Annotated in this window: 198 protein-coding genes, 2 tRNA genes, 1 pseudogene and 1 riboswitch (1 of these 202 only partly in view); of the genes and pseudogenes, 113 read left to right on the top strand and 88 right to left on the bottom strand. The window is 32.5% G+C overall.

Translation table 11 applies throughout. From position 1 onward, the window contains the following. Positions 1–774, top strand: partial view of a glycosyltransferase family 117 protein gene (locus H8K90_RS06920; RefSeq protein ID WP_186845183.1) — the end only. Its footprint begins 2,637 nt before the window's first position; only the last 774 of its 3,411 coding nucleotides appear in the window; its start codon lies off the left edge, out of view; the stop codon is at positions 772–774. Between the two features lie 8 nt (positions 775–782). Next, positions 783–1,451, top strand: coding sequence for a polysaccharide deacetylase family protein (locus H8K90_RS06915; RefSeq protein ID WP_186845182.1), 669 nt, complete (start codon positions 783–785; stop codon positions 1,449–1,451). Here the strand turns inward: H8K90_RS06915 and H8K90_RS06910 are convergent. From H8K90_RS06910 to H8K90_RS06890, 5 genes are all read right to left on the bottom strand, one after another. Next, positions 1,448–1,744: a thioredoxin family protein gene (locus H8K90_RS06910; protein WP_186845181.1), complete on the bottom strand. Its 297-nt coding sequence runs from the start codon at positions 1,742–1,744 to the stop codon at positions 1,448–1,450. The genes H8K90_RS06915 and H8K90_RS06910 overlap by 4 nt on opposite strands. Before the next feature lie 110 nt (positions 1,745–1,854). Further along, positions 1,855–3,081 carry a metallophosphoesterase gene (locus H8K90_RS06905; RefSeq protein ID WP_186845180.1) on the bottom strand — a complete coding sequence of 409 codons (1,227 nt, stop codon included), beginning with the start codon at positions 3,079–3,081 and terminating at the stop codon, positions 1,855–1,857. 42 nt (positions 3,082–3,123) lie between these two features. Then, the gene (locus H8K90_RS06900; RefSeq protein ID WP_186845179.1) at positions 3,124–5,604 is read right to left on the bottom strand and encodes a beta-mannosidase; all 2,481 of its coding nucleotides are present in this window, start codon (positions 5,602–5,604) and stop codon (positions 3,124–3,126) included. 44 nt (positions 5,605–5,648) lie between these two features. Beyond that, entirely contained in the window at positions 5,649–6,341 is a 693-nt protein-coding gene (locus H8K90_RS06895) for a copper homeostasis protein CutC (protein ID WP_186845178.1), read from the bottom strand. Between the two features lie 192 nt (positions 6,342–6,533). Beyond that, entirely contained in the window at positions 6,534–8,828 is a 2,295-nt protein-coding gene (locus H8K90_RS06890) for a beta-N-acetylhexosaminidase (protein WP_186845177.1), read from the bottom strand. 35 nt (positions 8,829–8,863) lie between these two features. On the opposite strand from H8K90_RS06890, the gene H8K90_RS06885 reads away from it, so the two are divergent. Genes H8K90_RS06885 through H8K90_RS06870 form a run of 4 tightly spaced genes read left to right on the top strand, consistent with a single transcriptional unit; the run spans position 8,864 to position 14,953 of the window. Then, complete coding sequence (locus H8K90_RS06885) at positions 8,864–11,803, top strand: GH92 family glycosyl hydrolase (protein ID WP_222611319.1); 2,940 nt, start codon at positions 8,864–8,866, stop codon at positions 11,801–11,803. Between the two features lie 47 nt (positions 11,804–11,850). Beyond that, positions 11,851–12,216 (top strand): VOC family protein, encoded by a 366-nt coding sequence (locus H8K90_RS06880; RefSeq protein ID WP_186845176.1) that lies wholly within the window; start codon positions 11,851–11,853, stop codon positions 12,214–12,216. 13 nt (positions 12,217–12,229) lie between these two features. Then, on the top strand, positions 12,230–13,900 hold the full coding sequence (locus H8K90_RS06875) for an MFS transporter (protein ID WP_186845175.1): 1,671 nt from the start codon (positions 12,230–12,232) through the stop codon (positions 13,898–13,900). 54 nt (positions 13,901–13,954) lie between these two features. Beyond that, positions 13,955–14,953, top strand: coding sequence for an isoaspartyl peptidase/L-asparaginase family protein (locus H8K90_RS06870; protein ID WP_186845174.1), 999 nt, complete (start codon positions 13,955–13,957; stop codon positions 14,951–14,953). Here H8K90_RS06870 and H8K90_RS06865 read toward each other — a convergent pair. Beyond that, positions 14,950–16,362, bottom strand: coding sequence for an aldehyde dehydrogenase family protein (locus H8K90_RS06865; RefSeq protein WP_186845173.1), 1,413 nt, complete (start codon positions 16,360–16,362; stop codon positions 14,950–14,952). The genes H8K90_RS06870 and H8K90_RS06865 overlap by 4 nt on opposite strands. A gap of 277 nt (positions 16,363–16,639) precedes the next feature. Between H8K90_RS06865 and H8K90_RS06860 the strand changes: the two genes are divergently transcribed. Beyond that, positions 16,640–16,900: a hypothetical protein gene (locus H8K90_RS06860; RefSeq protein WP_186845172.1), complete on the top strand. Its 261-nt coding sequence runs from the start codon at positions 16,640–16,642 to the stop codon at positions 16,898–16,900. A 61-nt stretch (positions 16,901–16,961) separates the two neighbouring features. Here H8K90_RS06860 and cphA read toward each other — a convergent pair whose 3' ends face one another. Further along, a complete protein-coding gene (gene cphA, locus H8K90_RS06855) occupies positions 16,962–19,604 on the bottom strand; it encodes a cyanophycin synthetase (RefSeq protein WP_186845171.1) in 2,643 nt (880 codons plus the stop codon). Positions 19,605–19,714: 110 nt separating this feature from the next. Between cphA and H8K90_RS06850 the strand changes: the two genes are divergently transcribed. Then, positions 19,715–20,575 (top strand): cyanophycinase, encoded by an 861-nt coding sequence (locus H8K90_RS06850; protein ID WP_186845170.1) that lies wholly within the window; start codon positions 19,715–19,717, stop codon positions 20,573–20,575. 6 nt (positions 20,576–20,581) lie between these two features. On the opposite strand, the gene H8K90_RS06845 is transcribed toward H8K90_RS06850, so the two are convergent. Then, positions 20,582–21,412 (bottom strand): GNAT family N-acetyltransferase, encoded by an 831-nt coding sequence (locus H8K90_RS06845; protein WP_186845169.1) that lies wholly within the window; start codon positions 21,410–21,412, stop codon positions 20,582–20,584. After that, on the bottom strand, positions 21,412–22,341 hold the full coding sequence (locus tag H8K90_RS06840) for an isoaspartyl peptidase/L-asparaginase family protein (protein WP_186845168.1): 930 nt from the start codon (positions 22,339–22,341) through the stop codon (positions 21,412–21,414). The genes H8K90_RS06845 and H8K90_RS06840 overlap by 1 nt, the downstream gene beginning before the upstream one ends. 90 nt (positions 22,342–22,431) lie before the next feature. On the opposite strand from H8K90_RS06840, the gene polA reads away from it, so the two are divergent. Next, positions 22,432–25,275, top strand: coding sequence for a DNA polymerase I (gene polA / locus H8K90_RS06835; RefSeq protein ID WP_186845167.1), 2,844 nt, complete (start codon positions 22,432–22,434; stop codon positions 25,273–25,275). A 12-nt stretch (positions 25,276–25,287) separates the two neighbouring features. Then, a complete protein-coding gene (locus H8K90_RS06830) occupies positions 25,288–26,103 on the top strand; it encodes an N-acetylmuramoyl-L-alanine amidase (RefSeq protein ID WP_186845166.1) in 816 nt (271 codons plus the stop codon). 19 nt (positions 26,104–26,122) lie between these two features. Here the strand turns inward: H8K90_RS06830 and H8K90_RS06825 are convergent, their stop codons facing one another. After that, on the bottom strand, positions 26,123–28,096 hold the full coding sequence (locus H8K90_RS06825; RefSeq protein ID WP_186845165.1) for a YgiQ family radical SAM protein: 1,974 nt from the start codon (positions 28,094–28,096) through the stop codon (positions 26,123–26,125). Positions 28,097–28,208: 112 nt separating this feature from the next. On the opposite strand from H8K90_RS06825, the gene H8K90_RS06820 reads away from it, so the two are divergent. From H8K90_RS06820 to rpoN, 11 genes are all read left to right on the top strand, one after another. After that, complete coding sequence (locus H8K90_RS06820) at positions 28,209–29,165, top strand: L-threonylcarbamoyladenylate synthase (RefSeq protein ID WP_186845164.1); 957 nt, start codon at positions 28,209–28,211, stop codon at positions 29,163–29,165. Positions 29,166–29,324: 159 nt separating this feature from the next. Further along, positions 29,325–29,780 (top strand): 50S ribosomal protein L13, encoded by a 456-nt coding sequence (gene rplM, locus H8K90_RS06815; protein WP_186845163.1) that lies wholly within the window; start codon positions 29,325–29,327, stop codon positions 29,778–29,780. After that, complete coding sequence (rpsI, locus tag H8K90_RS06810) at positions 29,780–30,166, top strand: 30S ribosomal protein S9 (protein ID WP_186845162.1); 387 nt, start codon at positions 29,780–29,782, stop codon at positions 30,164–30,166. Before rplM ends, rpsI begins: the two co-directional genes overlap by 1 nt. A gap of 210 nt (positions 30,167–30,376) precedes the next feature. Continuing rightward, positions 30,377–31,165: a 30S ribosomal protein S2 gene (gene rpsB / locus H8K90_RS06805; protein WP_186845161.1), complete on the top strand. Its 789-nt coding sequence runs from the start codon at positions 30,377–30,379 to the stop codon at positions 31,163–31,165. Positions 31,166–31,247: 82 nt separating this feature from the next. After that, complete coding sequence (tsf, locus tag H8K90_RS06800) at positions 31,248–32,222, top strand: translation elongation factor Ts (RefSeq protein ID WP_186845160.1); 975 nt, start codon at positions 31,248–31,250, stop codon at positions 32,220–32,222. A gap of 224 nt (positions 32,223–32,446) precedes the next feature. Continuing rightward, complete coding sequence (pyrH, locus tag H8K90_RS06795) at positions 32,447–33,154, top strand: UMP kinase (protein WP_186845159.1); 708 nt, start codon at positions 32,447–32,449, stop codon at positions 33,152–33,154. A gap of 43 nt (positions 33,155–33,197) precedes the next feature. Beyond that, complete coding sequence (gene frr, locus H8K90_RS06790; protein WP_186845158.1) at positions 33,198–33,752, top strand: ribosome recycling factor; 555 nt, start codon at positions 33,198–33,200, stop codon at positions 33,750–33,752. A 68-nt stretch (positions 33,753–33,820) separates the two neighbouring features. Further along, entirely contained in the window at positions 33,821–35,101 is a 1,281-nt protein-coding gene (locus tag H8K90_RS06785; RefSeq protein ID WP_186845157.1) for a DUF5686 family protein, read from the top strand. 74 nt (positions 35,102–35,175) lie between these two features. Beyond that, complete coding sequence (locus H8K90_RS06780) at positions 35,176–37,596, top strand: efflux RND transporter permease subunit (RefSeq protein ID WP_186845156.1); 2,421 nt, start codon at positions 35,176–35,178, stop codon at positions 37,594–37,596. A gap of 19 nt (positions 37,597–37,615) precedes the next feature. Beyond that, positions 37,616–39,049: an asparagine--tRNA ligase gene (gene asnS / locus H8K90_RS06775; protein ID WP_186845155.1), complete on the top strand. Its 1,434-nt coding sequence runs from the start codon at positions 37,616–37,618 to the stop codon at positions 39,047–39,049. A 30-nt stretch (positions 39,050–39,079) separates the two neighbouring features. Next, a complete protein-coding gene (gene rpoN, locus H8K90_RS06770) occupies positions 39,080–40,546 on the top strand; it encodes an RNA polymerase factor sigma-54 (protein WP_186845154.1) in 1,467 nt (488 codons plus the stop codon). Here the strand turns inward: rpoN and H8K90_RS06765 are convergent. Continuing rightward, positions 40,543–42,432 carry a hypothetical protein gene (locus H8K90_RS06765; protein ID WP_186845153.1) on the bottom strand — a complete coding sequence of 630 codons (1,890 nt, stop codon included), beginning with the start codon at positions 42,430–42,432 and terminating at the stop codon, positions 40,543–40,545. The genes rpoN and H8K90_RS06765 overlap by 4 nt on opposite strands. A 98-nt stretch (positions 42,433–42,530) precedes the next feature. On the opposite strand from H8K90_RS06765, the gene H8K90_RS06760 reads away from it, so the two are divergent. Continuing rightward, a complete protein-coding gene (locus H8K90_RS06760) occupies positions 42,531–43,139 on the top strand; it encodes a hypothetical protein (RefSeq protein WP_186845152.1) in 609 nt (202 codons plus the stop codon). Here the strand turns inward: H8K90_RS06760 and H8K90_RS06755 are convergent. The 8 genes from H8K90_RS06755 to H8K90_RS06720 form a co-directional block, all read right to left on the bottom strand. After that, positions 43,134–43,832: a porin family protein gene (locus H8K90_RS06755; RefSeq protein WP_186845151.1), complete on the bottom strand. Its 699-nt coding sequence runs from the start codon at positions 43,830–43,832 to the stop codon at positions 43,134–43,136. The genes H8K90_RS06760 and H8K90_RS06755 overlap by 6 nt on opposite strands. A gap of 103 nt (positions 43,833–43,935) precedes the next feature. Further along, complete coding sequence (locus H8K90_RS06750) at positions 43,936–44,400, bottom strand: ExbD/TolR family protein (RefSeq protein WP_186845150.1); 465 nt, start codon at positions 44,398–44,400, stop codon at positions 43,936–43,938. A gap of 12 nt (positions 44,401–44,412) precedes the next feature. After that, positions 44,413–45,048, bottom strand: coding sequence for an ExbD/TolR family protein (locus H8K90_RS06745; protein WP_186845149.1), 636 nt, complete (start codon positions 45,046–45,048; stop codon positions 44,413–44,415). Between the two features lie 7 nt (positions 45,049–45,055). Continuing rightward, positions 45,056–45,493 carry a hypothetical protein gene (locus H8K90_RS06740; RefSeq protein ID WP_186845148.1) on the bottom strand — a complete coding sequence of 146 codons (438 nt, stop codon included), beginning with the start codon at positions 45,491–45,493 and terminating at the stop codon, positions 45,056–45,058. Positions 45,494–45,502: 9 nt separating this feature from the next. After that, positions 45,503–46,267, bottom strand: a complete 765-nt coding sequence (locus tag H8K90_RS06735) for a MotA/TolQ/ExbB proton channel family protein (RefSeq protein ID WP_186845147.1) — start codon at positions 46,265–46,267, stop codon at positions 45,503–45,505. 75 nt (positions 46,268–46,342) lie between these two features. Continuing rightward, positions 46,343–46,430 (bottom strand) — tRNA-Ser (locus tag H8K90_RS06730). Positions 46,431–46,505: 75 nt separating this feature from the next. Then, entirely contained in the window at positions 46,506–47,531 is a 1,026-nt protein-coding gene (locus tag H8K90_RS06725) for an asparaginase (RefSeq protein ID WP_186845146.1), read from the bottom strand. Between the two features lie 3 nt (positions 47,532–47,534). Then, positions 47,535–48,302: a TatD family hydrolase gene (locus H8K90_RS06720; RefSeq protein WP_186845145.1), complete on the bottom strand. Its 768-nt coding sequence runs from the start codon at positions 48,300–48,302 to the stop codon at positions 47,535–47,537. A gap of 60 nt (positions 48,303–48,362) precedes the next feature. Here H8K90_RS06720 and H8K90_RS06715 point away from each other — a divergent pair, with 60 nt between their 5' ends. Together H8K90_RS06715 and H8K90_RS06710 are read left to right on the top strand one after the other, a co-directional pair. Then, complete coding sequence (locus H8K90_RS06715) at positions 48,363–48,803, top strand: retropepsin-like aspartic protease (RefSeq protein ID WP_186845144.1); 441 nt, start codon at positions 48,363–48,365, stop codon at positions 48,801–48,803. Between the two features lie 59 nt (positions 48,804–48,862). Beyond that, positions 48,863–49,492, top strand: a complete 630-nt coding sequence (locus H8K90_RS06710) for a response regulator (protein ID WP_186845143.1) — start codon at positions 48,863–48,865, stop codon at positions 49,490–49,492. 504 nt (positions 49,493–49,996) lie between these two features. Here H8K90_RS06710 and odhB read toward each other — a convergent pair. Beyond that, on the bottom strand, positions 49,997–51,211 hold the full coding sequence (odhB, locus tag H8K90_RS06705) for a 2-oxoglutarate dehydrogenase complex dihydrolipoyllysine-residue succinyltransferase (RefSeq protein WP_186845142.1): 1,215 nt from the start codon (positions 51,209–51,211) through the stop codon (positions 49,997–49,999). 42 nt (positions 51,212–51,253) lie between these two features. Then, positions 51,254–54,010: a 2-oxoglutarate dehydrogenase E1 component gene (locus H8K90_RS06700; protein WP_186845141.1), complete on the bottom strand. Its 2,757-nt coding sequence runs from the start codon at positions 54,008–54,010 to the stop codon at positions 51,254–51,256. Between the two features lie 114 nt (positions 54,011–54,124). Between H8K90_RS06700 and H8K90_RS06695 the strand changes: the two genes are divergently transcribed. Continuing rightward, entirely contained in the window at positions 54,125–54,670 is a 546-nt protein-coding gene (locus H8K90_RS06695) for an alpha-ketoglutarate decarboxylase (RefSeq protein ID WP_186845140.1), read from the top strand. A 27-nt stretch (positions 54,671–54,697) separates the two neighbouring features. Here H8K90_RS06695 and H8K90_RS06690 read toward each other — a convergent pair whose 3' ends face one another. Continuing rightward, positions 54,698–55,048, bottom strand: coding sequence for a hypothetical protein (locus H8K90_RS06690; RefSeq protein ID WP_186845139.1), 351 nt, complete (start codon positions 55,046–55,048; stop codon positions 54,698–54,700). After that, positions 55,048–56,022, bottom strand: a complete 975-nt coding sequence (locus H8K90_RS06685; RefSeq protein WP_186845138.1) for a polyprenyl synthetase family protein — start codon at positions 56,020–56,022, stop codon at positions 55,048–55,050. The genes H8K90_RS06690 and H8K90_RS06685 overlap by 1 nt, the downstream gene beginning before the upstream one ends. 154 nt (positions 56,023–56,176) lie before the next feature. Here H8K90_RS06685 and H8K90_RS06680 point away from each other — a divergent pair, with 154 nt between their 5' ends. The 8 genes from H8K90_RS06680 (at position 56,177) to H8K90_RS06645 (ending at position 67,292) form a co-directional block, all read left to right on the top strand. Then, a complete protein-coding gene (locus tag H8K90_RS06680; RefSeq protein ID WP_186845137.1) occupies positions 56,177–56,782 on the top strand; it encodes a TetR/AcrR family transcriptional regulator in 606 nt (201 codons plus the stop codon). A 10-nt stretch (positions 56,783–56,792) separates the two neighbouring features. Next, positions 56,793–58,139, top strand: a complete 1,347-nt coding sequence (locus H8K90_RS06675; RefSeq protein ID WP_186845136.1) for a TolC family protein — start codon at positions 56,793–56,795, stop codon at positions 58,137–58,139. Positions 58,140–58,158: 19 nt separating this feature from the next. Next, entirely contained in the window at positions 58,159–59,349 is a 1,191-nt protein-coding gene (locus H8K90_RS06670; protein ID WP_186845135.1) for an efflux RND transporter periplasmic adaptor subunit, read from the top strand. Beyond that, a complete protein-coding gene (locus H8K90_RS06665) occupies positions 59,342–62,878 on the top strand; it encodes an efflux RND transporter permease subunit (protein WP_186845134.1) in 3,537 nt (1,178 codons plus the stop codon). The genes H8K90_RS06670 and H8K90_RS06665 overlap by 8 nt, the downstream gene beginning before the upstream one ends. 157 nt (positions 62,879–63,035) lie before the next feature. Beyond that, complete coding sequence (aspS, locus tag H8K90_RS06660; protein WP_186845133.1) at positions 63,036–64,790, top strand: aspartate--tRNA ligase; 1,755 nt, start codon at positions 63,036–63,038, stop codon at positions 64,788–64,790. 46 nt (positions 64,791–64,836) lie between these two features. Further along, the gene (locus tag H8K90_RS06655) at positions 64,837–66,618 is read left to right on the top strand and encodes a chloride channel protein (protein ID WP_186845132.1); all 1,782 of its coding nucleotides are present in this window, start codon (positions 64,837–64,839) and stop codon (positions 66,616–66,618) included. 61 nt (positions 66,619–66,679) lie between these two features. Then, the gene (locus tag H8K90_RS06650; RefSeq protein ID WP_186845131.1) at positions 66,680–66,925 is read left to right on the top strand and encodes a hypothetical protein; all 246 of its coding nucleotides are present in this window, start codon (positions 66,680–66,682) and stop codon (positions 66,923–66,925) included. 175 nt (positions 66,926–67,100) lie between these two features. Beyond that, positions 67,101–67,292: a cold-shock protein gene (locus tag H8K90_RS06645; protein ID WP_008269621.1), complete on the top strand. Its 192-nt coding sequence runs from the start codon at positions 67,101–67,103 to the stop codon at positions 67,290–67,292. Positions 67,293–67,354: 62 nt separating this feature from the next. On the opposite strand, the gene H8K90_RS06640 is transcribed toward H8K90_RS06645, so the two are convergent. The 3 genes from H8K90_RS06640 to H8K90_RS06630 are packed head-to-tail and all read right to left on the bottom strand — an operon-like array spanning position 67,355 to position 70,927. Beyond that, positions 67,355–67,813, bottom strand: a complete 459-nt coding sequence (locus H8K90_RS06640) for a protease complex subunit PrcB family protein (RefSeq protein WP_186845130.1) — start codon at positions 67,811–67,813, stop codon at positions 67,355–67,357. A 12-nt stretch (positions 67,814–67,825) separates the two neighbouring features. Beyond that, a complete protein-coding gene (locus H8K90_RS06635) occupies positions 67,826–68,275 on the bottom strand; it encodes a nucleoside deaminase (protein WP_186845129.1) in 450 nt (149 codons plus the stop codon). Positions 68,276–68,299: 24 nt separating this feature from the next. Then, positions 68,300–70,927 (bottom strand): T9SS-dependent M36 family metallopeptidase, encoded by a 2,628-nt coding sequence (locus tag H8K90_RS06630; RefSeq protein WP_186845128.1) that lies wholly within the window; start codon positions 70,925–70,927, stop codon positions 68,300–68,302. Positions 70,928–71,094: 167 nt separating this feature from the next. On the opposite strand from H8K90_RS06630, the gene H8K90_RS06625 reads away from it, so the two are divergent. Further along, the gene (locus tag H8K90_RS06625; protein ID WP_186845127.1) at positions 71,095–72,090 is read left to right on the top strand and encodes an energy transducer TonB; all 996 of its coding nucleotides are present in this window, start codon (positions 71,095–71,097) and stop codon (positions 72,088–72,090) included. A 22-nt stretch (positions 72,091–72,112) separates the two neighbouring features. Beyond that, a complete protein-coding gene (locus H8K90_RS06620; RefSeq protein WP_186845276.1) occupies positions 72,113–73,897 on the top strand; it encodes a 1-deoxy-D-xylulose-5-phosphate synthase in 1,785 nt (594 codons plus the stop codon). On the opposite strand, the gene H8K90_RS06615 is transcribed toward H8K90_RS06620, so the two are convergent. Continuing rightward, entirely contained in the window at positions 73,871–74,041 is a 171-nt protein-coding gene (locus tag H8K90_RS06615; protein ID WP_186845126.1) for a hypothetical protein, read from the bottom strand. The genes H8K90_RS06620 and H8K90_RS06615 overlap by 27 nt on opposite strands. Before the next feature lie 85 nt (positions 74,042–74,126). Further along, positions 74,127–75,467, bottom strand: a complete 1,341-nt coding sequence (locus tag H8K90_RS06610; RefSeq protein WP_186845125.1) for a deoxyguanosinetriphosphate triphosphohydrolase — start codon at positions 75,465–75,467, stop codon at positions 74,127–74,129. A gap of 250 nt (positions 75,468–75,717) precedes the next feature. Between H8K90_RS06610 and H8K90_RS06605 the strand changes: the two genes are divergently transcribed. Together H8K90_RS06605 and H8K90_RS06600 are read left to right on the top strand one after the other, a co-directional pair. Beyond that, on the top strand, positions 75,718–76,986 hold the full coding sequence (locus tag H8K90_RS06605) for a hypothetical protein (protein WP_186845124.1): 1,269 nt from the start codon (positions 75,718–75,720) through the stop codon (positions 76,984–76,986). A gap of 63 nt (positions 76,987–77,049) precedes the next feature. Continuing rightward, positions 77,050–79,875, top strand: a complete 2,826-nt coding sequence (locus tag H8K90_RS06600; RefSeq protein ID WP_186845123.1) for a TonB-dependent receptor — start codon at positions 77,050–77,052, stop codon at positions 79,873–79,875. Between the two features lie 82 nt (positions 79,876–79,957). Here the strand turns inward: H8K90_RS06600 and H8K90_RS06595 are convergent, their stop codons facing one another. Next, entirely contained in the window at positions 79,958–80,314 is a 357-nt protein-coding gene (locus H8K90_RS06595) for a toxin-antitoxin system YwqK family antitoxin (RefSeq protein ID WP_186845122.1), read from the bottom strand. A 428-nt stretch (positions 80,315–80,742) separates the two neighbouring features. Between H8K90_RS06595 and H8K90_RS06590 the strand changes: the two genes are divergently transcribed. After that, the gene (locus H8K90_RS06590) at positions 80,743–81,948 is read left to right on the top strand and encodes a porin (RefSeq protein WP_186845121.1); all 1,206 of its coding nucleotides are present in this window, start codon (positions 80,743–80,745) and stop codon (positions 81,946–81,948) included. Positions 81,949–82,010: 62 nt separating this feature from the next. Then, positions 82,011–84,314 carry an inorganic phosphate transporter gene (locus tag H8K90_RS06585; RefSeq protein ID WP_186845120.1) on the top strand — a complete coding sequence of 768 codons (2,304 nt, stop codon included), beginning with the start codon at positions 82,011–82,013 and terminating at the stop codon, positions 84,312–84,314. A gap of 54 nt (positions 84,315–84,368) precedes the next feature. Here the strand turns inward: H8K90_RS06585 and chrA are convergent, their stop codons facing one another. Next, positions 84,369–85,496, bottom strand: coding sequence for a chromate efflux transporter (chrA, locus tag H8K90_RS06580; RefSeq protein ID WP_186845119.1), 1,128 nt, complete (start codon positions 85,494–85,496; stop codon positions 84,369–84,371). 86 nt (positions 85,497–85,582) lie between these two features. Here chrA and H8K90_RS06575 point away from each other — a divergent pair, with 86 nt between their 5' ends. After that, complete coding sequence (locus tag H8K90_RS06575; protein WP_186845118.1) at positions 85,583–86,434, top strand: OmpA/MotB family protein; 852 nt, start codon at positions 85,583–85,585, stop codon at positions 86,432–86,434. A 107-nt stretch (positions 86,435–86,541) separates the two neighbouring features. Beyond that, positions 86,542–87,261, top strand: a complete 720-nt coding sequence (locus tag H8K90_RS06570) for a DUF6503 family protein (protein ID WP_186845117.1) — start codon at positions 86,542–86,544, stop codon at positions 87,259–87,261. A gap of 183 nt (positions 87,262–87,444) precedes the next feature. On the opposite strand, the gene H8K90_RS06565 is transcribed toward H8K90_RS06570, so the two are convergent. Both H8K90_RS06565 and H8K90_RS06560 read right to left on the bottom strand, forming a co-directional pair. Next, positions 87,445–89,244 (bottom strand): ribonucleoside-diphosphate reductase subunit alpha, encoded by a 1,800-nt coding sequence (locus H8K90_RS06565; RefSeq protein ID WP_186845116.1) that lies wholly within the window; start codon positions 89,242–89,244, stop codon positions 87,445–87,447. Positions 89,245–89,247: 3 nt separating this feature from the next. Beyond that, positions 89,248–90,537: a ribonucleotide-diphosphate reductase subunit beta gene (locus H8K90_RS06560; RefSeq protein WP_186845115.1), complete on the bottom strand. Its 1,290-nt coding sequence runs from the start codon at positions 90,535–90,537 to the stop codon at positions 89,248–89,250. A gap of 840 nt (positions 90,538–91,377) precedes the next feature. On the opposite strand from H8K90_RS06560, the gene H8K90_RS06555 reads away from it, so the two are divergent. Continuing rightward, positions 91,378–92,112, top strand: a complete 735-nt coding sequence (locus H8K90_RS06555) for a LytR/AlgR family response regulator transcription factor (RefSeq protein WP_186845114.1) — start codon at positions 91,378–91,380, stop codon at positions 92,110–92,112. A gap of 3 nt (positions 92,113–92,115) precedes the next feature. Then, positions 92,116–94,089, top strand: coding sequence for a tetratricopeptide repeat-containing sensor histidine kinase (locus H8K90_RS06550; protein ID WP_186845113.1), 1,974 nt, complete (start codon positions 92,116–92,118; stop codon positions 94,087–94,089). Here the strand turns inward: H8K90_RS06550 and H8K90_RS06545 are convergent. The 3 genes from H8K90_RS06545 to H8K90_RS06535 all read right to left on the bottom strand — a co-directional run bounded on the left by H8K90_RS06545 (position 94,069) and on the right by H8K90_RS06535 (position 97,890). Beyond that, on the bottom strand, positions 94,069–94,779 hold the full coding sequence (locus tag H8K90_RS06545; protein WP_186845112.1) for a DUF4412 domain-containing protein: 711 nt from the start codon (positions 94,777–94,779) through the stop codon (positions 94,069–94,071). The genes H8K90_RS06550 and H8K90_RS06545 overlap by 21 nt on opposite strands. An 18-nt stretch (positions 94,780–94,797) precedes the next feature. Then, positions 94,798–97,200, bottom strand: coding sequence for a T9SS type A sorting domain-containing protein (locus H8K90_RS06540; RefSeq protein ID WP_186845111.1), 2,403 nt, complete (start codon positions 97,198–97,200; stop codon positions 94,798–94,800). 123 nt (positions 97,201–97,323) lie between these two features. Continuing rightward, on the bottom strand, positions 97,324–97,890 hold the full coding sequence (locus H8K90_RS06535; RefSeq protein WP_186845110.1) for a DUF3109 family protein: 567 nt from the start codon (positions 97,888–97,890) through the stop codon (positions 97,324–97,326). Positions 97,891–97,980: 90 nt separating this feature from the next. Here H8K90_RS06535 and H8K90_RS06530 point away from each other — a divergent pair, with 90 nt between their 5' ends. Genes H8K90_RS06530 through H8K90_RS06520 form a run of 3 tightly spaced genes read left to right on the top strand, consistent with a single transcriptional unit; the run spans position 97,981 to position 99,381 of the window. Further along, positions 97,981–98,562 (top strand): MarC family protein, encoded by a 582-nt coding sequence (locus H8K90_RS06530; RefSeq protein ID WP_186845109.1) that lies wholly within the window; start codon positions 97,981–97,983, stop codon positions 98,560–98,562. 10 nt (positions 98,563–98,572) lie between these two features. Next, positions 98,573–98,773: a hypothetical protein gene (locus H8K90_RS06525; RefSeq protein ID WP_186845108.1), complete on the top strand. Its 201-nt coding sequence runs from the start codon at positions 98,573–98,575 to the stop codon at positions 98,771–98,773. Then, positions 98,773–99,381 carry an FAD-dependent oxidoreductase gene (locus H8K90_RS06520; protein ID WP_186845107.1) on the top strand — a complete coding sequence of 203 codons (609 nt, stop codon included), beginning with the start codon at positions 98,773–98,775 and terminating at the stop codon, positions 99,379–99,381. Before H8K90_RS06525 ends, H8K90_RS06520 begins: the two co-directional genes overlap by 1 nt. Positions 99,382–99,385: 4 nt before the next feature. On the opposite strand, the gene H8K90_RS06515 is transcribed toward H8K90_RS06520, so the two are convergent. The 3 genes from H8K90_RS06515 to H8K90_RS06505 all read right to left on the bottom strand — a co-directional run bounded on the left by H8K90_RS06515 (position 99,386) and on the right by H8K90_RS06505 (position 102,142). Further along, positions 99,386–100,996: a S41 family peptidase gene (locus H8K90_RS06515; RefSeq protein ID WP_186845106.1), complete on the bottom strand. Its 1,611-nt coding sequence runs from the start codon at positions 100,994–100,996 to the stop codon at positions 99,386–99,388. Positions 100,997–101,021: 25 nt separating this feature from the next. Then, positions 101,022–101,450: a deoxycytidylate deaminase gene (locus H8K90_RS06510; protein WP_186845105.1), complete on the bottom strand. Its 429-nt coding sequence runs from the start codon at positions 101,448–101,450 to the stop codon at positions 101,022–101,024. 95 nt (positions 101,451–101,545) lie between these two features. After that, positions 101,546–102,142, bottom strand: coding sequence for a HupE/UreJ family protein (locus H8K90_RS06505; RefSeq protein ID WP_186845104.1), 597 nt, complete (start codon positions 102,140–102,142; stop codon positions 101,546–101,548). Between the two features lie 132 nt (positions 102,143–102,274). Then, a riboswitch (SAM riboswitch) is annotated at positions 102,275–102,400 on the top strand. 111 nt (positions 102,401–102,511) lie between these two features. Between H8K90_RS06505 and H8K90_RS06500 the strand changes: the two genes are divergently transcribed. From H8K90_RS06500 to metF, 5 genes are all read left to right on the top strand, one after another. Next, the gene (locus H8K90_RS06500; RefSeq protein ID WP_186845103.1) at positions 102,512–103,582 is read left to right on the top strand and encodes a homoserine dehydrogenase family protein; all 1,071 of its coding nucleotides are present in this window, start codon (positions 102,512–102,514) and stop codon (positions 103,580–103,582) included. Positions 103,583–103,585: 3 nt separating this feature from the next. Beyond that, positions 103,586–104,755, top strand: coding sequence for a trans-sulfuration enzyme family protein (locus tag H8K90_RS06495; protein WP_186845102.1), 1,170 nt, complete (start codon positions 103,586–103,588; stop codon positions 104,753–104,755). Positions 104,756–104,817: 62 nt separating this feature from the next. After that, positions 104,818–105,819 carry a homocysteine S-methyltransferase family protein gene (locus tag H8K90_RS06490; RefSeq protein ID WP_186845101.1) on the top strand — a complete coding sequence of 334 codons (1,002 nt, stop codon included), beginning with the start codon at positions 104,818–104,820 and terminating at the stop codon, positions 105,817–105,819. Further along, positions 105,819–108,515, top strand: coding sequence for a methionine synthase (gene metH / locus H8K90_RS06485; RefSeq protein ID WP_186845100.1), 2,697 nt, complete (start codon positions 105,819–105,821; stop codon positions 108,513–108,515). Before H8K90_RS06490 ends, metH begins: the two co-directional genes overlap by 1 nt. Before the next feature lie 47 nt (positions 108,516–108,562). Continuing rightward, positions 108,563–109,519, top strand: a complete 957-nt coding sequence (gene metF, locus H8K90_RS06480; protein ID WP_186845099.1) for a methylenetetrahydrofolate reductase [NAD(P)H] — start codon at positions 108,563–108,565, stop codon at positions 109,517–109,519. 25 nt (positions 109,520–109,544) lie between these two features. Here the strand turns inward: metF and H8K90_RS06475 are convergent, their stop codons facing one another. The 7 genes from H8K90_RS06475 to H8K90_RS06445 form a co-directional block, all read right to left on the bottom strand. Continuing rightward, a complete protein-coding gene (locus H8K90_RS06475; protein WP_186845098.1) occupies positions 109,545–111,116 on the bottom strand; it encodes a glycerophosphodiester phosphodiesterase family protein in 1,572 nt (523 codons plus the stop codon). A gap of 95 nt (positions 111,117–111,211) precedes the next feature. Continuing rightward, entirely contained in the window at positions 111,212–112,813 is a 1,602-nt protein-coding gene (locus H8K90_RS06470; RefSeq protein WP_186845097.1) for a RagB/SusD family nutrient uptake outer membrane protein, read from the bottom strand. A 10-nt stretch (positions 112,814–112,823) separates the two neighbouring features. Further along, entirely contained in the window at positions 112,824–115,889 is a 3,066-nt protein-coding gene (locus H8K90_RS06465; protein WP_186845096.1) for a SusC/RagA family TonB-linked outer membrane protein, read from the bottom strand. A 304-nt stretch (positions 115,890–116,193) separates the two neighbouring features. Further along, positions 116,194–118,965 (bottom strand): triple tyrosine motif-containing protein, encoded by a 2,772-nt coding sequence (locus H8K90_RS06460; protein ID WP_186845095.1) that lies wholly within the window; start codon positions 118,963–118,965, stop codon positions 116,194–116,196. 102 nt (positions 118,966–119,067) lie between these two features. Further along, a complete protein-coding gene (locus tag H8K90_RS06455; RefSeq protein ID WP_186845094.1) occupies positions 119,068–119,796 on the bottom strand; it encodes an MIP/aquaporin family protein in 729 nt (242 codons plus the stop codon). Positions 119,797–119,803: 7 nt separating this feature from the next. Next, complete coding sequence (glpK, locus tag H8K90_RS06450; protein ID WP_186845093.1) at positions 119,804–121,306, bottom strand: glycerol kinase GlpK; 1,503 nt, start codon at positions 121,304–121,306, stop codon at positions 119,804–119,806. A gap of 6 nt (positions 121,307–121,312) precedes the next feature. Then, positions 121,313–122,878 (bottom strand): glycerol-3-phosphate dehydrogenase/oxidase, encoded by a 1,566-nt coding sequence (locus H8K90_RS06445; RefSeq protein WP_186845092.1) that lies wholly within the window; start codon positions 122,876–122,878, stop codon positions 121,313–121,315. Between the two features lie 134 nt (positions 122,879–123,012). Here H8K90_RS06445 and H8K90_RS06440 point away from each other — a divergent pair, with 134 nt between their 5' ends. Beyond that, positions 123,013–123,780: a DeoR/GlpR family DNA-binding transcription regulator gene (locus tag H8K90_RS06440; protein ID WP_186845091.1), complete on the top strand. Its 768-nt coding sequence runs from the start codon at positions 123,013–123,015 to the stop codon at positions 123,778–123,780. Between the two features lie 7 nt (positions 123,781–123,787). After that, entirely contained in the window at positions 123,788–125,269 is a 1,482-nt protein-coding gene (locus H8K90_RS06435) for a sulfatase family protein (protein WP_186845090.1), read from the top strand. Between the two features lie 84 nt (positions 125,270–125,353). Here H8K90_RS06435 and H8K90_RS06430 read toward each other — a convergent pair. After that, a tRNA-Leu gene (locus H8K90_RS06430) sits at positions 125,354–125,435 on the bottom strand. 142 nt (positions 125,436–125,577) lie between these two features. Here H8K90_RS06430 and H8K90_RS06425 point away from each other — a divergent pair. The 20 genes from H8K90_RS06425 (at position 125,578) to H8K90_RS06330 (ending at position 142,628) form a co-directional block, all read left to right on the top strand. Then, on the top strand, positions 125,578–126,519 hold the full coding sequence (locus H8K90_RS06425) for a ribose-phosphate pyrophosphokinase (protein ID WP_186845089.1): 942 nt from the start codon (positions 125,578–125,580) through the stop codon (positions 126,517–126,519). A 206-nt stretch (positions 126,520–126,725) separates the two neighbouring features. Next, complete coding sequence (locus H8K90_RS06420; protein ID WP_186845088.1) at positions 126,726–127,376, top strand: 50S ribosomal protein L25/general stress protein Ctc; 651 nt, start codon at positions 126,726–126,728, stop codon at positions 127,374–127,376. Between the two features lie 139 nt (positions 127,377–127,515). Then, positions 127,516–128,082 (top strand): aminoacyl-tRNA hydrolase, encoded by a 567-nt coding sequence (gene pth / locus H8K90_RS06415; protein ID WP_246457539.1) that lies wholly within the window; start codon positions 127,516–127,518, stop codon positions 128,080–128,082. A gap of 56 nt (positions 128,083–128,138) precedes the next feature. Continuing rightward, positions 128,139–129,035 (top strand): bifunctional riboflavin kinase/FAD synthetase, encoded by an 897-nt coding sequence (locus H8K90_RS06410; protein ID WP_186845086.1) that lies wholly within the window; start codon positions 128,139–128,141, stop codon positions 129,033–129,035. Positions 129,036–129,039: 4 nt separating this feature from the next. Then, positions 129,040–130,347: an HTTM domain-containing protein gene (locus H8K90_RS06405; RefSeq protein ID WP_186845085.1), complete on the top strand. Its 1,308-nt coding sequence runs from the start codon at positions 129,040–129,042 to the stop codon at positions 130,345–130,347. Between the two features lie 90 nt (positions 130,348–130,437). Next, the gene (gene serS / locus H8K90_RS06400; RefSeq protein ID WP_186845084.1) at positions 130,438–131,709 is read left to right on the top strand and encodes a serine--tRNA ligase; all 1,272 of its coding nucleotides are present in this window, start codon (positions 130,438–130,440) and stop codon (positions 131,707–131,709) included. Between the two features lie 393 nt (positions 131,710–132,102). After that, positions 132,103–133,887 (top strand): tetratricopeptide repeat protein, encoded by a 1,785-nt coding sequence (locus H8K90_RS06395; protein WP_186845083.1) that lies wholly within the window; start codon positions 132,103–132,105, stop codon positions 133,885–133,887. A 57-nt stretch (positions 133,888–133,944) separates the two neighbouring features. After that, the gene (locus H8K90_RS06390) at positions 133,945–134,553 is read left to right on the top strand and encodes a hypothetical protein (protein WP_186845082.1); all 609 of its coding nucleotides are present in this window, start codon (positions 133,945–133,947) and stop codon (positions 134,551–134,553) included. Positions 134,554–134,624: 71 nt separating this feature from the next. Continuing rightward, a complete protein-coding gene (locus tag H8K90_RS06385) occupies positions 134,625–134,945 on the top strand; it encodes a DUF4286 family protein (protein ID WP_186845081.1) in 321 nt (106 codons plus the stop codon). Positions 134,946–135,021: 76 nt separating this feature from the next. After that, entirely contained in the window at positions 135,022–135,798 is a 777-nt protein-coding gene (rsmA, locus tag H8K90_RS06380) for a 16S rRNA (adenine(1518)-N(6)/adenine(1519)-N(6))-dimethyltransferase RsmA (protein WP_186845080.1), read from the top strand. Between the two features lie 78 nt (positions 135,799–135,876). Next, positions 135,877–137,247: a magnesium transporter gene (gene mgtE / locus H8K90_RS06375; protein WP_186845079.1), complete on the top strand. Its 1,371-nt coding sequence runs from the start codon at positions 135,877–135,879 to the stop codon at positions 137,245–137,247. A 71-nt stretch (positions 137,248–137,318) separates the two neighbouring features. Then, positions 137,319–137,717: a cupin domain-containing protein gene (locus tag H8K90_RS06370; RefSeq protein WP_186845078.1), complete on the top strand. Its 399-nt coding sequence runs from the start codon at positions 137,319–137,321 to the stop codon at positions 137,715–137,717. An 85-nt stretch (positions 137,718–137,802) separates the two neighbouring features. Continuing rightward, the gene (locus H8K90_RS06365) at positions 137,803–138,741 is read left to right on the top strand and encodes a 2-hydroxyacid dehydrogenase (RefSeq protein ID WP_186845077.1); all 939 of its coding nucleotides are present in this window, start codon (positions 137,803–137,805) and stop codon (positions 138,739–138,741) included. A gap of 9 nt (positions 138,742–138,750) precedes the next feature. Beyond that, positions 138,751–139,161: a response regulator transcription factor gene (locus H8K90_RS17045; RefSeq protein WP_186845076.1), complete on the top strand. Its 411-nt coding sequence runs from the start codon at positions 138,751–138,753 to the stop codon at positions 139,159–139,161. A gap of 106 nt (positions 139,162–139,267) precedes the next feature. Beyond that, positions 139,268–139,732 (top strand): DUF4199 domain-containing protein, encoded by a 465-nt coding sequence (locus H8K90_RS06355; protein WP_186845075.1) that lies wholly within the window; start codon positions 139,268–139,270, stop codon positions 139,730–139,732. Positions 139,733–139,743: 11 nt separating this feature from the next. Further along, positions 139,744–140,199, top strand: coding sequence for a DUF1801 domain-containing protein (locus tag H8K90_RS06350; RefSeq protein WP_186845074.1), 456 nt, complete (start codon positions 139,744–139,746; stop codon positions 140,197–140,199). A 100-nt stretch (positions 140,200–140,299) separates the two neighbouring features. Next, positions 140,300–140,686, top strand: coding sequence for a VOC family protein (locus H8K90_RS06345; RefSeq protein ID WP_186845073.1), 387 nt, complete (start codon positions 140,300–140,302; stop codon positions 140,684–140,686). A gap of 24 nt (positions 140,687–140,710) precedes the next feature. After that, complete coding sequence (locus H8K90_RS06340) at positions 140,711–141,475, top strand: sulfite exporter TauE/SafE family protein (RefSeq protein ID WP_186845072.1); 765 nt, start codon at positions 140,711–140,713, stop codon at positions 141,473–141,475. Positions 141,476–141,541: 66 nt separating this feature from the next. Further along, positions 141,542–142,084, top strand: coding sequence for a hypothetical protein (locus H8K90_RS06335; RefSeq protein WP_186845071.1), 543 nt, complete (start codon positions 141,542–141,544; stop codon positions 142,082–142,084). 52 nt (positions 142,085–142,136) lie between these two features. Further along, a complete protein-coding gene (locus H8K90_RS06330; RefSeq protein ID WP_186845070.1) occupies positions 142,137–142,628 on the top strand; it encodes a YtxH domain-containing protein in 492 nt (163 codons plus the stop codon). A gap of 50 nt (positions 142,629–142,678) precedes the next feature. On the opposite strand, the gene H8K90_RS06325 is transcribed toward H8K90_RS06330, so the two are convergent. From H8K90_RS06325 to H8K90_RS06310, 4 genes are read right to left on the bottom strand one after another with little or no spacing between them, the layout of a single operon-like run. After that, positions 142,679–143,695, bottom strand: coding sequence for a carboxypeptidase-like regulatory domain-containing protein (locus H8K90_RS06325; RefSeq protein WP_186845069.1), 1,017 nt, complete (start codon positions 143,693–143,695; stop codon positions 142,679–142,681). Next, complete coding sequence (locus tag H8K90_RS06320) at positions 143,682–145,514, bottom strand: GNAT family N-acyltransferase (protein WP_246457536.1); 1,833 nt, start codon at positions 145,512–145,514, stop codon at positions 143,682–143,684. Before H8K90_RS06320 ends, H8K90_RS06325 begins: the two co-directional genes overlap by 14 nt. 19 nt (positions 145,515–145,533) lie before the next feature. Beyond that, entirely contained in the window at positions 145,534–146,784 is a 1,251-nt protein-coding gene (locus H8K90_RS06315; RefSeq protein ID WP_186845068.1) for an aspartate kinase, read from the bottom strand. A 39-nt stretch (positions 146,785–146,823) separates the two neighbouring features. Then, on the bottom strand, positions 146,824–147,303 hold the full coding sequence (locus tag H8K90_RS06310; protein ID WP_186845067.1) for a GNAT family N-acetyltransferase: 480 nt from the start codon (positions 147,301–147,303) through the stop codon (positions 146,824–146,826). Positions 147,304–147,432: 129 nt separating this feature from the next. Between H8K90_RS06310 and fbp the strand changes: the two genes are divergently transcribed. Further along, positions 147,433–148,446, top strand: a complete 1,014-nt coding sequence (gene fbp / locus H8K90_RS06305) for a class 1 fructose-bisphosphatase (protein WP_186845066.1) — start codon at positions 147,433–147,435, stop codon at positions 148,444–148,446. Between the two features lie 73 nt (positions 148,447–148,519). Here fbp and H8K90_RS06300 read toward each other — a convergent pair whose 3' ends face one another. Further along, complete coding sequence (locus H8K90_RS06300) at positions 148,520–148,951, bottom strand: tellurite resistance TerB family protein (RefSeq protein ID WP_186845065.1); 432 nt, start codon at positions 148,949–148,951, stop codon at positions 148,520–148,522. A gap of 103 nt (positions 148,952–149,054) precedes the next feature. Between H8K90_RS06300 and mfd the strand changes: the two genes are divergently transcribed. Genes mfd through H8K90_RS06280 form a run of 4 tightly spaced genes read left to right on the top strand, consistent with a single transcriptional unit; the run spans position 149,055 to position 155,345 of the window. Beyond that, complete coding sequence (gene mfd, locus H8K90_RS06295; protein WP_186845064.1) at positions 149,055–152,390, top strand: transcription-repair coupling factor; 3,336 nt, start codon at positions 149,055–149,057, stop codon at positions 152,388–152,390. Further along, the gene (locus H8K90_RS06290; RefSeq protein ID WP_186845063.1) at positions 152,383–153,246 is read left to right on the top strand and encodes a DMT family transporter; all 864 of its coding nucleotides are present in this window, start codon (positions 152,383–152,385) and stop codon (positions 153,244–153,246) included. Before mfd ends, H8K90_RS06290 begins: the two co-directional genes overlap by 8 nt. A gap of 39 nt (positions 153,247–153,285) precedes the next feature. Continuing rightward, on the top strand, positions 153,286–154,017 hold the full coding sequence (locus H8K90_RS06285; protein ID WP_186845062.1) for a BatD family protein: 732 nt from the start codon (positions 153,286–153,288) through the stop codon (positions 154,015–154,017). 26 nt (positions 154,018–154,043) lie between these two features. Beyond that, positions 154,044–155,345, top strand: a complete 1,302-nt coding sequence (locus tag H8K90_RS06280) for a TlpA family protein disulfide reductase (protein WP_186845061.1) — start codon at positions 154,044–154,046, stop codon at positions 155,343–155,345. A 64-nt stretch (positions 155,346–155,409) separates the two neighbouring features. Here H8K90_RS06280 and lysM read toward each other — a convergent pair whose 3' ends face one another. Both lysM and H8K90_RS06270 read right to left on the bottom strand, forming a co-directional pair. Continuing rightward, positions 155,410–155,907: a peptidoglycan-binding protein LysM gene (lysM, locus tag H8K90_RS06275; RefSeq protein ID WP_186845060.1), complete on the bottom strand. Its 498-nt coding sequence runs from the start codon at positions 155,905–155,907 to the stop codon at positions 155,410–155,412. Positions 155,908–156,109: 202 nt separating this feature from the next. After that, positions 156,110–157,057, bottom strand: a complete 948-nt coding sequence (locus tag H8K90_RS06270) for a nicotinic acid mononucleotide adenyltransferase (protein ID WP_186845059.1) — start codon at positions 157,055–157,057, stop codon at positions 156,110–156,112. Between the two features lie 201 nt (positions 157,058–157,258). On the opposite strand from H8K90_RS06270, the gene H8K90_RS06265 reads away from it, so the two are divergent. Then, positions 157,259–158,260, top strand: a complete 1,002-nt coding sequence (locus H8K90_RS06265) for an NAD(P)H-dependent glycerol-3-phosphate dehydrogenase (RefSeq protein ID WP_186845058.1) — start codon at positions 157,259–157,261, stop codon at positions 158,258–158,260. Next, positions 158,260–158,889, top strand: coding sequence for an RDD family protein (locus H8K90_RS06260; RefSeq protein WP_186845057.1), 630 nt, complete (start codon positions 158,260–158,262; stop codon positions 158,887–158,889). Before H8K90_RS06265 ends, H8K90_RS06260 begins: the two co-directional genes overlap by 1 nt. Here H8K90_RS06260 and H8K90_RS06255 read toward each other — a convergent pair. Genes H8K90_RS06255 through H8K90_RS06245 form a run of 3 tightly spaced genes read right to left on the bottom strand, consistent with a single transcriptional unit; the run spans position 158,828 to position 160,641 of the window. After that, a complete protein-coding gene (locus H8K90_RS06255) occupies positions 158,828–159,223 on the bottom strand; it encodes a hypothetical protein (protein ID WP_186845056.1) in 396 nt (131 codons plus the stop codon). The two genes, H8K90_RS06260 and H8K90_RS06255, sit on opposite strands and share 62 nt — an antisense overlap. Positions 159,224–159,229: 6 nt before the next feature. Next, positions 159,230–160,249 carry a phenylalanine--tRNA ligase subunit alpha gene (locus H8K90_RS06250; protein WP_186845055.1) on the bottom strand — a complete coding sequence of 340 codons (1,020 nt, stop codon included), beginning with the start codon at positions 160,247–160,249 and terminating at the stop codon, positions 159,230–159,232. A 35-nt stretch (positions 160,250–160,284) separates the two neighbouring features. Further along, complete coding sequence (locus tag H8K90_RS06245) at positions 160,285–160,641, bottom strand: hypothetical protein (protein ID WP_186845054.1); 357 nt, start codon at positions 160,639–160,641, stop codon at positions 160,285–160,287. A gap of 70 nt (positions 160,642–160,711) precedes the next feature. Between H8K90_RS06245 and H8K90_RS06240 the strand changes: the two genes are divergently transcribed. Beyond that, positions 160,712–161,227, top strand: coding sequence for a CvpA family protein (locus tag H8K90_RS06240; RefSeq protein WP_186845053.1), 516 nt, complete (start codon positions 160,712–160,714; stop codon positions 161,225–161,227). A gap of 45 nt (positions 161,228–161,272) precedes the next feature. Here the strand turns inward: H8K90_RS06240 and H8K90_RS06235 are convergent, their stop codons facing one another. The 15 genes and pseudogenes from H8K90_RS06235 to H8K90_RS06165 form a co-directional block, all read right to left on the bottom strand. Then, on the bottom strand, positions 161,273–161,902 hold the full coding sequence (locus H8K90_RS06235; protein ID WP_186845052.1) for a carbonic anhydrase family protein: 630 nt from the start codon (positions 161,900–161,902) through the stop codon (positions 161,273–161,275). Between the two features lie 11 nt (positions 161,903–161,913). Next, the gene (locus H8K90_RS06230) at positions 161,914–163,791 is read right to left on the bottom strand and encodes a SulP family inorganic anion transporter (protein WP_186845051.1); all 1,878 of its coding nucleotides are present in this window, start codon (positions 163,789–163,791) and stop codon (positions 161,914–161,916) included. Positions 163,792–163,850: 59 nt separating this feature from the next. After that, the gene (locus H8K90_RS06225) at positions 163,851–164,525 is read right to left on the bottom strand and encodes a DUF2490 domain-containing protein (protein WP_186845050.1); all 675 of its coding nucleotides are present in this window, start codon (positions 164,523–164,525) and stop codon (positions 163,851–163,853) included. Between the two features lie 51 nt (positions 164,526–164,576). Next, a complete protein-coding gene (locus H8K90_RS06220; protein ID WP_186845049.1) occupies positions 164,577–165,383 on the bottom strand; it encodes a universal stress protein in 807 nt (268 codons plus the stop codon). A gap of 14 nt (positions 165,384–165,397) precedes the next feature. Next, positions 165,398–166,978 carry a SulP family inorganic anion transporter gene (locus H8K90_RS06215; RefSeq protein WP_186845048.1) on the bottom strand — a complete coding sequence of 527 codons (1,581 nt, stop codon included), beginning with the start codon at positions 166,976–166,978 and terminating at the stop codon, positions 165,398–165,400. An 86-nt stretch (positions 166,979–167,064) separates the two neighbouring features. Beyond that, complete coding sequence (locus H8K90_RS06210) at positions 167,065–167,307, bottom strand: hypothetical protein (RefSeq protein WP_246457534.1); 243 nt, start codon at positions 167,305–167,307, stop codon at positions 167,065–167,067. A 98-nt stretch (positions 167,308–167,405) separates the two neighbouring features. After that, on the bottom strand, positions 167,406–168,164 hold the full coding sequence (locus H8K90_RS06205; protein ID WP_186845047.1) for a tetratricopeptide repeat protein: 759 nt from the start codon (positions 168,162–168,164) through the stop codon (positions 167,406–167,408). Between the two features lies 1 nt (position 168,165). Further along, the gene (locus H8K90_RS06200) at positions 168,166–169,935 is read right to left on the bottom strand and encodes a BatD family protein (protein WP_186845046.1); all 1,770 of its coding nucleotides are present in this window, start codon (positions 169,933–169,935) and stop codon (positions 168,166–168,168) included. Between the two features lie 76 nt (positions 169,936–170,011). After that, positions 170,012–170,839, bottom strand: coding sequence for a tetratricopeptide repeat protein (locus H8K90_RS06195; protein ID WP_186845045.1), 828 nt, complete (start codon positions 170,837–170,839; stop codon positions 170,012–170,014). 98 nt (positions 170,840–170,937) lie between these two features. After that, the gene (locus H8K90_RS06190; protein ID WP_186845044.1) at positions 170,938–171,978 is read right to left on the bottom strand and encodes a vWA domain-containing protein; all 1,041 of its coding nucleotides are present in this window, start codon (positions 171,976–171,978) and stop codon (positions 170,938–170,940) included. Further along, entirely contained in the window at positions 171,971–172,975 is a 1,005-nt protein-coding gene (locus H8K90_RS06185; RefSeq protein ID WP_186845273.1) for a vWA domain-containing protein, read from the bottom strand. Before H8K90_RS06185 ends, H8K90_RS06190 begins: the two co-directional genes overlap by 8 nt. Positions 172,976–172,977: 2 nt before the next feature. Next, positions 172,978–174,678, bottom strand: coding sequence for a hypothetical protein (locus H8K90_RS06180; protein ID WP_186845043.1), 1,701 nt, complete (start codon positions 174,676–174,678; stop codon positions 172,978–172,980). A 26-nt stretch (positions 174,679–174,704) separates the two neighbouring features. Further along, positions 174,705–175,571, bottom strand: coding sequence for a DUF58 domain-containing protein (locus H8K90_RS06175; protein WP_186845042.1), 867 nt, complete (start codon positions 175,569–175,571; stop codon positions 174,705–174,707). Positions 175,572–175,667: 96 nt separating this feature from the next. Continuing rightward, positions 175,668–176,670 (bottom strand): annotated as a pseudogene (locus H8K90_RS06170) (AAA family ATPase). A gap of 154 nt (positions 176,671–176,824) precedes the next feature. Continuing rightward, entirely contained in the window at positions 176,825–177,394 is a 570-nt protein-coding gene (locus H8K90_RS06165; RefSeq protein ID WP_186845041.1) for a DUF4382 domain-containing protein, read from the bottom strand. Between the two features lie 103 nt (positions 177,395–177,497). Here H8K90_RS06165 and H8K90_RS06160 point away from each other — a divergent pair, with 103 nt between their 5' ends. The 3 genes from H8K90_RS06160 (at position 177,498) to H8K90_RS06150 (ending at position 180,366) form a co-directional block, all read left to right on the top strand. Next, positions 177,498–178,361 carry an aldo/keto reductase gene (locus H8K90_RS06160; protein ID WP_315970267.1) on the top strand — a complete coding sequence of 288 codons (864 nt, stop codon included), beginning with the start codon at positions 177,498–177,500 and terminating at the stop codon, positions 178,359–178,361. Positions 178,362–178,448: 87 nt separating this feature from the next. Then, complete coding sequence (locus H8K90_RS06155; RefSeq protein WP_186845040.1) at positions 178,449–179,201, top strand: SDR family NAD(P)-dependent oxidoreductase; 753 nt, start codon at positions 178,449–178,451, stop codon at positions 179,199–179,201. Positions 179,202–179,232: 31 nt separating this feature from the next. Next, positions 179,233–180,366: an ATP-binding protein gene (locus H8K90_RS06150; RefSeq protein ID WP_186845039.1), complete on the top strand. Its 1,134-nt coding sequence runs from the start codon at positions 179,233–179,235 to the stop codon at positions 180,364–180,366. A gap of 217 nt (positions 180,367–180,583) precedes the next feature. Here the strand turns inward: H8K90_RS06150 and H8K90_RS06145 are convergent, their stop codons facing one another. The 8 genes from H8K90_RS06145 to amaB all read right to left on the bottom strand — a co-directional run bounded on the left by H8K90_RS06145 (position 180,584) and on the right by amaB (position 188,447). Continuing rightward, a complete protein-coding gene (locus H8K90_RS06145) occupies positions 180,584–181,771 on the bottom strand; it encodes a DUF1501 domain-containing protein (RefSeq protein ID WP_186845038.1) in 1,188 nt (395 codons plus the stop codon). An 11-nt stretch (positions 181,772–181,782) separates the two neighbouring features. Further along, on the bottom strand, positions 181,783–183,156 hold the full coding sequence (locus H8K90_RS06140; protein WP_186845037.1) for a DUF1800 domain-containing protein: 1,374 nt from the start codon (positions 183,154–183,156) through the stop codon (positions 181,783–181,785). A 92-nt stretch (positions 183,157–183,248) separates the two neighbouring features. Beyond that, positions 183,249–183,815, bottom strand: a complete 567-nt coding sequence (locus H8K90_RS06135) for a hypothetical protein (RefSeq protein WP_186845036.1) — start codon at positions 183,813–183,815, stop codon at positions 183,249–183,251. Positions 183,816–183,838: 23 nt separating this feature from the next. After that, entirely contained in the window at positions 183,839–184,765 is a 927-nt protein-coding gene (locus H8K90_RS06130) for an OmpA family protein (RefSeq protein WP_186845035.1), read from the bottom strand. Between the two features lie 109 nt (positions 184,766–184,874). Then, positions 184,875–185,540: a hypothetical protein gene (locus H8K90_RS06125; protein WP_186845034.1), complete on the bottom strand. Its 666-nt coding sequence runs from the start codon at positions 185,538–185,540 to the stop codon at positions 184,875–184,877. A 1-nt stretch (position 185,541) separates the two neighbouring features. Further along, a complete protein-coding gene (locus tag H8K90_RS06120; RefSeq protein ID WP_186845033.1) occupies positions 185,542–186,252 on the bottom strand; it encodes a peptidase associated/transthyretin-like domain-containing protein in 711 nt (236 codons plus the stop codon). A 105-nt stretch (positions 186,253–186,357) separates the two neighbouring features. Then, positions 186,358–186,882 (bottom strand): hypothetical protein, encoded by a 525-nt coding sequence (locus H8K90_RS06115; protein ID WP_186845032.1) that lies wholly within the window; start codon positions 186,880–186,882, stop codon positions 186,358–186,360. 11 nt (positions 186,883–186,893) lie between these two features. Continuing rightward, positions 186,894–188,447 (bottom strand): L-piperidine-6-carboxylate dehydrogenase, encoded by a 1,554-nt coding sequence (gene amaB, locus H8K90_RS06110; protein WP_186845031.1) that lies wholly within the window; start codon positions 188,445–188,447, stop codon positions 186,894–186,896. A gap of 121 nt (positions 188,448–188,568) precedes the next feature. On the opposite strand from amaB, the gene H8K90_RS06105 reads away from it, so the two are divergent. The 22 genes from H8K90_RS06105 (at position 188,569) to H8K90_RS06000 (ending at position 211,114) form a co-directional block, all read left to right on the top strand. Further along, on the top strand, positions 188,569–189,648 hold the full coding sequence (locus tag H8K90_RS06105) for an isoaspartyl peptidase/L-asparaginase family protein (RefSeq protein ID WP_186845030.1): 1,080 nt from the start codon (positions 188,569–188,571) through the stop codon (positions 189,646–189,648). Positions 189,649–189,740: 92 nt separating this feature from the next. Next, positions 189,741–190,511: a DUF6090 family protein gene (locus tag H8K90_RS06100; RefSeq protein WP_186845029.1), complete on the top strand. Its 771-nt coding sequence runs from the start codon at positions 189,741–189,743 to the stop codon at positions 190,509–190,511. A 23-nt stretch (positions 190,512–190,534) separates the two neighbouring features. After that, entirely contained in the window at positions 190,535–190,870 is a 336-nt protein-coding gene (locus tag H8K90_RS06095) for a hypothetical protein (RefSeq protein ID WP_186845028.1), read from the top strand. A 4-nt stretch (positions 190,871–190,874) separates the two neighbouring features. Further along, positions 190,875–191,627, top strand: coding sequence for a hypothetical protein (locus H8K90_RS06090; RefSeq protein WP_186845027.1), 753 nt, complete (start codon positions 190,875–190,877; stop codon positions 191,625–191,627). Between the two features lies 1 nt (position 191,628). Further along, positions 191,629–192,396 (top strand): DUF6090 family protein, encoded by a 768-nt coding sequence (locus H8K90_RS06085; RefSeq protein WP_186845026.1) that lies wholly within the window; start codon positions 191,629–191,631, stop codon positions 192,394–192,396. Then, positions 192,393–193,139, top strand: a complete 747-nt coding sequence (locus H8K90_RS06080) for a hypothetical protein (RefSeq protein WP_186845284.1) — start codon at positions 192,393–192,395, stop codon at positions 193,137–193,139. Before H8K90_RS06085 ends, H8K90_RS06080 begins: the two co-directional genes overlap by 4 nt. Before the next feature lie 44 nt (positions 193,140–193,183). Beyond that, on the top strand, positions 193,184–193,852 hold the full coding sequence (locus H8K90_RS06075; RefSeq protein ID WP_186845025.1) for a DUF6090 family protein: 669 nt from the start codon (positions 193,184–193,186) through the stop codon (positions 193,850–193,852). 35 nt (positions 193,853–193,887) lie between these two features. Further along, positions 193,888–194,568 carry a DUF6090 family protein gene (locus H8K90_RS06070; protein WP_186845024.1) on the top strand — a complete coding sequence of 227 codons (681 nt, stop codon included), beginning with the start codon at positions 193,888–193,890 and terminating at the stop codon, positions 194,566–194,568. Further along, entirely contained in the window at positions 194,565–195,281 is a 717-nt protein-coding gene (locus H8K90_RS06065; protein WP_186845023.1) for a DUF6090 family protein, read from the top strand. The genes H8K90_RS06070 and H8K90_RS06065 overlap by 4 nt, the downstream gene beginning before the upstream one ends. 31 nt (positions 195,282–195,312) lie before the next feature. Continuing rightward, positions 195,313–196,023, top strand: coding sequence for a hypothetical protein (locus H8K90_RS06060; RefSeq protein WP_186845022.1), 711 nt, complete (start codon positions 195,313–195,315; stop codon positions 196,021–196,023). A gap of 46 nt (positions 196,024–196,069) precedes the next feature. Further along, on the top strand, positions 196,070–196,792 hold the full coding sequence (locus H8K90_RS06055; protein ID WP_186845283.1) for a DUF6090 family protein: 723 nt from the start codon (positions 196,070–196,072) through the stop codon (positions 196,790–196,792). A gap of 38 nt (positions 196,793–196,830) precedes the next feature. Then, positions 196,831–197,508, top strand: coding sequence for a DUF6090 family protein (locus H8K90_RS06050; protein ID WP_186845021.1), 678 nt, complete (start codon positions 196,831–196,833; stop codon positions 197,506–197,508). Continuing rightward, complete coding sequence (locus tag H8K90_RS16890; protein ID WP_222611313.1) at positions 197,505–198,260, top strand: DUF6090 family protein; 756 nt, start codon at positions 197,505–197,507, stop codon at positions 198,258–198,260. Before H8K90_RS06050 ends, H8K90_RS16890 begins: the two co-directional genes overlap by 4 nt. A gap of 2 nt (positions 198,261–198,262) precedes the next feature. Next, positions 198,263–199,009: a DUF6090 family protein gene (locus H8K90_RS06040; protein ID WP_186845020.1), complete on the top strand. Its 747-nt coding sequence runs from the start codon at positions 198,263–198,265 to the stop codon at positions 199,007–199,009. A gap of 70 nt (positions 199,010–199,079) precedes the next feature. Next, a complete protein-coding gene (locus H8K90_RS06035) occupies positions 199,080–199,826 on the top strand; it encodes a DUF6090 family protein (RefSeq protein WP_186845019.1) in 747 nt (248 codons plus the stop codon). Positions 199,827–199,866: 40 nt separating this feature from the next. Next, positions 199,867–200,628 (top strand): DUF6090 family protein, encoded by a 762-nt coding sequence (locus H8K90_RS06030; protein WP_186845018.1) that lies wholly within the window; start codon positions 199,867–199,869, stop codon positions 200,626–200,628. 103 nt (positions 200,629–200,731) lie between these two features. Continuing rightward, positions 200,732–201,037: a GIY-YIG nuclease family protein gene (locus H8K90_RS06025; protein WP_186845017.1), complete on the top strand. Its 306-nt coding sequence runs from the start codon at positions 200,732–200,734 to the stop codon at positions 201,035–201,037. Between the two features lie 225 nt (positions 201,038–201,262). Continuing rightward, the gene (locus tag H8K90_RS06020) at positions 201,263–206,839 is read left to right on the top strand and encodes an alpha-2-macroglobulin family protein (RefSeq protein ID WP_186845016.1); all 5,577 of its coding nucleotides are present in this window, start codon (positions 201,263–201,265) and stop codon (positions 206,837–206,839) included. 114 nt (positions 206,840–206,953) lie between these two features. Further along, positions 206,954–207,805 (top strand): SH3 domain-containing protein, encoded by an 852-nt coding sequence (locus H8K90_RS06015; protein ID WP_186845015.1) that lies wholly within the window; start codon positions 206,954–206,956, stop codon positions 207,803–207,805. A 78-nt stretch (positions 207,806–207,883) separates the two neighbouring features. Further along, complete coding sequence (locus H8K90_RS06010; RefSeq protein WP_186845014.1) at positions 207,884–208,198, top strand: antibiotic biosynthesis monooxygenase family protein; 315 nt, start codon at positions 207,884–207,886, stop codon at positions 208,196–208,198. A gap of 76 nt (positions 208,199–208,274) precedes the next feature. Further along, complete coding sequence (gene pbpC, locus H8K90_RS06005) at positions 208,275–210,623, top strand: penicillin-binding protein 1C (RefSeq protein ID WP_186845013.1); 2,349 nt, start codon at positions 208,275–208,277, stop codon at positions 210,621–210,623. Between the two features lie 53 nt (positions 210,624–210,676). Next, positions 210,677–211,114 (top strand): hypothetical protein, encoded by a 438-nt coding sequence (locus H8K90_RS06000; protein ID WP_186845012.1) that lies wholly within the window; start codon positions 210,677–210,679, stop codon positions 211,112–211,114. A gap of 62 nt (positions 211,115–211,176) precedes the next feature. On the opposite strand, the gene H8K90_RS05995 is transcribed toward H8K90_RS06000, so the two are convergent. Then, complete coding sequence (locus H8K90_RS05995; RefSeq protein WP_186845011.1) at positions 211,177–212,256, bottom strand: endonuclease/exonuclease/phosphatase family protein; 1,080 nt, start codon at positions 212,254–212,256, stop codon at positions 211,177–211,179. A gap of 138 nt (positions 212,257–212,394) precedes the next feature. Here H8K90_RS05995 and H8K90_RS05990 point away from each other — a divergent pair, with 138 nt between their 5' ends. From H8K90_RS05990 to H8K90_RS05980, 3 genes are all read left to right on the top strand, one after another. After that, the gene (locus H8K90_RS05990; RefSeq protein ID WP_186845010.1) at positions 212,395–215,166 is read left to right on the top strand and encodes a TonB-dependent receptor; all 2,772 of its coding nucleotides are present in this window, start codon (positions 212,395–212,397) and stop codon (positions 215,164–215,166) included. A gap of 83 nt (positions 215,167–215,249) precedes the next feature. Beyond that, the gene (locus H8K90_RS05985; protein ID WP_186845009.1) at positions 215,250–216,680 is read left to right on the top strand and encodes a DUF5689 domain-containing protein; all 1,431 of its coding nucleotides are present in this window, start codon (positions 215,250–215,252) and stop codon (positions 216,678–216,680) included. A gap of 75 nt (positions 216,681–216,755) precedes the next feature. Beyond that, entirely contained in the window at positions 216,756–217,118 is a 363-nt protein-coding gene (locus H8K90_RS05980) for a hypothetical protein (protein ID WP_186845008.1), read from the top strand. A gap of 68 nt (positions 217,119–217,186) precedes the next feature. On the opposite strand, the gene H8K90_RS05975 is transcribed toward H8K90_RS05980, so the two are convergent. Beyond that, positions 217,187–217,702 (bottom strand): cation transporter, encoded by a 516-nt coding sequence (locus tag H8K90_RS05975; protein WP_186845007.1) that lies wholly within the window; start codon positions 217,700–217,702, stop codon positions 217,187–217,189. Positions 217,703–217,798: 96 nt separating this feature from the next. Here H8K90_RS05975 and H8K90_RS05970 point away from each other — a divergent pair, with 96 nt between their 5' ends. Then, entirely contained in the window at positions 217,799–218,677 is an 879-nt protein-coding gene (locus tag H8K90_RS05970) for a DMT family transporter (RefSeq protein ID WP_186845006.1), read from the top strand. A 53-nt stretch (positions 218,678–218,730) separates the two neighbouring features. Here the strand turns inward: H8K90_RS05970 and H8K90_RS05965 are convergent, their stop codons facing one another. Further along, entirely contained in the window at positions 218,731–220,779 is a 2,049-nt protein-coding gene (locus H8K90_RS05965; protein ID WP_186845005.1) for a M16 family metallopeptidase, read from the bottom strand. A gap of 19 nt (positions 220,780–220,798) precedes the next feature. Continuing rightward, positions 220,799–222,118 carry a M16 family metallopeptidase gene (locus tag H8K90_RS05960; protein WP_186845004.1) on the bottom strand — a complete coding sequence of 440 codons (1,320 nt, stop codon included), beginning with the start codon at positions 222,116–222,118 and terminating at the stop codon, positions 220,799–220,801. A 300-nt stretch (positions 222,119–222,418) separates the two neighbouring features. Between H8K90_RS05960 and rplU the strand changes: the two genes are divergently transcribed. The 3 genes from rplU to H8K90_RS05945 all read left to right on the top strand — a co-directional run bounded on the left by rplU (position 222,419) and on the right by H8K90_RS05945 (position 224,372). After that, positions 222,419–223,102: a 50S ribosomal protein L21 gene (gene rplU, locus H8K90_RS05955; protein WP_186845003.1), complete on the top strand. Its 684-nt coding sequence runs from the start codon at positions 222,419–222,421 to the stop codon at positions 223,100–223,102. Positions 223,103–223,144: 42 nt separating this feature from the next. Further along, positions 223,145–223,405 (top strand): 50S ribosomal protein L27, encoded by a 261-nt coding sequence (rpmA, locus tag H8K90_RS05950; protein ID WP_013869859.1) that lies wholly within the window; start codon positions 223,145–223,147, stop codon positions 223,403–223,405. A gap of 244 nt (positions 223,406–223,649) precedes the next feature. Beyond that, the gene (locus H8K90_RS05945) at positions 223,650–224,372 is read left to right on the top strand and encodes a GldM family protein (RefSeq protein ID WP_186845002.1); all 723 of its coding nucleotides are present in this window, start codon (positions 223,650–223,652) and stop codon (positions 224,370–224,372) included. A 3-nt stretch (positions 224,373–224,375) separates the two neighbouring features. Here H8K90_RS05945 and H8K90_RS05940 read toward each other — a convergent pair whose 3' ends face one another. The 5 genes from H8K90_RS05940 to H8K90_RS05920 form a co-directional block, all read right to left on the bottom strand. Next, positions 224,376–226,148 carry a MutS-related protein gene (locus tag H8K90_RS05940; protein ID WP_186845001.1) on the bottom strand — a complete coding sequence of 591 codons (1,773 nt, stop codon included), beginning with the start codon at positions 226,146–226,148 and terminating at the stop codon, positions 224,376–224,378. Between the two features lie 8 nt (positions 226,149–226,156). Next, complete coding sequence (locus H8K90_RS05935; RefSeq protein ID WP_186845000.1) at positions 226,157–227,056, bottom strand: M20/M25/M40 family metallo-hydrolase; 900 nt, start codon at positions 227,054–227,056, stop codon at positions 226,157–226,159. Positions 227,057–227,140: 84 nt separating this feature from the next. Next, on the bottom strand, positions 227,141–227,887 hold the full coding sequence (locus H8K90_RS05930) for a succinate dehydrogenase/fumarate reductase iron-sulfur subunit (protein ID WP_186844999.1): 747 nt from the start codon (positions 227,885–227,887) through the stop codon (positions 227,141–227,143). Between the two features lie 14 nt (positions 227,888–227,901). After that, positions 227,902–229,914, bottom strand: a complete 2,013-nt coding sequence (locus H8K90_RS05925; protein WP_186844998.1) for a fumarate reductase/succinate dehydrogenase flavoprotein subunit — start codon at positions 229,912–229,914, stop codon at positions 227,902–227,904. A gap of 13 nt (positions 229,915–229,927) precedes the next feature. Then, the gene (locus tag H8K90_RS05920; RefSeq protein WP_186844997.1) at positions 229,928–230,602 is read right to left on the bottom strand and encodes a succinate dehydrogenase cytochrome b subunit; all 675 of its coding nucleotides are present in this window, start codon (positions 230,600–230,602) and stop codon (positions 229,928–229,930) included. Positions 230,603–230,686: the final 84 nt, after the last annotated feature.

The raw sequence follows: 230,686 nt of genomic DNA, 5'->3' as shown, positions 1-230,686 counted from the left end.
GATATTATTGCCAATAACAATTGGGAACGTCCTATCTATTTTACAGGAGGTGCGTTTAGTGACGAAGATTACATTTGGTTAAAAGACTATTTACAGTTAGATGGTATGTGTTACAAATTAGTACCTATTAAAACTCCAGTAGATAGAGCAAACCCTTACGATATGGGCAGAGTAGATCCAGATTTAATGTATAATATGGTTAAAGATTGGGAATGGGGAGGAAGTGAAAACGATATTTATCTCGATATAGAATCGAGACGAAATGGAATAACCTACAGAGGTAATTTGGCACGTCTAATTGAGCAACTTATCAATGAAGACAAATTAGATAAAGCGGAAGAGATTGCTGATATCGCCATGGAAAAAATGCCTGTAGATAAATTTGGGTTTTACTCATTATTAGAGCCTTATATTAGCGCATATTACGAAATAGGAAATGTAGAAAAAGGTAGAGCATTATTTAAAGATGTTGCCAAGAAATATCAAGAAAATTTAGTGTATTACAGTGGTCTTTCTATTGAAAATCAAGAAAGAAAAGTTGGAGAGGAAATCTATTTAGATATACAACGTTATAGAGCGTTAGTGGATATTTTAGTAATCTATAATGATAAAGATTTTGCCTTAGAAGAGACTAAAACATTTAATAGTTATTTTAGTTTATTTGATGAATTAATGAGTCGTTACAGTGAGGAAGAAGCTCCACAGATACCAGAGGATCTAGACTTAAATACAACTGTAAAAGACACAATTAAAAATTTATCACCTGAACAGTAAAAAATAGTATGAAGATTATTCCAGCAAAAACTCCTGGATTTGTAAAAACATTATTTCCAAATTTTATTTGGAACATTTATACCAATGAGAAAGAACTCTATCTTACTTTTGATGATGGGCCCACACCAGAAATAACAAACTGGGTATTAGATACATTAAATCAATATAACGCAAAAGCAACCTTCTTTTGTATTGGCAATAATATTGAACGTAATATTGAAATTTTTCAAAATATTTTGGCAGGTGGACACGCAATTGGTAACCACACATATAATCATTTAAAAGGCTGGAAAACAAAGACTAAAGACTATGTTGGTGATGTGGAATTGACGGACTCAGTGATACAATTTCAAATTCAAAATTCAAATTTTTCAAACCTATACCAACAAAGGTCTACCAATCTTTTTAGACCACCATATGGTAAGTTTAAAACTAAACAAAGTAAAAAACTTCAAAAACTAGATTATAAAATAGTACTTTGGGATGTATTGTCTTACGATTGGGATAAATCTGTAAATGAAGGTACTTGCTACAACAACGTTATTTCTGCTGCTAAAGAAGGCAGCATTATTGTGTTTCATGATAGTGTTAAAGCATCACGAAATTTAAAATATGTGTTACCAAAAGTTTTAGATTATTACACCGAAAAAGGATATGTATTTAAGGCTTTATCTTAAACGTATTCTTGAATAATACCAATTAGCGTATTAGCATCTTGCTCACCACTATGACGCCATTTCATTTCGCCATTTTTGTAAATAATTAAAGTAGGCAAACCTTTTACTCTAAGCGCTTCTGCTAACTCCTTGTTTTTATCTACATCTATTTTTATCACTTTGGCTTTATCACCAAGTGCCGCAGCTACATCTCTAAGTATTGGATGCATTGCAATGGACTGATCATTCCATTCTGTGTAGAAGTCTAATAGAACTGGAATTTCGACATCTATTAATTCCCCAAATTTTGACATATTATTTAGTTTTAGTCAAATAAATAAGTCCTTCAAACTTATACAATATTCTTGTACTAATTGATTGTAATTAAAGCACTCATAAGATAAAAATAAGCAATTCTAAACAATTATACTTCTTTTATCCCTTTTTTGAGCTCTATCACTGTTATTTCAGGCCATATTCCTACGCGACCAGGATAACCCAAGTAACCAAACCCTCTATTTACATTAATATATTGGTCTAACTCCTCATAGATTCCAGCCCAATGTTTATAACGCCATTTTACTGGACTCCATTTTATCCAACCTGGAATTTCAATACCAAATTGCATACCATGTGTATGTCCGCTTAAGGTTAAATGATATTTATAGGCATCGTTAATTACCTCAGCTTCCCAATGACTTGGATCGTGACTCATTAAAATTTTAAAATCTTCAGGCTGAATTTTTGAAGATGCCTTTTTTAAGTCACCTGCTTTTTTAAAACCACCTTTCCCCCAGTTTTCTACTCCAACAAGAGCTATACGCTGTCCATCTTTTTGAAGATAGCGATGTTCATTTAATAATAAATCAAAACCTATTTCTTTTTGAATCGTCATTAAATCTTCTAAATTTTGCGCTTTATCTTCTTTATTTGGCCAATCTACATAATCACCATAATCATGGTTTCCAAGTACTGAAAATTTACCATCTTTTGCTTTCAACCTTTTAAATGTGTCCTTCCAAGGAATCATTTCTGAAGCCTTATTATTTACCATATCTCCTGTAAATAGCAACACATCAGATTGCTGTTCATTAATTAAGTCAACTGCATATTCTATCTTTGCTTTATTATCAAAACTTCCAGAATGTATATCACTAATTTGGGTTATTTTATAACCATCAAAAGCATCTGGTAAATCCTCAAAATGAAGTGTATAATTAAGTACTCTAAAATTATATTTACCCTTATACATGCCATAAAGTAATGATGAAAATGGAATAGCCGCTAGACCAAGTGCTATCTGACTTACAAATTTTCTTCTTGATGGTAAATAAAAAGATTCTTTAGTTACTAATTTATCGTACAATCCTAAGGCACTTCTTATAATATCTTCTCCTAAAAGAATAGGGACTAAGACTAAATTTAATGACATAAACGACAATAGAAACCCAAAAGCATAACTCTTAGAAGGACTAAGAACCCGACCTTCACTAGAACTAGCAAATTGAAATATAAAATTACCAACTATAATAATAGCAATAGCTATAAAAATGTAATGCACCCAACTATACTTAGTAATTGTTTTTATGGCCTGAAAACCATAAACAGTCAATATTAAGTATATAATAATAAAAATTATCCAACGCGTCATAGACTAATTTTGAAATGCAAATTTAGTGAACGAAACTACAAACTATCTTATAAAATTGTTAATGCATTTAATGTTGAAGTTAACTGGTTTCTTGTTTTGGGTAACAAATTCGATAGTTTTTGACTCATTTGGCAGTAAGTCGAAGAAATTATCAGAAAAATGTCCTTTTGCTTTTGTGAATAAAAACACATCTTTTTGAAGGGTTTTACTTGATAATTCAATTTTAAAACCATCTTTTGTTTTTGAGATTGTTTGCTGAATTTCTGCTTGTTTCAATTTTAAATCCTTTGGTTTTACGAGGTAATGTAGGTTCCTTTTATTTTTAAAATATGAAACAACGACAACTTCCGATTCAGCAAGATTTAAATCTCTTAAATCTGTTTCACGTTTAATGTCGCTCGAATTTGAATTTACAGTAGCCTTTTCCAATGTTAACCATAATATATTGCCGTCAAAATCAATAATTTTTATTAGTAAATCGTCATTATATTCATTTAAATCATCATTAACAATCCAAGTTTCCAGAATACCATTTTCAACTTTTGAAGATATAAATAAGTTCTCGAAACTTCGTTTAGCATTATAATGTAAGGCTTTCCAATTTCCAAAATAATCGATACTGCTCCAAGATACTGCTGGCCAACAATCGTTAAGTTGCCAATACAAAGTTCCCATATTATAGGGTTTAGCTCGTCGTTGTGCTTCAATACCTTTAGTAATTCCATAGGCTTGTAAAACTTGGCTCATATACACATAGTCCTCTGGACTTTCTGGCACAGGAAAATCACGCTTCATATAATCTTCAATAAATTGAAACCCACTGGAATGTTTTTGATGATTTTTAAAGCCTTCGGAAGTTATTTCTAGACTATCATTCTGATTAATGAACCGAATTGTTTCATAACTCGGAAACGACTGAAAGCCAAACTCACTCATAAAACGTGGTACGTTTTCTTCTAAGTGTTCAAACGGATAACCATCGTGCCAAATCCACCAATCATGTGCATCACCTTCCGTTTTGTATTTGGGATTTCCTCTGCCATATTTTGGAGAGGATTCCCAATAATCTGTGTCTGTTAATTGCTCAACTGTATTCGGTAAAATAGAATCAAATACTTTTAAATAGTTGTTCCAAATCTCTTCTTTATCTTCTTCACTTCTACCATCTTGCCAACCCCAACGATGCCATCCTTCTGAGTTTTCATTGTTACCGCACCACAACGCAATTGAAGCGTGATTCCTAAGCCGTTTTACATTGTAACTAGCTTCTTGCTGTACATTTCCCAGAAAATCATCGTCACCAGGGTACATAGCACAAGCAAACATAAAATCTTGCCAAACTAAAATACCTTTTTCATCACATAAGTCATAGAAAATATCATTTTCATAAATGCCTCCTCCCCAAACTCTAAGCATATTCATATTGGCATCGACCACATCATTTAAGAGTTTTTCATAATGGGCATCTGTGACGTTATTCTGAAAGCTATTTTGCGGAATGTAATTCGCTCCTTTTGCATAAACTGGCACATCGTTGACTTTAAAATAAAAGGACTCGCCAATACTATCTTTTTCAGCGACTAGTTCTATGGTTCTTAATCCTTTTTTAATTGAAATACTGTCTAGAATTTTATTTTCTTCTTTTACAACCACCTTTATATCATACAAATAAGGTTCACCTAGATTGTGAGGCCACCAGCGTTTCGGATTTTTTAATTGTAAACGAGTAGCCCAAGTATAACCTTTTAGAACTTCATTGGGAGTCTTCATTAGCTTATCATTAATGTAGATTTTATAAGTTAAATTTTTATCTAGTTCTACATTCGAAAGTTTTTTAACATCAAGTAAAATATCCGCGATAGAATCATTTAATTTAATTTGTTTTATGTCTATTTCTCTTATTTTATAATCATTCCAAGCCACCAACTTAATCGGTCGCCAAATCCCACTAGTATTCAACTTCGGTCCCCAATCCCAACCGTATTGAAATTGTGCTTTTCTTGTGAAAATGCGTTCACCTTCTGGTAGTTCATATGATAATTTTTCTTTTTCTGCTTCTTCAAATTTTGACGTGGATTCAAACAAAATTCTAATTTCGTTTTCTGTTTTCAAAAGTGACTTAACATTTACATTCCATGTTCTAAACGCATTATTAGCACTCAGAATTAAACTATCATTTAAATAAACCGAAGCATAGGTGTCTAAACCTTCAAAATTGAGTTCAAAGTTTTTCTTTTGCAGTGTTTCTTCGTCTAAAGAAAATGTCGTTTTATATTCCCAATCGGTTTCAGAAACCCATTGTACGTTTTCCTCATTCTTGCCAATAAATGGATCTTCAATTAAACCAAGTACTAACAAATCGGAATGCACATTACCAGGAACTGTTGCCGATTGCCAAACCGAATCTGTTACTTTTTTGAATTGCCAGTTCGTATTCAATTCTATTTTAACTGGCACATCGTATTCTGGTTGACAGCTAAAACAAATTAAACATAAAGTGAAGAAAAAAAATAGGTGTTTCATACAAGGCCTTTTGAGACTTTTCTGGTTTTAAAAACCTGAAAGGTCTAATTTATTACATCTAAAATGGCTTTAATTTTTTGAGGATCCGAAGCTGTTAATGGCATCGAAAATAATGAATCATCCATTTCTAGTTGAGATGAGGCTGATGCGTGAATTTCTTTTAGTCCTGCTTCTTTAAATTTTGATGCATTTTCTGAATTTACACCACCTCCAGCTAAAATCGCAATTCTTCCGTTTGATAATTCATAAAGTTCTTTCAGTAAATCTATGCCTAATTCCGCCGATTGTTTTTGACCAGAAGTCAGAACACGTTCAACTCCCAAATCAATTAATTGTTCCAAAGCTTCTTTCGGATTTACGACCTCATCAAACGCACGATGGAATGTGAATTTCAAAGGCCTTGATAATTCTACTAGTTCTTTTGTTCGTTTTAAATCTATAGTTCTATCAGCGTTTAAAACGCCCGAAACAATACCTTGACAACCCAAATCTTTGCAGAGTTCAATATCACGTTTCATAATTTCAAATTCATCTTCTGAATACACAAAATTACCACCTCTTGGTCTGATTAATACAAATACAGGAATACTTAAATAGACAATAACTTGTTTCAGTAATCCATACGAAGGTGTGATGCCACCAACCGATAATTTTTGGCATAATTCTATGCGATGTGCTCCTGCGTCGCAGGCATTTTTTGCAGATTGATATGAGTTGGCGCAGATTTCTAGTTTCATATATTTCCTGCGAAGGCAGGAATCTTTTTAATTTATACTAAGTTACTTCAAAGTGGATTCCTGCCTGCGCAGGAATGACAAATCTTGTTGTCACTTCGAGTGATTCCGATTTTTATCGGAATTGTATCGAGAAGTCTTTACTTGGTTCTCGATACAAAATTGCAAAAAAGCAATTTCACTCGAACTGATGCTCTAATTCACAATTATCTCATCAATAAACGTCCAAGCCTTATTCCCAGCACCTTGTTTTCCTTCTGGGATTGTTCCGAAATTTGGAATTTTTAAAATAATTTTTTCGACCTTAATTTCTAAATCCTCTATTTTAATTAACTTACAATCAAACTCAATAATTTTGTCATTTGATTTTTTCAAATTGTGTTTATCTGTAAAACTCATCCCATCCTGCAATAAATATTCAATTACTATTTCTCTTGGCGCATATATCCACTGCCCATTCCCATTATAAAAGCGTGTTTCAATTGTATTGATTTCCTTTTCCTCACCCAAATCAATCGTAATCTCAATATCATCTCCCCAAAATCCTAACCATTCTTTATCTCCATATCTTGAATCACTTCCACTAATACCATTAATTAAACCTTCAACTCCACTACCAGAATACGATTTATGCGGCTCTTTATTTATAGTAATTTTTGCACCGACGGCTTTATGAAAAACCATTTCTTGGGTAAAGGTTTTCCCTAGTTGTTTTTCGGAATTAAAAACGGCAGCATTTAGTTTTGTGCTTTTTGTAATTGGGATTCTTTCTGTATAAATTTCGGATTCTAAATTGGGTTCAGTTCCGTCTAAAGTATATCGAATGGTTTTGCCTTCTGTTAGAGTTTTAAACTCAAAAAAAGCTTTTCCATCTTCTGAAACTAAGTCTCCTTCAATTTCATATAAATGATTAGCATAGTTGATATCTAATATATCCAAACGTTTATGAAAATGTTCTAATCTTGATACAAAATCTTTATAATTTTTGTTTTCAGGGTTGGACCAAACCACTTCACTCATGGCCAACATTCTTGGAAAAGCCATATACTCAAGATGATCTTCGATTGGTATATATTCTGTCCAAATATTGCCTTGCGCACCTAAAACATATTTTTGTTCTTCCTTGGTTAACTCTTCAGGAATTGGGTTAAAACCATACACTTTTTCTAAAGGTAAAAAGCCACCAATAGCCAATGGTTCGTCTTCTCCATCAGACTGGTAATAATCAAAATAGCAATGCGATGTAGGTGTCATTACTACATTGTGTCCCGACTTGGCTGCTTCCACAGCTCCACTTGTTCCTCTCCACGACATAACGGTTGCATTTGGTGCTAAACCACCTTCTAAAATTTCATCCCAACCAATAATTTGTCTGCCTTTTGAATTGAGATACTTTTCCATCTTTGTGATAAAATAGCTCTGTAATTCGTGCTCATCTTTCAACCCTTCACTTTTAATTAAAGCTTGGCAATGCGCACAATTTTTCCAACGGGTTTTTGGTGCTTCATCACCACCAATATGAATAAATTCACTTGGAAATAGTTCTAAAACCTCATCCAAAACATCTTCTAAAAATGCAAATGTCTTTTGGTTTGGGCAATAAATATCTTCAAAAACTCCCCATTTTTGAGCTACCTTAACTTGTTCTCCTGTACATCCTAATTCTGGATAAGCCGCAATGGCAGCTTGTGCATGTCCTGGCATTTCAATTTCGGGAATCACAGTCACAAAACGTTCTTTAGCATACGCTACAACTTCTTTAACCTCTTCCTGCGTGTAATAACCACCATATTTTTTTCCATCAAACTGGTGTGGTTGGTCACTGTAATGTCCAACTAAAGTTCCATCTCTGTAAGCCGCTATTTCTTGTAATTTGGGATATTTTTTAATCTCTATTCGCCAACCTTGATCGTCGGTTAAATGCCAATGAAAAGTATTCATTTTTAGCATTGCAATCGCATCGATATATTTTTTGATGAAATCTACCGAAAACATATGTCGTGATACATCTAAGTGCATACCTCTATAAGTAAATTGAGGAGCATCTTCAATAACTAAAGCAGGAATATTGACTTGACTTCCTTCAAAGCTTCCACTTTCAAATTCAACTGGTAATAATTGTCTTAATGTTTGTACTGCATAAAATGCGCCTTGATCTGTACTGGCTTTTATTTCAATCTTATCTTCCGAAATATTAAGACTGTAGGCTTCTTTACCTAGATTTTTATCTACAATAAAAGTTATATCATTTCCTGAGTTGACTTCTATACCTCCACTTTCTAAATAGCTCTTTAAAAAGTCGGAACTAATTTTAAAAGTATCTTCAGAATTAATACTTGTTGCACGATTTAAAACAAAAACCGACTTAGAAATGTTTATTGAATTGGGCTGTGGAATTATAGCAACTTCTTGTGCTTCAATAGGCTTATGTTGGCAACTTAAAACCGTTAACAACAAAATGATAAAACCAAACGATGTCTTGAAATGCATTTTAGTATATTAGATGCATTAAAATTAGCAATCTTTTGAAGAATCCTAAACTTATTTCTGCTTTCATTGCGCTTATCATACTTTTTGGGTGCGAGAAAAAGACTGACATTCAACCTGCTAAAAAAGATCAGCCACTCATTAACTACGTTAACACCTTTATTGGAACTGGTGGTCATGGCCACACCTATCCTGGTGCAACGTTGCCTTATGGCATGATGCAATTAAGTCCAGATACACGATTAGAAGGTTGGGATGGTTGCTCTGGTTATCATTATTCCGACAGTTATATTTATGGCTTTTCGCATACGCATCTCAGCGGAACAGGCATTAGCGATTATGGCGATGTGCTTTTAATGCCAACCAATAAATTTCATTTTAACAATGGTGCTGATGGTAAAGAGGGCTATCGCGCTCATTTTTCTCATGGCAACGAAGTTGCTGAACCAGGCTACTATAAAGTGCATTTAGATTCTACCGATATTGATGTGGAATTAACTGTTTCAAAACGTAGTGGGATTCATAAATATCAATATCCAAATTCCAATAAACAATTTTTAGTTTTGGATTTAGAACATCGTGACAAATTGCTTTCTGGAGAAATAAACGTAATTTCTGATACTGAAATTTCTGGCCATAGACATTCCGAAGCTTGGGCGAAAGATCAGCGCTTATTTTTTTATATAAAATTTTCGCACTCTTTTAGAACTGACCCTAAGGAGTCGCAATTTAGATTCTTAAAATCAACCGATAAACAAATAGCAAATTTGCTATTTAGAAATCCCAATAATGAACCTGTATATGTCAAAATCGGAATTTCCGCCGTTGATATTGAAGGTGCGCGTAAAAATTTAGAAGCCGAAGTCGGAAACAAAGATTTTGAAACGGTAAAAAAAGAAGCTCAAGATTATTGGGAAGAACAGCTAGAAAAAATCGTCATTGAGAGTGATGATTTGAATAAAAAAACAAATTTTTATTCGGCTCTTTACCATACCATGATTGCACCAAACCGCTATCAAGATGTGGATGGTCGTTACAGAGGTATGGATTTAGAAATTCACAATGCCGATTTTGATTATTACACGGTGTTTTCACTTTGGGATACGTACAGAGCTGCGCATCCATTATACACTATTATCGAGCAAGAAAAAACCAATGATTTTATCAATACTTTTTTAGCGAAGTATGATGAAGGTGGCATAATGCCCATGTGGGATTTAGCCGGAAATTATACGGATTGTATGATTGGTTACCACGCAGTACCAATAATTGCAGATGCCTATTTAAAAGGCATTAGAGGTTATGATACTGAAAAGGCTTTTGAAGCGATGAAACATTCTGCCACACGAGATAAATTTGGCTTAGAAGCTTATAAAAAATACGGTTTTATTCCTGTGGATGAGGAAAGTGAATCAGTTTCTAAAACCTTAGAATATGCTTATGATGATTGGACGATTGCGCAAATGGCAAAAGCTATGGGCAAAACCGAAGATTACAAAACCTACATTCAGCGTGCACAGTATTACAAAAATGTGTTTGATCCCGAAAGTAAATTTATGCGTGGTCGTTTTAGAAATACGTGGTTTGCACCTTTCGATCCGTATGAAGTGAATTTTAATTACACCGAAGCCAATTCTTGGCAGTATAGTTTTTATGTGCCTCAGGATATTTCAGGGTTTATAAATCTGCTTGGAGGAAAAGATAAACTAGAAGCACAACTCGATGAATTATTTAGCGCAAAGACTGAAACATCAGGTAGAGAACAATCTGATATTACTGGGTTGATTGGACAATATGCACATGGTAACGAACCAAGTCATCATATGGCTTACCTCTATAATTTCGTCAATAAGCCTCATAAAACGCAAGAAAAAGTGCATCAGATTTTAACTGAGCTTTACAAGAATGAGCCTGATGGAGTTTCTGGAAACGAAGATTGCGGACAAATGAGTGCTTGGTATGTGTTGAGCTCTATGGGCTTTTATTCGGTAACGCCTGGAAGTAATGAGTACATCATAGGAACACCACTTTTTGATAAAGCAACAATTAATCTTGAAAATGGGAAGCAATTCAAAATGATGGCTAATAATTTAAGTGACACCAACATTTATATTGAAAGCGTAGAGCTGAATGGCAAACCCTTAGAACAAACCTTTATTAAACATTCTGATATTGTTGAAGGCGGCACTCTTGAGTTTAACATGACGAATCAACCTTCAATTTGGGGAACAAAAGAAGGCTCAGAACCAAAAACCGAAATCACAGAACATCGTATTTTACCTTCGCCATTTATTGCCAAAGGAGATATTACGTTTAGAGATTTAACTGAAGTTGTTTTAGGAACTTCGGAAAAAGAGGCTAAAATCTATTTCGCTATAGATTCCGATGACTTTAAATTGTATAAAGCACCATTTACCATTTCAAAAGATTGTAAAGTGAAGTTGTATTCCGAAAAAGGAGACTTAAAAAGTCCTGTTTTAACGACACCATTTTTCAAAATAGATCCTAATCTTAGTATTACTTTAGAAAGTGAATTTGCTAATCAATATTCAGCCGGAGGAAACGATGCCTTAATCGATGGCATAAGAAGTACTAAAAATTACAGAACAGGAAGTTGGCAAGGGTATCATGACCAAGATTTGGTTGCTATTGTGGATTTAGGACAACAAAAGGAAATTTCAACTGTAAAGATTAACTTCTTACAAGACCAAGGTGCTTGGATTTTTTATCCTACTGAAGTGCAGTGTTTGATTTCAAAAGACAATAAAAATTTTAAAGCCTTACCATCTCAAAAAATTGATGCTTCTAATAAAAATAGTGAACTTGAAATAAAAACTGTTGAATTTAAAATTCCAAAAACTGAATATAAATACGTAAAAATTATAGCCAAGAAAATGGGGAAACTTCCAGAGTGGCATTTGGGTTACCCAATGGATGGCAGAAGCTGGATTTTTGTGGATGAAATTTCGATTAAGTAACAAAGACCTGTAGGTTTTAAAAACCTGACAAGTATGAAACAACAACTATGGCATTTAACGCATTAATACCAACACTAGAAGTTGAAAACATGGATGAAACCATTGCGTTTTATGAAACTAATTTAGACTTCGTTTGTGTTAATAGAGATGATAATCATTGGGCCTTGATGACTAAAGACGATGTTGACATTATGTTATCATCACGTTTTAATAAGGATGAATTTCCTAAAACAACTTTTACAGGGAGTTTGTATATTCACACGGATGATGTTGATGTACTTTGGCAAATTTTAAAAGATAAAGTATCTATCTGCTACCCTTTAGAGAGCTTTGAATATGGTATGAGAGAATTCGCCATTTACGATAATAATGGCTACAGAATACAATTTGGACAAGAACTTGAAACTAACTAACAACTAATAAAAAATGAGCAACCAAAACAACAAATCTGCATTAGCTACGCTATGTACAGTCTTCTTTTTCTGGGGATTTATAGCAGCTTCAAATAGTGTGTTTATACCCTTTTGTAAAACCTATTTTAACATCGATCAATTTCAGTCGCAATTGGTTGATTTTGCTTTTTATGGCGCTTATTACATCGGAGCATTAGCTCTTTTTGTTTTATCGAGTATTATAAAACGAGACATCCTTAATAATTGGGGTTACAAAAACGGTATTGTTTATGGTTTGTTATTATCTGCAATAGGAGCTTTTATTATGTACCCTGTAACCGCTGGAGCAGAACAAGGCCAGACAGGAGTATTTTATTTAGTGCTTATCGCCTTTTTTATTGTAGCTCTTGGTTTTTCGTTACAACAAACGGCAGCCAACCCATTTACTGTGGCACTCGGTGATCCGAAAACAGGATCGCATCGTCTGAATTTAACAGGTGGAATTAATTCCTTCGGAACAACCATTGGTCCTGTTGTAGTAAGCTTAGTTATATTTGGTTCGGCATCATGGAGCACTGACGAATTAGCTCAAATGATTACCAATAATGAAATCACCTTAATCACAGTTCAAAAATTATATTTAGGAGTTGGAGTTTTATTCTTAATTGCTGCTGCACTATTTCATTTTTCAAAAAAATTACCAGCACTTAAATCTGAAACTGCTTTTGAGCCAGCTAATAAAGCACGTAACTTATTAATCGTTTTAACCTTAGTTATTGTTGGTTGCTTCGGTTATATTTTTAGTACTTATGCTGGTAACGAAACTGCTACAGAAGAGATAGAAAACATTAGACTCATTTTACTTTTTGTGGCTCTTGTCGCTGTAGTGGCTTCGGTATTTTATGCTAATACTAGCGCAAGCAAAAATGCTAGTGGTTGGGGAGCGATGAAATATCCACAGCTCGTTTTGGGCATGTTGGCAATCTTTACTTATGTTGGTGTAGAAGTTACCATTGGTAGTAATCTTGGAGAACTCTTAAAACAACCTTTTGAAGGCACAGATCTAAATGCACTTGGACTACCAGTACTCAATGATTCTCAATTAGGATCCTATATTTCTTTGTATTGGGGAGGATTAATGATTGGTCGTTGGGTTGGAGCAGTAACTGTTTTTAATCCGAGTAAAGGCCTTAAAAAAGCCTTGCTAATTATTGTTCCTTATGTAGCATTTGGAGTTATTATTTTGGCAAACTCTATTAAATATAGTTTCACTACAGACGAAATATTATTCTTTGCTATTTGTATTGCAGTACAAATTGGAGGTTTCTTTTTAGCCAAAGATAATCCTGTGCAAACTCTGAAAATATTCAGTCTTTTAGGAATTTTAGGAATGCTAATTGGTCTTTTCTCTTCAGGAAATGTTGCTTTATTCGCGTTCTTATCTGGTGGTTTATTCTGTTCAATAATGTGGCCTTGTATTTTTACGTTGAGTATTGCTGGATTAGGAAAATACACATCACAAGGATCGGCATTTTTAATAATGATGATTTTAGGTGGAGCCATTATTCCACCTGTTCAAGGTAAATTAGCTGATGTATTCTCAATTCAAGGTTCGTATTGGATAGCAGTCGCTTGTTTTGCTTATTTATTGTTTTATGCGTTTAGAACTAAGACGGTTTTAGACAAACAAGGTGTGACGTATTAATCACTTCGACTTCGCTCAGTGACCAAAAAGGAACAAAAATAAATTCAGGATAAAATGAATCGTAGAAAATTTATAAAAAATGCATCCTTAACTGGAGTTGGTTTAGCGGTTGGAAACTCTCTTGTAAGTTGTGCAGAAAACTCATCGGACAAAAAAGTAATTGTAAATATTGATAAAGTTTCTTTACCACTAGTCATTGCCACATGGCATGTAAAAGAAGCTACGGCAAAAGCTATGGAAGTTCTCGAAGCTGGTGGTAATGCTCTTGATGCTGTTGAGCAAGGTTGCCGAGTTGAAGAAGCCAATGAAAAAGGCCAATCCGTTGGAAAAGGTGGATTACCAGATAGAGATGGTAATGTAACACTCGATGCTTGTATAATGGACAAGCATGGAAATTGTGGTGCTGTTGTTTATCTTCAGAATATCACACATGCGGTTTCTGTGGCTAGAAAGGTGATGGAAGACACACCTCACGTAATGTTAGCTGGTGAAGGTGCTAAACAATTCGCCATTTCAAAAGGTTTTGAACCTGAAGATTTATTAACCGAAGCTTCAAAAGAGGCATGGAATAAATGGAAAGTTGAAGCCAAATACAAACCCATTATAAACATTGAAAATCACGATACCATTGGTATGTTAGCTATTGATAAAAATGGTGACATCTCTGGTGCTTGCACTACAAGTGGCTTGGCCTATAAAATGGGAGGACGTGTTGGTGATTCTCCAATTATTGGTTCTGGGTTATTTGTAGATAACGAAATTGGTGGTTGTGTTGCCACAGGTTTAGGTGAAGAAGTAGTGAAAACTGTTGGGAGTTTTTTAGTTGTAGAATTAATGCGACAAGGCAAGTCACCACAAGAGGCTTGTGAAGAAGCTATAAGCAGAATAGTGAATAAGCCTAACAGTGATTACAAGAATTTTCAAGTTGGGTATATTGCTGTAAATAAAAAAGGAGAAACAGGGAGTTACTCAATCCATCAATGGTTTAGCATGACTAAATTTCAAAATGGAATTAATGAACAAATTCAGTCTGATTATTTTAATAAGGTTTAAAACCACTTAATAGTCAACCTTACCAACTTTTCTTTCAAATTTGTATAAGGCGGAAATAATAACTCAGTAACTCCAAATGTATGTTGTTTTACAACAGCACGTTTATTGCTAAAAGCCTCAAAGCCAAAAAATCCATGGCTTTTTCCAATGCCACTATTATTGGTGCCTCCAAAGGGTAAATTATGATTGGCGTAATGTATGATATTATTATTTATACAAGTTCCACCAGCTCTAGTATTCTGTATGACCTTTTTAGTATTCGCTTTACTTTTACTGTAGATATACAGTGCTAAAGGTCGTTCTTTAGCGTTAATATAGTTTATTGCTTCATCTAATGTTTTATACGTTACAATTGGTAAAATAGGTCCAAAAATCTCTTCTTGCAGTAATGTTGCTTCATCTTTTAAGTTAGAAATTATCGTAGGTGCAATATATTTTGAATCCGAATCTAATTGACCACCAACTTCAATTTTAGCGTTGAAGTTTTCAGCATTTTCAATATGAGATTTTAAACGTTCAAAATGCTTATGCGTTACAATTCTGGCATACGATTTTGAATCTTTAGGTTGCTCTGTATAAAAACCCTTTATCCATTTTTTACAAGATTCTATAAATTCTAACTTTTTAACTTCATCTATTAATACATAATCTGGTGAGACACATATTTGACCTGCGTTCATATATTTTCCCCACATAATTTTTTTAGCAGCCTTATCTATATGAGCAGTACTATCTATTACAGTTGGTGATTTTCCTCCAAGTTCTAATGTTACCGACGCTAAATTTTTTGCAGCAGCCGCCATTACAATCTTGCCTACATTTGGAGAACCCGTAAAAAAGATATGGTTAAAAGGCAATTCTAACAGTGCAGTAGAGACCTCAATTTCCCCTACTACCAAAGCTACTTCATCTTCAGAAAATACATCTATAACAATTTTAGCCATTAATACTGAACAGTTTGGTGTCATTTCAGAAGGCTTAATAATAGCAGTATTTCCAGCAGCTATTGCAGATACTAATGGTCCAAAAGTAAGATTAAAAGGAAAGTTCCATGGTGAGATAATTAAACACACGCCTTTGGGTTCATAAATATAATACGAACTTGAGCCGAGCATAGACATTGGTGTATTAACCCTCTGTTTCCCCATCCATTGATGTAAATGTTTTTTTACATACTTTATATCTCCAATGATTTGATACACTTCAGAAAGCTCAGTTTCTACCACCGGCTTACCTAAGTCTTTATACAAAGCTTCTTTTATCTGTTCTCTATAAGTCACTTCTATAGCTCGTTGAAGCGCATTCAATTTTTTAACTCTTTGACGGTAAGTGCTTTTACCTATTTTAAATTGATTCTCTTTTTGTTTTAAAAACAATTGATAATATGGATTGTTTATAATATTACTCATGCCTTACCTGCGTATTTACTAGCCTTACTGCTGGCTTTGTGTATTTCATTAATAGATTCAATTCTTAGTCTTAATTATGATTTATGCAATCGGAATTAAATTAATAATTAAGCCATTTTACGGGGCTTAAAAGTTCAATTTATGCACTTCATCGATGTTTTTAACCATGAATTGTCAGTTATCTATTTATCGCCTTGTTTCATCTAAATTTTTTACTAACAACAAATATCTAACGTTTCTTTGAGTCGAAGTTAATATTAAAATCCCTCACATTATTATGAAAAAAGGTTTATTCATCATATTATTTTTAACAATGTCGCTAGCAGGATTTGCTCAGCAAGATGTAATAGTTAATAATGAAACTGAGGTTGTTGTAACAAATAAAGTTATAAAGCCTGAAGCTAAAGAAGCCCGCATTTCTGCTAAAGTTAAAGCGAAGGTTTTAAAAATGAATCGTAAAAAGAGTAACGAAATTATAAGTATTAAAGCTTACAGAAAAAGTCTTCAGATTAGAGTTAAGACTAAAAAGCTTTGCTAGAAAATATAGACTAACAAAAAAGCCGAAACATATGTTTCGGCTTTTTTTATATCACATATTATCAATCAGCGTAATTTAATTCGCCTCTGGCTTCTTGCTCTTTAAATTTCTTTACCAAGTCTAAAGCATCAGGAATAACATCACTACATAAAATAATAAGAGAACCTTTTACAGCATTTTTTACAGCGAATTTAATGGCTTCTTTCTCAGAAGGTATAATGGTAGTTTTCTTATTGGGATCTTTCATTTTAATGCCATCGTTTAGCATTTTAATAAGTTCCTCTTCTGTTTTTCCTCGCAGGCGCTTGTCTTGTCGTATAATTATTTCATCAAACATTTCAGCAGCTATGCTTCCCATTTCATTATTATCCTCTACTCGTCTATCACCTATACCAGCTATGATACCAACTTTTACCGTCGCTTCTAACTCATCCGTAAATTTCTGTAATGCTCGCATACCTGCTGGGTTATGCGCATAATCTAATAATATACTAAAGTTATTAAATTCGAATAAATTTAAACGTCCTGGAGTTTGGGTCGCGGAAGGAATAAAAGTTTCTAAACCTGCTTTCATATCCTCTATACTAATACCCTGTACGTGAGCAGCTAAAACAGCAGCTAGTACATTTTGAATCATAAATTTGGCTTTTCCTCCATAAGTCAATGGAATATCTTCTGCTTTCATTAAACGCATTTTCCATTCTCCTCTACAAATAGTTACATAACCATTCTCATATACAGCTGTAATACCATTTAAGCGCTGCAAGGCTTTGATACGAGGATTATTTTCGTCCATAGAAAATAAGGCCACATTACAATCTACATTGCGTCTCATATCATACACCAAATCATCATCTGCATTTAAAATAGCATAACCATCTGGTAAAACGGTTTCTGGCACTACAGCTTTAACCTTTGCTAACTGCTCAATAGTATGTATGCCTTTTAAACCTAAATGATCTTCTGCAACATTTGTAACTACTGCTACATCACATTTTTTAAAACCCAAACCTGCTCGTAGCAATCCTCCTCTTGCACATTCTAAAACCGCAAAGTTTACAGTTGGATCTTTAAGCACAAATTCTGCACTAGCTGGACCAGTACAATCACCAGTCATTAGTAATCTATTCTGTATATAAACACCATCACTGGTTGTATAACCAACACGATAACCTTTCATCTTCGCGATATGTGCAATCAATCTAGTGGTTGTAGTTTTTCCATTTGTACCAGAAGTGGCTATAATAGGTATGCGACCTGTGTCACCTTTTATTGGGAATAACTTATCTATTACAGGAGCTGCCACATTTCTTGGTAATCCAGATGTTGGTGCTAAATGCATTCTAAATCCTGGACCAGCATTGACTTCTAATACGGCTCCACCAGTTTCGGATAAAGGTTTAGAAATATCAGTAGTCATTATATCAATTCCACAGATATCTAAATCTATAATTTTAGAAATTCGTTCCGCCATACTTACATTAGCAGGGTGAATAATATCTGTAATATCTTCAGCCGTTCCTCCTGTACTTAAGTTGGCTGTATCTTTTAAAATTAAGCGTTCACCTTCAGCAATAACAGACTCCAAAGTGTAACCAGCATCTTTTATAATGGTTTTGGTTAATTCATTTACTGTTATTTGTGTTAGCACATTTTCGTGTCCAAATCCACGACGAGGATCACTATTAACATTATCTATAAGTTCTTGTACGGTCGATTTGCCATCTCCAATAACATGTGCTGGTGTTCTAATGGCTCCAGCAACCAATTTATTATTAATAACTAATAATCTATAATCATCACCAACTATAAATTTTTCGACAATAATAGCTCCACTTTTAGAGCTTTCTTTAGCATGATGGAATGCTACTAAAGCATCTTCATAATTATTTATATCTACTGTAATACCACGACCATGATTTCCATCTATGGGTTTAATTACTAAAGGAAAACCTACATAACGACAAGCTTCTTTTAAACTACGTTCCCGACGAATTATATCACCTTTTGGCACTTCAACTTCTGCTTGTTCTAATAGGTATTTAGTATCCTCTTTATCGCATGCCAACTCTACGCCAATACTACTTGTTTCCGAGGTTACAGTTGCTTGAATCCTTTTTTGATTTGCACCATATCCTAATTGACAAAGTGAATATTTATTTAAACGAATCCAAGGAATTCCTCTTGCTTCAGCTTCCGCAACAATAGAACCAGTACTTGGACCTAAGCGATCTGCTTCTCTCAGCTCGCGCATTTCTTGAATATCTTCTGCTAAATCATAATCTTCTCCTGCTATTAGTGCCTCACAAATACGGACAGCAGATTTAGCTGCATATCGTCCTACAGACTCTTCCATATAGGAAAAAACTACATTATAAACACCTTTTTCTCCATAACCTCGTGTTCTACCAAAACCTGTATCCATTCCTGCTAAAGTTTGAATCTCTAAAGCAATATGCTCAATAACATGGCCCATCCAAGTACCTTCATCCACACGCATAAAAAAACCACCTTCGCAACCCTCAGAACAACGATGAGAATACATGCTTGGAAACATAGCTTTTAATCGCTCTGGAAAACCATCAATTTTATTAGATGGTAGTTCTTCCATTTCTTCGAGATCTAAAACCATTACAATTAACTTATGTCTTCTTACTGACCAATAGTTTGGTCCTCGCATGGCGTTTATACTTCTTATTTCCATTGTAGTTGGTTTTTTAGCAATAGGTTAGTTTTGTTAGTGAAAGATTATAAATATAGTATTTTTCAATAGAAAATTTCACTTATTTTTGCTCAATATTTTAGATTAAAATTATGCAGAAGATTAAGGGAACCTTGATACCAATAGGTGGAAATGAAGATAAAGGTATTGAAGCCGATGAGATGTATACCTTAGAATTTATTGACGAAGGTATTTTATACCATGTCGTTAAAGAAGCTGGTGGTATTGACGCTGAGATAGTTGTAATTCCAACGGCATCGAGCATTCCAGTTGAAGTTGGTGAAAATTATTTAACTGCGTTTACAACTTTGGGTTGTAACAATGTTACTGTTTTAGATATAAGATCTAAAGAAGATTCTGAAAAAGAAAACTCTATAGAACTAATAAAAAATGCAGATTGTGTAATGTTTTCTGGTGGTGATCAATCTAAAATCACAGATAAGATTAGTGGTACAACGATTCATACCATTTTGGTAGATCGTTATAAAAACGAAAAAGGTTTTGTGATAGCAGGTACTAGTGCAGGTGCTATGGCAATGGCAAAAGAAATGATTGCCGGTGGAAGTGCTTCCGAATCTTTTATTAAAGGTGCTGTAAATATGTATAAAGGCTTAGGGTTAATCCCTGAACTGATAATCGATACACACTTTATAAAGAGAGGTCGATTTGGACGCATATCTGAAGCTGTTGCTCAATTTCCAAAACTGATTGGTATTGGTTTGGCTGAAGACACTGGATTAATAATTAAAAACAACCATTTTGAAATAATTGGCTCTGGAATGGTTATAATTTTTGATGGTCGAAAAATTAAACACAATAATCACAGTGTTCTTAAGGAAGGAACACCAATGTCGCTCACAAATCTAAAAACTCATATTTTATCTAATGGTGACCGTTTTAATATTAAAAACAAAAAAATAGAAGTTCTCCCTATTGAAGCTCCTTTTATATAGCTTCTACTAATTGTTTTTTAAATCTAATTCCATTTCAAATTGGTCTACAGTATTGTTTAAACCATACATATCAACAGCTTTAATTTTAGCGGTTAACCTATCATCAATATTATTAATTCTAACATCTTTCTGTATAGATTGAATCGCAGAAAAAAGTGTTGGCCAACTAGTTGATGTTTCAATTAAAACTTCAAGTTGAGCGATGTATCCATTTTCGGGGTTAATTACAAAAAAAGATTGTACTTCGTTTTCAACTAAAACTTGAAAATATTTATAATTCCCTTTTTCTAGACTATTATTTTGGTTATCCCAAGAGTAAAATTCTTGATTTGGTATATCGTTCCAATTAACCATATCAAAATCTAACTCTTTTACGCTATATTCATTTTTAGTTACGACAAGAATTGTACCCGAAAAACATTTATAATATTTACAATTTTTAAATCCTATACCTTCATAAGATTTAATCGCTTTTTCATTTTCGGTAATCACTTCGAGTTGGCATTTTGTAATTCCGTTTTTAATTAAAACAGGAATTGCATAATCGTAAATCTCTTTAACAATAAGCTGTCCTCTATATTCAGGAATCACTCCTGTACCAGAATTATAGGCTATTAAATGACCTTGACGATAATCTATAGCATTGATGATAAAGCCAACTAATTTATCACCATCAAACATACCATAAGATAAATCATAACGTACTCCAGCCGCTTTCCAACGTTCACGATAAAAGTTATGATCTGTTGGCATTTGTACAAAGTAATTTTCAAACGACAACAGAAAACAGTCCATTATAGTTTCAAAATCTACATTACCTAATTGCCTAACAACCATTATTTATAGATTAAAATTTCTTCTCTTCCGCCTGAAGATTTACAAGCACGATACATACCTTCTGTATTAAATGGCATCGCTATATTGCCATAAGTATCCACAGCAATTAAACCTCCATCTCCCCCAATTTCTAGAATCCTTTTATGTATAACCTCGTTAGAAGCATCTTCTAAACTCATGTTTTTATGTTCCATTAAGCAAGCAACATCATAAGCTACAACACCTCTTATAAAAAATTCACCACTTCCGGTACAACTAATAGCACACGTTTTATTGTTGGCATAATTTCCAGCACCAATCATTGGAGAATCACCTACACGTCCCCATTTTTTATTGGTCATACCACCTGTAGAAGTTGCTGCTGCAATGTTGCCGTTTTGGTCACAAGCTACCGCTCCAACGGTTCCAAATTTAGAATCTTTCTTAGTACTATGATCTAACTGAAAACTATCAGTATCTTTTATTTCTAACCATTGTTTGTGCCTAAATTCATCATAGAAATAAGAAACATCCTCCAACTTATAATCGAGTTCTTTAGCGAACTTCATCGCCCCTTCTCCAGCTAAAAATACATGTTCACTTTTTTCCATTACATCGCGCGCCAAAGACACAGGGTTTTTTATACCAGTTATTAAGCTAACAGCTCCAGCATTCAGTGTTTTGCCATCCATAATACTGGCATCCATTTCGTGAGTTTCTGTTGCTGTAAAAACAGATCCTTTACCTGCATTAAACAAATACGAATCTTCTAATATTTTTACGGCTTCTTCAACGGCTTCAATTGCTGTTTTACCCGAATGTAATACATCATAACCTTTGTCTAAAGCAAGTTGAAGAGCTGCTTTATACTTTGACTCTAATTCGGGAGTCATAAGTCCTTTTATTAAGGTTCCGGCTCCTCCATGTATAGCAATTGAGAATGTTGACATCTTTAAAAATTTTAATGTGGAAAATTACGAATTGCATTTCAATTAAACGCTTAAGTTTTCGTAGTTTTATAGACTTCAAAATTTAATTTCATGTCAGACCAAAAACGTCTCTTTCTCGTTGATGCCTATGCCTTAATTTTTCGTGGGTATTATGCTTTTATAAAAAACCCAAGGATTAACTCTAAAGGTGAAGATACCTCAGCCATTATGGGCTTTATGAATTCACTCCTAGATGTTATAAAACGTGAGCGACCAGACCATTTAGCCGTTTGTTTTGATAAAGGTGGTAGCGTAGACCGCGTAGAAATGTTTGAAGCTTACAAAGCCAATAGAGACGAAACACCAGAAGGTATTAAAACGGCAATTCCTCACATATGTAATATTCTCGAAGCGATGCATATTCCTATCATGGTAAAGGAAGGTTACGAAGCCGATGATGTTATTGGAACACTATCACGCCAAGCCGAAAAAGAAGGTTATAAAACCTATATGGTAACTCCAGATAAAGATTTTGCACAACTAGTTACCGAAAACATCTTTATGTACAGGCCTGTTTTTGGTGGTGGCTATGAGACTTGGGGAATTCCTGAAGTTCAAAAGAAATTTGAAGTTACTGACCCAATGCAAGTCATTGATTTTTTAGGCATGATGGGAGACTCTAGTGATAATATTCCAGGCTTACCTGGTGTCGGTGAAAAAACAGCTAAGAAATTTTTAGCTGCATATGGAAGTATGGAAAACCTTTTAGCCAATACACATGAGCTTAAAGGCAAAATGAAAGAAAAGATTGAAGCCAATAAAGAGCTTGGGTTACTTTCTAAACAATTAGCTACCATTATGCTAGATGTCCCTGTAACGTTTAATGCTAAAGATTTTGAACTCGATCATCCAGATGTTGAAAAAGTAAAAGAAATTTTTCAAGAGTTAGAATTTAGAAGATTAACCGACAATTTCTTGAAAACGTTTACCTCTGGTGAGCCAGCAACTCAAACCGATACTACGCAAAATCAAGAAGCACCTAAGACCACTCCAAAAGAAGAAAAATCAGCAGGTGCAGGACAATTTTCATTGTTTGGTGGTGCCGAACCATCAGCGACAGAAGCCGTTTCAGAATTTACACGAAAAACTGCCGAAACGACCTCACATTTTTATCAAAGTGTAGCCTCAGGCATGGCAACAAAACTGTTTGTAAAGAATTTAATGAGTCAAACTTCTGTATGCTTTGATACGGAGACCACAGGTTTAAATCCGTTGACTGCCGAATTGGTTGGTATTGCTTTTTCTTGGGAACCAGGTAAAGGTTTTTATGTGCCATTTCCAGAAGATAGAAATGAAGCACAAGAATTAATAGAAATCTTTAGACCTTTTTTTGAAGATGAAAACATTGAAAAAATTGGTCAGAATTTAAAATACGACATTAAGGTTTTAGCCAAATACAATATTGAAGTAAAAGGCAAATTGTTCGATACCATGTTAGCACATTATCTCATAAATCCAGATATGCGACATAATATGGATGTTTTAGCAGAAACTTACCTCAATTATACACCAATTTCCATCACAGAACTCATTGGTAAAAAAGGGAAGAATCAGTTGTCCATGCGTGAGGTGCCATTAGAAAAACAGACTGAATATGCTGTTGAAGATGCAGACATCACTTTACAACTCAAAGAACATTTTGAAAAAGAATTAGGCGAAGCCAATACCCAAAAATTATTCGATGAGATTGAAATTCCACTACTTCGTGTTTTGGCAGCAATGGAATTAGAAGGGATTAACCTCGATAAAGACTTTTTAAATTCGCTATCCGAAGCGTTAAATGACGATATTCAAAATCTTGAAAAAAGTATTTATGAAGCTGCAGGCGAAGAATTTAATATTGCCTCACCAAAACAATTAGGTATCGTGCTTTTTGAAAAAATGAAATTGGTAGATAAACCAAAGAAAACTAAAACAGGACAATACGCTACAGGTGAAGATATCTTATCTTATTTAGCAAAAGATCATGCCATTATTCAGCAAATTTTAGATTACAGAGGCCTTAGTAAATTAAAAAGTACTTATGTTGATGCATTACCGCTTCAAGTTGAAGAGATTACTGGTCGTGTTCATACCGATTACATGCAAACCGTTGCTGCAACTGGTCGTTTAAGTAGTAACAATCCAAATTTACAGAATATACCTATCCGAACAGAACGTGGTCGTCAAGTTAGAAAAGCATTTGTACCAAGAAACGAAGAATACATTTTACTTGCTGCCGATTATTCGCAAATAGAACTACGAATTATTGCCGCTTTAAGTGAGGAAGAAAATATGATAGAGGCTTTTAAGAACGGTGAGGATATTCATGCATCAACCGCCTCGCGCGTTTTTAATGTGCCATTAGCGGAAGTCACTAGAGAACAACGTAGTAATGCCAAAACTGTCAATTTTGGAATTATCTATGGTGTGTCTGCTTTTGGGTTAAGTAACCAAACCGATTTGTCACGAGGTGAAGCCAAAGACCTTATCGATACTTATTACGAAACTTATCCGAAACTAAAAGCCTACATGAGTAAGCAAGTTGATTTTGCGAGAGACCATGGTTATGTGCAAACCGTTTTGGGTCGTCGTCGTTATTTAAAAGACATCAACTCGCGTAACGCTGTGGTTAGAGGTGCTGCAGAACGAAATGCCGTAAATGCACCAATTCAAGGAAGCGCTGCAGATATTATAAAAATTGCCATGATAAATATTTATAACAAATTAGAAGCTGGTAATTATAAATCTAAAATGCTTTTACAAGTACATGATGAATTGGTCTTTGACATTTACAAACCAGAACTCGAAGAACTCACTACATTAATTAAAACCGAAATGGAAAACGCCTATAAATTAGAAGTCCCTTTAGATGTTGAAGTAGATACAGGTTTAAATTGGTTGGAGGCACATTAATTTAATTTTAATTTGAGATATTTTAAATATTTAGTGATTCTTTTAGCTTTGGTCAGTTGTTCTAAAGACATTTATCGTGTCTCAAAAACATCATATAAAAAACAGGCAAAGGTATTAGGTAAGAGTTTAAAATATATTCAACCAGATACTCTCAATAATAAGGTTATCACTGTTATTGAATCACAGAATTTTAGTTTACGAAAACCAAACTTTATTGTTATTCATCATACGGATCAGGATAGTTGTGAAGAAACATATCGCACTTTTGCACTAAAACAAACACAAGTTAGCTCCCATTATGTCATTTGTGATGATGGGACAGTAACCCAAATGCTAAATGACATGCTTCGCGGATGGCATGCCGGAAATTCTAGCTGGAGATCAGTGACCGATTTAAATAGTGTTTCAATAGGAATAGAGTTAGATAATGATGGAGAAGAACCTTTTTCGTATGCACAAATTAATAACCTAATTTGGTTGCTTGAAAATTTAACTGAGAAATATAACATACCAAAACAAAATATTATTGGTCATGCCGATGTTGCTCCAGGTCGAAAAACGGATCCAAGTGCACTTTTTCCGTGGAAAATTTTGGCAGAAAGCGGATTTGGAATTTGGTATGACGAAACTAAGCTCGATTCGGTTAAACTCGATGAAAACTTTAATTCAACAAAGGCATTAAGTTTCATTGGTTATAACATAAGTAATCTCGAAAATGCCATCTATTCTTTTAAACTACATTTCAATCCAACTGAATTATCCGATACATTAACTGAAAAGGATAAAAAGATTCTGTATTTATTAGAAGAAGAACTTTTAAAACTTTAATTGTATAAACTAGATACAACTACCTACGTCTTTTCTTTTTACGTTTCTTACTCTTAAACCTCACTTTATCTTCTGGTTTTCGTTGGTTAAATGGCACAGCATCATTAAAGGTGTTTTTAGCTTCACCTTTAGGCTTATTTTTACGCCATTTTTCATCCTTTTTTGGAAGTAAAACGTCTAATAAATCTTGACGCCCAAGTTTATTTAACGTCTTTCTAATCCACGCTTTATTCTCATCCTTATACCAAAAGAAAAAACGGTGTTGTTCATCCTTTTCTTTTTTAGTAATTGGTGTATTAACTTTCTTTAGCGTATATGGATGGTAGCCACTGTAATAAATAACTGTGGCAACTGTCATTGGTGTTGGTGTAAAGCCTTGTACTTGCTCTAACTGAAAGCCCATGTCTTTGGTTTCGGCAGCAAGATTGGCCATATCCTCAACCTCACAAGCTGGATGATTTGAGATGAAATACGGAATTAACTGTAAGTTCAGTTTATTCTTAATATTGATCTTATCAAAACGTTCTTTAAACTTATGGAAATAACTAAAAGAAGGTTTTCGCATCAATTTCAATACAGGATCGCTAGTATGCTCTGGTGCTACTTTTAGTCTACCAGAAACATGTTTAGTCATCACTTCTTCCGTGTAATCATCCAACTCTTTTGGATCAGCATTCTTGTTGAATTCTGGCACCAACATATCATGTCTAATTCCAGAACCGATAAATGATTTTTTTACCTTCGGATGACTATCAACTGCTTGATACAATTCCGTTAATGGTTTATGAGACGTATCTAAATTGCTACAAATCACTGGCGAAATACAACTTGGTGCCACACACTTATCACATATGGCTTGCACCTTCCCTTTCATTTGATACATATTAGCACTTGGTCCACCAATATCAGATAAATAGCCTTTAAAATCTGGCATATTAGCAACCGTATCTACTTCTTTTAAAATAGATTCCTTGCTACGAGACGCAATAAATTTTCCTTGATGTGCAGAAATGGTACAAAAGCTACAACCACCAAAACAGCCTCTATGAATGTTTATGGAAAACTTAATCATTTCAAACGCAGGTATCGGTCCACGCTTATTATATTTTGGATGTGGTAATCGGGTGTAAGGCAAATCGAAAGAAGCATCAATTTCAGCTTCCGTCATGGTCGGATAAGGCGGATTAATCATCAACGTCTTATCACCTACTTTCTGAAAAATACGACGCGCAGCCAATTTATTAGACTCTTGTTCAATCACCTTAAAATTAGAAGCATATTGTTTCTTGTCCTTTAAACAAGTTTCGTGTGAAGCAATTTCAACATCTTCCCAATTACTATTTTTCGGAATTTTATCTTCTTTATTTAAAAGAACGGCTGTTTGTAATACTGTATTTATACTATTAAAAGGCACACCTTTTTCTAACAATCGTACAATTTCGCGCAATGGTTGTTCTCCCATTCCATAAACCAACATGTCTGCTTTAGAGGTTTCTAATATGGTTGGCATGAGTTGGTCACTCCAATAATCGTAATGTGTTACTCTTCGCAAAGAGCCTTCAATACCACCAATTAAAACTGGAGTATCGGGCCATTTTTCTTTTAGAATATTAGAATAGACGGTAGAAGCATAATCAGGTCTAAACCCAATGTCTCCGTTTGGTGTGTATGCATCTTTATCTCTTCGCTTTTTATTAGCATTATAATTGCTAATCATAGGATCCATACAACCACCTGTTACACCAAAGAATAATTTTGGTTTGCCTAGTTTTACAAAATCCTGAAGATTATCATTTACATTCGGTTGAGGTACAATAGCCACACGCAAACCCATACTTTCTAACAAACGTCCAATTACTGCAGGTCCAAATGTTGGGTGATCTACATACGCATCTCCGCTAAATAGGATAACATCGAGTTCTTCCCATCCGCGAATTTTCACCTCTTTGTTTGTGGTAGGTAACCAACTAGAAAGTCTTAGTTCTTGATTCACAATGCAAAAGTAGTTAAAAATGTTGCTTCTACACTTAAAGCAAAGAAATGTAATACGCATAGACTTTAAATTTTTAGTTTTTTTGAACTAATATTGCAGTCTCAAATTAAGTATGAGTATCATTTCAAAGGACATATCAAAAGCGGTTGCATTACTAAATGCCGAAGAAATTGTTGCTATACCAACGGAAACGGTATACGGTTTGGCAGGAAATATCTATAGCGAAAAAGCGATAGCTTCTATTTTTGAAACTAAAAAACGTCCATTTTTTAACCCTCTTATCGTTCATATTCCGTCTACAGAATATCTTTCTAATATTGTAGATCACATTCCTGAAAAGGCAAAACGCTTAGCTAATGCTTTTTGGCCAGGACCAATTACTTTAGTTTTAAAAAAGAAAATCACCATACCAGATGTAATTACAGCTGGTAAAGATACTGTTGCAGTGCGTGTACCAAATCACCCTATAACATTAGAGTTACTCAACCAATTAGATTTTCCATTAGCAGCACCAAGTGCAAATCCGTTTAGTAGTATTAGTCCGACTACAGCAGAACACGTTGAAACTTATTTTAAAGACGCTATTAATATGGTACTCGATGGAGGTGCTTGCACAAGCGGCATAGAATCCACTATTATAGGTTTTGAAAATGATGAGCCCATTATTTATCGTTTAGGTTCAACAGCCATTGAAGATATAGAAGCCATCGTTGGTAATATAGAAATAAAGAACACTAAAGAAGTGGCACCTGATGCACCTGGTATGTTAGAACGTCATTATGCGCCTAAGACTAAAACGATTCTAACAGACAATATTTCTACTATAGTAAATGAATATAAAGGTAAACGTATAGGAGTGATAACATTTAAGTCTGAAATTGATAATACTGATATCGCAGTTCAGATTGCACTCTCTAAAACAGGAAATTTATCAGAATCTGCTTCAAATCTTTACGATGTTTTACATCAATTAGACAAGATGCATCTCGATGTTATAATTGCTGAAAAACTCCCAGATTATGGTTTAGGTAAATCCATAAACGATAGATTACTTAGAGCTACAAAATAATCTTTATAATACATTCATTTAAAACTAATTATTTCTTCATTAAAAAAGTTTACGCAACGTTTGGTAATCCAATAGTTTATCGTAAATTTGCAAACTCTTTTTTCGAAGAGGAATGTTTAATCTTTTGCGCTGTGAAGCGTAATAATAAATCAAATTAGTGTGGATACATTAAGCTACAAAACAGTTTCAGCTAACAAAGCTACCGTTAATAAGGAGTGGGTTTTAGTTGATGCTGAAGGACAAACTTTAGGTCGCTTAGCTTCAAGAGTAGCAATACTTTTAAGAGGTAAGCACAAACCTAATTTTACGCCACACGTTGATTGCGGTGACAACGTAGTTGTTGTTAATGCAGAAAAAATCAACTTAACTGGTAACAAGTGGACAGATAAAAGTTATATCCGTCACACAGGTTATCCAGGTGGTCAAAGAAGCCTGACTGCTACTGAATTGTTTGAGAAAGACCCAACCAGATTAGTAGAAAAGTCAGTAAAAGGAATGTTACCTAAAAACAAATTAGGTGCAGCTCTTTTTAGAAATTTAACAGTTGTTTCTGGTACAGAGCATGCTCACGAAGCGCAAAAACCAAAAGCAATTAATTTAAAAGAAATTAACTAATGGAAGTAATTCACAAAATTGGCCGTAGAAAGACGGCTGTTGCTCGTGTGTACGTTGCTAAAGGAAAAGGCAAAATCACGGTGAACAAAAAAGACATGACGGATTATTTTAGTACTGCTACATTGCAATACAAAGTAAACCAGCCTTTAGTCATGACTAACAATGATGGCAACTTTGATATTACTGTTAACGTATATGGAGGTGGTATCACCGGCCAGGCAGAAGCAATACGTTTAGGATTATCTCGTGCTATGTGCGAGCTAGATCCTGAAAACAGACTAGTATTAAAGCCAGAAGGTCTATTAACAAGAGATCCAAGAATGGTAGAGCGTAAGAAATTCGGACAGAAGAAAGCGCGTAAGAAATTCCAATTCTCGAAACGTTAATATCCAAACAACATTTAATTCAGAGTCTGTTCATTCAGATTCTGAATTATCTTATTTTATTGAAATCGTCGAATATTTCGACAAAGTTAAAACCCAGTTATTGTTATCCATGATGGAAACATCAGGATTTAGTTTAGCATCTAAATGGTTAAGGCGAGCATAAGCAACCACTTAATCATTGCTATTCAACAGAACGTAAACTATTACAAAATGGAAAAAGTAGAAGTAAAAGAATTACTTGAAGCAGGTGTACACTTTGGTCACCTAACACGCAAGTGGAACCCAAACATGGCTCCTTACATCTATATGGAGCGTAACGGCATCCATATTATCAACCTTTACAAAACAGCAGCAAAAATTCAAGAAACTTCTGAAGCATTAGCTAAAATAGCAGCTTCAGGAAAGAAAATCTTATTCGTTGCTACTAAAAAACAAGCTAAAGACATCGTTGCTGAAAAAGCAGGTGCTGTAAACCAGCCTTACATTACTGAGCGTTGGCCAGGTGGAATGTTAACTAACTTCGTTACAATTAGAAAAGCCGTTAAGAAAATGGCTTCTATTGATAGAATGAAGAAAGATGGAACATTCAATTCTTTATCTAAAAAAGAACGTTTACAAGTAGATCGTTTACGTGCAAAATTAGAAAAGAACTTAGGTTCTATTTCTGATATGACACGTTTACCTGGAGCTCTATTTGTAGTTGATATTATGCGTGAGCATATTGCTATTAAAGAAGCACAGAAATTAAATATCCCAATCTTTGCTATGGTAGATACTAACTCTGATCCTCGCGAAGTAGATTATTTAATCCCATCTAACGATGATGCTTCTAAATCTATTGACAAGATTTTATCTATCGTAACTTCTGCAGTAGCTGATGGCTTAAACGAAAGAAAAGCTGAACGTGCAGAAAAAGATGGTAAAGCCCAAAAAGCTGATGCTAAACCAGCTGCTAAAAAAGCTGAAAAAGCTCCAGTAGCGGCTCAAGAAGAAGAATAAATAACATTTATACAATATTAAAAGTCATTTAGTTCTTTTCTCTCTTGAAAATTAATTGAATGACTTTTTAAATTTAAAAACTATGGAAAATACTGTAAAAATTACAGCAGCAGAAGTAAACAAGCTAAGACAAGCAACTGGTGCTGGTATGATGGATTGTAAAAAAGCTCTAGTTGAAGCTGGAGGTGATTTTGACAAAGCCATTGAAGTACTGCGTAAAAAAGGACAAAAAGTAGCAGAAAAAAGAGCCGATAGAGATTCTTCTGAAGGTGCTGCTGTCGCTAAAATTAATGCAGACAACACTTCTGGTGTTGCTATTGTATTAGGATGCGAAACTGATTTTGTTGGTAAAAACGAAAACTTTGTGAAATTAGCTAACGACTTAGCTGATATAGCATTAAATTATAATACAAAAGAAGAATTTTTAGCTGCTGATTTTGGTGGTATGACTGTCGCTGAAAAGTTAACAGAACAAACTGGAGTTATTGGTGAAAAATTAGACATCACGGCTTTTGAAAAGTTAGAAGCTCCTTTTGTAGGACAATATGTTCACATTAATAAAATTGCTGCTTTAGTTGGTTTATCTGCAAAAGTAGATAACGCTGAAACTTTAGTTAAAGATATTGCAATGCAAGTAGCTTCTATGGGAGCAACTACATTGTCTTACAAAGATTTTGATGCTGCATTTATTGCATCAGAAACTGAAGCTCGTATCGCAGTTATTGAAAAAGATAATATTGAATTAGGACGTTTAGGTAAGACTTTAAAAAATGTACCACAATACATTTCTATGGCTCAGTTAACTCCAGAAGTATTAACTGCAGCTGAAGATGCTGCCAAAGCAGAATTAAAAGCTGAAGGTAAACCAGAGCAAATCTGGGACAGAATTTTACCAGGTAAAATGGAGCGTTTTATTTCTGATAACACTACTTTAGATCAAGAACAATGTTTATTAGATCAAAAATTTATCAAAGACGAAAAGCAAACTGTTGCACAGTATGTTGAGTCTTATGGTGATGTTGCCGTTACCGGTTTTAAACGTGCTACAGTAGGATAATCTGGTATTACAGAATAACTATATTTAAAAAAGCTTCTCAAATTGAGAAGCTTTTTTTATATCTGTAACTATGGAGAATTTTCACTTTTACAAAAGCTAATAATTATGTAGCTTTGTTCAACTTTCAAAACTACTCATGAAATGAGCTATATTCACTTATTAATTTTAACCGATAAGTTTTTTAGCGAATAACATTAGACAATAAAAAAATAGATAACTATCTAATGAAATATAAAAGAATACTACTAAAATTATCTGGCGAAGCCTTAATGGGAGACCGTCAATATGGTATAGATCCAGAGCGTTTATCAGAATACGCTAAAGACATTAAAGAAATAACAGATTTAGGTGTCGAAGTTGCGATAGTTATTGGTGGCGGAAATATTTTTAGAGGTGTTGCAGGCGCAATGAATGGTATGGACCGTGTTCAAGGAGACCATATGGGAATGTTAGCTACTGTAATTAATGGTTTAGCTTTACAAAATGCACTAGAAGATGCAGATGTAAAAACAAGATTACAAACTGCTATTAAAATTAATGAAGTAGCTGAGCCATTTATAAGAAGAAAAGCAATGAGTCACCTAAGAAAAGGTCGTGTTGTAATTTTTGGTGGTGGTACTGGTAACCCATATTTTACTACAGATTCTGCAGCAGTATTAAGAGCTATTGAAATTGAAGCCGATGTAATTTTAAAAGGAACTCGTGTGGATGGTATCTATACAGCAGATCCAGAAAAAGATAGTACTGCCGTTAAATTTGATCATATTTCTTTTAAAGATGTATTACTAAAAGGTCTAAAAGTTATGGATACTACTGCTTTTACTTTAAGCCAAGAAAATGAATTACCAATTATTGTTTTTGATATGAATAAAAAAGGAAACTTACTTAAAGTAGTTTCTGGTGAAAATATTGGAACTGAAGTAAACGTATAAAATTGGCTTAAGTTTTGATAACTAATATTTAAAAGTTAACACTATGGACGAAGACATTAAATTTATAATAGATACAGCTAAAGAAGCTATGGATGCTGCAATAAAGCATTTAGAAAAACAATTAGTAAACATTAGAGCTGGTAAAGCAAGTCCTGCTATGTTAGGAAGCGTTATGGTAGACTATTATGGCTCTCAGACTCCACTTAGTCAGGTTGCAAATGTTAATACACCAGATGGTAGAACCATTTCAGTTCAGCCTTGGGAAAAAACAATGCTTCAAGAAATAGAACGCGGAATTATGGTTGCTAATTTGGGCTTTAATCCTATGAATAATGGTGAAATGATAATCATAAATGTTCCACCTTTAACTGAAGAGCGTCGTAGAGATTTGGCTAAACAAGCAAAGGCAGAAGCCGAGGATGCTAAAATAGGTATTAGAAATGCTCGTAAAGATGCTATGAATGATATTAAAGGCACTGATGTCTCTGAAGACTTACAAAAAAATGCTGAAATAGATATACAAGAACTTACCGATTCTTACGTTAAGAAAATAGATAGTATTCTAGACGTAAAAGAAAAAGAAATCATGACCGTTTAGTTTTTAATTATAAAACTTACATCTCAAAATTATTGTGATGTTTTTTAAATCATTATTTATAGCACTAAATGCGAAGATGTATTTTTGTTGTTTTACTCCTAACCTTTGCAACAAATAGCTTTGCTCAGGATCCTATTTCTCAAAAAAAGGATTCTACTAAGTCAGCTCAAGATTCTATTAAAAAGATTGAGTTTTTAAAAAATATAGGTAATGGCTATTTACCTTTTAATCACTTTAATGTAGATCTACGCTATCTTATAAAATTTAATCAATACGAAGGTCTTAGAAGTGGTCTTGGTGGTGTTACTAATGATCGTTTTTCTGAACATTATAGAATAAACTCCTACCTCGTTTATGGTTTTAAAGACAAACGGCTAAAGTATAAAATTGGTGGTGGTTTTAGAGTTAATGAGGCCACCAACACATGGATTAACCTTGCTTATACTGACGATTTACAAGAAACAGGTAGCTCTAATTTTTTAACCGATAAGCGCTTTTTTACTTTTTTTGAACCTCGTTTATTAAACATTGATTTATTTCACAGACATATCACTAAATCTATTGCATTAGAACATAGAGCTTCAAATAATTTACTTACAGAAGCACAATTATCTATTAGCAAAATCAATCCAACCTATCAATACAATTTTGTATTAGATGATCGTAATTATAACAAGTATGATTTAAGTATTGCTCAATTGAGCCTTCAATGGAGTCCTTTTAGTACCTACAAATTAGAAAATGATAAAATAAAAGTGGATAAAGAGGGTTATCCTAAATTTACACTTCAATATTCTCAAGGCTTCAACTCTGTTTTTGGGAGTGATTTTAAATTTTCAAAATTAGATTTTAGAACTGTACAACAATTTAATCATAAAAACAACGCTATTACTAACATTACACTTGTTGCAGGTATGGCAAGTGGAGATACACCGATAACTCATTTGTATCATGCATACCCAAATAACATCAGAAAAGAAACTATTCTTCAACGCTTCTCTGTTGCTGGTTTAAATAGTTTTGAAACTATGTACTTCAATGAATTTTTTAGCGATAAATTTTCAACTTTACAATTAAAGCATGCGTTTAAGCCTTTTAAAATTTCAGATTGGTTTAAACCTCAATTGGTACTTATATCTAGATATGCAATTGGAGATATGGAGAATATAGATAGGCATCAAGGTATAAACTTCAACACACTCGACAGACTCTACTCAGAATCTGGCTTTGAAATTAATAAATTGTTTTTTGGTTTTGGGCTAAGCTTTGCTTATCGTTATGGCGGTTATCACTTACCTAATTTAGAAGATAATATTGCTTTTAAATTTACATTTAATATTTCTTTATAGAATAAATTATATTCCTGTTAATTCACTAACAAATCCTTAGGTTTTTTCTACCTTTGCCGCTCATTAATTAATGTATGTTTAAACTATTTACCACAGGGTTTTGGGAAACTATTGCGAGGTTAATTCTTCGTAATAAAATTTTCATATTAATTGCTGTTATTTTGGCGACTGTGTTTTTTAGTATGCAATGGAAACATATGCGCTTTACCTATACAGAAGCTAATATGTTACCGGATGAGCATGAGGTAAACATAACATATAACGACTTTCTAAAAGTTTTTGGTGAAGAAGGAAATCTTATTGTTCTTGGTGTAAAAGATTCGAGTTTGTTTACTGTAAAACAACTGAATGCCTGGAATAAACTTGCAGATGCTTTTAAATCTTACGAGGAAGTTGAAACGGTTTTATCTATAAAGGACCTTCAAAAATTAATTAAGAACACAAAAAAAGAACAGTTTGATTTAGAACCTTTTATTAAAGATTCAATTACAAGTGCTGAGCAGATAGACAAGCTTCAAAACGAATTATTTAAACAATACCCGTTCTACGACAATTTTTTATTTAATGCAGAAACAAGAACGATTAGGTCTGCTATTTATCTCAAGAAAGATATTGTAAACACTTCAGCCAGAAAAGACTTTATAATTGACGTACTGTTACCAAAAATTAAGGCATTTGAAAGCAAAACTGACCTGTCTGTGCGTGTGTCTGGAATGCCATATATTAGAACATTAAACGCACAAAATATAGTTGATGAAATTCCTGTATTTATTGCTGCAGCATTGTTGGTAACCTCTTTAATTTTCTTCTTATTCTTTAGATCTTTTAGAGCCACCTTTATTTCTTTAATTGTGGTTTGTGTTGGTGTCATGTGGACTTTCGGAATTTTAGGCTTACTAGGTTACGAAATCACTGTGCTTACAGCTTTAATTCCACCACTGATAATTGTTATTGGGATTCCTAACTGTATATTCTTAATTAATAAATACCAGCACGAAGTTAAATCTCATGGTAACAAAGTAAAATCTTTACAACGTGTTATTACCAAAGTAGGTAACGCCACATTAATGACTAATGTAACTACAGCATCTGGTTTTGCTACATTTATTCTTACAGAGAGTAAATTACTAAAGGAATTTGGTATTGTTGCTTCATTAAGCATTTTAGCCATATTTATCTTATGTCTTCTTGTAATTCCGATAATGTATACATTTTTACCTTATCCGAAACAACGCCATTTAGAACATTTAAATAAACGTTGGATTGGTGGTTTTGTAGATTGGATGGAACGCATGGTAAAACACAAAAAAATTACCATCTACGTTACAGCATTTATCTTAATTATGGCAAGTATGATTGGTATGAACCAGATTAGAATTTCTGGAAGCCTAATTGAAGATATGCCACAAAACAAGCAGTTTTTTAAAGACATTCGGTTTTTTGAAAATGAATTTAATGGTATTATGCCATTAGAAATTATGGTAGATACCAAACGTAAAAAGGGAGTTATGAAATTAGCAACCTTAAAACGTATTAATGAGCTCGAAGAACTTATTGATGAAACACCAGAATTATCGCGACCAATTTCTGTAGTAAGTTTGGTAAAATATAGCAAACAAGCGTATTACAACGGTAATCCTAAATATTACCAATTACCAACGAGCCAAGAAAATAGTTTTATACTTTCCTATGCTAAAAACTCAAATTCTGATGTCGATTTATTAAAGAATTTTGTGGATAGTACAGGTCAATATGCACGTATCACCACCTTTATGAAAGATATTGGTACAGATAAGATGGAGCGTATAGAAGAAAATCTTCAGAATAAAATAGACAAAGTTTTTCCAAAAGAACGATACAATGTAATAATGACAGGTAAAGCCTTGGTGTTTCAAAAAGGTACTAAATACCTAGTGAGAAATTTAGTTATTTCATTAACGCTGGCTATTTTTCTTATTTCATTGTTTATGGCCTACTTGTTTCGTTCATTTAGAATGATTATAGTATCCTTAATTCCTAATTTATTACCGCTTTTAGTTACAGCAGGTTTAATGGGCTATTTAGGTGTACCTATAAAGCCTTCAACCATATTAGTTTTTAGTATTGCCTTTGGTATTTCTGTAGATGACACCATTCACTTTTTGGCAAAATACAGGCAAGAATTACAGGCTAATAACTGGAAAATTAAAGTATCTGTCTACGCTGCACTTAGAGAAACTGGAGTGAGCATGTTCTACACCTCTATTGTTTTATTCTTTGGTTTTTCAGTATTTACAATTTCCAGCTTTGGTGGTACTGTGGCCTTAGGTGCATTGGTATCTATAACCTTACTATTTGCAATGCTCTCTAACTTACTTTTATTACCGTCGCTTTTACTATCATTAGAGCGTAATATTGCAAATAAAGAAGTATTGAGAGAGCCATCAATTAATATTATTCCTTCGGAAGATGATACCGAAGACGACATAGAAAATAAAGAAGAAAATTTATCTTAGCATTTCAAAAAAATTAAACATGACAACAAAATCTGTAGCAGAACTACTTTCACAAGATGTGACCTTACAAGATGTTACCGTAAAAGGATGGGTACGAACATTTAGAGCAAACCGATTTATCGCCTTAAATGATGGCTCTACTATTAATAATATTCAGTGTGTAGTTGATTTTGAAAATTTTGATGAGGCCTTATTAAAGCGAGTAACAACTGGAGCTGCAATTCATGTTACAGGTGAATTAGTGGAAAGCCAAGGAAAAGGACAATCTGTAGAGATTGTTGTTAAAACTTTAGAAGTTTTAGGAGACTCAGATCCTGAAACTTATCCAATTCAACCGAAAAAACATTCGTTTGAATTCTTAAGAGAAAATGCACACCTACGCACGAGAACAAATACGTTTAGTGCTGTGATGCGATTACGATCTTCATTATCATTTGCCATACATAAGTATTTTAACGAGAATGGATTTTACTACATGCATACTCCCATTGTAACTGGAAGTGATGCAGAAGGTGCTGGTGAAATGTTTAGAGTAACTGGCTTAGATGCGAAGAACCCTCCATTAAACGAAGACGGAACAGTTAATTTTAAAGAAGATTTCTTCGGTAAGGAAACCAACTTAACCGTTTCTGGTCAGCTTGAAGCTGAAACATATGCAATGTCTTTGGGTAAAGTTTACACTTTTGGTCCAACATTTAGAGCTGAGAACTCTAATACTACGCGTCACTTAGCAGAATTCTGGATGATTGAACCAGAAGTTGCTTTTATGAATTTAGCTGGTAATATGGATTTAGCAGAAGATTTTATGAAATCGGTATTAAGCTATGTTTTAGAACATAATAAAGAAGATTTAGAATTTTTAGAAAAGCGACTTTTAGACGAAGAAAAAACAAAACCACAAGCCGAACGCAGTGAAATGAGTTTAATTGAGAAAATTAAGTTTGTGGTTGATAATAACTTTAAACGTGTAAGTTATACAGAGGCAATAGATATTCTGAGAAACTGTAAACCAAACAAGAAAAAGAAATTTAAATATATAATTGAAGAATGGGGAGCGGATTTACAATCTGAACACGAACGATTTTTAGTAGAAAAGCACTTTAAATGTCCTGTAATATTATTTGATTATCCAGCAAACATAAAAGCCTTTTACATGCGTTTAAACGAAGATGGTAAAACGGTTAGAGCTATGGACATTCTATTTCCTGGCATTGGTGAAATGGTAGGAGGTTCTCAGCGTGAAGAACGTTTAGACGTGTTAAAAGAAAAAATGGCTGCATTAGACATACCCGAAGAAGAATTATGGTGGTATTTAGATTTACGTAAATATGGTACAGCTGTACATTCTGGTTTTGGTTTAGGTTTTGAACGTTTAGTTATGTTTGCAACCGGAATGGGAAATATTAGAGATGTAATTCCTTACCCAAGAACACCTCAAAATGCAGAGTTTTAATTACTTTTATAACTAAGCTGAATTTATTTTATGTCATTAAAACAATTTTTACAATTTAAACTTTCACAAAAGCTGTCTCCACAGCAGATTCAACTCATGAAGTTGATTCAGTTGCCTACACAAGCTTTTGAACAGCGTTTAAAACAAGAATTGGAAGAAAATCCTGCACTAGATACTGGGAAAGAATCGGAAACTTCTGAAGATAATATTGATGACTTTGATAATTCTAACGACGAATTCAATGACAACGAAACCATCGAAGCAGATGATATTAATATCGATGAGTATTTAAGTGATGATGAAATCCCTGAATACAGAACACAAGCCAATAATTACAGTGCAGATGATGAAGATAAAAGCGTACCTTATGCTGCTGGTACGTCTTTTACACAACATTTAATCAATCAGTTAAATACATTTAGACTCTCTGAGCAAGACCAAGAAATAGCATATTTCTTAGTTGGTAGCGTGGACGAAAGTGGCTATATACGCCGTTCACTGTCTGATATTACAGACGATTTAGCTTTTACTCAAAATGTTTTTACAACTGAAGAAGAAATTGAAAAAGTACTTAGAATTGTACACCAATTAGATCCTGCAGGAGTTGGTGCACGCAACTTACAAGAGTGTTTGAGTATTCAATTACACAGAAAAGAACAAAATCCAGATGTAGAATTAGCTATTGCCATTATAGACAAAGGTTTTGAGCAGTTTACAAAAAAGCATTACAAAAAGTTAATGCATAAATTTAGCATTGACGAAGAACAACTTAAAGACGCTATAGAAGAAATAGAACGTCTCAACCCAAAACCAGGAGGTTCTTATGCAGGTAATAATAAAATTGTTGAACACATTGTACCAGATTTTGCTATTAAGATTGTTGACGGTGAATTAGAGCTAACACTCAACGGCAGAAATGCTCCAGAGCTTCATGTCTCACGAGAATATAACAATATGCTTAAGGGTTATAAAGACACTAAAGAAAAGTCTAAAGCTCAAAAAGATGCTGTAATGTTTATTAAACAAAAGCTTGATGCAGCTAAATGGTTTATTGAAGCGGTAAGGCAACGCCAACAAACGTTGTTTGTAACTATGAGTTCTATTATGCATTACCAAAAAGAATACTTTTTAACTGGTGATGAGCGTAAGTTGCGACCAATGATTCTAAAAGATATTGCTGACGAAATTGAAATGGATGTCTCAACCATATCACGTGTTGCTAATAGTAAATATGTAGATACACCTTACGGAACAAAATTGATAAAAGAGTTCTTTTCAGAATCTATGACTAACGATCAAGGTGAAGAAGTTTCAACTAGAGAAATTAAGAAAATTCTTGAAACCGTTATAGAGGAAGAAGATAAAAAGAAACCTTTAACAGACGAAGCCTTGTCTAAAATATTAAAAGAGAAGGGGTATCCTATAGCTAGACGTACTGTGGCAAAATATAGAGAACAGCTAGATATTCCTGTGGCACGATTAAGAAAAGAGCTTTAGTCCTTACAACTTTCGCAATAGCTTTTTCTTAAGTAGTCGTTTCTGAGTAATTGAAATGTTACACCTCCATCTTCAACAGCATTAAATAAAGTACAGTACCGCTCTTTATTTAGATTTATTGCATTAAGCATTATAGCCCTATAATCATCTGTTTTTGTTAATTCTTCATTAATGAGTGTTAGATTTAAATAGTAAAATAATAAATCTTCATCTACTTCAATAGAACGCGCTCTATTAGTTAGCAACTCGGCAGATTCTTCAATATTAGCATAATACGATAAGAATTGTGCTAAACTAAAATAATCAAAATCTGAAAGCTTAATTTTTTTATAAGAATTGGTGATATAACTCACAGACTTGTCTTTGTTAGCATAGTCTCTCTTGCGCATATAATTCTCACTTTTAATAATATGATAATTTATCATCATTCTGTCTATAAGCTGTTTCGCTATACCAAAGCTTTTAAGTCCGTATATTTCAGTCTTTAATTTTTGTTCATTAACAGGTTCGAAATTATATCTCCAAATTTTAATTTTTAATGCCACTAAATTATAACGCACCTTAGCATTTTTAGAATCTAATTTCTTTAATGCTTCTAGTTCGTCTCTTACTATTATTATCTGGCGTTCATTTAACTGATATTTTATAGCACTATTATTATTTAAGAAGTTGATGTATTTTAATTGGTTCGGAATTTCCATCTGTTTTAATACATCTGGAGAGATTTCCTTATTTTTTAATTTTTCAAAAAGTGAATTTTGTATTTGAGATGCTTCATCCAGTCTATCAGCTTTTATAGATGAATTAAATAGGTTAACTAACTGGACTGGAGACTTTGCTTTATAGATATCCTTTTTCTCGAGTTCTAAGGTAATTACGGCTTTTCTGTGATTTTTTAAATATGGCTCCATCTCTTTAGAAAATGCACCTACTAACTTTGATTTTAATTGTGATTTACTGAGTTCTTTTAAATTTTCATAAGGACTCCCTTCAATATCATTTAAAAACTCAACCCAATTTTCTGAAGATGTAATTGACGTTTTAATTGTTGGTTTTTGATACGTTTGTATTGCTTTTGCTATACTATTAGCACGTTGCTCTTGTAGCTCAATATTACGTTCTAAGCTTCCTTCTATGGACGAATACGCTTTAATATTAATTGTTTTAATATTAAAATCTGTTAAGTTTAAAGAATCGTAAACAGGTTTTATATCTTCTGGCGAATACTCAGATTTATTTTTTTTAAATGGAATTGTAAATTTAAGAGTTTTATATCTAATCTTAAACTGTTCTTCTGTATTTACTACTTTTTCATTTTTAAAACTTATAGAATCGAGATACATTCCCATATCTAATAAGTCCCATCGATAAGCTTTTAAGTCAAAAATAGTTTGATATCTGCAAAGTACTTTATTAGCTAAAAATAAAATATTATACTCTAATTCTTTATCTTTTATATTGTCTGGTACTTTACCAACTAATACTCTATAAGTGTTTTTATCTATAGATTTTAACCCACTTTTTAATCTTGATGAAAATACTGGCCTTAATAATGTCCCTTTTATTTGTTCCATTTCAATGGCTTCAATATCACAGTCATAAATTTCTTTAGAGACAACATCTATAGCAATACCATCATTAGCATTTTTAAACAATTTATTAAACCAAGCTTTATCATTGACCTGAAAATAAAGATTACTATTTTCTCTTTTTATTGAAAATTGAACTTCTTTAGGTTTTTGCTGAAATGCAGCAAAACAACTTCTACATTCATTATTTCGCTCCACTTCTGTTTTAGGAAAGACTATACCATAATTGCCTTGAGCCAAGGTATAATTGATGCCAAATAAAATTAGCACACTAAGAATTATGTGTTTTTTGATCATTAGTTATGTTTTTCTTTACCAATTTAAGAAAATTGTATAATTACTAATAAACTATACTATATGTATTTAAAGATAAAACTTTACATTTGTTATTACTAATGAAAGACTTTATTTTAAAAGGCATATCGTTTATTTTTCACCCGTTAATTATGCCACTTTTAGGCGTACTTTTCTATTTTTCTAAAACACCTCGTTTTATCCCAGAACCTATTAAAAATGCTAAAGTCTTTTCAATAATTATTCTCACTATAGTTCTCCCAATTTTATTATTCTTCTTACTTAAAACAATTAATAAGGTAGATTCTATTTATTTAAAAAGTACAAAAGAGCGCTTAATTCCACTATTTATAAACTGTGTAATTACGGTATTAATTCTAATACGTGTGTTAACTTCTAATGAAATCATAGAATTATATTTCTTCTTTTTAGGAATTCTTTGTTCTACTTTAACATGCTTTATATTGGCCATTTTTAAAATAAAAGCAAGTATTCATATGATTGCGGCTTCGGGCTTTTTTATGTTTGCCGTAGCACTAGGTATTCATTATCAGAAAAACATCAATGGTACAATCGCCTTAATGATGATTATACTTGGTGCAATAGCAACCTCTCGATTGCACTTAAAAGCACACACCAATCAAGAATTAATTTTAGGGCTTTTTACAGGTATTTTTCCGCAATTGATATTGCTCAACTATTGGCTATAAAACATAAAACATGAGTCCTATTTTTAAGGATTTCATGTCTATAGTATCATTGTTTAGTTTAGCACTATTATCAAAAATAGAATTTAATCCATAGTAAACATGAAAATTCCACGTACCATAGCCAGCACTGAGAGTTAAACCATATTGTAATTTATTAAAGGTATCAATATTAGATAGGTTTTCATTACTAGCTTCACTCTTAAATTTTGTGGAGTTGTATACTAAATAACCCAGTTTAAAACCTGTATATATTCTCCAAAAATTATATTCTGTCGCAGTAGAAGTTCTCCATCTAATTTCTAAAGGCACTTCCACCAAATAAGTAGTAAACTTGTTTTTGGAGACATTTAAGTCACTCTCATCTATAATACTGAATGAAATATCATTATTAACCTCTTCAATTAACATGCTTTTTTGATTATAAGAATTGGTTGAAATGCCTAAACCTAATCCTATAGCAAAATTTCGTTTTTCGTTTAAAGGCATATCTCTAATAAACCCGAAATGAAAACCAGATGAAAAACCACTTTGTGAGACATCTTTAGGTTTATTATTAAGCAAATTGTAGGTTACAGAAGCATAGAACTGATCCTCTCTGTAATTTTTATAAAGTTCGGCTTTATCGGTATCATTATTTTGAGAAAACCCAAAATGTCCTACACTAATTAAAAAAAGTAAAAACGTTAATTTCATATACTAAAACTACAAAATCTTTAATTGAACACTAAGTCTTTTCTACAAAAAAACGTCCTGATTAATCAGGACGTTTTTATATAAAATTAAGATCATTTTAATCTTATTGTTCAGTTTTTGTATTTGCAATATACATTACCTTTAAAGCATTAGCTTTACGTAGTTCTTGCTTAATATCTGATACTAAACCAGCATTGGTGTTTTTATCCACCTTAAGACCCACTACAACTTTACTTTGAAGTTCTTCATTTAAATCTGCAATTCCTTGTAATATAGAAGGCTTTACGTCATCTACTCCAATAAAAGCATCATTAAATTGAATGCGAGGTTCTTCACCAAATTGCTTAAACTGACTGCTAGGCTTACCTGCATAGATAAAAATAGTTCTGTCTTTTTTCAACTTTTCTACTTGATCTGCACTTGGTAATTGATTTTCAATCATTAAAGAACTGTCTCTCATTACAGTTGCTACCATGAAAAAGAAAAGCAACATAAATACAATATCTGGAAGTGATGCCGTTGAAATCGCTGGCAATTCACCTTTTCCTCCTTTTTTAAATTTAGACATAATTTGTTACTTTTAAGATTTATCTGGTTCTGCTTCAGACAATTTCATTGGGAATAATTTCTTAATGGTCTCAATACGCTCATTAAGTTTTTCATCCTTACTAAATTGATTCTTTTCCTTCTCTTCTAACATTGCAGTAAAAACTTTATCTGCATCTGGATAATACTTTTTATATAATCTCGTTGCCTCTCTTTCTCTTAAGAAATTATAAGCTGCAACAAGTTCATTTTGTACATCCATGTACTGTTCGTAAGAAGTTTCTCTATCGTGCTTCATGGAGATAATTGCTTTGTCTGGGTGATCAGAAGAAGTTTCTGAACGTTCACCTTTACAATAATCACAAGATTCTCCAGCTGCGTTTGTACCACCTCCATTATCTAAGAAGGCAATTGTAGCCTCTCTTAATTCTTCTAACGGCATTTCCTCTTCTTCAACAAGAAGTTGGTTATTACGGTTAATTAAAACAGTAAATAAATTTTTCTGTTTTATAATAGGAGGTTCTACTTCTGTGTCGTCAATAGGTGGCAAACTTCTTAATAAACCTTTGTCTTTTTCAATAGTTGTTGTTACTAAGAAAAAGATAAGTAATAAGAAGGCAATGTCAGCCATTGATCCTGCATTTACTTCGGGTGCCGATCTCTTTGCCATACTATATTTATTTACTAATTACTTTTTTAACTCCTGAGAAAATCATAGTTACTGCAGCAACTGCTAACAATATATAGAATGCTACTAAACCAGCTCCAACCATATGAGATTGCCCTTCTGTTGCAACTCCATCTTGTAAATCATAGGTCATTGCGTCTCCTCCAGATACAACATAGGCAATTATTAATACTGCTGCAAATGCACCAACACCTATTAATGTATTCTTTAAGCCACTAGTATTTGTAAACAAGTTTTTCAAAACAAAAACTAATACAAACAATATAGTTAAACCTAATATTATATAACCTATCCAAGCCATTGGCTCAAAGAGACCATCTTCTCCACCTGTCTTAAGGGCTTCATCACCAGCAGCAATAATTCTAATCAGAGATACTATTCCGACTAAACTTAAAACAGCGGCTACTATTTTTAATATTTTGTGCATAATTAATTTTTATTTTTTGTGTCTTACTAATAAATCCATCAATGTAATTGATGCATCCTCCATATCATTTACTATACTATCAATCTTAGCGATGATATAATTATAGAAAATCTGAAGTATAATTGCTACAATAAGACCAAATACAGTTGTTAAAAGTGCTACTTTAATACCACCAGCAACTAAAGATGGCTGCATATCACCAGCTGCTTCAATTTTATCAAAGGCTTGAATCATACCAATTACTGTACCCATGAAACCAAGCATTGGTGCTAAAGCGATAAATAATGAAATCCAAGATACATTCTTTTCTAATTGTCCCATTTGTACACCACCATATGCTACAACAGCTTTTTCAGCAGCATCGATATCCTCGTCTGCTCTGTCTAAACCTTGATAGAAAATAGATGCAACAGGTCCTTTTGTATTTCTACAAACTTCCTTAGCAGCTTCGATACCACCTGAGTTTAAAGCATCTTCTACATTTTGGGTTAATTTTTTTGTGTTTGTTGTTGAAAGGTTTAAAAAGATAATTCTCTCTATAGCTATTGCTAATCCAAGAATTAAACATAGTAGTACAATACCCATAAAGCCTGGACCACCTTCAATAAAACGCTTTTTTAATTCTTGATGAAACGTCAAGTCTTCAGAAGTCTCTTCTGCCTGAGTTACACTTGTTACAGTTGCTGATGTTGTGGCTAATGTTGTTGCATTTGCATTAACAGTTCCGATTGCCATTAAACATGTAATAGCGAGGATAGAAAATAATCTTTTCATTGTTCTGATTCTTAATTTTATTAGTTAAAGTGTTAAAGATAAAAAAAATAATGTAATTATGTAGTTAAATTTCAGCAGAGAGGAAGGGATTCGAACCCTCGATACCCTTTTGGAGTATACACACTTTCCAGGCGTGCGCCTTCGACCACTCGGCCACCTCTCTGTAAATTGTATTAATAATTACATAGGTGCCAAATAACAAAAAAAACTTTAAACGCTAAAATTTATAATGTTATTTTTAAGACATTTCGCCTCTTAAAGATGTTTCAAAAATAGATTTAAAATCTTTTAGTTGAATTTTTTCACCCAAAAGATACATTAATTTTGTAATCGCTGCTTCTGTAGTGATGTCATTTCCAGAGATTACCCCTATCTTTTTTAGTTGTGAACTGGTTTCATATTGTCCCATAGATACACTTCCTCCTGCACACTGTGTAACATTAATAATATGTAGCCCACTTGCAATAGCATCTTTTAATAAGTTAATAAACCAAGTTTCGGTTGTAGCATTGCCAGAACCATAGGTTTCAATAACTAAACCTTTTATTAATTTACTTTTAAGAACAGCCTCTAAAATTGGCCTAGAAATACCAGGAAACAATTTTAATAAACCAACATTGGTGTCCATTGCAGTGCGTACTACTAATTTTTCGTTTTGTTTTGTGCGCCATAAATAGTCTTTATTTATTTTTAAATGTACACCAGATTCTGCTAAATGGGGATAGTTTAAAGACTCAAAAGCTTCAAAATGTTCTGCATTTATTTTTGTAGTGCGATTACCACGGTATAATTTGTATTCAAAATATAAGCCTACTTCTCTTACTACAGGTAAACCATTTTGGTGCAAGGAAGCCATTTGTATAGATGTTATTAAATTCTCCTTGGCGTCTGTTCGTAAATCCCCAATTGGTAATTGAGAACCTGTAAATATTACTGGCTTAGATAAGTTTTCTAACATAAAACTTAAAGCGGAAGCTGAATAACTCATAGTATCACTTCCATGTAACACAACAAAACCATCAAATTTATTATAATTATCTCCTATAATATTAGCAATGTCTGCCCAATATTTAGGATTCATATTTGAAGAATCAATTGGATCTCTAAAAGAAACAGTTTCAATACTACAATCTAGTAAACGCAATTCTGGAATACGAGTTAATAGACTATCAAAATCAAAAGCTCGCAATGCACCTGTGTCAGCATCTTTTACCATACCTATGGTTCCGCCAGTATAAATTAATAAGATATTTGGTTTTTTCATGGTTTATATGCCGAAGACATCTTTAGAGTTTTGCGTAGTAATATGAGCTATCTCTTCTTTACTAATACCGTAAAGTTCGGATAATTTTTCTAACACCTTATTTATATAGGAGCTTTCGTTTCGTTTACCGCGATATGGTTTTGGCGCTAAATATGGAGAATCTGTTTCTAAAACGATATGCTTTAAGTCTATTTGATTAATAAACTGATCTATTTTACCATTCTTAAAAGTAACTACTCCACCAATACCTAATTTCATATTGTAAGCTATAGCTTGATTGGCTTGTTCTATATTGCCAGTGAAACAATGAAATATTCCGTATAAATCTTCTGATGTTTCTTGCTTTAAAACTTCAAATATTTCATTAAATGCTTCTCTGCAATGAATTACAATTGGAAGTTTATATTTCTTGGCCAAATTTATTTGATGTCTAAAAGCTTCTATTTGTATACCCAATGTAGTTTTATCCCAATATAGGTCAATCCCAATTTCTCCAATTGCATAAAACTTTCTACTTGAAAGCATCTCTTCAACATGGTCTAACTCTTCCTTGTAATTATCTTTTACATGTGTTGGGTGCAGCCCCATCATAAGAAATACATGATCTGGAAAATCTTTTTCGAGCTGAAGCATAGCATCTGTATACGTAGAATCTATTGCAGGAATAAAAAACCGCTTTACATTAGCATCAATAGCACGCTTAATCATGTCTTGTCTATCCTGATCAAAAGCTTCGCTATATAAATGGGTATGTGTATCTGTAATAATCATGATGCAAAAGTAATTGATTAGAGCATTATACCAATTCTTATATTTGTACAAATTAAAAAAATGGAAACATTAAAAGACTTCCTTATTAATAAAGGTTATTCTAAAATTAAATTAAAGCTTACAAAAACAAATCACTTTGAAATTAAAGCTTCAATCAATGGAGTAAAGGGCTATTTTATCTTAGATACTGGAGCTTCTAGTAGTTGTGTTGGTTTTGAAGCTATTGAACGTTTTAATTTAAAAGTAAAAGATTCAGAAATAAAAGCAGTTGGTGCTGGTGCTTCAGACATGATGACTAAGATATCTAACTCTAATGCCTTAAAAATTGGCAAATGGAAAAAGAAACGAGTGGCCTTAATTTTATTCAACCTTACCCATGTTAATAATGGACTCTTAAATCATGATGCCCAACCCGTAGATGGTATAATTGGAGCCGATATCTTAAAAAAAGGAAAGGCTGTAATTGATTATGAAAAAAAATACCTTTACTTAAAATTATAAGATTTTATTCTACCTAAAAGATTCTTCTTATCTTTACTAATAGTTGAATTAATAGCAAAATGAACCCTAACATTATAATTGCAGACGACCATCCTCTGGTTCTTAAAGGTCTGCATGATTTTCTTATTGAAAAAGATTACAATGTTTTAGCCAGTGCCAAAAACGGAAAAGAAGCTTTAGCACTCATAAATGCACATACACCAGATATTGCCATTTTAGATATTAAAATGCCATTTCTAACAGGTTTGCAAATTGCTGAAAAATGTAAAGTTGAGAATTCACCAACCAAAATTATTCTTATAACTTTTGAAAAAGACGAAAAGACTTATAACGATGCAAAAGCATTAGGTATATATGGCTATGTATTAAAAGAGTTTGCGCTTGAAGAAATTGAAAATTGTATTGCGGCAGTTATTAAAGGTAAGACTTACTTTAGTCCTGAATTATTAAGTTTTCTAGAGCAACAAAAAATCCCTGAAAATTTTGAAAAATTAACCAATCATGAAAAAAAGATTGTATCATTAATTTCTGCCAACAAAACAGGAGTTGAAATTGCAGAGCTTCTTTCTATATCTACACGAACAGTAGAAAAACACAAAAGCAATATTATTAAAAAGCTAAACTTAGAAAGTAAACAAAATAGTCTTCTTATATGGGCTAAAGAAAACGCTGAATTTTTAAATTCTTAAAAAAAATCAAAAAATACGTAAAGTTACGTATAGTATTGTATTAATATATTTATGACCTTTACACTGTTATTAATTAAGGGTTAATAACAAGCTATTAATAGTTCTATAGGGATTACTAAAGCCTTGGATGCAAATTCAAGGCTTTTTCATTGAAAAAAAATCAAAAAATACGTAAAGTTACGTATAGTATGGCACCATATTTATTCGGAAATTTACATCAGCTATTAATCAAAGCCTCAAATTAAGTTCTTATAAGCTCTAGATTAACTTATGATTTAGAGCTTTTAAAAAAAAATACAATTATGGAAACAATGAAAGACAATACTGCAAAAAAAGATAAAGTATTTATCATCCTTTTAATTATAAGTTCTATAATTATAATCTCAGCCAATATCGCTGTTAATTTCTTTAGTTAATTTTAGTTAGTTACTCTTTGTTAGTTAGGGGTAAAAAAAAAGCGCAATTTTAAAAAATTGCGCTTTTTTACTTTATATAAATAGAACTTTATAATTCTAAAGCTTTGTTTATGTTATTATCCATTAATAATTCTACAGGACTTTCTAAAGCTTCCTTAACAGCTACTAGGAACCCAACCGATTCTTTACCATCAATAATTCTATGGTCATAGGATAATGCTACATACATCATAGGATGAATTTCTACTTTACCATCAACTGCTATTGGACGCTGAATAATATTGTGCATTCCTAATATACCACTTTGCGGTGGGTTGATAATTGGTGTAGATAACATACTACCAAAAACTCCACCATTAGTAATGGTAAATGTTCCACCCGTCATTTCATCTACAGTAATTTCTCCTTCTCTAGCTCTAATCGCTAAACGCTTTACTTCAGATTCTATACCTCTAAATGATAAGTTTTCTGCATTTCTTATTACTGGCACCATTAATCCTTTAGGACCAGAAACTGCGATACTAATATCAACAAAATCATAAGACAACATTTCTTTACCATCTATCATAGAATTAACAGCTGGATACATCTTTAATGCTCTAACCACAGCTAAAGAAAAGAAACTCATAAACCCAAGACTTACACCATGCTTAGCTTTGAAATCTTCTTTATATTGTTTACGCAATTCAAAAATCGGAGTCATATTAACCTCATTAAATGTGGTTAACATTGCCGTTGTATTCTTTGCTTCTACTAATCGTTCTGCAACTTTACGACGCAACATAGACATTTTACTGCGCGATGTTCCTCTACTTCCTCCTGTTGGAGTACCCATAGATGGCACAGCATTTACCGCATCATCTTTTGTTATTCTACCATCTTTGCCAGTGCCTTTTACAGTAGAAGTATCTATTCCTTTTTCAGCTAAAACCTTCTTAGCTGCAGGACTAGCACTACCTGTTGCATATGTTTTAGATTCTGTTGCAACTGGTTTTGGCTCTTCATTTTTAGGAGCTTCCTCTTTCTTTTCTTCTTTAGATGGGGCATCACCACCTTCTGGCTTAGCTGCACTCGTATCAATTAAACATACGATAGCACCAACGGCCACAGCATCACCTTCTTCTGCTTTTAGTGTAATTGTTCCACTAGCTTCAGCTGGCAACTCTAATGTTGCTTTATCACTATCTACTTCTGCAATGGCTTGATCTTTTTCTACATAATCTCCATCTTCCACTAACCATTCTGCAATTTCTACTTCAGTAATTGATTCGCCTGGTGAAGGCACTTTCATTTCTAAAATCATGGGCTTTATTATTTAAGCTCTAATTTGAGTTGTTTTAATTTTTTATCTCTGGTTGTTTTTGGTTTTATCAAAAACATAATCTATAACTTGTTGATGTCTTATTTTAGATCGCACGGAACTACCTGCTGCAGGTGCACCATATGGTCTTCTACTTGCTGATCTAAATTGTTTAGCCTCATCAAAATGCATTAATATATGGCTGTAAGCACCCATATTTCTTGGTTCTTCTTGAGCCCAAACTATATCATCTGCATTTTTATATTTTTTAATTACCGCTCTCATTTCTTGGGCTGGTAGCGGAAATAACTGCTCTACTCTAACTAACGCCACGTCAGTTCTAGCTAGTTTTTCTTGTTCCTCTAATAAATCATAATAGAATTTACCTGTTACAAAAACTAAAGTATTTACTTTATCTGCTTTTGCAGTTGTGTCATCTATTAACATTTGGAAACTTCCATTTGCAAATTCATCTACAGTAGACACAACTTTTGGGTGACGCAATAAGCTCTTTGGTGTAAACACAATTAATGGCTTTCTAAAATTAGCCTTCATTTGTTTACGCAATAAGTGGAACATATTAGCAGGTGTTGTACAGTCTGCCACAAACATATTGTCCTTTGCACAAACTTGTAAATAGCGCTCCATACGACCCGAAGAATGCTCTGCTCCTTGACCTTCGTATCCATGAGGCAATAACATCACTAAACCATTTTGCGTTTTCCATTTATCCTCACCAGAAGATATATATTGGTCAATCATAATCTGAGCTCCATTACTGAAATCCCCAAATTGCGCTTCCCAAATTGTTAATGTATTTGGACTTGCCATGGCGTAACCATAATCAAAACCAACAACACCATACTCTGATAATAATGAATTGTATATATTAAATTGCCCCTGATCTTTAGATACATTTTTTAGCAATATAATTTCTTCTTCACTATCTTCAACTTTTACTACAGCGTGTCTATGAGAAAAAGTACCACGTTCTACATCTTGTCCAGAAATTCTAACATTAAAACCTTCGGCTAAAAGGGATCCATAAGCTAAATGTTCTGCCATAGCCCAATCTAATCGATCTTCGTCGAACATAGTTTGACGTGACTCAATTAAACGCTGAATTTTTCTAATAAACTTCTTGTCTGATGGTAAGTTAGAAATGACTTTAGTAATATCTTTTAACACCTTTTTAGAGACCTTTGTATCTATAGGTGTCATCATTTCCTTTTCATCTACACGCTCAAAGTCTTTCCATTGCTCGTGCATAAAAGGTGAAATCACTGTTTTCTCAATTTTACGAGAATCTTCAAGCTTTTCCTCTAACTTATCTTTATACTCTTTTTCTATTTTTGCAACAAAATCATTATCGATAACATTTTCCGCCAATAATCTTTCTGCATAAATATCTCTTGGGTTTTTGTGTTTAGAAATTGCCTTATAAAGTAATGGTTGTGTAAATTTAGGTTCGTCACCTTCGTTATGACCATATTTTCTGTAGCCTAATAAATCAATAAATACATCGCGCTTAAATTTCATTCTAAAATGCAATGCAAACAGTGTAGCATGCACAACAGCTTCGGCATCATCTGCATTAACGTGCATAACTGGTGATAAGGTTACTTTACCTACATCTGTACAATAGGTACTAGATCTACCATCTAAATAATTTGTAGTAAAACCTATTTGATTGTTTACAACAATATGCACCGTACCATTGGTTTTGTAACCATCTAATTGTGCCATTTGAACCAACTCATAAATCAATCCTTGTCCAGCGATTGCAGCATCTCCATGCACAACTATCGGCAGTACTTGTGATGCATCTTCTATTTCGTTTTTGTCTTGCTTCGCTCTAGCAATACCTTCTACAACTGCTCCAACAGTTTCTAAGTGCGAAGGGTTTGGAGCAATACTTAAGTTTATATTTTTACCTGTATCAGTTTGGCGATCACTCGTCCAACCTAAATGGTATTTTACATCACCATCAAACACCTTTTCTTCGTAATCTTTACCATCAAATTCACTAAAGATGTCTTTTGCTGATTTTCCAAAAATATTTGTCAACGTACTTAAACGGCCACGATGCGCCATACCCATAACAAACTCTTTTACTCCATAACCAGCTGCTGTTTCTATCATAGCATCTAAAGCAGGAATAAGAGATTCGTTTCCTTCCAATGAAAAACGCTTTTGACCTACATATTTAGTATGCAAAAAGTTTTCAAACGAAACGGCTTCATTCAACTTTCTTAAAATATTCTTCTTTTGGTCAGCTGAAAATTTTGGATGATTATCATTGACATTTAGCTTATCTTGAATCCACTGAATTTCTTCAGGCTTTCTTATGTACATATATTCAACACCAATAGAATCGCAATAAATACTTTCTAGGTGGTCTATAATACTTTGAAGCGTTGCTGTACCTAATCCTAATATCTCACCTGCAGAAAATGTAGAACTTAAATCACTTTTAGATAAACCAAAGTTTTCAATTTCTAGTGTTGGAGCATATTTTCGTCTAGCTCTTACAGGATTGGTTTTTGTAAACAAATGACCTCTACTTCTGTAACCGTCTATTAGTTTTAAAACCTGAAATTCTTTTTGGAGTTGTTCTGGTATTTGAGTAGAAACACCTTCAACAATTTCTCCCTCCATTCCATAACTTTCTGAACCAAAATCGTAACCTTGAAAGAAGGCACGCCAACTTGGTTCTACAGAATCAGGATTTTTTAGATATTGTTCGTATAAATCAGCAAAATATGCTGTGTGCGCTGCGTTTAGAAAGGAATATTTATCCATTATTTTTTACGAGACATTGTCGTTTCAACAAAATTTCTCCAAAAATACAACTTTTGCTAAATATAGCTGCGGTTTTATTATATTTATAACAATTAGAAAATAACTATTTTAAATATGGCAAATTATACCTCATTAAGCATAAAAAAAACAACAATATTTAGCATTTTAATCAGTTTTTTTATCACATTTTCATATTCTCAAGATAATCCTGATAATCAACAAAGCTTTTGGAAAAATGTACAATTTGGAGGAGGTATTGGTCTAAACTTTGGTGATGGCTTTTTTAGTGGTGCACTATCGCCAAATGCAGTTTATAGGTTTAACCCATATGTTGCTACTGGTATTGGACTCAACTTTTCTTATAGTTCGCAAAAAGATGTTTTTAAATCTACTGTTATTGGTGGAAGTGTCCTTGGATTATTTAATCCATATAGAGAATTACAAATATCTACTGAATTTGAACAATTACATGTTAGCAGAAATTTTGATGAAGAATTTATAGCAAATGCTGATGATGAGTATTGGTATCCTGCATTGTTTTTAGGACTTGGTTACACTAACGGAAACGTAACTTTTGGCATTAGATATGATGTATTATATGATAAAGACAAAAGTATTTATAACGAAGCTTGGATGCCGTTTGTACGATTTTGGTTTTAATTTAATTAGGTTCAGTAAGGTATTATATTATTGATTTTTACTTCTATACCAAACCTTTTGCCATTCGCGTTGCAAAATTAAAAACGCAACGTCCTCAGAAATTTTGATTGTATCTGCACCTTCGAGTGACCTAATTTTAAGTTCTGAAACATCAACCTGATAAAGTAAATTAAGATAATCTGAAAATTTGCTTTGTATAAGATGAATCACTGTGTCTTGTAATACTAACTTTAAACTTGTAGGCAAAGTTTCTTCATTAAACTCAAGGTCTATATTAGCAAGAAGCAAATCTTTATTAAGTTGAAGAATGAGCTTTTTATATAGATTTAGCGTATTAGCTTCTATAATTAAATCTTCAAAATTTGAAGGTAAACTCATTATACATTTCTGTTCATTAATTGCTCGCCAAACAATTTTAATAATCGTTTTTTATCTTCAGATATATTTAAATGTTCTAAAACCGTAAATGCTTTATTGGTATAATCTTTAACTGCTTTTTGAGTTTCGTTTGCAGCACCTGTTTTTTCAAAAAATAATTTTACGGCTTTTACTTTATCATCATTAGAAATCTCGCTTTTATCCATCAATGACAACAATTCCTTTTGATCTAAATCAGTACCCAATTCTAGAGTTTTGAGATACAAATAGGTCTTTTTGTTTTCCAAAATATCTCCACCCACCTGTTTTCCAAAGGTTTCAGGATTACCGAATGCATCTAAATAGTCATCCTGAAGTTGAAAGGCAATACCTAAATAACGTCCAAAATCATATATTATATTTTGATCATTCTCTGAGGCGTCTGCAACAATAGCTCCCATTTTCATAGCAGCTCCGACCAAAACAGCTGTTTTATATTCTATCATTTTAAGATATTCTGGTATGGTAACATCGTTTCTAGTTTCAAAATCAATATCGTATTGCTGACCTTCACAAACTTCTAAAGCCGTTTTGCTAAACAGCTTTGCTAAAGATTGAAATGTATTTGGTTCATAATTTTCAAAGAGCTGATAGGCTAAAATTAGCATGGCATCACCAGAAAGAATACCTGTATTCACATCCCATTTTTCATGCACGGTTGCTTTTCCTCTTCGCAAAGGAGCATCGTCCATTATATCATCATGTACCAAAGAAAAGTTATGAAACACCTCGATAGATAAAGCGGCATCCATAGCTTTTTGTGCTGTTTGCCCAAAAACTTCAGAAGTCATTAAAGTTAAAACTGGTCTTAACCGTTTTCCTCCTAGGTTAAGAATATAATTAATTGGTGCGTAAAGATTATTTGGCTCTTTATGCACTGTAAAATCTTCTAAATAGGTAATAAAAGATTTCTGATAGGCTTCAATCTGTTGCATAACAACAAAAATAATGCTTTATAGATATTTTATGCTAATGTTAATCGTGTTAAATAATTATTAAAACCAAGGAAACTATTTTGGTTTTTAAAGTTTCCTGTTGTAAGTTTGCGCTCTAAATTAGTAGTAAGTTCGTTTTTACGGAATATTTTATATGAGAGAGAAAATAATAAATAAATCTAGTGAGCTTTTTTTAAACTTTGGTTTTAAAAGTGTTACCATGGATGATATAGCCAGTGAAATGGGTATTTCTAAAAAAACTATTTATGTTCATTTTCCAAATAAAACAAAATTAGTTGAAGCAACAACATTACAGATATTCGAAACTGTCTCTTGTGGCATAGATAGCATTTGCGCTTTACAAAAAAATCCTATTGAAGAAATTTTTGATATAAAGCAATTTGTTATGGAGCACCTTAAAAACGAAAAGTCTTCACCTCAATATCAATTACAAAAATATTATCCTAAAATTTTTGCAACCTTAAAATCAAAGCAATTTGAAATAATGCAAGGATGTGTTGCTGATAATTTAAATAGAGGGTTAGAACTAGGTCTGTATAGAAAAACTATTAATGTAGATTTTATAACTAGGATTTATTTTAATGGTATGATAACACTAAAAGATCAAGAATTATTTCCTCTTAAAAAATTCTCTATGAATACTTTAATGGAATATTATTTAGAATATCATTTAAGAGGTATTTGCACACCTAAAGGCCTCGAAACATTAACCAAATTACTAAAAATCAATCTAAACTAACATAAACCTTATGAGAAAAATACTCATACTTATATCAAGTTTAATCATTACTTCAATTGGTTTATCGCAAGAAAAACCATCAAGTTTATCACTGCAAGAAGCAATTGATTACGCTTTACAGAACAATAGAACTGCTATTAATGCAGCTCGCGATATTGATGCTGCAAAACAGCAAAAATGGGAAACAACAGCGACTGGGTTACCACAATTGAGTGCTAAAGTAGATTATCAGAACTTTTTAAAACAGCAAGTACAAGTTATACCAGCAGAGTTTTTTGGTGGACAACAAGGTGAATTTGCCGAAGTTACATTTGGAACCAAGCAAAATATGACTGCTTTTACTACACTTAACCAAAAAATATTTGATGGCTCATACATTGTAGGTCTTCAATCTGCTAAAGTATTTTTAGAAATATCTAAAAATGCTAAAGTAAAAACCGACCTTGAAGTTAGAAAAGCAGTTATAGAAGCCTATGGAAATGTTTTACTTGCCGAAGAGAGCATCAAGATTTTTGAACGTAACATTGAGGTGCTAGAAAAAAACCTTTTCGAAACACAGAAGATATATGAAAACGGACTTGGAGAAGAAGAAAGTGTTGAACAATTACAAATTACATTATCTGGTGTAAAAAGTAATTTAAACAATGTAGAGAGATTAAAAACCCTTGCCTATCAAATGCTTAATATAACATTAGGCTTAGATGTATATAACAATCTCGTCTTAACGGATAGTTTAGAAAGTTTAACAGACCAAAACATTTCATTGAGTATTCTAGAAGTAGAGGCAAACCCAGAAAGTACCATTGACTATCTCATTGCCGAAAATGATACAGAATCAAAATCTTTACTTTTAAAACTTGAAAAAAGTAAAGCATTACCGACTCTTAATGCTTTTATTAATGGTGGATATTCTGCATTTAGTGACAAGTTTACGTTTACTAATAGTGATCAAGATTGGTTTGGTTCATCATTAGTTGGTGTAAGTCTAGATATTCCCATTTTTAGTTCTGGCATGCGAAGCGCAGCAACGCAACGTGCACAAATTAATTACGAAAAAGCAAAAGCAGAACTAACAGAAACTGAACAACGTATAAAACTTCAAATTGAATCAGCTAAAAGCGATTATCGATTTGCAATAGAAGATTATCAAAACAAAAAGGAAAATTTAGCCTTAGCTGAGCGTATTGAAGTAAAAAACCAAACCAAATTTTTTGAAGGTATTGGCTCTAGTTTCGAACTAAGACAAGCACAAACACAATTATATACAGCTCAACAAGAATTATTGCAATCTATGTTAGATGTCATAAATAACAAAGCCGCTTTAGAAACTGTATTAAATAACACAACCTTAAACTAATCGACCATAATATCAAATCATGAAAAAATTATATACCATAGTATTAGTCGCAATGCTTTTAGTCTCTTGTGGAGGAGAAAAAAAGAAGAATTCTGTAGAAAACGTTTTAGAAAGTAACAATATAGAAACTATAAGAAAAAAACGTGGAGAATTAGTTAATGAGCAACAAGCCATTAACGAAAAAATTAAATTACTCGATGAAAAAATAAAAGCCATCGATACGGTAAAACACGTACCTCTTATTACAACCTTTACTGCTAAAACTGAAAAGTTTGAACACGTTTTAGAGCTACAAGGAAATGTAACCACTAAAAATTTGTTAACCATAACACCAGAGTATAATGGTATATTAACAAATGTGTATGTTAAAGAGGGACAGAAAGTAAGCAAAGGACAATTGCTAGCTAAAATTGATGATGGTGGATTAAGCCAACAAGTTGCTCAATTACAAATACAAGCAGATTTGGCAAAAACTACATACGAGAGACAAAAACGTCTTTGGGATCAAAATATAGGCAGTGAAATTCAATTTTTACAAGCTAAATCAACATACGAATCGCAACAAGAAGCTGTAAGCCAATTGCAACAGCAAATAGCTAAAACCGCTGTTAGAGCACCATTTTCTGGCACCATAGACGATGTTATAACAGAACAAGGAAGTGTTGTAGCAGCAGGACAATCACCTTTAATGCGAATAGTTAACCTAGATAACATGTATATCGAAGTTGAAGTACCAGAAAGCTACGTCTCAAATGTTGTTAAAGGCAAAAAAGTAGAAGTAAATATTCCTGTTTTGGGCAAGACTATTGACACCCAAATCCGTCAGGCAAGCGATTATATTAATCCTGCAAACCGAACATTTAAAGCAGAAATTGAAGTGCCTAATAAAGATAAAGATATAAAACCTAATCTTACTGCTCGTTTAAAAATAAACGATTACACCAATGAAAATGCCATCTTAATTCCTCAAAGTGTTATTTCAGAAAACGCTGATGGTGAACAATATGTGTATATAGTAACGGACAAAAACGTTGAAGGAATTGGTACAGTAAAACGTTTGATTATTGAAACGGGTAAAACACAAGGAGACGTCATTGAAGTTTTAAAAAATCTTGAAAATGGTGTAGAAATTGTTAAGGAAGGCGCACGTAGTGTTAAAGACGGACAATCTGTTGAAGTAATCAACTATAAAGAAGAAAACAATGGCTAATAAGAAAAAGAAAAATACCGAAAAAGAGTTTGGGTTTTCGTCGTGGGCAATAAATAATAAAACTACGATGTATGTTCTTATTGCAGTCTTCTTCTACTTAGGTGTTTCTGCTTTTTTTAGCATGCCTAGGGAGAATTTTCCTGAAGTGAACGAAACCAAAATTTACGTAAGTACAGTATTTCCGGGCAACACTGCAGAAGATATTGAGAAGTTAGTTACAGATCCTTTAGAAGACCAGTTAAAAACTGTAAGTAACGTAGTTGAAATTACTTCCACCTCTCAAGAAGATTATTCTATGCTTATTGTAGAGTTTGATGAAAACATAACTGTAGAGCAAGCAAAGCAAAAAGTAAAAGATGAGATAGATAGTGAAACTGCTGGAGAAGATTGGCCAACATTTAATGGTGCAAAGGTAGAACCAGATGTTTTTGAATTGAGTCTTTCGGAAGAAATGCCAATCCTTAACATCAATATTTCTGGCGATTACCCTATTGAAAAACTTAAAGATTTTGCCGAATATCTTCAAGATGAAATTGAAGATTTACAGGAAATCAAAAAAGCAGATATAAGAGGAGCTCAAGAAAAGGAAGTCGAAGTTGCTGTTGACATCTATAAAATGATGGCTGCAAAAGTTACGTTCAGTGATATTCTTGGTGCAATAAGTCAAGGAAACATAACACAATCAGCTGGTAACTTAAAAGCTAGTGGACAACGTCGTACCATTAGAATTATTGGAGAAATCGAATCACCATCTGAACTCGAAAACTTTGTTGTAAAATCTGAAAACGGAAACGCAATCTATTTAAAAGATGTTGCTTCTGTTTCATTTGAAGAAGAAGACAAAACTACTTTTGCTAGAAAATCTGGTGAACCTGTTGTAATGCTCGATGTTAAAAAACGTGCTGGAAAAAATATGGTTGCAGCAGCAGAGCAAATTCAAGTCATTGTTCAAGACGCTAAGGACAATGTGTTTCCGCAAGACTTAGAAGTGTCTATCACTAACGATCAGTCTTCTGTAACTATTGGCCAAGTTGATGACTTAGTAAATAACATCATTTTTGGCGTCATCTTAGTAGTTACCGTTTTAATGTTCTTCCTAGGGTTTAAAAATGCTCTATTTGTTGGGTTTGCTATACCAATGTCTATGTTTATGTCACTCATGATATTAAGCTTAATTGGTTATAGTTTAAACACCATGGTGCTTTTTGGTTTAATTATGGGACTTGGAATGCTTGTAGATAACGGTATTGTAGTTGTTGAAAATGTCTATAGATTAATGGATGAAGAAGGCATGAGTCGTATCGAAGCAGCCAAGAAAGGAATTGGAGAAATAGCGTTCCCAATTATTATTTCAACCTTAACCACGGTTGCTGCCTTTGTACCATTAGGACTTTGGCCTGGCATTATGGGAGAATTTATGAAGATTCTGCCTATAACATTATCTATTGTACTTGGTTCTTCATTGTTTGTTGCTATATTTTTCAATTCAGTATTAGTATCACGCTATATGACAACTGAAGATAAGGATATGCCTATAAAGCAAATCATTAAAACGACTTCAATTGTTGCTGTAATAGGGTTACTCATCTTATTATTTGGAGGAGCCTACAGAGGTTTAGGTACTATAATGATCTTTACAGCTTTAATGATGTGGGCTTATCGCTTTTTTATTAGAAAATGGGCTAATAATTTTCAAAATAAATCTTTAGTTAAACTTGAAAATTGGTACGAACGTCAATTACGAAAAGCACTATCTAAAAGAAAACCATATATATTAAGTATTGGAACTTTTCTATTATTAATTGCAGCATTTGTAGCATTTGGTATTTCCCTTGCTACACAACGTACAAAAGTTGAGTTTTTCCCAGATAATAAACCAAACCAGATTATTGTATATATAGAATATCCACAAGGTACAGCCATTGAAAAAACCAATGCGATTACTGCCCAAATAGAAAAACGCGTATTTGAGGTTATTAACCAAGATAAATACATGGATAATGGCAGAAATTTCTTAGTGGAAAGTGCTGTGTCGCAAGTTGGTGAAGGTGCTGGAAATCCACAAACCGATGGTGGATCTTCTGCTGAAATGCCTCATAAAGCCAAGATTACAGCTTCAATGCGAGAGTACAAATACCGTCGAGGAGAAGATAGTGAACTCTTGCGCCAAAAAGTACAAGAAGCATTAGTTGGCATTTATCCTGGCGTACTAATATCTGTAGAGAAAAATGTTGATGGACCACCTGCTGGTTCACCAATAAATATTGAAATTGAAGGTGACGATTATAATGAGCTTATTGCGACTGCAGAAAAAATGCGTGAATTTATTAACTCTAAAAATGTAGCTGGTATTGATGAGCTAAAAATTGATGTTAATAAAGATAAGCCGACCATGTTAGTGGAAATTGATAGAGAAAAGGCTGGTGAATTAGGTGTGTCTGCAAGACAAATTGGTGATCAATTACGTAATTCAATATTTGGGTCTAAAGCCGGAATTTACAAAGAAGACGGAGACGATTTTGATATATATGTGCGTTTTAATGAAGCTAATAGATATAACACTAGCGCGCTATTTAATCAAAATATAACCTTTAGAGATAATACTGGTCAGATTAAAGAAATTCCATTATCTGCTGTTGCTAAACAAAAAAACAATTCTGGTTTTAGTGCCATAAAGCATAAGGACACTAAGCGTGTGGTTACAGTTTACTCTGCTCTAGCGCCAGGTTATACAGATGCTGGAGCGATTGTAACGCAGATTCAAAATGAAATGAAGAGCTATGAAGGTTTACCTGATGGTATTAAAATAGATTATACAGGTCAAATTGAAGAACAAAATAAACAAATGGCTTTCCTTATGGGAGCATTCTTTACAGGACTTGGATTAATCTTCTTTATTTTAATTTTTCAATTTAATTCTGTTTCTAAACCAACAATAATAATGCTCGCTATATTTTTGAGTTTTATTGGTGTGTTTGGTGGTATAGTGTTATCTGGTAGTGCCTTTGTAATTATGATGACGATGGTTGGTATTATTTCACTAGCCGGAATTGTAGTAAATAATGGTGTGGTACTTTTAGATTATGCTCAACTCTTAATTGATAGAAAGAAAAACGAACTCGATTTAGACGAGGATGAATATCTTCCTAATGAAGACTTATTTGAAAGTATTGTTAAAGCAGGTAAAGCACGTCTAAGACCTGTATTATTAACTGCAATAACAACTATATTGGGGTTAATTCCTTTAGCTATAGGTCTAAACATTAACTTCTTCACATTATTTGCAGATTTTAACCCTAACATATACATGGGTGGAGATAATGTGGTTTTTTGGGGACCATTAGCATGGACCGTAATCTATGGTTTATTAATAGCTACGTTCTTAACGTTGATAGTGGTACCAATTCTTTTCTATCTAAGTGTTAGACTAAAAATGTGGATGAATAAAGATAGAGTGGCAAAATCACCAGAAGAGGAATTACCTCAAGAAGTTTTTAATTTAGATAAAAGAATTGACGAACAGTTCTAAATGATATAATTGATATTTTACTATCAATTTACAATAAACCTTTTTATTGAGAATTAGTGAAGGTTTGATTAATAGCGAGAAAAGCCTCAACAATTGTTGAGGCTTTTTATATAATTATACCATAAGTTGCTTAAATTTGCACGATTAAAATTTCAATATGTATAGAAGTCATAATTGTGGTGAATTAAGAGCCACAGATAGTAATACAGAAGTTACACTTTCTGGTTGGGTACAAGGGGTAAGAGACAAAGGATTTATGATATATATCGATTTACGAGATCGATATGGTATTACGCAATTATATTTTGACGAAGAACGTACTCCAAAAGATATTATAGAAAAAGCACAGAATTTAGGTCGTGAGTTTGTTATACAAGTAAAAGGACAGGTTATAGAACGTGCATCTAAAAACCCAAATATTCCAACAGGAGATATAGAGGTTTTAGTTTCAGAATTAACGGTTTTAAATAAAGCGTTAGTTCCTCCTTTTACAATTGAAGACAAAACGGATGGTGGTGATGACATAAGAATGAAATATCGTTACCTAGATATTCGTCGTAATCCTGTAAAGGAAAGCTTAATCTTTAGACACAAGGTAACACAAGCGGTTAGAAATTATCTATCTAATCAAGATTTTATAGAAGTTGAAACACCCTATTTAATAAAATCAACACCAGAAGGTGCACGCGATTTTGTTGTGCCTTCTCGTATGAATGAAGGTCAATTTTATGCATTGCCGCAATCGCCTCAAACCTTTAAACAATTGCTTATGGTTGGTGGCATGGATAAATATTTTCAGATTGTAAAATGTTTTAGGGATGAAGATTTACGTGCAGATAGACAACCGGAGTTTACACAAATAGATTGCGAAATGGCTTTTGTTGAGCAAGAAGATATTCTAAATATTTTTGAAGGCTTAACTAGACATTTACTAAAAGAAATAAACGGTGTTGAAGTAGAAAAATTCCCAAGAATGCTCTACGATGATGCGATGCGTTTATACGGAAATGATAAACCAGATATTAGATTTGGGATGGAATTTGGTGAATTAAATGAAGTCGCACAGCATAAAGATTTTGGTGTTTTTAATAATGCGGAATTGGTTGTTGGTATCGCTGTACCTGGCGGAAATAGTTACACAAGAAAAGAGATTGACAAGCTTATTGATTGGGTAAAGCGTCCACAAGTAGGTGCTTTAGGTATGGTTTACTCGCGTTGCAATGAGGACGGCACATTTAAATCTTCGGTAGATAAATTTTACGACCAAGACGATTTAGCAAAATGGGCAGAAGTTACAGGTGCAAAATCTGGCGATTTAGTTTGTGTATTATCTGGAGACAAAAATAAAGTAAGAGCTCAGCTAAGTGCTTTACGTATGGAATTAGCAGAACGTTTAGGACTTAGAGACCCAAAAGTATTTGCACCGCTTTGGGTAATAGATTTTCCATTATTAGAATTAGATGAAGAAACGGGTCATTACCATGCTATGCACCATCCATTTACATCACCAAAACCTGGACAAATAGAATTATTAGATTCTAAACCAGGCAAAGTAAAAGCTAACGCCTACGATTTAGTTTTAAACGGAAATGAAATAGGAGGAGGTTCTATTCGTATTCACGATAAAGCAACACAAGCCATAATGTTGAAACATTTAGGCTTTTCTGATGAAGAAGCAAAAGCACAATTCGGCTTCTTAATGGATGCTTTTGAGTATGGCGCTCCACCACATGGAGGTTTGGCTTTTGGTTTAGACAGACTGGTTGCCATTTTAGGAGGCCAAGAAACCATTAGAGATTTTATAGCTTTCCCTAAAAACAATTCTGGTAGAGATGTAATGATTGATGCACCTGCACCAATTGATGATGAACAGCTTGCAGAACTAAGTTTAAAATTGAATTTAAAATCATAAATAATTAAATCCTGCTTCTTGCAGGATTTTTTATTAGATTTAAACTATGCCAACAAAATCAAATTTTTTTAAACGTTTTCTCATCTGGAGATATAAGCACATCTCCGAAAAGAACTTTGTGTTTATTTTAAGTTTAGTTATTGGCTTATTAGCAGGATTAATTTCTGTATTAATAAAAAATATCACCTTTGCAATTGAAGCTATATTTGAAAAAGGGATAATTCTATCTGAAAATAGCATCTATTTTATTCTGCCAATCATTGGGCTTTTTCTCGTATACTTGTTTGTAAAATATATCTCAAAAAAACCGAGTGGACATGCTATACCTTCAATATTATATTCTTTATCAAAACGAGACGGTATTTTAGACAAAAAAAATATTTACCTACCATTAATTACTGCACCTTTAACTGTTGGTTTTGGTGGTTCAGTTGGTTTACTAGGTCCTGCAATACTATCAGCTTCATCATTAAGTTCTAACTTAAGTCGGTTACTACATATTGATAGAAAAACAAGAAGTTTATTAATTGCTTGCGCATCTGCAGGAGCTATTGCTTCAATTTTTAAGTCACCCATTGCAGCTGTTATTTTTGCAATTGAAGTTTTTAGTTTAGATCTTACATTTGCTTCCTTATTACCACTTCTAATTGCCTCTGTTTCATCTGTTATCACCTCCTATTTTTTCTTAGGTGACAGCGTACTTTTCAATTTTACGGTGTCTGATAAATTTGCTATTAAAGACACCTTTTTTTATATCTTATTGGGAATTGGAACTGGAATAGCATCTATTTATTTTTCGAAAATCTATTTTGGTATAACATCGTTTTTCAATCGATTTAAATCTGCAAGACATAAACTTATTATTGGCGGATTAGCCATTGGTGTTATGCTCTTTTTTATTCCTCCACTCTATGGTGAAGGTTTCGGTTTTATTAATAACTTAATGTTAGGCAATGACATTGAGGCTTTAGGCAATACTCCTTTCGATTCGCACATAGATAATATATGGATTGTAATTGGCTTGCTTTTTGGCATTACTATATTTAAGGCTATTGCCATGACTACAACTTTTGCTGCTGGTGGAACTGGCGGAATCATTATACCAACATTAGTAATGGGAAGTGCATTAGGAAATGTAGTTGCCAAGGTGATTAATAATTGTGGTTTAGGTTTTTCGGTCTCTGAAGCTAATTTTACACTAATTGGAATGGCCGGCCTTATAGCTGGTGTGCTGCATGCACCTTTAACTGCCATTTTTTTAATAGCAGAAATTACGGGTGGCTACGAATTATTTGTACCATTAATGATTACAGCTTCTATGTCCTTTATTATTAATAAGAATGGATTAGACTATACAATATATACCAAAGAACTTCTAGAAAAGGGAGCGCTTTTAACACAAAATAAGGACAAAAGTGTATTAACCTTAATGAAATTAGATACGGTAATTGAGCAAAATTTTATTCAACTACATCCAGAAATGTCATTAGGTGAAATGCTTAAACATGGTGTTTCTAAATCTAACAGAAACCTTTTCCCTGTTACCCACACTGATGGCAGTTTTATTGGCATACTTTTACTAGACAATATAAGATCTGTAATGTTTGAACAAAGTTTATATAATTCTACTACTGTTGAAACCTTTATGCAAAAACCACCCGAAATAATATATTATGAAAATGATTCTATGGAAAAGGTGATGCAAAAATTTCAAACATCTCGTGCATGGAATTTACCTGTAATTAAAGATAATAAGTATTATGGGTTTGTGTCTAAATCTAAATTGTTAACTGCTTATCGAAAGGAATTAATTAATTTTACATCGTAATAATTTAATGGACAGTCATATTGAATATAATCGTATTGACCATTCTTAATATTTAAAATTAGTGAAACCAATACACATCATAACTCTTATTGCTTTTTTAGCCTCAATTACTAGTATAGTATGTGGTCTTGTTTTGGATGTCAATTATGCTCAAAAACTTATTGGTTTTGGTGTTGTTGGCTTATTTTTAGTTGTTTTTCCTTTGTTTTCGTATTACAGATGGAAAGGTAAAGACGTTAAAGATTATATGCTTACAAAAGAAAACCTAGATAAAATGCGTGAGAACCAACGCGAAAATAAAATTTAGTTTTTCACAGAAAGAAGTCATAAATTTACTTAATCGCTTTATTCGCAGTACTTCAAAGGCCATAAAGAAGTTATATTTAACTCATTAATTTTCAATATTTTAAAATAAAACGATTTATTAACAATGGCATTAATATAAATTATATCTTTGTACTTTAATTTTTATTTATATTATAATGACTGGAACAGTTAAATTTTTCAATGATTCAAAAGGATTTGGATTCATTACCAACGAAGAAACAGGAAAAGACATCTTTGTACACGTATCAAACCTTAATGGCGTAGAATTACGCGAAGGTGATAACGTAGAGTACACAGAAGAAGAAGGAAGAAAAGGAATGGTAGCTGCAAACGTGCAGGTATTATAAGTATATATCTTACAAGTTTCAACGCTCAATCTTTGATTGGGCGTTTTTTTTTGTGCGTTTTTTTAAGGTGTTATGAATAAAATAGGCAATTCACTTTTAGTAATCTTAACAATATAATAAGGTTGCGTCATTATACTAGTAGCCATTCCTTGTGGAGAATTACGACTAATACTAACTTCAATATTTTTGGAATTAGGCTTAATCTCTACATCTAAACTGTGTCCCCCAGAAGTTTTAACATCATCAAAAACAGCAATAACTGAATATTTAGAAAAATCTACTTTAGATTCTGAAAAACCAGCAGATACCTTATTAACACTATTCATTTTTGCCATTAAAACTTGCCAATCTTTTTCATTATTAATAATAAGATTCTGTGCTATAATGTTCTCTTCACCTGAGCCATAAAGATCCCCTTTGGCAATTAAAGTAATGTCCTCTTCACTCATCTTTTCTTGGTTTTGTGTGGATTTACAGTTTAATGCAAATAGTAGTATAAAGGTTACTAAAATCTTATTCATTATTAATTAGTTTTAATTCAAATTACGCTTTTCAATAAAAAAACGTTTCATTAATTCTGAAGCTTCTTCAGCTAAAATTCCTTGGACTACTTTAGTTTTAGGGTGAAGTTTTGTTCCCATGGCTTTAAATCCTCTTTGCTCGTCTGAAGCTGCATATACAATTTTAGAAATTTGGCTCCAATATAAAGCACCTGCACACATTTGGCAAGGTTCTAAAGTTACATACAATGTACAGTCTGTAAGATATTTTCCGCCTAAAAAATTAGCTGCTGACGTTATGGCTTGCATTTCTGCATGAGCTGTTACATCGTTTAGAAGTTCAGTAAGGTTATGTGTTCTGGCAATAATTCGGTCTTTGACTACGATAATAGCACCAACCGGAATTTCACCTTTTTCAAAAGCCACCTCAGCTTCCTGAAGTGCCTTTCGCATAAAATATGTATCGTCAAATGGATTTATCATAAATGAATTAAAAAAACCAAGATACTAATTCTTAATAATTTTTTCATTGTAATTAAAGTTATCACCTTTAATATTTAAAATATACAATCCAGATTGTAATTGACTTGTGTTTATAGTAATAGCATTAAATAATTCTTTTCTCATTTCTAACACTACTCTACCATTAATATCTACCAAAGTAATTGCTGCACTTCCATAATTATGACGAGTTGAAATTATTAATTCTGTTTGCGTAGGGTTTGGAAAAACCTTTAAGTTATCTTCAGAAAATTCGTCAACGCTTAAACTAGAACAATTAGCCAATGATGGATCATCACTTGGTGGCATTGTAAAATCTTCCATTTGATCAATTCTAGAGTCCGAACTTCCTTGTTGAGCACCAAAGCCTAATCCACGCGCAGCAAATACCTCCCAAATAATGCATTGATCTACTCCACCAGTAGTAGCCATATCAGCTGCTAAAATAGCATCTCTACCATCTACAAAACCAGGACTACAAGGTTGTAACTTTAAACCGTCAATAACCAATTTCATCACTCTGTTATTACCTCCATTTCCATTATACAAATCTGAATCAAAACCATATTTATCAATGTAAGCCCAAGTTAAATCCCATAATACAGTTGCCCAAACAAAACCAATACCATGTGGTTGAGCAAGTGTATTAGATGCATTATATGTAAATCCATTCTCAGAAAAATCAGTAGTATAACGTGCTGGACGTATACCACCACCACTTACAGGTTGACTTATTGCAAATGTTCCTATACCTCTTCCATCATCAGAAACATCTGTTGGTTTCATTGTTACCATTAGTCCAAACCAATCGGACCAACCTTCACCCATTTGTTCATTATTAAAAAGACAATTAGCAGCAGCTGGTCCTCCGGCTAATCTATTTGAAATACCATGTCCATATTCATGTGCTATAATTCCATTATCAAAATCTCCATCTATAAAATCTGTTATATCTGGTCCTAATAAGCTAGCGGTAATATTGTCTCCATTAATAAGGGCAGAAATAAGTGATTCACCTATAGCCTGTGGAAGCATTAGCGAAGGTATTGACACAAAATCTCCTTGAGCTCCTGCACCCATAACAATAGCTGCTCCAGGTTCATTATTAACTACAATAGCAGCTACTGCACCAGCATTCTCAGCGGCTAATACTTTTGCCCCAAACTCACATGTTCCTCGTCTTATAACTGCAATATTACCATTGAGTGCTGCTGAATTAGTAATTCCCTCGCAAGCATCATAAATATCAGTACCTGTATCAGTTGCTAATACTAAACTAGATGTAATAGGTGTTATAGAAAATATATCTCCAAATCCAGCTCCTACACCTTCATAAGTACCTGCCAAACTTCCATCATCAATAATAACTCTTGGACTAACACTTACTCCAGGTGGAGACCATAAGAACATCTGCATTCTTGGATTAAAACCATCTGGTGGAGTACCAAAGTTAGCATTGTTAAAGCCACTACCATCTTGTGCGTCTGCAAAAACAAAATCATTACCAGAACCTAGGTTACTATAATTAGTCTTTTGAAAATTTCCAGCACTCTCATTAAAACCATGCTGAAACCAAATATCATGCATCATATTATTGAGGTAAAACAAATTTGTAATTGCCGCTTCTTGATAGTCTAATGGAGATAAATTAAAATCTAATGGAAAGTCAAAATTTAATGTCGCTGTTCCGTTAGGAGAAAAACTGTTTCTAGGATTATTACCCTCAATATCATCTTTAGCATAAACATTATTACCTCTTGCTATTGTATATTCTGCACCTATAATTCCATTATCATCATGCCAACCAAAAGGTGATGCATCATCACTTGCAGGCTCTGAGACTATCTGTCTTACACCATGATTAGGGCTTTCTATTGGTAATGCAAAAACATTATAATTAGAACCATCTACAAGAAACGAATTTGGAGATGTAACTAAATTATTAAAATCTACCTTCTTGGTGTGTTCTGAATGCTTATGACTTTTATCAAACGTACATGATAAAATCAAGTCATTCTTTTCTATAATTTCATTATTTAAAGCATTTACTCTAACACTCCACCAATGCTTGTTATCTTTTGCATAGATAATAAAATCCCAAGCTAACAGTAAACTTTCTTCTTGTTTTACATAAACCAATTCAGCTGATATTTCTTCCGTTGAAATACCTGCATTAGAGAACACATAACGATTCCCTTCTTGTTCTAGTTGCTGTATGTTTTGTAAAGACCCTAATTCTAATTGTGTAGCAACTTTCTGAATTGCAGAAACAGGAGAATTAGAAGGAGATGTAGAATTAACCTTACTAGAAATAGCATTTAAAAATCTATTTGCGTAATAAAAGACTTTACCATCTTTAACTGCGACACTAGAGATAGCATTAAAAATTCTAATTCCTTCAAACGTCTGATTAACATATAATTGGGTTATATCTGTGCTTTCAGAATAATGTGTGTTGTTTATAACCAAATGTTGTAAATCTTGGCTTTCAAATTTAAAATCTGATTTTTTATCTTCTAAATATTTAATTATCAATGTTACATATTCTGAAGATTTAAGATCATTTTGACCAAATACGTGTGAAGCTGATATTACCATTAATAGTAATATCAGAAATAAGTTGTTCTTTTTCATAGAGTTAGATAATAGCTACCTATAAGTCTTAAAAACTCGTTTAGACTTACAAATTTCTTTTTCGTTTTTCTCAAATGTAAGGAATCATTAAGGATATTGAAAACCTAACGCATTGTCCCTTTAAAAATCGGCAAGAAATTTGATGACATATAACAAAGCTATTAATTATGAAACCAAACTATTCTATCTCAATACCTGCACCTTGCCACGAAGAATGGTCTAAAATGACTCCAAATGAAAAAGGTCGGTTTTGCCAATCTTGTTCTAAGACTGTTGTAGATTTTACTAAGATGAATGTTAATGAAATTCAAGATTATATACAACTTAACAAAGACAAACGCATTTGCGGACATATTAAGCAAAGTCAGCTAAATTCGATTAATCTGAAAGTTCCTGAAAGTATTTTTAATCAACATTTAAACTTTCATAGATTATTTCTTTTAGCATTATTACTTACTATGGGAATGACTCTTTTAAGTTGTGAAGACGAAAAAGGAAAAACTAAAAAAATTGAAAGTGTAGAAATTATTAAATCACATAAAAAATCTATTGATTCTATTTTTAAATGTGAAGGAATTAAAGAAACTCATCAAGATTCGATCAATAAAAAAGGAGTGAAAGCTTCAAAAGGTAAAATAACTGAGCAACAAATTCTAGATGGTATGATGGTTATTGAAACAGGTGATATAGAAGTAATACCTAATGATATAGATAAAGAAGAACTTATTGACATAGATTCATTGGAAATTGAAATTCCAGAAATTGTAGGAGAAATAATAGTACCACCTCAAGAAGAATTTGTATCTGGTCTTTTAGTTTTTGAAAATCCACCTGAATTTGAAGATACACCTAAAGACTTATCTCGCTCTGAAAAGAAAAAACACTTATCTAATCGAGTAACAGAAATAGTACAAGATAACTTTAATCTAAAAATTGCAGAGAGCTTAAACTTAAAAGGTAAACAAAGAATTTATACACAATTCAAGATTAACGAAAATGGAGCTGTTGAAGATATCAAAGTAAGGTCCTCAACACATTCGGCATTAAAAGCAGAAGCCATTCGTGTCATAAAACTTCTACCTTTGTTTAAACCTGGAAACCAGCGTGGTAAAAATATAGCTACGATATACACCTTACCCATAGTTTTTATAATTGAAGACTAATAAAATCTCGTATTTTTACGAGGTGAAAAAAGAGCTTCTAAAACATATTAATTTACCTAAGGATTTACGCCAACTTAAAGTCGATGATTTATCATATTTGGCTAAAGAGTTACGCGATTTTATTATCAATATCGTTGCTGCTAAAGAAGGTCATTTAGGTGCAAGTTTAGGTGTTGTGGAGCTTACTATTGCATTGCATTATGTATTCAATACACCTGATGACCTATTAATTTGGGATGTTGGTCACCAAGCTTACGGACATAAAATATTAACTGGTCGTAAAGATATTTTTGAAACCAACCGACAACTCAATGGTATAAGCGGATTTCCTAAACGAAGTGAAAGTGAATATGATGCTTTTGGTGTTGGCCATTCATCCACCTCAATTTCTGCAGCTTTAGGAATGGCTATTGCTTCACAACTAAAAGGAGAAAATAAACACCATATTGCTGTAATTGGAGATGCATCTATTGCTAGCGGAATGGCTTTTGAAGGCTTAAACCATGCAGGAGTAACGGATGCCAATTTACTAGTTATACTAAACGATAATGCTATTGGCATTGACCCAAGTGTTGGTGCTTTAAAGCAATATTTAACCAACGTAAAAAAGGGTACTGAGAAACAAGACAATATTTTTGAAGCCTTAAATTTTAATTATTCTGGCCCTATAGATGGTCATGATTTACCTGTATTACTTTCAGAATTAGAGCGGTTAAAATCAGTAAAAGGACCAAAGTTTTTACATGTTATCACTACCAAAGGTAAAGGCTTAAAACAGGCCGAAGAAAATCAGGTTAAATATCATGCACCAGGTAAGTTTAATGCAGAAACTGGTGAGTTAAATACAACATCTAGCGAAAAATTAGCACCTAAATATCAAGATGTATTTGGTGAAACCATAGTAGAACTGGCCTTAAAAAATGAAAAAATAATTGGCATTACTCCAGCTATGCCAACCGGCAGTTCATTAAAATATATGATGGAGGAAATACCTGATCGTGCTTTTGATGTTGGTATAGCAGAACAACATGCTGTTACTTTAGCTGCAGGTATGGCAACTCAAGGTTTAATTCCATTTTGCAATATCTATTCTACATTCTTACAACGCGCTTATGATCAAGTTATCCACGATGTCGCTTTACAAAAGCTACCTGTAATCTTTTGTTTAGATCGTGCTGGTTTGGTTGGTGAAGATGGTGCAACACATCATGGAGTTTTTGATTTAGCATATTTAAACTGTATACCTAATTTGGTGATTTTTGCACCAAAGGATGCTATCGCACTAAGACATATAATGTATACGGTACAATTAGGAATTGATTTTCCAATAGCTATTCGTTATCCGAGAGGTCGAGGTCATCTTTTAGATTGGAAACAACCATTTAAAAAAATTGAAATAGGAAAAGGAGAATGTCTTAAAAAGGGTAATAAAATTGCAATTCTTTCTATAGGTACAATGTTTAAAGCTATAGAAGATGCTATTTCTACTATAGACCAAAAAGATGCCATTGGACATTATGATATGATGTTTGTAAAACCTTTAGATCTTAAATTACTACATCATATATTTAAAACATACAAGGCTGTAATTACTATTGAAGATGGAACAATAGTTGGTGGTTTTGGAAGTTCAATTTTATCCTTTGCTAGTACCTCTAATTACAAGCAAAAGGTAGTAACATTAGGTATTGAAGATAAATTTATAGAACATGGAAAAATCGACCAATTAAGAAAGCTTCAAAAATTGGACGTATTATCTATTAAAAAAGAGCTTGAAAATCTATTGCTCTTCGTCGAGAGTAGCTAATTCAGATGGTTTTTCAACTTGTTCTACTTCTATTTTTTTGTAAGTAGTTTGCACTTCATTAGTGCTAGAAATATCGTCTATCATCAAAAGGCAAGTTACAACAACAAAGAAGATAACTAAACCACCTAGTATATTATTTCTCATAAGTAGGATCTTTAAAATTTGATTAGGCTGTAAAATAAAACAATTTATCGTTAAAAAACAAATAAATTCGACAAAATGTATTTTTTTATAAGATATTGCCTTTTAACTTTTTATGTAATAACATAGCATTTGTATCAGATAATTTTGAAATATATAGACAAACAGCTAGAAGATTTTGGTATAGCGAACCGTTTTTTAACTTCACTGTTTTAGGTAATATATTTAATAATAACTTATCGTAATTAGATATATTGCCTTCAAAATAATTAAATGCCATTTTACCAAATGCATTAAGAAGTTGATTTAAAATTTCGTAACCTGCAATTTCTTTATTAATAACTTCTTTAGATTGGTAAACATTCTTTACACTGATATTAATAATATCTTTTATCTGCGCTTTATATTGACTTACATCCAATAAAGCAGTTTCAAATTTACCAGTCAAAATTTCGTCTTCATGTTTCATAAAAAGAGAAGCAGCCTCGTCAATTAAAGTTCCGATGGCTAGTGCACGTAAGTAACTAATGCGGTCTTCGGTTGTTTTTAAGGTATTGTAATTTTCGGTTATAATTTTACCTCTTACCAAATTGATTAAATATTCTAAGGCATATTCTTCTTGTATAAGCCCAAGGTTAATTCCATCTTCAAAATCTATAATGGTGTAGCATATATCATCCGCTGCCTCCACTAAGAACGCTAATGGATGTCTTTGAAAACTTAAATCATTATTACTTCGTTTGGTTAAACCTAATTCTGTAGCTACATCTACAAACATGTCTTTTTCACTTTGAAAAAAACCATATTTTTTATCTGCTATATGGTTTGTTGGCTTTTTAGGTAAGGATTCTTTTGGGTATTTCATAAAAGCACCAAGTGTTGCATAACTTAATCGTAATCCACCTGCTCTACCTTCTCTACTTTCAGCTAGTATTTTAAAGCCATTAGCATTACCTTCAAAATCACATAAATCTTGATATTCTTTATCAGTCATTAAGTTTTTAAATGCCGCACCTTCTCCTTCCATAAAATAGGCACCAATTGCTTTTTCACCTGAGTGGCCAAAAGGTGGATTACCAATATCGTGAGCTAAGGCAGCAGCGGCTACAATGGTTCCAAAATCATTCATCTTATAACCATGTACATTTTCGAGATGTGGATGTTTCTCTAAAAGTAATTTACCGACTTTTCTTCCTAATGATCTACCAACAACACTAACTTCTAAACTATGAGTTAAACGCGTATGCACAAAATCTGTTTTAGATAATGGCACTACTTGTGTTTTATCTTGCAATCCTCTAAATTCTGACGAAAATATAATTCTATCATAATCTGCATCAAAAACCAAGCGAGTTTCATCTTGTTCTTTTCGTAATCTTTTATTGGTATCGCCATAGCGCTTTAAAGAGAGTAATTGTTCCCAATTCATAGTTTATTTCTTAGAGAATGCAAGATAGATAAATTGCTATAAAATTGATTACAAAAAGTCTAGTTAGATATTACAGATTTCAATGTTAACTAATTGTTTCTTTAATATAAATCAGTTTAATACTAAGCTAACACTAAACTAACCTTTTGATTACAAATCTTTAATTTTTGATTAACCTTTAAACAAGATTAAGGCTGTTACTTTGCACCTAAATACAAAAAAATCAAATCTGTATATTAAAATTTAACTCATGAAAAAATTACTTTTAATCACGTTAGTAGCTTCATCACTAGTATTTACTGGTTGTTTTAAAGATGATGATACTCCAATTATTATTGAAGAAACTACAATATATATAAATGATGGTGGTTCTGGCGCGGAATGCCCAGTTGTTGCTGTTACGGGCGCAATTACTACAAACACAACTTGGACTGCTGATAACATTTATCAATTAAACCAAAAAGTAGTTGTAAGCGATGGTGTTACTTTAACCATCAACCCAGGAACAATTATTAAAGGTTCACCTGGTACAGGTTCTTTAGCTTCTGCATTAATTGTTGCTAGAGGAGGTATGTTAAATGCTCAAGGAACAGCTGACCAACCTATTATATTTACTTCTACAAGCGATAATATTTCATGTGGAGAAACAGCAGGCACAAACTTAGATCAAAACGATAGAGGTCTTTGGGGAGGATTAATTGTTTTAGGTTACGCACCATGTTCTTTCTCTGGTGATATTACTGAAGCACAAATAGAAGGTATTCCTGCGGCTGATACTTTTGGTCTTTATGGTGGTACTGATGCTGCTGATAGTTCTGGTAACTTACAGTATATCTCAATTCGTCATGGTGGTGCTTTAATAGGTGAAGGAAACGAAATTAACGGATTAACACTTGGTGGTGTTGGTACTGGTACTGTAATTAACAATATAGAAGTTGTTGCTAATGTAGATGATGGTATTGAGTTTTTCGGAGGAACTGTTGATGCTTCAAACTTATTAGTTTGGGCTCAAGGTGATGACGCTTTAGATATAGACCAAGCTTACTCTGGTACAATTGACAATGCAGTTGTTGTATTAGGTGATTTCTCTGACCATGCATTTGAGATTGATGGTCCAGAAGGTTCTGCTACAGGTTCATTTACATTACAGAACGCGACTATTATCGGTAATTTAGTTACTGAAAATGGTGAATATGCAGATTACAGAAGTAACGCAATGGGCACTACAAATAATATTTACGCTTACGGATTTAAAGATTCTTCTGATGTAGAATTAGACAACGATGGCGTTGCTACAAATTACAACAATACATTATTAACATTTGGAACTTGGCAAATAGCCTTGCCATCTGGTGTAACTAATGTCGAAGATATATTTGTAAATAAAGCAGAAAACGTAAATGTATCTGGATTTGGTTCTACAGCAACTGCGGTAACAGAAGGTTCACAAACTGTTGGTGCTACAACATCTAACTTAAACTGGACATATGCAAATACTGCAGCTGGATTAGGTTTCTAAAAACACTTTTTAATATACCAACCCATCGTTTATTTATAAGCGATGGGTTATTTAAATTTTAACATGAAAAATATACAAAACGTTTTAACTTTTGTTTTCTTTCTAATTACTTCTTTATCTTTTGCACAAGGAACCGTTTCGGGAACAGTAATGGATGGTGAATTTAACGAGCCTATGGCTTTTGCTAACATATTAGTAAAAGGAACAACCACAGGTGTTAGTGCTGATTTTGATGGAAAATACGAACTCGAGTTAGAAGAAGGTACTTATACATTAGTCTTTTCATTTGTTGGATATGTGTCTCAAGAAATAACAGGTGTTGTTATTAAAAATAATGAAGTCACAACCTTAGACATTGTATTACAAACAAACTCATTAGATGCCGTAATTATTACAACAACCACAAAACGAAATACTGAAAACTCTGTATTAAATCTACAAAAGAAATCTGTTGTAGTATTAGACGGGTTATCTGCACAAGCCATTAAAAGTTCTGGAGCAAGCAACGTTGCAAGTGCTGTTAAAAGTGTGCCTGGCGTTTCTATACAAGGTGGAAAGTATGTTTATGTTCGTGGATTAGGTGATAGATATACCAAATCTATTTTAAATGGTATTGATATTCCTGGTTTAGATCCAGATCGTAATACCATTCAAATGGATTTATTCCCTACTAACATTTTAGATAATGTTATTGTATTAAAATCTGCTTCTGCAGAATATCCAGCAGATTTTACTGGTGGAATTGTAAATATTGTAACTAAAGATTTTCCGTCTAAAGCAGAATACACTTTATCATTAGGCATGGGTTACAATCCAGATATGCACTTTAATAATAATTACTTAACCTCTGGTGGAAGTGATACCGATTTTTTTGGTTTTGATGATGGCACAAGAGATTTACCAATACACAGATATCAACCAATACCAGGTACCTTTGAAAATAAATTGTTACTAACAACACTGACAGATAGGTTTTCAAAAGAACTTAGAGCAAAACAAGAAGCGAGTGGAATGAACTTTGACCTTGGCTTTACTTTAGGTAACCAATATGATTTGGGTGATGATAAAATAGGTTACCAAGCCTCATTTTCATACAAAAATGAAACTACCTTTTATGAAAACAGAGAAGATGGTGCTTTTGTTAAAAACAATTCAGACTCATCTGATAACAACTTAAATTTCACATTAGCTTCAAAAGGTTCTGAAGGTATAAATAATGTTATCCTTAACGGAATGTTAGGTCTAACCTATAAAACAGGTTTATCTAAATTTAAAGCCAACTTATTGCATATTCAGAATGGTGAGTCTGGTGCTGGTTTCTATAATCAAGTTATTTCACAAGATGGTGTAGGTGGTGGATTAGAACCATTAACAAAAAATGCAATTACATATACAGAACGTTCTGTTACTAATTTGTTACTTTCTGGTATTCACCGCTTAAGTGATAACGAAAATGCCTTTAACTTAGAGTGGAAATTTTCACCAACGTTTTCTAAGGTAATGGACAAAAACCACAGAATTACACCTTTACAACAAGCAGATAATGGAGATTCATTTATTAGCCCTTCTGCTTCTACCTACCCGATTCAATTATGGAGAAATTTAATTGAAGAAAGCTGGTCTGGTAAAGTTGATTTAGATAAAACTATAGAACTTTTTGGAAGGCCTGCAAAACTGAAGTTTGGTGGAGCTTATACCTACAAATTTAGAGATTTTAGTATTGATGATTATACGTTTAACATTCAAGGTGATGATGCTTTTATAGCGAGTGGTGATGTTGATCAATTATTAAATTCTAATAATATTTGGAATCCAGACACAGATAATGGTACATTCTTAGTTTTTGGTGATCAGTTTAATCCAAATGACGCTTATGAGGGTGAACAGGGAATTGCTGCAACATATTTTTCTGCAGAATTTAACCTGTCAGAAAATTTTAAAACAGTTTTAGGTCTTAGAACAGAAAAGTTTAATTCGTTTTATACAGGTCAAAACAATACGATTGTTTATAATAGAGAATCAATTTTAGATGAGTTTGACTTTTTTCCATCCGCAAATATAATTTATTCATTAAATGATAAATCTAATGTAAGAACGTCATACTCTCGTACAACGGCTAGACCATCTTTTAAAGAAGCATCTGTTGCTCAAATTTTTGACCCTATTACCAACCGATTGTTCATTGGTAATATTGATTTGGTACCAACTTATGTAAATAATTTTGATTTAAGATATGAGCATTTTGGAGAAAACGGTCAAATGTTTGCCGTTAGTGGATTCTATAAAGATTTTACAGATCCTATTGAGCAATCTTTCTTTTTACAAGCACCAACGCAATTAACAGTTGATAACCTAGGTAATGCAACAGTTTATGGTGTAGAATTTGAACTTAGACAACGTTTAGGCTTTATATCTGAAGGTTTAAATAATCTTAAGTTTAATGCCAATGTCTCATTAATAAAATCTGAATTAACTATGTCTGATGACGAGTTTGAAAGTCGCTCGCTTGCAGCAAGAGATGGTGAAACCATTGAACGCGAAAGAGATTTACAAGGACAGGCACCATACCTAATTAATGTAGGTTTAGATTATAACAATTCTGATATAGGTTTACAAACTGGTTTATTCTATAACATTCAAGGTTCAACATTAGAAGTTGTAGGTATTGGTTTAGTGCCAGATGTATATACACAACCTTTTAATAGCTTAAACTTTACACTTAACAAATCATTTGGAGAAAGTAAAAACTCTTCAATAGACTTAAAGATTACTAATATCTTAGGTAGTGAAAGACTAAGCGAATACGAATCTTATAAAACTGAAAACCAAACCTTCTCATTAAGAGATCCTGGTACAGAAATATCTTTAGGGTATTCTTTTAAATTCTAAGGGTAAAAGAATACATCATGTTATTAATTAAAAAAAGGCTTTCTATTAATAGAGAGCCTTCTTTATTTTTTAAAAGATTATTTTATCTATTAACGGCAACTTTGGTTTTATTGTCCCATTTGTTAACACTAACAATTTTAGAATCAATGTAATCTACTTCTTTTAAAGAATCACCTTCCCAAAAGAACCATTTACCAACTTTTTTACCAGCTTCATAATTTCCTATAGATACTTTGTTTCCTTCAGCATCAAAACTTGTCCATTCGCCATGTAGCTTTCCATTAGTATCAAAAGCTCCGGTTTGCTGAACTTTACCATTCTCATGGAAGTAAGTCGCTATTGTTATATCACCCTTCTTTTCTAATTTAGGTTGTATTTTGTCTTGTGCGTATGAAAATCCTACACACAACATTACTAATAATATTACTATCTTTTTCATATCTATTTGGGATTTAAATTATTGTATTACTCAAAGATACCTTTTATTTTACATTTAGACAACATTTACATAACATTTAGTTAACATTAAACGCGCAAACACCTGTTTTTGTGAATTTTACGTTTCACTAATTTACATAGTTACAATCTTTTAGATAAGAAATATTAATCTTAATAATTAGATAATATTTACATTACATTAATATTACTTTTAGTCTCCATATTTGTAAGGTGTAATAATATCACAATTAGTAATTCATAATTTTTATTAGTTTTTGTCGACTTAATAAATATGATTTCTAATAAGGCTGCTTTATTAAAAGCAGCCTTCTTTTATAGCTTAAATTTACCCTTATAATAATACATAGGAAACATTTACTTAACATTAAAGTTAGTTCTTTGCACTCGACAAAAACTAAATAAATTTTAATGAAACTTAAAGATCTACTCATTGTCATTATACTTATGGCAATAACTTCACTTAATGCACAAGAAATTAGTGATACATCATTTGGAAAAGGTTTAATAAATTTTGTTGCTAAAGACAGTTCTTTTAGTGTAAAATTTGCACCACGTTTTCAAGTGCGTTCTATCTCTTCTTGGAATTATGATGGTAATCAGTACGGAAGTCCAGAGCATAATTTTATAGTACGTAGAGCACGTTTAAAATTTGATGGCTTTGCTTATAGCCCAAAATTAAAATACAAAATTGAGCTAGGTTTATCTAATAGAGATATATCTGGAGCTAATGATTTTAACAGAAATACACCAAGATATATTTTGGACGCCGTAATTATGTGGAATTTTGCTGACAATTGGGAATTATGGGCAGGACAAACAAAATTACCTGGTAACGTAGAGCGTGTTGTATCTTCTGGAAATCTTCAATTGATAAATCGTTCGTTATTAAACAGTCGATTTAACATAGATCGTGATTTAGGAATCCAATTACGTCACAAATCTAACTTAGGTGGTGATTTTTTAATGCGCGAAAAATTTGCAATATCACAAGGGGAAGGTCGAAATGTTACAGAGGGTAACGAAGGTGGGTTACAATATACTGCACGTTTAGAGTTTTTGCCATTCGGAGCCTTTAAATCTAAAGGGGATTATAGTCAATCCGATTTAAAACGTGAAGAAAAACCAAAACTAATGGTAGGTTTTACTTATAACTATAATCAAAATGCTGTTAGAGAAAGAGGATTTGCTGGTGATTATATGATTAGAACAGATGGTTCTATTTATGAAACTGACCAAACTACAATATTCGCCGATGCAATGTTTAAGTATAATGGCTTTTCTTTTATGGGAGAATATGCAAAGCGCACTGCTGGTGATGAAATCGCAACTGAAGCAGATGGTACAACACCTACTGGAGACATTGTCTTAACTGGTAATGCATTAAACTTACAAGCGGGATATTTATTTAAAAGTAATTACGAAATAGCTGCACGTTTTACAACTTTAGATTTTGAAAACGTTACTGGAGCCTTGCCTACTGAGCAATATACTTTAGGAGCCTCGAGATATATTGTTGGACATAAATTAAAAGTTCAGTCAGATATTAGTTATACAACTATAGATGGCAATGACGATAATATTAGGTTCAGATTAGGATTTGATATTCATTTTTAAAACATAACATTAACATAACGTATCTGACCTAAACAGTCTAGATATTTGCAAAACCAAAAATTATGGACAATATGTATTTATTCATGTTAATTGCCATCACTGTATTAGCTGTTGCTGATATAATAGTTGGTGTAAGTAATGATGCTATTAATTTCTTAAATTCTGCTATTGGCTCTAAAGCAATTTCTTTAAGAACTATAATGATTGTAGCAAGTTTAGGTATTTTTATTGGTGCAGTCTTCTCAAGTGGAATGATGGAAGTAGCACGTAAAGGTATTTTCGTTCCTGCTCAATTTGAGTTTGGTGAGATAATGCTCATTTTTATGGCTGTAATGATTACAGATATTCTGTTACTCGACTTTTTTAATACATTAGGACTCCCTACATCTACGACGGTATCTATTGTTTTTAATTTATTAGGTGCAGCTGTAGTAATGTCATTGATAAAAATTAGTCATTCAGAATCTGAGACTTTTGCTGATTTAGGAAATTACATTGCCACCGATACAGCCTTAACAATTATTAGTGGGATTTTGTTATCTGTTCTAATTGCGTTTTCAGTTGGTGCTCTAGTACAATGGATATCAAGACTCATTTTTACATTCAACTACGAGAAAAAAATAAAGAATTTCGGAATCATTTTTGGTGGTGTTGCTTTAACGGCAATAACTTATTTTATCTTTTTAAAAGGATTAAAAGGAACACCTTATTATAAGGAAATGAAAAGTGTGGTTGAAGGAAATGAAGTATACATTATACTTGGAAGTTTTGTCTTCTGGACCTTGTTTTCTTTCTTATATGAAAAATTAACGAAAAAAACAGTCTTACTTGTTGTAATTGGAGTTGGTACTTTTGGGTTAGCTCTAGCATTTTCTGGAAATGACTTAGTAAACTTTATTGGAGTACCAATGGCAGCATACCACTCTTATGAAGCTTGGGTTGCTGGAGGTATGGATATTAACATGTCAATGGCTGTATTAGATAAAAAAGTTCCTGCAGAGCCTTTATTACTATTTATTGCGGGAGCTATAATGGTATTAACATTATGGTTTTCTAAAAAAGCTAAAACGGTTGCTGAAACGGAAATAAGTCTATCTCGTCAAGGAGAAACACACGAAAAATTTGAACCTAATGCACTTTCAAGATCTGTAGTAAAAGGTACTACTCAATTATCAAATTATCTTAGTGTTGTTCTTCCAAAATCAATTCAAGAAAAAATAGGTAAGAGTTTTGATAAACCAGATATTGTTATGACAAAGGATCAAAGTATCGAAGCACCTGCTTTTGATATGATTAGAGCATCTGTAAACTTAATGGTGGCTGGTGTGTTAATTGCTATTGCAACATCAATGAAATTACCTCTATCTACAACTTACGTAACTTTTATGGTTGCCATGGGTACGTCTTTAGCGGATAGAGCTTGGGGAAGAGAAAGCGCTGTATATCGTGTAGCTGGTGTACTAAATGTAATTGGCGGATGGTTTGGTACAGCTTTAGGAGCATTTATAGCTGCTGGAACAGTTGTATTTTTAATAAACTGGAATCCTAGTGTAATAACACCTATTTTACTTCTACTAACAGCTATCTTATTATACAGAAATTACAAATCTCATAAAGATAAATCAACTAAAACAGCAGATGAAGACAGTTTAAAATCTACAGGAAGCAAATCCGTACAAGGTGTTATACACGAAAGTGCCGGAAACATTTCTAACGTAATTAAACGTGGAAATAGAATATACACTAACGCTGTAAATGGATTGGCCAAACAAGATTTATCTTTGCTAAAAAAGAATCAAAAACAAATTGATAAGTTATCTAAAGAAGTTGATAGTCTGCGTGACAATATATTCTACTTCATTAAAAATTTAGACGAAACAAGTTTAAGAGCTAGTAGTTTTTATATTAACATTTTAGGTTATTTAGAAGATATGACACAATCTTTAGAATACATTTCTAAAGTAAGCCACAAGCATGTAAACAATAACCATAAAAAGCTTAAGTTTAGTCAAATTAAAGAGCTAAAAGAAGTTGATGACACTTTAGAAGTTCTTTTTACAGATACAAAAGCTGCATTCGATTCTCGTTCGTTTGAGCAAATTGAATCGATAATTAATCGTAAAAAAGAATTGTTAGATTTAGTTACTGATAAAATAGTAAAGCAAGTTGCACGAACTAGAACTGAAGAATCGAGTCCAAAAAACACAACGCTTTATTTTGGATTATTACTTGAGACAAAAGATTTATTAAATGCTACAATGAACTTACTAGAAGAGTATCACAATTCCTTTGATAGTTCAATTGAACCTGCAACTATTTCAGTTGAAGATGATGAAACCAATAAAAATTCTGAGCTTTCAGAATAAGAAGAAATAGAGTATAACTTCATTTAAAGCCATCGATATATTATTGATGGCTTTTTATTTTGTAATAGTTATCAGTATAAATCCTAAAACGGCTCCTATAACAATTGTCCAAATTGTACTCACCTTAGTTTTAAAAGTTAAAACAACAGATAGTAAAGCAATAACTATGCTTTGCCATTCTATAAGTGTTTCCTTAGCCATAACAAAAAGAACAGCAAGCATAACAGCTACAGCAGCTACATTGACCGAATCTAAAAAGTATCTTAAGATTTTAGATTTCTGCATTTTAGAAATAAAAGGATTTAAAACCAACACAAATAAAAATGATGGTAAAAAGATAGCAGTTGTAGCTACTAAGGCTCCAGTAAATCCAGAAAGCTGATACCCAATAAACGTCGATGTAGATAATACAGGTCCAGGAGTAAATTGCCCAATTGCAATAGCATCAATAAGTTCTGCTCTTGTTAGTAATCCTCTTGATACTAATTCTGCATCTAAATAAGCAAAAAGCACATAACCACTTCCATAGAGTATAGCTCCTACTTTTAAGAAAATTAAAAAGAGTTTTAAGGAAGAAACCTTTGCCAATGTAGCATTGATTCCAAAAAACAATAATAAAGGTTCAACTGAGTTTAAGGTTGATATCGTCTTGGATTTCAAATAAAAATACAGCATACCTATAACTCCGGCTGATAGTAATGCTACCACCTCATTAACACCAAGAAAACTTACTATTACTACTGAAACACCAAGTATAATAAGTTCTGCACTCTTAATGGCTTTTTTACCAAGTTTTAAAATAGCCGAAGCAATAATGGCCAAAACAGCAGGTTTAATGCCATAAATAAAAGGCTCTACTTGTGGTAATTTACCATAACTCACATATAAATAGGCTAATAAAGCAGTAATAAAGGTCGCAGGTAAAATAAAAGCAAGGCCTGCAATAAATAGTCCTGCTTTACCTGCTCGCTCATAACCACAATGCATAGTCATCTCTGTAGAATTTGGTCCTGGAATTAAATTGGTTGTACCTATTAAATCCAAAAAATAATCACGCGTCATCCACTTTCTTTTTTCTATAATCTCATCTTCCATCATAGCGATATGTGCTGCAGGCCCACCAAATGCAAAACAACCTAACTTAAAAAATACTTGAGCAACTTCTTTTAATCTAGAATTCATTTTTAAAATTTAACATTGTTAACATCCAAAAGTAACATTTCATCGTATATAGAACTGTAAACTAATTTAAACCAAAAGTTAAAACAATGAAAAGATTTTCAATTCTATTAGTAACAGCTATTATATTAAGCTCTTGTGTTTCAAAGAAGAAATACTTGGCCTTAGAACAACAACATGGTGAAACTGTAAGCGAACTTACTAAAACACGTGTTGAAAAAGAAGACTTAGAAAATAAGTTTGCTGTTATAGAAGCACGAGTAAATGATTACAATTCTAAAATACAATCTTTAAATAAGGATGTTGAAGGATTAACTATAGAAAACAAAGCTAAATTTGAGGTATCTAAAGATGGAACTGTAGCATCTGTAGCAAGTAAAGAAAAAATGCGTGCTACTTTACAGAACATAGATCCTGAAAAGTTAGCTGGAGCTAAAACATTAAAAGATTCTATGAACTTAGCCGTACAGCATAATTTAAGTAAAGCTATGAATACTAGTGATCTTAATGAGGATGAAGACATCGTTGTAGATATCAACGAAACTGTAGTAATGATATCTATTGCTGACGATATGTTATTTAACACAGCTAGTTATAGAGTAGGAAATAAAGCTGACAAAATCTTAAAGAAATTGGCAGATGTTATCAATTCTGAACCAAGTTTAGATGTAATGGTAGAAGGTCATACAGATTCTAGATCTATCAATACAGAAAAAATTTCAGACAACTGGGAATTAAGTGTATTACGTGCTACTTCTGTTGTTAAAAAATTACAAAATCAATTTAATGTAGCACCTGAGCAATTAATTGCTTCTGGTCGTAGTAGCTACCAACCTTTAGTTGAAAACGATTCAAGAGCTAATCGTGCTAAAAACCGTAGAACACGTATTATTTTAATGCCAAACATTGACAAGTTTTTTGCCTTAATGGAAGCAAAATAAATCAAATCTATCTTAGATTTAATACCTAAAAGCACTCTCCCGTAAAATTCGGCATTGAGTGCTTTTTTTTATGCTCTAATTTGTAATTTGTAGAAAAATTAAAATCTATGAAACTGCTCTTTACATTACTTTTCTTCTGCTATGCATTTAATGGTATAAGTCAAAATATTACCACTACACAATTACTAGATAATGCTATAGAATATCACAACCCAAATGGTGATTGGCACAGCTTTAATAATGAGTTTACTGTTGTTATGACTACCCCAAATTCGCCAAAAAGAACAAGTAAAATCACAATTAATTTACCTGATGAATATTTTAGCGTTAAAGCAACTAAAGATACTGTTACAACTACATACACAGTAAATAAAGGAAAGTGTCTAATGCAATATAATGGCAAAGCTATTGATAGTATCACCGCTAAAGAAAAGAAGATGTCTTGTGATAGAGCTACGCTATATAAAAATTACTATACGTACTTATATGGCTTACCAATGAAGCTTAAAGATCCTGGTACAAATCTTAATGATAAGATTGAAAAGAAAACCTTTAAAGGCAAAGACTATTTAGTCTTAAAAGTGACTTATGATGAAGCCGTTGGTAGTGATATGTGGTATTTTTATTTTAACCCAAAGACTTATGCTATGGAAGTGTATCAATTCTTTAAAACAGATAAGAATGGTAAAGAAAAACCAGATACTGGTGAATATATTTTATTGTCTGAAGAAGCTGTTGTAAATGGCATTAAAATGCCTAAAGTACGCGCTTGGTATTATAATAAAGATGATAAATATTTAGGAACTGATACTTTGGTGCAGGAATAACATATTATCGCCTTGTCATTCTGAACTTGTTTCAGAATCTAAGCTATTTTAAGATGCTGAAATAAATTCAGCATGACAAAAACTAAAAAAGCATCTCAATAAATGAGATGCTTTTTAATTTTATTTATAAAATTCCTTTTCTACTTTGTTTAAGTTTCATTAAAATAAAGCCAAAGAAATTGTTTAACCTTCACAACTAGCACATTCTTTCTTTTGTTTGAATTTCTGTGCAGCATTCATACTGTGTTGGTAGTACAATGATTTTACACCTAATTGCCAAGCTGTAACATAAAGTTTATTAATGTCCTTAACTGGCATATCTGGATGTACCATAATATTTAAAGACTGTCCTTGATCAATGTGATTCTGTCTGTTTGCCGCTTGATAAATAATGGTCATTTGGTCAATTTCAGAATAGGTTTTAAACACATCTTTTTCTAATTCTGTTAAACCTTCTAAATGTTGTACAGAACCATCATAATCTCTAATGCTTTTCCAAACTTCAACCGTATCCATTCCTTTTTCTTTAAGCAATGCTTTTAAGAATGGGTTTTTTATTGTTGTCTTTATCTTAGCAATATCCTTTACATAACTGTTAGACCAAATTGGTTCTATACCTTGTGATACTTGTCCTAAAATAAATGCAGAAGATGTTGTTGGTGCTACAGCATTTAATGTAGCATTACGTCTTCCGTAACCTTTTAATACTTCTGGCTCACCGAACATAGTTGCCAATTCCTCTGAAGCCTTCACTGACTTTTCTTTTATCGTCTTAAAGATTTCGCTGTTTAAGTTAAATGCTTCTGCACTATCAAACGGTAACATTTTAGACTGTAATAATGAGTGCCATCCTAAAGCTCCCATACCTAATGCTCTATTTTCTTTAGCGAAGTTGTATGCTTTCTCCATAAACATAAAAGTTTGTCTATCATCTCTATCTGGAGAATCTCTATAAACTTCTAGCTTAGTTACAAACTCTTCTAAAACAGCATCTAAGAAATAGACCATTGTTTCAACCGCATCTGTATCTTTCCACTTATCGTAGTGTAATAAGTTTATTGAAGACAATACACATACAAAAGACCATCTGTCGTTTGTTGGCAGCATAATCTCAGAACACAAGTTACTTGCGTAAATCTCGTGCTTGTTTTCTTGATATACTTCTGGTGCCGCATTGTTAGCATTATCTTTAAAGAAGATATAAGGGTATCCTATTTCTCCTCTACGTTGTAATACTTTTGCCCAAATGGCTCTTTTTTCAGTATCACCATCGATCATTTCTTGCATCCACTCATTTCCAACAGTAACACCATGTGTTAGCTCTTGGATTGGATTACCTTCTGTACCGATTTCTAAAAATTCATTTATATCATTATGTTCTATTGGTAGGTATGGGGAAAAACGACCTCTTCTCACTGAACCTTGACTTACGACATCAACCATTTTTTCAAATAATTGCATAATATGTACAGCTCCAGAAGATTCTCCGTTATTTTTTACTGGTGCACCTCTATGACGAAGCTTACCAAAGTAACCAGAAGTACCACCTCCTAGTTTAGACATCATGCCAACTTCAGATTGCGTATATAAGATATCACCCATATCATCAGAAATGTGCGAACCAAAACAACTAATTGGTAAACCTCTCCTTTTACCAAAGTTAGACCATACTGGTGATGCTAATGAATAATAGCCTTCTGCCATATAGCCATAGAACTTGTCAGCAAAACCTGGAATCTTTAAGATTTTTTCAGCATTATCCGCAATTTCTCTAATTCTAGCCTCTGGCGTAGTACCTTCTGTAAGATAACCCGACGACAAAAATTTGCGGCTATGGTCTGTTAACCATTTTATTTCTGGTTCTTTATTAGCCTCTTTAATGGCTTCTTTTCTGGCTTTTATTAATTCATCTTGTGGTGAAGTTGTTGTAGTTTGAGGGTTTACTACTTTGTTTTCGAGATCTAAGTTAGTTTTGTCGTTCATGGTTTAAAATAAGTCGTCTGGTGTTACACTTTTAGTTCTTTTTGCATAGTTGATTGAGCGTTTCACAAAGAAATCTCCGTGTTTGGTTCCAATAATTTCATCATCGAACCATTCTGTTTGCTCTAGTAAGCTATTATCAACTTCAAATATTTTATCGATCCCAATACTTTCGAGGGAATTGTTAAATCTTTGCTTTATAAATTCATTTATTACATTCTTTGGAAGGAAGTCCAATTCACCCGCTTCAAAAATCCAATCGATGATTCTGCTTTCAGACTCAAAAGCTTCTTGGCACATTACTTTTACGATGGTATTGTGCTCTTCTCCAAACCAAGTTGGATTTTCATCTTTTATGATTTTAATAATATCGATTCCGAAATCACCGTGAATTTGCTCTTCTTTAGAAGTCGCCTCAACAACATTAGAAATACCTTTTAGCATATTCTTGTGCTTGTTGAATGCCATTATAATTAAAAACTGAGAGAACAGGGATACATGCTCAATAAAGAGTGAGAATAATAAAATTGATTCTGCATACTCTTTGTTGTCTTCACTTTTTGCATTTTTTAAAGCTGTCTCTAAATAATGAACACGTCTCATTATTACAGGATTTTTCTTTAATCTTCTAAACTCATTATTAAGACCAAGAATCTCTAATAGATGAGAATAAGCATCGTGGTGACGTACTTCACTTTCTGCAAAAGTTGCTCCTACAGATCCTATTTCTGGTTTTGGCATTTTATGGTAAATGTCTCCCCAAAATGACTTTACAGCAACTTCTATTTGAGAAATAGCCAACATTGTATTTTTAATTGCATTTTGCTCTACAATGGTTAATCTTGTTTTAAAATCTTGGATATCACTGGTAAAATTAAATTCAGAATGTATCCAATACGAATGTCTAATCGCATCAACGTATTCGTTCAATGCTGGATATTCATACGGTTTTAAGTTAATTCGCTTCTCAAAAATATTTGTCTTTCTATTTCTAGCTTGCTCATCTCTGTATAGAATGTAGGCTTTTGCAACATCTAAAAACTGACTATCCATCAATTTTAACTCAACAAGGTCTTGTACTTCTTCTACAGTTGGCACATATCTATAATCTCTGCCCTTTCTCTCTAATAATTCTTGCATAACATTCACTGCAATCTTATTAGCATCTTCTTTTGTTCCATTACCAACAGACATCATTGCTTTTTCTACAGCATTAGAAATTTTATTTAAAACAAATGGACTTGTTTCGTAGTCTCTTTTTATAATTTCCGTAATCTCTAGTTGTTTAGTTTCCATGGTTTAATTTTAATTTTTGAGGCTAAAGATGTATTAGAATGGTCTGTAATCATTCTAAATATCTATAGCAAATGCTGTAAAATGTGTTATTAGTTTTCTTTATTAAAAAGAAATAAAATGAGCGTGAATGTTAAAATTGATTTTTGAAATGGGCTCTGTTTTTATAATAAAAGAGCTAAAAATCTATTCTATTTTGCCTTGAACAAAGATTGACAATTGTAAGAAATAATAAAAGGGTATTTTGTAAACATTGTCAACAAGTTTTTAACAAACTCTTGTAATGCCTATAAAACCTAAGGATTATTAAAAATAATGCTAAACATCTGTTTTTCAGCATTTTAAACAGTTATTGTGTATTTATTTTTTGTAGGTGTAATCGTATTAAAACGATGGTAAGCAAGCGTATTTATTGTGGTTTTGTTGGTAGAATTTTTCAATACTATAAAATAGAAAAGAGCGTTGAATCAACGCTCTTTTTTCCCTAATAACTAACTAAATGAAAAAGTAATTTTTTTTAATTACCCCTTTATTAAATTAACACTGAAACAAAAATCAGAATTTAATTAATTCAAATTTTTAGCGATTAATAGCAATTAACCTTAAAAGCAAAGTCCCCACTCTTACTTTTAATTATTTGGTCAGTTTCATTACTCAAATATCTATATAAAGAATTTCACTTTTTGCCCCTAATGTATAATTGGTAAAAAAAAATGTATAACTGGCTAGTTAAATTTTAGCTTATTGCTTTTGAGCATGTTATACACAAAACGAAGCATTGCACACATATTTATATGCATAACAATCAATATATACATATATTTATATTCTATATTTTATTCTATGTTAAAAGCAGTAATTGTAGATGATGAGCCTAAGGCAATACAGGGTTTAATTTGGGAGCTAAGCAACTTTAGTAACGAAATTGAGGTAATAGCCTCATTTACAAATCCAGACGATGCCTTAAAGTTTTTAGACTCTAATACACCAGATTGTCTATTCCTAGATGTACAGATGCCAACTATTGGAGGCTTTCAATTTTTAGAACAATTAAAAAGCATAGATTTTGCTGTAGTCATTACTACTGCTTATGATGAATATGCCATAAAAGCGTTAAAGCACGAAGCTATTGACTATTTATTAAAGCCTATAGACTCAGATGATTTAAAAGATACCATCGCCAAGATTAAAAAACATGGCGAACGTACAATTAACTCAATGAAGTTTGAACGCATGTTATCTAATTTTAATTCAAAATTCGATAAAAAACGTATAACCATTAATACAGATGGTAAACTTCTTTTTTTAGATGTAGATGATATTGTATATGTAGAATCTGATGGTAACTATAGTACTCTTTTTTTACAAGACCAGAAAAAGATTGTGGTCACTAAAAAATTAAAAGAAGTAGACGCTATATTACCAGAACATTATTTTTTTAGGATACATAATTCATACATTATCAACTTAAATAAAATAAAAGCTTTTATAAAAAATGAAGGCTATGTGATTATGGATAGTAATCATAAAATCCCTGTGGCAAGACAACGAAAATCGGATTTTCTCGAAAAGTTATAATTTATGAATTACTCATTATCTCATAAGCTTATAGCTCTTTTTATATTGATTGTTTCAATATCCTGGAATGTTGATTCTCAAAATAATGATTTTGAAAATGCATTAAGTCATATTAAAAATTCAACACCGACTGCATACAAACAAATTGATTCAGTTTTAAAACCGTTTGAAAGAGATAGCATAAAGATGAGGCAGTTTTTAGAAACCTCTAAACGCATCTCTTATAATGAAGGTTCTAGTTACGCGCTTAATGCTCTTGGAGTTATTAATAGAAATATTTCTAAATATGATGAATCCATAAAACTTCATCTAGAAGCTAAAGACTATGCCGAAAAAGCAGAAAGCGATGAACTTAAGATTATCAGTCTAAACATGATTGGTGTTGCCTACAGACGAACAGATATTATTAAACCTGCATTAGACTACCATACAGAAGCTTTAAAAATTGCTTATTCAGTAATAAATCCTTCGGAAACAATAACCTACAATATAGCTGTATCTCAAAATAGTATTGGGAATATATATCTTGCCTTAAAGCAATATGAGATGGCTATAAACCAGTTTAACAAATCCCTAGAAATTGAAAGGAGAGCAGACAATAAATTAGGTTTAGCGATTAACTACCACAACATTGGTTATGCCAAAGAAGCCTTAGGGGATTTGGATACGGCTCTAATAAATTATAAAAAATCACTTAACTACAATAATGCTATAGACTCAGAAATTGGTAGAGTTATCTGTTATAATAGTATCGGTGGAATATATTTAAAAAAAGAAAACTACAAAGACGCTGAGCCTATTATTAGAGATGCTTTAGAAAAAGCATTAAAGCTAGACGACCAATTTTATATATCATCTACCTACCTTAATCTTGGGCAATTAGAAATGGCATTAGGTCAAAATTCACTTGCTGAACAAAACCTAAAAAAAGCATTAGATATTGCAGCTTCTTATAATTTAAAATCATCTGTTGCAGAATCTAGCAAACTCTTATCAGAAATAAATCAAGAAAAAAAGAATTATAAAGTCGCATTAGAATATTACCAAAAAGCAGTAGAAATAGAAAATACCATACTCACAGAGCAAAATCTACAATATGTTAATGATATTGCTTTAGAGTATGAAAATGAAGACAAGAATAATCAGATAAAGGCTTTGGCATCAGAAAACGAAGCCGTAATGCAACGTTTAGAAAGAAATAAAAAAATATTGCTTTACACCTCTCTATCGTTAGTTATTCTAGGCATCGTTTTATTTATCCTCAATAGAACAAAGGCCTTAAAGCGAGATAAACATATTTTAACCTTAGAACAAGATATGTTGAGAAGCCAAATGAATCCACATTTTATCTTTAATTCTTTAAACTCTATTAAACTCTACATTATAAATAACGAAAAGGAAAATGCGGTTTATTACCTCAACAAGTTTTCAAAATTAATTCGAAAAATTTTAATGGCATCAAAGGAAAAAGAGACCTCATTACATGATGAACTTGAAACTATGAAGCTTTACATGAATATTGAAAACATACGTTTTTCTAACGAGATAGATTTTAAAATCACTGTAGATGAATCTATTAACACCGAAATCACTAAAGTACCATCATTAGTTTTACAGCCCTTTTTAGAAAATGCATTATGGCATGGTTTATCTTCCAAATCTAATGACAAGAAGATAGAGCTTAATGTGATAAAAAAATCTTCAGGCTATATAACTGTAGAAATTATTGATAATGGTATTGGTAGAATAGCCTCAAGAAAAATACAAAACAGCAAAAAGTTAAAACGTAAATCCGTTGGTATTGATATTACAAAAGCACGTCTTGCTAATTTTTCAAAGGCATTTTTAAACTCTTATATCTTAGAGATTGAGGATTTATATGAAAACGACAATCCTTCTGGCACTAAGATAATACTACAAATTCCTACTAATAAATTAAAAACTAAGGCACTAAGATTAGCCACCAAAAGCTCCTAACATAGAACCATATTTTGTTGTATCTAAAGAAAAATCGGTTTCTTCTAATCCAGTACATTGCATCGTCATATTGTTTTTAGACTTCTTTTTATCTTCAAATATCATTTCCATCATTAATCCACTTTCTGCATACTTTTTCATTAAATCTGGATTAAATCCTTTTGGCATATTTTTCATATTAGATCCAAAAACTTGATTAAAACTTACTGGCACGTCATCAGTAATATAAAATGTCATTTTTATTTTATCATTTTCACTTATATAACCTTCACACTCATAGCCATTAATTGTTTTAGAATCTATCTCAGTAAATGTATAATCAGACATATCTTCCGTTTCAGTACCAAAGTCAGAAGCTTTCAATTTTGATTTCTGAACCACTTTTTTGCCCATCATTTCCATAAACATTGCAGTTACCCCTAAATCTGCATCCATAACCATAAACATTTTTGTATCCTCACTACCTTTTGTCATTGCAGCTGTATCAAAGCCAAAATAAGCAGCATCTTCCTTTAAATAGTAATCCAAAGTAACATCGCCTTTCTTATGTGTCATCTTTAACTTGTAGATATAATCAAAATCATAAGTTGATGGTAATTCTACTTTCGATGCCTTTTGTGCAAAACCGTTATTTGATAATAGCAAAAACGAGATTAATACAATAAATTTTGAAATGTGTTGCGTTTTCATTTTTAGTAGTTTTATGAATTAATTAATAATAATTTTTTGTGTATGTGTTGCACTATCTATATCAATTTTTAATATGTACATTCCAGATTTTAAATGACTTACATCCAAATTGTCTTTAGATCTAACACTTGCAACTTGTTTACCAACAACATCAAACAGCTGCAACCTACTAATTGATTGATTAGAAGCAACATAAATTTTACTGTTTACTGGATTTGGATAGATATTTATATCGGCTTCTATCTCTGCGGTTGCTATACTTAAAACCTCTGGATAAGATATATACTCGGTTGCTAAATCATTATCAATAAGTTTAAATGCAGTAACAGAGGCGTGTGTCCAAAGACTGCCTTCACTATCTATTGCTAATGCCGTTGGTCTGTAGTGATCTAAAGCAGGCATCACAGAATTGGCATTCTCTAAACTAACATTGGTAAGAGTAGGGTTAACATCGGTCGGATTTTCTATAGTTGTAATTGATGCATTGTCATTGGTTAGCAAATATGCTTTTCCGTTAGTATCTATTACAATATCTTTAAGATTATAAATTTCTACATAATCTGCTGCTTTAAATTCGTAAAAAACACCAGATTCTTCATAAACTGCCGCAGTAGGACCAAGAAACCAAACACCACCATTTGGAGCAGCCACTATTTTTTTTGGAGTAAAACTCCCAACAGATGATAAATCGTAAGTTGTAGACGAAAGTGTAGTAATATTAAACTTCTTTATTTCTAAAGTGCCTGTATATCTCATAAACCAAACATCAGCATTATCATCTATTGCAAAATAATTAGCATTTTGGTACCAATCTTCGTCTAAATTGTATGAAATGACAAAAGCATCATCTTTATAAACATCGATTCTTTTATTTGATCTATCAAAAACCCAAATCTGATCTGCAACACGTTTCATATCTGTTGCTTGATTGGTCATTGTCTGAAAAGAAGTCGCATTTGGAAAATTAATTTTTTTCAACTCAATCGGACTTCCACCTCTTACAATTGCATTATCATCATCATCCACAACACCAAATAAACTTAGATTTTCAATATCAATAGTTTGGTGTTCATCATTTGCATCTCTGTATATAACCACATCGTCGTAACCATTAAACCACCATACACCACCATTATTATCTGGCATATTATAGGTAAATCGTCTATTCATTCTGTTAGACAGATTACCATCCTCATTATCATTTCTACCAGACCATATATCATTGGCATTAATTAAAACTTCGTAATTACTGGTACTCCCTGAAGAAAAGTCTATCGATGTAAAATAAAACTGATTATTTCTGAAGTAAATTTCACTTGGATTATAAGTCATTGGAAAATTTAATGTTGATATTTCGGACAACGGCAATAAATCCCAATTGGGAGTATTTCCTGTAAATGACAATTCCATTAAACCAGAATAATTAGATGCATTTACCCAAATCTCATCATTATCGCTAATAGCCACATTTTGAAAAGCGTAATTTACAGCTGCATTAGTTTCTGAAACTAACTGATACATATCATAGGTCTCCGCTGCAACATCAAATTTTACTATGCCGCCATCAGAACTACCATTACTTATTGCCAACCATAGATAACCATTAGTATCAAACTGTAAATCATTTACTCTATCAAAAGGTAAACTTGGAGTGGTAGAAGAATTATATGGTGTGGTAGCAAAGTTGGTGACATTAATTTTAAACAAGCCATTTATACTTGCTATATACAAATGATCATCATTATATATTAGTGTAGAAGTATCTACACTAGCACTAACATTACCTGCAGTTGTTAATTCTATAACAGGAGTTAAACTAGCTCCGTCATAAGAAAATAAGTAGCGACCATTTGCACCACCTCCATATGCTATAATCCAAGTAACGCCTCTAGTAGCATCATAGGCAAATAAATATGGGTATCGGTTATTAGGAAAATTAACAGGACTTAAGGTTTTTTGTACTCTATCGTATATATTAAAGCCATAATTTGCATTAGATGCCTGTATAATGACTTTTCCATCTGGTAAAACTAGTCCATTACGTATAGTTGCGGTATTTGTCCAGTCTCCTTGGGTATTATATGTTGGTATTGCGATATTAGGAATATTCTCCCAAGTACCATCTACATTTCTAATTGACAATCCTTCACGAGTAACATAATACTCATCATTGTTATAATAATTAGGTAACATATGTCTTACTCCTCTATCGTTTAGACCATAACTTCGTTCTACAACACCGAGGTTATCGCTGTTATCACAAAATGTAAGTTTATCAGTGGCTTCTGGAATTGAATTACCACATTGATTTGGGTAAAATGTAATTTTTGTGCCTACAGTAAAGGCTTCTGTTTTAGTAATTTGCGCAATAGTTTTAAAAGAATAGAACAAGACAAATAACGTTAACAACTTAACTTTCATAGCTGGTATTTAAATGATTAAACCGAAAAATTAAGCTATTTTTCTAAATCCTATTGTTAGAAATGTATAGTTGGAAGAAAATTCTGTAAAATCAGAATATTTAGAATACTGATAGCTATATAATTATTTCATTTTTTCTGCAACCTTCTCTAATTCAGCATACCAATCTTCGCCAAATTTTCTAATAAGCGCTTCTTTTACAAATTTGTAAACAGGTACTTGAAGTTCTTTCCCAAGAGAACAAGCATCATCACAGATTTCCCATTTATCATAATTAACACCAGAAAACTCAGAGTATTCTCTAACCCTAATTGGATACAGATGACATGACACAGGCTTTTTCCAAGAAATTTCTCCTTGATTATATGCTTCTTCAATAGCGCAAAGTGCTGTATTTTTCTCATCGAAAATGACGTAGGCACAATCGGCTCCATCAATAAGTGGAGTTTCCAAATCCCCAAAAGCAGTAGTTATTGAAGTCCCTTGAGCTTCTATAGCATCAATTCCTTCTTTTCTTAGAAACGGTTTTAGTTTAGGGTAGATATCTTCAAGTATTTTTACCTCATCTTTATCTAAAGGTGCACCAGCATCTCCATCGATACAGCAAGCGCCTTTGCAGGCAGATAAATTACAGACAAAATCCTTTTCTATAATGTCTTCTGAGACTATGGTTTTTCCGAGTTGAAACATGCGACAAAAATACCAAACTTAACCACAATTTAATATTGAAAATCTTTAATAATATCGCACCTTTGCAAAAAATTTGAAAAAACGCAAGTCATGCAATTAAATTTTAAAGAAATATTCACCGCCTTTATGGTATTATTTGCTGTTATAGATATCATCGGAAACATTCCGATTATTATTGATTTACGCAAAAAAGTTGGACATATACAAAGTGAAAAAGCATCACTTATTGCTGGTGTAATTATGATTGTTTTTTTGTTTTTAGGGCAAAGTTTATTATCTCTAATAGGAATAGACGTTAACTCGTTTGCTGTTGCTGGAGCATTTATTCTATTTTTTATTGCACTAGAAATGATTTTGGGTATAACCTTATATAAAGATGATGAAGATGGTGGCATTACTGCTTCTGTTTTTCCATTAGCTTTCCCACTAATTGCAGGTCCAGGAAGTTTAACTACACTATTATCGTTACGTGCTGAGTTTGCAATTCAGAATATAATCATTGCTGTAATATGCAATGTCATAGTAATTTATATTGTTTTAAAAACTTCTGCCAAGATTGAAAAAATTCTTGGTCCTAATGGTATTAACATAATAAGAAAAGTTTTTGGCGTAATTTTGTTAGCAATAGCCGTAAAATTATTTGCTCATAATATTAAAGAGTTATTGGCTTAAAATTTTAAACATGAAAATATTTACACTTATTTTATCAATAATTGCAGTAGCGCTCATTATTTTTAATGTAACAAAGTTAAACTTTGATGCACTTTTGGAAGGTGAAAGTTTTACAGCAGTTATTACTATAGTTGCTGGATTATGTGCAATTATTCTATTACAAATTCTAAGAATATCTAAGAAAATAGAAACATTAAACAAGCAACGTTAATGACTTTAGATGTTTTAATTATTGGTGGTGGAGCTGCAGGCATGTCTTGTGCACTAGTTTTGGGTTCGGCAAAAGATAAAGAATTTGCTAAAAACAAAGAAATCGCCATTATTACACATCAAAAAACATCACATCTTCAAAATGCTTTATTCAATAATGTTTTAGGTTTAACTCCTGGTACTTTAGGTGCTGAAATTTTAAAAAATGGTAAGCAACAACTTAATGATTTATACCCTCATGTAAATCAAATTGAAAACGAAAAAGTAACTGCAATAGAGAAGCAACTTAAAGGTTTTTTAATAACTACAAATAAAAACACATACCATACTAAAATTGTAGTGATTACGGTAGGTTATACAGACCTAATCAACATTGATGGTTTAGAGAATTATATTGAACCTCATCCAAGAGCTGTACCTGAGAAAAATAGAATCTGGTTAAAAAACACAGATCATCTTATTGAAGAAAATCTATATGTTGCTGGTACTTTAGCAGGTTGGCGTAGCCAGTTCGCTATAGCTAGTGGAAGTGGTGCACATGTTGCTACAGATATTTTAACTTTATGGAATGGTGGTAAACACACCAAAGTACATGATAAAATGCACTAATTGATTATTGCTTAAAATCAGGATATTGAGTACTGAGTAGAATCACCTCTTGCACCATAACATCTTCTTTATTGATAATTTCTTCAAAAGCATTATCATCATATAATTGACGGGCAAGCGTAGCTTTTATAATACGTTTAATTTCATCATTATAAGCTACAAAAGTGATATTAGTGCTTTCCTTTCTATTAATAAATTCTTGAAAGCGTACAACGATATCATCGCTAACTTCAAAATTATTAATAAAATCGTATTTAGTTACATTTGCATATATGCTGCGATCTTTATCTAATTCTTCAAAAACAAAAAAACCAAAATGTCCTCTTCTTCGGAGATAATTAATAGTTTCATTTTCGAACAAACGATCTACAGGCACAAAAACATCTGGAATAATACCTCCTCCTCCATAAACAACCTTACCTTTTGGTGTGGTAAATTTTAGAGAATCATCAACTTCTATACTTTCTTCATCTACTAGCTCCCCTGTTCTTAAACGTTTGTAGTAGTCGTTATGATAACCTCTACTGTCTCCGTTAGTATATGGTCTTTGAATAGAACGACCTGTTGGTGTATAATAGCGAGATACCGTTAAACGAACAGCACTACCATCACCTAAAGCCATTTCTCGCTGTACTAAACCCTTACCATAAGAACGCCTTCCTACAATAATACCTCTATCATTATCCTGTAGTGCTCCAGCAATAACTTCACTTGCAGATGCAGAATTTTCATTAATTAAAATATAAATTTCACCATCTTCAAAATCTCCTCTACTTGTAGCATAGGTTCTTTCCTCTCTTCCTTTTTTATCTCTTGTGAAAAGAATGAGTTTGTCATCCTCCAAAAATTCATCTGCAATTTGCTCTGCTACACCTAAAAATCCGCCTGGATTATCACGCAAGTCCAAAACCAACTTTGTAGCTCCTTGGTCTTGGAGGTCATCTAAAGCTTGTTTAAACTCTTTATAGGTAGATTCTGCAAAACGATTAATTTTTATAAAACCTAACTCATCAGATAACATATATGCAGATTCTACACTTTTAATTGGTATGCTTTTTCGTTTTATCTCAAACTCTAATAATTCATTCTCCCCTTTTCTGTAAACGGTAAGCTTTACTTTAGAGTTTTTTTCTCCTTTAAGTTTTTTGGTAATTAGGTCATTGGTAATATTACTACGACCAAAAATAGTATCACCATCTGCGTATAAGATTCTATCTCCACTTATAATACCTGCACGCTCACTAGGACCACCTTCTGTAGGTTTTATAACAGCTATAGTATCTCTGTAAGGATAGAAGTTAATTCCTATACCAACAAAATCACCTTTCATACTTTCCGTAATTCGGGCTAAATCTTCTTTTGGAATATAAGTTGAATGCGGATCTAAATTATCTAAAATACCATTTACAGTTACATCAACTATGCTATCTGTATTAATTTCATCTACGTATTCATAATCGATATAATCTATTAATCGGTTGAGCTTGTCTTTTTTACTATTGGTTGTAAACAGATTATCCGATGTATCTGTAAAACTTAACTTACCGCCAATAGTAACTCCTACTGCAATTGCAACACCAATAATAAGTGGTATGTATTTATTTTTAGTTGCCATATTATTTCCCATCTAAATAGGAATCTTAATTTAAATCTTCAATATGTTCTAACTCTATCCCTGCTTTTTTTAAAAATTGCAAGCCAGAATCATCTTTATATCCCTGTTGATATACTACACGAATTATGCCAGCCTGATGGATTAACTTACTACACTCCTTACATGGAGATAATGTAATATACAAAGTTGCTCCTTTACAAGATTGGGTTGATGAAGCTACTTTTAATATTGCGTTAGCTTCTGCATGTAGCACATACCATTTGGTATAACCTTCATCATCTTCACAATAATTTTCAAAACCTGTAGGTGTACCATTATAACCATCAGAAATTATCATCCTATCTTTAACAATAAGTGCACCTACTTGCTTACGTTTACAATGAGAAAGCTTGCCCCATTCTTTAGCAATGCGCAAATAAGCTTTATCGTAACGTAACTGTTTAGTGTTTGACATTAATTATTATCTTAAAAAAATAGGCCTGTAAAATAACGAATATAAATGGTTCGTATTTTATAACCAATTTACAATCCGTAAAATTTAACCAAACTTTAAGTATTACTCAATAATTCGCTTCCTAGAATCATCGGTATTATTAATCCTATAACAATAGAAGATAATACCATAATCCAATCGCGACGCGAAAACCTGAAGATTGTTTGACATAAAAATCCTAAAAATAAAACAACAAATACAATAATTACTTGAGCAATTTCAATACCTAAAGCAAACTCTATTAGAAGTTCAATTCTATTTTCAGATTGACCGGCAAACATTTTAAATTCTCTTGCAAAACCAAAGCCATGTATAATCCCAAAAAATAAGGTGGTAAGAAATAGCAGGTTTATTTTATTATTTTTTGCATTTTTACCCGCAGTAAACACATTGTATATAGCTGCAATTAAAATGGTTACAGGAATTAAAAACTCAACTAACTCACCATTAACACTCACTATACCATAAGCTGCTAAAACCAATGATAACGTATGGCCAAGAGTAAACATGGAGACTAACAATAGTACGCGTTTCCAATCTTTAAATACATAAGGAACAGCCAATACCATTAAAAAAAGTACATGGTCATAGCCGTTAGGATCTAGTACATGGTTAATGCCATATTTTACATTAAACCAAAAATTTTCTAACATAATTACTGTGTTTGGGTAATCAAAGTTACAATTAAAAAGTAATATCATTACCTTGAAATAACGTCAATAAAATTTGCTTATTCTATTTTTCTTTCGGAATATTGTGGTAACAAAGTTCAACAACTTATTGAAATGTTATCAAGAAAGGTGGAGGGATTAGACCCTGTGAAGCCTTAGCAACCCTTAGAATTACTAAGAAGGTGCTAAATTCTACTTGAAAAAGCAAGTCATTTTTTGCAAATTTCGGATAGATAACTCAAAACTAATTACTCATCTGTAGTTAGAATTTTCTTCATAACATTTTTCTATTAAGCGTACTTTTTAAAAAGTGCTTGACTTTTGGTTTAAATAATTTAATAAACTAAAAAAATGACAACCGTAAACCTAGTAATATTCGGAATAGGAAATGTAGGCTCTACACTAATCGATCAGATTCAGGAAATTAACCATAGATTAATAGAAGATCAGCAATTAGAATTACAATTATCTGCAATTGCTAATTCTAAAAAGGCACTTTTTGGCAACCATACTAGCAAAAATTGGTCAGCTGATTTTAAAAATGTTTCCACTCCTTATAAGATTGAGGAAATTATTGAACATTTTAATTCTAATAAATTAGAAAATAGAATTGCCATTGATGTTACAGCAAGTGAAACGTTTGTTTATAATTACGAACTGTTAATTAATAATGGATTTCATATAATTTCAGCAAATAAAATAGCGAATACCTTAAGTTTTAATTTCTATAAAAACTTAAGAAACGTTTTAAAAAGAAACCATAAAAAGTTTTTGTATGAAACTAACGTAGGTGCGGGATTACCAATTATTGAAACCGTTAGAAACCTTTATCAATCTGGAGACAACATTACAAAAATAAGGGGTGTTTTTTCTGGGTCTCTAAGCTATATTTTTAATAGATTTTCAGAAGAACAAATACCATTTAATGAAATATTACATACGGCCTTAGAAGAAGGATTAACCGAACCCGATCCTAGAGAAGATTTATCTGGTAAAGATGTTGCAAGAAAGTTGCTAATTCTAGCCAGGGAACTAGGCGTAAAAACAGAACTTAACGATGTAAAGGTAGAATCTTTAGTTCCTCAGCAATTACATGAAAAAACAACTTTAGAGCAATTTATTGAGCGTTCAATAGAGCTAAATCCCATTTTCGAAAAAAATAAAAATTCTCAAAGTTCAGGATCTGTATTGCGTTACTTAGGAGAACTAGATATTGCAAAAAACTCATTAGAAGTAAAATTAGTATCAGAACCTAAATCCTCTTCTCTAGGTCAACTAAAAGGATCTGATACTTTATTTGAATTATATACAGAAGGATATAACCAACAACCTCTTGTTATACAAGGTGCTGGTGCTGGAAACACTGTTACAGCAAGAGGTGTTTTATCTGACGTTTTAAAATTATCTGAAAGCTTAAATTAAGATATGAAAGATCCATTTTTAGAAACAAAGGCCATACGCACTCAAATTGAGCGCACTCAATTTTTAGAACATTCTAACCCTTTATATCTAACATCGAGTTACGTGTTTGAAGATGCTGAAGATATGCGTGCGTCGTTTGCAGATGAAAAACAACGCAATATTTACAGTCGCTATTCTAATCCAAATACTTCTGAGTTTGTTGAAAAAGTTTGTGAAATGGAAGGTGCTGAACGTGGTTATGCATTTGCCTCTGGTATGTCTGCTGTGTTCTCAACATTTGCGGCATTATTAAATTCAGATGATCACATCGTTTCCAGTCGTAGTATTTTTGGTTCAACGCAGACCATGTTCAATAATATATTGCCTAAGTGGAATATTTCAACAAGCTATTTTAAGATAGATGAATTAGACAAGATTGAAGAATTAATTCAACCGAACACCAAAGTAATTTATGCTGAAAGTCCAACCAATCCAGCAGTTGATATTTTAGATTTAAAACGACTTGGTGACATCGCAAAAAAACACAATCTTTTATTTATAGTCGATAATTGTTTCGCCACACCATATCTACAACAACCCATAAAATTTGGAGCAGATTTAGTGATTCATTCCGCAACTAAACTAATGGATGGACAAGGACGTGTTTTAGGAGGAGTTACTGTTGGTAGTGAAGATTTAATTCAGAAAATATATCTGTTTTCTAGAAATACTGGGCCAGCACTCTCACCATTTAATGCTTGGGTTTTATCTAAAAGTTTAGAAACTTTACCTGTAAGAGTTGACAGACATTGTGATAATGCCTTAAAAGTAGCTGAGTTTTTAGAAGCTCACGATAATGTGAATTTTGTAAAATATCCGTTTTTAAAATCGCATCCACAATACAAATTAGCCAAACAACAAATGAAGTTAGGCGGAAGCATCGTCGCCTTTGAAGTTAAAGGTGGCATCGAAGCAGGTCGAAAATTTCTAAACTCCATCAAACTCTTGTCTCTTTCAGCAAATTTAGGAGACACTAGAAGTATTGTAACACATCCAGCATCTACAACTCATGCTAAAATACTAGAAGATGTACGTTTAGAAACAGGAATAACAGCAGGATTAATAAGAGTCTCAGTTGGATTGGAACATCCTGAAGATATTATTAACGATTTAAAACAAGCATTGGAAAACTAACGTCACTTCGAGTGATTTTATGACACTAGAATAAAATTGTATCGAGAACAAATGAAAAAGAAATGAGTAGAATAAAACAAGAATTACAAAAACGAATCTTAGTGCTCGATGGAGCTATGGGAACTATGCTTCAGCAATACAATTTCACAGAAGAAGATTTTAGAGGTGAACGTTTTAAAGATTATCCATCACCTTTAAAAGGAAACAATGATTTATTATCCTTAACACAACCAAAAGCTATAGCAGATATCCATGCAAAGTATTTTGAAGCTGGTGCTGATATCGTAGAAACCAATACCTTTTCTGGTACAACCATAGCAATGGCAGATTACGACATGGAAGATTTAGTGTATGAGTTGAATTTTGAATCGGCTAAAATAGCTAAAGAAGTTGCAGATAAATTCACTAAACAAAACCCTGAAAAACCTCGTTTTGTTGCTGGCAGTATTGGACCAACCAATAAAACAGCAAGTTTATCACCAGATGTTAATCGACCAGAATACAGAGCAATTACTTTTAATGAATTACGAATTGCTTATAAACAACAAGTTGAAGCGTTAATTGATGGAGGAGTTGATATCCTTTTAGTTGAAACCATTTTTGATACACTTAATGCAAAAGCAGCATTATTCGCTATTGAAGAAGTAAAAGAAGAACGAAATATTGATATACCAATTATGGTGTCGGGAACAATTACCGATGCTTCGGGTCGAACTTTATCTGGTCAAACCGTTGAAGCATTTTTAACTTCAATATCCCATATTCCTTTGCTAAGTGTAGGTTTTAATTGCGCGCTTGGTGCCGAACAGCTAAAACCTTATTTACAACGTTTATCAAATGAAACTGAGTTTTTTACCTCAGCACATCCTAATGCAGGTTTACCTAATGCTTTTGGAGAATATGACGAATCACCAAAACAAATGCAAAACTATATTGAAGATTATCTTAAGGACAATCTAATCAATATAATTGGTGGCTGTTGTGGTACAAGTCCTGAGCATATCAAAGCTATTGCAGAAGTTGCTCAAAATTACAAACCAAGATTAATTCAAGAATTCGCATAATGGCAGAATCTGACTGTACAAAATATTTAACATTATCTGGACTAGAACCTTTAGTGGTGACGCCAGAAAGTAATTTTATCAATGTTGGAGAACGAACCAACGTAACAGGCTCACGAAAATTTCTTCGCCTAATAAAAGAAGAAAAATATAATGAAGCACTAGAAGTTGCAAGAGACCAAGTAGATGGTGGTGCACAAATTTTAGATGTTAATATGGACGAAGGTATGCTCGATGGTGTCTATGCCATGACGACTTTCTTAAATCTTATTGCATCAGAACCCGATATTTCCAGAATTCCTTTGATGATAGACAGTTCAAAATGGGAGATTATTGAAGCTGGTTTGCAAGTCGCACAAGGGAAATGTGTAGTGAATTCCATAAGTCTAAAGGAAGGCGAAGCTGAATTTAAACGTCAAGCAAAATTGGTGAAACGTTATGGAGCCGCTGTCATTGTTATGGCTTTTGATGAAGACGGACAAGCAGATACCTATGACAGACGAATAGAAATCTGTAAACGCTCTTACGATATTTTGGTAAATGAAGTCAATTTCCCACCTCAAGATATCATCTTCGATCCTAATATTTTTCCGGTAGCTACAGGTATGGAAGAGCATCGTAGAAACGCTATCGATTTTTTTGAAGCCACAAAATGGATTAGAGATAATCTTCCTTATGCCAATGTTTCTGGTGGAGTGAGTAATGTCTCATTTTCGTTTAGAGGAAACAATATTGTTCGTGAGGCAATGCATTCTTCTTTTTTATATCATGCCATTAAAAAAGGAATGAATTTAGGTATCGTTAACCCAACAATGCTCGAAATTTATGACGAAATAGACAAGGACTTATTAGAGCTGGTTGAAGATGTACTATTTGATAGACGTGATGATGCTACGGAACGTTTATTGGATTTTGCTGAAGAACTTAAAGCAAAAGGTTCAACATCTACAAGCAAAGATGCCGCTGTACAAGAATGGAGAAGTGATGCATTACAAGACAGAATTACACACGCCTTGGTTAAAGGTATCGATGCTTTTATTATTGAGGATGTTGAGGAAGCACGCCAAGCTTCCGACAAACCCATTGATGTTATTGAAGGTCATTTAATGATTGGTATGAATGTGGTTGGAGATTTATTCGGAAGCGGAAAAATGTTCTTACCACAAGTAGTAAAATCGGCACGAGTAATGAAAAAAGCTGTGGCTTACCTTCAACCTTTCATTGAAGCAGAGAAAGATGGCAAACAAGAATTCGCTGGTAAAATATTAATGGCAACCGTAAAAGGTGATGTACACGATATTGGTAAAAACATTGTAAGTGTCGTTTTGGGTTGTAATAATTACGAGATTGTTGATTTAGGTGTTATGGTACCTCCTGAAAAAATTATAGAAACAGCCATAAAAGAAAATGTAGATATTATTGGGTTGAGTGGTTTAATTACCCCATCGCTTGATGAAATGGTTTACGTTTCAAAAGAATTGGAAAAACAAAACATCGAAATTCCATTAATTATAGGCGGCGCAACTACTTCTAGAGCCCATTCAGCCGTGAAAATTGCACCACATTATAGCAATACGGTTGTTCATATAAATGATGCATCAAGAGCTGTAACTGTGGTTGGAAATTTGCTTCAAAAAGACAGTAAAATATATAAAAATCAGATTAGAGAAGAATATGATTTGTTCCGAGAACAATTCATGAAACGTGGTAAAAAGAAAGAATATTTGTCTATTGAAAATGCTCGAGACAATAAATTTAAAATCGATTGGCACACTTCTGAAATTGTAAAACCAAAGCAACTTGGCATTCAAATTATTGAAGATTTTGATATTAAAAAACTCGAAGGTTTTATCGATTGGTCACCATTTTTTAGAAGTTGGGATTTACATGGAAAATATCCTGCAATCTTAACCGATGAAGTCGTTGGCTCTCAAGCCACAGAATTATTTGCTGATGCTCAAGTATTACTCAAACGCATTTTTGATGAAAAACTTTTAAAAGCAAAAGCTATTTTCGGATTGTTTGAGGCCAATACGGTTAATAATGATGATATTGAGATAGAAACCAAGCAACAAAACCAAAACACCAAATTTCAATTTCTTACTCTTCGTCAGCAATCCAAAAAAGCAGAAGGCAAACCAAACATTGCCTTAGCCGATTTTATAGCACCAAAAGTATCAGGAAAACAAGACTATATGGGTTGTTTTTGCGTATCCACAGGATTTGGAACCGCAGAATTAGCCGCTAAATTTGAGGCAGAACACGACGATTATAATTCAATTATGATAAAAGCTTTAGCAGATCGTTTAGCAGAAGCCTTTGCCGAATATTTACACAAAGAAGTACGAACAAAACACTGGAGCTACGCTCAAGATGAAAACCTTACTAACGAAGACTTAATAAAAGAAAGTTACAAAGGTATTAGACCAGCACCAGGCTATCCAGCATGCCCAGACCACTTAGAAAAGAAAACCATCTGGAAACTTTTAAATGTTGAAGAAAAAATTGGTGTAAAACTTACAGATAGCTTAGCCATGTGGCCAGCGGCTAGTGTAAGTGGCTATTATTTTGGAAATCCTGAAGCCAAATATTTTGGATTAGGAAAAATTAAAGAAGACCAAATAGAAGATTATGCCAAACGTAGAGGCATCAGTACAGATGAAGCCACAAAATGGTTGAGTCCTAATATAGCAGATTAAAAAAAAAGTAATAGAAAAAAGAAATATCTGCTTTCGCAGACATTATTATGAAAGTAACAGAACACATAAAAAAAGCTAACGGAAAAACACAGTTTTCCTTCGAGATATTACCACCTTTAAAAGGACAACATATTCAATCTATTTTTGATAACATCGATCCATTAATGGAATTTAAACCTCCGTTCATTGATGTCACTTATCACAGAGAAGAATACGTATTTAAAGAAGTCGAAAATGGGCTACTTAAAAAGCAAGTGGTTAAAAAAAGACCAGGAACCGTTGGAATTTGTGCGGCTATTCAAAACAAATATAGTGTTGATGCTATTCCGCATATATTATGTGGTGGTTTTACAAAGGAAGATACTGAAAACTTTCTAATAGATTTAGACTTTTTGGGTATTGAAAATGTAATGGCATTGCGTGGAGATGCTGTTAAAAGTGAAACCTATTTTAAGCCCGAAAAAGAAGGTCATTCTTATGCTAATGAACTCATCTCTCAAATTAACGATATGAATAATGCTGTATATTTAGATGATGAATTACAAAACAGTTCTGCTACGAATTTTTGTATTGGTGCTGCTGCATATCCCGAAAAACATATGGAAGCTCCAAGTATAGATAGTGATATTCATTTCTTAAAAAAGAAAATAAAAAATGGTGCCACATATGTCGTAACTCAAATGTTTTTTAATAATCAGAAATATTTTGATTTTGTTGCAAAATGTCGAAAAGAAGGCATTACAGTTCCTATTATACCAGGTTTAAAACCAATAGCTACAAAAAAACAATTGAATCTTATTCCGCATCGTTTTCATGTAGATTTACCAGAAGAACTAATTATTGATATTGTAAAATGCAAAGACAATAAAGCGGTGAGACAAGTAGGTATTGAATGGTGTATTGAACAATCCAAAGAGTTACAGAAAGCTGGTATTCCTGTTCTGCATTATTATTCTATGGGTAAGAGTGATAATATACAAGCTATTGCTTCAGAACTTTTTTAATATAGGCGGTAAGTTAATGTCTTTATTAGTAGTTTTCTTTTTGAAAAACTCTCACATAGTCTATTAGCATTTGATTAGGAAAAGCAGTATCATCTATACCATGTCTTCCTCCTAACATACCACCAACAGCTACATTAATTTTTAGATGGAAATCTTGATCAAAAGGCCACTCATCTTCTGTTTTCTTTTCATTTTTAATATGGTTGTAAATAACATCATCTAAAAGAAAATCCATATGATCTGGCGTCCAAACCAAACTGTATGTATGAAACTTTTCGTAAGGTTCAGCAACAAAAGCATCTTTTCCTTTTTGAGTTCCTAACATGTGGTTAAATGCTTTGGTATGTATAGTTCCAAAAATAGAATCTGGATTATATCCTACATGCTCCATAATATCTATTTCACCACAATTTGGCCAACCCTTTTCTTCCCAGTTTTTTCCAAGCATCCAAAATGCAGGCCAAAGACCTACACCTTTTGGTAGTTTTGCACGTATATCTATGCGTCCATAGGTCCATTCTGCTAAACCTTTAGTGGTAAGGCTTGCTGACGTATAGTTTGCTATTGCTTTGTTTTTTCTCCAATCTTTGATGTCAGCAGCTTCAAAGGATTCATTTTTAATGTCTTCTTTGTGAGATTCAATAATAAGGTTTCCATTTTCTATTCTAGAATTCTTAAGACTATTGGTATAATATTGTTGTTCTTGATTTCTAATTAAACCAATTTCGTAACCCCATTTTAGAGTATCTGGTTTTCCTTTATTACTAAATTCATCACTCCAAACTAATTTATAATTTTCTTTAATTGGACTTTTAACTAGTCGCTCTAATACCAATTCTGGTTCATTAGTAGTGATGTAATCGAACTCATTGGCAAGCAACCAATCTATATCTTCTGTTTTGTTAACTGTCCAAGCATTTAGTTTAAGCCCTAGTTTTTTTGAATCTGAAATCCACTCTGGATGTTTTTTAAAAATAGTGAAATAATAATCTAAGCCATCAATACTATCGGTCTTAAGTTTTTCTGGATTTTTAGATCCATCTAAATACATCACTTTTGCATTAGCATCTAATTCTTTAATTCGTTTTATAATCTCATAACTAAAGCTTATGTAATATGAAATATATGGTTCTGCCTTTAGCTCTTTTACCAATGCCACAGTAGCATCTGCCATTATTTTATTTCTCCCTTCAATTTTCGAAGGTTTAATTTCGCAAACTAAACCGGTTGAGTTATTATTAATCATACCAGCTACAATGTAATCTCTAAGCGTTGGCAGTTTTTCGCCATTTGGTAATTTTATTTTTGCTAATTCTTCGTATGTTTTTTCTTCAATAATTAAATCATTATAATCTGCATCGTGCGTTACAATAAGAACATTATCCTTTGTCATACGAACATCAAATTCTGATCCAGCACAATTAAGTTCTATCGCATGTTTTAAAGCTGCAATTGAATTTTCGGGTAAGTTTTTAGCCTTCCATGCTCCACGATGAGCAATTACGGGATTATCTGCAAATACAATTTTGCTGCTTTTTTGACTTAAATCGCAAGAATAAATGCATAAACAAACAAAACCTATTAAAATATTGCGCATACTATTTATTATATATGTAGAATTATTTTTTGCATTAAGTTACAAGGCAAGTTAAAACCTGCCTTGTATATCTTAATACGCTAACTCAATTAATTTTAGTAACCATCATTTTGTGGGTAGCCTGGCCCTAATAAATCTAAGTCTCTTTGTGCAATTGGCCAATTTATAAAATGTGGTTGCCAGTTATTTCTAGGATCTTTTGACCCAAGGTTTGCAGGGAAATACTCGCCATCACCAGCATAATTAGTGATTTGAAAGTCAATAACATCTTGTCCCATTCGCTTTAAAGTAAACCAACGCTGACCTTCAAAAGCCAATTCTCTAGCTCTTTCGTCTAAAATTGTTTGTTCATCTACTGTGGTAACCGGATCAGCCCCAGCTCTAGTCCTAACCGCATTTATATAAGGTAATGGATCTCCTGTAGATCTCATTATAGCTTCAGCAGCAATTAGGTAAGTTTCTGCTAATCTATAAACCGTAATATTACTTCTATTTAAATAAGAATCTGGATTGTCGTCTTCTTGAGCAAACTTAATACATGAAGGATGCATTCTTTTATAATAGTTTTGATATGTGCTACTTGGATTATTTAAATCTGTAATAGGCTCATAATTATCTACCTGTTCTCCAATGCGATCTCCAGAAGTATAATAATACTTAAGTCTAAAATAGGTGTCGTCGTCTCTTGTATCATTTGGATCTTCTGCTAGAAGATTTAATAAATATAAATTTGGTAACACTCTTGAAAATCCTCTACCTCCTTGTTCTATATTAGCTTCTATCCCAGAAATTTGGAAATATTGAGTTACATAATTAGCATTCATCATAGTGGTATTACCACCACCAAGTAAATCATCTAATGATTGAATAACAAATAGTGATTCTGAATTATTTCTATCACCTGCAAATACATCTGCAGTACTAGAAACTAAACTATGTGGACCTTCTTCAATTGTAGAAATAGCTTGGTTTTTCGCTTCTGTCCAATCTCCTTGCCACATTGCTACTTTTGCCTTTACGTGCTTAGCAGTTCCTTTTGTAACACGACCAAACGTATCCGTCCATTCTAAATGATCTATTGCAAAGTTAAGATCACTATTAATAAGAGCAAAAATTTCAGCTTCCGAAGATTTATCACTTACAACATCAAAGGCATTATCTACTGTCACTGTTTCAGTGGTCACATAAATATTATTAAACATTCTATATAAATAAAAATATGAGTGTGCTCTAAAGAACTTAGCTTCTGATATAACTTGATTTCTTACTTCTTCACTGACATCTGCAACTTCGGCAGCATTAATTATAGCAGTTGCTTTATTAGCGATGTTATAATAATGTTTCCAAAATAATGAAGACACAAAGTTAGCACCTTGATCTACCGGAGAAATACCTCTTTCGTATCTACCCATTAAACCTGTATAACCAGTTCTACTAAATGCTAAATCACTTCTTGAAGACATTAAAACAGCTCCCATAAAATCTTCAGTGCTAGCATCGTAACGATCTCTTTCAAATTTATATAAACTAACTACACCAGATTTTAAGCCTTCTTCTGTTGTGTATATATAATCTGAATCAATAACTGTACTTGGATTTTCTTCTAAAAAATCCTCGCATGATATTGTAAAAAACAATACCATAAGAAGTAAACCACTTCCTTTTAATTTTCTATAAAAGTTTTCTGTATTCATCATTTTTTATTTTTTAAAATTTAACTCTTACACCAAAGGTGAAACTTGTTGCATCTGGATAACCAGTATCTGCATTAGAAAATGTAGATCTAATATTTACTTCTGGACTATAGCCTATATAATCCGTATCTGTAAATAAATTTGTACCTGTGACGTAAAGTCTAATCTGATCGAAATTTAATTTCTCTGATATATTTTTATTTAATGTATATCCTAAACTCACTGTTCTTAATCTTATATAAGATGCATCTTTTACTGCTAATGCATTAAGGTATAAAGGTGTAGCATCGAAATTAGGTCTAGGGAAAGAATTAGATGGGTTTTCTGGTGTGTAGTAATCTACTTTTACGCCGTTTACTTTACCAGATAATGTTCCACCATTATTAAATTCTGATAAAAACGGATTAACTTTTGTTGCACCTTCTACCACGTAAAAATCAACTAATAAATCAAATCCTTTATACTCAAAGGTTGTTGACAATGAACCAAACCAATCTGGATTTGGGTCTATAAACACTCTATCCTCTGGAGTAATTTTACCATCTGGACCAGGAATTATATTACCTTCATCATCAACTCCATTTACATCCTTAACTCTAATATCTCCAGGTCTAAGGTTATCTTGTGTAATCGAAGAATCTGGATTTGCTTGGGGTGCATTAGCAAAGTCATCACCTTCTTGCCAAATACCATCAAATGCGTATTGATAGATAACTCCTACTGGTTGGCCAACATAATAATTGTACGTATCATCTCTTGTTATAGTGTCTCCATTACCATCATTGTATAATTCTAATAATTTATTTTTGTTATTAGACCAATTTGTAGATACTGACCATTTAAAATCTTCAGTATTAAAAATGTTTGCTGTTAAACCCAATTCTATACCTGTATTTTGTAGTTCACCTGCATTAAAGTATGTAAACGTATACCCAGTAGTAGATGGTACTGCTCTTTTTAATAGTAAGTTTTTTGTTCTGGCATCATACCAGTTAATATTACCTACTAAAATTCTATTGAAAATTGAGAAATCCATACCAACATTGGCCGTTGTAATTCTTTCAAATTTTAATCCTGGATTTGGTAAAATTGTTGATGGTGAAAAACCTGAAGCGGATTCTGCATCAAATATATAAGGTTCTGGATCTGCTGTAAATAACGAGGTATAAGGTATACCTAAATCGTTTACTAATGAACCATAACTTAACCTTAATTTTAATTCTTGAATAGCATTTGCTTCTTCTAAAAAGCTTTCATTGTGCATTTTCCATGCAAAAGATGCAGCTGGGTTATAACTCCATTTTTCACCTTCTCCATTTAAAGAAGATCCATCTGCTCTCATTGTAGCAGTAAACAAATACTTATTCATTAAATTATAACGTGCACGCACCATATATGATAAGTAATTAATTTTATCCGAGTCGCGTTGTACTGTAACATTACCTATTGCACTTGCTATACCATTATAGCCATTATCTTCATTTGTAAACCCTTGCCCTTCAGTAAACGTTCTATTAACCTGATCTTCTTGAGCTGATTGTACTAATGTAACATTTAAACTATTATTCTCATTTAACTCTTTATCATACGTTAAAATATTTTCTACTAAAAAGGACTCTCTTAGTCTGCTATCTATACGTGCAATACCGTCAACATCATCACCTGCTGAACTTAATGAAGATAGATATTGTCCTCTTTCTGATGTTCTCCTAGTTAAATTAGCTTTTAATTGATAGGTTAAGTCATTTGTAATTTTCCAAATAGGTGTTACATTAATAACAAAATCATTGCCTGTCTCTCTATTATCTTGTTCTCTTAAATTCCATAACGGATTTACAGCAGAAAGTTCTTCACCACTTGGAAATTGAGTAAGTCGACCATCTTGGTAGGCGCTACCCAAAGGAGAAAACGTAATTACATTTACATTTGCCGCTCTATTAGTATTATCATTCAAAAGATTTAAGTCGAAATTAACAGAAAATTTATCGCTTATTTTTTGATCCACATTTAAACGTAAGGTTTTCCTTTCGTAATTAGACGTTGGAATAATTCCTTGCTCTCTAAAGTAGTTTACACTACCAAAAACTTTTGTTAAATCTGTACCACCGCTAATACTAATAGCTTGACTATTTACAAATCCGTTTCTCATTAATTCATCTTCCCAATCAACAAAATTATTGTTAGCTATATTTTCTAATTCTACTTCAGAAAAAATGTCTTCATCATTAGGATACGAGTCATCGGCAATATTAGATCGAACAGCTTCTCGTCTTAATTGCGCAAATTCTTGCCCACTGTAAACATCGAAATTACGCTCAATAGTTTTGGTTGTTAAAAACCCATGATAACTAACACTAACCTTACCTGTTTTACCACGTTTAGTAGTAATTAATACCACACCGTTTGCTCCTCTAGATCCGTAAATTGCTTGTGCTGATGCATCTTTTAGAAACTCAATAGATTCAATATCATCTGAATCTATATCTTCAATACCGTCATCTCTAACGATTCCATCTACTACATAAATGGCACTAACATTGCCTTCTATAGAACCTTGTCCTCTAAAAATAATATCTGATGTACCACCAGGTCGTAAAGTACCACCTCCGACATCTACTTGTAAGCCGGCAATTCTACCTCTCAACATTTCATTAACATCAGATGTTGGAGAGAGTGTTGCTTTAGAAAGGTCTGTAGTAGCAACAGCATTTACAATATCACTTTTCTTTTGAGTACCATACCCAACAACAACAACTTCGTTTAAAGCTGAGTCACTTTCTAAGTTAATAGTCATTTCTCCTGTTGCAACTGTAAGTTCTTGTGTCTTAAAACCAACATAAGATACCACTATAATACTAGAAGCATCTTTTACATCTAATGTAAAATTACCATCGAAATCGGTTTGCACTCCATTATTAGTACCTTTTTCTAACACAGATGCTCCTGGTAGTGGCATATTATCTGCTGCAGAAAGTACTTTTCCCTTTATAGTTGTTTGTGCTAATAAAGAAAAGGAACTGCAAATTAAAAATAGACAGAAGAATATTTCAATTCTTGATCTTTGAAATTTTAATTTCATAAATATTGTGTTTGATTAATTAATTCGAATACTCAAAATTAGATAGCAACTAAATATTCTACGCTGGTCTAATTTTATGTTATTGTAAATTTAAACCTAAGAAATTGTTAATTTGATAATAAATACCTCGATAAAAAACCAACATCGTAAATATTAACAAAAATGACAATTGATAAAGTCTTCAGAAATACTATAAACACTAGTACTTTAAACTAGCCGTTTTCACTTAACAAATTCTTAATATTAGATAAAATTATCCACTTGTAGGGGTAAAGTCGTGGTAAAAAAGATGGTTGTCGAGGTGTTAGAATTTTAAGATATAATTAACTAGGCTATCATCGTGATTTAATTGCAACCTTTTGCGCAATCGGTAACGTTTAGTTTCCACACTTTTGATAGATATATTTAATAATGGTGCCATTTCTTTAGAGGATAAATTCAATCTTAAATAGGCACAAAACTTTAAATCGTTAGGAGTTAAATCTGGATGTGCAGCTTTAATTTTATCCATAAAATCTTTATCTGCATTATTAAAGGCTTCTTTAAAAAATTTCCAGTCTTTGTTATTGTTTAAATTATCGTCAATTAAGTTTATCGCGCTTTTAAGATCCTTTTCATTTTTTACATTCTTAAGCTCTTTCTTAATTTTGCGAAGCAACTCATTCTTTTTAATTGTACTCATTGTAGATATTGCCAGTTCACGGTTTTTACTTTCAATATCTTGATTTAATTTTTCGTTTTTTATCTGAATTATTGTTCGTTCATTTTTTATCTGCTCATGCTTTATAATTCGTTCGTAATAAAACTTATAAGCTTTATGGATTAAAAAGCCCACACCACATAGACTCACAAAGTATATGAGTAGTGCCAAATTAGAAATATACCAAGGCCTATTTACAACAAAAACATATTTTACCGTATTATCTGTGAGTTGATTACCAACTTTTCCCCTTACTTCTAACTCATAATCACCAAAAGGTAGATTTTCGAATTGAATATTAGACTTTTTAGACCAATTACTCCAATTATCACTTTGTCCAGATAATCTATACTGATAATTAACATCTAAATATTTATTGTACGCTGGCACAGAATAAGTAAAGGACAAAATACCTTGCTCGTGCTCAAATTCTCCTTCCTCTATTAAATACAAAAGCTTAGGTTCTGCGTCTAAATCTTTCTTTTGAATGGCGTTAAGATAAATCTTGTAATTAAGGTCATTTTTAATTTTAGACAAGTCCATAATTAAGTAGCCGTTTACAGTACCTATTAGATATTTTTCTTGCTCTATGTGTTTTATGTTTTCGAAACCTAAAACCCCTTTCCTTAAGTTTAAAGGAATTGAAATATTTGTAACTTCTGGTGTATTGGTGAGATTGTTATAGGCAATAAAACTAATATTGTCCTTAAAAAACATCCATAATTTACCCGTTTTATCAACAACTGTTTTTCCTGAAGTATAACTCTTTGAAGCAATTAACTGACTTAACTTATCGTCTTTTTCAAATTTGTTATTTTCCTTGTTAAATATATATATACCATCCAATGAAGCATATAGTATTTTATCTTGATAGGTAATAAGACTAGAGTTTTTGCCGGTTGACAATTCTTCAATAACCACCACATTCTCAGCTCTGGTTAAAGTATCATTTAATTTTATTTTAAAAACACCTAAATATTCATGATTTACAAACACCTCATTAGAATCATTGATTTCAAAAAAACGCGATGAATTTTTAAAACCTTCAATTCTATTTTTAAGATTCCAACTGTTATTAGTCTTTTCTAAAATATATAGACCATCATAGTTTCCTTGTAAAATAACATTTTCTTTACTCGGTAGTTTTTTAAAATTCCAAGCTCCCAGAACAGAACTGATATTCTTAGCCACTCCTTTTTCAATTAAAAAGGTTCCTAAATGATGACCACAAAATAAGGTATCATCGTTGTAATTATACAAACTCCATACTTGCCCAGCTGTTCCTTCAACAAAAATAAAATCTTGATTGGTCGATTTTAAAGGTTTATAAAATAAGCCTTGATTGGTACCCATATAAAGAAACTCATCAAAAATTAATGTAGAATAAACGGTACCTAAATCACCATCGTAATCGATAAATGTTTTTATATGTGAAGTTAAATTTATACAATCAATACCATTATCTAAGCCAACCCAAACATTGTCTCTATTATCTTGAAACAAGTTTAGCACTGTATTATTACTTAAGCCTAGTTTCTGATTTATTTCAAATTCAATATCGCCTTCACTACTAATTTTTATTACACCTTTTGATATTGTTCCTGCTACAAAACTTCCATTTTTTAATTGTATGCCATTTAAAATACTCAACTCTTTTAATCTTGTATTTGCTGAGACATTCCAAGGAAGTAACTCTCCATGTTTAAATTGAAAAAAACCTGAACTTCTGGTAAGGACTATTATTTCATCTTCATTTTTAAAAATATTAATGACTCTATCTTCTAATACAATAGTATCATTAATTAATAACTTTGGCTCTCCTTTTTCTATACCATATACACCTTCTGTATCAACGTGATAGTATATCTTGCCGCCTACATTAAATACTTTATAAATAATATTTTCTGAGGTTATTGTTTTAAAATTTTCGGTTTCTTTATTAAAAAAATACAAGACATGACCAGATTGAAAAACAACCCATGTTTCATATTCAATTATATTCCATATCTGATCGTCATTAATACCGACATCATTTAATTTTGGAATAAGAGATGTATAGTTTAATTGCCCTAACTTATCTCGTTTCCAATATCCAAATTCTTCATAACAACCCGTATAAATTCTATCATCAATAACATTTACAGCTCTTAATATGGAATTATTAGGAGATAAATACGTGTTCCATTCTGAACCGTTGAATTCTAAAAGCCCTTTGTTATTAGCGACATAAATGTAGTTGTCATCATCTTGAGAAATCATCCAATTTTGATTGTCACCACCATAATCTGAAGTTTTAAATTTTTCTATAGGAGGTAACTCTTGACCTTGCAAAGTCAAGATTAAAAGCATAAGAACTATGGTTAAGATATTTTTCATCAGTTTGGTAAAGATAATATTAAACCATTTCAATTTTAAAATAACAATAAAATGCCAACTCGGTTAGAATTGACATCTTTTATATATAAATTTTTAGGTCGTTTAAGACAACCCAAGCATTAGCAATGCCGCTATTACACCACCAACTAAAGGCCCCAAAACCGGAATCCAAGAATAAGACCAATCACTCTTTGCTTTATTTTTTATTGGAAGAATAGCATGCATTATTCTCGGCCCTAAATCTCTAGCTGGATTAATAGCATAGCCTGTAGTACCTCCCAACGACAAACCAATAGACCAAACCAAAAATGCAACAGGCAAAGCACCTAATGAACCTAAACCAACAACGCTTTTGGTATCATTTATTGTTGCATCTGTAAAATAAAAAATAGTAAAGAGTAGGACAAAAGTACCTATGACTTCACTAAAAAAATTTGTAAATGTATTTCTTATTGCTGGTGCTGTACAAAATACTGCTTTTTTGGTATCTGCATCTTCAGTTTCATCAAAATGACTTTTATAAGTTAGCCAAACAGTTGTTGCGCCAATCATAGCTCCTAACATTTGGGCCAAAATATACATTGGCACTTCTGACCAAGAAAAACTACCTGCAACTGCTAAAGAAACTGTTACCGCCGGATTTATATGCGCACCACTATATGGACCTGCAATAACAACAGCTACATAAACTGCCAAAGCCCAACCAGTTGTAATTACAATCCATCCACTATTATTACCAATGGTTTTATTTAAAACAACATTAGCCACAACTCCTCCACCTAATAAAATTAAGATCGCTGTGCCAATTACTTCTGCTACAAATGGTGTCATAATATAATTATTTAGAGTTGTTTTTTGTCCAATATTCTAAAGCATCAATGGCCTTATACCACCCTTTAATATTAGCTTCTGTTTCTATTCTATCTTTTGTCGGTGAAAATATTTTGTCCGTTTGCCAGATATCTTGTATCTCTTTTGAGCTTTCCCAATAACCTACCGCTAATCCTGCTAAAAATGCGGCACCCATTGCTGTGGTTTCTACAATTTTTGGTCTAACAGTTTCAGTATTAAGTACATCAGACTGAAACTTCATTAGCATATTATTAATTGTAGCTCCACCGTCTACCCTTAATTCTTTAATAGAAATACCAGCATCAGCTTCCATAGCCTTTAAAATATCCATAGTTTGAAATGCAATAGACTCTAACGCTGCTCTAGCAATATGAGCATCTGTGCTTCCTCTTGTTAAACCAAACATAGTACCTTTAGCGTGCTGGTTCCAGTGTGGTGCACCTAAACCTGCAAATGCAGGAACAAAATACACGCCATCGGAACTATCTACTGAAGAAGCTAATGCCTCAACATCTGAAGAATTTCTAATTATTTTTAAACTATCACGTAACCATTGTACTACCGCACCTGCTATAAATACACTTCCTTCAAGGGCATATGTAGTTTTTCCATTTATTTTCCAAGCAACCGTTGTGAGCAAATTATTTTTTGATACAATTGGTTTATCACCAATATTCATTAGCATAAAACAACCTGTTCCATAGGTGTTTTTAACCATACCTGGTTTTGTACACATTTGACCAAACAAGGCTGCTTGTTGATCACCAGCGATACCTGCAATTGGTATTTTAGCATCATAAAAAGTTGATTTTGTGTACCCATAAACTTCACTAGACTGTTTTACATTTGGCAACATACTTTTGGGGATGGTTAATAGCTCTAATAACTCATCATCCCATTCCATTGTTTTAATATTAAACATTAACGTTCTAGAGGCGTTAGTTACATCTGTAATATGTTGTTCTCCTTTAGTAAAATTCCATACTAACCAAGTATCTATAGTTCCTAATAATAAATCTCCAGCTTCAGCTTTTTGTCTTGCTCCAGCAACATTATCTAAAATCCATTTTACTTTAGTGCCAGAAAAATAGGAGTCAATTACCAAACCTGTTTTGGTTCTAATCATCTCCGTTTTACCTTTGCTTTTTAATTCATCACAATAGTTTGAAGTTCTTTTATCTTGCCATACTATTGCATTATAAATAGGTTCGCCTGTTTTTTTATCCCAAACCACAACTGTTTCACGCTGATTAGTAATGCCAATTGCTGCAATGTTTTCTACGTTTAAACCTTTTTTAGCAATGGCTTCTGCGGCTACACCTGCTTGAGTTGACCAAATTTCTTTTGGGTCGTGTTCAACCCAGCCTGGTTTAGGAAAATACTGAGTAAACTCCTTTTGTGCCATTGATACAATATTTCCTTGTTTATCAAATACTATAGCTCTAGAGCTTGTTGTACCTTGATCTAAAGACAGTATATATTTTCCCATGAGATATTATTTTAATACGTATTGTTCTGCGATACTAATAAATTTTGAAATCTGCTCTGCTCTCCAACTTTTTGTTTCATTGAGCTCAGCTCTTAATAATTCGCCCACCATTGGAGCTATTTCTATTGCTGCTTTAGCATCTAAAAACAAAACACGAACTCGTCTTGCCAACACATCTTCAATCGTTCTTGCCATTTCGTTTCTTACAGCCCATACAACTTCAGCTTTAGTAAATTCTAGTCTTGGGTGTAAATTTTCGCCTAAACTAGCATCTTCATTAATGATTTGTTCAATTCCTTTACGGTCAGTTCCATAAATATAAAGATGATTAGATCTATCTACGGTTCCGTTAGCACCATGAATTAATAAATTTTGTGTTTTACACTCAGCTTTGGGTAGTTTCTTAAGTTCTATAATTTTATTGACTGTGTCTTGCGCCATTCTTCTATACGTAGTCCACTTACCACCTGTAATGGTAATCAACTCAGAATCCGAAACTATTATTTTATGGCTTCTAGAGATTTCCTTTGTTTTTTCAGATTTATCCTTTGGCGCAGCTAATGGTCTTAGTCCTGCAAAAATACTTAGCACATCATCTTTACTAGCTTTTTTATTTAAATATCGATTAGCTGTTTCTAGGACAAAATCTACTTCCTTATCTAATGGTTTTGGTTCTAAACTATGGCTATTAAGTAACGTATCTGTTGTGCCAACTACTACTCTGTTGTGCCATGGAACTAAGAACAAAACTCGTCCATCATCTGTTTTAGGAATCATTATAGCATCGTTTCCGGGCAAAAATGACTTATCAAAAACCAAATGAATTCCTTGGCTAGGGCGAATACTGTTTTCTGCGGAAACATTATCCATTTGTAAGACCTCATCAGAAAAAACACCCGTTGCGTTAATAACCACCTTAGCTTTTAATGCGTAATCTAAATTCGTTTCTGTATCAGTTGCAACGACTCCGTTAACTAAACCTTTCTCATTTTTTTGAAGATTTTTCACCTTAAAATGATTTATAACAGTAGCACCATTTTCAATACAACTTTGTGCAATATTAACGGCTAATCTCGAGTCATCGAATTGACCATCATAATAAACAACGCCACCTTTTAAATTATCCGTTTTTAAGGTTGATAGTCTCGATATAGTTTCCCTCTTTTTTATTCTTAAAGATTTACCAAAACTCAATTTTCCAGCTAAAAAATCATAAACTTTTAATCCAACAGTGTAGAAAAAATTATCCCACCATCTATAATTAGGAATAATAAACGATTGGTTACTCACTAAATGGGATGCATTTTGCAACATTAAGCCTCTTTCAAATAAAGCCTCGCGCACCAAATCAATATTTCCTTGAGCCAAATACCTTACACCTCCATGCACTAATTTTGTACTTCTACTCGACGTACCTTTTGCAAAATCCACTTGCTCTAGCAATAATGTTTTATAGCCTCTTGTTGTGCAGTCTAAAGCGACTCCCAAACCTGTAGCGCCACCACCAATGATTATAACATCCCAATTTTCGTTGGATTTAAGTTGATTAATAAGATTCTTTCTATTGAACAAAACTTAATTTTATATTTACAATTAGTTTCAAATATATAAATATTTATTTAATTCGAAACAAAACGAAACTTAATTGTATAGTTTTTTAATTAAAATTGTTTCATTTAATTTCGTTTATTATATTTGTATCACAAATGAAGAGACATCAAGACATATTAGCGAAACTCGAAAAGGAAAAACATTTAGAAGTCTCAGACTTATGCAACATCCTAGACGTTTCCGCTGTCACCATTAGAAAAGATCTAAAAGTTTTAGAACAAAAAGGACTATTATACAGAACCCATGGTGGTGCTTCCTTAGAAAATCCTTACATAAATGAGAGAACAGTTTTAGATAAAGAAAAAATTTCTGTCGAGGAAAAAAACGGAATTGCACAATTAGCTGCTAGTAGAATTGTAGAGAACGACTCTATAATGATTGCTTCTGGCACAACAGTACAGGCACTTTCAAAATTTATAAAAGCAAAAAATAAACTAACCGTTATTACATCTTCAATCAACGTTGTTCTTCATTTAATTAATGATAGCAACATAGAAATATTACAACTAGGTGGATATATAAGACATAGTTCTGGTTCAGTAATTGGTAATTATGCAGAATATATTCTAAAGAATATTTCGTGTAGTAAATTGTTTTTAGGGGTTGATGGTATCGATTTAGAATACGGACTTTCTACTACTAATTTAGAAGAAGCCGAACTTAACAAGAAAATGTTATCGGCTGCACAGAAGGTAATTGTGCTTGCTGATTCTTCAAAATTTGGAAAAAAGAGCTTTGCTCGAATTTGCGACTTATCTAATGTAGATGAAATCATAACAGATAATGGAGTTTCAAAATCTATTTGTAAAAAACTTGAAGAAAAAGAAATAAAAGTAACCATTGTAGGCGAACCCAATAAGTAAAACTTATATGAAACAATTCTTAATATTTACGTTTTCTTTACTACTTATATCATGTAATTCTAAAAAAGAAAAAACAGAAGAAACAACAGTAAATGAAAAACCTAACATATTATTAATTGTAGTTGATGATCAAGGTTATTCCGATTTTACACCTTTTGAAGCGCACGATAAAACTGTTTCTACACCTCATATAGATCGCTTAGGGAAATCGGGAGTAGTTTTTACGCAGGCGTATGTAACTGCACCTGTTTGCAGTCCGTCTAGAGCTGGAATTCTCACAGGTAAAAACCAATTTAGATGGGATAAACCTGCAAGTTGGGGTCCTGGTTTGCCAGATGATGTAAAAACCCTACCTGAATATTTAAAAGAAGTTGGTTATGAAACCGCACGAATTGGGAAAAATGATTTAGGGCGAAATTTTCATAAAAACGATGTAAGAGAATACCCTCTAAATCACGGTTATGATGAGTTTTTAGGGTTTTCTGCTCATGCCCACGATTATTGGCTAAACTCACAAACTATAAAAGACCGCACTCCAGATCCTTATGGTACAAGTGCATTACTTGGCCCTTTAATGCATAACATGGGTGAAAAAAGTTACGAAGAAGGTTATCTCACTGACATTTTTACTGATGAGTCTATAAAGTTTATAAAGCGTAAAAGAGATAAACCCTTCTTTTTAACCTTGTCCTATAATGCGGTTCATCACTTAATACACGAAGTACCAAAAAAATATTTAGATAAATACAACGTTAAAGAAATTCCTAATTACAATCCTGATAGTTTATTAACTTACAGTCATCATAAACCTGGAAGTTATTCAGCCTACTACGACAAATACTCAAGAGTTGGAGCCATAAATACAGATGACTTAAGAAAATATTATTTAGCTAACCTTAATTGTTTAGATGATAATATTGGTAGACTTTTAGATGCACTAAAAGAAACTAATCTAGACAAAAACACATTGATTGTTTTTATTTCAGACAATGGAGGTTCACCTCTAACAGGCTCAAATAACTCCCCTTTAACTGGCGGTAAATATTCACTTTGGGAAGGCGGCATAAGAGTTCCAATGGCCGTAAGCTGGCCAGGTAATGTGAATAAAGGTAAAGTAGAAACGCGTTATGTGTCTGCAACGGATATTCTACCTACAATAGTAAAAGCTGCAGGAGCAACATTAACAGATAAAGATATCGATGGCATTAACATATTTGAACCAGAAAATGACCGCTTATTGGTTTGGAAATGGCAAAAAACTTGGGCAGTAAGAAAAGGTAACTGGAAATTAACCAATGCTAAAGAAAACCATTGGAAAAGCGAACCATCGGCCCAATATATTGCTCCTATTAGAGACGACTTAACTTTAAAATTATTTAATATCGAAGAAGATCCAGGGGAAAGAAACGACCTAGCAAGTATACATCCTGAAATAGTTAGAGATCTTGAAGCTGCCTTTAAAAATTGGTGTGAGTCAAACATTAAATAAGGTTCATAAATGGCATTGAATCTAGAAACCTTGGTATTTAAGAATAAAAAAGGATAACCAAATTTATTGATTATCCCTTTTAAGTACTCAAGGTGGGAATCGAACCCACACTTCCGAAGAAACTGGATTTTGAATCCAGCGCGTCTACCAATTCCGCCACTTGAGCAATTTTGGACTGCAAAAATAGAAAATAAATTCTGCCAAGCAATTAAAATTAGTGGGTTTTATGCTTTTGTTCGCTAAATAATTCCCTAAATTTGAACTTTGAAAAAAAACCTCTCTTTTAGACACTAAACCACTGAAAACAAATGTCGTACGTAACTAAAGAAGCTAAAATTTTTACTTGTTCCCAAAGTGAAGACTTAGCAAAACAAATTGCTAAAGCCTATGGAGTTAAATTAGGAAATGTAATTACATCTACTTATAGTGATGGTGAGTTTCAACCATCTTATGAAGAATCTATTCGAGGAACACGTATTTTTATTATTGGCTCAACCAATCCTGGACCTGAGAATTTAATGGAAATGTTATTAATGATTGATGCAGCTAAACGTGCGTCTGCAAGACATATTACTGCAGTTATGCCTTATTTTGGATGGGCAAGACAAGATCGAAAAGATAAACCTAGAGTGCCTATAGCAGCAAAATTAGTCGCTAAAATGCTTGAAGCAGCAGGAGCAACCCGAATTATAACTATGGATTTGCATGCTGACCAAATACAAGGGTTTTTTGAAAAGCCAGTAGACCATTTATTCGCTTCAACCATCTTCTTACCTTATTTAAAAAGCTTAAACTTAGAAGATTTAACAATTGCATCACCAGATATGGGAGGCTCTAAAAGGGCTTATGCTTATTCAAAAGCTTTAGGTAGTGATGTAGTAATATGTTACAAACAACGTGCTAAAGCCAACATAATCTCACACATGGAACTTATTGGAGATGTAACAGGAAAAAATGTAGTACTTGTTGATGACATGGTTGATACTGCTGGCACATTAACTAAAGCCGCAGATTTAATGATGGAACGTGGAGCAAAGAGTGTAAGAGCTATTTGTACGCATCCAATTTTATCTGGTAGTGCCTACGAACGATTAGAATCCTCTAAGTTAGAAGAGTTAATTGTAACTAACTCTATTCCTATTAAACAAGAAAGCAAAAAACTACGTGTTTTAAGTTGTGCTAATTTATTCGCTGAAGTAATGTATAATGTACATCATAATCAGTCTATTAGTAATAAATTTGTAATGTAAATTAAGTTTAATTCATTTTAATTTTTTATTGCTTTAATAGGTTATAAATGATACACATTTATAATAAAAATAAACAAAGCCCAAAAAATAGCTTATAAAGGCTAGTATTTCCATATAATATTTCTAAATTTGCAGCCCTCTAATACAAAAGAGGATAAACCTTCAAAATGAGGGAATTAATAATTATTAAATAAACAATTTCAAAAATGAAATCAATTACAATTAACGGATCTCAAAGAGAAAGCGTGGGCAAAAAGTCAACAAAAGCCTTACGTAATGCTGGTCAGGTTCCTTGCGTTATATACGGAGGAGATAAGCCATTGCATTTCTCAGCACCAGAATTGGCTTTTTCAAAACTTGTATACACTCCAAATGCGCATACAGTTGTGATTACCCTAGATAATGGTGAAAAGTTTAATGCAGTTATGCAAGACATCCAATTTCACCCAGTAACAGATAGAATCATACACGTTGATTTTTATCAAATTTTCGAAAACAAACAAATCACAATGGAAATCCCAGTAAAAACTGTGGGAGTTTCTAAAGGTGTTTTAAATGGTGGTAACTTAAGAATGCCTTACCGTAAACTTAGAGTAAAGGCTATACCGTCTAAATTACCAGATTTTATAGAGATTGACATTACTCCATTAAAAATTGGAAGTAAGTTTTACATCACAGAATTAGAGAATGACGACTACAAATTTTTACACCCAGATAATACTGTTGTTTGCCAGGTAAGACGTAGTAGATTAGCTGTTGTTGATGTAGATGAAGATGAAGATGATGATGAAGGAACTACAGATGCAGGTGATGTACCAGCAACTGAAACTGACGATGTCGCTGCAGTAAAAGAATAGATTACAACTATTTCAAATATTAAAAAGCATTCTATAACGGAATGCTTTTTTTATTTTTACAGAAATTGTAAATATGTGGCAGACTATTAAAAATTGGTTCGGTTTTAGTAGCAATACAGAATTAAATGATGTCGAAAAAATGAAAAAATTCTTAATCGTTGGTTTAGGTAACATTGGAGAAAAATATACTAATACCAGACATAACATAGGTTTTAAAATATTAGATTTTCTAGCTAAGAACGAAGAGTCCACTTTTGAAACTCAAAAACTTGGTGACCTAGCTACAATAAAGGTTAAGGGGCGTACACTGATACTTTTAAAACCTAGCACTTATATGAATTTGAGTGGTAAGGCCATTAAATATTGGTTAGAAAAAGAGAAAATACCTTTACAAAATTTACTTGTTGTAACTGATGACCTAAATTTACCTTTTGGTTCACTTCGTTTAAAAACCAAAGGTAGCGACGGAGGTCATAATGGTTTAAAAGACACACAAGATAAATTGCAAACCACAAAGTACAACCGTTTTAGATTTGGTATTAGCGATACTTTTAGTAAAGGAAGACAAGTAGATTATGTACTTGGTGAATGGAATGACGATGAAAACTCTAAATTAGAGGAACGTTTAAAAACTTCAGCAGAACTTATAAAATCATTTGCACTGGCTGGTGTTAACATTACCATGAATCAATTTAACGGAAAATAAAATGTAGCTTTGTTTTCAACAATTTCAAAAGCGAAAAACATCAATTTAGTTTAAATTTGACTACAAAATCACCAAAAGTAACCACTATAGGAACCTTCGATGGTATTCATATTGGGCACCAAAAAATATTAAAACGTGTTGTTAAGCTTGCAAAAAAACAAGATTTTGAACCTGTGGTTTTAACCTTGTTTCCGCATCCTAGAATGGTACTACATAAAGACGATTCTATAAAATTATTAAACACAATAGATGAGCGTGTTGAGCTATTAAAGTCATTAGGCATAAAGGAGGTAATAGTAAAAGAGTTTACTAAAGAGTTTGCTAACCTTTCTGCAAAAGACTACGTTAAACAAATTTTAATTGATGAGCTAAATACCAAACAAATAGTTATTGGATACGATCATCACTTCGGAAAAAATAGAAGTGCTAATATCGAAGATTTAAAAGAGTTTGCTCAACTCTATGACTTTAAGGTTGAAGAAATCTCTGCACAAGACATAGAAGATGTTACGGTGAGTTCTACTAAAATTAGAAATGCACTTAATAAAGGAGAAGTAGCTTTAGCAAATTCATTTTTAGGATATAGTTTTTTTATTACGGGAACCGTAGTTAAAGGAAAAGGCTTGGGCAGAACTATAAATTTCCCAACAGCTAATATTTATATTAAGGAGACTTATAAATTAATTCCTAATGACGGAGTGTATGTTGTAAAATCTAAAATAGCAGGTCAAACCGTTTTTGGTATGATGAATATTGGTACTAATCCAACTGTTGATGGAAAAACACATTCTATTGAAGTCCATTTTTTTGATTTTAATGCGGATATGTATAACACTGAGCTTAAAGTTGAATTTTTAAAACGTTTACGTAGTGAACAAAAATTTGAAAGTATAGAAGCTTTGAAAAAGCAACTCAAAAAAGATAGAGAGGCAGCTTTTGAATTTATAAAATAAAAGCATGAATAAATTCTTATTTAAACATATAGATAATTCTGGACTTATAATTTTTAGAATTGTTTTTGGTTTACTGTGTTTTTTAGAAGCTTTTGGTGCTGTACTAACAGGTTGGATTAGACGAACATTAATAGAGCCTGATTTTACCTTTTCTTTTATAGGGTTTGAATGGTTACAACCACTTCCTGGCAATTGGATGTACGTTTATTATATCGTTATGGCAATTTTTGGCTTGCTAATTATGGTTGGTTATAAATACCGATTTAGTATGCTAATGTTTGCGCTTATGTGGACTGCAACATATTTAATGCAAAAATCGTCATATAATAACCATTATTATTTATTAGGCCTTTTAAGTTTTATAATGGTTTTGCTTCCTGCACATCGTTACGCATCCATTGATGCTAAACTTAATCCATCCTTAAAAAAAATATCAATGCCCAGTTGGTGTAAGTGGGTTTTTGTAATCCAATTATTTATTCTCTATAGTTATGCTTCAATCGCTAAGTTATATCCAGATTGGTTAGATGCTTCTGTGGTTAAGCTTTTAATGAGAAACAAAGCCGATTACCCAATTATTGGTGAGCTTTTACAACAATCAACTATTCATTATTTTATTGCTTATGGAGGCATTTTGTTTGATGGGTTAATAATTCCATTATTACTAATTAAACCAACTCGTAAGTACGCTTTTTTTATTTCTATTTTCTTCCATCTATTTAATTCAATAGTGTTTCAAATAGGTATATTTCCTTATCTAGCTTTGGCTTTTAGTTTATTCTTTTTTGAACCAAAAGTTATCAGAAATATTTTTTTGAAACAAAAGCCCTATTATAATGATGAAGCTATTATTATACCAAGCCATAAGCCTATTTTAATCTCATTGTTTTCTATTTATTTTCTAATTCAGGTTGCATTGCCTTTAAGGCATCATTTTTTTAAAGATGATGTTTTATGGACAGAAGAAGGCCACAGATTATCTTGGAGAATGATGCTACGTGCTAAAAATGGTAGCACTAGGTATAAGGTAATTGATGAAGCTACCAATAAGCAAATTCCAATAAAAATAAATGACTATCTCACTAAAAAACAACGACGAGGAGCTAGTACTAAGCCAGATGCTATATGGCAATTTGCACAGCACTTAAAACAAGATTTTGCAAAAAAAGGCATTTCTGTACGAGTCTATGTAAGTGCCTTTGTGAGTGTAAATGGAAAACCTGCAAAACAGCTTATTAACCCAAATGTTGATATTGCAAACGAGGAATGGTACCATTTTAAACATCATGATTGGATATTACCTTCAAAATAGACTTCTTTTTATTTTTATCTGGTTATTTTCTTTTTACTTTTGTGGCTTGATTTTCTTACGCTTTTAGGCGTAAAATCTAAAAATACAGATATGTTACAAGTTGCTTTTATTAAAGAGAATAAAGAAGATGTCATTGCACGTTTAGCAAAGCGAAATATCGATGCTACCAAAATTATTAATGACGTTATTGCATTAGACGAAGATCGCAAAGCGATTCAAACTAATTTAGACAATACTAAAGCAGAATCTAATGCTATATCTAAAGAAATTGGCAACTTATTTAAATCTGGTGAGGCACAAAAAGCAAATCTTTTAAAAGAAAAAACCACCCAGCTCAAGGAAGTTACAAAAACTTTAGAGCAACAACTTAATGACAAGGTAGATGGGCTAAATGAGTTATTGTATAGAATTCCTAATGTACCAAACCCTTTAGTACCTGCCGGAAATACTGATGAAGATAATGAAGAAACGTTTAGAGAAGGAGATATACCAACATTACATCAAGGAGCCTTACCTCATTGGGAGCTAGCCAAAAAATACGATATCATAGATTTTGAATTAGGTAACAAAATTACAGGTGCTGGTTTTCCTGTATATAAAGGTAAAGGTGCCAGATTACAACGTGCGCTAATTACATATTTTTTAGATAAAAATACTGCTGCAGGTTATACTGAGTACCAAGTACCACATTTGGTAAATGAAGCATCAGGATTTGGTACAGGTCAGCTTCCAGATAAAGAAGGGCAAATGTATCATGTTACTGCAGACAACTTATATTTAATCCCTACAGCCGAAGTTCCTGCTACAAATATTTTTAGAGATTCACTGTTAAACGAAAGCGATTTACCTTCTGCCATTACAGGATATACACCTTGCTTTAGACGAGAAGCAGGAAGCTATGGTGCCCATGTTAGAGGTCTTAACCGTTTGCATCAATTTGATAAAGTTGAAATCTTACGTGTTGAACATCCTGATAATTCTTATAAAGCATTAGATGGTATGGTGGAGCATGTAAAAGAGATTTTGAAAGAATTAAAATTACCATACAGAATACTAAGACTTTGTGGTGGAGATTTAGGATTTACTTCTGCCTTAACCTACGATTTTGAAGTGTTCTCAACCGCACAAGACCGATGGTTAGAAATCTCTTCTGTGTCTAATTTTGAAACTTTTCAGGCTAATCGCTTAAAATTGCGTTTCAAAAATAGTGAAGGTAAAAATGAATTGTGCCATACTTTAAACGGAAGTTCTTTAGCATTACCAAGAGTACTTGCAGGTATATTAGAAAACTACCAAACAGAGGATGGCATCAAAATTCCAGAAGTTTTAGTCCCTTATACAGGCTTTGATATTATTTCGTAACGCTAAAGAATAGTCTATATTTCACTTCAATTGTTAAAAAAACAGGTTTTTTATCGATTTTTATTGTATTTCTTCGTTTATTTTAATTATTTTTATGATGTTAGTAGTCCAAATTAGCAATTAACCTACTAATGAAAAATTTAAAACGAATTGTCGTACTCGTTTCATTGATTGTTATGGTAAGCAAAGTCTTATTCTAACTTTTGTTTGAAATAGTAAATCATAAAAAAAACCGAGTCAAAGTAACTGAATCATATTTATAACGAATAATGGTTAATAGCACATTTATTTTGCTGGTCAAAATGCCTAATCTTTTAGTTTAGGCATTTTTTTTATAAAAACATTCACAATATCTAGATTAAGCATTTGTTATATTTACAAAAAAACGCTTTAATGCAAAAGGTAATTTTAATCTTATTTATACTATTTGGCCTCAAAACTAGTTTCTCTCAAGATAACGAAGTACTAGCAGAAAGCTATTATAAAAAAGGGGAGTTTAAAAAAGCACTAATTATATACCAAAACCTAAACAAAGAAAAACCATACAATTACAAATACATATACAAATTAGTAGATATACATCAACAATTAGAACAATTTGATGAAGCAGAAAACATACTTATTCAAAGATTAGAAAAAATACGAAATCCCACATTAATTGTTGAGTTAGGTTATAATTTTCAACTTAAAGATAGTATAGATAGGGCTAATAAATTGTACGATGAAGCCATTTCGTATATAGATGAAAAACCTAATTACATATATAGTATAGCCAAAAAATTTGAAGATCACTCTTTAAATGAACAAGCCATAAAAATTTACAATAAAGGTAAAATACTTACTCCAGATAAAAACTATAGTTTGCAGTTAGCTCGAATTTATGGTGACCAAGGAGATATTGAAAATATGTTTAATAGTTACATCGATTACATTGCCTATAGACCAAACTATTTAAACAATATTAAACGTGCTGTAAGTGATTTTATTTCCGAAAATAGTAATAACGAAAACAATACTTATTTAAGACGTTCTTTACTAAAAAAAATACAACAAGAACCCAATCTTTATTGGTACGAAATGTTGAGTTGGTTATATGTACAAGAGAAAGCTTACAACAAATCATTTATACAAGAAAAGGCCTTATATAGACGTAATCCAGAAAGCTTAGATCGTATTATAGAATTGGCTATTACTGCACACCAAGATAATGACAATGATACTGCTAAAGACATTTTTAATTACATCATAGAAACCACGCAAGATGCTAGCACAGCTTTAACTGCTCATCAGTATATTTTAGAAATAGATACTAAAAATGCGGATGCTAAAACACTAAAACGTATTGACGAAACTTACACTCAACTATTCAATGAATTTGGAAAGTCTGAATTAACACTTCCTCTTCAATTAGCTTATGGAGAGTTTTTAGCCTTTCATCAAAAAGATACCGATGGTGCCACCGCATTTCTACGAAAAAGTTTGAAGCTTAATATTTCCCAATTTCAAGAAGGAAAGGTGAAATTACTATTGGCAGATATTTTAGTCTTACAAGAAAAATTTAATGAAGCATTGATATTCTATTCGCAAATTCAAATGAATTTAAAAAATAGTGTAATGTCTCAAGAAGCTAGGTTTAAAGTTGCAAAAACAAGTTATTATAAAGGTGATTTTGATTGGGCAGAATCGCAACTTAAAATACTTAAATCATCTACATCCCAGTTAATTGCGAATGACGCTTTAGATCTAAAGCTATTAATTTCTGATAATAAATATGAAGACAGTACAAAAACAGCATTAAAATATTATGCTAAAGCAGATTTGTTAGCTTTTCAAAACAAAACAGATGAAGCTATTTCGCTTTTAGATAAGATTTTGACTGAACATAAAGGTGAAAGTATTACTGACCAAACCTTGTTTAAACAAGCAAAATTATTCGAAAAGAAAAAGCTATACAACAAAGCGGAAGCCAACTATCTAGAAATTATTAAGGACTACAAAGAAGATATTTTAGCAGACGATGCACACTACTATTTAGCAGAACTCTACAATACCTATTTGGCAAAGCCAGAAGACGCTAAACAACTCTACGAAAAAATCATCTTTGAGTTTGAAGATAGCATCTATTTTATTGAAGCTCGGAAGAAGTTTAGAATGCTGAGAGGTGATAGTATTAATTAGTTTTTGAAAATTACAAGCAACCTTTCTTACATTTTTGAATCTATATAAAAACATTCGATGAAAAAAATTTTTAAAATTATTCTCTTTACCCCTTTTTTATTAGCAATGCAATGTGATGATGATAGTACCGAAAGCACCTTAATTTTCAATGATTATAATGTTTATATTACTCCTCAATCGTCTTTTTCGGTAAATGACACAATATGGTTAGAGGGTATTGTTTCTTCAAAAGCCTATGATTTAGCAATCAATGATTCTATCATTGCTAATAGATCTACAGGTGACACTTTTTCAATTATGAAATTTATTGAACCCACGCAATCTTCAAATTGTAAAGATGCAATTGACAAATTTGAATTGATTTATAATATTGGACTATCTACATTCCTTCCCATTTGCGAAAATGCACAAATGACATTACATTCAGAAATTTCTAATGACAATTTATCTTATAAGTATAAAATAGGACTAAAAGCCCTAGATCCTGGAGATTATGTTGTCAGTTGGCAAAACAGTATAGTAAAAAATGAAAATAGAAACGAATATATCATTGAAAATTATCCTATCGAGCACCATGCAAATCAGATTGGATATAATAAATGCGGGAATGTTTCTTGGAGATTCTTAAATGAATCTGATAAAGAGTATTATTTTAGTATTGAGTAAAAACACCTTATATATTATATAGGTTTTTTACAAAAAGACTCAATAAATTATTTCATCATAAAACTCAAAGAATGATTATATACAATGTTACTGTAAACGTCGATAAATCTATAAACAAAGAATGGTTAGACTGGATAAAAGAACACATTCCTCAAGTATTAGCTACTGGCAAATTTAAAGAAGCAAAACTAACTAAAGTGTTAGTATCCGATGAGGAAGCAGATACGTATTCTATTCAATACAGAGCACATTCTAGAGAAGCTTTAGAAGATTATTATGCAAATGATGCGGAAGGGCTTAGACGAGCAGGGTTAGAAAGATTTGCAGATAAAATGTTAGCTTTTAGAACAGAATTAGAGGTTATTGACGAGTATTCGGTGAATTTTAAATAGTTCGCAAAGCCGCTAAGGCGCAAAGTTGTACCTTTAGGCTCTTTACGACTCTAGGTCTTCTAGAGAAAACATAATTATGACGGTAAAAGCAAAAAAACATTTAGGACAACATTTCTTAGAAGATGAGTCCATTGCTAAAGATATTGCTGATAGTCTCTCGCTTAAGGGCTATAACGATGTCTTAGAAATTGGTCCTGGAATGGGTGTACTTACAAAATATCTATTAAAAAAAGACATCACAACCCACGTAATAGAAATAGACACAGAATCTGTAGACTATTTAAAAAACAATTACCTCAATCTTGCAAATAGAATTATTGAAAAAGACTTTTTAAAGTACGATTTAAACCTCGTTTTTAATGAGAAACCGTTCGCGATTATAGGTAATTTTCCTTATAATATATCCTCACAAATTCTATTTAAAACCTTGGAGCTTAGACATCAAATTCCTGAGTTTTCTGGCATGTTTCAAAAAGAAGTAGCAATGCGTATTTGCTCTAAAGAAGGTTCTAAAGTTTATGGTATTTTATCTGTATTAACACAAGCATTTTACAATGCAGAGTATTTATTTACAGTATCACCAACGGTTTTTAATCCACCACCTAAAGTAGATTCTGGTGTTTTATTACTTACAAGAAAAGAAAATTACAACTTACCTTGTGATGAAAAGTTATTCTTTAGAGTAGTAAAAACAGGCTTCCAACAACGTAGAAAAACATTACGTAACAGTTTAAAAACATTCAATCTGTCGGATAATTTAAAAGCAAATACTATATTTGGGCAGCGACCAGAGCAATTAAGTGTTTCACAATTTATTGAGCTCACTTCGCTGATTGAAAATGATAGTCATTAATAATTCTCTACGGTCGTATTGAGTGTAGCCGAAAAACTCGAAATGACTAAGGATTTATAATAAACGCTAAACCATCACGTGGAAGATATCCAAGATAACATACAATTTCAACTCACAGATGAGCTTATAGAAAAAGTAGAAATTCTTGTCGAAGACGAAAACGACAAAGAGATAAAACTACTTTTAAATGAGTATCACTATGCAGATATTGCAGAAATTATTGATGAACTCGATATTGATGATGCTGTATATGTTATTAAACTCTTAGACTCTGGTTTAACTTCGGACATCTTAATGGAGCTCGATGAAGACAATCGAGAAAACATCCTTAAACAGTTCTCTGCAAAAGAGATTGCCGAAGAAATTGAAGAGTTAGATACCGATGATGCTGCGGATATTATTGCAGAGCTTCCAGAAGAACGACAAGAGGCCGTCATATCTCAAATTGAAGATGAAGAGCATAAAGCAGAAATCCAAGAACTTCTTACCTACGATGATGATGTTGCTGGTGGTCTTATGGCTAAAGAACTTGTAAAAGTCTACGAAACATGGACCGTTGCTGGTTGTTTACGTCGTATTAGAGGTCAGGCTAAAGAGGTAACACGTGTACATTCTATCTATGTTGTAGACAAAAAAGAAAAACTAATAGGTCGTCTATCACTTAAAGATTTAATTGTTGCAAAAAGCGACCAAAAAATAGCAGACATTGCTAAAGACAATGTGGACTTTGTGAATGTAAATGACGATGCGGAAGATGTTGCTAAAGTAATGGCAAAGTATGATTTAGAAGCCATTCCTGTTGTTGATGACAACCAAACTTTAGTTGGTAGAATTACCATTGATGATATCGTCGATGTTTTAAAAGAAGAAGCCGAAAAAGATTACCAACTAGCTGCTGGTATTACACAAGATGTTGAAGCAGATGATAGTATCTTACAACTTACAAGAGCGCGTTTGCCTTGGTTATTTTTAGGACTTGTTGGCGGAGTTGGTGCATTTTTAATAATGGAAGGCTTTCAAGAAGCTTTTAATAAATATGCAGTATTATTCTTTTTTACACCACTAATTGCCGCAATGGCTGGTAATGTTGGTGTACAATCTAGTGCTATTATTGTGCAAGGTTTAGCAAACGACGATGTAAAAGGGAGTATTAACAGTAGATTAATTAAAGAAATGCTACTAGCAGCACTTAACGGAACAATTTTAGCCTTATTCTTATTCTTATTTGTTTGGGCAACTAAAGGCGATTTTTATACTGCATTGGCAATATCTATATCATTAATCGCGGTAATAATTGTTGCTGGATTAATCGGAACTTTTGTGCCATTATTTTTAGACAAAAGAGGTATCGATCCAGCTATTGCAACAGGACCTTTTATAACAACTAGCAACGATATCTTCGGAATTCTAATCTACTTCTGGATTGCTAAAATGATTTTAGGTATTTAATTTTTACCTGTTCTTCTCAACTTTGTCATGCTGAACTTGTTTCAGCATCTCATTATTTATACTTTTAACATATGAAAGCAATAAACATAAAAGACAAGCACGCGTTATTTTCTAAACAATGGCATCCACATCGTATTGCAACCGTAGATGATATGCAAGTAATACTTGCAAAAATTAAAGGTGAATTTGTATGGCATAGTCATGATGATGAAGATGAATTATTTCAGGTGATAAAAGGGACACTTTACATGCAATTTAGAGCCTCGTCCGACGAAGCCGGAAGCGAAGGCGGAATCCGAACCGAAGTTGTTAAAGAAGGAGAAATGATCGTTGTACCAAAAGGAGTTGAGCACAATCCGTCAACCAAAGATGGTGAAGAAGTGCATCTTTTACTTTTCGAAAAATTAAATACAGCACATACAGGAGATGTAGAACACGAAATGACACAAACTGAATATCCTTGGATATAATACATTCCTGCAAAGGCAGGAATCTACATTAAAGTATTAATTTCAAATGGATTCCTGCCAACGCATGAATGACAGAATTACGATTATGAGGGTATTACACATAGATAAAAATCACGAGCTACTCACAAATCAACTCAATGATTTAGGTTTCACCAATCACGAAGATTACACATCTTCAAAAGAAGAAATCGAAGCAAAACTTTCTGATTATGATGGCATTATTATTCGCAGTCGATTTACTATTGACAAACAATTTTTAGATGCAGCCAAAAACTTAAAATTCATCGGAAGAGTTGGTGCAGGTCTAGAAAATATAGATTGTGATTATGCTGAAGAAAAAGGTATCTACCTTATCTCTGCTCCTGAAGGCAACAGAAATGCCGTAGGTGAACATGCCTTAGGAATGTTGCTTTCTCTTTTCAATAAATTAAATAAAGCAGATAAAGAGGTAAGGCAAGGTAAATGGTTACGAGAGGCAAATCGTGGGCTAGAACTCGATGGCAAAACTGTTGGACTTATTGGTTATGGTAATATGGGAAAAGCCTTTGCAAAAAAGCTTAGAGGTTTCGATGTAGACGTACTTTGCTATGATATAAATACTAATGTTGGTGATGAAAATTGCAAGCAAGTTTCACTAGAAGAACTGCAAAATAAAGCAGATGTGTTGAGCTTACACACTCCACAAACACCACACACTGTTAATATGGTGGATTCTAAATTCATTAATAGTTTTAAAAAACCATTTTGGTTAATTAATACTGCTCGTGGCAAGAGTGTGGTGACAGAAGACTTGGCAGAAGCATTAGATTCCGGAAAAGTTTTGGGTGCAGGACTCGATGTGTTAGAATACGAAAAGTCATCTTTTGAAAATTTATTTACTTCGGATAATATGCCAAAAGCATTTCAGTACTTAATAGCATCAGAAAATGTTTTACTCTCTCCTCATGTTGCAGGTTGGACCATAGAAAGCAATATTAAGCTTGCCCAAACCATTGTTGATAAGATAAAAGCAAAATTTTGCTAAATTTAAAGCATGAAGAAAACCATTTTAGTTTTTGGATTACTCATTTTAGCTTTACTACTACTTTTTCAGTTTAGTAAGTATGCTGTTATTTCGGGTAATTTAAATTCGGAAATAGTAATTGCCATAATTGCTATTGTTTTCTTTTTTATTGGTGTATATCTCAATAAAAAAAGCCTCCATAAACAAGACAACAATTCCGCAGAAATAAATCATAAAAAAATAGAAGACTTAGCCATTAGTAAGCGCGAGTATGAAGTACTTTTAGGTATTTCCGATGGGTTGTCTAACAAAGAAATTGGAGAAAAACTTTTTGTTTCAGAAAGCACTGTGAAAACTCATGTTTCAAACTTACTTTCTAAATTAAATGCTAAACGACGAACACAAGCGCTTCAAATAGCTAAAGACCTCAAAATAATCTAAAATAAAGGCATTAGCACTAAAGTATGATGGCTTTTGGTACTTTAGTATGAGACCTATTTTATACGACATACTTACTTTTGGACTATTAATTAAATCCAATTTATTTATGAAAAATACAATTATTAAATTTGGAGGCTACGGTCTCATTACAGGCTTTGTAATTTTTACATTACATCTTGTTTTTGGCATTGAAAATCTTGATTATTCAACAAATGAAATATTAGGATATATATCTATTTTCCTTTCTTTATCCTTCATCTTTTTTGGAATTAAACATTATAGAGATCGCATAAATAATGGAGTTATCTCTTTAGGAAAAGCTATTGTTATAGGCATACTCATTTCATTACTTGTTGGTTTAGGTATAGCGATTGCAGATTTTATATATACTAAATTTATAGATCCTTCCTTTTTTAGTAATTACGAACAACAATTAATTGACCAAGGAAAAGCAGAGGACATTATAAAAATGACCAGTACAAGTGCCGCTTTATTTATGCTCGCTCTTGTTACAATAATTGGATTTATTATATCTTTAATATCTGGATTAATTCTACAACGCAAAAACTAAATTAATTAACCATGCAATACAAAGCAGACTCACCAGAAGACTATATAAGTCAACTCCCTGAAGACCGAAAAGCACCAATGACAAAACTACATAACCTCATAAAAGATAATATGCCAGAAGGTTTAGAATCTGGTATGGGTTATGGGATACCAGCATATTTTGTTCCAAAATCAGTATATCCACCAGGATATCATTGTAAGCCTTTTCCACCTTTACCATTTATAAATATTGCATCGCGAAAAAACTTTATAGCACTGTATCATTCAGGCTTATATGCCAAAAAAGAACTTTATAACTGGTTTGTGGCTGAATACCCTAAACATGCAAAATACAAATTAGATATGGGCAAAAGTTGTGTGCGTTTTAAAAAAGTAGATGACATACCTTATAAATTAATAGAAGAACTTTTAGGGAAAATGACTGTTGACGAATGGATTGGGATTTATGAAAAAGCTATAAAAAATTAAAGTATTAAGAACTATTTGTTATGCTGAACTTGTTTTAGCCTTTCAATTTAAGATAATCAAAGTTTAATTAAAAAGATTACTGCTTTCGCAGAAAATAAATATGAAAAAACGAGTAACAGGAATTGGAGGACTATTCTTCAAAACAAAAGACCCTAAAGCTTCAAAAGATTGGTATAAAAAACATTTAGGCTTTAATACAGACGATTATGGTTGCACCTTTTGGTGGAAAGATAAAGAAGGAAAAGATTGTTCTACACAATGGAGTCCATTTGCAGAAGACACTAAATATTATGAGCCTTCTAAAAAAGACTTTATGTTTAATTATAGAGTTGAAAATTTAAAAGAATTATTAGCAACTTTAAAAGAAGAAGGTGTTACTATAGTTGGTGAAATGGAAGAATACGATTATGGTAAATTTGGTTGGATACTCGATAACGATGGTAACAAAATTGAGTTATGGGAACCAATTGACAGTGCATTTCAATAACTTTGACCTCATAAAAAAGAGCATTTGTCTTATATAGAAATACTTCAATCTTATCATTTAACTGCATTGCAATGGTTAGCCATTGGATTTGCAGTTTTTTTATTGGGTTTATCTAAATCGGGTATCAAAGGAGTAAGTATAATAATTGTAGTAATACTAGCCTTTGTTTTTGGTGAAAAGGCATCTACAGGGATTCTACTTCCTATGCTAATTTGTGCCGATATTTTAGCTGTAATTTATTATAACAGACATGCAGATTGGAGTATAATTAAAAAGCTTATTCCATGGATGATTATTGGTGTTTTAGTTGGTGTATGGATAGGTAATGACATTTCAGAAATTATTTTTAAAAGGCTAATGGCTATAATAATAATTGTTTCCGTTGCTATTATGTTTTATATCGAAAAACGAAAATCTAACAACATACCTACTAATAAGTTGTTTTCAATTGGCATGGGCTTTTTAACTGGTTTTACAACGATGATTGGTAATTTAGCAGGTCCCATCTCTAATATTTATTTTTTAACCATGCGGTTTCAAAAAAATGAATTTATTGGAACAGCAGCTTGGTTATTTTTTATCATAAATATCTTTAAACTTCCGTTTCATATTTTTATTTGGAAAACTGTTACTGTAGAATCTTTAGTTTTAAACTCAGTTTTAATTCCTGCTGTAATTATCGGTTTTTTATTAGGCGCCTATATCGTTAAATTAATTTCTAATGTTAATTATAGACGCTTTATTTTAATAGTTACTGCTTTAGGTGGTCTAATTATGTTGTTTAGATAATCTAATATTATATCAGTTTGTAACAATATTCTACCTTTACCTACATATAATTAAACCATTTTACAAATGACTGAAGACAAAAACAATTTAGAAGAAAACATAAATAGCGTTGAAGAAACCGCTAACGAAGTTGTAAATGATACTTCTAATACAATTGAAGATAAGACTAATGATTTAAAAGAAGGTGCTGCTGAAGCTTTTGATACTGCAAAAGAGAAAGCTGGTGAACTTGCAAATGATGCTAAAGAAGTTTTAGGTAATGTAAAGGATAAGGCACAAGAATTTATAAATGAGGATGCCAAAGACATATTTGATAATGCTAAAGAAAAAGCATCGGAATTTGCTGATGAAGCTGGAGAGAAAATAAGTGAATACACAGATGTTGCAAAAGAAAAAGCTGCTGAATTGGCTGAAGACGCCAAAGAAACTTATGAAGAAGCAAAAGTAAAAGCAAAAGAGTTTGCAAATGAAGCAAGTGAAAAACTTAGTGAATTTGCAGATGTCGCTGAAGATAAATTAGAAGATTTTGCAGAAGACGCCAAGGAAACTTATACAGAGGCTAAACAAAAAACAAAAGGTTTTTTTAGTAAGCTATTTGGAAAAAAATAAACTTGTATAGGCTTTTTCATTAACTTTATGGTCTAACCAAAACAATAAAATTATGTCAGACGATGGTAAAAATTTAAGCGATGATCTAGATGATATGCTAGATGATGCTAAAGATGGAGCAAAAAGAGCTGGAGAAAAAATAAGTCAGAAAGCTAGTGAATTAGCAAATGATGCTAAAGAATTTGCAGGAGACGCCAAGGAAAAAGCTGCTGAATTTGCTGAAGATGCTAAAGAGGTTCTCAGCGATGGCAAAAATGTTGGGATTATTGCACATTTATGGTGGATAGGATGGATTATTGCTATGATAATGAATAATGGTAATAAAACTGAACATGGTAGCTTTTACATTAGACAAACTCTTGGTTTACTAATCTTATCATTAGTAAATTACTTATTGTATTTTATTTCACCTATGATCGGAGGTATTGTCGGATTACTGTTATTTGTATTATGGATTATGAGTTTGATAGGTTCTCTAAGTGGTGAGAAAAAACCAGTATTTTTGCTAGGTGAACAATTTCAAGATTGGTTTAAAAGCCTTTAAAATATTAAAACCCAGAATTTAATTCTGGGTTTTTTCTTTTTATTCTTTTTCTAATTACCACCTAATCCATAATCTAAAGGCAACGTATCACCAACACGTTGATTACCTAATGCACCACTAAAGTACACTCCAATAATTGGTGTGTAATTACCATAAGTATCCACATAGAATTCATCGACTTCTAATTGCAGTTCAGATTGTATTTCTTTGTCGTACAAAATGGTAACCTTATCTTTTAATTTCACCTTTTTAAAGTCAGAATCAACAACATCTTCTACCTTAAAATAATCCCATTCTTCTACTCTAAAACTTCCGTAATATATCCAATAACCTTCCTCTCTAAGGGTTTTATTGTATAAAGAGCGTATAAAATGTTGTACAGAACCACTATAAGCTAACTTTCTATTTTTAATGGTTTTCTTTGTATTAAAATCATCTAAATTCTTATAAAAAGAAGTCCCAAAATAAGTCACAGAATTTACTGTAAATTCTCTTGTTTTCACATTTACATATCTAAAGTTAACTTCAAAATCTACAATATCAAATGCAACTTCGTATTGTAGTGCTTTGTTGCTTACTATAACAGGAACTTTAGCACTCGCAAATAATGATTTACTTCGCTTATCGTATTTCAATATTAGATCATCTTCATTAAGAATTTTACAAGACTTGGCAAATTTAGACGTGCCTAAAAACTCTCTTCTAAACAAACGTAGCTTCTGCCGTCTTGTTAAACCATCATCATATTCTATATAAACCTCATCTAAAGCACTAGTTGCTTCCGTAAGCTCAATGTTTTGGTTATTTACGCTCCTGTAATTAGAAATAAAAACTTTTTCATAACCCAAATAAGAAATGACTAAAGTAGATTGTACAGCATTTGTATAAGTGATTGAGAATTCACCATTTTCATTAGTAGTTGTACCTATAGTTGTATTATCAAAATACACTGATACCGTTTCAATAGGCTGTTGAGTTACTTTATCTATAACTTTACCTGTAAAGGTTTGCGAAATGCAAAATAAGGGTGAAAAGAGGGCTATAAAACAAAGTTTACTTATCCTCATGGTTATCCATGAATTTACGCTCTAACTCAGCTTGAAATTCTTCCATTACAGGTCTCACTGTACTTTCAGGTAAGTCTGCAATTTTAATATACATTAAGCCATCTACAGCATTATTAAATAATGGATCTACATTAAATGCTACAAGTTTAGCATTCTGTTTAATATACTTTTTAAGTAATACAGGTAATCGCAGAGCACCTGGCTCAACTTCGTCTATAATTTTATCAAACTTGTTTAAATCTGCTTCGGTTTCATCAAAAACAAAGTCTTTATCTGCATCTTTCAGTTTTACTTTAAATTCCTTTTTAGGATGCACGTATTGAGCGATATAAGGATCGTAATAGTGAGATTTCATAAACTCAATCATTAACGATTTTGAGAAGTTTGAAAACTGATTACTTATACTCACACCACCAATTAAGAATTTATGCTCTGGGTAACGTAAAGTAGTGTGTACAATCCCTTTCCATAATAAAAACAAGGGCATTGGTTTTTGCTGATATTCTTTAATAATAAATGCACGACCCATTTCGATAGATTGGCTCATCATTTTATATAGCTCTGGCTCAAATCTAAAAAGGTCTTGTAAATAAAACCCATCGATACCATGGCGTTCAAAAATTTGAGAACCTAGTCCCATTCGGTAAGCGCCAGCAATAACATTTTTCTCATTATCCCATAAAAACATGTGGTGATAATAGGTGTCAAACGTATCTAAATCAATAGCCTCGTTAGTACCTTCACCGACTTCTCTAAATGTAATTTCGCGCAGTCTCCCGACTTCTCTTAATATATTAGGAATGTCTTTAGCTTCTGCCAAATAAACTTCATAATTTTTACTAGTTAAAAGCTTACAATCTTTAAGTTTTAAAGCTTCAACCTCAGAAATCATAACCTTAGAGTCAATAGGAGTAACTATTCGTTTAGGAACCTTAGGGACTTTAAGCGAAGACTGAATGTTTTTTAATATTTTTTCTTTAGGCTCAAATGCATGAGACAACATATAGGTTTTCTTTCTTAAAAATTCTGAAAAATCCGAAAGACTTTCATGCTCTTTTTGATCTTTTAAAGAAATAGGTTTACCTATCCTTACTTTTATAACACGACGCTTTTGAGTCAATAATTCCGAAGGTAACTTTGCCGTTCTCAGTGTGTCGCTAATTTTAGAAAGTCTGTAAAACAAACGGCTATTTTTAGCATGAAAATAAATTGGAACTACAGGAACTTGTGCTTTTTGTATAAGTTTCATTGCAGCATCCTCCCACTCTTTGTCAACAACAAGTTTTCCATCTTTATATGTTGAAACCTCACCTGCCGGAAAGACTCCTAATGGATGTCCATCTCTCAAATGCATAATTGCATTTTTAAAACCAGCAATACTGCTCTTTACATCCTTTCGGTCTTCAAAAGGATTAACAGGCATTATATAAGGCTTAAGCGGTTCTATTCTATGAAGTAGAAAATTAGCTATAATTTTAAAATCGCTTCGTTGTTCTATCATTAATTTTAACAATAGAATACCGTCTATACCACCCAAAGGGTGATTAGAAATGGTAATATATGGACCCTCTTTAGGCAAACGCTTCATGTCTTCTTCAGGAATTTCAAACTTAATTTGAAATTCGTCTAAAATTCCATCTAGAAATTCGAGATTACTAAGATGCTTATTGCGTTTATAAATTTTATTGAGTGTAGATATTTTTAAGACTTTCATCAATACCCAGCCAAAGAAAGTTCCTAAAAAACCATACTTATCTGCATGGATTGCTTTTGCAACTTCCTTAGCTGTAACTAAACCCATATCAGATGATTTCCCCATAAAACAAATGTAGTAAATGTTATTTAGTTACTATTTGAACCGTTCCTTGCGCTAATTGCTTCAATAATACGGTTTTATCTTTTTCGAGATCTTTTATTGCAGCATCATTATAATGCCTAATAGTATAAAGACTCACATTATTGTGACATGTTACTTTAAATTTAGCTTTTAAATGTTGGAGTAATTTTTCGAGATTATTATATAAATTATCTATACAAACCGAAAAACTAATCGCTGAATTCTGAATAACATCAACTTTCATTTTATACAAATGTAATAAGCTAAAAATCTCGCTAATATTTTCTTCTACGATATATGAAAAATCTAAGGACGATAATGAAATTAAAGTCTGATTTTTCTTTACAATAAAACACGGAATTTCTGGTTCTAACGCTTTACCCTTACTCACACAAGTACCTTCTGCTTTGGGATTTAAAAACGATTTTACATACAACGGAATTTCCTTTTGCTGTAATGGTTGTAATGTTTTGGGATGTATAACAGAAGCACCATAAAATGCCAACTCTATAGCTTCTCTATAGGAAATTTGATGCAGTAACTGCGCATTTTCAAAATAACGTGGGTCTGCATTTAATACTCCTGGTACATCTTTCCAAATGGTAACACTATTGGCATTTAAACAATATGCAAAAATAGCAGCCGTGTAATCACTTCCTTCTCTACCTAAAGTTGTAGTAAAGTTATTAGCGTCACTACCTAAAAAACCTTGAGTAATATTAAGAATTGAAGGGTTAAAAATTGATGCAATATTTTCTTGTGTTTGCTCCCAATTAACATTAGATCTTCTATAATAATTATCCGTTTTTATCAATTCTCTAACGTCTATCCATTTGTTTTTGAGACCAATTTCTTTTAAATAATGACTTATTATAGTTGTAGAAATCAGCTCTCCAAAACCAATGGTCTGATCGTAAACATAATTATAATCTGGTGATTTATTACTTTTAAAAAAAACTGCTAACTCATCAAAAAATGCTCTTACATCTGAAAATACTTGATGACGTTCATTTTCAAACAAATCTAAAAGAATTTCATTATGATATTTAATCACTTCATGAATTGAGCTTTGTAATTCAGACTTATTTTCAAAATAATTTTTAATAACCAATTCCATAGCATTGGTCGTTTTTCCCATTGCAGAAACAACCACAAGTGTATTATCATAACCAGTAGTTTTTAAAACCCTTGCTAAATTTTTAACACCATCTGCATCTTTAACAGATGCACCACCAAATTTAAAAACACGCATATCTTTACTTCATCATCCCGATACTGAGGGAAAAATCTTTTAATTAATATTCTCTAAGTAGTTGTCTATTGCTTTTTCATCAAGTTGTACCACGTCCCAATCGCGCATTACATTCGCCCCTTTTTTCTCATAGAATGATATTGCAGGTTCATTCCAGTCTAACACTTCCCAACTGATGCGTTTTACACCAATTTCTTTTCCATATTTTACAACTGCATCTAAAAGTTGAGTGCCCAGATTTTTTCCTCTGCATTTTTCACTAACAATAAGATCTTCTAAATGTAATACTTGGCCTTTCCATGTAGAATATCTGGTGTAGACCAATGCAATACCTTCGACAGTATTGTCTACTTCAATTACAAAACAGACAAACTTAGGGTTATTACCAAAGCCATCTTTTTCTAAATCAGAAAGTGTCACTTCTACGGCATCAGGTTCTTTTTCAAATAGCGCCAATTCGTGTATTAGTTTTAATACGCTTGGCATATCTTGTTTTGTGGCTAATCTTGGTTGATTCATTATTTTGTTAAAATAGGAATTCAAATATAATCTAAAACTCGGTTTACTAACAATTTATTTGCACTTCGAAAACGTTATAGTTTGTTAAAAAATGCGATATTTGTGCAAACTAAACAATATTAATGTTTCATGGCAAACTCTAATCTCAACCAAACTTTAGGTGAATTTATAATTGAAAATCAAACCTCTTTCAAATACACTTCTGGTGAACTCTCAAGACTTATAAATTCTATTCGTTTAGCAGCTAAAGTAGTGAACCATGAGGTTAACAAGGCTGGTTTAGTTGATATTACTGGTGCTGCTGGAGATACTAATATACAAGGTGAAGATCAGCAAAAATTAGATGTATATGCTAATGATAAGTTTATACAAACTATGACCAAACGAAATATTGTTTGTGGTATTGCCAGTGAAGAGGAAGATGATTTTGTTGCTATTAATAGCCAGGATGAAAACAATCAGAATAAATATGTGGTTTTAATTGATCCTTTAGATGGATCCTCTAACATAGATGTAAATGTTTCTGTTGGGACCATTTTCTCTGTATATAGAAGAGTTACTCCTGTGGGTACACCTGTTACTATTGACGATTTTTTACAAAAAGGAAATCAACAAGTTGCAGCTGGCTATGTAGTCTACGGAACCTCAACTATGTTAGTTTATACAACTGGAGATGGTGTAAATGGTTTTACATTGAATCCGGCCATAGGAACATTTTATTTATCGCATCCGAACATGCAATTTCCAGAAGACGGAAATATCTATTCTGTAAATGAAGGAAATTATATTCACTTTCCTAAAGGCATAAAAAACTATATTAAATATTGCCAAATGGAAGAAGGAGATAGACCTTACACCTCACGTTATATTGGTTCGTTGGTATCCGATTTTCATAGAAATATGATAAAAGGAGGCATTTATATGTACCCAAAAAGTTCTAAAGCTACTAACGGTAAATTACGGTTATTATACGAGTGTAACCCAATGGCCTTTTTAGCAGAACAGGCTAACGGAAAAGCTAGTGATGGTTTTACACGCACTATGGATGTACAACCAACAGAGTTACATCAGCGTGTACCTTTTATTTGCGGGAGTAAGAATATGGTAGAAAAAGCCGAGGAATTTATGCGAAATGCCGAATAAATATATTCAACTATAATATACAACATAAAAAAAGCGAACTTTCTAAGTTCGCTTTTTTTTATGTTGTGGGTGTTTACTCGTTCATAGACTTAATACCTTCCATAAAGGCATCTAAATCTACTTTATCGTGAGCTAAAGTTAATGCTTTATCTGCAATGTACTTTACGTTATCTGAGTTGAATCCAAGACCAACACATAACTTTTCTAATAAAGCATGCTGATTTGGACCTTCAATATCATCTATCCATACCATACGAGCCAAATCGTATAAACGTTCTAAACGCTCATCGTAAGATATTGGCGGATTAATTGGATGGCTTTTATAATCTTTAAGTATAACTTTATAATCGTTATCTGTAATATCTAATCTTGTAGCTAAACGGTCTAAAAACGCTTTTTCTTGCTCATCTATGATACCATCACTCATTGCAACTCTAACTATAGCTGCAAAATGGTCTTCATTACGCTTTTTAAACCCGCTCTCAAATAATTCTGAAAATGACATATATATTAAGTTTTTTAAGTCAGTGCAAATATAAATCTATTCGAAGCATTTATCATAAATAAAGCTTCAAAATATTTTATATTTGCACCTCAAATAAAGGAACTTGAGTAAAACCTTCATTTCCCAAACATTCGCTCAGACTTTGCAATTGCAAAATCTGCAAAATGCTATTGCCCAAACCGAACTAAACACCCATTTAAAAGGACTAGTCGGGTCTTCTTTTTCTATTACAATTTCAGAAGCTTTTAAAACAGCAGACAAACCATTTTTAGTTGTTTTTGATGATAAAGAAGAAGCTGCTTATTACCTAAATGATTTAGAACAATTAATTAATGATAAAGATGTGTTGTTCTATCCTGCCAGTTATCGCAGACCCTATCAAAACGAGGAAACTAATAATGCCAATGTACTTTTAAGAGCCGAAGTTTTAAACCGAATAAATTCGCGTAAAAAACCTTGTGTTATTGTTACCTATCCTGATGCACTTTTTGAAAAAGTGATTACTAAAAGAGAGCTAGAAAAAAATACGTTGAAAATTTCTGTTGGTAACGAATTGAGCATCGATTTTGTAAACGAAGTATTATTTGAATACAAGTTTAAACGCGTAGATTTTGTAACAGAGCCTGGTGATTTTTCTGTACGAGGTGGTATAGTAGATGTATTTTCATTTTCGCATGACGAACCTTATCGTATTGAGTTTTTTGGTGACGAAGTTGATAGTATTAGAACCTTTGATGTAGAGACGCAACTATCAACAGAGCGCATTAAAAAGGTTAGTATTATTCCTAATGTAGCGAATAAATTAATTGCCGAACAGCGCGAGAGTTTTTTAAAATATATTTCTAATAAAACAGTAGTTTTTTCTAAAAATGCATCGCTTATATTTTCTAGAATTGATGACTTCTATAGTAAAGCCACCGAAGCATACAATGCCTTATCGGGAGAAATAAAACATGCTTCACCTGAAGAATTATATTGTAATTCAGAATTAATAAAACGTCAGTTTTTAGAATATTGTCTAGTAGAGTTTGGCTCTACAGCCATAATGAGTAATCAGGTCATTACTTATAACACAAAACCGCAGCCAGCTTTCAATAAACAATTTAATTTATTGATTGAAGACTTAAATGAAAATCACCAAAATGGTATTACCAATTACATTACATGCGTAAGTGAACAACAAGCAAAACGCTTCCATGATATTTTTGAAGATCATGAAGGTGAGGTACATTACAAAACGATTGTTCTTTCTCTATACCAAGGTTTTATAGATACCGAACACAAAATTGCGGTTTATACAGATCATCAAATTTTTGACCGTTATCATAAATTTCATCTAAAAAATGGTTACGCAAAGAAACAAGCCATCACATTAAAAGAGCTTACTAATCTCGAAATTGGTGATTATGTAACTCACATAGACCATGGAATAGGGAAATTTGGCGGATTACAAAAAATTGATGTCGAAGGTAAAAAACAAGAGGCTATAAAATTGGTTTATGGTGAGCGCGATATTTTATATCTCAGCATTCACTCATTACACAAAATCACCAAGTTTAATGGCAAAGATGGTAAACCACCAACGGTTTACAAATTAGGTAGTAAAGCCTGGAAAACACTTAAACAAAAAACCAAGTCTCGTGTTAAGGAAATAGCGTTTAACCTTATAAAGTTATATGCCAAAAGAAAACTAAAAAAGGGATTTCAATACGCGCCAGATAGCCATATGCAACATGAGTTAGAAGCCTCGTTTGTTTATGAAGATACACCAGACCAAATCACATCTACAGCAGATATAAAAGCTGATATGGAAAGTGAAAGACCAATGGACCGTTTGGTTTGCGGAGATGTTGGTTTTGGTAAAACCGAAGTTGCCATAAGAGCGGCTTTTAAGGCTGTAGATAATGGTAAGCAAGTTGCCGTTTTAGTACCTACCACAATTTTAGCTTATCAACATTCTAGGACTTTTAAAGAAAGATTAAAAGATTTTCCTGTAACTGTAGATTATGTTAACCGATTTAGAACAGCTAAAGAAAAACGAGAAACATTAGAAGGGCTTGAAAAGGGGAGTGTGGACATCATTATAGGCACGCATCAGTTGGCAAATCCTAAAGTGAAGTTTAAAGATTTAGGTTTACTCATTGTTGATGAAGAACAAAAATTTGGTGTTGCAGTAAAGGAACGGCTTAAAACCATAAAAGAAAATGTTGATGTACTTACATTAACGGCCACTCCAATACCTAGAACACTTCAATTTAGTTTAATGGCGGCTAGAGATTTGTCTGTAATTACAACAGCTCCTCCAAACAGGTATCCTATAGAAAGCCACGTTATCCGTTTTAATGAAGAAACGATTAGAGATGCTGTGAGTTATGAGATTCAACGTGGTGGACAAGTATTCTTTATTCATAATCGTATTGAAAATATTAAAGAAGTCGCTGGTATGATTCAGCGCTTAGTTCCAGATGCTAAAATAGGTATAGGTCATGGACAACTCGATGGAAAAAAACTTGAGCAATTGATGCTTGCTTTTATGAATGGCGAATTTGACGTTTTAGTGAGTACGACTATTATTGAAAGTGGCTTAGATGTACCAAATGCCAACACTATTTTTATAAATAATGCGAATAATTTTGGACTAAGCGACTTACACCAAATGCGAGGTCGTGTTGGTCGTAGTAACAAAAAAGCCTTCTGTTACTTTATTACTCCAGAGTATTCGGCAATGACTACGGATGCTCGTAAACGTATTACAGCCCTAGAACAATTTACAGAACTTGGTAGTGGATTTAATATAGCCATGAAAGATTTAGAAATTAGAGGAGCTGGTGATTTATTGGGTGGAGAACAAAGTGGTTTTATTAATGATATCGGTTTTGATACGTATCAGAAAATACTAAACGAAGCTATTGAAGAACTAAAAGAGTCTGAGTTTGCAGATTTATATAAAGACGACGGTAAACCAAAACAGTATGTTAAAGATATAACCATTGATACAGATTTTGAATTGCTTTTTCCAGATGATTACGTTAATAATATTACCGAACGTTTAAACCTTTATACGAAACTAAACGAAATAAAAACAGATGAAGATTTAGACAAATTTGAATCTGAAATTATTGACCGTTTTGGTGAATTACCTTCTCAAGTATCAGATTTATTAGATAGTGTACGTCTCAAATGGATTGCCACCAAAATGGGAATTGAAAAACTCATAATGAAAAAAGGCAAACTGATTGGTTATTTTATTCAAGATCAACAAAGCGGATTTTATCAAAGCGAAGCGTTTACTAAAGTCTTACAATTTGTGCAGATGAATGTTGGTAAATGCAAAATGAAAGAAAAACAAACACGTAAAGGACTTAGATTACTACTTACTTTCGAAAATATAAAATCTACCAAACAAGCACTTGTTGCATTATCTAAAATAAATGAATGATAAAGGTCATTTAAATCATTTATTGTGGCTCTTAGTTGGGACAATTTTTATTAGTACCTCTGGTGCATTAGGCAAATATATTAACATGCCTACATCTGTCATAATATGGTGGCGTGCAATTTTAGCAGCAATCTTTTTATTACTTTTTTGTTGGTATAAAGGCATTAACTTAAAGATTAATTACGGTAAAGACCGTTGGACATTTTTTATTGCAGCCTTATTAATGGGTGCACATTGGATTACCTATTTCTATGCTTTAAAATTATCTAATGTAGCAATTGGTATGTTGTCTATTTTTACATTTCCTGTAATTATTGCACTACTAGAACCTTTATTTTCTAAAACAAAATTAGATCCTATACATATTGTTTTAGGACTAATGGTACTTCTTGGTATTTATATTTTAGCACCAGATTTTAACATAGAAAGTGGTTATTTACAAGGTATTTTATTCGGAATTCTTTCAGCATTGTGTTATGCCATTAGAATTCTCATTCTAAAAAACCATGTAGCTAATTACAACAGTACAATGCTAATGTTTTACCAGGTAGCTATAATTAGTGTGGTCTTAGTACCTGTGCTGTTTTTTATGGATACAAGTAATATTACCACGCAGTACCCTTATGTTATTCTACTAGCCTTAATGACTACAGCTATTGGGCACACTTTATTTGTTAGTAGTTTAAAATACTTTAAAGCAAGTACAGCAAGTATAATTGGTAGTATACAACCCGTTACAGGAATTATAATTGCCTACTTTTTCTTGAATGAAATACCAACAATACATACATTTGTTGGAGGTGCTTTAATTTTAGCTACTGTAGTTATAGAAAGTATTAGGTCCAAAACCAAATAATGGCGTAATTTTTGCCGTTATTATAAATAGAAAAAAATTATGAAGAAAATTACACTATTGCTTTTATTATTTTGTTCAATAGGTCTCATCGGCCAAGAAAAACTAAAAATTGAAATTGACAATCCAGAACCTAGAGTTGGACAAAGTGTAACGTTTTCTATAGACATGGACTTTTTAAATGACTACTTTAAAAATAAATTAGGTAAAAACATTGAATTTTCAAATTCTTCATTGTTTGCGATGCATTCTAAAAGTTTTGAGAGAGTAATTGTTTTTAAAAAAGCAAAAAAACATAAAATAGGGCCATTTAATTTTGAGTTTAATGGTACAAAATATTTTACAGATATCATTGAGGTAAACGTTTTACCAGAATTGCCAATTGAAAGAGGAGTTTGGGTAAGATTGACCGAATTTGAAGGAGAAAAATATATTATTCTAGAACAATTAATTGAAAACGAATCGAATTTTAAAGAACATGAAGATGGAGGTTTTTCGCATACTATTGGAGGAGTTTTACCTAAAGGAAAAGAATTTGCAGAATTGCATGAAGAATTAACTGATGGAATTGAGTTAAGCAACTATAGCTCATCATCTCATACGTTAACATCAAAGGACTCCAAGCAAATGGAAGTCGGTTTTTCTTATTCAATTAAAAAGTATAGAATTGAATTTAAAGATAATTTTGATGGGTCTTATACACTATCTAAAAAAGATTTTGAACATTTACCAGAAAAAATTGATCTCGAAAAAATTGAATTAAAAAATAAGTAATTAAACCTTATAAATCTCAACTCATAATGAAGAAACTATTAATTTTCTTTTTACTATTACCTTTGATACCTTTTGCACAATCGGTAAAAGGAAATTTCTCTCCTGCAGAAGAGTTTTCTTATGCATTTTTATATCAGGCGACACCTCAAGGTGCCAATTACGTTAATCGTGGTGAATTAGATAGTGAGGGTAACTTTCAAATTCCACTAGATTCAACCGTAACACCAGGTATTTATAAAATTGTTTATGCGGTTCCACCAGAAGAAAATAACTTCGATTTTATCTATGATGGTAAAGAAACTGTAGCATTTAACTTTAGCTATGATAAAGGAGTAGAATTTACTGAATCTGATGAAAACAAACTTTGGCTATCTTACCTAAAAAGTATAGACATGATTAACCAAACCATCAGCAATTATTACTCTAAAGAAAACACAGATAAAGAAGGATTTAACTCAATTTTTAAGGTTTTAAAAGACACCCAATTAGCATATGAGGAATCTGCAAACGGAAAACTAGTAGCTGCTTTTATTTTAGCTAATAGACCTTATATTCCTACAACTTATGAAGATTTAAGTACTTATTCTAAAAACTTAAAACATCAGTATCTCAACGCTATTGATTTTAGTAATTATTTATTACAAAGTTCTACATTTTTAGTAGATAGAGTTACGTCTTATGTGTTTAACATTGTTGAAAATCCGAGTGATGCTACTTATAAGAAACATATTGATGATGTTGCTACAGCAATTAGCAATAATGATTTAATTATAAAAACGAGCCTTTTAGAAATACTATGGCAACGTTTTGTGACTTTAGAAAATCACGACGTAGCAAATTATATTACAGAAAAGTATTTATTAGATTTAGCTAATAAAACTGAAAATAAGGTATTGGCTGAAACTATTTCGTCTTATAAAAACACCTCTATTGGTACTAAAGCACCAGATTTTGAAATTGCTTCTAACGATAAAAACACAAGTTTACATCAATTAGAAGGTTCAGAAAATTATCTTCTTATTTTTTGGAGTAGTGGATGTGGTCACTGTTTAAATGAATTGCCTAAAGTAAAAGAATTAGTAGCACAATATCCTAAATTAAAGGTTGTTGCTTTTGGTTTAGAAGATAACACCAAAGATTGGACTGAAGAAATAAAAAAGTATCCAAACTTTATTCATAATATAGGTTTAGGAAAATGGGACAACCCAATTGTAAAAACCTATGGAGTAGCTGCAACACCAATGTATTTTTTACTTAGTAGTTCTAAGATTATTATGGCTAAACCTTATGATTATGAGGCTTTAGAAGTTGTTCTAAAAAGTCTATAAATTCATTTGTCAAAAAATAAAAAACCTGCTTATTTACATTTGCAGGTTTTTTTATGAATTTTAATTAATCCAAATGCGGAATCCTTAGAACTTGCCCAGGATAAATCTTATCGGGATCTTTAAGCATTGGTTTATTAGCCTCAAAAATTTCGGGGTATTTCATTGCATTTCCGTAATAATGCTTTGCAATTTTGCCTAAAGTATCTCCGCTTTCTACAGTATGAAATTGTGCTTCTGGCTCAACATGCTCCACTGTCATTTGATCATCAACTATTGCAATTCCTGCTGTGTTTCCTATTACTAAAACTACTTTTTCTTTTGTAGCCTGATTGTAAGCCTTACCAGATACTCTTGCCATTTCATCATCTACAAATACATTAAGATTTTCTACTTGCAAACCTAAATCTACAATAGTTTCTTCTAAATTTCGAGCAGCAGCTTCTTCTATTCTAAGTTCCTTTGCTTCTGCTGCAGCTTTAGCCTCCGAAGCCTCTTCTTCTGTTGTTTTACCAATGCCAAAAACTTTGGCGCCTGCATTTTTAATAAATGAAAATAATCCCATGATGTTAGTATTTATTAGTATTTCGTTTAACGTGTATTTGTAAAGTTGGTGAAAATCTTTTGTATTTGCAATTCAATCATCAAAATAAGATTTAATGTTTTTGGTATAATCAATAGTAGCTAAATCAATTATATAAAAGAAAAACGCTCAGTAAAACAAGTGTTTTATCTGAGCGTTTTGAAACTAAATAACCAACCAAAATTTAGCTTCTAATTCTTGTATTTTCTCTTAGGTTTTCAACCTTTTTAGATTTTTGCTTACGCTTCTTAGGTTTATCTAATTGCTTGGTAATTTTACCTTGTGTATCAGAACTTCTATAATAAGCTATGTAAGCTCTACCTGAAAATTCGTAAACTGTACCAGAATCTGCATGCAGCAATTCAATTGTACTATCATCTATAACGCTGAGTTCAAAGAATTCATTGTCAAAGAAATCATAATCTAATGTTAATGTTTTTAGGTACATATTTCCACTAACATTTCCTACACCATATTCTCCTGTATAATCCCAATAAATGTTATCTGTATTGTATACATTTTCATCTTGCGAGCTTCTAAATGTAGAGTCGTTACCACCAGATAAAAACTGCAAGTAGTTTTCATTATCAAACTCATTTAGTGCACCAAAATTACTTGTATAGGTTTTTTCCCAAGCCTCGTACTCTTGTAAGAAATAATGAATATTATCATAGAATACCATATCATAATCAAATGTTGATCGTTGGTAACCATCTAAAAAGTATGAGGTATCATTATATGGATTATATAACTCAATGGTGTTATAATCTACCTGATAAACATCGAAACTATCAAAACCATCAATAACATGGTCAACATCCAATATCATATCATAAGCACTATAATTACCTATTTGTACTCCATAACCATTACCTTGACTACCTATACCAACTAAATTATTGTTAGCGTATAAACGACCATTATCAAAACTCAACGTAAAGGCAATTTGTAGAAACTGTGTTTCACCATAACCTTGAGTAGCATTAATATCTACATACCATAAATCGTAAGAATTTAATAATTGATTTAAAGAAACTCTTGGGTTATCATTAATATGTGCTTCCTCAACATAACATGAGGTAAACAATGCTGCACTTAGTGCAAATCCTAGTAGTAATTTTAATGTCTTCATAATCTTTCGTTTTTAGGGTTGTTACTAAGGTAATTTCAAAACGCGTGCCAAAAATTAATTTTTATCTTTTCCATGCTGTTATATTGAGGGTAGTTAATATGCAATTATAATAGAATACATCGTTTCTCAACAGCAATCAAAATAACAGAGAAATAACAAAAGTTTCCTTACTTTTGAAATATATAATCGACACAAAAATCTATGAGTAGTACCACAAAATATGCTGTTTTTGGAGCTGGAAGTTGGGCAACAGCCATTGTAAAAATGCTTTGCGAAAACTTAGATGAAGTTGGTTGGTATATGCGAAGTGTTTATACCAAAGAACATATATTAAAAGAACAACATAATCCTAGTTATTTAAGTTCGGTTGAGTTTCATACAGAACAGTTAAGGCTCAGCAATGATATAAATGAAATGGCAGATTGGGCAGATGTGCTCATTTTTGTTATTCCGTCTGCATTTATGCATAGCGAATTAGAAAAACTCACTACAGATATTAGTAATAAAGTTTTGGTCTCAGCTGTAAAAGGTATAATCCCAGAAACTGGTTTATTGGTAGGTGAGCATTTTCATGATATTTATAAAATTCCTTTTGAGAATATAGCGGTTATTGCTGGTCCTTGCCATGCAGAAGAGGTTGCTTTAGAGCGGTTATCTTATTTAACCATTTCTTGTGCAGATGCAGAAAAAGCGCAAGCTATAGCAGATAATTTATCGAGTGATTATATTAAAACAAAAATTAGTGATGATATTATTGGTGTAGAGTACGCTGTAATGCTGAAAAATATTTATGCTATTGCTGCCGGAATTGCTCATGGCTTAGGCTATGGAGACAACTTTCAGAGTGTATTGATGAGCAATGCTATTAGAGAAATGAAGCGTTTTATAAAAAAGATGCACAAAATGAAACGAAACATCAATAACTCAGCCTATTTAGGAGATTTATTGGTTACAGGTTATTCCGTGTTTTCTAGAAACAGAATGTTCGGTAACATGATTGGCAAAGGCTACACTGTAAAGTCTGCACAAATGGAAATGAATATGGTAGCAGAAGGTTATTATGCCACTAAAAGTGCCTTTTTACTAAACGAAAAAAACAGCAAAAAGACTAAATTACCAATTATAAATGCTGTGTATGACGTGCTTTATGAGAATAAAAATCCTAAGAAAGTATTTAAGAAGTTAACTGAGAAGTTGGATTAATGAAAATTACGAACCAAAAGTACAAGAATCTTAATCTTGCCAATGAAGAGAGTCGTGGTGAAAATTTAATCATTGATTTTATCATCTCTTCTTTTTTTGGATTACTGGTTGCTTACCTAACATTTGAAAGTTATAAAGTCGCCTTTTTAATGTATCTGTTTGTTAGATTTCTTTATTATTTTGGTTTTGAATTAGCTTTAGGAAGAACTCCTGGGAAATATCAAACACAAACAAAAGTTGTTACTAGTAGTGGAAATCCACCAACGATCATACAACTTTTAATAAGAACACTAAGTCGTTTTATTAGCATATTATCTGGTGTTAGTGATGATGAACGTGCCATACACGATAGTTTTTCTAACACCTATGTAATTAAAGATATAGAGCTAAGGAAAATTGAAATTAAGCAGCCTTTAATTTTAGTTTTTAATCAAACTATTCTAGGCTTTTTAATTTTCTACATTGTCAACGAGAACAAGATAGAAACATTAGAAATGGTTGCACTTGCATTTTTATGCATAGCATTCATTAGTGGTCTTATATTTGGAATAAAAAAAATTACAGCTTCTACTTCACCAAAACTCCCTTCAGCTGCATTAAAGGAACAGTCTGTAAAGCCTTTAGATTAATAGTGTTCTTTCTAAATAAGTACGACTTGTCATACATCTGGTTGCCTTCAAAAAAAGTAATCTTAAACTCGTTATTTAACTCTAGTACCTTTTCTTGTAAGTATTCTATTTTAGCATAGCTTCTTGCTGGCAATTTAGCCAAAGTATGACGCATTGGAGGTGTCATTTTTTTTTCAGAATAGCCTTGAGACACAATGAGAACTGTTTCTAAATCTTTATCAGAGTTATTAATGATGTAGGCATTCCAATCTTGCGTTTTATATTCTGGATGCTGTTCTTGCACAACCGCAACATGTACGTCTTTTACATCTGGTATTTTAATATCTTTTTTCAAAAGAAATTATAATGAAGATTTAAACTGCTCTAAGAAACGCACATCATTTTCGCTTAATAAACGAATATCACTAATTTGGTTAAGTAACATCGCAATACGGTCTATTCCCATACCAAAAGCAAAACCAGAGTATTCTTTAGAGTCAATACCACAATTTTCTAAAACATTAGGATCTACCATGCCACAACCCATAATCTCTAACCATCCTGTTCCTTTGGTTATTTTGTAGTCAGTTTCGGTTTCTAAACCCCAATACACATCTACCTCAGCACTTGGCTCCGTAAACGGAAAGTAGGATGGACGTAATCTAATCTTAGATTTACCAAACATCTCAGTAGTAAAATATTGAAGTGTTTGCTTTAAATCTGCAAAACTCACATCCTTATCAATATATAAACCTTCAACTTGGTGGAAGAAACAATGCGAACGTGCGGAAATCGCTTCATTTCTATAAACACGACCTGGTGAAATTGTTCTGATAGGTGGTTTATTATTTTCCATATAACGTACTTGTACCGAACTGGTATGCGTACGTAATAAAATATCTGGATCGGTTTGAATAAAAAAGGTATCCTGCATATCTCTTGCCGGATGGTATTCGGGCAAGTTTAATGCTGTAAAATTATGCCAGTCGTCTTCTATTTCTGGCCCTTCACTTACATTAAAACCTATACGAGAAAAGATATCTATAATCTGATTCTTTACAATAGAAATAGGATGTCTAGCTCCTAAAGCAATCGGCTCACCAGGACGCGATAAGTCTCCATACACACTATTTTCTTCCTCCTGATTTTCAAAAGCTTCTTTTAAAGTATTAACTTTATTTTCTGCAGTTTTCTTAAGCTCATTGATAGTCTGACCAAATTCTTTTTTTTGGTCGTTAGCAACATTTTTAAACTCAGCAAAATATTGTTTTAAAAGTCCTTTAGACCCTAAATATTTTATTCTAAATGCTTCAACCTCTTCTTTAGATTGTGCTTTAAAACTTTCGGCTTCTGCTATGAGCTCTTTTATCTTATCTATCATGATATCCTTAATTCAATCTGCAAATTTAAAAAATCTTAACTGATATATTCTGTTTCTATAAAATAGTTAACAATGGCTTCTTTCATTAAAATACTTTGTTCGCCAGCTTTTAAATGTGGTAATTGTGCTTTAACCTTATAATGTGGCCAACCATCGTCATCTACAAAATCAAATTCATAAAAACCATAAGGCTCTAAGACTTTACAAATGGCTATATGCATTAAATCTAGTTTGTGGTCTTTTTTATATTCTCTATGTATTTGCCCAAGTTCTTGAACACCAATAAGATATATAATTGAATCTAGATCTAATTTATCACCATCTGCGAATTGGTTAGAAAGTTTTTCTACCACTAAATCCCATCGTTTTTTTAATTCCTCGTCTCTTGCCATAATTTATCTAACACAATCTGCGTTATAGAATTGGCAAAGTTAATTTATATTTGCTAAAACCGCTAGTATTATGAGTATCATTGATATTGTTTTGGGAGCCCTATTATTATTTGGGCTAATTAGAGGAGCCATGAAAGGGCTTTTTGTTGAAGTTGCTTCTTTAGTTGCCTTAGTTTTGGGTGTGTATGGAGCTATACACTTTAGTGGATTTGCAGCTGAGTTTTTAGAATCTAAGGTAGACTGGGCAGAAAAAACCATTAATATTGTTGCCTTTGCCATAACTTTTGTACTTATTGTATTAGCCATTAGTTTAGCCGGAAAAGCACTAACTAAATTAGCCGATTTTGCAGCTTTAGGTATCATAAATAAATTAGCTGGTGGTATTTTTGGAGCACTAAAAATAGGCTTGATTTTAAGTGTACTACTAATTGTTTTCAATAAATTAAATAATACGCTTCCATTTATGGAAAAAGAAGATTTGGAAGAAAGTGTGCTTTATGAGCCTGTAAAATCTTTGGCTCCTATGATTTTCCCTAATCTTATTAAAAGTGAATCTGAAGAGGAAACGAATGACGAAGAAGCATAAAAAAGCCACTCTTGCGAATGGCTTTAAACTTATAGCATACAATTTTTAAGAATAAAACTCTACTTCTCCGGTACTAATGTTATACATACCACCTACTATTTTAATTTCGCCATCTTTTTCCATTTCGTTTAGAATAACACTCTGATTCTTAATATTCTCTAGAGTCATTTCAACATTTTTTTTAGAGACAGCATCTACAAATTCTAAATTTGAAGAATTTCGTTTAGACTCATCGCTAGGTTCTTCTACAGCATAAACCGCTGGTTCAATTTTATTAATTAAAGTAGTTAGATTACCCATTCTAGCATGATCACAAGCACCTTTTATTGCACCACAACTTGTATGTCCTAATACAACAATTAATTTAGTACCGGCCAATTTACAGGCAAACTCCATACTTCCTAAAATGTCTTGATTAACAAAGTTACCTGCAATTCTTACACTAAATATGTCTCCTAACCCTTGATCGAATACTAATTCAGCAGAAACTCTAGAGTCAATACAACTTAAAATTGTTGCAAAAGGAAACTGACCATCTGCAGTGTCATTTACTTGTTCAAGTAAATTTCTATTGGCTTTAAGGTTATTCTGAAACCTAATATTACCTTCTTTTAAAAATTCCAGAGCTTTTTCTGGGGTCATTGTTGCTTGTGTTTCTTTAGTATGTGCTTTCATTTTTATTGTTTTTAATATTTATCTTTTACATTTTCTTTTACCCATTTTAAACAGGTTTTAAAATCTTTGAAAATATGTTCATTCGGAATAAAATCTGGAATAATATCAATGCGTTCCATCATATAACGCGGCTGTTTTAAGAGACCAACGAATAAAACTTCAACATCATCCTTTTTTAATTCTTGTAACATATCCTCCATCGCATACAAACCAGATTGATCCATATACTGCATTCTTCCTAATCGTAAAATAACAGTTTTGGCTGTTTTAGGAATTTGTTCTGTTAAAGCTTGAAAATCGCTGGTAGAACCGAAGAAGAGTGGTCCCTTAACATGCTTAATAAACACTTCTTCTTTTAAATTTTCAGGAAAATTACCTTCATCTGCCCATGCTTCTTCTTTTAAAGATTTTACATCAGAACGTTCTGCTGTTAAATCCCCAATTTTTTTCATGAACATTAATGACGCTATTACTAAACCTATACCTACCGCATAAATTAAATCCCAAAAGGTTGAAAGTACCAATACAACTAACATAATTAATACTTCTGAGCTTAACCTTATTTTAAAGAATTTAAAAAGAGAAATAGAAATGTCTTTTGGTAAACTCGGAATTGCTTTAAGTCCTTTGTAATCCATTACACCAATACCAACAGTTATTAATATACCTGCTAATACAGCTGCTGGTATTTTTGATGCCACAGGTGCCAAGGCTAACATTATAACTAAAAGCATAATGCCAGCTATCATTCCTGATAGTTTTGTTTTACCTCCAGCATTAATATTTACAACAGTTCTTATTGTTGCGCCTGCACCAGGAATACCACCAAATATTGAAGCAATACTATTACCAATACCTTGCCCAATTAGCTCTTTATTAGGCTTATGCTTGGTTTTTGTCATATTATCGGCAACAACACTTGTTAACAATGAATCTATTGCACCTAATAATGACAGCGCAAGTGCTGTAAATATATATGGTGAAATACTACTTAAGCTAAAATTAGAGAACATTTCTAATTTAGGTACTGGAATACCACTTGGTATTTCTGAAATTGGTAAATAAGCCAAGTTAAAACCATAAGCAATACCAGACATAACTACTAATGCAACTAATGTACTAGGAATCTTAGTAGTAATCCGTTTAAAGCCATAAATAATAAAAATTGTACCTAAAGCTAATATTAGCTCTAACCATTTAATATTTTTTAAAGCTCTTGGTAAAACCTTTATAGCACCTATAGTGCCCGAAGCTTCTTTTGCAGCTAGTGTTTTAGATTCGGTTAAAATTTGCTCTGGTGTTATTTTACCAGCGCGTTCTATGGTTTCTTTAAAGTCTTCTAGTACTAAAATTCCTTCACCAGCCTCATCCTTTAAAATATTTTCTAGAATAACTTCTTCTGCTTGCGGTTTAAATTTATTTACAAATTCTGTATCTTCTTTTGGGTTATAACCTAAAGAAGGTAAAATCTGTGTGAGTAAGATAATTACACCAATTGCAGTCATAAAACCAGAAACTACTGGGTAAGGAATGTATCTTATATATTTTCCCACACCCATTAATCCTAAGCCAATTTGTATTAAACCTGCTAACAAGAAAACCGTTAAAATAGCTGGTAATGCTTTTTCTACACTACCATCATTAGCGGCTACAATTCCAGCAATAACAACCATACTTACAGCTGTCATAGGTGCAGTTGGCCCAGAAATTTGCGTGTTAGTTCCACCAAAAAGGGCCGCAAAAAAACTTATAAATATGGCTCCATAAAGACCTGCTTCTGGCCCTAAGCCAGAAGACACACCAAATGCTAATGCCAAAGGCAGAGCTACAATCCCTGCCGTGATACCACCAAATGCATCACCTTTAATGTGTTTAAATAAGTCCTTCATAGTTTATTTATACCTTTTTTTTAAATTTAAACAAATAATAGTTAAGGTTAGAACTTAAGTTAAAAATTGACGAATGCAATTAAATTAATTTGATCTCTACCAGATGTTTCAAAAAATTGATTCATATAACCTAACTCTAGCCTAAGATTTTTTGAAAATTTATATCCCAAACCTCCGTAAACTCTATTTCTGTCAAATACTGAAGATTCCGTATTTAAAAATATCTCATTATAAATAGAAAGATATAATGGATTTTTTGCATCTTCTTTGTACTGTAACGGAATATTAAGTCCTAAAAAGTAACGTAAACGCATTCTAAAATCGTCTTCTACAAAACGCTGTTCAAATCGGTAACGATGGCTTAAACCTACCTTACCAATTTTTTGTTTTGTTGTAAACTGTTGAAAAATACGATGTTCATTTACGGATACTTTATCATCAGAATCGCCAATATAATTTTCCGATAGAATATAACCATAACCAAGTAAAATATTTGAATTTGCAGTAATATTATAGCCCAAACCAGTTCGTAATAATAACTGCTCTAAATCACCAGCTGCATTATAATTTCTGTATTGTACCTCGTTATGGATATTCCATTTATCATTAAGTTGTTTATTTCCAATATATATAAGCCAATTACCTAAATTACTATCTTGAGCATTCATTAAACTAGGTAACGATAGTAAAAATGCTATCATAACTATTCCTAGCTTATTTTTCAATTTATTCATTGGCATTTGTCTGTGCATAAACGATTGATTTTAATTTAAAACTATTATTTTTTACGCTCTCGAAACCAATAACGAAACATCCAATTTACCTACCACTTGTTTTAAAGGAGTTACTGTATTTGTGATATTCTTTGTTTCATTTTTATTTCTATCCACACATAATAAATTAATCTTACTTTTTAATAGGTATGAAGAAAGCGTAGTTATTGTATTGGCATTTTTCTCAAAAACATATTCCACCATTTTTTCTTCATTTAACGTAGACGCAGGTTTTGATTCACTCTGAAAATCAACTACTTTAAATGATTTTAATGGAGTTGAAGTATGAGACACTAAATTTTTAGACATTTTAGTATCAAATATCTTTTTAGAACCATTTAAAACTCCTAAGGTCATTTTTTCATTAGGTTCTAACACATTATTTGGAGATGAAATCATTACAATACCATCAAATTCTTTTAGTATAAAACTAGTTATACTATCACCAACTAATTTTAAAGGTTTAGAATCTCTTTGCCCTAATACAATTATATCTGGTTTAGAATTTTTGATAGAATTTCTTATTTCATCTTTTAAATTTCCAAATGAAAAATTATAATCAATGTCTATATCGTATGATTTTGAAAGCGGGTCAATTAATCCTATTATTTTATTTTTAGTTTTAATAAAAGCCTCATTTATACTTCGCATTGCAGACAACTGATTTTCTCTAGTTACGATTTCTGTGTGTTTTTTAACATGAAAAAGTTGTAAATCCGCATCAATCATTTTTGCTAAACTCACACTATTTTTTAAAGTTGTACTAGAGTTTCTCTTTAAGTCTGAAAGGACTAAAATTTTATATTTATCATTTTCCATAATGTTTTATTTAATTAGGCTGTTTTAGGTCTTAATTTAAAGAATTCAATAAAACTATCTGGATTTTCAATAGTACCTCGTTCTGAAATCAACTTTATATCTATATTTCTTTCTTTTGCCTTAAATGCAAAGTCATCTAGAATCTCTATAATATCATTATCAAGATATCTTGTTTCTCTTACATCTAATTCTAAGAATGTGTCTCTTGGTAAACTTTCTAACTCTTTTAAAATGGCTCCTTTATTAAAAAATGTAACCTCTTCAGCAAGTGTCATCTTAATTTTATGTTTTCCGTTGCTCTTGTCTTCGATATGAAGAAAATGAGAGTTTTGGTAACTCTTAATTAGTATAACAACAATACCTACAGCTAATCCTAAGCCAATACCTACCAATAAATCGGTAAATACAATACCTAAAACAGTTACAAAAAACGGAACTGATTGTTTCCAACCTAGATCATACATTTTTTTAAACAATGACGGTTTTGCCAATTTATAACCAACAATTAATAAAACAGCAGCTAATACAGACAGCGGTATCATGTTTAATAATCTTGGTATTAGAATTACTGAAATTAATAATAAGAAACCATGTATAATTGCAGACATTTTACTTTTACCACCAGATTGTATGTTCGCAGAACTTCTTACAATAACTTGTGTTATAGGAAGACCACCTATTAATCCTGAAATTACATTTCCTGTTCCCTGAGCTAACAACTCTCTATTTGTTGGTGTTACATTTTTATCTGGATCTAACTTATCCGTTGCCTCTACACACAGTAAAGTTTCTAAACTTGCTACTAACGCAATTGTGAATGCTACAACCCAAACTTCAGGATTTGTAATCTCAGCAAAATTAGGGAAGCTAAATTGACCTATAAATGAATCGAAATCATCAGGAACTGGTACACTAACTAAGTGAGATTGTGCAATTGCTAAACTCTCGTTAGACTGTGTTATAACATAAAATATTATACCTACAACAACCGCAACTAATGGCCCTTGAACAATTTCGAATATTTTTCCTTTTTTAACTAAAACATTACTCCACAGTAATAAAATACCTAGCGATATAAAGCCGATCACCATAGAACCAACGATAATATTATCAAAGATATTCCAAAGAGCTGAGAACGTGTTTTCACCAGACATTTCCATAAAGCTAGAAGCTCCTTCTGGTTCTGCATCATACCCAAAAAAATGAGGTATTTGTTTTAAAATAATAATAATACCGATACCTGTCAGCATACCTTTAATCACTGATGATGGAAAATAATAACCAATAATACCAGCTTTTAGCACACCAAAGAGTAACTGAATAATTCCTCCTAGTACAACAGCGACTAAGAAATTTTCATAACCTCCTAAAGTACCTATTGCGGTTAATACTATAGCTGCCAAACCAGCGGCTGGTCCACTAACTCCAATTTTAGAACCACTTAAAGAGCCCACAACAATACCTCCAATAATACCCGCAATTAATCCTGAAAATAATGGTGCTCCACTGGCCAATGCAATACCTAAACATAATGGTAATGCAACAAAGAATACGACAATACTCGCTGGTATGTCGTTTTTTAATGTTTTAAACATTTGTAATAATGATTTTTCTCTATTGAAAAGAATTCAATAGTAATTTTAATATTTTTTAAGGGGACAAAATGTCCAACGAATAAATATTAAATAAAATCGGGTGGTGGTGATATTAGATTAAGATGAGGCTTAGGATAGTGTTTAAACGTATATCCTATAAGATGTGAATTAACATTATCCTCAATTAAAAATTCAGGATCAAGGCTAATTTTTTCAAAAACCAGCTTTAAGTTTTCGTTTTCTTCTTCCTCGTTTATACTATAAAAGCATGAAACATCATATGTGTCGTCCAAAGATAGAATTATAGTAGGTGCTGAAATTAGTGCCATAAATAATATGGTTAATATAACAGCTATTCTATATTTTGATTGGCTAAACATAAGCCGTAAATATAATATTAAGTATTTAACATTCTGTTAAATAATCTCTAAAAATCCTTTAACAGTTTTAAATCTTTGGCAGGTAACCATCCTGTAGAGTTGTCTGAAATCTTAATTTTTTTCCAATCCTTATACGTCTCTAATATTTGTACTTTGGTACCTTCGTGCAGTCTAAACACTTCTTCACTTGTTTTATTTGCTTCCGATTTAACTCTACTTTCTTGTTCAAAAACAATCGCTGGATTATCTTTTTTATTTAAACTATTTTTTTGAAACGCCATAGCTACCGAAAAACAAGTCAGCAATAAACTTAAAACACTAGTTATAAAAGCTATTCGTTTTTTTGAAGTAGTATAAGAAAAATGGTAAACTAAAAATAGTAATACAAACAAAAGCGCCGCACTTACAGCAATCTTTGCCCATGTATCTGTGCTAAAGGTATTTATTATGTTCTTAATAATTCTAGAAAATCCAACTTCGGGCACTTTATCAATCGCATCTATGGTCATGTTTTGTGCAAAAGCCAAATTATTTTTTATGTCTTGATCATTTGGGCTTAGTAGAAGTGCTTTTTCATAATAATATATACTCGGAGCTATATTATTGAGTTTATAATTAGCATTGCCTAAATTAAAATACAACTCAGCAGAATGCATGTCTGAATCTAATATGGCTTCATATTTATCAACTGCTTCTGCATATTTACCATCATTATATAATGCGTTAGCCTCTTCAAAACGTTGGTCATTTTGAGAAATTCCAAATAAACTAAAACAACATACAACTATTACTGCGAATGCTCTCATATTACCTCATTTGTTTATCAATTAATGAAATCGTTTTTGCCGCTTTATCATAATCGTTTTGCATGGTAACTTGCGTAATTGGTGTATATCGTGCCAATTCACAGTTTTCTAATATTGAAATAAAATCTGAAACAACATTCTCTTCTATTTGTCTTTCTCCAAGAAGGTTTTCAATTTTTTCTTTATTAAAATCGCTAGTTTCAATATTTAATTTTGCCTTTAAGTAATTATGAAGTGCTCTTTCTAAAGCTTCGTAAAATGCTTCTTTTTGCCCTAAAGCTTTTTTGGCAGCACCAAGGTATTTCTTAGCCAATCGGTCTGCTTTTCTTATACGATTACCAGTTACATCAGCATCACGCTCGTCCTTTTTCCTTCTAATAACTATGGCTAGAGGTATAGCTAAAAAAGGAAGTAATAACATAGACCAAAACCCAGTTGACTTAAAAAACGGTTGATTAAGCGTACTCACCCAATTTGATGATGTTTTTATAAATGCAAATGTATTATTATTGGATGTTACTGTTTGTTTAGTATTTGCCACAGTTGCATTTTCACTATTATTAGCCGCTGTTGGCCCTTCTAATACATCAATTACAATTTCATCTGAAGTTATACGCTTATAACTTTCGGTTTTTAAATCGAAATATGAAAATGAAATTGTTGGCACGGGATATTTTCCACGATACTGAGGAACAAGTGTATAAGTGTCTGAAATACTTCCTCGCATACCACTTAAATTAGTGCGAACGTTTTCTTTGTGTTCTGGTTCGTATACCTCTAAAGAACTCGGAACAGTTAATTTAGGTAATTCAAATAATTTTAAATTTCCTTTTCCTGTAACTTCTACTTTAGCTTGAAGCGATTCTGTGGCATTCAATTGAGTTTTGGTTGTTGTAATATTAAAATCGAAATCACCTACAGCACCTTTAAAATCTGAAGGTTTACCTTCTTCCGGTAATTGTTTTACGTTAATCGTTCTACTGCCAGCTGTGACAGTTTGTGGCACTTGGGTCATCATTTGCTGGCCAAATATATTAGCTCTTCCTGTTGGTACTTCTACCATAACTTCTAACACTAAAGGCTCTAACTTTAATTTACCTGTTTTTTGGGGATAAAGTACAGTTTTACGCACTACAACATATCTATAATCTTCCCCTTTATACTGTCCTCTCTGCGTAGGAAACCCTTTTACTTCTATATTCTGATTCCAAAAATCATTATACCTTGGGCTATCTTTTTCTGACCAACCACTTACACCAGTTTCTTTAGAAACATACAACTTATAAACCACTGTAATGGCTTCATTTAGGTACGGATTTGAATTAGAAACCTCAGCTACTAAGTGAATATTATCTGAGGCAATATCTGAAGCATCTGGCGCACCATTTGGCCTATCAACTGCGGCTGTAACAGTAACCGTTATTGGAAACGTTTTATAGGTTTCACCATCAATCTCAATAGTTGCTTGTTTAATTGTAAATGTACCTCTCTTTTTAGGTGCTAAAAAATAACTATAGGTTTTTGAATAGGTCTTTTTACCATTTGCATAAGAATTCATTAAAGATGTGTTAGGACCTCCAACTACAGTAAAATCTTTAAAGCTAGGTGGTACAAAGTTGTCACCATCTTGATTCATTTCAAAATCTATTCGTAAACGTTCGTTTACACCAAGTTTCTTCTTGCTTACTTTAGCTTCAAACTTAACTTGTGCAGAAGCTATACTTGTAGCAAGTACTAAAAATAAAATTGATATGTGTTTTGTGAGTTTCATTCAATTTACGATTTTAGATTTGCGATTTACGAGGACATTAAATCAAAATTCGTAATTCAACAATCGTCATTCGTTTTTACCAGTCTTTTTCAGTTTTTATTTTTGCTCCTTTTTGTTTTTCGGCATTAATTTTTTCCTGCACTTTTTGCTCTTGGTTTTGCATAGCTTCTAAAATATTTTTTATCTGCTGCGGAGACATTTGTCCTGGTTTTGGTTTTGGCTTTTGATTCTTATCTTCTTTATCACCTTTACCATCATCTTTTTTATCATCCTTTGGCTTTCCGTTTTCATCTTCCTCTTTATCTCCTTCCTTTTTGTCCTTATCGCCTTCGTCTTTTTTATCTTGTTCTTTTTTATTTTCGTCTTCCTTCTTTTGGTCTTCTTCTTTATCTTTTTCTTCTTCTTTATCCTCGTCCTTTTTGTCATCTTCTCCACCACCATCTTTTTGCTGCTCTGCACATTCCTTAGCTAAAGCATAATTATAGCGAGTTTCTTCGTCGTTTGGGTTGTTTCTTAAGGCATCTTTAAAAGCTTCAACGGCTTCTTTACATAATTCATTTTGCATTAAAATATTACCGATATTGTGATATGCTCTGTGTTTTTCGTCTTTAGTAGTAGCATTCTTAGCTGCTTCTTGACTTCTGTATAATGCCTCATCAAAACTACCTTTTCTAAAATATGAATGTGCTAAGTTGTACGCTCCAACCGTTTTATTTGGAGCTTCTGAAATGGCTTTTCTATATTCCATTTCGGCTTCAATGTAATTATCCTCATCAATCAACTCATTAGCTTTATAAACTAAGTTCGTTGCTTTTTGTTTAGCTTTTAATTGCGCTTTGTCTACTTGCTGGGCAATCCCGAAGCTTCCAATTAAGAGCGTTATAAGTGCTATATATAATTTCATGCTTTTTTTATTATTGTCTTAAACTCTAAATTAATAAAGCCTTTTATGATTTAGCGTTAAAATAAATCTAAAAATTTTAATTAGCTAATACTTGTGATTTATATTGATGCTTCATTAAATAAGTTCAATTTTTTTAACCATTCTGTTTTTCGTTCTAGGAAAAATATATCTATAAATAATAATAGAATTCCTAATCCTAAAAACCATTGAAACTGATCTTTGAAATCTGCAATTTGTTTAGACTCAAATTCCTTCTTATCCATTTTATCTAAAACATCTTTAATAGTATCCACAACTTCGTTTGTATTTCTACCATTAATATATATACCATTAGTTTCGGTTGCTATTTCTTTTAAAGTTGTTTCATCTAAACGTGTTATTACAGTTTCTCCGTTTTTATCTTTTTTATAATTTAAAACGACACCGTTTCGCTTTATTGGTATTGGACCACCTTTAGTATCACCAACTCCAATTGTTAAAATTCTAATGCCTTCTTCATTGGCCTCTTCTGCAATGTCAACTGCTTCACCTCCATGATCTTCGCCGTCTGAAATAATGATGAGCACTCTATTTGTTTGCTCTTCGTCATCGTAATAAGTTTTTGCCAACTGAATGGCTTCATGAATTGCTGTTCCTTGTGAAGAGAGCATGTCTGTATTCATATTTTGCAAAAACATTTTAGCAGATGCATAATCTGTTGTAATTGGTAATTGCGGAAATGCTTTACCTGCATAGGCTATAATCCCAACACGATCACTAGCTAAACTATTGATAATTTGAGTAACTAGTTGCTTAGATTTTTCTAGTCGGTTTGGCGCAATATCTTCTGCAAGCATACTTTTAGAAACATCTACTGCAAAAACAATATCTACTCCTTGACTACGCACTGTCTCTAATTTTGTGCCAATTTTAGGGTTTACTAATGCTAATGACAAACACGCAAAAGCACCACAAAGCACCACTACTTTTAATATACTTTTAAATAACGATTGATTAGGACTCAATCGTTTTAACAAGCCCGAATCCGCAAATTTTTTCTGAGCAGATCGTCTCCATATTTGAAGCAATACAAACAGCAAAATTATTACCGGAATAGCCAGTAACGTCCAAAACCATATTTTTTCATCGAGTCTAAACAAAGCTTCTAAATATTGTGTTTCTTAATAATAATTCAATTAACAAAAGTAAACCAGCTAGTAACACTATTGGCCTATACTTTTCTTCATAATTATAATACTTCTTTTCTTCTACTTCAGTTTTTTCGAGCTTATTAATTTCATTATAAATCTCAGCCAACTTTTTATTATTAGTCGCCCTAAAATATTTCCCGCCAGTAACCTCGGCAATTTCTTTTAGAAGCTCTTCATCAATTTCTACTTGTTGACGACCATATCTAAATGTTCCATTTGGGTTTATAGATATTGGTGATAATGCAGTTCCATTCGTTCCTAAACCAATAGTATATACTTTAATACCATATTCTAAAGCCAGTTCACTAGCAATTTTAGGGTCAATAAATCCGCCATTATTAACACCGTCAGTTAAAAGAATTATCACTTTACTTTTAGCTCTACTATCTTTTAAACGGTTTACAGAAGTTGCTAGGCCCATGCCAATAGCTGTACCACCCTCTATAATTGTATTATATTTTATATCTCTCATTGAGCGTAATACAATAGACTTATCGCTAGTAATTGGTGTTTTTGTATAGGCTTCACCCGCATATTCTACTAGACCAATTCTATCGTTTGGTCGACCATCAATAAAATCTGCAGCAACTTTTTTTAAAGCTTCTAGTCTATTTGGCAATAAATCTTTAGCAAGCATACTTGCAGATACGTCAATAGCCATTACAATGTCTATACCTCGAGTTGTCTTTGTTTTTGTTGAAACATCTACAGTTCTCGGTCGTGCTAATGCGGTAATTAATAATCCTAGAGCAATTAAACGCAGAGCAAAAAGCAAATGTCTTAGTTTAGACCATATTGAAGAGGTTACTTTAAATCCTTGAATACTCGACATCTTTAACTCAGCGGTTTGCTTATTATGCTTAAAGACATACCAAATCACTGCTATTGGTATAAGCAATAACAGCCAGAACAATTCTTTATTTAAAAATTCTATATTATCAAACATCATTATTGTTCTTGTTCTTCTTGTTCAACGGCTTCATCGGGTTTTAATTCTACTGAATCTATAATACGCTCTACCATTTCTTCTGCGTACACGTCATCTACTCTCCAAACAATTACAATTTGTTGAATTACATTTTCGGTTGTGAAACTCAAGAAAACATAATTACCTTTTTCAAAGCTACCTTCTGTTATACCAGGAAACTCTGCCGTTCCGAAAGTTTTTAGACCTTCAGCAGCATTAGGTGTTATAAACTGTTCATTCTTTGTAATGATATTTTTAACACCTTTGGCTTCCCATGTCTTTAAATTCCCTTCAATTACTGTATTTATATTAATAGCTTTCTGCTCTTCTACAGCTTCAGCATCTTCATTTTTAGGTGTATTTAAATTGGTTGTGCTTGTAATAATATAAAAGCGTTCCATTAAACTTCCATAACTAAACATGGCAATTTTCATTTTACCTTTAGCTTCATCTGGCAGCTCTACTTCTTCTCGTTTTAGAACTTTAGGTGTCTCGATAAAAATTGGAGGAAATCCATAAGCACTTTCTACCCAGTCTCCTTCTAATAGCTCTTTACTTTCGTGTCCAACAATAGTATCTTTTACGTAACCAAAACCATATTTTATTCCAAAACCAACAAACGTAGCAATAAGTAAGAATACAGAAATAGCCACAGTAAGGATTACCTTTTTACGTTTCTTTTTTCGTTCTTGTTCTTCTTTATATTGTTTATCTAATAGTTTTTCTTCTTCTGTAGGTTCTGGTAAACTTTCCTTTACACGATCTATTTCTTTATCTATAGTTGCTTTATCCATTTCTGCTAATGCAGTATCTGGTGCTGACTTTGCAAATTTCACTAAATCAGCACGTTTTAAAATGGATTCAAGATTCTTTATAGTGTCTTTTGATAAATCTATTTGATTACCTTCTTTTAATAAGAAAAGTCTAGAAATAAGTTGATCTGTTGTACTTTCTAATGCACGATCGTAAACTTTTTCGTCGAGATATTTTCTAATAATAAAAGTTAGTTCTGAATAATAATCTTTAACCTCAGAACGGATTAAATACTGGCTCTCATCTAATTTCTTTAAGGCCAATTTTGCACGATCATATGGCGGTAATAACGCAATTTCTTCTTCCTCTGTTAACGGTTTTTTTCTCCAAATAAACCAGTACAATAAAAACGCAACTAAAGCTATTGCTGCCAAAATACCTAACAGCCATTTCCACCAATTACCTCCACTTTTTTCTACTTCAATAATGGGCTTAATATCGTAAAGTTTCTGTTTTGTTGTATCTACTTCTATGGAATTAACTTCAACTTTTAATGAGTCTGTAAAAAATGGTTTTTCTCCAATAATTACTTTTTGTCTCGGAATTGTATAAGAACCAGAATCGAATTGAGTGAGTTTATATATTCTAGACAACAAGAATTTAGCTTCTTGTTTTGTGGTATCTATTTTTAAGGCTTCTACATTTTCTAAAGGCATAAAAGTTTGCCCTTCTGGGAATACAACCAATGCTGTAGAATCTGCTTCAACTTTAATTTTATAGTTGATTTGTTCGCCAATTCTAATTTTTGTAGTATCGACTTCTGTTTTTACCTGGCTAAAAGAGATAAGGGATAAGAGAAAAAAGATGATAGATAAACCTAATCTTTGTTTACTTACCAAAATGACGCTATTTAACTTTTTACTTTTCACTTCTAACTTCTAACTTCTAACTCTATTTAACCTCTTCGTTTAAAATAACCTAATAATTTTTTCACGTAGCTTTCATCTACACGACAATCAATAGTACCAGCTCCAGATTTGGTAAACGTATCTTTAAAATAGTTAACCTTTTCGTTGTAAAATTTACCGTAATTAACTCTCACTTGTTTTGATGCCGTATTTACGAGCATTAACTCTCCTGTTTCTTCATCTTCCATTTGTACCATTCCTAAATTAGGAATTTCGGCTTCGTGCTTATCAAAAACCCTAATACCTGTAATATCGTGTCTGCCAGAAGCAATTTTTAAATTCTGCTTATAGTCGTCTGCAATAAAATCTGACAATACAAAAACAATCGCTTTTTTCTTCATTACGTTAGACAAGAATTTAAAAGCTTCTGCAATATTTGTTTTTTTACTTTTTGGTTTAAATTCTAAAAGTTCTCTAATAATTCTTAATACATGAGAACGCCCTTTTTTTGGTGGAATATAAAGCTCTATTTCGTCCGAAAACAAAATTAAACCTATTTTATCGTTGTTTTGAGTTGCAGAAAAGGCTAAAGTTGCAGCAATCTCTGTTACAATTTCGTTTTTAAATTGATTTTTGGTTCCAAATAATTTACTACCAGAAACATCTGCTAACAACATCATCGTTAGCTCTCGCTCTTCTTCGAAAACCTTTATGTACGGTTCATTGTAACGCGCAGTAACATTCCAATCAATATTTCTTACATCATCACCATATTGGTATTGACGTACTTCAGAAAAAGTCATACCACGACCTTTGAAGGTAGAGTGATATTCGCCTCCAAATATATGATCAGACAAACGACGCGTCTTAATCTCTATTTTTCGTACTTTTTTTAGAAGTTCTTTAGTATCCATTTATTCAGTTTGCAGTGAGCAGTCTTCAGTTTGTAATTAATAAAATCAGCATTCAAGTAAGTTTCAACTACTTGATATTAATTTATTTACAACTATTTATGGTACTTCAATCTCGTTTACAATCTTATTGATAATGTCTTCTGAAGTTATATTTTCTGCTTCAGCTTCGTAAGTAATACCAATTCTGTGACGAAGTACATCATACACTACGGCACGCACATCTTCTGGAATTACATAGCCTCTTCTTTTTATAAATGCATAACATTTAGCAGCAGTTGCTAAGTTAATACTTCCACGAGGTGAAGCTCCGAAAGAGATTAAAGCTTTTAAATCCCCAAGTTTGTACTTTTCTGGATAACGTGTAGCGAAAATGATATCTAATATATATTTTTCTATTTTTTCGTCCATGTACACCTCACGAACAGCTTCTTGAGCTTTTAAAATCTGAGAAATAGAAACCACAGGATTCACTTTATCCCAAGCACCTTTTTAAATTAGCTCTCATTATTAATTGTTCCTCATCAATCTTTGGATAATCAATTACAGTTTTTAGCATAAAACGGTCTACCTGAGCTTCTGGCAAAGGATAAGTTCCTTCTTGCTCAACAGGGTTTTGAGTAGCCATTACTAAAAATGGTTTATCTAAAACAAAGGTTTCATCTCCAATAGTAACCTGTTTCTCTTGCATGGCCTCAAGTAGTGCGGATTGCACTTTTGCGGGAGCTCTGTTAATCTCATCCGCTAAGACAAAATTTGCAAAGATTGGACCTTTCTTAATCGAAAAGTCATTCAATTTCATATTATAAATTAATGTACCAACAACATCTGCAGGTAATAAATCTGGTGTAAACTGAACTCTACTAAAACTTGCATCAATAGCTTTTGATAATGTGTTAATTGCTAGAGTTTTCGCTAAACCAGGAACACCTTCTAGTAAAATATGTCCTCGACCTAGTAAGCCTATAAGAAGGCGCTCTACCATGTGTTTTTGACCAACTATAACCTTATTCATCTCTAAGATTAATAAGTCAACAAATGCACTTTCTTTTTCTATCTTTTCATTAATTGATTTAATATCAATTGTATTCGTTTCTTCCATTATTTATAAAGTTTAAGAGCGATTTTTTTAAGTATTTTTTACGAGGATGCAAAATGTTAAAATTATTCGTTAGTTGCTGTTAACATTTGGTTAAAAAAAGAAAGGCTACACCAAAGTGCTGCCTTTTTTTCATAATAATCATAAATTAGTATTATTAATATCTAAGTTGTCTTATTTCTGTGTAAAGTTTTGGATTTAAAACCATCATATTTTCATCTTCATTAAAGCTTACGGACTCATCGATATCTATATTAATAATAAAGTCATATAACCGATTAGGTAACAATTCTATTTTTACCAAATTTGAAGGTATTGCATTACCTAAATTTAAAATATCTAAACTATATAATGTATTATTTAAGTCTATAAAACTATTGTCACCTAGCACTAATCTAATCTCATAAATATAAGTTGATTCTATTTCAAAATTATCTACAAGCTCTAATTCTGAATGCTCTCTAAAATCGAAAATATTATAGGTTCCTGTATTAACTGCATTAAGACTTATCCATGCATTTGTTGCATTATCATCTTCCTTTACTTTTAATTGCACATCTTCAATTTCAACATAGACTTTATTAAGGTCTCCTATTGTACTTTTTAGCTTAACGCTTATGTTAGACACTTCAGTCCTCGAATAAGTTTCGTCTGGTGTACAGCTTGCAAAACAAGCTATAAAAATGACGCTAAAAAAAAGGAATTTTAAAGATTGTAAACGCTTCATAATTTGGGATATGGAATAATTACTACCAATAATACTTTATTCTTTATGTTTTGAGTATTTTTATACACCAATTACAAAAAAACCCTCATAAACTGAAAAATAAGTGACATATTCTCGATTAATTGCAGGTACCATGACCTGGGGAAGTTGGGGGAAACAACTTTCAAAAAAAGACATGGTAGCTTTAATGCATCATTGTATTTCTAATAAGATAACTACATTTGACCATGCCGATATTTATGGTGCTTACACGACCGAAGCAGAATTTGGTAAAGCCTTTACCGATTCTGGAATAAAGCGTGAAGAAATTCAGCTAATTTCTAAATGTGGTATTCAATATTTAAGTGAAAACCGAAATAATAAGGTTAAACACTACGACTATAATAAAGATTATATTATTTGGTCTGTTGAACAATCCTTACAACACCTCAACACGGAATATCTAGATTTATTATTACTGCACAGACCTAGCCCTCTAATGGTGACAGAAGAGATTGCAGAAGCTATTACCATTTTAAAAAAAGAGGGTAAAATTAGAGACTTTGGCGTGTCTAATTTTACGCCATCTCAAATGGACATGATTGGGTTGAGAGTAGATATTGATGTCAATCAAATTGAGTTTTCGCTAACCGAACATTCTGCAATGCATAATGGCAGTTTAGATTATATGAAAACTTGCGGTATTAAACCTATGGCTTGGTCTCCATTAGGCTCAGTGTTTAGAGAAGATAACGAACAAACCAGGCGTATACATAAACAGCTTGGACAATTAATGGAAAAATATAATGCCACTGAGGACCAATTATTATTAGCTTGGATTATGAAACATCCTGCTTATATACATCCAGTAGTTGGCACAACGAATAAAGATAGATTGAAGCAAGCTGTTGAAGCAACAAAAATTGAGCTAGAACTAGAAGATTGGTTTTTAATTTTGGTGGCTTGTCAAGGGCATAAGGTACCATAGTTGTTTTTTCTGCCAAGATGGAAATCCATGTTTTAAAATACAGTAATTAACTAAATAGATTCTTGCTCTCACAAAAATAATAGAATTATGAAAAAAACAGCATTAATAACAGGAGCAACAAGCGGCATTGGTAGAGCAACAGCGCATTTGTTTGCAAAACATGGTATTAATCTAATCTTATGTGGTCGCAGACAACAACGCTTAGATAGTATTGAAAAAGCCTTATCAAAAGAAACAGATGTCCATACTCTTAATTTTGATGTTCGCGACAGAGAAGCAACTTTAGAAGCTATTGGATCTTTACCAAAAGAATTTCAGACTATAGACATCCTTATCAACAATGCTGGCAATGCACATGGTTTAGACCCAATACAAACTGGTAATTTAGATGATTGGGATGCTATGATGGATATAAATGTAAAAGGTTTACTTTATGTTAGTAAAGCAATTATTCCCGGAATGACTGAACGCAAATCTGGACACATTATTAATATTGGTTCTTCTGCTGGGAAAGAAGTCTATCCTAACGGCAATGTGTATTGTGGAAGTAAACATGCTGTTTTGGCAATTACCGAAGGCATGCGTATAGATTTAAATCCATTTGGTATTAAAGTAGGTGCTATAAATCCTGGTTTAGTAGAAACTGAATTCTCAGAAGTTAGGTTTAAAGGAGGTAGTGCCGCAGATAATGTTTATAAAGGCTATAAAGCATTACAAGCTGAAGATGTGGCTGATGTCATATACTTTGCTGTATCTAGACCTGCTCATGTTAATATTGCAGATGTATTAATGTTTTGTACAGCACAGGCGAGTTCTACTATAGTGAAGAAATCTAAATAACAAGATTCCTGCCTTCGCAGGAATGACAGACATGATTAATAAGAGGCTCTTAATAAAAAACCTTCTCGCTCACAACGATGAGAACAGCTTCTATGACAAAAAACGAAAAATAGACATAAGCTTTAAAGAAGGGAAAGCCAAGTTTTTAAAACACATTTGCGCACTTTCTAACAGCAACCCCAAAAACAATTCTTACATTGTTATTGGTGTAGAGGACGAGGACAATAAAATTATTGGTGTCGATTTTTTTGATGATAGTAAAATTCAGAATTTAATAAATGCCTACCTCACTAACCCTCCAATTGTTCAGTATGAGAATATTCCATTTCCACACTTACCAGATGATAAAGTTGTTGGTTTAGTAACCATAAGACCTATTGATAAAATTACTTCTTTAAGAAAAAATATTTGGAAATATTATGGCGGCTCAGTGTTTTTTAGAGATGGCAGTATGAGTATGCCTAAAGTTTTTGATATTGAAATAAAAGACGTTAACTCTAAAATTGTTGCTGCCATTGAGAACCATGCTCAAAACAATATTAAGTTAACCCTCGATGGAGTTTTTGATTTTATGAATAAGCGCCAAGATTTTAATCCGCAGTACAAGGTCTTTAAAGAATACTTTGTATTGTGCTGGTCTGGAGATAAAAAGCATGTGAAGAAGGAAGTTTTTTTTTCTAGAGTAGATATAGAATTAATAAATGAGCAAGTACGTTTGTTTTATTCAACATTAGACGAAGTAGCCATTTCGTATACTGAAGATTCTTTTAAAATTGTAGAATATGTAAGATTAGGGCTTCAAGAATCATACAAATATTATAAGCTCGAAGAAAAAACCATTCATTTTGATGATAATGCTAACTATTCCATCGAAGCAAACTTAATTTTTGATCCACCACAATATGATAAAAAAGTATTGCATCACATCCATAATGCCAATAATGCCATTTTAGAAAAGCTTGAAAAAAATATATCATTAAATAATAATGAAGAAGCCGATTTGAAAAATTTAGCTGCTAGTTATTTAATATGTTACCTCAACGGATTTGATGATGCATTACTTAAACTAGAATATGCTAAGCCTTATATTAAGCAATACAGTTCAGCTCTCTATAGTTCTTACAAAGAAACACTTAGAATATTGAGAAAAGTAAAATATAGTTAGTTCATCGGATTAAACAGATTTTTTAACCTGATTTTCTGCATCTTGTCGAAGGCACTTTCAAAAACAACACAGATTATACATTTTTTTTGACCATTCATCAAAAAATTAAAGAACCAAGCAAAATAACTTGCATCTTTGAAGTGCTATTAATCAATTATTTAAACCTTGTTTCTGTTAGCCAAAAGCTTTTAATCGAAACAAGGTTTTTTTTATACCCTTAAATAAAATTTAATGATTTCTGTTTTGAAGGAAGGATCCCTTCAGTAGAAACATCCATCCATTGTGAGAGAATTGTAGCATACACAGACCTAAAATCTATACTGTATTTTAAATCTCCATTAGTATCTAAATCATTTAAACTCGCTAAATCATTGTAAAAACCTGCTTTCTTTAATTGCTTACCAATAATAAAGACATTGTTAGCTGCACCATGATCTGTTCCATTTGCCGCATTTTGCTTCACACGTCTTCCAAACTCAGAAAACGTTAAAATCAACGTATCCTCAAAAGTTTCATTTCGTTTTAAATCTTTTACAAAAGCCGAAACACTCTCTGCGTATTGAGATAATAATCTTGATTGCTTGTTCTGCTGATTAGCATGTGTGTCAAACCCGCCTAAAGAAGTATAGAATACCTTAGTATCTAGACCAGAATTAATGAATTGCGCCACATTTTTAAGTTGTTTGCCAAAACCATTCTGAGGATAATCTTGCTGTGATAATTTTACTTGGGTATTCTCATAAATATATTTTGCAGAAGACTTGGCCTCAATCATAGTTTGGTAGAGATATCCCAAATTATGTTCACTTAAATGTGTGTCGTTATAATGGTTGAGTACATTTTTAAAATAAGGGTCTTTTGCCGTTCTGTGCAATACTTTATAATCGTTAGTAGCAATACCATTAAAGTGTTCACCTTTCATAGCTAAACTTAATTGCTCATCCATTTCTATAGCATTATATGGTTTTTTACCATATTTATCTAAGTAACGACCAAGCCATCCGCTTTGTAAATATTCGTCCGACCCACTTGCTGTTTGCCAAATATCCATAGATCTAAAATGTGAACGCACAGGGTTTGGATAACCAACATTATTTATTATTGAGAGTTCACCTTTATCATACAAGTTTCGCAAAGGTGCTAGACTCGGATGAAAACCTAAATCGTCATTTAATTTTATAATATCTTTTGTAATAGCCAATCTTGGCCTAGCGTTATAATACAAATCATTATTATGAGGAATAATAGTATTTAACCCATCATTTCCACCTGCAAGCTGAATTATAACTAGGCGTTTATAACCTAATTGTTTAGTCGCAACTGACTCAAATGCCTTGACAAAGCTTGGCACCAAAAAAAGGCTACTCGCTAAGGCTGAATTTTTAATAAATTTACGTCTATCCATAGTTTACAGCATTAACACATTTGGTATTCTGGTAACGACATTAACTGAATACAATAATCTTGTTTAGATTTTTTATTCAGTGTTTTTAGGTAATCAGAAGTCCCATTATTGATACTTCCTTGAATAATATAATCTTGAAGATTTTCTGTTTCAACTAATTTGAAATTGTCTAAAAACACTTCCCAATCTGGCATGGTTTTAAAAGGTAATTTACCTTTATTTCGTTTAAAATATTTCTCTCTAAAACTATCATTAAAATCTCCTTGTTCTTTCAATGAAATTATAGCATTATTAAATATTACGGAAGGTAATTTTAATCTTACCATAATGGTATTTGCATCTATCCAAGCCTTATCTCCTTTCCAACCTGCAACATTTGGTGGATCTAACAAGGTTTGACCTAAGAGTCGTTGCATTTTAATAAGGTCATTTTCTCTTTCAAATTTTACAGGAATGGTGTTTGCCATACCTACTAAAAACTCAATTGGCGATTTTATTTTTGCTCCTATATGCTCTTTATCATAAAACCAATCCGAAGTAAATACAAAACGCATTAATGTTTCAATATTATAATCCTTGTAAAACACATCTGCCATAGCTTCAATGTGCTTTTTATTGGGTTTAGGATTTACAAAATAGCGATAGATTTTATCCGATATAAAGTATGCACATTGTTTATTTCTTAAAATAATATCAATTATATCATCACCTGAGAAGTTACCAGATTTACCGAAGAAAGTTTTTATACCTTCATCGTGCTGACGCTGTCTCATAATAAAATCACCTTTAATACTGTGATTATATCCTGTAAATGCCCTAGCACTTTCTTTTATATCTTTTTCAGAATATTGGCCTTCACCTAATGTAAAAAGTTCCATTAACTCTCTAGCAAAGTTTTCATTTGGTGTGCGTTTTTTATTTTGTTTTCCATTAAGATATTTTAGCATTGCTGCTTCTTTTGATATGGCTTTTACAAATACTTTAAAATCCCCTAAAGCATAAGCTCGTAACGTATTATTAAAACACTGTACATAGAGTATATTATTATCCTTGCACACAAAATGATTAGCCCAAAATAAAGTCATTCGTTCTCTTAATGTTTCTTTAGGACGAACCAGTCTATTGATCCAAGCGTAATTAAAATCTAATATCTTTTTTCTGCTTTTCTCCCTTAATTCATTTTGTAATTTTGGGTTATCTTTTAAGTCTTTCAGTTTTATGCCATTGAGATATGAAACATCAACTGTAAGAGGAGATATGGATTTGGAGTTATTAAAAATATCTTCAATAATAGTTTTCTTATCAGTTTTTGAAATCTTTTGATTTGATAGATTAATACCAAATCCTGCTCGCCAATAAAGATGTTGAAGTTCTCTCTGTGTCATGTGTTATTAGACTGATAAATAGTATAATGGTTTAAAACAAAAACCGCTTCTTATATAGAAACGGTTTTTTGTAGTAATTATTTTTAATGAGATTATTTACCTCCATCTAGCTCGTCTTGCCATTTTAGCAAGTCTTCCCAACGACCTTCAGCAGCCATTTTAGCTTGGTCTGGCCAAGTCCCAGGATTGTGAATTTTAAAACGATCTCCTCCACTTTTTAAAACGCTCTGGCATTTATCTATACTACATTCTGATAATGCCTTCCATGTTTTTACATCATGGTTATGAAACAATTCTTGAATTTTTGGCCCAATACCTTCAACAATCGTTAAATCATTTTCTTTTATTTTCTTGCCAAAAACCGCTTTAGCTGCATCTGCATCAAATGCAACTAGCGCTGCTGCAGGTGCAGTAAAAGATGATGCCAAATAAGTATTTGCTGTTTTTAAATCGGATTCAAGTTTTGTTTTTGCCGATAACGAAGCTGATAGGTCTGTTTCTAATTTTGTTCTACTTAATTTGCACGCTTCTAAATCTGCCTCAAGCCTTGCAATTCTGTCGCTATCATCATTTCCTCCTCCAAAAAGTCTTCCTAATAAATAGCCTAATAATGCACAAATTAGACCTACAAGTAATGGGATTAATATACACCAATTCATAATTTTATAATGTTTTAAGTTTGTTAGTTAATTGTTATTTCTGTACGTCTGTTTTTAGTACGTCCTTCTTCTGTTGCATTATCAGCAATAGGTTGAGTTTGACCTTTTGAAGTTGCTTCAATATGATCTCCTAGTATACCGTTAGAAATAAGGTATTGCTTTGCAAAATCCGCTCTTCCGAGACCTAAAATCATATTTTGATCTGCGTTTCCTGTATTGTCGGTATGACCAACAACTTGAACTTTTACGCCTAGCTTATCTACACATCTTGATATATCTGCTATTTTCTGACGCTGTTCTGCTGTTAAATTTATTTGTGCAGCTCCTGTCTTAAAATACAGTACAATCGGATTTTTTCTTATAGAATCACAAGCTGCAGCTAAAGCTTCATCTGTAGCGCCTTCTTCAAATGTTACCATTCCAAATTTTAATGGCCCAAATAAAGTGTTTGTCTCATCAGGATTAATTGAATCATTCAATTCTCCATGAATATCTATCTGCTTAGAAGGAACTCCCTGTGTTACTAAATAGTTTTTAACCGCATTTGCTCTTGCCAATCCTAAGTTTGGGAACGCTGAATTATTGGTTTCATCATTTCGATAATAACCTGTAATATCAACATCCTTTAATGGATTTGCTAGCAAGTAATCTTTTAGTTTTATAACCTCAGCAGAAACGCTTTCGGAGATTGGTTCTAAAATTGAAAAGTTCGATGTTTTAAAATTAAAATTGTCATTAATTTTAATATTGAAGTCACCATCAGCATCGGAAATAGCAAAAGCATTTCGAGTAGCTGAAATAACCTCAGGTTCTGCTACAATATTAGTCTCTTCTGTTTCGACTTCTTTGTTAGGATTACAATAGCAATCATCACACAAATAGCAATACAATAAAGTACCAATAATAATAGTAATCAAAATACCTAAAAGGTAAGATGTTTTTTTACTCATTAGTTAGTGTTTTAAGTTAATGACCCTTAAGATATTAAAAAAATTAACACCTTTTAGTCATTAGTCTGAAACACAATACTTAAAAAAGTCACAAAATAGCAGCCTATTGTTAAAGATTAGAGAAAAAATTACCATTATTAATTGTAAACTTTAATCCAATTCCGAAATTGTGATATTTAATTTTAGAAAAATTACTTTGAATTTCTGGTGCAGTTCTAATATTGGTTGTGTCTGTACGGTATGAATAGTCTATAAATATTGAAAACCTATCTGAAACATCGTAACTAAGATAAGTTTCATAAATTAAAACTTTAGCGCTATCGTGCTGTTGATTAACTCTATTCTTTTTAATATAGTTTCTATAATCAGCGTAACCAATAGGCGCAATACTAGCTGCGAAAGACAACTTTTTTGAAACTGAAAATTCGTAACCAAATTGTAGATAACTAGTGGTTACATAACTACGTTTGTATTTACCTGTAAAACTAATGTCCGTGATGTCTAAATATGTAGAGTTAAAAAAACCACCTACAAAAAAGCGTTTGTAAACAAATAGTTGTCCTCCAAGCTTAAAACTTAAGTTCCCATTTGCTCCTTTTCCAATATTACTATCGTCATTTATAATTGGTTGAAAAACTCCTAATGTAAATATTGCTGTTTTCTGAAATACTTCTACTTCTGAACTATCAATTTTTCGATCATTAAATTCATCGTCAGAATTTTGAGAATTTAGAATAATGCTAAAAAATAACGTGCAAACTAGTAAAATTCTCATCCTAATAATTGAAGTTAAATTCAAAATTTATATCGTCTATGGTTAAAACCTCAACTACTTCTGGTTGATCGTTTATGGAATAAGTGAATATAACGTTAGCACCTAAAAATGACAAAAAATCACCAGAAGCATCTGGTCTTTCATCATCTAGAAACCTACCTCTATTCATTTGCTTATAACAAGCAGTCTCAACTTCATTTAAAACACCGTCTTCGTAGACTTCTAAACAGGGAATTGAGGTATAATTAAAATTATATTGTAATTCTGTGCCAGCAGGACTAGACCTTATAATATTAAATTCAAAAAAAGCTTTTTTGGGTAACGATATTGTTTCTAAATCAATTAAATAATCATCTGGTATATAAGTTTCTGTGTTTGTTCTGTACATATATTTTGAAAAATCTTCACCTCCATATACCTCAATAACAAAATCTTCATCCTTCCCTAAAAGTGTAATTAGTGAAAAAGTTCCGTCAATATCACTTGTAGTGCCACCCAAAAGCACACCACTATCTTCATTACTTGGATCTGAGTTGTATAAAAAATTCTCATCTCTTCTAACAAATACATTAATTTGAGAATTGGAAATTGGTTGATTGTTTTCATCAACAATTTGTCCTTTTATTAAAAGTCTAGCGTTATTTTCAAAAGGGACTTCACACTGTAATAAAAACAAGATAAAAAGTAAGAGTAGTCCTTTAAACTTTGCCATTCTATTCATTTAAGTCGTTTTTATTTAAAGATAGTAATATTAAAAAATGGTTGCGTCAATTAATGTTAAAAAGAAAGCCACATCTTGCGATGTGGCTTAATATTATTATTCTTTAAAAGGTGGTGGTGGACAAACTGGATATACATATTCCTCTGGAATTTCTTTATTTTTTTCAGTGTAATAAAAACCAAAAATATGTTTCCACCAGCTTTTTAAAGCATCTTGCTCCGTAAATAAATAGGAGTTCTCTATTTTATAAGTGTCACCCGAAATATTTACACTTATTATAGCAGCAAAATAATATTCAATACTTTCTTCATCAACTCTTTTGTAAGCAAATAAGTTATAAGCATAATAATTTGAATCAATAGAAGGCTCAACAATACTTCCAAATTTTACTTCATTTGGTTTATTTTTAAGTGCTTCCTTAAATTCTAAAAGCCTCTCATAAGTATAAGTGCCCTTCGGTGGTTGTGAATTTTTTAAATACGCTATGTTACCAATTTTTAAGCTATTAGTAAAACTCTTACCCAATGAGTCAATTAAACTATAATTAATTTCATTTTGAGAGAAACTATTTAATATAAAAGTTAATGCACAAAATATTGAAATTGAGCCTTTTTTAATCAAAATGAAATCTTTTATAAATCAAACTTAATGCCTTGCGCTAATGGCAATTCATCAGAATAGTTAATAGTGTTTGTTTGTCTTCTCATGTAAACTTTCCAAGCATCAGATCCAGACTCACGTCCACCACCTGTTTCTTTTTCGCCACCAAAAGCACCACCAATCTCAGCTCCAGAAGTACCAATATTTACATTCGCGATACCACAATCACTACCTGCATAAGACAAGAATTTCTCTGCTTCTTTCATTTCGTTAGTCATAATAGCTGAAGATAATCCTTGGGCCACTCCGTTTTGTTTAGCAATAGCGTTTTCAACATCACCAGAATATTTCATTAAATATAAAATTGGAGCAAAGGTTTCGTGCTGAACGATTTCAAAATCGTTTTCAGCTTCAATAATTGCTGGCTTAACGTAGCAACCAGATTCGTAACCTTCACCTTCAAGAACTCCACCTTCTACTAACACATTTCCACCTTCTGCTTTTGCTTTTTCAATTGCGGCTAAATACGTATTAACTGCATCTTTATCGATTAATGGGCCAATATGATTTTTTTCATCTAAAGGATTACCAATAGTTAACTGCCCATAAGCACCAACGATGGCATCTCTTACTTTATCGTATACCGATTCGTGAATTATAAGTCTCCTCGTAGACGTACAACGTTGTCCGCACGTACCAACCGCACCAAAAACAGCACCAGGAACTACTACTTTTAAATCGGCAGTTGGTGTGATAATGATAGCGTTATTTCCTCCTAATTCTAATAACGATTTTCCGAAACGTTCAGCAACTGTTGCTCCAACAATTCTACCCATGCGTGTAGAACCTGTTGCAGATACTAGTGGAATTCTATGGTCAGTAGTCATAAACTCACCAACTTTGTAGTCTCCATTAATGATACAAGAAATCCCTTCTGGATAGTTATTTTCTTTTAAAACATCTGCAATAATATTTTGACACGCTATTGAGCATAAAGGTGCTTTTTCAGAAGCTTTCCAAACACAAATATCACCACATATCCATGCTAAAGCTGTATTCCAAGCCCAAACCGCTACTGGGAAATTAAACGCAGAAATAATACCCACAACACCTATTGGATGCCATTGCTCTCTCATAACGTGGCCTGGACGTTCCGATGGAATAGTTTGTCCATTTAACTGACGAGATAAACCTACAGCAAAATCACAGATATCAATCATTTCCTGAACTTCTCCGTAACCTTCTTGAAGCGATTTACCCATTTCGTAAGACACTAATTTACCTAATGGTTCTTTTAAATCTCTTAGTTTATTCCCAAACTGACGAACCACTTCTCCACGTACAGGTGCTGGCACATCTCTCCAAGATAAAAATGCTTTTGTCGCAGCATCCATTACCTTGTCATAATCTGCTCTAGTAGTCGATTTTACTTTTCCAATTAATTGACCGTCAACAGGCGAGTATGATTCTATAATTTCTCCGTTTGAAAAATTATTAGACCCTGTTGAAGTGCCATCATTTAAATCTTTAACACCTAACTGGTTTAAAGCCTCTTTTATTCCGAAATCGGTAGCAACTGCTTCCATATGTGTTTAAATTTTATGAATTATTAAATTTTTATGCAAAGTTACTAATAAATTGTCAGTTTTACTTGAAGCGTACTACCTAAAAATGTAACTTTAAAGCACTTATAAAATCTAACCTAACATGAAAAAAATTATTCCGATTATTCTAGCTTTACTTTTATGCATATCATGTAAAAAAGAGAACAAATCAGAAGAAACAGCAGTAGCTAAAAATCAATCTGAAACCACAATAGAAAGACCTGAATTCGCAATAATAATTCATGGTGGAGCTGGCACTATTTTGAAGAAAAACATGACGCCAGAAAAGGAAGCTGCATACAAAGCTAAATTAGAAGAAGCAATTAGGGTTGGTTATGAGGTTCTTAAAAATGGAGGTTCTAGTTTAGATGCGGTCACCAAAACCATTAACATAATGGAAGACTCACCGCTTTTTAATGCTGGTAAGGGTGCGGTATTCACCAATGCAGAAACTAACGAATTAGACGCGTCTATAATGGATGGTAAAACACTTAATGCAGGTGCATCTGCTGGTACAACAACCGTTAGAAACCCTATTGATTTGGCGAGAGCTGTAATGGATAATTCTAAACACGTCATGCTTTCTGGTAAAGGGGCTGAAATTTTTGCCGAAGAACAAGGATTAACGCTAGTTGAGCCATCTTATTTTCATACAGACAGACGTCTAGAATCTCTAAAACGTGTTAAAGAACGTGAAGCACAAAAAACTAATAAAATAGATACAGAATCTGCTTATTTGGATTTCTATGATGCAGATATTAAAAATGCTAAATTCGGAACAGTGGGTTGCGCAGCACTCGATAAAAATGGAAATTTAGCTGCTGGCACATCTACAGGAGGAATGACCAATAAGCGCTATGGAAGAGTTGGCGATGCACCAATAATTGGTTCTGGAACTTATGCTAATAATGCAACATGTGCAGTATCGAGTACTGGTTGGGGAGAATACTTTATAAGAGCGCAAGTTGCACATGATATTTCTGCTTTAATGGACTACAAAGGCTTAAGCCTCAAAGAAGCTTCTAAAACAGTATTAGATAAAGTTGCAGAATTAGGAGGAGATGGTGGAATTGTAGCCGTAGATAAAAATGGAAATATGGTTGCAGAATTTAATACTGCTGGCATGTATAGAGCTACAATGAATGATAAAGGTGAATTAACTATTGGAATCTATGAGCAATAATCTGTAACATTTTAATATATTTAAACACAAATAGTTAACCAACCTCAACTACAACCATTGACCTAATTTACTTTCAACCTAAAAGAAAGTAAATGATAACATTATTTCGCCGATTTAGGCAACGTCTTCTAACCGAAAACAAATTTTCGAAATACCTCATCTATGCTATTGGCGAAATCATCCTTGTAGTCATTGGTATTCTCATTGCCCTAGGCATTAATAACAACAACAACTTCAACGAGCAGAGAAAGCTCGAACAGGAATACCTCACGTCTTTACAATCAGAATTTAAAACCAACCTAGATAGAATAAACACCTCTATTAAAGTCAATGAACAACGTGTACAAACGTTAGAAAAAGTATTGACTTTATTTAATAAAAATGCGCTTGATACCATTAGACCACAGACAATCTCTCAATTGCTTGGACCTATTTTTGGCAGCGATATTCAATACACACCAGCAACGGGAGTCTTAAATGATATTATTAGTTCTGGCAAACTCAATCTTATTTTAAATAAAAACTTAAGACAAGATTTAGCTTCTTTTGAAAGCACAATAAATGTTTTAAGCACTCAGTTAAATGATGCCGATTTTACCCAACGAAAATTAACAAGTCTATTTTTTAAAAACGGAAGTGCTAAAACTATTGTTACGGATTTAAAAATCATTGACAAAGAATTTCAATCTATATCTTCTAATACAAATAACAAGGACATCTTTAATTCCGTTGAATTTGAAAATTATTTAGTGGATTACTACCTATTAGCTAAGGCCACAAATGGACCTCTATTATTTAGCGGTATTAAATCGCAAATAGAAAGCATATTAAAAGAAGTTGAAAACGAATTAGAAAACAAATAAGCTATTAATTAAATATCAACATCATGAAAAACAAAAAGCCAAACTGGACTAAAACCGAATTACAGGTTTACATTATGTTACTATGCGCTAATGCAGATAAAAAGGAAACTGAGGAAGAGTTAGAAATGATACAAAGCAAAACCTCTACAAAAACCTTTTTAAAAATGCATAAAAAATTCCATGAGCATTCTGAAAAAAAGCGATTAGACAAAATTGAAAAGGTTATTAATAACCACGATTATAGCGAGATGGAACTTGCGGCTTTTAGAAGAGAAATGTATAAGATATTCTTTTCGGATTGCAGTTTTAGCTTGATGGAAGAACGTTTAGACATGACGCTAGACAATATACTTTATTAGTTTAATGATAAAATTCTTCCGTCATATACGTCAGCGTTTAGTTTCTAAAAATAAGTTTTCTAAATACCTCATCTATGCCATTGGTGAAATTATCCTCGTTGTTTTAGGTATTTTGATTGCTTTACAAATAAATCAAAATGCAGAGAACAAAAAGACTAATAATACCAGAAAAGACTATTACGTACAACTATTAGAAGACCTAAACAAAGACAAGCAGTTTGCAAATGAGATTATTAAGTTGTTTGAGAAAGATAGAGAGGAATACAATACTTACTTAGAAATATATTCCGCAATTGATTTATCACCATCACAAGTCTATGATCATCTCATGACATTAAATATAATGTCTACACCCTTGTCATTCAATTCAAACACTATAGAATCCTTGCGCAGTAGTGGAGAAATTATTTTAATTCCTTTAACTATTAGAAATAAGCTTATTGATGTACTTCGATTTCAAGAAGAAGTATTGAAAAGCAGTGATTATTCAGATAAGGGAAAAAACAATGTGCTACAGGACTTAGGGATTTATAGAGGAGCATCAACATTGGATAGTAGGCTTCAAAATCAATCTCAACTGAAATCTTATTTAGAGTTTGACAAAAATATGCCACAAATTATATTAGGCTTGGATGCTGTTCAAAGGTGGAAAGAAGTCTCAGAAAACGATTCAATTAGTTATTTAAAATTAATGACTGAAGATATTGATGTCGTTATCGATCTGATAGAATTAGAGTTAACAAAACACGAAGGCTAGTATGATTAAATTTTTCAGAAAAATTAGATATAACCTAATGGAAGCAGGAAAAACTAGCAAGTACCTTAAATACGCCATTGGCGAAATTATACTTGTAGTGATTGGTATTCTCATTGCCCTACAAATTAATAATTGGAACTCAACACAAAAAGACATCGCTAAAGAGCAGCAAATCCTATTAAGTCTTCAAGAAGAATTTAAACAAAATATTGAAGAACTTAGTTTTGACCATCACGTAAACATGGGAAGTATAAATGCTGTAAAGACACTTTTAAATCTCGATAAAACTACAGATTTTGAAACCAAAACTATAGATAGTCTATTGGGTCAAGCGTTCAACTTCGCAACTTTCGATGCCAGATTAGGAGTTATCAACGACATTAGTTCATCTGGAAATCTTGAACTCATTAGAGATGTTGAACTACGATACAAGTTAAACCAATGGACAGGCGAATTAGCCGATTATAAAGAAGATGTTATAATTAGAAGAGACTATTGGATAAAACATACACCATCTTTGGTTCATAAGTTCTTACCTATACGAAATCAAGACATGTTTATGGATCGAGAAGATTATGTAAGAGACATTGTAATTAAGCCTATGGAAGTTCCAAAATCTAATTACGTTGCATTTTTATCGAGTTTAGAAGTGGATGGTTTTTTATTTGATTATTATATGAATCAATCCTATGTGAGTACTAATGAGGACTCAATAATGAAGTTTTTAAAAGAAACGCTCTCCTTAATAGAAAAGAATATAGAACTATGATTAAATTCTTTCGTAAAATACGATACAACCTCATGGAAACTGGCAAAACATCCAAATACTTTAAATACGCTATTGGCGAAATTGTGCTTGTAGTGATTGGTATTCTCATTGCATTGCAGATTAATAACTGGAATGAAAAGCGTCTTCAAAAGCTCACCTTAAGCAACTACTACCAGCGCATGCACGAAGAGTTAGAAAGTAGTCGGGATAATCTAGACAATTTAATTAATGGCATTGATAGTTTAATAATACTAAATAGAAAAACGCTTGAAATACTAAGTTCTAACAATAAAGATTCTATACCAACGCTACAAAAAACCTTAGGTGCATTAGGTACAGCTTGGATGAATAATTTTAATTATCCAATTACCGAAGAGTTTATGAATGAAGGCTATTTAGCCAAAGTAAATAACACTAAAATTAAAGACGAGTTACAAGCATTTAGTATTCAACTGAACCTTTTTACAGCTCTTGATAAAGGAATAGGTGATCAATATTTATTGACCATAGAGCCTTTTATTAACAAACATCTTAATTACTCACAAATTGCTCTTGATAGGTATAAAACCAGCCTCGTATCAGGAGGACCTAAAACAGATTTTGAAAGGCTGTTTAATAATTTAGAAGCATGGAATATCATAACATTTAAGTTAGAGTTGCTTATTTCTCAAAAGTACGCTTTGCAAGAATTTAAAGCCATGACAGAGCGCCTAACCAACTTATTAAATTCAGAGCTAAATTAAAAACCATGATAAAAGTTTTTAGACATTTTCGCAAATCGTTACTCATGGAAAACAAAACCAGCAAATACTTTAAATACGCTGTTGGTGAAATTGTGCTTGTAGTGATTGGTATTCTCATTGCATTGCAGATTAATACATGGCAACAACACAAAAAAGACAAAGCTCTAGAACAACGCTATCTTAAAAATCTCGTTCTTGAGTTAAAAAAAGATTCCGTAGCATTACGCAACAATGCATTGCAACTAGAGCGGCAGGCTAATACCAAAAACCCGCTACTAGATATGTTAAGCGAAGGAAAAGAAACTGACTCGCTTAAACTGTTTTTTAATTTACAATGGAGGCCTATATACACTTATACTCCCCTAAAATCTACATACGAAGAAATGACTAATAGTTCTCATCTCAATATTATTCAATCAGACGAGGTAAGAAGTGCTATTGTAAAAATGTATAACAGTTATGAAGACTTAGAAAAGGATGAAGATTTTCTTCTAGATTATTTTAAAAACTTAGTCAATGAATTATCTAAAAAAGTAACCTCTATTTACGATCCAAGTATTGAAGACATTTTAGCTTTAAGTAAGGACAAATATATTATGAATAGTATTCGCTTAAATGGCGCGTACAGTAGGCTAAATAATTATAATGAAAAACTAGATGAATGTAGTCAGCTATTACAACAAATAAAAAACTACCAAAACTCTTTAAGATGATAAAATTCTTCCGTCACATTCGGCAAAACCTAATTATGGAGAACAAAACAAGCAAATACTTTAAGTATGCCATTGGAGAAATTATCCTTGTAGTTATAGGTATTCTAATTGCATTGCAGATTAATAATTGGAACGAAAATCGCCTTCAGAATCAAACTTTAGAAAACATTTATTCAATCATTGCTGAGGATCTAAAAAATGATATTGAAGACACCAATGCAATTTTAAAAGGAAAAAAAGAATTGGAGCCTACTTTTAATAAAATATTAGACGGTTCATTTACCAAAGACGATTATAAAAATTGCGATGGATGTGAATACATTATTATTGGAGGTCCCGATCTCACAATTGAAAAAAGAGGTTATAATCTCTTAAATAATTTCAACTCCTCAAAAACAAATGCAGACGGTTTAACAAACAATATTGTACAGTTTTACACAAAACAACTAACTAAACTAACCGTGGACGATGATTTAAGAACAAGCGATATTGCAAACAATATTAATGATTGGAAAAGCAAATATAATTGGTATTCAGACTATATCACAGGACGAAATAAAGACGGATTTATTGAATATGCGTTAGAAAATCTCGATTATAAAAATAGAGTAGCAAATCATTATATGCTTAATTATACTATTTACATTCCTAAACTAGAAGACTTTAATGCTGAAGCTAAACACATTTTAAGCCAATTAGAAGAAAAGTTGAAATGATAAAATTCTTTAGACATATAAGACAAAACCTCATGGAAACCGGCAAAACACCCAAATACTTTAAATACGCTATTGGCGAAATTATCCTCGTAGTTATTGGGATCTTGATAGCCCTACAGATTAATAATTGGAATGAAAACAGAAAAAGTGACATTTTTGAAAATGAAATTCTAACACAAATCCGTGCCAATCTTATAAAAGATCAGTTAGTATTAAAAAAATTTATTACAAATGCTGAAAATGCTGGTACTTCAACTGATAAAATTTTAGCTGAGGATTTATCACTTAAAGTCAATGATAGTATTAAGTTTTGGTTAGGTGAAATTGTGAGATTTGATAGATATAGAGCCTTATCCAATGCATACGAAGTACTTAAATCTCAAGGATTAGACAAAGTGAGTAATAAACAACTTCAATTTTTACTTGGTATGTATTACGACGACCAATCTGTTGCAGCCAGAACAGCATGTCATGACTTAGAAATTATGTTTATTAACGATTGGATTCCAATTCTTAAGAAGAATATTATACATCAAAAATTTGGGAAGATAGTTGAACTACAGGATTATTCAGAATTAAAAACGAGTGGTGAAATTAGAAATCTGCTAATCTTAAATCGAGATAACTGGAGTGGTAGTAATGAAACTCTTAAGGACACTTATAGTCTTATAGATAAAATTTTAGAGATTATTAATACAGAACTTAATGATTAAATTTTTCCGCCATATACGTAAATCCTTGATCATGGAAAATAGAACCAGCAAATACTTAAAATACGCTATTGGCGAAATTATCCTCGTCGTTATTGGAATTTTAATAGCATTGCAAATTAATACATGGAACCAAAATAGAATTGATTTAAAAATTGAAAAACAGTTATTGTCCGAACTTTTAGAAAATTTAGAAGTTAACGAGCTAAGACTTAAAAAAAGTATTGAAGAAGAATATCGTACTGGTAAATCAATACAATTTGTTGTTGAAGTTTTAGAAAACAAAAGTGTTTATAATGACAGTATGAATTACCATTTCGGTAGAGCAGATTTCACTTCAGATATTGTAATCGCTAAAACTGCTTTTGAAGCTATTAAATCAAGAGGGTTTCAAATCATCACCTCAGATGCACTAAGAAAAGAAATAATCGATCTTTTTGATTCAGAATATACCGTTTTATTGGCACAAACGGTTCGTTTAGAAGATCAGTTTTGGCCAAATGCAGCCTTACCGCTTTTTCATAAACATTTTAGACTTTTAGAAATGAAAGCAAGAACCTTTGAAAAAACACTTTATGATGCCAAACCTATTGATTATGATGCGCTTTTACACGATGAGGTTTATATTAATATGATAAAACATAGAGGGTCATTTAGATATGCTGGAGCAGATTTAAAAAATAAGGCTTTAGAAAAAACCAGAGCACTTAAAGAACAAATTATTAGTAACCTAAAAACGTTGTAGTGCTATCATGATAAAATTCTTCAGAAAAATTCGCCAAAACCTAATTATGGAAAACAAAATTGGCAAATACCTAAAATATGCCATTGGCGAAATTATTCTCGTTGTTATTGGGATATTAATTGCCCTTCAAATTAATAACTGGAATGAAAACCGAAAATTGAACATACAAGAGCAAAATGCTTTAAACAATATTCATCGAGATTTTTTAAAAAACAGAGAGATCTTAGAAGAAGTGAAAACAAGTACTCAATTAATCATGACCTCAGGTGTACAGATACTTAATCATACCGGAAACAAAAAAATACCAGACACAGAGCATGCTTTTAACGATTTATTAAATAAACTATTCAACAGCTCACCATATTATCCACAAAATGGTTTTTTAGATGACTTATTGAGTTCCGGAAAACTAAGCATATTTAAAAGTGCAGAGTTAAGAAACTTGCTGTCGTCTTGGAAACCAGAAGTTGAAATTTTAGAAGAAGGGTTTATTACTGTAGATAAAAATGAGGATATCTTAAATCTCTACATCCTTGAACGTGGCAGTTGGCTTAATGCCGATCAAGTAGGCGAATACAATAGAAATGTTACATTTCCATTATCTGGTTTTAAGGTAGATAATAGGGATTTACTAAAAGCACTAAAATTCGAAAATTTGGTTGAAAATTTAGTCATAGCTGCTGACAATTATTATTCATCTCAAAAAAAATCAGAGCAACTACTCAATAAAATAGTCACCTTGCTAGAAAGCGAAATACATAAAAAATAATGCTTAAATTCTTTCGTCACATCCGTCAAAGCCTCATTATGGAAAACAAAACAGGTAAATACCTCAAATACGCTCTTGGAGAAATAATCCTCGTCGTTATTGGTATTCTCATTGCATTAAGTATTAATAATTGGAATGAGAACAGAAAGGACAAAATTAAGGAAGCAGGTATTTTAAAAGAGCTAAATACTGATTTTACAAATAACTTGTTGCAGTTTGAAAATGTTAAAAAAGTACACTCTAATTCTTTAAAAAGTGCTGAAAAATTCAAGATGTATATAAATCATTCGGATCTTTTATCTGTTAAAGATAGTATAGCAAAATACTATTTTTCAGCCTTTAACGGAGTGTCTTACAATCCATCAAACGGTGTTGTAGAATCATTGATTTCTTCTGGTGAATATCAACTTATTAAAAATGACACCTTAAGGAATTATCTTATTTCGTGGAAAGATGCTCTTCAAGATTTTATTGAAGAAGAAGATGTATCTAGAAAACTTTGGGGAGAGAAAATTGAACCATATATTATTGAAAGTGGTGATTTTACCAATTTAGCAAGCCCAAAAAACTTCAAACTTATTACCACTGATCAATTCAAAAATCTCACGGAACGACATATTTTTTATCTTAAAAATATTATGAGGTCTATTGAAGATGAACCGCTTCAGTATCACCTGAAAGAAATTGTACGGCTTTCTAAAAAACAAACTGAATGATAAAATTATTCCGTCATATCCGCAAAAACTTACTCATGGAAAACAAAACATCCAAATACTTCAAATACGCCATTGGCGAAATTATATTGGTGGTTGTAGGCATTTTAATCGCGCTTCAAATTAACAATTGGAATGAGAATAGAAAGATAAGAGCCTCTGAAACTGAAATTCTTCAGAATCTTGAAATTGAACTTATATCTAATAAAAATAAGCTTAAAGAAATTATTGAAATTCATAAAAGAGGTCATGATAATGGCTTATATATGCTAAATCTCTTTGGTAAAGATGTATCTCAAATACCACATCAAAAATTAGATTCAATGCTAATAAGTGTAGAAAGCGCCAATACTTTTGAGGCCAATGATGGGTATATAAAATCCCTAATAGCATCAAGTAAGATTGACTATTTACAAAATGCAGAACTGAAATCGTTTATCGCATCCTTTGGGTCCATGGTTGAAGACGCCACACAAGAAGTTGGTTACGTTTTTGATTTATTGAACAATCATTTTTACCCTATAACGGATGGAAAATTAAATGTTTTAAACAGATGGTCTATTTACTATAAGGATTTTCCAAAAGGCTCATATACATCAGACTACGAATGGTTTTTCAATAATCGGAAATTAGAAGATTTAATGGCAGGTGTAGTGAGTTGGAAAAAAGAAATCATCACAGATAAAGAAATCCTCTCCGATAAAATTGACAGAATGCTTCAACTTATTCAGAATGAATTAAAATCTAAAAATTAATTATGATAAAGTTTTTCAGAAAAATTAGACAAAACTTGCTTTTAGAAGGCAAAATTGGAAAATACCTTAAATATGCCATCGGTGAAATTATACTTGTTGTTCTAGGTATTTTAATTGCCTTACAATTAAACAATCTTAATGATGAAAGAAAAACCGAAAATTTAAGGCAAGTTTATTATAAACAATTATTACAAGATTTTGAGAACGACAAAGCATATATAAAAGAGCATTCTTCAAGAATAGATTCTAATATGGTAAAATTTAGAGCTTTTAAAGACATCTATAATCAGCCAAACTTACCAATAATTGAAATAGTTTCTGCAACTGGAAATTTAGATTGGCAACTTTATAATGTTCAATTCAAAACTAATACGGTAAATACGTTACAGAATACTGGTGACATCAAATTAATACCACCAACCATTAGGGAACAAGTAATCCGTTTAGATAAATATAAAGAAGCGACAGAAGAGGCTTCTGAATACAATAATGGTGAAGCTGGTAAAGCGGGTGCAACGGCAGCTAATAGATATGGGAGTCCAGAATTTGCCTATAAAAACATACAAAATCAACCCAAACTGTGGGAACGGGTATTTGAAGAAAAAAACTTAATAGAGCTTCTTATTAACTTCGAAAGGTGCCAACATATGAAGGCTAAATCGGAAAAAGGAAGTCTTAAAAGATTTAAGAAAATTATATCTGATATAGAAGAAATTGAAATTCTTATTAATAAGGAATTAAAAAAATAACTAAAGCACATCAAAATGCATAATTAATTACTAAAATTCAAAATACTTTATTATTAAAAACCGCTATTAAATGATAAAATTCTTTAGAAAAATTCGCCAAAACTTACTTTCAGAAGGTAAAACTGGAAAGTATTTTAAATATGCAGTCGGAGAAATTGTGTTAGTTGTGATTGGAATTTTAATTGCCCTTCAACTTAACAACCTCAATGATGAAAGAAAAACTGAAAATTTAAGGCAAGTTTATTATGAACAATTATTACAAGATTTTGAGAAAGACAAAGCATATATAAAAGAGCATTCTTCAATAATAGACTCTAATATGGTTAAAGTTAAAGCCTTTAAAGAAATCTATAATCAACCAAACCAGCCAATATTCCAAATAATTTCTGAATCTACAAATTTAGATTGGGCTTTTAGAAATGTACAATTCAAATCTAACACAATTTCAACTTTAGAAAACACTGGAGATGTTAAACTAATACCACCTAATATTAGAGAAAAACTAATTAGTTTAGAAAAATATAAAGAAGAAACAGAAAATGTTTCTAAATACAATAATGATAGAGCAGCAATAGCAGAATTTAATGCAAGTCAAATATACGGCAGTGTAGATTTTGTGTTTGAAAATATTAAAAACCAACCTAAACTATTAGAATGGGTATTTGATAAAAATCGTCAAATAGAACTTCTTGTAGCATTTGAGTCCAGTCAAAATAACAAAGTAAATTCTGAAAAATCAAGTCTTACGAGATTCAAGAAAATTCTATCTGATATGGAAGAAATTGAAATTCTTATTAATAAGGAATTGAAAAAATAACGAAAACACAACATACTTTATTATTAAAAATCGCTATTCAATGATAAAATTTTTTAGACGCATACGACAGCAATTACTCTCAGAAAATAAGTTTAGTAAATATTTACTTTATGCCATTGGAGAAATTATCCTCGTAGTTATTGGTATTCTTATTGCACTTCAAATTAATAATTGGAACGCTCAGCAAAAAGAGAAAGAAGCCTTAATGAAAACCCTTTCAATCATAAAAAATAATATTGAAGATGATATTTTAATGCTTGATTCATTAAAATCAAAACGAGAAAAATTAATACCACTTTATAAAAAGGAACAACTCACTTTTTTCAACAATACCTACGATTTGGAAACTTCTATGAATGCCATATATGTTTTTGATGTATTTAATTTTAAAGCAAACCAAAGTGGTTTCAACACGTTAGAGCAATCGCCTTATCTGGCATTAATAAATGGCAGTAACCTGCATAAGTTATTACTAGTGCGCAAATCTGCCATAGAATATCTATATATAACAGAAAATGAAACTAATACAGGAGTAGATAATTTAGAAACGCAGTTAGAACACACGTTTGATATGAAAATGGGATACACCATTTTTATGAGTGCTAAAGAGCAGCAAGACGCTAAAATCACTATTACAGATATTGATGCTTTTGTAAAAGAAGTGCATAATTCTGTGCTTTATAGAAATGCTATAACAAAAGCATCTATTAGAGACAAAACTATTATTCCTCAGTACGATGCTTTAATTCAGCTTAGTAAAGATGCCATAACTGAGATTAATAAAGTTACCGAGAGTCCATAGTATTTTTAGCGTCTAATAAAACCTAGACCTTATTGTCATTCCTGCGAAGGCAGACAAACCTTTAGGTTCAGCGCAGCTAATCCACATGTAATAATCGAATGAAATGCATAAAAATGTTCATCAATACTACTTATACATACTTTCAAATAAGTACAACGGAACATTATATATTGGAATTACATACGATTTAGAACGGAGAATGTTTGAACACAAAAACAAACTTATTGATGGATTCACCAAAAAATATAGTCTTAATCGATTAATCTACTTTGAAACGTTTCAATACGTCAATGACGCCAAAAAAAGAGAGAAAAATATGAAAAAATGGAAACGTCAATGGAAAATAGATCTTATAGAAAAAGAAAATCCTAATTGGAGAGATTTATCTAAAGACTGGCCAAGTCTCTAGATAGTAAAAAATGACCAATACAGTGGATTCCTGCTTTTGCAGGAATGACAAAATCATACAAAAACAATCCCAATTTCATTAACTCATCTGGTAACAATTCTTAACTTTAAGAACAATTTAACAACCACCAAAAGTCTAAACCCTTAAAAATTGGCGTAACTATTTAACAAGAATGTACCTACCCTTCTTTTTAATCAAAGTTTTACTCTTAATACCATCGACACCATGAACATCAAAAAACACCTCCTCCTACTTCTTATTCTTAATTTGGTATTTTCTTGTAAAAAAAAGCCTGTAGAAACCGATAACATTTTTAAGTATAGAGATTATATCAGCTATACCACTTCTGGAATTGTTTCTGTATTAGAACCTATAAAAATTAGCTTGGCCAATGAGGTTGAAGGATGGGAAGCAGAACAAAACATTGATGATGCTATAATAAAAACACAACCTCACATTCAAGGCACATTAAAAGCTCTCAATAAACACACTTTATTATTTACTCCAGATGAGCCATTAGAACCAGCAACAGAATATGCCGTTACTGTAAAACTTGGAGAACTCTATAAATCCATACCAAAAGAGTTTGAAGATTACACCTTTCAGTTCAAAACCATTACTCCGAGCTTCAGCATTATGACTAATAACTTGCAATCGTACAGCAAAGAGTGGCAGTACGTTTTAGGTCAATTACGCTCGTCGGATGTAATTACTTTAGAAGATGCCAAAAAATTGGTATCAGCAAAACAGAATAAAAAAGACCTCAACTTAGTTTGGTTAGAAATGCCAGAACCGTCTAAATATTTTGAATTTAGAATAGACAGCATCAAGCGCAACATTGAAGACAGTAAAATTGATATCGCTTGGGATGGAAAAGCCATTAAGGCCGAAAACAAAGGAGACAACTTCATTAATATTCCTGGAAAAAACAACTTTAGCATTGTAGAAACACAAGTTATTCAAAATCCAGAACAATATTTATCACTCAACTTTTCCGACCCTTTAAAAAAACAACAAAACTTTGCTGGTTTGGTCACTATTCAAAATGTAAAAAACCCAAAATATATTGTTGATGGCAATGTTTTAAAAGTTTATCCAGACACTAAATTAGTTGGAGATATAAAAGTCGATGTATTTACAGGCATAACAAACACAGACGGTTTTAAACTCAAAAAAGCCTTCTCGCAAACCTTAACTTTTGAAGAATTAAAACCACAAGTAAGACTAATTAGCAATGGCTCTATATTACCAAATTCTAAAGATTTAAAATTCAATTTCGAAGCTGTTAATTTGAGCAAAGTCGATGTGCGAATCATCAAAATATTTGAAGATAATGTTCTTCAGTTTCTTCAAGAAAATAATATGAATAGCAATTACGAACACTCTATAAAACAAGTCGGTCGTCGTATTGCTAAAGAAACGATTACTTTAATAGGAGATGAAAATTTAAATACTGGCGAATGGAAAGCATACAGCATCGATTTATCTAAATATTTACAGGCAGATCCTGGTGCAATTTATCGCATTGAAGTCAGCTTTAAACAAGACTATTCCTTATACGATTGTTCTTCCAAATCAGAAACCACAGAGATTGAAGAAGACGATTATTATGACGAGTATTACGAAGAAGATTTTTACGCCTCTGAAGACCTTACAGAAGAGGAAGAAGAACTGAGAGAGGAACGTTATTGGGATAATTTAAGCTATAGCTACAGAAACACTAATTACAGATATAGTGACAGAGATAATCCTTGTACAAAGTCATACTTTAATTACGGAAATCGTGCTATATCGCTAAACTTAATTGGTTCTAATTTAGGAGTTATAGCTAAGCAAGGCAATGATTTCAACTACTTCTTTGCAGTCACCAATATACTTTCAACAGACCCAGAAACAAATGCAAACGTTACACTATATAATTATCAGCAACAAGAAATCGCAAAAGGCAACACCAATAATGATGGTATTGTAGAAATCGATGCTAAAAAACGAGCAGCTTTTGCTATAGTTTCTAAAGGAAAAAGTGTGAGCTATGTAAAATTACATGATGGTAATTCTTTATCACTAAGTAAGTTTGATGTGTCTGGAAACAGATTGCAACGTGGACTAAAAGGTTATATTTATGGTGAGCGTGGAGTTTGGCGACCTGGCGATAGTTTGTTTTTAACCTTTGTGCTGAATGACAAAGCAAACAAGCTACCAAAACGTCATCCTGTAAAATTAGAAATCACAGATCCTGTTGGCAAGTTAGTATACAGAAAAGTGTCCATAGATAACATTAATAATTTCTATGATTTCACAGTACCAACCTCTACCGATTATAAAACCGGAAACTACAACGCTAAAGTTTCTGTTGGTGGAGCTAATTTTACAAAAAGCCTTAAAATTGAAACGGTTAAACCTAACCGATTAAAAATTAAAATAGACTTTGAAGACGAAGTTTTAACCAATAACAAACCGCTGCAAGGAGACTTAAACGTAGCATGGTTACATGGCGCGCCTGCAAAAAATTTGAAAGCTGAAATTAAAGCAAAATTCACAACGTCATACACCAGTTTTAAAGGTTATAAAAACTATGTGTTTAGCGACCCAACTAAAAACTTTAGCTCAGAAGAAACCAATGTATTTGAAGGCTATTTAGATGCTGAAGGGAATGCAAAGGTCGATTCAAAATTAAATATTGGCAAGAATGCTCCAGGCATGTTAACAGCTCAATTTTTAGTACGAGCGTTTGAAAATGGCGGTGATTTCTCACTCGATGCCTTCACCATGCCTTATGCACCTTATGAGAGTTTTGTTGGTTTACAATCACCAAAAGGCAACAACTATGGTTCATTCTTTACAGACGAAAATCAAACGTTTGATATTGCAACTGTTACCGCTGAAGGCAAACCAATTCAACGCAATAAATTAGAAGTAAAAGTCTATAAAATTGAATGGCGTTGGTGGTGGAATTCCTCTTACGATAACTTATCGAGTTATGTGTCGAGCAATTACCACAGACCTGTACAGCAATACGAAATCGATACTGATGCCAATGGAAAAGCGAGCTTTAAAGTCAATATTCCAGAAAGTGATCGTGGACGCTATTTAATTAGAGTGGTTGATCCTGTGAGTAGTCATGCCACAGGACGCACAGCATACTTCTACAAAAACTGGTGGTCTAATTCGGCAAGTGGAGATAAAGAAGCCGCAAAAATGTTAGTCTTCTCAACAGATAAAGACAACTACAATGTTGGCGATACAGCTAAACTTACGTTTCCATCTGGAAGCGAAGGCAGAGCTTTAGTAAGTATTGAAAATGGAACCGAAGTGTTACAACACCAATGGGTAAAAACCAAGCCAGGTGAAACTACGGTAGAAATTCCTGTGACGAAAGACATGGCTCCGAATGTGTTTATTAATATTTCATTATTGCAACCACATGCCATTACCTCAAATGATTTACCAATTCGTTTGTTTGGAGTTATTCCTATGATGGTAGAAAATCCTGAAACTCGATTAGAGCCACAAATAAAAATGCCAGATGTCATTCAACCAGAGCAATCTTATGAAATAAAAGTATCTGAAAAAAACAATAAAGCCATGACTTATACTATTGCAGTTGTTGAGGAAGGCCTGTTGGACTTAACCCGATTTAAAACACCTAATGCTTGGGATAGTTTCTATGCTCGTGAAGCTTTAGGCGTAAAAACTTGGGATATTTTCGATGATGTTATCGGAGCGTATTCTGGTAGCATTGATCAAGTCTTTGCGATTGGTGGAGATGGAAGCGCAGCTGGTGGAAAAAACAAAAAAGCGAATCGCTTTAAGCCTGTAGTAACGTATTTGGGACCATTCCTTTTAGATGCCGGAAAAACAAAAACACACCAATTAAAAATGCCAAATTATGTTGGTGCTGTAAGAACAATGGTTATTGCAGGAAACAGTAATACCGAAGCTTATGGAAGTGCTGAGAAATCTGTAAAAGTTAAAAAACCATTGATGGTTTTGGCGACGTTACCTCGTAAATTAAGTCCAGGTGAAAAGGTAACACTTCCTGTTACGGTTTTTGCTATGGAAAACAAAGTGAAAGATGTGACACTTTCTGTAAATGTAAGTGATGGCATTACCATAAAAGGCAATAAATCACAGTCATTAAAATTCAGTAAACCAGATGAAAAGATGGTGTATTTTGAATTGGATGTTACCAAAGCAAAAGGCATTAATACCATTGAAGTTGTAGCCACAGGAAATGGAGAAAAATCGACTTATAAAGTAGAAATTGATGTAGAAAATCCTAATCCATTCACCTCGCGAGTTATTGATAGTGAGTTACAAGCTAACGCTAAACAAACCGTTGAATTTTCAACCTTTGGAGTACCAGGAACCAACTCGGCAACGGTGGAATTTTCAACCTTACCACCTATGGATTTCACAAAACGATTAGCGTACTTAATTCTTTATCCTCATGGTTGTGTTGAGCAGACCACCTCTAGTGTTTTTCCACAATTATTCTTAGCAGATATATTCGATTTAACACCTCAAAAGAAAAAGCAAGTACAGCGTAATATAGAAAGTGGTATTAATCGCTTAGGACGTTTTCAGAATGCAATTGGAGGATTAGGCTATTGGATGGGTGAAAATTCAGCAAATGATTGGGGAACAAGTTATGCTGGGCATTTTATGATAGAAGCCGAGAAAAAAGGATTCGTTTTACCGCTAAGTTTTAAGAGCAATTGGATTGCCTACCAAAGACGAGCAGCACGTAATTGGAGACCAAGTTACAAATCCTATCATACTGATTTTGCTCAAGCATACAGACTGTACACTTTAGCTTTAGCTGGTAGTCCTGATTTAGCAAGTATGAACCGATTAAGAGAATTCGATGAAATTTCTAACGATGCCAAATGGAGATTAGCAGCAGCTTATGCTTTAGCCGGACAGAAAGAGGCAAGTGAGGCCATTTTAAAATCGGCAAATATAGATTTTGAAGACAACGAAGCTAATCACTACACCTATGGCTCTGTATATAGAAATAGAGCAATGGCATTAGAAACTATGCTACTAATTAATCATTCTCAAAAAACAGATATAGCAAAGTCTATTGCAAAATCTTTAGCAAGCGATCGTTGGATGAGTACACAAACAACAGCTTATAATTTATTAGCTCTTGGAAAAATGATAACGCAGAATGGTGGTAAAGAATTAAAACTCACTTATACCATAAACGGTAAAACTGAAACTATTGACACTAAAAATGGTATTTCGCAACGCAATGTTTCTATAAAAGAAGGTGAGAATCAAATTGCAATTACTAACTCAAAAGACAATTTGGTTTATGTACGAGTTTTAAATTCTGGCAAACTAAAACTAGGTGATGAAATTGCAGAGCAAAGAGGTTTATCAATTTCAACCGTTTATAAAGATTTGCAAGGCAATAAAATCGATGTTACCAAATTACAACAAGGTCAGGATTTTGTAGCAACGGTAAGTATTTCAAACTTAACAAGAGATTATGTAAACGATGTTGCATTAACACAAATATTTCCTTCAGGTTGGGATATTGTAAACACACGATTTACCGATTTTGGAGATACCACAGTAAGTAATGCGAGATATACAGATATTAGAGATGATCGAGTGAACTTCTATTTCGATATGAATAGACAAGGAAAATATGGCACTAAGACCTTTACAGTGATGTTAAATGCATCTTATTTAGGCACCTATTATTTACCAGGAGCGCAAGCTGAAGCCATGTACGATAATGATGATTATTTAGTACGAAATAAGGGTAAATGGGTAACTGTTGAGAAATAACCAAATTCCTGCGTAGGCAGGAATCTCAAAAAACAATGCTAAACTACTTGTCGGTCGACAGACAAGAATCCTAAACATAAACCGCTAAAATGTTTAACTTAAAAACAAGTAATTATGAAAAATTTAAAAATGATTTTAGCGATCGCTTTAGTATTCAATATGGCAATTGCAACGGCACAACAAGAAGCGTATGTAGCAGCAGAAAGTGGATTATCTCTTAGAGACCAGCCAGATGTTAGCGGAAAAATGCTTACAAAATTAGCTTATGGTGAAGCCATTGGTTTACTAGAAGAAACAGATAAAAACCTAGTCGTGTTAGATGCTGGTGAAAAAATCAGTGGAAAATGGGTGAAAGTAGAAACCAGAAACCACATTGGTTATGTGTTTAATGGGTATTTATCACCAAATAAAATTGCAAGAACAATTCGACTTAAGTTCAATGATGTAAATGTGGAAATTAAAAACTTAGCTACAAGTGATTATAAGCGATCACATAATTTAAAGGAAGCTGATTCAACTACAATTAAAGTAGATATTAATGATAAACCTGAAGGGAAAAATATTGTTCTAATAGAGAATGATTATAAGCAAGTAAGCCTATTTCAACGTTATGAAAATAGTTTCTCTTACATGAGTGGTGATCCTAAATGTAATACTAATGAATGGAAACAATTTAGTACAGAATGGAAGCCACTTAAGCAATTAAAGTCTAATACGTTTGAAACATTAACATACACTGAAAAGGACTGGATTAATTTTATTGAAACAGCTATCAAGGATTTAAAAGATGATGTTGAAGACAAATGTGGAAAAGACTGGTTAAATTATGTAAAAACTATAAAAAACCTAAAAGATTATCCGGTTAGCATTTCAACAGAGCGTGTTTTTATTAAATTTATCTTAACAGATTCTGAAGATAATATCACAGAAAAAATAATTGAATTTGAGATGCCAAAAGGGTCTTGAACCATAAAAAAAGACCTTTTAGATTTGTCTTGCTGAACTTGTTTCAGTATCTCATCTAAAAGGTCTAATAAAATAGATATGAAAAACTCTAAACCATACTACGCCGTAATTTTCACCTCAACACAAACTGAAACCATTGAAGGCTACTCAGAAATGGCTGTAAAAATGGAAAATCTAGCCAAACAACAAAAGGGTTTTATTGGTATAGATTCTGCCAGAAATGAAGTCGGCATAACAGTAAGCTATTGGGAAAGCTTAGAAGCCATTAAAAATTGGAAAGCCAACACAGACCATTTATTTGCACAACAAAAAGGACGCGAGCAATGGTATAATTGGTACAATGTAAAGATTTGCAAAGTAGAACGCGAGTACGAATTCATGAAAGATCTTTAAGACTTGTCATGCTGAATTTATTTCAGCATCTCAAATATAATTCTTCAACTACACTCAGTGTGACTGTCTCTTAAGAATGAAACTAATAAACTACATAAAACGCAACAAGATAAAATCGGCAATTGTCGCTATACTTCTTGTGGCTTATTATTTCTGTTTACCAAAACAATTATTCAAAGACCCAACAGCCACAGTAATAACAAGTAATTCTAATGAATTGCTAGGTGCACTTATTGCAGATGATGGACAATGGCGATTTCCTGCAAGTGATAGTATTCCAGATAAATTTAAAACCTGTATTCTTCAGTTTGAAGACGAATATTTTTACAAGCATCCTGGTTTTAATCCTATTTCAATTTTTAAAGCTTTAAAAGGCAATTTAAGTTCAGGTTCTGTAAAACGTGGAGGTAGCACTATTACACAACAAGTGATTCGTTTATCTCGAAAGGGACAATCGCGTACATATTTTGAAAAGTTTAAAGAATTAATTTTAGCCACACGACTAGAATTTAGGCTTTCTAAAGATGAAATATTAAATCTTTATGCCAGCTACGCTCCTTTTGGTGGCAATGTAGTAGGCATCGATGCTGCATCTTGGAGGTATTTTAATAGAAATGCTTCGGATTTATCATGGGCAGAAAGTGCAACCTTAGCCGTTTTACCAAATGCACCGAGTTTAATTTATCCAGGGAAAAATCAAAAACGATTATTAGATAAGCGCAATCGTTTATTGAAAAAGCTATTTGAAAATGGTACCATAGATGAATTAACTTATAGATTATCTATTGAAGAAGGTCTGCCGCAAAAACCTTATCCTTTACCACAAATTGCACCGCATTTACTTCAGAAAGTTGCTAAAAAACACAAAGGAGAACGCATTAAAACTACAGTAAAAACTTCGTTACAAGAGCAAACAAATTCTATAGTTAAACAACATTACAACCTATTAAAACAGAATGAAATTTATAATATTTCGGTTTTAGTTTTAGATGTCAATACACGAGAAGTGTTGGCTTATGTCGGCAATGCACCAACAGATAAAGCACATCAAAAAAGTGTTGATATTATTGATAAACCAAGAAGTACTGGCAGTATTTTAAAACCGTTTTTATACGCTTCAATGTTAGATGCTGGTGATTTATTACCCAATACTTTAGTGGCTGATGTGCCAACTCAATTTGGCAGTTACCAACCGGAAAATTTCAATAAATCTTACGATGGAGCTGTATTTGCAAATGAAGCCTTATCGCGATCATTGAACGTTCCTGCAGTGCGAATGCTTCAAGATTTTGGACTAGATCGCTTTTATCATTATTTAAAGCAGCTTCAACTCAAAGATTTAAAATACAATGCAAATCATTATGGTTTGTCTTTAGTGCTTGGAGGTGCAGAAAGTAATCTTTGGGATTTATGTAAAAGTTATGCTGCTATGGCTTCAACCTTGAATCACTTTAATGATAATTCGAGTAAATATTTTACCAACGAATTTGTCCAACCTACTTATATCAATGAAGAGGCTGTAAATTTTGGAAAGCTTCAAAATGAAAAAGACGTTTTTGACGCGGCTTCCATCTTTCTCACTTTTGAAAGTATGAAGCAAGTGAACCGACCAGAAGGTGATGATAGTTGGGAATATTACGATTCTTCACAAGAGGTGGCATGGAAAACAGGAACCAGTTTTGGATTTAGAGATGCTTGGGCCATTGGCACAACAAAAAATTATGTAGTTGGTGTTTGGGTTGGTAATGCAGATGGTGAAGGACGACCAGGTTTGGTTGGTGTACAAACCGCTGCTCCTATTCTATTTGATGTCTTTGATGTCTTACCTAAAAGTAAATGGTTTTCGCAACCATACGACGAAATGTTAGAAGTAAATATTTGTAAAAAAAGTGGCCATAGAGCTTCTTCAATTTGCGATGACACCGAAATGAGATATATTCAAAAAAGTGGGCAAAAAACAGCACCTTGTCCTTTTCATAAGTTGGTGCATTTGGATAATTCAGGGCAGTTTCAAGTGAATTCTTCATGTGAAGCCATTTCTAATATAAATAACACTCCTTGGTTTATTCTTCCTCCTTTGCAAGCTTATTATTTCAAAAATAAAAACCCATTTTACAAACCACTTCCACCTTACAGAAATGATTGTGCTGAAGCTTCAGGAATTAGTATGGAATTTATTTACCCAAATCAGCAAAGCACTATTTTTCTGCCTAAAGATTTTGATGGCAATACCAATGATTTAATACTAAAAGTTGCACATTCAAAACCAGAATTAGAACTCTATTGGTATATTGACAGTCAATTTGTTGGCAGTACAAAGGATATTCATGATATGGCTGTTATACCAACATCTGGAGATCATATAATTACTGTTATGGACGAACTAGGAAATGAACTAAAACATAAAATTACAATTTCGGAATGATTCCATTCAACTGCAAATTCCTATTTTTACAGAAATAAATCAACTTATTAGTTATGGAAATTGTTCAATTTATACATTCAAAATGGGCTTATTTAGTACTATTAGTATTAATATTAGCCACATTTAACGCACTTATTAAATTTTTCGGTGATAAAGAATTTGATGCCAAAGACTTTAGAATTTCATTGTTTGCACTGATTACAATGCACATTCAATTATTAATTGGCATTGTTCTGTTTTTTATGAAAGATTATTTTGGTACTATAAGCGAAGTTGGAGGTATGGGCGAAGTAATGAAAAATTCTGCCTTAAGAAACCTAATTGTAGAGCATCCGCTCACAATGATAATTGCAGTTACGTTAGTAACCATTGGTTATTCTAAACACAAAAAGAAACTAACTTCTAAGCCAAAATTTAAAATGTTAGCAATCTTCTATACCATTGCTTTAGTTTTAGTACTGGCAAAAATTCCTTGGAATCTTTGGTTTTAAGATAAAATTGAAAAAGCGTCTAGAAATAATTCTAGACGCTTTTTTTATGTTTTTAATTAATTTTATTTTTCTGTTTTAGTCTTTTCCGTTTTCACCTCTCTTATAAGATATATATACGCTGGGAAGTGATCACTAAAACCACCCGTAAAACCACCATCTGCGAAACTTCTAAACGGGTAACCTTTATAACGTCCACGTTTATTGGTTAGATAATATTTATTAAATATACCTGCTTTATAAAACCTAAATGAAGAATAATCTTTTTCTAAAAAAGGTTGGGTTATTAAGATCTGATCAAACAAACTCCAAGCATCTCTATAAGCATTAGAACCTAAACCTTTTTTAAAGAATTCTTCCATTGGATTGTAAATTCCTTTAAAACCAACTTTTTTAGGCTTTCTTTCTGCTTTTAAAACATCCTTTACACTTGCATTAGTTGGGTCATCATTTAAATCTCCCATTGTAATAATCTTAGCATAAGGATCTATGGACTGTAATGAATCAATTATACGTTTATTCAATTTTGCGGCACCAACTCTTTTAGACCTACTTCTTGCCTCACCACCACTTCGAGATGGCCAGTGGTTAACAATAATATGAATTAAATCACCTTCTAACTCACCACTAACTAACAACTGATCTCTTGTATAAACTCGCTTTCTAGTTAAATCATCATAAATTAATAATTCATGAGAACTAGTTGTTATAGGCTTAAAAAGCGCTTTTTGATAAATCATCGCCACATCAATTCCTCTTTTGTCTGGGGAATCAAAATGAATAATCCCATAATCTTTTTGTAACAACTGCGGGTCGTTAACTAGATCTACTAAGACTTGTCTATTTTCTACTTCAGAAACACCTAAAATTGCAGGTGTGTTCTTAGTATCTTCATATCCTATATCGGCAACTACTCTTGCCATATTCTTCACCTTTTTCTCATAAACTTCGGCTCTATTGGCTTCATTCATTTCCATAATAGGACTAGCCTCGTCGAATTTTACCGGATCATTAATACTATCAAATAAATTTTCTAAATTGTAGAAGGCTACAGTGTGGATTTTAAACTTCTTCTTTTCTTGAGCATTTACATTAATAAATGCAAAAATGAATAAGGTAATAATACAGAGATTTAATTTTTTCATATAGCGTATGTTATGTTAACATTAAGTACTTTACAAATCTTGAGCCAAAAGTATATATTTATTATAAATAATGTAAATTTGCACGCCCTAAATGCATTATAATTGAATCTACTAAGATTATTAACTTTAAAATTAAGTATGAAAAAAAGTTTAATTATTTTATTATTTGGAATTTTTTCTTCTTTTACAATGACAGCTCAAAGTACCATTATAAAAGGTAGTGTAAAAGATGCTGCATCTTCAGAACCAATTCCAGATGTAACAATAACTATTGAAGAAACACAGCAAACTACATCTACTGATGGCTTCGGAGAATTTATTTTTTCTAGTAATGTACCATTAGGAGAACAGGTTTTAAAAATTTCTAAACCAGGTTATGTTACTAAACGTTATCCTATTGTTGTAAACGAAGGTCAGACTGTTAACATTACAGATATGACTTTAGATATTGATGTATCTGATGATCTCGATTTATTTACAATAACACTTTCTGATGATGAACTAAATGATGACACAAGTGGTGCAGATAATATTTCTGGATTACTGTCTTCTTCATTAGATGTTTTCCAAAGAACTGCAGCTTTTGAATTTAGCTCATCATTCTTTAGAGTAAGAGGTTTAGATTCTGAAAACGGTTCTGTTTTAATTAACGGAATTGAAATGAACAAACTTTTTAACGGAAGACCACAATGGAGTAATTGGGGCGGATTAAATGACATGATGCGTAATCAAGTGTTAACGACAGGTCTTACACCATCTGACTACAATTTTGGTGGTGTTTTAGGAACATCTAATATAGTAGCTAGAGCTTCAAGTTATAGAAAAGGAGGCCGTTTTACTTACTCTTCTTCAAACAGAAGTTACACAAATAGAGTCATGGCAAGTTATGCTTCAGGTATGGTTGAAGGTGGCTGGTCTTATGCTTTTATGTTAGGAAGACGTTGGGGAGACGAAGGTTATCAAGATGCTACGCTATACGATTCTAATTCATTTTTTGCTGCAATAGAAAAGAAAATAAATGATAAACACAGCATAAACTTTACATCAATATATACACCAAATAGAAGAGGGAAATCTTCTCCTAATACTCAAGAGGTTTATGACCTTAAAGGTATAAAGTACAACGAATATTGGGGCGAATTAGATGGTGAACAACGTAACTCTCGTATAAAAGAAGTAGAAGAGCCAATTTTTATGCTTAACCATTATTGGGATATTTCTAACAAAACAAGTTTAAACACAAATATTGGTTATCAATTTGGGAAATTAAGTAATAGTAGATTAGATAATTCTGGCGGTGCAAATCCAAGTCCGGCATACTATCAAAACCTACCAAGTTATTACTTAGCTGATACAGATGGTCCTGATTATGCAGGTGCATATCAAGCTGAACAGAATTTTTTAAATGATGGACAAGTTAATTGGGAACGTCTATTAGATGCTAACACTACAAATAACATCAACGATTTAAGTAGTGCATATGCATTATACGAAGACCGATCTGATGATACACAATTAACAGTTAATTCGATTATTACTACCGAAATTAACGAGAATATAATAGTAAATGGTGCTGTAAATTATAAGAACTTTAAATCTGAAAATTTTGGTGAAATTATTGATTTATTAGGTTCAACTGTTGGTGTTTTAAATATAGATGCTTTTGACAACTATCAATTCGATACTCAAAACCCTAATAGGCTTGTAGGCGAAGGTGATAAGTATAGATATAACTATAACTTATATGCTGATATTATTTCTGCTTACGCTCAAGGACAATTTAAATATAATAAAGTAGATTTTTATGTATCTGCAAGTGTAACAAATACCACGTACCAAAGAGAAGGGTTATGGGAACATAGTAGATTTCTTGGCGATGGATCATTTGGAAAAGGTGAAGAATTAACTTTTACAGGTTTAGGAGCAAAAGCAGGATTTACTTATAAAATTTCTGGTAAGCATCTAATAGATTTAAATGCTGGTTATATAACAAGAGCACCAAGTTTACGTAATACATACTCTAACTCTAGAGAAAACCATAACATAGTTCAAAACATTGACGAAGAAAAAGTAAGCTCTGCTGATATAAGTTATATTTTTAGATCACCAATTGTTAAAGCTAAAATTACTGGATTTTATTCTAAAATAGAAGATGCCAACGAAGTTGGATTTTTCTTTGCTGATGGATTAAGTGGTGGTGCTGACATAGAAAATAATGATACTTCAGCTTTTGTTCAAGAGATATTACAAGGTGTAGACAAAAAACATTTAGGTGTAGAATTAGGTATTGAAGCACAAGTAACACCAACCATTAAATTAAAAGGTGCTGCTTCAGTTGGTCAGTATACTTATGATAATAATCCAGATTTATATTTAACTTCATCTAGTTTTAATACACCAGATGGTGCTATCGAATACGGACAAGCAAATTTAAAAGATTATAAACTTGCTGGAGGTCCTCAAAGAGCTGCTTCTATTGGTTTTGAATATAGAGATCCTGACTTCTGGTGGTTTGGTGCTACTGCGAACTTTTTCTCTAATGCTTATTTAGATATAAATACGCTAACTAGAACGCGCAACTTTTATTTAGACTCAGACGGCTTACCATTTAATGATTATGATGAAGAAATAGCAACAGAATTATTAAAACAAGAAAAGTTTGAAGATTACATGGTAGTGAACCTTGTTGGTGGTAAATCTTGGAAAATTGGAGATTACTATATTGGTTTATTTGCAAGTGTAGGTAACCTTTTAGATAAAGTATATAAAACTGGTGGTTTTGAACAAGGAAGAAATGCCAACTATAGAGAGTTAAGAGACGATAATGCAAATCCAACACGTGTTTTCGGACCAAAATATTGGTATGGACGTGGCACCAATTATTTTGTTAACTTAAACGTAAGATTCTAAAAAAAGAAAAATTAAAACAATAATATTACAACATTATGAAATGTGAAACATTCATGAATTCAATAATTTTAAATAAAAGTGTTATGAATAAAACGAATAAATTTTTAAAATTAATCCTAGTATTAGTTGCTTCTGTAGCTATTACATCTTGTGTACAAGATGACGACTACACAATACCTAGTAGTTTAGGAGATGAAGAAAATGCGCTTTTACAAACGCTTTTAACAGATGCAACAGAAGTTTCATTTGCGGAAGTTAAAGCGATGTATGATAATGATCCTAATGGAGATGGCGACAATGACGATGCTATGCCTTTTGAAGTAGATACAGATATATATGTAAAAGGTTATGTATCTTCATCTGACCAAACAGGAAACTTCTTTAAAGAATTTTACATTCAAGACAGTCCTTCTAACCCAACTGCAGCTCTAAAAGTAATTTTAAATAGAGTTGATACATACAACCAATTTAATTTTGGTAGAGAAGTATATATTAGCTTAAAAGGTTTATTTGTTGGTGAAGAGAGAACAGGAAATGGAATTACTACAATAGGTGGTTCTACTGAAACTGATCAATTTGGAACTACAGTAGAAAGCCTTAATGAAAACCAAATAAAACAATTTTTATTGAGATCAGAAACTACTGCAGAAATGACTCCTTTACCTGTATCACTTTCTCAAATAGCTAATATCCATGTTGGTTTATTGGTAAGCGTAAGTAATGTAGAATTTGCAGATAACTTAGCAGGATTACGTTATTTTGATCCAATTGAAACGTTTGATACAGCAAGAACATTACAAGCTTGTGAAGGTGCATCTTATACAGAACTTAGTTTAGAAACAAGTAGTTTCTCTACCTTTAAAAATGAACTACTTCCAACAGGTAATGGTACAATTACAGCCGTTGTAAGTAAAACGTTTGATGGTAGTAGTGTAATCTTAGCTTTAAACTCAACAGAAGATGTAGATATGGAAGGTGCAAGATGTACATTATCAACTCCTATTTTCTTTGAAGATTTTCAAGATGCTCAAGATAATACTAACTTAAACACTCCAGGTTGGGTTAATTTTGCAGAAGAAGGTGGCGAATTATGGACTGAACAATTATTTCAAGATATTGGTACAGCAGAGTTTTCTTCATTTAGTACAGGAGATGTACTTAACGTTGGTTGGTTAATTTCTCCAGGTATTGATATGGACGCGCAATCAAACGAACTTTTAAGCTTTAAAACTGCGCAACACCATTTAGATGTAGATTCTGAAGATAATGGTATTAAAGTTTATGTGTCTACAGATTTTGATGGAACAGATGTATTAGCAGCAACATGGGAAGAGAAAACAGCAACTTTCCCAACTTCTGATACTGCTTGGTATGAATTGATTGGATCAGGATTAATTGATTTATCATCTTATACAGGTACATTACATATAGCTTTTAGAGTAACTGGATCTGGAACAGATACTTCTCTAGATGGAGCATTTCAAATTGATGATGTTGCTGTAGTTGGTAACTAAATTATAGTAATCATAAAAATAAAACCTGCTGATTTTAGTCAGCAGGTTTTATTTTTTTAAGCATATCTTGTTATCATGTTAGATACATTATATATATCGATTTTTAATCATTACAAAAAGTCTCTAGGGAAGCGAAGCCTTATAGTTTCATTAGTCTATATAAATCTATTAGAAATTTCTATTATACTTGCCCTAGGCGCTTTCTTTTTGGCTTTTGCTAGTCAAATGAAAATGGCTGTAATGTCTAGTACTAAGTTTTGGGTTTTATTTATAATCATTGCTCTATTTGTAGCATTTAAAAATTGGATGCGTTTTAATGGAAAGAAAAGAACTATTCTTAACGCAAAATCTAAGCATAAAAAAACACCTGTTTACCTTTTATGGTTATTACCTTTAGGATGTTTTGCCATTGCATTTATCTTACTACAAGTGCAATAGTGTTGAGTGTATAAATAAAAAACGCCATCCTTATGGATAGCGTTTTAAAATTTTATTTGATAACAAATTTATTCACTCTTTTTCTCACCGTTGCAACATGCCTTTTTGCAATCTTCTTTGCAAGCAGCTTTTTCTGCTTCAGTTTTGTTAGCGCAACACGCTTTGTCACAATCTGCTTTACAAGATTTCTTCTCTGCTCCAAAGGAATCGACTTTGTGCATGTCTTTAACTTTATAGATATCTGCTACTTTAGTCACTGTTTCTTCTAAAGACTCAGGTGAAACTTTAGCTTCATCATATTCAACCATTGCTAAACGTTTGTCAAAATCAACTTTTGCAGACTTTACACCTTCCATTTTAGCCATTTTCTTTTCAATGGTTTTAGCACAACCCATAGCGCAAGTCATTCCATCTATTCCAAATTCTACTTTAGCATAGGTAGCATTTGGGTCTAAAGTGTAAGCTACATCTTTTTTAGAAACTTCTACATCTACAGTCTTTACTTCTGGTTGACTTTCATTCTTACAAGATGAAATAACCAATGCTAAAGTCAAAACGATACATATATTTTTTAATGTCTTCATAAATTAAAACGATTATATTTTGGATAAATCTAATAAATATTAGTGCTTCTTGCGAAAGAATTAACGAATTTTGTGACACTTTTACATAACTCTTGTATGAAAAACCTTAACATTAAGTGGATTTACCTATTAATACTATCAATAATATGGGGAAGTTCATTTATACTGATAAAAAAATCATTAACCGGTTTAACCGCCTACCAGCTCGGAGCACTTAGAACAATAATTACTGGTGTTATTTTACTTGCAGTTGGTTACTCTAAACTAAAGACTATACCAAAATCTAAATGGAAATGGCTTTGCATTTCTGGTCTTTTAGGTTCATTTTTACCGGCATTCTTTTTTGCCATTGCAGAAACAGAAATTGATAGTGCTGTAGCTTCAATATTAAACTCATTAGTGCCATTAAATACTATTTTATTAGGATTTGCTGTCTTTAAAATTGCATCAACAAAACGACAAGTGCTAGGTGTTATAATCGGCTTCATTGGTACAGCTATTTTAATCTTTAAAGGCTCAGAGTTAAATCCTAATCAGAATTATTTATATGCTGGTTTTGTGATTGCTTCTACGGTTATGTATGCGGCAAATGTTAATATTATAAAACGTTATTTACAAGAGGTGAAACCTTTGGCAATTGCAGCTGGTAATTATGTTTTTATTGTTATACCTGCATTGATTGTCCTTTTGTTTTCGGGTTTTTTTACTTCAGAAACATTTAGCAATCCTAACTTAACTAATGCATTATTGTATGTTACTATTCTTTCTGTTTTTGGAACAGCCATGGCAAAGGTGATATTTAATAATTTAGTACAAATTTCTACTCCTGTATTTGCATCTTCGGTAACCTATATTATGCCAATTGTTGCCTTGATTTGGGGAGTTATAGATGGTGAAGCTTTTAGTTTTATACAAGGTCTTGCAGCCCTATTAATATTAGTTGGTGTTTATTTATCTCATAAACGCAAAGCATAAAAAAAACCGAAGTTTTCACTTCGGTTTTTATAATTTATTAAGGACGTTGATACTTAATCGAAATCAGCATCAGTAACACCTTCATTTACTTTTAGATCTTTTATGATAAAAGCAATTTTACGTGGTCCGAAAGTCTGAGAAAGTTTAAATGGAAACAATATACCTCCCACTTCTTTATAATCCTCGAAAAACATAGTTTGCGAACCTGCTGGAGAAGATTTTACTTCGGCAATTTTTAATCCAGTTTCAACACTGTAGTAAATTGATGTATTCTCACCTGCATTTACCTTGTATGCTTTTTGTCCATCAAAAACTTCAATTTTTTCTAAAGTTGCACCACCGTTTAAGTAGTTAATTTCAGGAAAAGGAGACGACTCTAGTTGTGCTGCCTTTACTTGATCTTCTGTCATTTCAACCTTTTGACCACCAGCTGAAGAATATCCTGCACTACCATCTAATACTTGTTTTTGAGCTCCCATTGGAGTTTTAACAATTTGTAACAATTGGTTCTTAGTTGTTTTCTTCATTTCAAGGTTTAACATCACTCCTGGTTGCAACTCAGCTTCAGCTTGCATTGAAACAGAGTTTACATTATCTAACTTAGCTTTTCCACCTATTTTTTCAATATATGTATTTAAAACCTTAGTTACATCCATATCTGCTGGTATCGGGATTTCAAATACTGGCTTCTCAACAGACTTTGCATAAGTATCGTAATACTTAATAGGAATACCTGTTTTTTCAAGATTCTCTATAACTTCACTTCCTTTACCAACAACAACAATACGCGCGTTTTCTGTTTTAAAATACTTATTTGCAACACGAGTAACATCCTCTTTACTAACCGCATTAATTTTTTCTAAGTACGTTGTATAGAAATCATGTGGTAAATCATTTAGCTTAATATCTAATGCATAACGTGCTATGGTTTGAGGGCTTTCTAAAGCCAATACAAAGTCACCAACATATTTTGCTTTAGCGTTTGCTAAATCTTTAGAATCAACTGGTTCTGTTTTTATACGGTTTATCTCCTTTAATGTTTCTACAACTGCACTATCTGTTACAGCATTTCTTACAGCTGCTCCAGCTGTAAAACGAGATGCATTCCATCTACTTGTACCAACGCTAGAACGTGCTCCGTAAGTATAACCATGTTCTTCACGAAGATTCATGTTTAAATAACTACCAAATCCACCACCTAAAATTTTATTAGCAATTAAAACAGAGTGATAATCTTCATCCTTCTTTTTTAAATCTACATTGTTAGTCAATGATATATTAGACTGAACCGCATTTGGCATATCAACAAAGTTAATTTGCGTGTATTGTGCATTTGCCTGTGGTTCTGGTAACGAAATATCTATACTCGCAGCTTTTTCCCATTTACTAAAATGCTTTTTAAGTTGCTTTTTTACATCTCTAATATCTACATCACCTACTACTACAATATATGCATAGTTTGGGTTAAAATATTTTTCGTAAAATGCTAATACATCTCCAAACTCTATGTTCTTTACTGTATCTTCAGTTAAAAATTCTCCTCTTGGGTGATTAACACCATACGATAAAGCCGAACCTACTCGACTTGCAACTGCATCAACACTTTTTTCATTAGACTTTATGCTCTCTATAAGTTTTTCCTTTTCTTTTTCAAACTCTTCTTTAGTTAATAAAGGATTAATTGCTGCATCTGCCATTAACTCAATAATTCTATCAGAATATTTAGATAATGAACTTGCAAAACCTCCTTGAGCGCTAAAACCAAGTCTTGCACCTAAGAAATCTATTTCTTCGTTAAATTCATCTTTAGAGATATTAGTAGTTCCATTTCCTAACATTGCTGCTAGAATACTAGAAACTCCTGCTTTTTTACCTTCAGTAATTGGTTTATTATCTATAGTAAGCGAATAAGATACTCTTGGTAATTTATGGTTTTCTACAACCAGAACTTTTATGCCATTTTTTAATTCAAATTCACCAGGAACTTCTAAAGTAATTTTAGGAGCAGGACCTGGCTCAGGCATTTTAGATCGATCTATTTGAGCATTTACTCCCATTGCCATTAAAAACAATACGACAAATGCAGATATTTTAGTTTTCATATTAAAATTAGTTTTCATCTTATTTATCATCTTTTTTCGGTAAATACTCAAGTACTAAACGTTGGTTTTTGTTTAAATACTTTTTAGCAACATCTCTCATTTCTTCTCTCGTAATAGAACGGTAAATGTCAATTTCATTATTAATTAAGTTAACATCACCATATAACATATAGTAACGTGCTAAAGAGTTAGCAATACCAGAAATACTAGAATTAGAATTTACAAACTGATTTTCGAATTGATTTTGAAGTTTTTGATAAGCACGCTCAGAAATTAAATCTGTTTGAATGTTTACGATCTCTTCATCCATTTCAGAAATTAAAGTTTCTAAAGTTGTTTCGCCTAATGGTAATCCGAATAAAGCGTAAATACCATAATCTTCTTGGCTAATATTTACAGCTTGTACTTGTAATGCTTGTTTTTGCTCATCAACTATTTTCTTATATAAAACCGAACTTTTTCCACCACTTAAGTAACTAGAAATCATATTTAATACATACGAATCTCTATGCTTAAAAGAAGGAGTTCTATATGCTGCAATAACCGCTGGAATTTGAATATTTGGATCATAAGCTGTTCCTGTCATTGACTCAGTTATAGGTTCTTCTCTTGGAAGGTCTCTTACAACATCCTCTCCTCTAGGAATTGGTCCAAAATAATCTTTAATCATTTTCTTAACAGCAGCTTTATCAATATCTCCAGCAACAACTAATACAGCATTGTTTGGCACATAATATTTTTTGTTAAATGCCTGAAACTCTTCTAACGTAGCAGCATCTAAATGTGCCATTTCGCCTATAGTAGTGCCTTTATAAGGATGCACTTTAAACATACGTTTCTTAATTTCGGCTAAAATGTTACCGTAAGGCGAATTATCTACACGCAAACGCTTTTCTTCTTTTACAACTTCATTTTGTGTATCTACACCTATTTGATTAATGATTGGGTGCATTAAACGTTCCGATTCCATCCATAAACCTAATTCTACACTATTAGAAGGGAATACTTCATAGTAATATGTTCTGTCATCAGTAGTGTTAGCATTGTTACTACCACCATTAGAAGTTACAATATTAAACCATTCTCCACGCTCAATATTTTCTGTGCCTTCAAATAATAAATGCTCAAAGAAGTGAGCAAATCCTGTACGTTCTGGATTTTCATCTTTAGCACCTACATGGTACATTACAGAAGTTGTTACAACTGGAGCTGTATTGTCTTGATGCAAAATAACATGCATTCCGTTGTCTAAATCGTACTCTTCAAATTCTACTTTTTGTGCATTGGAATGAAACCCAACAAACAATAAAAGCGATAGAGTAAATAAGCTTTTTTTCATTATTAAGTGTGTTTAAATTTTAAATTGTTTAAAGTTAGTCTTTACTAAATGTTGATTGTTACACTAAGTCTAACAAAAATAAGTAATGATTACTCTTTTTTAACATAATAAAATGTGAAAATGTATTAACTAATCATTTTGAGTCTATTATTTTTTTTTAATCTTTATGAAAACTCACTAAAAAAAGCTGCTGAAAACGCCCGAAACGTTTGTGAATTACGAATTTAGGAGTATATTTGCATCCGCTTTCTGAGAAGAAGGCCATTTATTTAATAAACAAATTAATAAAAACGTTACGCTATGTACGCAATTGTAGAGATAGCAGGGCATCAATTTAAAGTTGAAAAAGACCAAAAAGTTTTTGTTAACCGTTTATCTACTGAAGAAGGTAAGAAAGTTTCTTTCGATAATGTTCTTTTAATAGGTGATGGTAACAATGTTACTTTAGGCGCCCCAGCTATAGACGGAGCACAAGTAAGTGCAAAAGTCCTTAAGCACCTTAAAGGTGATAAAGTGATAGTTTTCAAAAAGAAAAGACGTAAAGGTTACCGTGTTAAGAATGGACACAGACAATCTTTAACTGAAATCGTAATTGAAAGTATTGTTGCTTCAGGAGCTAAAAAAGCAGCTCCAAAAAAAGAAACTAAGAAAGCTGAACCTAAAGTAGAAGCGAAAGCTGCTGCTCCAAAAGCTGAAAAAGCTGCACCAAAAAAGGCTGCACCTAAAAAAGCAACTGGTAAAGCTGACGATTTAAAGAAAATTGAAGGTATTGGGCCAAAAATAGCATCTACATTAGTAGAAGCAGGTATCGCTACTTTTGCTGATTTAGCTAAGGCTAAACCAGAAGCAATTTCTGAAATCATCGCAGGTGTACGTGGAAACCACGTAACTGATACATGGCCAGCACAAGCTAAATTAGCAGCAGATGGCAAGTGGGATGAGCTTAAAAAATGGCAAGACGAATTAGATGGTGGTAAAGCATAATTGCTAAACCGCTTAAGTATAACAATATAAAACTTATAGATCATGGCTCATAAAAAAGGAGTTGGTAGTTCGAAGAATGGTAGAGAATCAGAATCGAAACGTTTAGGCGTTAAGATTTTTGGTGGACAAGCTGCTATTGCTGGTAACATTATCATAAGACAACGTGGTAATACACATCACCCAGGTGAAAACGTTTACCAAGGAAAAGACCATACTTTACATGCTAAAGTTGATGGTTTAGTAAAATTCACTAAGAAAAAGGACAATAAGTCTTACGTTTCTATTGAGCCTTTTGAGGCTTAAGAAATTATTTTTCTTTGTCTACTGAAGCTTTAACGAAAGTAGATTACAAACAAATTAAACCCTCTCTGAAAACAGAGAGGGTTTTTTATTTGTCATATATTTTTGCTATGCTGAATTTATTTCAGCATCTCGTTTATTCTATTTGAAAAGATATTCTGAAACGGGTTCAGAATGACACTTAACCATATAATTTACAATAAATTTTATGATTTTTGGTTTTCTTAATAACTCCTAGCCATAGCTTATGAAACAATTTATTCTCTTAATTTTTATGTTAAGCCTAATAATGAGTTGTAAATCTTCTCAAAGTAAAACTCAACTCATCACCGAAAATCAAGCCCTAAAAGAACGCATCAAAAAACTTGAAGCTGTTGATACAGTAAATAAAGAAGTTGCTCTTGAGGTGAAAAAAATGAATGTGGTTTACAGAGGTGTTGCTAATCCTATATACATTTCAAAACCAAATGCTTTGTCTTTTGAAGCAACTGCACCAGGACTGGTAAAAAAAGACAATAAAGGTAACTATGTATTATCTGCAAGAAGTGGTAATTCAGTTGATATAAAAATTAAGTCTGTACTTAAAAACGGTGATTCTTTAACTGAAACTAAGACTTTAAGAATTAAAGATATTGGAAAATTAAACGGTACAATTAACGGTTTAGGTTTTGGCAACAAATGTGAAATAAGGCTAACGAAAGAAGAGTTAAAAAAAGCAACAATAGGGGTAAAGGTAAATGACTTTTTATTTGATTGGAACTTTGTGGTAGCTGAATTTAAAGTAGCATACAATGAAGAAATAATACTTGATAATGATGGATTTAAGTTTACAGATTCATCGAAACAAGTAATAAAAGAATTAAAAGTAAATGATTTGATTATAATATTTGATATTAAAGTATTTATCTCAGGAATAAATACTTACCGTACCAAAAACCCTGCTCCAATCACTGTTAGAATAATAGAATAAACATTACACAATCTCCATCTTCTTCAACAGAAAACTAGCATTCATATTCTGGCAAACACCTTGTTTTAATTTGTAGTCAAAATAAAGCTCGTCGTTAATGATTTCGGCATCAAAGTAGTAGTTCTTAACGGCTTTTAGTTCTTTTTCGATTTCTGTTAGACTTAAATCGTGTGTGGCAATAATGCCTGTAGCATTAAGTTTTACAAGTTTTTCTACAAACTTACGTGAACCTATAGCCTTATCTGTGCTGTTGGTTCCTTTTAATATTTCATCTAAGATGATAAAATAATTAGTGTCTTTTTCAACGGTGTCAACAACAAATTTAAGTCGTGTTAATTCACTAAAAAAGTAAGAACTGTCATCTGTTAACGAATCTGTAGTTCGCATACTTGTAACGAGTTTAATCGGCTTGTACTTACTGTGCTTAGCACAAACTGGTAGTCCAACATTTGCCATTACAATATGAAGCGCAACCGTTCTTAAAAAAGTACTTTTTCCAGCCATATTGGCTCCTGTAACTATAAAGAATTGTTCTTCTTCTAGTTTTAAATCACTATCAACGCGCTTCTCTGCATTTAACAATGGATGTCCTAATCCTGTAGCCGATATTGTGTTCGATTCGTTTGTAATTTCTGGATAAGAAAATTCTTGATGATTAAAAGCATAATTTCCAAAGCTATTGTAGGCATCGAAGAAAGTAACGACTTCAAACCAATCTTCTACCTTATCTGCATATTTAGTAATCCACTCTTCTATTCTGTAACTGTTTCTAATATCAATTAAAAAATAACCGTTACCCAAAATAGCTGAAATAAGATTGTTTCTATTATCCAAAGCATCTAAAGCTTTTGAAAACTGTGAGAATATATCTGAAGCTCTACGACTTTCAGACTGAATTAGCTTTTGTTTGGTTTTCAATAATTCAGAATTAAACTCTGATGTCTCAATAGCTTTTAACAACAATGCATATTGCCTAAAAGTATCCTTCGCTCGCTCAGTATATTGCGCAAGTACGTTTATTTTTTTCAAATAACGACCTGTAATTCCAAGACCGAATAGCAACCAATAACCTATAATTGAAATAGGAATAATTTCAGCAATTCCTAATCCTAAAAGCACTATTGAGGCCATACCAAAACCAATTGCTAATGCATATTGCGTTTTTCCTAAAAACGGTTGATAGTCCTTTAGCCACGTAATAATAGAAACTGCCGAGTGTTCCGTTTCAATACCTTGGGATACAGCCGAATAGTTTTGTCTCCATTTTGGTAATGATGCTAACTCTTGAATAGCTTCTTGCCTCTTTTTAATATGAGAAATATCATTTGCGAGCAATTGTTGAATTAATTTATCTGTTCCTTCTTTTATTGCAGTTCTGTTTATAAAATGAAAGAATGATCCCTTTCCAAATAAGTCGATATCTAAACTATAGAAATGCTTTGGGTTTTGAAATTGTGAGCCATCTGCTCTATCATGAAAATCACCTGAAGCTATCTTAAGCTCATCTTCATTAATAACTGCTAATCTTTTGTGCAGTGCTCTTTGAGTTTTTAAATCTGTGTATTTAGATAATAAAAAAAGAAAAACAGTAATACCGACAACACCAATTATAGCAGCAATTTTCCATTGCCCAAACGTAAAATAAACACCAAATGCCGTTAATACAAAAACAGAAAGTCTTAGTAAACTAAATAAGCTCATTTGCTTAAAAATACGCTTAGACTCTTGCTGATGTATTTCTAATTGTTCAGTATAAAAAGCATGTGGGTTTTGCATAATGTTACTTAAAGTTCGGAATCATCAATAGCTGTAAATACAGACAAAATGATTTCTACAGCGTTTACATAAAACTCTGGAGTAATGTCTTTAAAATCGTCCGTTGGTTTATGATAAGCTGCATGATCTTCGTTGCCAAAGTAAAGGAAAGGTATTTTGGCAGAATGAAATGGTCCATGATCCGAAGCCATAGTCCAATCTTGTTTTCCGTCAGTTCCATCATGTCCTTGTGATAATTTTGAAGAAGTTGGATTTTTAAAACTATTAAGAATTGACGAAAGCCATTCTGTATAACGTGCACCAACAACATATAATTCGTCCTTATTACTACGGCTAATCATATCCATATTTAAGTTCACTAAAATTTTGCTTTTATCAAAAGTTTCTACAAAATGTTTAGCGCCTCTTAGACCTAATTCTTCAGCATCAAAGGCAGCTAATATAACCGAGTGTTTAGGAGGATTCTTTATAAAATATTCTGCAAATGCAAACAATGCAGCAACACCAGATGCATCATCATCTGCTCCATTATATATTTTTCCGTTATGTACACCCAAATGATCATAATGTGCACTAATAACTATATACTTTTCGGGTGTTTCGGTTCCTTTAATTTCTGCTAAAACGTTAACCGCTTTATATTCCTTTTTTCTTGCTGTAAATGAAAAAGGTTGTTCAAAGTTATCGTTATAGCCGGTAATATTCAGCTTTTCAAACTGTTTAATAATATAAGCTCTAGCCGAGTCGTTACCTTTTTCGCCAGTTCTGCGGCCTTCATATTGGTCTGAACTTAAGGTTTCAACATGCTTTAAGAGATTGTTTTTATCAATTTTTATGTTTTTATTTTGCGCAAAACCAAATACAGTAAAAAGGAGAAGAAAAGTAAGGTTAGTTAATTTTTTATTCATGTTAGGGATTTAAAATTGGAACTAAATTTAAACAAAAAATCCTAAGCACTCACTTAGGATTTTTATAAATATATGTTATAATTTTTAGCCTTTTAGACTTGCTGCTAAATACTCACGATTCATACGTGCAATATTCTCTAGAGAAATGCCTTTTGGACATTCCACTTCGCAAGCTCCAGTGTTAGTACAGTTACCAAAACCTTCTTCGTCCATTTGTTTTACCATGTTAAGAACACGGTCTGTAGCCTCTACTTTTCCTTGTGGTAATAATGCAAACTGAGATACTTTTGCTCCAACAAATAACATTGCAGAAGAGTTTTTACAACTTGCCACACAAGCACCACAACCAATACAAGTTGCTGCAGAAAACGCATCATCAGCATCGTGTTTATTCACTGGAATTGCATTAGCATCAATAGTATTTCCTGAAGTGTTTACAGAGATAAATCCTCCAGCGTGTTGTATACGATCAAAAGAACTTCTATCTACAATTAAATCTTTAACCACAGGAAATGCTGTTGCTCTAAATGGCTCAATTGTAATTGTATCTCCATCTTTAAACATACGCATATGTAACTGACAGGTTGTGATTCCACGGTCTGGACCATGTGCTTCGCCATTAATATATAAAGAACACATCCCACAGATACCTTCACGACAATCATGATCGAAAGCTACTGGCTCTTCTCCTTTGTTTATTAACTGTTCGTTTAGTACATCTAACATTTCAAGGAAAGACATATCTGGTGAAATATCGGTGACTTTGTAGTCGACCATACTCCCTTTATCACTTGCGTTTTTTTGACGCCAAATTTTCAGTGTTAAATTCATATTCATAGCTTTCCTTATTTATATGATCTTTGTTTTAATTCAATATCATTAAACTCTAATTGCTCTTTATGTAAAACAGCATCACTAGGTTCTCCATTATATTCCCAAGCCGCAACGTATGCAAAGTTTTCATCATCACGTAAGGCTTCCCCTTTTTGTTCGCCATCTAATTCTACAGAGTCTTCTCTAAAGTGTCCACCACAAGATTCTTCTCTATTTAGTGCATCTTTAGCGAATAGCTCTCCAAGCTCTAGGAAATCTGCTACACGACCTGCTTTTGCTAATTCTTCGTTGTATTCTTCGTTAGTGCCAGGAACTTTTACATCTTTCCAAAACTGAGCTCTAAGTTCTTTTATCTCTGAAATTGCCTCAGTAAGTCCTTTAACATTTCTAGACATACCAACTTTGTTCCACATAATTTTTCCTAATTTCTTGTGGAAATAATCTACTGAGTGTGTACCTTCATTAGTTACAAAGAAATTTAATCTATCTTTTACTTCCTTTTCCGCTTCTTCAAACTCTTTAGTATCTGTAGAAATTGGTCCTGTTCTAATATCATCAGACAGATAATCACCTATTGTATATGGTAATACAAAATAACCATCAGCTAAACCTTGCATTAATGCCGATGCACCAAGTCTGTTTGCACCATGATCTGAGAAATTAGCTTCACCAATACAATATAAACCAGGAACCGTTGTCATTAAGTTATAATCTACCCAAACTCCACCCATGGTGTAGTGTACTGCAGGATAAATCATCATTGGTGTTTCGTATGGATTTTGATCTACAATCTTCTCATACATTTGGAATAAGTTTCCATACTTATTTTTTACAACTTCTTGTCCTAGTTTCTTAACTAAAGCGGCATCATTTTCATTTAATCCTTTAACGTGTGCTTGCTCCTTTCCGTAACGTGTTATTGCCGAAGCAAAATCTAAGAAAACAGCTTCACCAGTAGCATTTACACCAAAACCAGCATCGCAACGTTCTTTTGCTGCACGAGAGGCAACATCACGAGGTACTAAGTTACCAAAGGCAGGATAACGACGTTCTAAGTAGTAATCTCTATCTTCTTCTGCTAGATCTTTTGGTTTTAAAGTTCCTGCTTTAATAGCCTCAACATCTTTCATGTGTTTTGGTACCCAAATACGTCCATCGTTACGAAGAGACTCAGACATTAATGTTAGTTTAGACTGATGGTCTCCAGAAACAGGAATACAAGTTGGGTGAATTTGTGTGTAACATGGATTTGCAAAGTAAGCACCACGTTTGTGAGCTTTCCATGCTGCAGTTACATTACTTCCCATCGCGTTTGTTGATAAGAAGAATACGTTACCATAACCACCAGTTCCTAAAACAACAGCGTGTGCTGAGTGTCTTTCAATTTCACCAGTAATTAGGTTACGTGTTATAATACCACGAGCTTTTCCATCAACTTTTACAACGTCTAACATTTCGTGACGGTTGTACATTTTAATTTTACCACGACCAATTTGACGGTTCATAGCAGAATACGCTCCTAATAATAATTGTTGTCCTGTTTGTCCAGCTGCGTAAAAAGTACGAGATACTAATACTCCTCCAAACGAACGGTTATCTAATAATCCACCATACTCTCTTGCAAAAGGAACACCTTGAGCAACACATTGGTCAATAATATTTGCAGACACCTCAGCTAAACGGTAAACGTTTGCCTCACGTGAACGATAATCTCCACCTTTTACTGTATCGTAAAATAATCGGTATGTTGAGTCACCATCACCTTGGTAGTTTTTTGCTGCATTAATTCCTCCTTGTGCTGCAATAGAGTGCGCACGCCTTGGCGAATCTTGAAAACAAAATGCTTTTACATTATATCCTAGTTCTGCTAAAGTAGCAGCTGCAGAACCACCTGCTAAACCAGTACCAACAACAATAACATCAATGTTACGCTTGTTAGCCGGATTCACTAAGTCGATATTATTTTTATAATCTGTCCATTTATCTTTAATTGGACCTTTTGGTATTTTTGAATCTAAAGCCATAGAAAGCTATTTTTTAATGTCCTGTTAAATGATGAAATAATGCAATAAAGATGAATCCTAACGGAATACCAATTGCATATACTTTACTAAACGTTTTCAATCCTTTGGTGTACTTATTATTTGCACCAATAGATTGAAATGCCGAATTAAAGCCATGTAATAAGTGTAATGCTAAGAATACAAATGCTACAACATAAGCTCCGACACGCAATGGACTATGAAATTTTTCAACTAATTCATGAAAATATCTGTATTCCCCATTATGCATACCAGACATATCACCTACGATATATTTTGTATTGATTTCTGGAATCCAAAAATCAATAAAATGCAATACCATAAAAGCTAATATTGCCAAACCGCTCCAAATCATATTTCTACTCATCCATGTAGAATTTGCAGCACCATTATTTTTTGCATAACTAATTTGTCTTGCTTTATTGTTTTTTATCTCTAAAACAAAACCCATTACAAAGTGAAAGATTACGCCAAAAATTAATACAGGTTGTAATAGATATTGTACAGCCCAAAAGGTTCCCATAAAATGAGAAACCTCATTAAACGTATCTCCGCTAAACACTGAGAGTAAGTTAATTGCAAAATGTTGTAATAAGAAAACCATCAGGAAGAGTGCCGAAAGTGCCATGGCAAACTTTCTTCCAATCGAAGAATTTAGAATTCCGCTCATTATAATTGTAGTTAATTATTTGTATTACAAAGATACAGCGCAATTGGTTTATTGCCAACTGCGCTGTATTTTAATTACCTATTT

Origin of the sequence: Winogradskyella echinorum, assembly GCF_014297365.1 — a bacterium.
Taxonomy (GTDB): Bacteria; Bacteroidota; Bacteroidia; order Flavobacteriales; family Flavobacteriaceae; genus Winogradskyella; species Winogradskyella echinorum.
This window is presented reverse-complemented; position numbering and strand designations above follow the sequence as displayed.

What these genes read in the sequence shown, in the direction of transcription:
- H8K90_RS06915 (WP_186845182.1), top strand. Translation starts at nt 783, where the DNA reads ATGAAGATTATTCCAGCAAAAACTCCTGGATTTGTAAAAACATTATTT.
- H8K90_RS06910 (WP_186845181.1), bottom strand. Translation starts at nt 1,744, where the DNA reads ATGTCAAAATTTGGGGAATTAATAGATGTCGAAATTCCAGTTCTATTA.
- H8K90_RS06905 (WP_186845180.1), bottom strand. Translation starts at nt 3,081, where the DNA reads ATGACGCGTTGGATAATTTTTATTATTATATACTTAATATTGACTGTT.
- H8K90_RS06900 (WP_186845179.1), bottom strand. Translation starts at nt 5,604, where the DNA reads ATGAAACACCTATTTTTTTTCTTCACTTTATGTTTAATTTGTTTTAGC.
- H8K90_RS06895 (WP_186845178.1), bottom strand. Translation starts at nt 6,341, where the DNA reads ATGAAACTAGAAATCTGCGCCAACTCATATCAATCTGCAAAAAATGCC.
- H8K90_RS06890 (WP_186845177.1), bottom strand. Translation starts at nt 8,828, where the DNA reads ATGCATTTCAAGACATCGTTTGGTTTTATCATTTTGTTGTTAACGGTT.
- H8K90_RS06880 (WP_186845176.1), top strand. Translation starts at nt 11,851, where the DNA reads ATGGCATTTAACGCATTAATACCAACACTAGAAGTTGAAAACATGGAT.
- H8K90_RS06875 (WP_186845175.1), top strand. Translation starts at nt 12,230, where the DNA reads ATGAGCAACCAAAACAACAAATCTGCATTAGCTACGCTATGTACAGTC.
- H8K90_RS06870 (WP_186845174.1), top strand. Translation starts at nt 13,955, where the DNA reads ATGAATCGTAGAAAATTTATAAAAAATGCATCCTTAACTGGAGTTGGT.
- H8K90_RS06865 (WP_186845173.1), bottom strand. Translation starts at nt 16,362, where the DNA reads ATGAGTAATATTATAAACAATCCATATTATCAATTGTTTTTAAAACAA.
- H8K90_RS06860 (WP_186845172.1), top strand. Translation starts at nt 16,640, where the DNA reads ATGAAAAAAGGTTTATTCATCATATTATTTTTAACAATGTCGCTAGCA.
- cphA (WP_186845171.1), bottom strand. Translation starts at nt 19,604, where the DNA reads ATGGAAATAAGAAGTATAAACGCCATGCGAGGACCAAACTATTGGTCA.
- H8K90_RS06850 (WP_186845170.1), top strand. Translation starts at nt 19,715, where the DNA reads ATGCAGAAGATTAAGGGAACCTTGATACCAATAGGTGGAAATGAAGAT.
- H8K90_RS06845 (WP_186845169.1), bottom strand. Translation starts at nt 21,412, where the DNA reads ATGGTTGTTAGGCAATTAGGTAATGTAGATTTTGAAACTATAATGGAC.
- H8K90_RS06840 (WP_186845168.1), bottom strand. Translation starts at nt 22,341, where the DNA reads ATGTCAACATTCTCAATTGCTATACATGGAGGAGCCGGAACCTTAATA.
- polA (WP_186845167.1), top strand. Translation starts at nt 22,432, where the DNA reads ATGTCAGACCAAAAACGTCTCTTTCTCGTTGATGCCTATGCCTTAATT.
- H8K90_RS06820 (WP_186845164.1), top strand. Translation starts at nt 28,209, where the DNA reads ATGAGTATCATTTCAAAGGACATATCAAAAGCGGTTGCATTACTAAAT.
- rpsI (WP_186845162.1), top strand. Translation starts at nt 29,780, where the DNA reads ATGGAAGTAATTCACAAAATTGGCCGTAGAAAGACGGCTGTTGCTCGT.
- rpsB (WP_186845161.1), top strand. Translation starts at nt 30,377, where the DNA reads ATGGAAAAAGTAGAAGTAAAAGAATTACTTGAAGCAGGTGTACACTTT.
- tsf (WP_186845160.1), top strand. Translation starts at nt 31,248, where the DNA reads ATGGAAAATACTGTAAAAATTACAGCAGCAGAAGTAAACAAGCTAAGA.
- pyrH (WP_186845159.1), top strand. Translation starts at nt 32,447, where the DNA reads ATGAAATATAAAAGAATACTACTAAAATTATCTGGCGAAGCCTTAATG.
- frr (WP_186845158.1), top strand. Translation starts at nt 33,198, where the DNA reads ATGGACGAAGACATTAAATTTATAATAGATACAGCTAAAGAAGCTATG.
- H8K90_RS06785 (WP_186845157.1), top strand. Translation starts at nt 33,821, where the DNA reads ATGCGAAGATGTATTTTTGTTGTTTTACTCCTAACCTTTGCAACAAAT.
- H8K90_RS06780 (WP_186845156.1), top strand. Translation starts at nt 35,176, where the DNA reads ATGTTTAAACTATTTACCACAGGGTTTTGGGAAACTATTGCGAGGTTA.
- asnS (WP_186845155.1), top strand. Translation starts at nt 37,616, where the DNA reads ATGACAACAAAATCTGTAGCAGAACTACTTTCACAAGATGTGACCTTA.
- rpoN (WP_186845154.1), top strand. Translation starts at nt 39,080, where the DNA reads ATGTCATTAAAACAATTTTTACAATTTAAACTTTCACAAAAGCTGTCT.
- H8K90_RS06765 (WP_186845153.1), bottom strand. Translation starts at nt 42,432, where the DNA reads ATGATCAAAAAACACATAATTCTTAGTGTGCTAATTTTATTTGGCATC.
- H8K90_RS06760 (WP_186845152.1), top strand. Translation starts at nt 42,531, where the DNA reads ATGAAAGACTTTATTTTAAAAGGCATATCGTTTATTTTTCACCCGTTA.
- H8K90_RS06755 (WP_186845151.1), bottom strand. Translation starts at nt 43,832, where the DNA reads ATGAAATTAACGTTTTTACTTTTTTTAATTAGTGTAGGACATTTTGGG.
- H8K90_RS06750 (WP_186845150.1), bottom strand. Translation starts at nt 44,400, where the DNA reads ATGTCTAAATTTAAAAAAGGAGGAAAAGGTGAATTGCCAGCGATTTCA.
- H8K90_RS06745 (WP_186845149.1), bottom strand. Translation starts at nt 45,048, where the DNA reads ATGGCAAAGAGATCGGCACCCGAAGTAAATGCAGGATCAATGGCTGAC.
- H8K90_RS06740 (WP_186845148.1), bottom strand. Translation starts at nt 45,493, where the DNA reads ATGCACAAAATATTAAAAATAGTAGCCGCTGTTTTAAGTTTAGTCGGA.
- H8K90_RS06735 (WP_186845147.1), bottom strand. Translation starts at nt 46,267, where the DNA reads ATGAAAAGATTATTTTCTATCCTCGCTATTACATGTTTAATGGCAATC.
- H8K90_RS06725 (WP_186845146.1), bottom strand. Translation starts at nt 47,531, where the DNA reads ATGAAAAAACCAAATATCTTATTAATTTATACTGGCGGAACCATAGGT.
- H8K90_RS06720 (WP_186845145.1), bottom strand. Translation starts at nt 48,302, where the DNA reads ATGATTATTACAGATACACATACCCATTTATATAGCGAAGCTTTTGAT.
- H8K90_RS06715 (WP_186845144.1), top strand. Translation starts at nt 48,363, where the DNA reads ATGGAAACATTAAAAGACTTCCTTATTAATAAAGGTTATTCTAAAATT.
- H8K90_RS06710 (WP_186845143.1), top strand. Translation starts at nt 48,863, where the DNA reads ATGAACCCTAACATTATAATTGCAGACGACCATCCTCTGGTTCTTAAA.
- odhB (WP_186845142.1), bottom strand. Translation starts at nt 51,211, where the DNA reads ATGATTTTAGAAATGAAAGTGCCTTCACCAGGCGAATCAATTACTGAA.
- H8K90_RS06700 (WP_186845141.1), bottom strand. Translation starts at nt 54,010, where the DNA reads ATGGATAAATATTCCTTTCTAAACGCAGCGCACACAGCATATTTTGCT.
- H8K90_RS06695 (WP_186845140.1), top strand. Translation starts at nt 54,125, where the DNA reads ATGGCAAATTATACCTCATTAAGCATAAAAAAAACAACAATATTTAGC.
- H8K90_RS06690 (WP_186845139.1), bottom strand. Translation starts at nt 55,048, where the DNA reads ATGAGTTTACCTTCAAATTTTGAAGATTTAATTATAGAAGCTAATACG.
- H8K90_RS06685 (WP_186845138.1), bottom strand. Translation starts at nt 56,022, where the DNA reads ATGCAACAGATTGAAGCCTATCAGAAATCTTTTATTACCTATTTAGAA.
- H8K90_RS06680 (WP_186845137.1), top strand. Translation starts at nt 56,177, where the DNA reads ATGAGAGAGAAAATAATAAATAAATCTAGTGAGCTTTTTTTAAACTTT.
- H8K90_RS06675 (WP_186845136.1), top strand. Translation starts at nt 56,793, where the DNA reads ATGAGAAAAATACTCATACTTATATCAAGTTTAATCATTACTTCAATT.
- H8K90_RS06670 (WP_186845135.1), top strand. Translation starts at nt 58,159, where the DNA reads ATGAAAAAATTATATACCATAGTATTAGTCGCAATGCTTTTAGTCTCT.
- H8K90_RS06665 (WP_186845134.1), top strand. Translation starts at nt 59,342, where the DNA reads ATGGCTAATAAGAAAAAGAAAAATACCGAAAAAGAGTTTGGGTTTTCG.
- aspS (WP_186845133.1), top strand. Translation starts at nt 63,036, where the DNA reads ATGTATAGAAGTCATAATTGTGGTGAATTAAGAGCCACAGATAGTAAT.
- H8K90_RS06655 (WP_186845132.1), top strand. Translation starts at nt 64,837, where the DNA reads ATGCCAACAAAATCAAATTTTTTTAAACGTTTTCTCATCTGGAGATAT.
- H8K90_RS06645 (WP_008269621.1), top strand. Translation starts at nt 67,101, where the DNA reads ATGACTGGAACAGTTAAATTTTTCAATGATTCAAAAGGATTTGGATTC.
- H8K90_RS06640 (WP_186845130.1), bottom strand. Translation starts at nt 67,813, where the DNA reads ATGAATAAGATTTTAGTAACCTTTATACTACTATTTGCATTAAACTGT.
- H8K90_RS06635 (WP_186845129.1), bottom strand. Translation starts at nt 68,275, where the DNA reads ATGATAAATCCATTTGACGATACATATTTTATGCGAAAGGCACTTCAG.
- H8K90_RS06630 (WP_186845128.1), bottom strand. Translation starts at nt 70,927, where the DNA reads ATGAAAAAGAACAACTTATTTCTGATATTACTATTAATGGTAATATCA.
- H8K90_RS06625 (WP_186845127.1), top strand. Translation starts at nt 71,095, where the DNA reads ATGAAACCAAACTATTCTATCTCAATACCTGCACCTTGCCACGAAGAA.
- H8K90_RS06615 (WP_186845126.1), bottom strand. Translation starts at nt 74,041, where the DNA reads ATGAGAAATAATATACTAGGTGGTTTAGTTATCTTCTTTGTTGTTGTA.
- H8K90_RS06610 (WP_186845125.1), bottom strand. Translation starts at nt 75,467, where the DNA reads ATGAATTGGGAACAATTACTCTCTTTAAAGCGCTATGGCGATACCAAT.
- H8K90_RS06605 (WP_186845124.1), top strand. Translation starts at nt 75,718, where the DNA reads ATGAAAAAATTACTTTTAATCACGTTAGTAGCTTCATCACTAGTATTT.
- H8K90_RS06600 (WP_186845123.1), top strand. Translation starts at nt 77,050, where the DNA reads ATGAAAAATATACAAAACGTTTTAACTTTTGTTTTCTTTCTAATTACT.
- H8K90_RS06595 (WP_186845122.1), bottom strand. Translation starts at nt 80,314, where the DNA reads ATGAAAAAGATAGTAATATTATTAGTAATGTTGTGTGTAGGATTTTCA.
- H8K90_RS06590 (WP_186845121.1), top strand. Translation starts at nt 80,743, where the DNA reads ATGAAACTTAAAGATCTACTCATTGTCATTATACTTATGGCAATAACT.
- H8K90_RS06585 (WP_186845120.1), top strand. Translation starts at nt 82,011, where the DNA reads ATGGACAATATGTATTTATTCATGTTAATTGCCATCACTGTATTAGCT.
- chrA (WP_186845119.1), bottom strand. Translation starts at nt 85,496, where the DNA reads ATGAATTCTAGATTAAAAGAAGTTGCTCAAGTATTTTTTAAGTTAGGT.
- H8K90_RS06575 (WP_186845118.1), top strand. Translation starts at nt 85,583, where the DNA reads ATGAAAAGATTTTCAATTCTATTAGTAACAGCTATTATATTAAGCTCT.
- H8K90_RS06570 (WP_186845117.1), top strand. Translation starts at nt 86,542, where the DNA reads ATGAAACTGCTCTTTACATTACTTTTCTTCTGCTATGCATTTAATGGT.
- H8K90_RS06565 (WP_186845116.1), bottom strand. Translation starts at nt 89,244, where the DNA reads ATGAACGACAAAACTAACTTAGATCTCGAAAACAAAGTAGTAAACCCT.
- H8K90_RS06560 (WP_186845115.1), bottom strand. Translation starts at nt 90,537, where the DNA reads ATGGAAACTAAACAACTAGAGATTACGGAAATTATAAAAAGAGACTAC.
- H8K90_RS06555 (WP_186845114.1), top strand. Translation starts at nt 91,378, where the DNA reads ATGTTAAAAGCAGTAATTGTAGATGATGAGCCTAAGGCAATACAGGGT.
- H8K90_RS06550 (WP_186845113.1), top strand. Translation starts at nt 92,116, where the DNA reads ATGAATTACTCATTATCTCATAAGCTTATAGCTCTTTTTATATTGATT.
- H8K90_RS06545 (WP_186845112.1), bottom strand. Translation starts at nt 94,779, where the DNA reads ATGAAAACGCAACACATTTCAAAATTTATTGTATTAATCTCGTTTTTG.
- H8K90_RS06540 (WP_186845111.1), bottom strand. Translation starts at nt 97,200, where the DNA reads ATGAAAGTTAAGTTGTTAACGTTATTTGTCTTGTTCTATTCTTTTAAA.
- H8K90_RS06535 (WP_186845110.1), bottom strand. Translation starts at nt 97,890, where the DNA reads ATGTTTCAACTCGGAAAAACCATAGTCTCAGAAGACATTATAGAAAAG.
- H8K90_RS06530 (WP_186845109.1), top strand. Translation starts at nt 97,981, where the DNA reads ATGCAATTAAATTTTAAAGAAATATTCACCGCCTTTATGGTATTATTT.
- H8K90_RS06525 (WP_186845108.1), top strand. Translation starts at nt 98,573, where the DNA reads ATGAAAATATTTACACTTATTTTATCAATAATTGCAGTAGCGCTCATT.
- H8K90_RS06520 (WP_186845107.1), top strand. Translation starts at nt 98,773, where the DNA reads ATGACTTTAGATGTTTTAATTATTGGTGGTGGAGCTGCAGGCATGTCT.
- H8K90_RS06515 (WP_186845106.1), bottom strand. Translation starts at nt 100,996, where the DNA reads ATGGCAACTAAAAATAAATACATACCACTTATTATTGGTGTTGCAATT.
- H8K90_RS06510 (WP_186845105.1), bottom strand. Translation starts at nt 101,450, where the DNA reads ATGTCAAACACTAAACAGTTACGTTACGATAAAGCTTATTTGCGCATT.
- H8K90_RS06505 (WP_186845104.1), bottom strand. Translation starts at nt 102,142, where the DNA reads ATGTTAGAAAATTTTTGGTTTAATGTAAAATATGGCATTAACCATGTA.
- H8K90_RS06500 (WP_186845103.1), top strand. Translation starts at nt 102,512, where the DNA reads ATGACAACCGTAAACCTAGTAATATTCGGAATAGGAAATGTAGGCTCT.
- H8K90_RS06495 (WP_186845102.1), top strand. Translation starts at nt 103,586, where the DNA reads ATGAAAGATCCATTTTTAGAAACAAAGGCCATACGCACTCAAATTGAG.
- H8K90_RS06490 (WP_186845101.1), top strand. Translation starts at nt 104,818, where the DNA reads ATGAGTAGAATAAAACAAGAATTACAAAAACGAATCTTAGTGCTCGAT.
- metH (WP_186845100.1), top strand. Translation starts at nt 105,819, where the DNA reads ATGGCAGAATCTGACTGTACAAAATATTTAACATTATCTGGACTAGAA.
- metF (WP_186845099.1), top strand. Translation starts at nt 108,563, where the DNA reads ATGAAAGTAACAGAACACATAAAAAAAGCTAACGGAAAAACACAGTTT.
- H8K90_RS06475 (WP_186845098.1), bottom strand. Translation starts at nt 111,116, where the DNA reads ATGCGCAATATTTTAATAGGTTTTGTTTGTTTATGCATTTATTCTTGC.
- H8K90_RS06470 (WP_186845097.1), bottom strand. Translation starts at nt 112,813, where the DNA reads ATGATGAATACAGAAAACTTTTATAGAAAATTAAAAGGAAGTGGTTTA.
- H8K90_RS06465 (WP_186845096.1), bottom strand. Translation starts at nt 115,889, where the DNA reads ATGAAATTAAAATTTCAAAGATCAAGAATTGAAATATTCTTCTGTCTA.
- H8K90_RS06460 (WP_186845095.1), bottom strand. Translation starts at nt 118,965, where the DNA reads ATGAAAAATATCTTAACCATAGTTCTTATGCTTTTAATCTTGACTTTG.
- H8K90_RS06455 (WP_186845094.1), bottom strand. Translation starts at nt 119,796, where the DNA reads ATGACACCATTTGTAGCAGAAGTAATTGGCACAGCGATCTTAATTTTA.
- glpK (WP_186845093.1), bottom strand. Translation starts at nt 121,306, where the DNA reads ATGGGAAAATATATACTGTCTTTAGATCAAGGTACAACAAGCTCTAGA.
- H8K90_RS06440 (WP_186845091.1), top strand. Translation starts at nt 123,013, where the DNA reads ATGAAGAGACATCAAGACATATTAGCGAAACTCGAAAAGGAAAAACAT.
- H8K90_RS06435 (WP_186845090.1), top strand. Translation starts at nt 123,788, where the DNA reads ATGAAACAATTCTTAATATTTACGTTTTCTTTACTACTTATATCATGT.
- H8K90_RS06425 (WP_186845089.1), top strand. Translation starts at nt 125,578, where the DNA reads ATGTCGTACGTAACTAAAGAAGCTAAAATTTTTACTTGTTCCCAAAGT.
- H8K90_RS06420 (WP_186845088.1), top strand. Translation starts at nt 126,726, where the DNA reads ATGAAATCAATTACAATTAACGGATCTCAAAGAGAAAGCGTGGGCAAA.
- pth (WP_246457539.1), top strand. Translation starts at nt 127,516, where the DNA reads ATGAAAAAATTCTTAATCGTTGGTTTAGGTAACATTGGAGAAAAATAT.
- H8K90_RS06405 (WP_186845085.1), top strand. Translation starts at nt 129,040, where the DNA reads ATGAATAAATTCTTATTTAAACATATAGATAATTCTGGACTTATAATT.
- serS (WP_186845084.1), top strand. Translation starts at nt 130,438, where the DNA reads ATGTTACAAGTTGCTTTTATTAAAGAGAATAAAGAAGATGTCATTGCA.
- H8K90_RS06395 (WP_186845083.1), top strand. Translation starts at nt 132,103, where the DNA reads ATGCAAAAGGTAATTTTAATCTTATTTATACTATTTGGCCTCAAAACT.
- H8K90_RS06390 (WP_186845082.1), top strand. Translation starts at nt 133,945, where the DNA reads ATGAAAAAAATTTTTAAAATTATTCTCTTTACCCCTTTTTTATTAGCA.
- H8K90_RS06385 (WP_186845081.1), top strand. Translation starts at nt 134,625, where the DNA reads ATGATTATATACAATGTTACTGTAAACGTCGATAAATCTATAAACAAA.
- rsmA (WP_186845080.1), top strand. Translation starts at nt 135,022, where the DNA reads ATGACGGTAAAAGCAAAAAAACATTTAGGACAACATTTCTTAGAAGAT.
- H8K90_RS06370 (WP_186845078.1), top strand. Translation starts at nt 137,319, where the DNA reads ATGAAAGCAATAAACATAAAAGACAAGCACGCGTTATTTTCTAAACAA.
- H8K90_RS06365 (WP_186845077.1), top strand. Translation starts at nt 137,803, where the DNA reads ATGAGGGTATTACACATAGATAAAAATCACGAGCTACTCACAAATCAA.
- H8K90_RS17045 (WP_186845076.1), top strand. Translation starts at nt 138,751, where the DNA reads ATGAAGAAAACCATTTTAGTTTTTGGATTACTCATTTTAGCTTTACTA.
- H8K90_RS06355 (WP_186845075.1), top strand. Translation starts at nt 139,268, where the DNA reads ATGAAAAATACAATTATTAAATTTGGAGGCTACGGTCTCATTACAGGC.
- H8K90_RS06350 (WP_186845074.1), top strand. Translation starts at nt 139,744, where the DNA reads ATGCAATACAAAGCAGACTCACCAGAAGACTATATAAGTCAACTCCCT.
- H8K90_RS06345 (WP_186845073.1), top strand. Translation starts at nt 140,300, where the DNA reads ATGAAAAAACGAGTAACAGGAATTGGAGGACTATTCTTCAAAACAAAA.
- H8K90_RS06335 (WP_186845071.1), top strand. Translation starts at nt 141,542, where the DNA reads ATGACTGAAGACAAAAACAATTTAGAAGAAAACATAAATAGCGTTGAA.
- H8K90_RS06330 (WP_186845070.1), top strand. Translation starts at nt 142,137, where the DNA reads ATGTCAGACGATGGTAAAAATTTAAGCGATGATCTAGATGATATGCTA.
- H8K90_RS06325 (WP_186845069.1), bottom strand. Translation starts at nt 143,695, where the DNA reads ATGAGGATAAGTAAACTTTGTTTTATAGCCCTCTTTTCACCCTTATTT.
- H8K90_RS06320 (WP_246457536.1), bottom strand. Translation starts at nt 145,514, where the DNA reads ATGGGGAAATCATCTGATATGGGTTTAGTTACAGCTAAGGAAGTTGCA.
- H8K90_RS06315 (WP_186845068.1), bottom strand. Translation starts at nt 146,784, where the DNA reads ATGCGTGTTTTTAAATTTGGTGGTGCATCTGTTAAAGATGCAGATGGT.
- H8K90_RS06310 (WP_186845067.1), bottom strand. Translation starts at nt 147,303, where the DNA reads ATGAATCAACCAAGATTAGCCACAAAACAAGATATGCCAAGCGTATTA.
- fbp (WP_186845066.1), top strand. Translation starts at nt 147,433, where the DNA reads ATGGCAAACTCTAATCTCAACCAAACTTTAGGTGAATTTATAATTGAA.
- H8K90_RS06300 (WP_186845065.1), bottom strand. Translation starts at nt 148,951, where the DNA reads ATGTCATTTTCAGAATTATTTGAGAGCGGGTTTAAAAAGCGTAATGAA.
- H8K90_RS06290 (WP_186845063.1), top strand. Translation starts at nt 152,383, where the DNA reads ATGAATGATAAAGGTCATTTAAATCATTTATTGTGGCTCTTAGTTGGG.
- H8K90_RS06285 (WP_186845062.1), top strand. Translation starts at nt 153,286, where the DNA reads ATGAAGAAAATTACACTATTGCTTTTATTATTTTGTTCAATAGGTCTC.
- H8K90_RS06280 (WP_186845061.1), top strand. Translation starts at nt 154,044, where the DNA reads ATGAAGAAACTATTAATTTTCTTTTTACTATTACCTTTGATACCTTTT.
- lysM (WP_186845060.1), bottom strand. Translation starts at nt 155,907, where the DNA reads ATGGGATTATTTTCATTTATTAAAAATGCAGGCGCCAAAGTTTTTGGC.
- H8K90_RS06270 (WP_186845059.1), bottom strand. Translation starts at nt 157,057, where the DNA reads ATGAAGACATTAAAATTACTACTAGGATTTGCACTAAGTGCAGCATTG.
- H8K90_RS06265 (WP_186845058.1), top strand. Translation starts at nt 157,259, where the DNA reads ATGAGTAGTACCACAAAATATGCTGTTTTTGGAGCTGGAAGTTGGGCA.
- H8K90_RS06260 (WP_186845057.1), top strand. Translation starts at nt 158,260, where the DNA reads ATGAAAATTACGAACCAAAAGTACAAGAATCTTAATCTTGCCAATGAA.
- H8K90_RS06250 (WP_186845055.1), bottom strand. Translation starts at nt 160,249, where the DNA reads ATGATAGATAAGATAAAAGAGCTCATAGCAGAAGCCGAAAGTTTTAAA.
- H8K90_RS06245 (WP_186845054.1), bottom strand. Translation starts at nt 160,641, where the DNA reads ATGGCAAGAGACGAGGAATTAAAAAAACGATGGGATTTAGTGGTAGAA.
- H8K90_RS06240 (WP_186845053.1), top strand. Translation starts at nt 160,712, where the DNA reads ATGAGTATCATTGATATTGTTTTGGGAGCCCTATTATTATTTGGGCTA.
- H8K90_RS06235 (WP_186845052.1), bottom strand. Translation starts at nt 161,902, where the DNA reads ATGAAAGCACATACTAAAGAAACACAAGCAACAATGACCCCAGAAAAA.
- H8K90_RS06230 (WP_186845051.1), bottom strand. Translation starts at nt 163,791, where the DNA reads ATGAAGGACTTATTTAAACACATTAAAGGTGATGCATTTGGTGGTATC.
- H8K90_RS06225 (WP_186845050.1), bottom strand. Translation starts at nt 164,525, where the DNA reads ATGAATAAATTGAAAAATAAGCTAGGAATAGTTATGATAGCATTTTTA.
- H8K90_RS06220 (WP_186845049.1), bottom strand. Translation starts at nt 165,383, where the DNA reads ATGGAAAATGATAAATATAAAATTTTAGTCCTTTCAGACTTAAAGAGA.
- H8K90_RS06215 (WP_186845048.1), bottom strand. Translation starts at nt 166,978, where the DNA reads ATGTTTAAAACATTAAAAAACGACATACCAGCGAGTATTGTCGTATTC.
- H8K90_RS06210 (WP_246457534.1), bottom strand. Translation starts at nt 167,307, where the DNA reads ATGGCACTAATTTCAGCACCTACTATAATTCTATCTTTGGACGACACA.
- H8K90_RS06205 (WP_186845047.1), bottom strand. Translation starts at nt 168,164, where the DNA reads ATGAGAGCATTCGCAGTAATAGTTGTATGTTGTTTTAGTTTATTTGGA.
- H8K90_RS06200 (WP_186845046.1), bottom strand. Translation starts at nt 169,935, where the DNA reads ATGAAACTCACAAAACACATATCAATTTTATTTTTAGTACTTGCTACA.
- H8K90_RS06195 (WP_186845045.1), bottom strand. Translation starts at nt 170,839, where the DNA reads ATGAAATTATATATAGCACTTATAACGCTCTTAATTGGAAGCTTCGGG.
- H8K90_RS06185 (WP_186845273.1), bottom strand. Translation starts at nt 172,975, where the DNA reads ATGTTTGATAATATAGAATTTTTAAATAAAGAATTGTTCTGGCTGTTA.
- H8K90_RS06175 (WP_186845042.1), bottom strand. Translation starts at nt 175,571, where the DNA reads ATGGATACTAAAGAACTTCTAAAAAAAGTACGAAAAATAGAGATTAAG.
- H8K90_RS06165 (WP_186845041.1), bottom strand. Translation starts at nt 177,394, where the DNA reads ATGAAGCGTTTACAATCTTTAAAATTCCTTTTTTTTAGCGTCATTTTT.
- H8K90_RS06155 (WP_186845040.1), top strand. Translation starts at nt 178,449, where the DNA reads ATGAAAAAAACAGCATTAATAACAGGAGCAACAAGCGGCATTGGTAGA.
- H8K90_RS06150 (WP_186845039.1), top strand. Translation starts at nt 179,233, where the DNA reads ATGATTAATAAGAGGCTCTTAATAAAAAACCTTCTCGCTCACAACGAT.
- H8K90_RS06145 (WP_186845038.1), bottom strand. Translation starts at nt 181,771, where the DNA reads ATGGATAGACGTAAATTTATTAAAAATTCAGCCTTAGCGAGTAGCCTT.
- H8K90_RS06140 (WP_186845037.1), bottom strand. Translation starts at nt 183,156, where the DNA reads ATGACACAGAGAGAACTTCAACATCTTTATTGGCGAGCAGGATTTGGT.
- H8K90_RS06135 (WP_186845036.1), bottom strand. Translation starts at nt 183,815, where the DNA reads ATGAATTGGTGTATATTAATCCCATTACTTGTAGGTCTAATTTGTGCA.
- H8K90_RS06130 (WP_186845035.1), bottom strand. Translation starts at nt 184,765, where the DNA reads ATGAGTAAAAAAACATCTTACCTTTTAGGTATTTTGATTACTATTATT.
- H8K90_RS06125 (WP_186845034.1), bottom strand. Translation starts at nt 185,540, where the DNA reads ATGAGAATTTTACTAGTTTGCACGTTATTTTTTAGCATTATTCTAAAT.
- H8K90_RS06120 (WP_186845033.1), bottom strand. Translation starts at nt 186,252, where the DNA reads ATGGCAAAGTTTAAAGGACTACTCTTACTTTTTATCTTGTTTTTATTA.
- amaB (WP_186845031.1), bottom strand. Translation starts at nt 188,447, where the DNA reads ATGGAAGCAGTTGCTACCGATTTCGGAATAAAAGAGGCTTTAAACCAG.
- H8K90_RS06105 (WP_186845030.1), top strand. Translation starts at nt 188,569, where the DNA reads ATGAAAAAAATTATTCCGATTATTCTAGCTTTACTTTTATGCATATCA.
- H8K90_RS06100 (WP_186845029.1), top strand. Translation starts at nt 189,741, where the DNA reads ATGATAACATTATTTCGCCGATTTAGGCAACGTCTTCTAACCGAAAAC.
- H8K90_RS06095 (WP_186845028.1), top strand. Translation starts at nt 190,535, where the DNA reads ATGAAAAACAAAAAGCCAAACTGGACTAAAACCGAATTACAGGTTTAC.
- H8K90_RS06090 (WP_186845027.1), top strand. Translation starts at nt 190,875, where the DNA reads ATGATAAAATTCTTCCGTCATATACGTCAGCGTTTAGTTTCTAAAAAT.
- H8K90_RS06085 (WP_186845026.1), top strand. Translation starts at nt 191,629, where the DNA reads ATGATTAAATTTTTCAGAAAAATTAGATATAACCTAATGGAAGCAGGA.
- H8K90_RS06080 (WP_186845284.1), top strand. Translation starts at nt 192,393, where the DNA reads ATGATTAAATTCTTTCGTAAAATACGATACAACCTCATGGAAACTGGC.
- H8K90_RS06075 (WP_186845025.1), top strand. Translation starts at nt 193,184, where the DNA reads ATGGAAAACAAAACCAGCAAATACTTTAAATACGCTGTTGGTGAAATT.
- H8K90_RS06070 (WP_186845024.1), top strand. Translation starts at nt 193,888, where the DNA reads ATGGAGAACAAAACAAGCAAATACTTTAAGTATGCCATTGGAGAAATT.
- H8K90_RS06065 (WP_186845023.1), top strand. Translation starts at nt 194,565, where the DNA reads ATGATAAAATTCTTTAGACATATAAGACAAAACCTCATGGAAACCGGC.
- H8K90_RS06060 (WP_186845022.1), top strand. Translation starts at nt 195,313, where the DNA reads ATGGAAAATAGAACCAGCAAATACTTAAAATACGCTATTGGCGAAATT.
- H8K90_RS06055 (WP_186845283.1), top strand. Translation starts at nt 196,070, where the DNA reads ATGGAAAACAAAATTGGCAAATACCTAAAATATGCCATTGGCGAAATT.
- H8K90_RS06050 (WP_186845021.1), top strand. Translation starts at nt 196,831, where the DNA reads ATGGAAAACAAAACAGGTAAATACCTCAAATACGCTCTTGGAGAAATA.
- H8K90_RS16890 (WP_222611313.1), top strand. Translation starts at nt 197,505, where the DNA reads ATGATAAAATTATTCCGTCATATCCGCAAAAACTTACTCATGGAAAAC.
- H8K90_RS06040 (WP_186845020.1), top strand. Translation starts at nt 198,263, where the DNA reads ATGATAAAGTTTTTCAGAAAAATTAGACAAAACTTGCTTTTAGAAGGC.
- H8K90_RS06035 (WP_186845019.1), top strand. Translation starts at nt 199,080, where the DNA reads ATGATAAAATTCTTTAGAAAAATTCGCCAAAACTTACTTTCAGAAGGT.
- H8K90_RS06030 (WP_186845018.1), top strand. Translation starts at nt 199,867, where the DNA reads ATGATAAAATTTTTTAGACGCATACGACAGCAATTACTCTCAGAAAAT.
- H8K90_RS06025 (WP_186845017.1), top strand. Translation starts at nt 200,732, where the DNA reads ATGCATAAAAATGTTCATCAATACTACTTATACATACTTTCAAATAAG.
- H8K90_RS06020 (WP_186845016.1), top strand. Translation starts at nt 201,263, where the DNA reads ATGAACATCAAAAAACACCTCCTCCTACTTCTTATTCTTAATTTGGTA.
- H8K90_RS06015 (WP_186845015.1), top strand. Translation starts at nt 206,954, where the DNA reads ATGAAAAATTTAAAAATGATTTTAGCGATCGCTTTAGTATTCAATATG.
- H8K90_RS06010 (WP_186845014.1), top strand. Translation starts at nt 207,884, where the DNA reads ATGAAAAACTCTAAACCATACTACGCCGTAATTTTCACCTCAACACAA.
- pbpC (WP_186845013.1), top strand. Translation starts at nt 208,275, where the DNA reads ATGAAACTAATAAACTACATAAAACGCAACAAGATAAAATCGGCAATT.
- H8K90_RS06000 (WP_186845012.1), top strand. Translation starts at nt 210,677, where the DNA reads ATGGAAATTGTTCAATTTATACATTCAAAATGGGCTTATTTAGTACTA.
- H8K90_RS05995 (WP_186845011.1), bottom strand. Translation starts at nt 212,256, where the DNA reads ATGAAAAAATTAAATCTCTGTATTATTACCTTATTCATTTTTGCATTT.
- H8K90_RS05990 (WP_186845010.1), top strand. Translation starts at nt 212,395, where the DNA reads ATGAAAAAAAGTTTAATTATTTTATTATTTGGAATTTTTTCTTCTTTT.
- H8K90_RS05985 (WP_186845009.1), top strand. Translation starts at nt 215,250, where the DNA reads ATGAATAAAACGAATAAATTTTTAAAATTAATCCTAGTATTAGTTGCT.
- H8K90_RS05980 (WP_186845008.1), top strand. Translation starts at nt 216,756, where the DNA reads ATGTTAGATACATTATATATATCGATTTTTAATCATTACAAAAAGTCT.
- H8K90_RS05975 (WP_186845007.1), bottom strand. Translation starts at nt 217,702, where the DNA reads ATGAAGACATTAAAAAATATATGTATCGTTTTGACTTTAGCATTGGTT.
- H8K90_RS05970 (WP_186845006.1), top strand. Translation starts at nt 217,799, where the DNA reads ATGAAAAACCTTAACATTAAGTGGATTTACCTATTAATACTATCAATA.
- H8K90_RS05965 (WP_186845005.1), bottom strand. Translation starts at nt 220,779, where the DNA reads ATGAAAACTAAAATATCTGCATTTGTCGTATTGTTTTTAATGGCAATG.
- H8K90_RS05960 (WP_186845004.1), bottom strand. Translation starts at nt 222,118, where the DNA reads ATGAAAAAAAGCTTATTTACTCTATCGCTTTTATTGTTTGTTGGGTTT.
- rplU (WP_186845003.1), top strand. Translation starts at nt 222,419, where the DNA reads ATGTACGCAATTGTAGAGATAGCAGGGCATCAATTTAAAGTTGAAAAA.
- rpmA (WP_013869859.1), top strand. Translation starts at nt 223,145, where the DNA reads ATGGCTCATAAAAAAGGAGTTGGTAGTTCGAAGAATGGTAGAGAATCA.
- H8K90_RS05945 (WP_186845002.1), top strand. Translation starts at nt 223,650, where the DNA reads ATGAAACAATTTATTCTCTTAATTTTTATGTTAAGCCTAATAATGAGT.
- H8K90_RS05940 (WP_186845001.1), bottom strand. Translation starts at nt 226,148, where the DNA reads ATGCAAAACCCACATGCTTTTTATACTGAACAATTAGAAATACATCAG.
- H8K90_RS05935 (WP_186845000.1), bottom strand. Translation starts at nt 227,056, where the DNA reads ATGAATAAAAAATTAACTAACCTTACTTTTCTTCTCCTTTTTACTGTA.
- H8K90_RS05930 (WP_186844999.1), bottom strand. Translation starts at nt 227,887, where the DNA reads ATGAATTTAACACTGAAAATTTGGCGTCAAAAAAACGCAAGTGATAAA.
- H8K90_RS05925 (WP_186844998.1), bottom strand. Translation starts at nt 229,914, where the DNA reads ATGGCTTTAGATTCAAAAATACCAAAAGGTCCAATTAAAGATAAATGG.
- H8K90_RS05920 (WP_186844997.1), bottom strand. Translation starts at nt 230,602, where the DNA reads ATGAGCGGAATTCTAAATTCTTCGATTGGAAGAAAGTTTGCCATGGCA.